The organism is Nonomuraea sp. NPDC050478, assembly GCF_044458265.1.
GTDB lineage: Bacteria > Actinomycetota > Actinomycetes > Streptosporangiales > Streptosporangiaceae > Nonomuraea > Nonomuraea ferruginea.
This window is the reverse complement of sequence record NZ_JBITHT010000003.1, coordinates 735443-964585: the sequence shown is the minus strand read 5'-3', so window position 1 is coordinate 964585 and position 229143 is coordinate 735443. Positions and strand designations below refer to the sequence as shown.

The following is a 229143-nucleotide window of genomic DNA, read 5'->3' as shown; positions in this document are numbered from 1 at the left end:
CGGACGGCGGCGGGACACCGGGCCGGGCACCACACGCCGGGCCCGCCGTACCGACCGAACACTTCGACCGGGGTTGCCGCGCCGCCTGCGCGCGCCAGCACGTTCCGCCTCTACACGCTCCGATCCTCACGCCAACGACGCCGTTGCCACCACGCCCAATCCGAATCGGGCGACGTAGGCGGCATGGGTGAGGTTCGGCGGAGGTAATACAGGTCGACGGGCAGCACCAAGGCATACAGATGCGCCCTGGCCCACGGCGGTAAGCCGATGAGAGCCTGTTGAAGTCGCCGGCGGGGCGCATCGCCGGTGCACTCATGGCACTCGCACCTGAAGAAGACGCGGTCAGCGGTCCCCATCAGGGTCGCCTCTTGCCAGGCCGCCAGGGCTGCCGCCACCGCGCCGGGCCACATGCGGGTGTGTTCGAGGGCGATCACCGCGGCCATGGGACGACGGCCAAGCCCGGGAACATGATGGATCACAGCTCTGTGGGTCCCACACGCCGATCCTCGTGTACGGACCTCGGAAGGGCGCCTACGCGGCATGGCCCTTTCTGATCGATGGCATAACCACGATGATCGCATGCGAGGGCGTGTCATCTGAGCCCCCAGCGCCGAGGAAACCCATGCCTCCGGCGGGGGCGCTCCAGCTCCGGGATGATGGCCATGCGTCACGCCGGGGTCGTAGGTGGTTGAGGTGGAGGCCTGATCATCTCGTCCGCCATCGACCCGGGACAAGCCGAGCGTGCCAGGGCCACGGGGGCTTGCGTCTGACCTGTCCACGGCGCTTCGGCCCGCCTGGAGATCAGCTCCTACACCAACGCCGACCTGCTCCCCGACTGGGACGACTCCAAGCGCCGTGTTGGGCGACCTGTATCGGCCTGGTAGCTGCGGAGGCCAGGCTGGAGAAGATCAGGTCGGACGGGCTTCTCGATGGCCGGCATTCGGCTCGTGGGCCGCGCGTGCGGTGTCGGCGTTCGGGATGTCAGGCAGGGCGATGCGGGCGAGGTGATAGCGCAGGATGTCCAGGGCCTGCTCGACGCTGCGCTGGCCGAGCAGGACGCTGGTGCCCAGACCGGCCGACATGACGAGCAGCCCGGCCGCCTCGCTCTCCGGGTCGAGGTCGGCGGCTACCTCTGCCGCGTCCCGGGCCTCGCGCAGCCGGTCGGCGACGAAGGTCTGCATCTGGTCGGGGGCGTCCAGGAAGGGCTGGGCAGCCAGCGCCGGATCTGTCACCGACAGAACCGCGTACGCCGTGTACACGAGGTGGAAGATCCGGCTCTCCTCGTCCGCGGGAACCGCCTGAGCGAGAACGGCCTCGACGACGCGCAGGGGGCTCGCGTTCGAGCCGGCCTCGGCCACCCGCTCCCGGACCCGCTCGCCCACTCGCTGCGCCAGGTGCTGCAGCGCGAACAGCAGCAGCTTCTCCTTGGACTCGAAGTAGTACTGCACGACAGCCACCGCGAAGCCCGCCTCCGCCGCGACCGACCGCATGGTGACGGCATGCAGCCCCCTGCTCCCGGCGATGCGCAGGAGTGCCTCGGCGATCTGGGCGCGACGCTCGCCATGGTCAGCCAGCTTCGGCATGCGACTCACTTTCTTGTACGATTTTGGTAGTACGATGGTACTACCAAAATTGAGGAGAGCTCGATGACCAGGACCGCCGTCGGCCGCTTCGTCAGCGACGAGGCCAGAGAGAGGTTCCTGAAGGCTTACGAGGAGGCCATGAGCCTGTGGCCCGAGCCCCGGGAGGAGTTCGACGTCGAAACCCGCTTCGGCGTCGTGCATGTGTATCGCGCGGGTGTCGAGCGGGGAGAGCCCATTGTGCTGCTGCACGGGCACGGCGCGAACTTCTCCAACTGGTACCCGCAGATCGAGGCGTTCGGCGAGCACCACCCCGTCTACGCCATCGACACCATCGACGACCCCGGTCGCAGCGTCCAGCACACCGTGGTCAAGGACTCCCGGGACAACGCCGCCTGGGTGAACGAGGTGCTTGAGAGGCTCGGTCTGGACCGGGTCCATCTGGTCGGCCTGTCCTACGGCGGCTGGCTGACGCTCAACCAGGCCGTTTACGGCGCCGAACGCCTGGCCTCCGTCACCCTGCTCGACCCCGGCGGTCTGCAGAAGGTCCCCCTCCGCTTCCTGGCCGGCACGATCGGCGGCCTGTTCGCGATGCTCCTTCCTCGCCGGTGCCGACCCTGGTTTGCGCGAGTGCTGGCCAACCACGCGCTGATCGCCCCGGCCCGGCTGATGGCGCCGATCGTGCTGAGCTCGCGTACGTACCGTCCCTCCTACCGTCCGGCGGCCAGGCCCTTCACCGACGAGGAGCTGAGCTCGATACGCGTCCCCGCGCTCGTCCTGCTCGCCGGGCGCAGCATGCTGCTCAGCCCTCATAAGGCGCTACGCCGTGCGAGCGCGCTCATCCCCGGCGTACGCGCCGAGATCGTGCCGGGCATCGGCCACGGGCTTCCACTGGAGGCGCCGGAACTGGTCAACACCCGCGTCCTGCGGTTCATCGACTCCGAAGCGCGTTCCCGTTTCACCGGGTAGCGACTAGACAGGGGTCCCGGGCTCAGGGCTGTGTGCGCTGGATGAGGAGCTTGTGTGACTCCTGCAGCCCTTGAGGGAGGTCGTGCGGCGAAAACCATGTCGCCTCCAGGATTTCCGCGGGATCGATCGCGAGTGTGCCGCCGATGAACGCGGCCTCGTAAGCCGCCTCCACCCGCAGCCGGTATCCGCTCTTGAGGTGGATGAGACTCCCCACCTTGACGTGCAGACCGGTCTCTTCCCGCACCTCGCGGATGACGGTGTCCTCGAACTTCTCGCCCCGGTTGGCGTACCCGGTGGGGCAGCCCCACTGCCGGTCGGGCGGCCACATGCGGTGCCGCAGGAGGAGCACGCGGCCCTCTTCGTCTCTGACGACGCCGGTGACGCCGATCATGAACTTGGCGTTCCACAACCACAGCAGACGCCATTGCAGCGGTCCGCGGATGAGCAGCCACAGGCGGGCGAGGAAGTTGTTCACGGTGCTCCCTTCGGAGTGTCATCCGCGTACGCCTGAGGGCCGGGCCGCGGTGCTGGCTTGGTGCACCCTGCCATGTCCGCAGCGGACAGGTGGGCCACTGGACGATGTGCAGGCGTTGAGGTTGCCACGGCTTCGGCCTGCATGGTCCTGCGAGCGTCCACGGCGGCCGCCGTACGACCATGCCTCCACATTTACATACATGGTGTATGTATGTATCGTCCTTGACGTCATCAATCCAGGAGGGGCGGTCATGCGGGCGATGCGGCAGGCGGCGTGGGGAGAGGCCGAGGCCATGGCGTTGGTCGAGGTGGAGGAGCCTGTGCCGGTGTTCGGCGAGGTGCTGGTGAGGGTCATGGCGGCCGGGGTCAATCCGGTGGACGTCTTCACGCGCCGGGGGCAGGCGTACAACCGGGTGCTCGACCTGCCGTTCGTCAACGGCTGGGACGTCGCGGGGACGGTGGTGAGGACCGGTTACGGGACGACCCGGTTCCGGCCCGGCGACCGGGTGTTCGGGATGCCGTGGTTCCCCCGGGCCGCGGGTTGTTATGCCGAGTACGTCACCGCTCCCGCCCGCCACTTCGCCCGGATGCCGGAGGGCCTGGGCTTCACCGAGGCGGCGGCGCTGCCGCTGGCCGGGTTGACGGCGTGGCAGATGCTCACCGAGGTCGCCGCCGTCGCCCCGAGACAGCGGGTCCTCGTGTCGGGCGCGGCCGGGGGCGTGGGGCACCTGGCGGTCCAGATCGCCAAAGCCCGCGGCGCCCATGTGACCGGCACCGCGAGCCCGGCCAAGCATGCCTTCGTCCGCGGGCTGGGGGCGGACGAAGTGATCGACCACACGACCGTGGCGCGTGACATGGATGTCGTCGTCCAGATGTTCGGCGGCGAGGCCGGGCTCAGGGCGCTGGAGTGCGTGCGGCCGGGCGGCATCCTGGTCAGCGGGCAGGCGGCCTGGACCCCCGGGCTGCACGAGCGCGCCGGCGAGCTCGGCGTGCGTGCCGCGGGCTACCTCGTCGATCCCGACGGCGCCGGGCTCGACGCGCTGGCCGGCCTCGTGGCCGAGGGGCGGTTGAAGGTGCACGTCGACGCGGTGTTCCCGCTGGCGGAGGCGGCCGAGGCGCACGACCTCCTCGGTTCGGGGCGTACCAGGGGCAAGGTCGTGCTCGCCGTCGGCGAGACGAACTGAGGAGGAGCAGTGTCGGAACAGCGCACCACACCGGCTGACGTCGTCCGGGCTTACGCGCGGGCCAAGAGCCGCGCCGATGTCCAGGAGGCCCTGCGGTACTGCGGTCAGGACACCGTCTTCGAGACGATCGCGTTCCAGGCCGTCGCGACCGGCCTCGACGAGGTCGCCCGGCAGACCACCGCGTTCCTGCGCGCCTTTCCCGATTACGGGGTGGAGCTCGACTATCTCGCCGCGGCGGATGACCTGGTCGTCGGCGCCGGGACGATCCGGGCCACCATGATGGAGAGCCTGGTGGGGATCGAGCCCACGGGCCGGGCCTTCGCGCTGCCGTTCGCCTGCCACTGGAGAGTGCGGGACGGGCTGATCCGCCACGAGCGGTTCTTCTTCGACTTCCATCAGATGTGCGAGCAACTCGGGCTGTCCACCGCCGACGCCGCGGCGCGGTTCGCCGCCTGGCGGGAGCGGGCGAAGGCGGTGCCGCGATGACGGCGTACGTGCTGGTCCACGGGGCCTGGCACGGCGGCTGGTGCTGGCGGCACGTGTCCGCGCGGCTGCGGGAGGCGGGTCATGAGGTTTATACGCCGACGCTGACCGGTCTCGGCGAGCGGGCCCACCTGGCCGGTCCGGAGATCGGGCTGCGGACGCACGTGGACGACCTGCTGGGCCTGCTGAGGTACGAGGATCTGCGGGACGTCGTGCTCGTCGGGCACAGCTACGCCGGCCTGGTCGTGCGCGAGGCCGCCGACCGGGTGCCGGAACGCGTCTCCCGGATCGTCATGGTCGACGCCTGGGCGGGCCGGGACGGGGAGTCGCTGGACGACCTGGCTCCCGCGTTCTTTCTCGACTGGATCGAGTCGGTCACCGTGGACGGCATGATCCCGCCCTCCCCGGCGGCCGCCGTCGGGGTGACGGAACCTGATCAGGTGGCATGGCTGGAGCCCCTGCTGACGGCCCATCCCCGGCGGACGTTCTCCGAGCCGACCAGGCTGTCCGGGGCCGTCGACGCGATCGCGTGCCGGGCGGTGCTCTGCACGCCCGGCGGCCCCATGCCGTTCCCGCGGCTGGCCGGCGAGCACGGCTGGGCGGCCACCGTCCTGGACGCCGGCCACGACGCCATGGTCACCGCGCCGCGGGCACTGGCGGACATCCTTCAGGCGACCGCATGACGACGTGATACCGCTGCACGGTCGGGGCGACACGTTCGCCGCGTATGTTCTTCTAACCTCGGGTTCGGAGCAGGAGGAGATGCGCGGGTGGCAGGGAACACGAGTGTGCGGCGGAGCCAGCACGAACGCACCAGGGCGACCACGGGCGCCTTGGTCGCGGCGGCGCGCGAGCTCTTCATCGGCGACGGCTTCTCCGCCACCGCGGTGGACGAGATCTGCGCCAGGGCCGGCGTGACCCGCGGCGCGTTCTACCATCACTTCAGCAACAAGGAACACATCTTCCGCGAGGTCTACGCCGCCGACCAGAAGGCGCTCGCGGCGATCGTCAGGCAGGCGTTCCAGGCCCAGCCGGATCCGTGGGACGGGGTGGCGGCGGGCTGCCGGCGGCTGCTGGAGGCGTCACTCGAACCCGCCGTACGCAAGATCACCCTGGTCGAGGCGCCGGGCGCGCTCGGCTGGTCCGCGATGCGCGACATCCAGGCCGGGTGCAAGGAGCAGATGCGGCGCGGGCTCGCCATCGCGATCGAGGCCGGGTGCATCCCGGACCGGCCGCTGGACCCCGCCACCTCGCTGCTGTACGGCGGGATCTGCGAGAGCGCCCTGGACATCGCACGCGCCCCGGACCAGCGTGCCGCGCTGGAGGAGTCGCTGGCCGAACTCGACCTGGTGCTCGCCGGCGTCGCCCGCCGTCCGGCTCCGGGCTGCGCGCACACGACTTAGGGGTCAGCGGCGGCCGAGGCCGAGCCGGCGGGCGACGCGCGCCATCAGCTGGGACATCTTGGACGGGAAAGCTTCGGGCTCGGGGACGGTGACGGGGCGGACGCGGCCGTTGTGAATGGCGCTGATCTTCCAGCCGGCCGCCGTCCGCGCCAGGACGATGGTCTGCCGCGACAGCCGCCGCGCCGGAAGCGTGGTGCGCCACGGCATCAGGACGGAGGCGGTGCCGTGCGCGACCGCCACGTCCGGCGTGAGGTGGCGGACCGACTCCAGCTCGCCGACCAGCGCCGAGCCGGCCAGGACGCCGCGGAAGAGTTTGTCGTGGTTGCGCTCGTGCTCCAGGCGGCCGCGGGCGATGGTGCCGTCGTAGGAGACGTAGTCGGAGTCGTCGGTGAACAGCGCGCCGAACGCCTCGGCGTCACCCGCCGTCCAGGCCGCCAGGAAGTCGGCGAAGAGCCTTTCGATCTGGGCGGTGTCGGTGAGGGTGGTCGGGCGCATGGCGGTGCCTCCGCAGGATGATATCGTTGGTTCGATCAGCGAAATGTACGATATCAGAAAGTTTCGAATGTCGAAGAATAGCGTCATCGGAGAGATCGCCATGGAGCTCCGGCGGTTGCAGCGGAGCTTCGACGCCTTCGACGAGGCGGCCGCCGACCGGCTCGGGCTCAACCGCACCGACCTGCGCTGCCTCGACGTGGTGCTGGCCGGCGGCCCGCTGCCCGCGGGTCGGCTCAGCGCCGCGCTGAAGCTCAGCCCGGCCGCCACCACCACGGTCATCGATCGGCTGGAGCGGGCGGGCATGGTGTCGCGTGCGCCCGATCCGGGCAACCGCCGCCGCGTCCTGGTCGCCGCGACCGACGCCGCCCGCTCGGCCGAGGCGGAGATCTTCGTCCCGGTGGGCCGGGCGGGCGCCCAGGCGCTGCAGAAGTACGGGCCTGAGGAGTTGGCCGTCATCCTCGATTTCCTGCGTACCGCCCGCGAGGTCCAGGAGGAGCAGGCCGCCCGGGTCAGAACCTCGTCCTGAGCCTCAGGCCCGGGGGATGTCCTTGCCCGTGGGCCGATACTCGCTCAGCAGGATCCGGCCGTCCAGAACGCGGTGGCCGGCCAGTTCGAGGTCGGCGGACGTGATGCCGGCGAACGCCGGGTCGCGGCCCGCGTCGCCCGCGAACAGCGGGAAGGTCATCAACCGGAGCCGGTCGACCAGGCCCGCGCTGACGAGCTGACGGGCCAGCGACAGGCTCCCCATCGTGCGGAGCGGCACCGCGCTCCCGGCCTTCAGCCGCCGGATCTCGTGCGCCAGGTCGCCCCGGAGGATCCTGGTGTTCGGCCAGGCGACCCGGGTCAAGGTCGTGGAGAACACGACCTTGTCCAGCCCGGTCAGCCGCTGCCACGACGCGTCCTTGGCCTCCTCGGGAAGCCCCGCCAGCGCCTCGTAGGTGCGGCGGCCCATCACGACCAGCTGTGGCGCGTCGCTCTCCGCGTTGATCCACTCCTCGAGCTCGGGCCCGAAGTAGCCGAAGTATCCGGGCAGCCCATCACTTCCCGCCCATCCGTCGACCGACAGGAAGATGTCGACGATCAGGTCACTGGTCATGGTCCGCTCCTCTGTCCGGGGTAGCTACTTGCAAAAGTGAAGCATGCTTGTAGAAGTGAAGTCAACGACCTAGGATGTGCTCGTGCGTACTCGCGAATACGGCCAGTACTGCGGCCTGGCCCGCGCCGCGGAAGTCCTCGGGCAGCGCTGGACCCTGCTGATCCTCCGCGACCTGCTGGTGGGGCCGCGGCGATACTCCGACCTCGCGGCGGGCCTTCCCGGCATACCGACCAACATCCTCGCCACGCGACTGAAGGAGCTTGAAGGCGACGGGCTGGTGACCAGGGAGCTGCAGGGCGGGCAGGGCCGATCGGTCGTCTACCGGGCGACTCCGCGGGCCGGGGAGCTCGCGCCGGCCCTGGACGCGCTCGGCCGCTGGGGCGCCGCCGCGATGCGCGATCCGCACGAGGGCGAGGTGGTCACCGAGGCCGCCCTGGTGGCCGGGCTCAGGGTCGCCGCGGGCGGGGGAGAGGCTCCGCCGGAGGGGCGGAGCCGGGTGTACGTCGTGAGGTCGGGCGAGGCGGTCGCGTGCGCGACGGTCCGCGACGGCACGGTCACGGTCGAGGCCGGCGGGCATCCCGATCCCGACCTGGTCATCGTCGCCGGGCCGGGCTTCCGCGACCTGCTCGCGGGTGTGCTCGACGCCGGCGCGGCCGTCGCGTCCGGGGCGGTGACGCTCAGCGGGGACGCCGCGCTGCTCGCCGAGTTCTCGGCGACGTTCCGCGTCCCCTACACCGACGCCGTCGCCACCTGACGCGGGGCCCGTCCGGCCCGGCGACATCGACCGGGCGCGACGGTAGATTGGCGCCAGGAGAACCGGTACGGAGGATCGATGTCGCAGGTCGAGGTCCGGTTGCTGCCCGCTGCCGCCGGTGGCGACGCGGCGCTCGTCGGTGAGCTGACCGAGCTGGTCAACCGCGTCTACACCGCTTCGGAAGAGGGATTGTGGGCCCGCGAGGTCTCCCGTACGAGCACGGAGGAGATGGCGGAGCTGATCCGCGCCGGGGAGATCGCGGTGGCGTGGCTGGACGGCCGGGTCGTCGGTGGCGTCCGGGTGCGGCGGCTGGAGGGCGGGGAGGCCGAGTTCGGGATGCTGGCCACCGATCCCGCTTACCGGGGCGCCGGCATCGGGTCGCGGCTGGTGGGGTTCGCCGAGCGGCTGGGCCGTGAGCGGGGCGCGGAGGTCATGCAGCTGGAGCTGCTGGCGCCACGGGAGTGGACGCATCCCTTCAAGGAGTACCTGAACGAGTGGTACACCCGGATCGGCTACCGGGTCGTGCGCGTCGGCTCCCTGGAGGAGAGCCACCCCGACCTCGCGCCGCATCTGGCCGGTTCCTGTGACTTCCGCATCTACCACAAGGATCTCCGCCCGTCCTGACGGCGGTGGTCGCACCGCGATGCCGGCCCTGATGATGCCAGTCATTGCAGTCATTACTGCAGTGACTGTACGGTGGAGGCATGGTTGGTGAGAGCGTCCACATCCCTCAGCCCGAAGGCAGCCTGCGCGTCATCGTGCGCGGCGACACCGGTCCTCCCGTGCTCCTGCTCAGCGGCGCCGGCAACGACAACGCGCTGCTGAGCTGGCGGCACGCGATCCCGGCTCTCGCCGCGGAGCACCGGGTCCTCGCCCTCGACTGGCCCAAGCAGGGCGAAAGCAAGCCGTGGCAGGGCTTCGCGGGCCACGACCGGATGATCGAGTGCGTCACCGCCGTGCTCGACCACTTCGGCCTGCGGCAGGCGGCGCTCGTCGGCCTGTCCCAGGGCGGCGCCATCGCGCTGGCGTACACGATCAGGCATCCGGAGCGGGTGTCGCGGCTCGTCGCGCTCGCGCCCGCGGGCGTGATCTCGTTCCCGCCCGTCGTCCACCAGATGCTCTGGCTCACCGCCAAGTCGCGCCTGCTCAACCGGACCATCCCGTCGCTCGTCTTCCGGAGCCGGGCCGCCTGCGCGTGGTTCGCCAGGCGAGCCCTGTTCGCCGGGCCGGTCGCCGACTTCGAGGAGATCGTCGACGAGTACCACGCCGACGTCCTCGCCAACGGGGCCGGCTCCTCCGACTGGCAGAACGACTCGATCGGGTTCCGCCGGATGCGCGTCGACCTCCGCCCCGAGCTGCCCACGATCAGCTGCCCCACGCTGTTCATCCAGGGCAGCCACGACGCGGGCGTGCGGCCCCGGCACACCCGGGCCGCGGCCGGGCTCGTGCCCGGGGCGAGGTTCGAGCTCATCGAGGGCGCGGGCCACTGGTCCAACCGGCAGGAGCCCGAGCGGGTCAACGCCCTCATCACCGGCTTCCTGCGCGAATCACCGGCCGATGGGCGCGGGGACCCCGGCGAGAACACGACAATGAGATCATGACCGAGCCAACGGACGCCGAGCTCGACTTCGTCGACGACGTCGCGGCCTTCTTCGCCGCCGAGGGCCTGCCGCACATCGCCGGGCGGGTCATCGGGTGGCTGCTCATCTGCGACCCGCCGGAGCAGAGCGCCGCCCAGCTCGCGCAGGCGCTGCAGGTCAGCCGGAGCTCCATCAGCTCCACGACCCGCCTGCTCACGCCGAGCGGCCTGGTCGAGGGGGTGCGCAGGCGCGGCGACCGGCAGGAGTACTTCCGCATCGCCGCCGACGGCTGGAGCCGGATGCTCGCCAACCGCTACGCCAAGACCACGGCCTTCCGCCAGGTGACCGAACGCGGCCTCACCGTCCTGTCCGGCGCCGCGCCCGGACGCCGCGAGCGGCTGGCGAACGTCGCCGAGCTGTACCGCTTCCTGGAGAGCGAGCTCCCCGCCCTCTGGGACCGCTGGGAGCGGCGCCGGTCCTGACGGTCAGGGCAGGAGGCGGCCTACGTGGTAGCGGACGGCGGCCAGGGCCGCGTCCGGGTCCCGGAGGCCGAGCATGATCTCCGCCGTGAGGCCCTCGACCAGCGCCAGGAACACCACCGACTCGTGCCCGGGATCGAGGTCGCCCGCCGCCTGGCCGGTCCGCTGCGCCTCGCTGATCAGATCCGCCACCCGGTCGTGCAGCCAGGCCTGACCTTCCCGCAGCGCCTCGGCCAGCTCGGGCACGGCTCCGGCGCGGGCCCCGAACGCCTGCCCGGTTCGCCGCTCGGCCCTGCGGCGGTCGTCCAGCGGCAGCATCTCCGTCGCCATCGACACCAGGAAGCCCCGCACGTCCACGGACGCGAAGTCGACCCCGGCCGTGATCCGCGCCGTGACCTGCTCGCCCAGGTAGGCGACCACGTACCGGAGCATCTCGTCCTTGGTGCGCATGTAGTACTGCACCGCGCCGAGTGACATGCCCGCCTCCGCCGCCACGTCCCGCAGCGTGGCGGCGTCGAGACCGTCACGGCCCGCGATGCGCAGCACGGCCTCGGCGATGTGCCGGCGGCGCTCGTCGTGGTCGACCTTCTTCGGCACGGGCCCTCCCTTATTCCATACCCGTGTATTAACATACAGCAGTATGGGAACGTTGGCATTCTTCGCCCCGGCCGCCGCCGGCCACGTCAACCCCACTCTCGGCCTGGCCGCCGAGCTGGTGCGGCGGGGCCACCGCGTCACGTACGCCACCACGGAGGAGTACGCGCCCCGGGTCGCCGAGACCGGCGCCGAGGTCGTCCCGTTCACCTCGTCCTGGGAAGCGCTCAAGGGCCGGCCGGCGCCGCAGATGCACGGCCGGGAGTTCATCCGCGCCACCCGCATGCTTCTCGGCGAGACCAAGGCCGTGCTCGCCCAGCTCGGCGACGGCGAGCGCCCCGACCTGGTCGTCCACGACGGCCCGATGGCCTGGTGGGGCCGTGTCCTGGCCCACCGGTGGAACGTCCCGTCCGTGGAGACCTGGCCGAACCTGGTCGGCAACGAGCACTGGTCCATGCACCTCAAGTACACGACCTTCAACCCGCTCAGCCCCGGTTTCCTGGTCCTGTTCGCGCGCCTGGCCGCCTTCCTGCGCAGGGAGGGTCTCGGCGCCGACGTCCAGGGATTCATGCAGGGCTCGCGGGCGGAGCTCCGGCTGGTCATGCTGCCGCGCGCCTTCCAGTACGCGGGCGAGACCTTCGGCCCCGGTTACCGCTTCGTCGGCCCCGCCCTGACCGGCCGCGCCTTCCAGGGTGACTGGCAGCCGCCGGACGACCTGCCCGTGGTCCTGGTCTCTCTCGGCACGGGGTACAACGACCGGCCCGATTTCTACCGTACGGTCCTGGAAGCGGCGGCCGGCCGCCCGTGGCGCGTCGTGCTCGCGACGGGCGCGGCGGACCCCGCCGGCCTGGGCCCGGTCCCGCCCAACGTCGAGGTGCACCGGCAGGTGCCGCAACTGGCGGTGCTGCGGCACGCCCGCGCCTTCGTCACCCACGCCGGGATGGGCGGCACCATGGAGGGCCTCCACCACGGCGTGCCCCTGGTGGCGGTGCCGCAGATGGCCGAGCAGCGCGCCAACGCCGACCGCATCGCCGAACTCGGCCTCGGCAAGACTCTCCCGCCCGGCCAGGTCACGGCCGGGACGCTGTGGCAGGCGGTCGAGGACGTGGCCTCGGACGCCCGCGTACGGGAGAGGCTCGACTGGATGCGCGGCGAGATCGAGGCGGCGGGCGGCGCCACCGCCGCCGCCGACGAGATCGAGAAGCTGATGCGCGCACCGGGAGACGGCGCTGGGTGAGGACGAGAGCCCGCCTCGTCCCGCACCCGCGGCTCGCGCTGGGCGTTTCTCCGCGGGCTACCGGGCCCCGGTGCCGGGGCGGCTAGCCGCGTGGCAGGGCGCGGAAGACCCGCTGCGCGTAGTAGGCGGAGCCGGCGAGCAGGAGCAGGCCGGAGAGGACCCCGCTGACGATCGGGACCCAGGCGACCGCCTCCGTCCACACCATGGCCAGGCCCGCGAGGCCGAGGACGGTGAGACCGGCGCCGGGGACGAGGATGCTGACCTCCCGCCACACCGGCCACAGGGCGACGAAGTGGATGCCGACCACGAGGGCGATCCAGGCCACGCCCGACTGCTCCGGCCAGCCGAGGGCGTCCAGCACGCGGAGGCCGCCGAACAGGGCCAGCGCTTCGAGTACGACGATCACCACGTACCTGCGGTTGAACATGCCGCCGGGCGCGCCGCCGGGTTCCGCGGCGCCGCCCCGGGTGCGGCGGCCGGCGAGGAACCACAGGACGACCACGCTCGCGAGCGCGAGCCCCGCGATGACGCGGAGCGCCGTACCGGCTGACGGGGGGAGGGGCGCGTTCGCGTTGATCGCCACGAAGACCATGCCGAACACGGCCCCGATCAACACTCCGCTCAGTCTCTGCACGGTCGTTGATCGTATCCAGATACATGCCCTCTTGAGACCATGCGACTGGATTGAGGAACGATGACCCGTTCTGTGCCCGTGGTGCCGCCCTCGGCGTCGCTCCTGGGAGGTCTGGCGGCGCCGGTCGGGAGACGGTTCGACTGCTCTCCAGAATCGGCGCAAATATGGACAAATGGGCGGCGTGGTAAATCGGTCTAAATGGGGATTTTTGTAGTTCGGCACGGGCTGGCCTGATTATCTTACATGGTAGTACTTTGCTGGTAGCTGGCAATATCGGCGGGTTCGGCCAGAGGGCCACGGGTATTTCCGTACAAGTCGTGCAGAGGCGAAGCGCCAAGAAAGTAATAGCAGAGCCCTAGACGTATACGGAAAGAAAAATGACCAGACCAAACACGCAAAAGACAAATCGCCGGAACGGCCTGCTGTGGGTAGCCGCGGCCACGGTCGCTCTCGCGGCTCCCCTGGCTTCGACGGGACCCGCGTACGCAGGCACGGCCGACTGGCCGGGCCCCAACAGCACCATGTCCGACCAGCGCAACGACCAGTGGCACGAGGACGACTCGGCCGAGGAGGCCTGGGAATCCCGCGACCACGAGGACGCCGGGCACCGCGAGGACTCCCCGAACTACGAGGACACCCGGCACCGCGAGGAAGCCCACGAGTCGGCGCACCACCCGCATTCCTGGAACCAAGAGGACGAGCCTGGCTACGAGGAGGCCGAATACCGCGAGGACGAGCCTGGCTACGAGGAAGCGGAATACCGCGAGGACGAGCCTGGCTACGAGGAAGCGGAATACCGCGAGGACGAGCCGGCCCACCACGAATCCTGGGGCCACGAGGACGCGCCGGAGTACGAGGACGCCTGGGGCCGTGAGGACGGGCCGGAGTACGAGGAAGCCTCGTACCGTGAGGACGGGCCGGCCGACCACGAGTCGCGGAACCGCGAGGACGGGCCGGAGTACAGGGACGCCTGGAGCCGTGAGGACGGGCCGGAGCGCGAGATCTCCTGGAACCGTGAGGACGGGCCGGAGTACAGGGACGCCTGGAGCCGTGAGGACGGGCCGGAGCACGAGATCTCCTGGAACCGTGAGGACGGGCCGGAGTACAGGGACGCCTGGAGCCGCGAGGACGGGCCGGAGCACGAGATCTCCTGGAACCGTGAGGACGAGCCCGAGTACGAGGACGCCTGGAGCCGCGACGACGAGCCGAACTACGAGGAAGCCGCGAACCGCGAGGACGAGCCCGAGTACGACGAGTCGTGGGGCCGTGAGGACGAGCCTGAGTACGACGACTCGTGGGGCCGTGAGGACGAGCCGGAGTACGAGGACGCCTGGAGCCGCGAGGACGGGCCGGACCACGAGGACTCCTGGGACCGTCAGGGACCCGCGGACCGCGAGCCGATGATCGCCGAGGTCGCTGACCCGCAGGACCAGCCGGAGCCCAGCGACGCCGAGCCGGTGGGGACCCAGGCCGAGAACGAGGCCGAGAGGGCCGCCCGGCCCGAGGACCGGAGCGCCAACAACGCGCAGGCCACCAACAACTACGTGTCGGTGATCCTCCCCAGCTACGGTGCGCTCTTCACCCCATGGCTGGCCACCGTGGACCAGTTGAACGCGGACAGCCAGAACGCCTTCGGCCAGAACGCGTTCGGCCAGACCATGGAGGGCCTGTACGCCGAGGGCCCTGACGCTGAGGGTCCTGACGCTGAGGGTCAGGACGTCGAGGCTCAGGATGTGGAGGGTCAGGACGCTGAGGACCTGAACGTCGAGGGCCAGGACGCTGAGGCTCAGGACGTGGAAGGTCAGGACGCTGAGGACCTGAACGTCGAGGGTCAGGACGCTGAGGGTCAGGACGTGGAGGGTCCTGACGCTGAGGGTCAGGACGTCGAGGGTCAGGACGTGGAGGGTCAGGACGCTGAGGGTCAGGACGTCGAGGGTCAGGACGCTGAGGGTCAGGACGCTGAGGGTCAGGACGCTGAGGGTCAGGACGCTGAGGGTCAGGACGTCGAGGGCCAGGACGCTGAGGGTCAGGACGTCGAGGGCCAGGACGCCGAGGCTCAGGACGTCGAAGGTCAGGACGCCGAGGCCCAGGACGTCGAGGCTCAGGACGTCGAAGGTCAGGACGTGGATGGCCAGAAGCTGGACGGCCGGAGTGCCCACCAGCTGAGCGAGGACGGCCGGCTCTCGCTGGCGTCGCTCCTCGGTTTCTCGCCGGCCCAGCAGTTCTTCCTGCCGTACAGGAACATGCAGCAGACGGCGTGCGCGGTCGCGGGCGGCAACTCCCTGCCGGCCAGCTGCCCGTCCCTCGTCCACAGCGCGTAGCGGATCATCGCTGACGGAGCACCAACTCTCCAGCCCGGGCGGGCGCCGCGTTCAGCGCGGCGTCCGCCCGCAGGCGTTCCGGGCCGCGCCAGGACGAGGCAGGCGCCCGTGACGGACAGGTGTTCGGGTTGTCCCAGATACGGGGAACCGCACGGACCGGAAACCGGACGACCGTTGCCCACCCGGCACGTGATCCGGTCCGGTCACAGGTCATACTTCCGGCATGGCGCCGCGTATCCCCTCCCCGGTCGACTGGCTCGTGGCGGGCGTCGTCGGGCTGTTCGCGGTAGCCGAAGAGATCGGCGAGCGCACCGCCGCCCCCGACCGGCAGGAGGCGGCGTGGTGGATCGCCGCCGGGGTCGCCGCGGCGGTGCTCGTGCTGTTCCGCAGGCGGGCGCCGTTCGGGGTGCTGTCCGCGTACACGATCGCGAACGTCGCCGGGTTCCTGCTGGTCGCCGACGTGGCGGCGGCGTGGCAGTACTACACGCAGCTGCTCCTGCTGTTCACGCTGCTGAGCGAGGTGCGCCCGCGTGACCGGCGGGCGGTGACGGGGCTGGCGATGACCGGCGTCTTCGTGGCGGCGATGCTGGCCGCGTCCTCGAACGCGCCCGGGTGGGGCGACGTCGCGGTGGCCGTGGTCATGACCACCGTCGCGGCCGGCGCGGGCATCGCGGTGCGCCGCTACCGGGCGCTGGCCGTGCGGGCGGCGGAGCGCGGCGAGCTGCTCGCCCGCGAGGCCGTCTCCGCCGAGCGCGCCCGCATCGCCCGCGAGCTGCACGACATCGTGGTCCACAGCGTGAGCGTGATGACCATGCGCACCGGCGGGGTCCGGCTGATGCTGGGGCAGGAGCGGGCGCCCGAGCGGGAGATCCTGGCCACCGTCGAGGCGACCGGCCGGGAGGCGGTGGAGGAGCTGCGGCTCATGCTCAACCTGCTGCGCGGGCCCGAGAGCGACGGGACCGTGCCGATCGCGGGGCTCGACCGGCTGGACGAACTGGTGGACCAGGTACGCGCCGCCGGCCTGACGGTGAAGACGGAGATCTACGGCGAACCGGTGCCGCTGCCGCCCGCGCTGGACCTGTCGGCCTACCGGATCCTGCAGGAGGCGCTGACGAACACGCTCAAGCACGCCGGGCCGGCCGACGTGACGGTGACGGTCGGTTACCGGCCGCGCGAGCTCACGCTGGAGGTGGTGGACAGGGGGCCGTCCGGCCCGCCGCCCCGGCCGGGCGAGAGCGGCTACGGGCTGGTCGGGATGCGCGAGCGGGTGGCGATGTTCGGCGGGACGCTCGCCGCGGGGCCGGTCCCGGAGGGCGGGTTCCGGGTGCGGGCGGTGCTGCCGGTGTGAGCGTCCCGGGCCGGAAAAACTTCTGGCGGCCGTGTCGATCCGGCGCGGAGGCGTTCGACGCGTCGGTGAGACGACGAACGGCACCCTGAAAGGACGCTGTCATGCAGAAGATCACCACCTACCTCTGGTTCGACCACCAGGCCGAGGAGGCCGCCACCTTCTACACCTCGCTCTTCGCCGGCTCCCGGGTGGTGGGGATCCAGCCGGGGCCGGACGGCGGGGCGATGATGGTCACGTTCGAGCTGGCGGGGCAGCGCTACCTGGCGCTCAACGGCGGCCCGGCCCACACCTTCAACGAGGCGATCTCGCTGCTCGTCGACTGCGAGTCGCAGGAGGAGGTCGACGAGCTGTGGGGCAGGCTCACCGAGGGCGGCGAGGAAGGTCGGTGCGGGTGGCTGAAGGACCGCTACGGCCTGTCCTGGCAGATCATCCCCAGGGAGCTGCCCGAGCTGCTGAGCCACCCCGACCCCGAGGTCGCGGGGAAGGTGGCGCAGGCGATGATGGGCATGAGCAAGATCGACGTGCGGGCGCTGCGCGACGCGGCCAAGTCCTGACCCTCGCGGGGCCGGCGGGCGAGCCGCCGGCCCCGCGCCGGGTCAGTCGACCGCCATCTCGCCCAGCAGCGACCAGTCGTCCTGCGGGATCGTGGTGTTGACGATCCGCGGCGTCTCGGCCAGGTGCGGCGGCAGGTCCTGCTGGGCCTTCCTGAAATGGTCCGACTGGACGTGCGCGGCGCCCGCGTCGGCGTCCTTGAACGCCTCCACCAGCACGTACTCGTTCGGGTCGTCCAGGCTGCGCGACCAGTCGAACCACAGGCAGCCGGGCTCGGCGCGGGTGGCCCGGGTGAACTCGGCGGTGACCTCGGCGAACCGGTCGGCGGACTCGGGCCGGACGCGGAACTTCGCGGTGATGAAGATCATTTGGTCTCTCTCGTTACGGTACGGGGTCCTCACCGATGGTAGGGCGGGCGAGCCTGATCAGCCCGGCTCGCGGGTGGCGTGCTCCGGCGGGACGGTCGGCTTCGGCGTCGGGCCGGACCGCTTGGGCGTCGGGGTCGACGTGGGCGTCGGCGTGCCGGCCGGCGACGACGGCAGGCCGGAGAACCTGCCCTGCCGCGCCATCACGGGCACCGCCATCCGCACCGCGCCCGCGTCGCGGAACGTGAACGTCATCGGCACGTAGTTGCCGAGGATGCCGCTGGCCATGCCGATGGGCTGGTCGGGCCGGGTGGCGGCCTCGTAGGGGCGCAGTTCGACCGGCCCCACCAGCCGGACGGTCCCGCCGCCCTCCACGGTGACCCGCTCCAGCAGGTCGGGCCGGTCGCGGTTGCTGATCAGCACCGCGTACAGGGCCTGCTGGCCCGCGGGTGACGCGGCGGGTGACGCGGTGGACATCTCGCCGAGCAGGAACGCGTCGCGTACGTGCACCCCCTGCACGTCGCCGTTCGCCCCGTCGTTCTGCGGGCGGTTCAGGCGGGCGGGGTCGTTCGGGTCGACCGAGCTGGAACAGCCGGTCGACGCCAGGACCAGTGCGGCGGCGCAGGCGAGCAGCCGCGCTGACATGCCAGTGGACATGATTGGCCGCTACCCGGGCCCTCCTCGGTGAACCGCGCCCCGGCACGATCATGACGGAAACCGGGGACAACCGGGAGCCGCCGCCTACCGCGCCGCCGCCGCCCCGCCGCGAGGTTTCGCGTCACGCCGGGACGGGCACGCGTCGTCTACGCTCGGCTCACGAGCCGGACCGAGGTTGAGGGGGAATCTCCGTGACTGGCGAACTCGCGGGAGTGGCGGGGCTGCTGTACGAGTTCGGGCTGCTCAAACGCTACAAACGCACCGGCTGGCTGGTGGCCGGGGTGCGCGATCCGGAGAGCATCGCCGACCACTCCTTCCGCACCGCCGTCATCGCCGGGATGATCGCCAAGCTGGAGGGCGGCAACCCGGAACGGGCCGCGTTCATGAGTCTCTTCCATGACACGCAGGAGACCCGCATCACCGACATCCCGTACATCGGCAAGCGCTACCTCAAGCCCGCCTCCAACGAGGAGGTCACGGCCGACCAGACGCGCGGCCTGCCCGGCGAGGTGGCGGAGATGGTGAGCGGCGCGGTCCGGGAGTACGAGGAGAAGGACAGCCTGGAGGCGGTGTGCGCGCGTGACGCCGACAAGCTGGAGTGCCTTATCCAGGCGGTCGAGTACCGCGAGCAGGGCAACCAGAACGTGCAGCCGTGGATCGACAGCTCGCTGGCCGCGCTCAGGACCGTCACCGGCAAGCGCCTGGCGGAAGAGGCGCTGCGCACCGGCACGCTGAAGTGGATCACGCCGGTGCTCAACGGCGACTGATCGCGACACGCGAAAGGCCCCGGTCCTTGCTCACTGACCGGGGCCCTGTCGCGCTTGATCTCCCAGGATCTCCATGACACTTCATATCACGAAATTTCTCCGTACGAGTCAGAATGCGGGATATGAGGTGAAACTCCCGAAATTAAATCGGTTGTGATCGCGCGCGCCGGTCTGCTGAGCTGAGCGGCGGAACGGCATCCCGCGAGCGAGGAGCAGAAATGCGAGCGACTTTCATGTCCACCCAGCTGAAGACTTCCTTCTACGCACAGGACATGACGCTCCGTGAAAACACTCAACCTCGGGATCCTCGCGCATGTCGACGCCGGTAAGACGAGCCTGACCGAGCGGCTGCTGCACGCCGCCGGGGTCATCGACGAGCTCGGCAGCGTCGACCAGGGCAGCACCCGCACCGACACCCTCGCGCTCGAACGCCGGCGCGGCATCACGATCAGATCCGCCGTCGTCTCCTTCCCCATCGGCGACGTGACGGTCAACCTCATCGACACGCCTGGCCACCCCGACTTCATCGCCGAGGTCGAGCGCGTGCTGGACGTGCTCGACGGCGCCGTTCTGGTGGTCTCCGCCGTCGAGGGCGTGCAGGCCCAGACGCGCGTGCTCATGCGTACGCTGCGGCGGCTCGGCATCCCCGCGCTGATCTTCGTCAACAAGATCGACCGGCGCGGCGCCGCGTACGGTGAGGTGCTGGACGCGGTCAGGGCCCGGCTGGCCCCGTCGGGCGTCGCCATGTCGGCCGTCACCGGCCTCGGCACCCGCGCCGCCGCCGTCACCCCCGCCGCCGACCCGCGCCTGGCCGAGCTGCTCGCCGACCACGACGAGACCCTGCTCGCCGCGTACGTGGACGACCGGCCCATCACGGACCGGCGGCTGCGCCAGGCGCTCACCCGGCAGGCGCGTGACGGTCTGGCGCATCCGGTGTTCTTCGGCTCGGCCATCACCGGGGCGGGCGTGCCCGCGCTCATGGACGGCATCCGCGACCTGCTGCCCGCCGCCGAAGGCGACGCGTCGGGGCCGCCGTCGGGCGCCGTGTTCAAGGTCGAGCGCGGGCCCGCGGGGGAGCGGCTCGCCTACGTCCGCATGTTCTCCGGCACGCTCCGGGTCCGCGACACCGTCCCCGGCCACGGCAAGGTGACGGCGATCGGGGTGTTCGACCGCGGCACCGCCGTCCGCGCGGACGCGGTCGGCGCCGGTCGGATCGGCCTGCTGTCGGGGCTCGGCGGCATCCGCGTCGGCGACTACATAGGCGACTACATCGGCGACCAGCACGCCGATCAGCACGCCGATCAGCACGCCGACCACGCCGCCGACCACGTCATCGATCACGTCATCGATCACGTCATCGATCACCACGCCGATCGTGTCGCCGATCGCGTCGGCATTCGCGTCGGACCGGCTCGCGGCCGGGTGCGCCGCCACTTCGCGCCGCCGTCGCTGGAGACCGTCGTCACGCCCGTCCGGGCCGCCGACCGGGGTGCCCTGCACGCCGCGCTCACCCAGCTCGCCGAGCAGGACCCGCTGATCGGCCTGCGGCAGGACGACGTCCGGCAGGAGACCTACGTCTCCCTGTACGGGGAGGTGCAGAAGGAGGTCATCCAGCAGACGCTGGCCGAGGAGTTCGGGCTGGAGGTGACGTTCGAGGAGACCACCACGATCTGCGTCGAACGCCCTACCGGCACCGGCGCGGCGGCGGAGTTCATCGCCCAGGGCGGCAACCCGTTCCTCGGCACGGTCGGGCTGCGCGTCGAACCCGGGCCGATCGGGTCGGGGGTGACGTTCCGGCTGGCGGTCGAGCTGGGGTCGATGCCGTACACGTTCATGCGCGCCGTCGAGGAGACGGCGCGGCAGACGCTCCAGCAGGGACTGCACGGCTGGGAGGTGATCGACTGCGCGGTCACCCTCACCCACACCGGCTACTGGGCGCGGCAGAGCCACTCCCACGGCGTCTTCGACAAGAGCATGTCCAGCACCGCCGGCGACTTCCGCAACCTGACGCCGCTGGTGCTGATGGACGCGCTGAAGCAGGCCGGCACCCGCGTGCACGAGCCGCTGCACCGCTTCCACCTGGAGATCCCCGCCGACCTGCTGGGCGGAGTGCTGCCGGTGCTGTCGCGGCTGCGCGCCGTCCCGACGGGCTCGCGGCCGCACGGCGACACGTACCGGATCGAGGGGACGGTGCCGGCGGCGCTGGTGCACGGGCTGGAGCGGGCGCTGCCGTCGCTGACCCGCGGCGAAGGCGTCCTGGAGACCGCCTTCGACCGCTACCAGCGGGTGCCGGGGCCGCCGCCGGCCCGCCGCCGCATCGGCCACGACCCGCGCAACCGGAAGGAGTACCTGCTGCACGTGGTGCGCATGGTCTAGGCGGACCCGGAGCGCGCGGGGGCCGGCGCCGACCGCCACGGCAGCTGGTACGCCCACTGCCACGCGGCCTCGATCGGCCCCCGGCTGAACCGCCGCAGCCAGAGCGTGGACAGGGCCATGAACAGCGCGCAGATGGCCAGCCACGCCACCGGCACCCACCAGGGCCGCAGCCAGTCGAGCCGGGCGGCCAGCCCGAGCCCCCAGCCGTAACAGAGGGCCGAGGCGACCACGTTCTGGAAGACGTAGCAGCTCAGCGCGGTCCTGCCCACGTTGGACAGGCCGCGGCGCAGCGGCCCCGGCGCGGCGTCCCGGCGCACCAGCGAGGTGATCAGGGCGAGCAGGCCCAGCGCCACCAGGGGCGGCAGCAGGTACCGGTCCACCAGGAACCAGCCGGGGCCGGCGAACGTGGTGACCAGGTTGAGCGGCAGCCCTGCGCCCAGGCCGATCGCCATGAGCCTGCGCCGCAGCGCCGCGCCGCGCTCGGTGCCGTCGAACACGCCCGCCCGCAGCAGCCGGGCCCCCAGCAGGAACAGCACGACGCCCAGCGGCACGATGAACACCGCCTCCGCCCGGTACACCCCGGCCAGCTCGATCCGGGACGCCACCTGGTCCAGGTAGGACCCCTCGGTGAACAGCGAACCCGGCGAGGATCCGGCCAGGGAGGCTCCGCTGTAGAGGAGCGCGGCCGTGGCCAGCCCCACGAACAGCACGAACAGCGACCCGACGGCCGCCATCCAGGCGGTCACCACCCGGTCGCTCCGCCCGATCAGGTACGCGACCACGATCGCGGTCACCCCGTACCCCATGAGCACGTCGTACTCGAAGACCAGCACGTAGTGCAGCAGCCCCTCGGCGAACAGCAGCGCCGCCCGCCACAGGTAGCGCCCCGGCCAGCGCAGCCCGCGCCGCCGGGCCGAGCGGTACTGCAGCTCCAGCCCGACGCCGAACAGCAGGGTCAGCAGCGCCAGGAACTTGCCGTTGGCGAGGAAGCGCAGGAACGACTCCAGCGCCCCCGCCTGCCCCAGCGCCCCCGCCAGATCGGCGGGCCCGCCCGGGCTGGTGAAGATCCAGATGTTCGTGCCCAGCGTGCCCGCGATCGCCGCGCCCCTGAGCACGTCCAGTGCTTCGATCCTGTTGCCTGTCACCTTTCCACGATGCCGTCGCCCAGCGGGGAGAAGGTCCTCACATGGGCTGATCTCGGATACATCGATGGATGTATCCGGGGCAGCCGTCAGGCATGAGACTCGGGAACTGGGACATCCGGCCGGCCGGCGGCGGGCTGGGCTGCCTGATCATGATCATCGTGTCGGTCGTGCTGTCGGTGCTGCTGACGCTGATCCTGAATCTGCTGCTCTAGTGGATATGTCCTAATCTGTGTGCGTGATTCGCTCTGCCACCCCTGCCGACGTGCCCGCCATCCACCAGCTGATCCGTGAGCTGGCCGCATACGAGAAGTCGCTCGACGAGGTCGAGGCCACCGAGGAGCAGCTGCGCCAGGCGCTGTTCGGCCCCGAGCCCAAGGTGTTCGCCCACATGGCCGAGAACGACGACGGCGAGGTGGTCGGCTTCGCCATGTGGTTCCTCAGCTTCTCCACCTGGACCGGCACCCACGGCCTCTACCTGGAGGACATCTTCGTGCGCCCCCAGCATCGGGGCGGCGGCCACGGCAAGGCTCTCATGACCGAGCTGGCCCGGATCTGCATCGAGCGCGGGTACGGGCGCTTCGAATGGTCCGTGCTCGACTGGAACGAACCAACGATCAACTTCTACAAGTCCATCGGAGCCATCCCCTGCGACGAGTGGATCCGCTACCGGCTCAGCGGCGACGCCCTGGAGCGGTTCGGCAAGTCGTAGCTACCGGCCCGTGGACGGCGAGGCGTACAGGCTGTCGAGGCCGAGCGGGGGCGGGGGCGGCAGCGGCCCGGCGTGGTCGGCCTGGAAGGCCTGGAGCTGGTAGGCGACGAAGCGGCGGGAGGCGGCCGCCGCGGCCCCGGACGACTCGGTGACGATGCCGTTGTTGGCCAGGAGCAGCAGCACGAGGTCGGCCAGGTCGAAGTCGGGACGCAGCCGTCCGGCGGCCTTGGCGCGACGGGTGAGCTCGGCGAAGCCCCGCTCGGCGCGGGCGCGTTTGTCCTCGTAGTCCAGGGCCTCGGGGAACGCGGTCAGGAAGGCGGCGGTGAACCCCCGGTCGGCGGCCTGCATGGCGCAGAGCGTCTCGATGACCGTGCGGAAGGCGCGCCACGGGTCGGGGTCCTCCAGGGCGTCGTCGACGGTCGAGGCGCAGGCGGAGAGCTGGTCGGCGAACACCTCCGCGACCAGCGACTCGCGGGTGGGGAAGCGCCGGTAGAGGGTCGCGACGCCGACCCCTGCGCGGCGCGCGATCGCCGCCGTCGGCACGTCGAGCCCGCGGGCGGCGAACGCCTCGCGGGCCGCCTGGAGGATGCGGTCGCGGTTGTGCCGCGCGTCGGCGCGCAGCGTTATCCGAGAGGAACGGGCAGGCACTCTTCTCACATTAGCGCCAAGTGGAGCACCCCCTCCGGTTGCGGCCTAGGGTCGGGCCTGACACACGAGGAGGACCAGTGAGCGAGATGCGCGCCGCCCGTTACGACAGGTACGGGCCCCCGGAAGTGCTGTACGAGGCCATGGTGCCGAAACCGGTCGCCGGGCCGGGCGAGGTGCTGGTGCGGGTGCACGCCAGCAGCGTCAACGGGGGCGAACTTGCGGCCCGCGCCGGGCGGCTCCGCCCGCTGACCGGCCTGATGAGCCGGGGCTTCCCGAAGACCCTCGGCATGGACTTCGCCGGAGAGGTCGCCGCCCTGGGCTCGCCCATGCGCGGCCTCGCGGTGGGCGACCGGGTGTGGGGCGGAGGCCGGGCGATCAGCTCCGCGGCGGCCGAGTACGTCGTCGTCCGCCCGCGCCACCTGGCCCTCGCGCCCGCCGGGACGGACCTGGTCGAGGCCGCCTCCCTGCCCGGCGTGGGCACGACCGCGATCACCGCGCTGCGCGACCGGGCCGGGCTCAGGGCGGGGGAGCGGCTGCTGGTGCGCGGCGCGAGCGGCGGCGTCGGCAGCGTCGCCGTCCAGCTCGGCCGGGCGTACGGCGCGCACGTCACGGGGCTGGCCAGGAAGGGCAACCTCGACTTCGTACGGGACCTCGGCGCCGACGAAGCCGTCGACTACGCGACCACGAGCCCCGGCGACCTCGGCCGGTTCGACGTGATCCTCGACACCGCAGGCACCGCCCTGAGCGCCTACCGCCGGCTCCTCACACCCGGCGGACGCATGGTGACGATCAGCTTCGACCTCGGCCGCCTCGTCCCGTCCCTGGCCTCCATCCTGGTCTCCACCGTGTACGGCTCGCGACGCGTACGGTTCTTCAGCGGGAACCCCACCCACGAGCTCTTCGCCGACCTGACGCGGCTCGTGGAGAGCGGGGCGATCCGGCCGGTGGTGGACACCGTCCATCCGCTGGCGGACATCGCCGGGGCGCACCGCGCGCTGGAAGCCGGCGGCGTCCGCGGGAAAGTGGTCGTCCGGACCGTGGGCGCGGCCAGCTCCCAGACCTGAACCACGAGCCGGGGATCCAGGGCGGGACGCGAGAAGGCCCGCAGACCTGGCGGGCTGCGGGCCTTCTCGGAAGTCACATGCCGGTGCCCGCGTGCACCCGTTCCGGCTGGCGGCCGGTCTGGCCGTACATCTCCTCCGGACCTTCACCCAGCTCGCGGTGCGTCTCCTCGATGCGGAGCGCCACGCCCATGGCGAAGAACGTGGGCGCCCACTCGCCGATGAAGATCCCCCAGCGGTCGGCGCGATCCAGATCCGCGCCTTCGTAGTTCTTCGACATCATCCAGCTGGCCAGGGCCAGGCCGACGGAGCCGATTCCTGCCAGATACATGTGATTTGACTTGATGCCCATCTTGTGGAGCATTTTGATCATGATGTCCCCCCTTGCTGTGAATGCTGTTCCCCTGTCCCGAGCGCCGTAACCTCGGCCCGCGCCGAGAGGGTGCGCAGAGCTTCCAGCAGCTCAGGGGGGTCGTCGACGGTGAAATCGGCGTCGAGGGCGAGGATGTGCAGCGCCAGCCGCATCGGGGTCTCGCCTCCTGCGTGCACCACGCACGTACGGTCGCCGGCGCTCTCGACGAGCACCGATTCCGGCAGGTGCGGGGCGATGGCGGAGGCGGGGGCGTGCACCGTGACCCGCGCCCGGTGCCGCATCAGCGCCGTGTCGACCCCCTTAGGCACCATCGACGCGGGCGGCGCCTCCCGGGGGGTGAAGCGAGGGCCGCCGGGTGTCCGGAGCGCGATCCGGTCCACCCTGAAGGTGCGCCAGTCGTCCCGCTCCACGTCCCAGCCGATCAGGTACCACCGCCGCCCGGTGTGCACCAGCCGGTACGGTTCCACGTCCCGCATTCGTACGGACCCGTCGTGCGTCCGGTAGTCGAACCGCAGCCGGTGCCGGTCGCGGCAGGCGGTGGCGACGGCGGTCAGCGTCTCGGCGGGGACGGCCGGCCCGCCCGGCGCCAGGGACACGGTGGCCGCGTGCAGCGCCCGGACCCGGCGGCGCAGCCGGTCGGGCAGCACCTGCTCCAGCTTGGCCAGGGCGCGCAGGGACGTCTCCTCGATGCCCTCCACCGCACCGGCGGTGCGCAGCCCCACCGCGACCGCCACCGCCTCCTCGTCGTCCAGCAGCAGCGGCGGCAACTCGGCCCCGGCGCCCAGCCGGTAACCCCCGGCCACCCCGGGCGTGGCGTGGACCGGATAGCCGAGGCCGCGCAGCTTGCCGATGTCGTAGCGGACGGTCCGAGGGCTGACCTGGAGGCGTTCGGCCAGCTCGGCGCCGGTCCAGGCGGGCCGGGTCTGCAGGAGCGACAGCAGACGCAGCAGCCGCGCGGAGGTTTCCAGCATTTGCCGATTTTCCCGGAAAAAGCGGCAAAAAGCTTGCCACAATCCCTGGGACGGTACATCTATGACCATCAGGGAGTTCCACCTCGACATCCCCCAGGCCGACCTCGACGACCTGCGCGAGCGGCTGAGCCGGACCCGTTACCCCGTACAGACCCCGGGCGCCGGCAGCGAGCGCGGCGTCACCGTGGCGGAGCTGCGCGAGCTGGCCGACTACTGGGCCACCGGCTACGACTGGCGGGCGCACGAGGCCGAGCTCAACGCCCACCCGCAGTACGTCACCGAGATCGACGGCCAGGACATCCACTTCCTGCACGTGCGCTCGCCCGAGCCGGACGCCACCCCGCTGATCCTCACCCACGGCTGGCCGGGCTCGGTCGTCGAGTTCCTCGACGTGATCGGGCCGCTGACCGACCCGGAGGCGCACGGCGGCGACCCGGCCGACGCCTTCCACCTGGTCATCCCGTCCGTCCCGGGCTTCGGACCCTCCGCCCCGCTGCGCGGCACCGGCTGGACGCTCGGCCGGATCGCCCGCGCCTGGGCCACGCTGATGGCCAGGCTCGGGTACGAGCGGTACGGGGCGCAGGGCGGCGACTGGGGATCCGGGATCTCCCGCGAGCTGGGGCTGACCGACGCCGAGCATGTGATCGGCGTCCACGTGAACTACCTCATGACGTTCCCGTCGGGCGACCTGGGCGAGGTGAGCGAGTCCGACAAGGCGCGGCTCGCCAAGCTGGAGGAGTTCACCGGGGACATGGGCGGCTACATGGCGATCCAGTCGAGCCGGCCGCACACGCTCGGGTTCGGGCTGGCCGACTCGCCGGCGGGACAGCTCGCCTGGATCGCGGAGAAGTTCCGCGAGTGGACCGACCGGCCGGTGGACCGGGACCGGCTGCTCACCAACGTCAGCCTCTACTGGCTGACGAACACGGCCGACTCGGCGGCGCAGATCTACTGGGAGTTCTCCCACGCCTGGTCCATGCCGCAGTCGTCGCCCACCCCGCTCGGCGTCGCGGTGTTCCCGCACGACATCGTGCTGCCGATCAGGAGGCTGGCCGAGCGGACGGACAAGGTGGTCCACTGGACCGAGTTCGAGACCGGCGGCCACTTCGCCGCGATGGAGGAGCCGGAGCTGCTGGTCCGCGACATCCGGGCCTTCTTCAGGGGCGTTCGTTAACGGCGTGTTTCCGGCGTGACGCTTGTGTATCGCCTGTTGCCCGGGTGAGTCACCCGTAACGAACGCACAGCGCCGATCCGCCTCTGTGCGTAACCCCGGATTCCTACGTTCGAGTCAGCTCAGAACGTAGGAGGAATGATGGCGCGCTGGATCGCCGAGTGGCATCCCGACGACGCGGCCTTCTGGCGGACCACCGGCCGGAAGGTCGCCCGGCGCAACCTGGTCTTCTCGATCCTGGCCGAGCATCTCGGTTTCACCGTCTGGACGCTGTGGAGCATCGTGGCCGCCCGGATGGGCGGCTACGAGTTCACCACCGACCAGCTGTTCTGGCTGGTCGCGCTGCCGAACCTGATCGGCTCCGTGCTGCGGGTGCCGTACACGTTCGGGCCGGCCAGGTTCGGCGGACGCAACTTCACCGTCGTCAGCGCGCTGCTGCTGGTCGTGCCCGCCGTGCTGCTCGGGGTCGCGGTGAGCAGCCCGGACACCCCGTACTGGATGTTCCTGCTGATCGCGGCCACGGCCGGGGTGGGCGGCGGCAACTTCGCCTCCAGCATGGCCAACATCACCTACTTCTACCCGCGGAGCAAGCAGGGCGTCGCGCTCGGGCTGAACGCCGCCGGCGGCAACATCGGCGTCAGCTCGGTGCAGCTCGTCATGCCGCTGGTGATCGGCGCGTTCGGGCTGGCCGCCGCCGGGTGGTTCTGGCTGCCGTTCGTCGTGGTCGCCGCCGTCTGCGCCTGGTTCTTCATGGACAACCTCACCAGCGCCAAGGCCAGCCCGCGCGAGCAGCTCGCGGTGGCCGGCAAGGCCCAGACGTGGGTGATGTCGTTCCTGTACGTGGGCACGTTCGGCTCGTTCATCGGCTATTCGACCGCCTTCCCGCTGCTCAGCACGAGCCTGTTCCCGGACGCGCCGTGGGCCGCGGTGGCGTTCGCCGGGCCGCTGATCGGGTCGCTGATCCGGCCGGTGGGCGGGTGGCTGGCCGACCGGCTCGGCGGGGCCCCGGTCACGCTGTGGAATTTCGCGGCCATGGGCGGCGGCGTCCTGCTCGTCTGGGCGGCGTCCGGATCGGGCAGCTTCTGGCTGTTCTTCCTCGCCTTCCAGACGCTGTTCCTGACCGCCGGCATCGGCAACGGCTCCACCTACCGGATGATCCCCGCGATCTTCCAGGCCAAGGCGGTGGCCGAGAAGGGCGACGACGAGGCGGCGCTGCTGCACGGCAAGCGGCAGGCGTCCGCGGCCATCGGCATCATCTCCGCCGTCGGCGCGCTCGGCGGCTTCCTCATCAACCGGGCGTTCGGCATGTCGTTCGCCGCCACCGGCAGCCCGGCGGGCGCGTTCCTCGCCTTCGGCCTCTTCTACGCGAGCTGCGCCGCCCTGACCTGGTGGTGCTACCTGCGCACCGTCGGCGTCTCGCGGGTGGCCAGCCTCGCCCACGCGAGGGTCTGACCGGATGGCCGAGCCGGTGAAGACCCACTGCCCGTACTGCGCGCTGCAGTGCGGGATGGCGATCAGCGCCACCGCGTCCGGGATCACGATCACGCCGCGGACCGACGTCCCTGCCAACGCGGCCGGAGCCCTGTGCCAGAAGGGCTGGACCGCCGCCGACCTGCTCACCAACGGCGCCCGCCTGACCAGCCCGCTCCTGCACGGGCGGCCGGTGGACTGGGACGTGGCGCTCGGCCACGTCGCCGACCGGCTGTCCGCCATCAGGCTCGAACACGGCCCCGACGGCGTGGCCGTGTTCGGCGGGGGCGGGCTCACCAACGAGAAGGCGTACCTGCTGGGCAAGCTCGCCAGGGTCGCCCTCGGCACCAGCCAGATCGACTACAACGGCCGCTTCTGCATGTCGTCGGCCGCCGCCGCCTCGATCAGGGCGTTCGGCATGGACCGCGGCATGCCCTTCCCCGTCACCGACCTGGCCGGGGCCGACGTGGTGCTGCTGGCGGGCGCCAACCCGGCCGAGACCATGCCGCCGTTCGTCCGCCACCTGGACGGGCCCCGGCTCATCGTCGTCGACCCGCGCCGCACCGCCACGGCCAGGCTCGCCTGGCTGCACCTGCGGCCCGCGCCCGGCACCGACCTGGCGCTCGCGCTCGGCCTGCTGCACCTGGCCGTCGCCGAGGACCTGGTCGACGCCGCGTACGTCGAGGAGCGCACGAGCGGGTTCGACGCCGTACGGACCTCGCTCGCCGCCTGGTGGCCGGAGCGCGTCGAGCGGATCACCGGCGTGCCGGTGCCGCGGATGCGCGAGGCCGTGCGCGCGCTCGCGTACGCGAAGAAGGCGTACGTGCTCACCGGGCGCGGCGCCGAGCAGCACGCCCAGGGCACCGACACCGTCACCGCGTTCGTCAACCTGGCGCTCGCGCTGGGCCTGCCCGGACGGCTCGGCTCCGGGTACGGGTGCCTCACCGGGCAGGGCAACGGCCAGGGCGGCAGGGAGCACGGGCAGAAGGCCGACCAGCTCCCCGGCTACCGCAGGATCGACGACCCGGCGGCCCGCGAGCACGTCGCCGGCGTGTGGGGCGTCGACCCCGGCGATCTGCCGGGTCCTGGGCGGTCGGCGTTCGAGCTGCTGGAGGCGCTCGGCACGCCGGCGGGGCCGAAGGCGATGCTGCTGTTCGGCTCCAACCCGGTCGTGTCCGCGCCCGACTCCGCCCGGGTCGCCGAGCGGATCCGGTCGCTGGACCTGCTCGTCGTCTGCGACGTGGTCATGTCGGAGACGGCGGCGCTGGCCGACGTGGTGTTCCCCGTCACCCAGTGGGCCGAGGAGACGGGCACCATGACCAACCTGGAGGGCCGCGTGCTGCTGCGCCGGCAGGCGGTCCGGCCGCCGCCCGGGGTGCGGAGCGACCTGGAGGTCATCGCCGGGCTGGCCCGCAGGCTCGGCCACGACTTCGCCGACGAGCCGGGCAAGGTGTTCGAGGAACTGCGCCGCGCCAGCGCGGGCGGCCCCGCCGACTACTCGGGCATCACGTACGACCGCATCACGGGAGAAACGGAAGACCCCCGGGAAACCCGCGATGAGGGAGACATCCCGTACGGAGGAGAGGTCCGGGACCGCGCGGATGTTCGGAGTGGCGCGGGCGTGCCGGGCGGCGGGGAGGTCGGGGACCGCGCGGATGTTCGGAGTGGCGCGGGCGTGCCGGGCGGCGGGGAGGTCGGGGACCGCGCGGATGTTCGGAGTGGCGCGGACGTCCCGGGCGGCGGGGAGGTCCGGGACCGCGCGGATGTTCGGAGTGGCGCGGACGTGCCGGACGAAGGAGAGGTCCGGGACCGCGCGGGGGTTCGAGGTGGCGGGGAGACCGGGCAGGGGCGGGAAGTCGGGGTTTTCTGGCCGTGTCCCGCGCCGGGGCACCCCGGGACGCCGCGGCCGTTCCTCGGCTCGTTCGCCACCCCCGGCGGGCGGGCCAGGTTCGTGCCGGTCGAGCACCGGGGCCCGGCCGAGGAGATCGACGACGACTACCCCGTCTACCTCACCACGGGCCGCGTGCTCGCGCACTACCAGAGCGGCGCGCAGACCCGCAGGATCGCCGCCCTCGCCGCCGCCGTGCCCGAACCGTACGTGGAGCTCCACCCCGATCTGGCCGGGCGGCTGGACATCGGGGCGGGGGACCTGGTGCGGGTCACCAGCAGGCGCGGCCAGGGACAGGGCGTGGCCAGGATCAGCGACGCGATCAGGAGCGACACCGTGTTCATGCCGTTTCACTGGGAGGGGGCGAACCGGCTGACCAATCCGGCGCTCGACCCCACGTCCCGGATGCCGGAGTTCAAGGTCTGCGCCGTACGGGTGGAGCGGGTCACATGAGGCTCGTCGTCGTCGGCAACGGGATGGCGGGCGCGCGCCTGGTCAGCGAGGTACGGGCGCGCGACCCGCGGATGCCGGTCACCGTGTTCGGGGCCGAGCAGGGCAGCCCCTACAACCGGGTGCTGCTGTCGAACGTGCTCGCCGGGCAGGCCAGGCCCGAGCAGCTCGGCCTGCACGACCTGTCCTGGTACGACACGCACCGGGTGGAGGCGGTGCTCGGGAGCGCCGTGGCCTGGATCGACCGCGAGTCGCGCGCCGTGCACACCGCCGACGGCCGGCGCGCGCCGTACGACCTGCTCGTGCTGGCCACCGGCAGCGAGGCGATCGTGCCGCCCATCCCCGGCGTGGGGCGCGCCATCCCGTTCCGGACGCTCGACGACTGCGACCGCATCGTCAAGGCCGCCGCCGACAGCCGCCGCGCGGTGGTGATCGGCGGCGGGCTGCTCGGCGTCGAGGCCGCCCGCGGGCTGGCCGGGCGCGGGCTGCCCGTGACGCTGCTGCACCTGGCCGGCCACCTGATGGAACGGCAGCTCGACCCCGAGGCGGGCCTGGTGCTGGGCGAGACGCTGGCCGGGCTCGGCGTCGCGATCAGGACCGGCGCCAGCGCCGTCGCCGTCGAGGACGGCGGCGTCCGGCTGGCCGGCGGCGAGCTGGTCGAGGGCGACCTGGTGGTGCTCGCCTGCGGCGTCCGCCCGCTCACCGCGCTGGCCGCCGAGGCCGGGCTGGAAGTGCGGCGCGGCATCGTGGTCGACGACGAGCTGCGCACCGACGACCCGTCCATCCTGGCCATCGGCGAGTGCGCCGAGCACGACGGCACCGTGTACGGGCTGGTCGCGCCCGCCTGGGAACAGGCCGCCGTGGCCGCCGACGTGATCACCGGCGGCGCGTCGCGCTACCGCGGCTCCCGGCTGGTCACCCGGCTCAAGGCGAGCAGCGTCGAGCTGGCCGCGATGGGCGAGACGCACCTCACCGACGAGCAGGCCGAGGTGGTGCGCTTCAGCCACCGGGCCCGGGGCACCTACCGCAAGCTCGTCATCCGCGACGACCGGCTCGTCGGCGCAATCCTGCTGGGCGACACCGACGCCGTCGGCACCCTCACCCAGCTCTACGACCGCGGCGGGCCGCTGCCGGGGGACCGGGCCGGGCTGCTGTTCCCCGGGCCGGCGCCGGCGGCGAGGGCCGACAGCCCGACGCTGATGCCCGACGCGGCCAAGGTGTGCCACTGCAACGACGTGACCAAGGGACAGATCAGGGCGTGCTGGGAGGCGGGCGCCAGGGACGTGGCCGGCGTGGCCGCCGCCACCAGGGCCACGACCGGCTGCGGCACCTGCCGTGACGCCGTGGCGGGCATCGTCGGCTGGCTGTGCGAACAGGAAGGGGTTCCCGCATGAGGAAGATCGTCGTGGCCGGGTACGGGCCGGCCGCCCACCGGTTCGTGGAGGCCCTGCTGGAGCGGGGCTTCGACGGGACGATCACGGTCATCGGCGAGGAGCCCAGGCCCGCCTACGACCGGGTGGCGCTCACCTCGTACCTGGACGGCGTCTCGGCCGAGGAGCTGTCCTACCCGGTGCCGCCCGGCGTGGTGACCAGGCTGAACAGCCGCGTCACCGGCATCGACCGGCGGGCCCGCCGGGTGACCGTCGAGGGCGGCGAGCCGGAGCCGTACGACGTGCTGGTGCTCGCCACCGGGTCCAGGCCGTTCGTGCCGCCGGTGCCGGGGGCCGGGCACGCGCACGTCTACCGCACCATCGACGACCTGGACGCGATCAGGGCGGCGGCCGAGGGGGCCACCGACGGCGTCGTGGTCGGCGGCGGGCTGCTCGGCCTGGAGGCCGCCGACGCGCTGCGCGGGCTCGGGCTGCGCACCCACATCGTGGAGATGAGCCCGTGGCTGATGCCCCGCCAGGTGGACGAGGGCGGCGGCGCGGTGCTCAAGGGCCACATCGAGGCGCTCGGGCTGAGCGTGCACGCGGGCTCGGGCGTACAGGAGATCGTCACCGACGGCCGGGGGAAGGTCACCGGCCTCCGCACGCCGGACGGCACCCTCGTCGAGGCCCAGATCGTGGTCTTCTCCGCCGGGGTCAGGCCGCGCGACGAGCTGGCCAGGGAGTGCGGCCTGGCGGTGGGGGAGCGCGGCGGCGTCGTCGTCGACTCCGCCATGCGGACCTCCGACCCGCACATCTACGCCGTCGGCGAGTGCGCCCTGCACGACGGCATGGTGTACGGGCTCGCCGGGCCGTGCTTCACCATGGCCGAGGTCGCCGCCGAGCGGATCACGGGCGGCGGGGCGGCGTTCGGCGGCGCCGACCTGTCCACCAAGCTGAAGCTGCTCGGCGTCGAGGTGGCCCAGTTCGGAGCCATGGAAGGGGCGCTCGACGTCACCTATATGGACCCGGTGGGCGGCGTCTACAAGAAGCTGTTCATCAGCGACGACGCCACCACCCTGCTCGGCGGCATCTGCGTCGGCGACGCCTCCCCGTACGGCACGCTGCGCTCCTACGTCGGCAAGCCGCTGCCCGCACCCCCCGCGGACCTGCTGTTCGCCGGCGGCGGGGTCCAGCTCGACCTGCCCGACGACGCGCAGGTGTGCTCCTGCAACAACGTCAGCGCCGGCGCCGTCCGCGCCGCCATCCACGACCAGGGCTGCGCCGACGTGCCCGGCGTCAAGGCGTGCACCCGCGCCGGCACCACCTGCGGCAGCTGCGTGCCGATGCTCAAGCAGCTGCTGGGGAAGGCCGGCGTGGACACCGGCAAGGGGCTGTGCGAGCACTTCGCCCACTCCAGGGCGGAGCTGTTCGACATCGTACGGGTGCGCGGCATCCGCACGTTCTCCCAGCTCATCGCCGAGCACGGGGAAGGCCGCGGCTGCGACGTGTGCAAGCCCGCCGTGGCCTCCATCCTCGCCTCGCTGCACAACGGGCACGTGCTGGAGGGCGAGAACGCCGCCCTGCAGGACACCAACGACCACTTCCTCGCCAACATCCAGAAGAACGGGACGTACTCGGTCGTGCCGCGCATCCCCGGCGGGGAGATCACCCCCGGCAAGCTCATCGTCATCGGCGAGGTGGCCCGCGACTTCGGCCTCTACACGAAGATCACCGGCGGGCAGCGGATCGACCTGTTCGGCGCCCGCGTCGACCAGCTCCCGGAGATCTGGCGCAGGCTCGTCGACGCCGGGTTCGAGTCCGGCCACGCCTACGGCAAGGCGCTGCGCACGGTCAAGTCGTGCGTCGGCTCGGCCTGGTGCCGGTACGGGGTGCAGGACTCGGTGGGCATGGCCATCGCGCTGGAGCTGCGCTACCGGGGGCTGCGCTCGCCGCACAAGCTCAAGTCGGCCGTCTCCGGCTGCGCCCGCGAGTGCGCCGAGGCCAGGTCCAAGGACTTCGGCGTCATCGCCACCGAGCAGGGCTGGAACCTGTACGTGGGCGGCAACGGCGGCTTCAAGCCCCGCCACGCCGACCTGCTCGCCGCCGACCTGACCGGCGAGGAGCTGATCAGGACCATCGACCGGTTCCTGATGTTCTACATCCGCACCGCCGACCGGCTGCAGCGCACCTCCGCGTGGCTGGAGTCGCTCGACGGCGGGCTCGGCTACCTCCGCTCGGTGATCATGGACGACTCGCTCGGCATCTGCGCCGACCTCGACGCGCACATGGAGCGGCACGTCGCCACCTACGCCGACGAGTGGCGGGCCACGCTGGAGGACCCGGACAAGCTCGGCCGGTTCGTCAGCTTCGTCAACGCACCAGGGGTCCCCGACCCGTCCATCGTCTTCGCGACAGAGCGAGACCAGATCAAACCGGTGGTGATGTCATGAACTGGATCGGCATCTGCGGCTACGACCTCCTGCTGCCCGAGCGCGGCGTGTGCGCGCTGGTGGACGGCGAGCAGGTGGCGCTCTTCCGCACCTACGACGGCACGGTGCACGCGCTGGGCAACCGCGACCCGTTCAGCGGGGCGTACGTGCTCTCACGCGGGATCGTCGGCACCAGGAAGGGCGAGGCGACCGTCGCCTCGCCGCTGCACAAGCAGGTGTTCTCGCTGGTCACGGGGCGCTGCCTGGACGAGCCCGCGGTCGCGGTCCCCGTCTACCGGGCGCGCGTCCGCGACGGCGCGGTGCAGGTGTCCGTAGGTGTCCTACCGTCCGGCACGCGCGCTCAGGATCGCGGGCTCGTGTCGGTGGGCGGGTAGACGTGGGCGCCCGGGTGAGTCGCCGGGAGCACGCAGCGTCGGCCGGCGTCGACCGCGGCACAGCGCTCGGCCTCCTCACGCAGGGGCAGGGGCTCGGGCTCCGTGCTTAGGTTCGCCTTAATTTGCGGCACTGAAGGGACGCTATAGGCGACGCCTCGCCAAATTGGTATCGAGGTGGCAACGATCGCACCTCTGAACGATCTCGACAAATCGGGTGAACCATTCGTGTGAGTAATCCGCAGCCGGTAAAGGACTCGTCCGGACTGGATCAAGCGCGCATTCCCGGACGACCGGGGCGGGCATCACTGCGGCCATGAGCAAGAAATTCCTGCGCAGGGGCGTCCTGCTGGCCATGGTCGTTCCTGCCCTACTCACCGCCGGCTGCGCCGCGGGCGGCACCGGACAAGCGATGAAGGGCGCGGCGAGCCCCGCCTCGCCGACGGGCACCGAGCCCGGCATGACCGAAAGCCCGATGCCCGGCGAAACGGGCACGGCGACACCGACCGAGACCGGCAAGGGCTCGCCCCGGTCGGTGGTGGAGAAGTTCTACCAGGCGCTCGCCTCGGGCAACGGCGAGCAGGCCGCCAAGATGTTCACCTCGGACGGCGTGGCGGCGGTGCAGGGACAAGAGACGGCGGAGGGCACGCAGGCGCTGACCGAGCTGTTCAAGGGTCAGCAGGGCGGCGGCGGCACGCCGAGCATCGAGGAGTCGGAGACCATGGGCAAGAGCGCCTTCGTCTTCGCGTCCTCCGGCCAGGGCGCCGAGGCGACCCGCGGGTTCTTCCTGCTGATGAAGGACAACGACTCCTGGAAGATCGACCGCTACATGAGCAACAGCGCGTCCTGAACGAGGCGTCGGCGCCCGGTACGCCGGGCGCCGTCGCCCGGCTTGTCCGCATACGGTGGGAGCCATGCAGGATCTCTCGCGGTTCCAGCATCCCCGGTTCGCCCGCGCGTACGACCGGATGAGCCGGCGGGCCGAGCCCGTCACGGGCGAGCTGCGCACGCGCCTGCTGGACGGGCTGAGCGGCCGCGTCCTGGAGGTCGGCGCCGGCAACGGGCTCAGTTTCCCCCACTACCCGCGGGGCGTGCGCGAGGTCGTCGCGGTCGAACCCGACGACGTGCTCCGCGCCGCCGCCGAGCGTGCCGCGGCCACCGCCCCCGTGCCCGTACGCGTCGTGCCCGGCCACGCCGGGGCGCTGCCGTCCGGGCCGGCCGAGTTCGACGCGGTGGTGGTCTCGCTCGTGCTCTGCTCGGTCCCCGACCCGGCGGGCGCGCTCGCCGAGCTGCGCAGGGTGCTCAAGCCCGGCGGCGAGCTGCGCTTCTTCGAGCACGTGCGCTCCGACCGGCCCGTCCGCGGGCTGCTGCAGGACCTGGTCACCCCGGTGTGGTCGCGGGTGGCCGGCGGCTGCCACCCCAACCGCGACACGGCGGCGGCCATCGGCGCCGCGGGCCTGGTCATCGAGGAACACGACCGGTTCACCCACCGGATCCCCGGCGCGCCCCCGCTCGCCCACATCCTCGGCCGGGCACGCAACCCCTGATCACGTGCCGCCCGGCAGCCGAGGGCTGATGCGGCCCTGGTCGACCAGGGCCAGATAGGCGGCGAACGCGCCGTGCGTCCACATCGCGGCCTGCGACGACGTCAGCGTGACCTCCTCGCCCTCATGCGTGCGGAGCACGTAGCCGTCGGGCGACTCGCGCCGCCACTCGGCCAGCATCCCCTCGTGCACGAGGACGTCGAGCATCCCCGTCAGGTATTCGCGTCCGGTGGCGAACACGGCGCGGGCCTCCTCGCATCTCGCCGGATCCCCCGCATGGCCCCTCAATTCTGCGTCGCGCGGGCGGGAAACGCACCGCCCTCGGGAACCTGGGACCGCCGGGCGGTGTATCACGGCCGGAGGTGTGACATGAGAAGGTTGATGGTCATCCTGGCCGCCGCTGCCGCGCTGATCGCGGGCGCGCCCCCGGCCTCGGCGTCCGGCGGGTGGGCGCTCACGTATCTCGATCCGGTGCCGTCCTCGCTGGCTCCCGGCACGTCGTACACGATCGGGTTCTGGGTCCTGCAGCACGGCACCCACCCGTTCGAGGGCGAGCTGGGCCCGACCGCGCTGCGGCTGACCGGCGCCGACGGCCTCGTCCGCGAGTTCCCCGGCAGCCCGCTGCCCGAGCCCGGCCACTACGCGGCCGCCGTCAACGTGCCCGAGGGCGTCCACAAGCTGACCGGCGTGCAGGGGATGTTCCAGCCGTACGAGATCGGGACCCTCACCGTGCCGGGCCGGATCGAGATCAACCCCCTCGACCCCGAGCTGGTCAAGGCCCTTCGTGAGCCGACCGTGGACTACTGGGGCGTGATCCGTCCCCCGGGCATCCCCGACCTCGAAGGCGTACCGGACGCCTCCCCAGCCCCTCCCACCGCGGCATCCGCCCCCACCGCCTCCGCTGCACCCGCCGCCTCTGCCGCGCCCGCCCCAGTAACATCCACCGTCGGCGTCCCCCCGTACACACTCCTGCTCGCCGCAGCAGGCGGCGCGCTGCTGGCGGTGGCGGCACTGCGGTTGCCGCGCCGAGGACGCGAACCGGACCCGCCAGTCGACGACAAGGCGGAGACGATCGTCATCTCGGGGTAGGCGCACGCCGCGCTTCAGGGGTGATCACGGGCGTTCCCCGTACGGACTGCTGGCGGCTGCGACGGTGGCGGGTTGCTGGCGGTGGTGGCGCTGCGGTTGCCGCGCCGAGGGCGCGAGCCGGACCCGCGGGTCGGTGACAAGGCGGACACGATCGGGGTAGCGCCCGAACCGCTCTGGAGGTGATCACGGACGTCCCCGTACATGATGCTGCTCGCCCCAGCGGGTGGCGGGTTGCTGGCGGTGGTGGCGTCGGGCGGGAGCTGGTCCGCAGGTTGAGGACAAGGCGGAGACGATCGTCATCTCCGGGGAGCGCCCGCCCGCTCTGGAGGTGATGTTCCGCGCACGTCGTCGCTGTGGGCGGCGGGCTGCTCGTGTCGGCCCGCGGTGGCCATGGCCGCGCGCGGGCCGTGCGGGTGTGTGGCGTGGTGCGGGCGGTGTTTCGGCTCGTGGGGTTCGTAACGGGTGTGGCAAAGGGCTCGGACAGGGGGCTGGACGGCGGGGGGTAGATCTTGTCAGGGCGTCGGGGGTCTGAGAGATTGCTCGTACTTTGTCAGCCCCCCGGAGGTCACGCGTGCCACCCTTACGCCCGGCCCTCATCGCCGCCGCCCTCATCGTGGGGACGGCCACCCCCGTCCAGGCGGCAACCGCTCCAGAGATCACCGTCGAGAACGGCCGCACGCAGCCGGTCTTCTCCTACGCCGACGCCATCCGCGAACACGTGTACGTCGAGTCGACCGTCGACAGCGACGCCGACGGCAGGCTCGACCGGGTGCGTGTCGACATCATCAGGCCCAAGGAGTCCGGCCCCGGCCTCAGGGTGCCCGTCATCATCGACGAGAGCCCGTACTACGACAACTCCGGTCGAGGCAACGAAGGCGAGCGGAAGGTCTACGACGACGCCGGCAACGTCGTGAAGTTCCCGCTCTTCTACGACAACTACTTCGTGCCGCGCGGCTACGGCGTGCTCAACGTCGACATGCTCGGCACCACCCGGTCCGACGGCTGCCCCGACATCGGGGGCAAGGCCGACGTGCTGGGCGGCAAGGCCGTCATCGACTGGCTCAACGGCCGCGCCAAGGCCTACCGCGCCGACGGCAGCCCCGCCGTCGCCGACTGGACCACCGGCAAGTCGGCCATGATCGGCAAGTCGTACGACGGCACGCTCGCCAACGCCGTCGCCGCCACCGGCGTGCGCGGCCTGGAGACGATCGTGCCCATCTCCGCGATCAGCTCCTGGTACAAGTACCAGCGCTCCAACGGCGTCATCTACAACTACGACTACGCCTCCTGGCTGGCCAACTACATCGACACCGACCCCGAGCCCAAGTGTCAGGCCGTGCGCGACCGGATGGACGCCGAGGACGGCGACGACACCGGCGACCACAACGCCTTCTGGGCCGAGCGCGACTACATCAACGGCCTGCTCGGCGACGTCTCCAAGGTACGGGCGAGCGTGTTCGTCGCGCACACCGTCAACGACCTCAACGTCAAGCCCGACAACTTCTCCGAGTGGTGGGAGGCGCTGGCCAAGCGCGGCGTGCCCCGCAAGATCTGGCTCGGCCAGACCGCCCACGTGGACCCGTTCGACTTCGAGGGCCGCAGAGGGCTCTGGGTGGACACGCTGCACCGGTGGTTCGACCACTGGCTGCACGGCGTGCGCAACGACATCATGCGCGAGCCCCGCGCCGACATCGAGGTCGCTCCCGCCCAGTGGATCACCGAGCGCGACTGGCCGGCGCCCCGCGGCCACAAGCTGACCCTGCGCCCGGCCGCCGACGGCTCGCTCCGCCTCCTGCCCGGCAAGAAGGCGACCGCGAGCTTCACCGACGTACGCATGACCGAGTCCGACATGGTGTCCGACGTCGGCACCGCCAAGCCGGGCCGGATCGCGTACACCACCGGTGAGCTGCCCCTCGACCTGCGCCTGTCCGGCACCCCGGTCGCCGACCTGCGGGTCAAGCTCGACAAGCCGACCGCCAACCTGACCGCGCTGCTCGTCGACTTCGGCGACGACACCCGCGTCGACTGGCGGCGCGGCGGGGGCATCACCACCCTGACCGAGGAGGACTGCTGGGGCGACAGCACCGCCGGGGACGACGCCTGCTACCGCAAGGTCGTCACCAACACCGTCAACCGGCCGGTCGAGATCGTCGCGCGCGGCTGGATCGACGTGCAGAACCGCCTCTCGCTCAGCCGCTCCGCACCGCTGCCCGTCGGCACGTACGGGAGCGTCAAGTGGGAGACCCTGCCGCAGGACTACATCTTCAAGAAGGGACACCGGATCGGTCTGGTGATCGCCGGCACCGACTCGAACTACAGCAACGAGATGGGCACCGGGGCGAACGTCACCGTCGACCTGTCCAAGAGCTCGATCGCGTTCCCGGTGGTGCTCGGGACGCCGCTGGAGAGCGTGCCGCAGGACAGGGCGAGGTTCATCGGACCGCGGGAGGTGACCCTGCCGGAGCCGGAGCGGGAGTTCTCGTTCTTCTGACCTGACCTGCCGCAGTGACCGGGCCTCGGGCGGATCTCCGCCCGAGGCCCTCTTGCTCGTGTGTGCATCTTCGCCTTGGTCATTCACGTGTTCGTGGGCAGTTGCTCCAATAGCCGCCTCCGTTCGTGTCGGGGATGAGGGCGCCTCTGTCATGGGTGACGGTCCACGACACCATGAGCGTGAGGGTTCCGTCCGCCGTGGTCGTGCCTTCGGTGGTCTCGCCGTCACCCTTGGCGGTGCCGGTCCAGTGGACGGTGACGACGCCGGACTCGGTGACAGGCGGGCCCAGGCAGCCGGGGCGGGCGGCCGGGGCGGCGACGGTGAAGGCGTTGCCGGAGACGGCGATGCCGTTCGTGCCGGAGAACGAGGTGACGCGGCAGTCCCCGGTGCACGTCAGCCTGAACGTCCCGGACCGCTTTTCGCCCAGCTTCACGGACGTGGGCGAGATCGCCGCCCCGGGCGCCGGGGGAGAGGCATTTCCCTGCCCTTCCGCGTCCACCGGGGCTGCGGTGTCCGCGGGGTCGGCGGGTGAGCCGGTGTCCGCGGGCGCCTGGGTGCCTCCGGGGTCATCGGACGTACGGGCGTCGGATAGCGCGTTGCCGGATGGGCCGGTGTCCGCGGGCGCCTGGGTGTCTTCCGAGTCCGCTGGCGCGCTGGTGTCCGCCGGTACCTGGGTACTTCCGGGGTCGGCGGGTGCTTGATCCTGGTCTGTCGTGGCCTGGGGGCCGGCCGGTGCCTGTTCCGTTCCCGCCGTGGCTCCTGGATCCGCCGGGGACTGGCCGGTCGCCGGGTCCGGTGTGGCCGGGGCCTGGCGCTGGCGGCTCTGGATCCCTGCCCAGACCAGGCCCGCCACCAGCATCACCACACCGACGATCAGCGCCGCCCGTACGAGCCACTGCAGCGAGATCCTGGCCTCCGGGTCGTCCTCGTCCGGTCGCTCCCGCCAGAACTCGTCCCACGTCTCCCCGTGGCTCCCGGCAGGACTCTCCACGGGCGGGTTCGCGAACACCAGTTTGTCCCCGTACTGGGTCACCGGCGTCCTGCCGCTCCGCCACCCGGGATCCAGCGTCCGCATCGGCGCGTGCTGCCGCGGCGGGTCGTCACTCCGCCTCGGCAACGGCACACTGATCCACCCGTCCACCCCGCCCTCACCCAACCGAGGCGGCGTCTCATCCCCGAACCCGCCAGAACTCCAGGAGTGCGGCTTTTCGGGGCCGAGCCCGTCGGGAGGTGGTGTCTCGTCCCCGAGCTCGCCTGAACCCCAGTTCTTGGTCCCGAGTCCGTCAGGGCTCAAGCGAGGTGGTGTCTCATCCCCGAGTCGGCCGGAACTCCAGGGAGGTGGCTTGATGGTCCCGAGCCCGTCAGGGCTCAAGCGCGGCGGTGTCTTGCCACCTAGTCCGGGGAGGCTCCGGCGGGGGACTGTGTCGCCTCCGTGCTCGCCATCGCCCGAGCGGGTCGGCGTGCCGGGTTCGGTCGCGTCCCACCGAGGTGGTGTCTCGTTCCCGCGTCGGAGGGTCGTGGGGTCGATTCCGCGTTCGCCCCGGGGAGGCGCGGGGGCGTTCGGCGGAGCTTTCTCGTCACCCGCATTCGGCGCGCTCCCGTCGTCGCGTGTCCTGTCCGTGTCACCGCTCACCTCGGCGGCTTCCGCGTTCTCGTCCGTACCGTCTCGCGGTTCGTCCGGCGGGGCGGCGGAGTCGGCCCGGTCCGGTGACGCGCCGGTGTCGAAGGGGTCTTCCCCGAAGGGTGCCTCGGCGGGACGTTCCTCCTGTGCCGTGCCCCAGTGCGGCGGGGCGGTCTTCTTCTCCGTGGGGACGCGCATCGGGGGGAAGTCGCCGCGTTTGCGGTACGGGATGGTGTCGCCCGAGGAGGAGTCGTGGCCCGCGGGCGGCGTGGGAAGCCCCGTGGTGCCGGTGGGCACCAGGCGCTCGCCCGTCTGGTGGGCCGCCCGCAGCAGAGCCTCGGCCGTGCCCGGCGAAGCGGACGGTCCCCGGCGCGCCCGGGAGCCGGGCTCGTCGGGCTCCGGCGGGCCGCCGCCGGAGGGTTCCTGGCCGGTGGCGGCCGCGCCCGCCACCGGCCAGGAGTTTTCCCTGGTGCCCGTCGTGGGGCCGGGGACCAGGGAGATCAGCGCGGGCGGCGGCTCCATCAGACCGCGCGCCTGCGCCGGGAACCCGTCGGAGCGCCACGCCGCCGGATCGCCGGGCAGCGGGTCACCCCAAGCGGGCTGGTCGCGTAACGTGTCAGGGATCGCGGCCAGCGGCAGGCCGAGCAGCAGCACACCGGCCCGCACCCCCTCGCGGGGCGCCGCCTGGCAGGCCTGGCAGGAGCGGACGTGCCGGGCGATCCGGGTGCGGTTGCGCCGGCCGGGCGCCCTCGCCCAGTCCGTCACCCGCACCGCCAGCCGCGCGCACCCGTCGCGGGTCCGCGCCGCGCGCACCGCCGCGACCCACTCCTCCAGCCGGTCGGCGGCCTCCGCGATCATGGTGTTCACCTCGATCGCGGAGACGTCGAAGATCACGGCGATGTCCGCGCTCGCCAGCTCGTGCCGTACCGAGAGGTCCAGCAGCTCCCGGTGCGGCGGGTCGAGCGCCCGCAGCGCGTCGGCCACCTCGCCCGGCGCGCCCGGCCGGGTCCACGAGCCGGGGCTGGCCGGCCTGGACGCCGCGACGGCCGCGCGATGGCACCGCGCGAGCGCGTACAGCCACGGACGCAGCCGCTTCCGGTCGCGCAGCCGCTCCCCGTGCACATGCGCCGACAGCAGCGCCCCGGCGACGGCCAGCTCCGCGTCGGAGGCCGACAGGCCCGTGCGGCAGTAGTCGTACAGGTGCCTTCCATGCTGCTCGCACAGCCTGCCGATGGCCTCGCGCGCCTCGTTGGACAGCGTCCGCCACATGATCGACTACTCCTCCAGCTAGCACGGCGTCCCTCGCCCGGCCCCTGGCTACGTCAGGGGGCCCGCTAGACGGCCTCCGGCAGGGTGGGTTCGGGGTCGCCGGCGCCGGATCGGGCACCGTCCACGCCGGCCGCGGGCGTGGTGCCGGCGACCCCCGTCCAAGGAGCGGGGAAGGCGGTCATGACGCCCTCCCGTGCGCGGCCGCCCGCGAGGGCGGCCGATTCAGCGTGACCGGGCGGCCCGTCGCCCGCGACAGCGCCCACCACGCGCTGCACAGGTTCGAGGTGAGCAGCGTCCGGTCGTTGCCCGCGCCGAGCGTGCCCAGCACCGGCAGCGTCGCCATTCCGCTGCAGGCGAACAGCAGCACCGCGTCGACGGGCAGGTCCGTCTGCTTCACCTGGTCGACCAGTTCCGAAGGGGTGATGTCGTACGGGGAGAAACCGCCCTGCGCCCGCACCGGCACGACCCCGGCGATCCGCATGCCCGCGGCCTTCCAGAACCGCTCGGCCAGCTCCGTCAGCCACGGCTGGTACGGCGAGACGATGTGCACCTCCTCCACCCCGAGGTGCCCGATCGCCTCCATGATGGCCACCGTCGCGGTCGCGAACGGCACCCCGAACCGCTCGCTCATCCGCTCGCACTCGTCCTGGTCCTCGTCCGGGTCGAGTAGGTAGCGGGGGCCGTCGCAGGCCATGACGAGCGCGTCGAGCGCCAGGTCGCCGAACGAGCACGCCATCGCGGGCAGCGCCGCGTTGTAGCTCTCCAGCCGCTCGGCCATCGCCAATCCAGGGCGTACCGGGAACCGGCTGACGTGCATGTCGGCGCGGGAGCCGAGCAGGCGGGTCAGCTCGGGCTCCGCCGACGGGTTGGCGGGCGGCACCAGCACGCCCACCCTGCCGCGGTTCATGCCGCCCTCCCGCCGGGTTCCTCGGGCGGCACGTCAGGCGTTCTGTCCGGGAAGCCGTCGGCCGGGGCGACCGTCCGTCCGGACACGTGCCGGATGCCGTGCAGCCGGTGTGCCGTCCTCGCGGAGCGCTGATCGGCCGGCCGGGTCCCGCGTACGGGAACGCCGTGGTGCCGCGGGCCGCGGACCTCGTCGGTGAGCATGATCACTCCTGTCCATGGGGGTTGCCCCAAGGGGCTGGAACGTCCTGGAGGCCGAGGCGGACCAGCTCTCGATCGGCCTGGCCACGTACTTCCGTGAAGGTGGCGCGGAGCTCCAGCAGGAGCCCGCGCAGTGACTCGGCCTCCTGCCGCGCCGCGCGCAGAGAGGCCTGTACGGCGCGGCGCCGTCGTGCCGTCACCATCCGCCACGACGCGGCGGCGGCCGTCAGGACCGCCACCGCCACGCAGGCGAGCAGGACGGCGTCCGGCCCGGCGCCGGTGATCCCTGGGACGCCGCTCGTCGTCAGGACCGCCGCACCCGCCAGCCCGGCCGCCGCGCCCACCACGCGGGCGGTTTCGACCGCGCCCACACCGGCCGAGAGGTTCCCCTGCCCGGCCGCGGCCGTGCCCGTCGTCAGCGCGCCGGTGGCCAGCGCGCCCAGCCCCGCCCCCGCCAGCAGGGCGCCGGCGAGGACCAGGAGCGGGTACGGACCAGCCAGCAGCGATCCGCACCCGGAGGCCAGCGCCACCGCGCCGCCGAGCACGACCCCGTCCATCCCGTGGCGTCGGCCCACCCGGGCCGCGAACGGAGCCGCCGCGGCCGTCCCCACCAGAACGGGCACCAGCCAGAGCCACCCGGGCCCGGCGCCGGAGCTCCCGTCCAGCACGGGAACTCCCGCCACGTAGGCCGGCCCGGTCGCCAGCAGAGCGAAGAACACACCACCGAACGCCCCGGACACGCCCGCCGCCCACCCGAGCCCAGCCCGCGTGTCCGGAGAGTTAGCCGCCCGTCCGAGATCTGCCCGCGCCTCTGCGGAGTCTGCGGTCCAGTTGAAGTCAGACTGCGGGTCCGCTGGGGCTGCGGCTCGTCCGCGCCCAGCTTGCCCTGTCGCCCGCGTAAGCACGGTGCCCGGAGAGTCTGCCGTCCGTCCGAGCCCTGCCCGTGCCTCTGCGGAGCTTGCGGTCCAGCCGAGGTCGGTTCGTGTGGTCGCGGAGTCTGCGGCTTCGGGGTCGGGTGTGTGTCTCAGGGTCAGCGTCGCCGTCAGGAGGAGCAGCGTCGCCGCGCCCGCGCAGCCGAGTGTCAGTGCGGAGGTCCAGCCCCACACGCCGCCCCTGGCCAGGGTCAGTACCGCTGCCGCGATCCCCGTGACGACCAGGACCGCGCCCGCCAGGGCACGCGGGGCCGAGGCGTGGCCCGGAGCACCGAGAGACCGGGGCAGCGCGGGGGCGAACAGCAACAGCGCCGTCGCCAGCACCGCCCCCGGCAGGAAGAGCCCGCGCCATCCGAACGTGGCCAGCAGCCATCCGCCGCCCGCCTGCATCCCCAGCACCCCGGCCGCGCAGGCCGCGGTCCACAGCGCCACCCCGCCGGGCCGCCGCCGCTCCGGCAGCGCGGCGAGCAGCATCGCCAGCGCGGCGGGGACCATGAGCGCGATACCCGCCCCCTGCCCCAGCCGGGCCCCGACGAGCACCGGCCACGACGGTGCGACGATCACCGCCGAGGCTCCCAGCACGTACAGGGCCAGTCCGACGGCCAGCACGCCCCGCCGTCCCGCCAGGTCGGCCATCCGCCCGGCGACGGCCGGCAGCGCCGCCATCGCGACCAGGTTCACGGTGACCGCCCACGCGACCCCGGCCGCCGGAAGCGCCACCGCCAGCGGATCGAGGTCCAGCATCGGCGCGGCCAGCATCCCGGCCACCCAATCCCCCATGACGACACCGGCCACCCCTGCGGCCACCACCCGCAACCCCACGAACCCCCGCCGGCGCGGAGCGGACACCCGCCGCACGCCCACCCGCACGTCAGAACGCCGCTGCCCGGGTGCGGAGGTCCGCCGGGGAACACCTCTCCTCCCTGGTTCGCTCCGGCGGGCCCGCCCGGAGACGGGGGAGCCGGGGCTTCCCGCCTGGATGCGCCTCCCGGCCGAGACGGGGGAGGGCACACGGGGCACGCCGCCGGGCTGTGCGGCGTCCCGGTGATGGTGTGCGGGTTCCGGCTCGTACGGGGTCATGGGGGCGTACGTGGGCCGGTGAGGTTCGCCTGGCAGCCGTGCGGGCGCGGGGCGACGGTCCGGGCCGGGGGCCGGGCCGGGGAAGTGGTGCGCCGGGGGGCGGGTCATCGCGACGGCGCGCAGGCGTCCGGGAGTGGAGGGACGGAGAGGCCGGGCGGCCGGTTGGGCACGCTGGCCGCGACCACGCGCTCGGACAGGCAGGTCGTCAGCCGGGCCGGGCGGACGCGCGGCGGCACCCGGCCACCGGCGACCGTCGTCGCCACTCGGACGGCCAGCGACAGGTGCTCGGCGCAGCGCCGCCGCACCTTCGCCTCCAGGCCCACGACCTGGGCCAGCCGGAGCCGCAGCGGCTCCAGGGTGGCGGTCCGCTGCAGGCCGTCGAGGTCCTCCAGGCGGTCCGGCCAGCGCAGGTCCTCGCGCAGCCGCGCCTCCACCTCGGCGACGATGCTCCCGGCCCGCCGCCCTTCCTGGCGCAGCCGGGTGGCGATGGTGACCGCCGTGAAGATGGTGAGGTCGTAGTCGGCGAGCCGGCCCGCGAGCGCGGCGGCGAGCACCTGGACGCGGTGCGTCAGGCCGTCGGCGCTCCAGCCGAGCACCAGCAGCCGGTCGGCGGCCGGCTCGACATGCCAGCCCGCGAGCCGCAGTTCGCGGGCCATCCGGTGGTACAGGCTCCACCTGTCACCGTCGCCGTCGATCCAGATCTGGACGCCGCCGAAGGGCAGGTCTGACACGTTGACCGGCTCGCCGTCGGGGGATGACCGCGCGCAGATGCGCTGGATCACCCGCTCCTGCACTGGCGAGACCGGGGTTCTGGTGAACCAGGGACTGACCTGGTGATCGATGGTCACGTCCGGCCACCTCCCTGCCGAGCGGCTCCGTTGAGCGTCCGGCTGTCAGGTAACAGTTTCCACGTGTCGTACGATACTGGCTAGATGCGGGATAGTGTGTCAACTCTCAGTTTTCGCCGAAAGAAGATGCCCCGGGTGCGGGAAGGGTGACCTGTCCGGTCAGGACGTCCCGCCGAGGGGTCAGGTCTACGCTTGATTGCGTATTACGGGTAGCAGGAGGCATGCGTGGCGAAGTTCGCCGAGCGACTCGACCTGGCGCTGGCCAAGCGCGGTTTCACGGGTGCTCAGGTCGCCGCAGCGCTCACCGAGGCCGGAATCCCCATCACCCGCGCCTACGTCAGCCAGTTGCGCACGGGAAAGCAGACCAACCCCACCCTCCAGGTGCTGCGGGCGCTGGCCGCGTGCCTCCAGGTGAGCGTGGGCTGGCTGGTGGGCGAGGATCACGTCGAGGCCGGCACGGTCGAGGACCTGCAGCTCCGGGCGGCCGGCATCGGCCTGTCCGCATCCGGGCTCTCCGAGAGCTCGCTGTCCGTCCTGCGGGGGGTGATCGAGCTGGCCCGCAAGGCGGAGGACCTGCCCGCGGACCCGGAGCCCGCCATGGAGATCCCCGACGCGGCCGCGCCGCTGGAGGAGTCCGTGCGCCGCGCGCTCGGCGAGCGGCTCCACTCGCTGCGCCTGGCCGCGCAACTGTCGCCGGAGAAGGTGGAGGCCGTGCTCGGCAAGGGCGCCATCGCGGTCGAGGCGGTCGAGCAGGGCCGCATCGCCCCGGCCCCCGCCACGGTCGAGCGCCTGCTCACCCTGTACGGCGTCACCGCCATGCCCGCCCGCGAGTACGTCCTGTCGATCGCGCGCGGCGAGCGCGAGCTCGAATGGTACGACTCGAGCAACTTCCCCGTATGGCTGGCCACGACCTGCTCCATCGACAGCAGGGCGTCGGTGATCCGCACCTATCACACCCACTTCGTACCGCCGCTGCTGCAGACCGAGGACTACGCGCTCGCGGCGATCGCGGCGGCCGACATGGGATCTTTCCGGCACACCACGGCCGACTCGGCGGTGGACATCCTGGCCGCCCGCCAGCGGCTCATCCTGGGGCCGAACGGACCGGTCGTGTGGGCGGTCATGGACGAGGGCGTGCTGCTGCGCTCGATCACCGAGACCCCCGTGCTGCTCGATCAGCTCAACCGGCTGATCGAGTTCGCCAAACGCCCCAATATCTCTCTGCATATCGTGCCGATGGAGGATCCCGCTTACGTCCCGCGTACCGGCCCGTTCACGCTCTGGCGTTTCGACGAGGCGTTCGAGCCCGACATCGCGTGCGCGCACGCGCTGGAGGCGGACGAACTGATCACGGACGCCGTTCAGGTGGAGGCCTATCACCAGGCCTTCACCAAGCTGTCGGTGACCACGACCACCCGCGACGAGACCCTTGAGACGCTGTGCGCCCACCGCGACAGGCTCGCCCGCGCCGTGGGGAATTGATCGTTCCACCACACCCGATAGAACGAAAGAGCATAAATCCCAAAAAATCTAGGGCTGGGTGCTTGGATAAAGGGATTTTTCCACCATTATGAATTTGGGCAACCGAGTGGGGTCAGCAACCGGAACTTTCCCAACAGAAAGTGGGCGAGGGGAAAGGGGCGACACCCAATGCGCCAGCGGGCTATCCGAAACCTGGCCAATCTCGACACTACCCATGCACGGGTTACCCGCATACTCGACGCGGCGACGGGAGGAAAGAACAACTTCAGAGCCGACAGGGAGGCGGTCAACCGCTACGACGTGGCCGCCGAGATCACCACTGCTGCCGCACAAGCCATTCTCGGGTATTTATCACGGGTCGTACGCCACCTGGCGCTGGAGGGCGTCGACCAGTTCCTGATCGTGGGCAGCGGGGTGCCGAGCGGCCTGCCACCGGGCCGCAGGCTGCACGACATCGCACGCGAGACGCCGCGCACGGCGTCCGCCCGGGTCGTGTACATCGAGAACGACCCGATGGTGCTGGCCAACGCGCAAGCCACCATCGAGCCGATCACCGATCTCGTGCGGGTGGTCGAGGGTGACATCCCGCAGATCGACGAGATCCTGGACGACCGTGTCGTGCGCACGTTCGTGGACTGGAACCGGCCCATGGCCTGGGTCGTGGTCTCGGGCCACAACGTGAGCGACGACGAGCAGGCCCGTCACGTCATCAAACGGCTGCGGGAGAACGCGCCGCGGGGCAGCTACCTGGCCCTGCTGCAGACCACGTTCGACGGCATCCCGCGGGAGTTGCTGCCGGCGATCAACGATCTGCTGGCGATGACGCTGCCGGGACACGCGGTCCGTACCCGCAAGGAGCTCGAAGCCCTGCTGGAAGGGCTGGAACTGCTGGAACCGGGGCTGGTGTGGGTCCCGGAGTGGCGGCCGGACGGCGACGACGACGCCTGCGCCGACCAGCCCGGCAGTTCGGGCAACTACGGGGCGGTGGCGCTGCTGCCATGATCCGCGGAACACCGCCGTCCGGGCCGAGGGCACCGCCCCGGCCCGGGGCGGCGGCGCCCGCGCGTCAGTCCCACCAGAAGGACCAGGCGTGCGAGCCGATCAGCTGCCCGGCGTACCCGTGCAGGTCGCCGGGACCCTGAAGCACGTTGTCAGGGCAGAACGTCCAGTGTTCGGCCGCCACGTGCAGCGCGTGCTCCTGATCGGCCGGAGGCGCGGCCACGCTGATCTCCAGCGTGTTGAACCCGACGCCGACCACCCGCGCCCCGAAGCGGTCCTCCCAGCTGCGCACCACGGCGGCCAGCGGCACCATCCACTCGTTGTGGTGCAGCGCGCCCTGCCACCCCATCGCGGCCAGCGCGTCGGCCCCTCTCTCCGCGGCCACGAGCCCCAGCGGCATGCCCTTGACCGCCAGCTCGTCCGCGTACCAGGCGGCCACCACGTCGGGATCGGCGACCGGCCGGCCCGCGGGCGCGAGCCCCGGGCAGATCGCCCCGTACGGCTCCAGCTCGGCCAGCGCGTCGGCCGGCATCTGCGCCACCCATTCCTCCCAGACCTCCGCCATGAAGCCCTCGGCGGTGAAGTGGTCGATCTGCACCGGATCGTCCGGCACCACCTGCCCCACCGACCACGGCTGGGCGGACTCGTCCAGCAGGACCGGCCACAGCCCGCTGCGCGGATGCTCCTCGCGGAAGCGCCGCCAGTCGTCGCCCGTCGCGGGCTCGTCGCTCATCCAGAACGCGGGCCTGACGGGCTCACCCTGGCCGGTGTAGCCCGGATCGGGCCAGATCACCTCGCCCTCGGGCAGCCCGGCCGACAGGCCGCGCCCCCTGCCGCCGTCGGCGAAGAGCCGGCACAGCTCGCCCGGCAGCCGATGATCGTTCATGCCCTACCATTCCGAGACGGAATCCTGCCTCCGAGATGGTAGTGCCGCCACTCGCTTCAGGACTTTTGTCCTGGGCGATCCCGTATCAACGAATCCCGCGCACCGTCATCGGCCGGGCTTCCGGCGTTCGGCCACAATGGGGGTCGTGACGACCTTCGACGCCATCCTGTGCGACCTCGACGGCGTGCTGCGCCAGTTCGACCATGCCGTCCAAGCCGACATCGAGGCCCGCTACGGGCTGCCGCTGGCGTCCACCGCCTTCGACCCGGCGCTCATCATGCCCGCGACGCTCGGCCACATCACCGAGGCGCAGTGGGCCGAGTCGATCGTCGTCGCGCTAGGCGGAGGAGAGCAGGCCGAGAAGGCGGTCGAGGAGTTCATGGCGGTGCCGTTCCGGGTGGACGAGGAGGTGCGGGCGCTGCTGGCGGCGGCGCGGGCGCGGATGCCCCTGGTGCTCGTCACCAACGCCATGGACACCCTGGAGGATCATCTCGAACGGCTGGAGCTGACGGCCTTCGCCGACGCCGTGGTCAGCAGCGCGCGGGTCGGCCTGGCCAAGCCCGACCGGCGCATCTACGAGCTCGCCGCCGACCTGGCCGGGGTCGCGCCCGGACGCTGCCTGTTCGTGGACGACCGGCTGGAGAACGTGGTGGCCGCCAGGGCGCTCGGCATGACCGGCGTGCACTTCCGGAGCGTCGCGGACCTCGCGGCCGTGCTGCCGCCGTCGTGACCCCCTTCCCGGCACGGCCCAGGTCCGCCGTGCCGGAAAGGCCGGGGTCAGTAGCCGCGGTACGGCGACTTCGACTGGTTCCCGCTGTCGGTGGTCGGCGTCGCCGCCGGCGTCGGGGCCTTCGTCCCGGCGGGCCTGATCATGCCGAGGAGCCCGTGCTTGCCGCCGTCCGAGCCGGCCGAGAACCAGAGCGTGTTCTCGCCGCCGATGGCGGCCGTGCCGGGCTCCAGGTCCCACAGTCCCGGCAGCGTGATCGGGCGGTTGTCCGCCGCGCGCAGGGCGCCCAGGTGGCGGTTGCCGCGGTAGGCGTGGATGGTGCCGTCGCCGAAGTTGCCGACCAGCAGCGTGCCCGCGTACCTGCCCATGCCGCGCGGCGCCTTGGTGATCGCCCACGGCGCGTTCAGGCCGACCCGGGCGATGCGGCCGGTCAGACGGCCGTTCAGGTCGAAGCGGCTGACGAAGCCCTTGCCGCTGCCGGCCACGGACTTGCCGGTCTCCGAGTCGCGCAGGGCGTAGGCGACCCAGACGTTCCCGTTCACGACCTCCACGTTGAACGGGTGGTAGTTGGCCGGGACCGTGCGGTCCCTGAACTGCGAGCGCGACAGCCTGATGCGCCGGAAGTCCTCGTCGAAGGCGTGCAGACGGCCGCCCGCGAAGTCCGCGGCGAGCAGGAACGCGCCGTCGTCGGTCTCGGCCATGGCCAGGCCCTTGTAGTCGGCGCCGCGGGTGAAGGCGCCGATGATCGCGTTCTTCGGGTCCACCTCGGCGTTCCAGCCGGTGATCGCGCCGCTGGGGCTGGAGAAGATGAAGGTGGCGGGCTTGCCCTTGACGGTGAAGCCCTCACCGCCGTTGAACACCTGCCCCGTCGGGGCGCCGCCGGGGATGGCGACCTCGGTCCGCTCCTTCTTGCCCTGGCCGGAGTAGACGGTGGCGGTTCCCGTCCCGGCGTTGGAGACCCACAGGGTCTTGCCCATGGCCAGCCCCCACGGGTTGACCAGATTGGGATCGGTGACGGCCGCCTTCCCGCGGACATCGGACACCAGGCCGACGACGTCGAACCGGTTCTGCTTCGGTGTGGTGGCCTGCGCGGGAATGGTGAGGGTGGCTGCCGTCGAGACGGCGACAGCGCAGGCCGTGATGATGCGTAACCGCATCCGTGCCTCCTTGTTAGCGCTTGTGACGCGAGATACGCGAGATCCGGGATTCCGGTTCAGTACGGTCTCGAAGCAGGTTTTCGCGCTGTCTGAAGGGGAGTGAAGGGGAATGGACGCGTTGGGCATCGACATCGGCGGCTCCGGGATCAAGGGCGCGCCCGTCGACGTGCGGGCCGGCGAGCTGACCGCGGAGCGGCTGCGCATCCCCACCCCGCACCCCGCCGAGCCGGGTGCCGTCGCGGACGCGGTGGCGCGGATCGTCCGGCACTTCGACTGGACGGGCCCGGTCGGCGTGACGTTCCCCGGGGTGGTCGTGGACGGCGTGGTGAGGACCGCGGTCAACCTGAAAGGCTCGTGGGCGGGCGTGCACGCGGGCGACCTGTTCGGGGGCGCGACCGTGCTCAACGACGCCGACGCCGCCGGCATGGCCGAGATGACGTACGGCAAGGGGCAGGGGCAGCCCGGCGTCGTGCTCATGCTGACGTTCGGCACCGGGATCGGCAGCGCGTTGTTCGCGGACGGCGTGCTCGTGCCCAACACCGAGCTGGGTCACCTGCAGTTGCACGGCACGGACGCCGAGCACCGGGCCTCCGACCGGGCGCGCGAGGAGCACGGCCTGGGCTGGCACAAGTGGGCAGAGCGGGTGGAGGAGTACCTCAGGCACGTCGAGATGCTGTTCACCCCCTCCCTGATCGTCATCGGCGGCGGCGTGAGCAAGAAGGCCGGCAAGTTCCTGCCGCACATCAGCCTCGACACGCCCGTCGTCCCGGCCGCCCTGCTGAACCAGGCGGGCATCATCGGCGCCGCCCGGGCGGCGGCCCAGGCCGGCGCGCACGCTGGGTGACGGACCGCCCACACCACGGGCCAAAACGTGACCATGACTCATGGCAACCGATCTCCGCTTAGGGGAGTCTCATCTATGACCGTGGTCGCCCACGATGCAACTCTGGGGAGAGTGGGCCGGTCGCGGGCGATCACGGTCAACGGAATTCGAGATGCGCGCGACGCGCCCGTCGGGCACGATGGGCCGTTGGCTCCCGGCACGCGGGGCCCGAATATCCTGAAAGCAGTATGGGAACTCCTGCGTTGTCCTCTCCGTCCTCCTCTCTCACAGAGCTTCAGGCCCGCCTGCCCGACCTGATGCCGCGCGACCAGCGGCGGCTGCGGCGCAGGCTCGACGGCGTGCGCCGGGTGCGCTCCCGCGAAGCGCGGGAGAAGATCGCCGCGGAGATCCTCGCCGACGTGGAACGTGCCGAGCGGCGCCTTCAGCGCCGCCGCGAGAGCGTGCCGGAGATCGGCTATCCGGAGGCGCTGCCCGTCTCCCAGCGCAGGGACGACATCCTCGAAGCCATCCGCGACAACCAGGTCGTCATCATCGCCGGTGAGACCGGGTCCGGCAAGACCACCCAGATCCCCAAGATCTGCCTGGAGCTGGGCCGGGGCGTGCGCGGCCTCATCGGCCACACCCAGCCGCGCCGCATCGCCGCCCGCACCGTCGCCGAGCGCGTCGCCGAGGAGCTCCACACCGAGCTGGGCGAGGTCGTCGGCTACAAGGTCCGCTTCACCGACCAGGCGAGCGACCGCACCCTCGTCAAGCTGATGACCGACGGCATCCTCCTCGCCGAGCTCCAGCACGACCGCATGCTGGAGCAGTACGACACGCTCATCATCGACGAGGCCCACGAGCGCAGCCTCAACATCGACTTCATCCTCGGCTACCTGAAGCAGCTGCTGCCCAAACGCCCCGACCTCAAGGTCATCATCACCAGCGCGACCATCGACCCCGAGCGGTTCTCGCGCCACTTCGGCGACGCGCCGATCATCGAGGTGTCCGGCCGCACCTACCCCGTAGAGGTCCGCTACCGCCCGCTGGGCGAGGACGACGACCAGACCCAGGGCATCGTCGAGGCCTGCCGCGAGCTGACCGGCGAGGGGCCCGGCGACATCCTCGTCTTCCTCAGCGGCGAGCGCGAGATCCGCGACGCCGCCGACGCCCTGGCCAAGGCCGACTTCCGCAACACCGAGATCCTGCCGCTCTACTCCCGGCTCAGCGCCGCCGAGCAGCACCGCGTCTTCCAGCGCCACACCGGCCGCCGCGTCGTCCTGGCCACCAACGTGGCCGAGACGTCGCTGACCGTGCCCGGCATCAAGTACGTCGTCGACCCCGGCTACGCCCGCCTCTCCCGCTACAGCCACCGCACCAAGGTGCAGCGCCTGCCCATCGAGGCGATCTCGCAGGCCAGCGCCAACCAGCGCAAGGGCCGCTGCGGCCGGACCTCCGACGGCGTCTGCGTCCGCCTCTACGAGGAGGACGACTTCCTCGCCAGGCCGGAGTTCACCGACCCGGAGATCCTGCGCACCAACCTGGCCTCGGTCATCCTCCAGATGACCTCGATCGGGCTGGGCGACATCGAGGCGTTCCCGTTCGTCGAGCCGCCCGACCGCCGCCAGGTCAAGGACGGCGTCAACCTGCTCCACGAGCTCGGCGCGTTCGACGCCCACGGCAAGCTCACCCCGATCGGCCGCAAGCTCGCCACCCTGCCCGTCGACCCCCGGCTCGGCCGCATGGTGCTGGAGGCGGAGAAGAACGGCTGCGTGCGCGAGGTCATGGTGATCGCCGCCGCGCTGTCCATCCAGGACCCGCGCGAGCGCCCCGCCGACAAGCAGCAGCAGGCCGACGAGAAGCACCGCCGCTTCGCCGACCCCGAGTCCGACTTCCTCACCTACCTCAACCTGTGGAACCACCTGCGCGACAAGCAGCAGGAGCTCTCCTCCAGCGCCTTCCGCCGCCTGTGCAAGTCCGAGTTCCTCAACTACCTGCGCGTACGCGAGTGGCAGGACATCTACAGCCAGATCCGCCAGTCGCTCGGCGCGCACCCCAACAGCAACCCGGCCGACCCCGAGCTGGTCCACAAGTCGCTCCTGGTCGGCCTGCTGTCGCACGTCGGCGTCAAGGACGTGATGGACCGCCAGCGCGCCTCCGACGGCCGCCGCCCCATCCAGGAGTACCTCGGCGCCCGCAACGCCCGCTTCGCCGTCTTCCCCGGCTCCGCGCTGGCCAAGAAGCAGCCCCAGTGGGTGATGTCCGCCGAGCTCGTGGAGACCTCCCGGCTGTGGGCCAGGGTCAACGCCAAGATCGAGCCCGACTGGGTGGAGCCGCTCGCGCAGCACCTCGTCAAGCGCACTTACTCGGAGCCCCACTGGGAGAAGAACCAGGGGGCGGTGATCGCGTACGAGAAGGTCACGCTGTACGGGGTGCCGCTCGTCGTCGGGCGCAAGGTCAACTACGGGCGCATCGATCCCGAGCTGTCACGCGAGCTGTTCATCCGCCACGCGCTCGTCGAGGGCGACTGGGACAGCCACCACAAGTTCCTCAAGGACAACCGGCGGCTGCTCGGCGAGGTCGAGGAGCTGGAGAACCGCGCCCGCCGCCGCGACATCCTCGTCGGCGACGAGGCCCTGTTCGACTTCTACGACCAGCGCCTGCCCGCCGACGTGGTCTCCGCCCGCCACTTCGACTCCTGGTGGAAGAAGGCCCGCGCCGACCAGCCCGACCTGCTCACCTTCTCGCCGGAGATGCTGGTCAACGAGGGCGCCGACGTCAGCGCCCGCGACTATCCCGACACCTGGCGGCAGCTCGGCCAGCGGATGAAGCTGACCTACCGGTTCGCGCCCGACCCGGACGATCAGCAGGGCGCCGACGGCGTCACCGTCCACGTGCCGCTGCACCTGCTCAACCAGGTGACCTCCGACGGCTTCGACTGGCAGATCCCCGGCCTGCGCGAGGAGCTCGTCACCGCGCTGATCAGGTCGCTGCCCAAGCAGCTGCGCCGCAACTTCGTGCCCGCCCCCGACTACGCCAGGCAGGTGCTGGCCAACGCCGAGCCGGGCGCCGAGCCGATGCTGGAGGCCGTCGAGCGCGAGCTGATGAGGCTGACCGGCGTGCGGGTGCCGCGCGACGCCTGGCAGCTCGACCAGGTTCCCGACCACCTGCGCATCACGTACCGGGTGATCGACGAGCGCCGGCGCGCCATCGCCGAGGACAAGGACCTCGCGGCGCTCAAGCGCCGCCTCGCCCCGCGCCTGCGCAAGACCCTCTCGGAGGCCGGCGACGGCCTCGAACGCACCGGGCTGCGCACGTGGAGCTTCGGCACCCTGCCCAAGGTGTTCGAGCAGGGCCGGATGAAGGGCTACCCGGCGCTGGCCGACGCCGGCGACTCGGTCTCGATCAAGATCTTCGAGACGGAGGCGGAGCAGCGCCGCTCCCACTGGGCCGGCACCCGCCGTCTGCTCCTGCTGAACGTCGCCAACCCCGCCAAGCCGCTGCTGTCGGGGCTGTCGAACCAAGCCAAGCTGGCCCTGTCACGCAGCCCGCACGGCGGCGCCGTGGCCCTCTTCGAGGACGTGGTCGACGCCGCGGCCGACAAGCTCATGCGCGACCTCGGCGGCCCCGTCTGGGACCCCGCCGCCTACGACCGCCTCTACCAGCACGTCCGCGCCGAGTTGTACGACACGGCGGCCGGCATCCTGGGCCGGGTGGAGCAGATCCTGACGGTGTGGCACGCCGCCGGGATCCAGCTCGACGCCATGCGCTCCAGCGCCTCCGCCGACGACGTCCGCGACCAGCTCGGCAGGCTCGTCTACCCGGGCTTCGTCACCGCCACCGGCCACGCCCGCCTGCCCGACGTGCTGCGCTACCTGCGCGCCGTCGACCGCCGGCTCACCAAGCTGCCGGAGGACCCGTGGCGTGACGAGGAGTGGATGGACCGCGTCCACAAGGTCGAGGACGACTACCACGACCTGCTGGAACGCCTGCCCCCTGGCCGGCGCGCGGACCCGGACGTGGCGGAGATCCGCTGGATGATCGAGGAACTGCGGGTCAGCTTCTTCGCCCAGACACTCGGCACCCCGACCCCGGTGTCGGAGAAGCGCATCGCCAAGGCGATGGACCGCCTCAGGCCTTGAAGATCGACGTGTCGAGCTCGAAGTCGATCGGCGCGGGCAGGCGCAGGGGCGTGCCGATGGGGACGGTGGCGCGGGCGAGATACCCGCTGTCGCCGATCTCGCTGTAGACGGTGACGGAGGGAGTCTTGGCGACGAGGTCGATCAGCAGGTAGATCGGGATGCCGCCCGTGGCGTAGAGGAGCGGCTTCTCCTCACGGTCCCTGATCGCGCTACCGGTCGAGACGACCTCGGCGACCATGATCAGCCCGGACGACCGCAGCTCGCGCTCGCCCCAGAGCGGGCAGTTGAGCGGTGCCAGCACGAAGTCCGGCTCCACAGGCTCACGTGGGCCTTCGACGCACACATCGACGTTTCCGACCCACGACTCCCATCCCCGCTCATCCATGAGAGGGGCCAGAGCTCGGTTGAGGCGCATGGCGGAGCGGCCATGGGCGGGGGTTCCGACAGGGCTCACGATGAGGTTTCCTTCGATGACGTCGGCCCGGAAACCGGGGAGTTCGGGGAGTGCGTCGAACAGCTCTCGCGCGGTCTCCGGCATCCGCTTCTCGCTGGTGGGGGCGAGCTTCGCGTACTCGTCGTGCCGGATCGCCATGGCAACCATCAGATCTGTCCCTCCGTACTCGAACGGGCACGCTCAGTATTCCACGAATCTGGGCGTCGGGGCGGGCTCGTACAGTGGAGGGAAAATTCCAGATGACGGATGGGTTTTGATGATCAAGGCTGTGGTGCTGGACGTCGGCGAGACCGTGATCGACGAGACGCGGATCTGGTCGCGGTGGGCCGACCGGCTCGGGGTGCCGAGGTTCGTGCTGATGGGCGTCCTCGGCGGGATGGCCGCGCTGGACCAGTCCTTCAGCGAGGGGTTCGAGCTGGTGCGGCCCGGGTTCGACGTCGAGGCCGAGATCGCGGCCTGGGAGCGCGACGAGCCTGACAGCCTGCGCAACCACTTCGACGCCGACGACCTCTACCCCGACGTGCGCGAGGCGCTCGGCGGGCTGCGGGAGGCGGGCTACCAGGTGATCCTGGCGGGCAACCAGCCGGTGCGGGCCTACGACGCGCTGGTCGCGATGGAGCTGCCCGTCGACTCGGTGCACACCTCCGACGGGTGGGGGGTGTCCAAGCCGGCGCCCGGGTTCTTCGCCAAGGTGGCCGCGGTCGCCGGGCGCGAGCCGGGGGAGATCCTCTACGTGGGGGACCGGCTCGACAACGACGTGCGCCCCGCCGCCGCGGCCGGGATGCGGACCGCCCTGCTGCGCCGCGGCCCGTGGGGCTACCTGCACGCGGCGCGGCCGGAGGCGCGCGAGGCCGCCGACGTGATCGCCGACGACCTGCACGCGCTGCTCCCGGCGCTGCGCCGCCTGGCCTGACCCGCCTTGCCGGTCGGGTTCAAGACGTGGTCCGCCTGGCCTGACCCGCCTTGCCGGTCGGGTTCAAGACGTGGTCCGCCTGGCCTGACCCGCCTTGCCGGTCGGGTTCAAGACGTGGTCCGCCTGGCCTGACCCGCCTTGCCGGTCGGGTTCAAGACGTGGTCCGCCTGACCCGCCCCGCCGGCGGGTTAGGTGGTCTTGCGTACGGCTTCCTGCAGTTCTTCCTTGTCCATCTGGGAACGGCCGGGGATGTCCGCCTTCTGGGCCTGCTCGTACAGTTCGGCCTTGGTGGCGCCGCCGGCCGTCAGGGCCCGCAGCTCCTCGTCCCGGCGCTCCTCGAAGGCCTTGCCGAGCTCCCGCAGCCGCTTCTCGCCGGCCTGCTCGGCCAGTTGCGGGAGCAGTTCGCCCTCTTCCTCCTCGACGTGGTGGTTGACGGACTCGACGAGCTTGTCCAGCGTCCGGCGGAACTCGGGGGTGCCGGGCCGGGACCGCACCAGCTCGTCGAGGAGCACCTCGGCCTCCTTGTGCTCCTCCAGGCCGTGGTGCGCGTCGAGGTCCGGGTAGACCCGGTCCTCCTCGGCGCGGGCGTGCGCGATGAGCAGGGCGTGCAACTCGGTCACGGCCGCCTTGGGGTCGCCCTCCTCCTTCTTGAGCCGCTCGAAGAGCGCCTCGACCTTGCGGTGGTCATTCGTGATCAGGGTGATGACGTCGGTTGCCATGACGTCCGTGGCTACCCCTTCCCTCACCGCCCAATCGCCGCGCCGGTCAGCGCGCGCGGGTCCGTCGCACCGGCCAGCATCCCGTCCGGCAGGACGTCGATGAGGTGCGCGTGGCCGAACGCGCCGCCGGGCACCGGGGACACCCGATGGCCGAGCGCGGCCAGCCCGTCGCGCCAGCCGGTGCCGTCCTCCAGTTCCACCACCGCCCCCTCGGCGCGGCGCCAGGTGTCGAAGCCGGTGCCGCTGCCGAACCGCCAGCGCGGCGCCGCTATCGCCTCTCCCGGGCTCTGCCCGTACCGCAGCAGCCTGGTGATGATCTGGAGCAGGATCTGCGGCTGCGCGTCGCCGCCCATCGTGCCCGCGACCGAGCGGAGCGAGCCGTCGGGGCGGGTGATGAGCGCGGGCGTGAGCGTGTGCGGCGGCCGCCGCCCGGGGCCGTACTCGGCGGGGTGGCCCGGCTCCAGCGAGAAGCCGATGCCGCGGTTGTGCAGGTTGATGCCGGTACGGGGTTCGAACAGGAAGCTGCCGAAACCGGAGGCGTTCGACTGGATGAGGGAGACGGCGAGCCCGTCGCCGTCCACCGCGCAGAGGTACGTGGTGTCGCCGTCGGCGGCGGGCACCTTGAGGTCCCCGCGACCGGTCAGCGCCCGGCGGCGCTCGATCTCGGCGGGGGAGAGCAGGCCGGTGGCGTGCTCGTGCAGCAGCGCGTCGCGGTCGTGCGCGGCGGCGCGGGCGGACCGGGCCAGCGCGTGCGCCCAGGCGGCGTGCGCGGTCGAGGGCGGCAGCTCCAGCCCGTCCAGGATGCCCAGCGAGAGCAGCAGCAGGTAACCCTGGGAGTTGGGCGGGGCGGACCACACGTCGTGGCCGAACGCGCGCACCCGCAGGGGTTCCACCCAGTCGGCGTTGTCCCGCTCCAGGTCGGCCCGCGTGTACTCGCCTGACCCCAGCTCCAGCAGTCCCTCGCCGAACTCGCCCAGATAGAACCCGGCGCGCCCGCCTTCGGCCACCGCCTCCAGCGCGCGGGCCACGCCCGGCCTGCGGACCCGGTCCCCGGCGGCCCGGATCTCGGCGAGGTCGCCGGCGTCCGGCCGGTCCGCGATCTCCCGCGCCATCGGCGCCAGCAGCGGCGAGGCCGGGAAACCGTCGCGGGCCAGCCGTACGGCGGGCGCGAACACGTCGGCCAGCGGGAGCCGGCCGTACCGGGCGTGCAGCGCGAGCCAGCCGTCCACGCAGCCGGGCACCGGCACGGACCTGACGTCCAGCCGGTGCGGCATCCGCCGGTGCCCCTCCGCACGCAACCGCCCGGCGTCCGCACCGCTCCCGGCCCTGCCGGACGCGTTGAGCGCGTGAACCGGCCCGCGGTCCGCACCGGTCCCGGCCCTGCCGGACAGGTTGAGCGCGTGAACCGGCCCGCCGTCCGCACCGCCCCCGGACCTGCCGGACGCGTTGGGCGCGTGGACCGGCCCGCCGTCCGTCGGGTGGCCGTCTCGTACGGGACCAGGGCGCGGGCCGGATAACGCGGGGCCGTCGTGGACGAGGGCGAAGAGGTCGCCGCCGAGCCCGCACATGTGCGGGGAGGTGACGGCGAGCACGGCGTTGGCGGCGATGGCGGCGTCGGCGGCGGAACCGCCGCGGTCGAGCGCCGTCACCCCGGCGGCGGACGCGAGATGGTCGATGCTGCATACCATCCCAGAGGGGGCGTATCGGGTGTTTCGCACCCGTCGAGACTAGGCGTTCTCCATCGCCACACGCGCCGGAGCCGGGCCGGTGGCGGTCTTCCTGAACCGCGCCAGCGCGGCCGCCGCCAGCAGCGTCGCGACGACGCAGGAGACGCCGCCCACCTGCAGCGCCAGCCGGGGGCCGAAGGAGTCGCTCAGCCAGCCCAGCACCGGCCCGCCCAGCGCGCCCGACGCGGCGCCGGCCATGCCCAGCGCGGCCAGCACCCGCCCGCGCATGGCGTCCGGGCTGTCGAGCTGCGCCCGCGCCGAGACCGTGGTGTCGACCAGGATGGCGCCGGCCGCGATGGGCAGCATGAAGGCGGCGAAGGCGGCCAGCGACGGCATCAGGCCGCTCAGCGCCTGCAGCACGCTGATGGCGAACGCGGAGATCAGCAGCAGCCGGATCGTCAGCCGAGGCCGCGAGGCGGCGAGGAACCCGCCCACGACGGTCCCGGCGGCGAACACCGTGGACAGCAGCCCGTACCCGCCCGCGCCCGCTGCCAGCGGGCCCGCGCTCATCGCCGCCATGGTCACCTGGTAGTTGCGGCCCAGACTGCCCAGCACGATCGACAGCGCGAGCAGGACGAGCAGCCACGGGGTGCGCGCCACGTACCGCAGCCCCGCGAGCACCGCCCCTGGCCGGTGCTCCTCGGCGGCCAGCTCGTGGAACTCCGACGACCGCATGCGCATCACCGCGACGATCACCGCGAAGAACGTGAGCGCGTTCGCCGCGAACAGCACGGCGTTCCCGGTGATGGGCAGCATCATCCCGGCCACCGACATGCCGAGGATGCGCCCGGCCGAGTTGATGATCGAGCCGAGCGCCATCGCGTTCGGCAGGTCCTCCCGGGGCACCACCTCCGCCCCGAACCGGCCGAGCGCCGGCCCGCCCAGGGCCGACACCACCCCGCCGGCCAGCGCCACCGCGTAGATCGGCAGCGGCGACCGCACCCCGGTCAGCGCGATCACGGCCAGCACGGCGGCGAGCGCGGCCTGCGCGAGCTGGGCGGCGACCACGACGGGGCGGGTCGGCAGCCGGTCCGCCAGCGCCCCTCCCCACATGCCGAGCAGCAGCGTGGGCAGCGCCTGCATGACCAGGCTGAGCCCCACGCTGGTGGCCGAGCCGGTGATCGTGAGGACGAGCCAGTTCACGCCCAGCACCTGCATCCAGGTGCCGGTGATGGAGACGAGGTCCGCCCCTGCCCACAACCTGTAGTTGTGATGACGCAGGGCACGGAAAGTAGAGGCGGTGAGCGACAAGACTTGTCCCGGATTTGACGGTGCGGCCGAGGGGGGAACACGCCGCTCCGAAAGCTGGATTCCGGAATGACCGAAATGTGTGCTATTTCACCCCGTGGAAAGGTTTAGCCCTGCTGCATCAGGACCTGCCCGGCGGGGAACCGCTTCTCGGCGCCGAGCCCGAGCAGCGCCTGCGCTCCGGGTAGGGCAGGTAGGCATAGTGGTAATCCGTGGCCTGGCTGGTCAGGCAGGGTACACGCGGCCGCTGATGATCGTGGCCAGGCAGGCGGGGCCGTGCATCAGGGCGGAGTACGGATAGCGCCCGCGGGCCTCGAACACCGCGAAGCTGGCCCGGCCGCCGTGATGCAGGCGGCCGAGGCCGCCGGGCCCGCCCGCCATGCCGAGGGCCCTGGCGCCGCCGAGCGTGGCGGCCTCCACCAGCGCGCGGTCCAGCCCGCGCGGACGCAGCCCCAGCTCCCGCACCCGCGCCCGGACGGCCGCCGCGCACGCCAGCACGTCCCCGTGCGCCGGCGCGGTGCCGATGGCGAGCGGGATGCCCTCCTCGACCAGCGCCGGCCACTCGTCGACGCCCGGCCCGGGGCGCAGCGCCACCGTCGTGCCCCGCAGCTTGAGCAGCTTGCGCTCGCCCGGGTCCAGCGGCCGGGCGCACGCCGCGTGGCAGTGCGGCCCGAGCACGCCCGCCTCGTCCAGCCCGGCGAGGGAATGGCGGTCCAGGTCGACCAGCAGCCGCAGGCCGAACGTCCTGGCCAGCAGGGCCACGTCCTCCAGCACGTGCGGGTCGCGCGTGTGCGGGGCGATGCCGACGGGCCGGTCCATCTCGCGGATGGCCGTGATGAGCGCGTCGCGCCGGCTCTCCTCCCACTCCCGCTCCGACTCGCAGGTCACGGGCACGTACGCGACGCTCGCGGCCGGCCCTGGAGCGGCGGCGGGGTCGCCCAGCTCGGCCGCGCGGGCCACCACCCCCGGCCCGGGGGCGCCGCCCGACGCGTACGCGTCCACCAGCCCGGCGACGATCGTCCCGCGCCAGTGGTGCTCCTCGGTGACGCGGTAGCGGCCCAGCAGCTCGTCGCGCGGCCCGACGCGCAGCACCCGCTCGCCACGCACGGCGACGGCTCCGTTCCTGATCGGCTCGGTGGCGATGGGCAGGACCAGCGTCGCGGAATGGAGGACCACGGGTCTGGACACACGGGGGTTCAGAGCCGGACGCGCGCGCTTCACGACCCCCATCGATACTCCCGTGGCAAATATCCCTTTTATGCATTAAACGTGAGCGCGCGTGCACACCGCAATCATCCGATCCCGTCACGCGGCCGGTAGCGGCCTGACAGACGGGCCAGCTTGAGGCTCAGGTGCAGCGCCAGCCGCTCTCCGCCGTCCTTCAGGTCGGTACGGGCCAGCTCCTCGACGCGCCGCAGCCGGTAGTACAGCGAGGTCCGGTGCAGCCGCAGCGCACGCGAGGTGGCGACGGCGCTGCCCGCCAGGTCCAGATAGGTCTCCAGCGTCTCCAGCAGCGGCAGGTGCTGCGTGTCGCCCAGCAGGGGCTCCAGCCCGGGATGCAGCTCGGAGTCGGGCAGCCGGGTGAGCATCCGGTAGACGCCCAGCCGCTCCCACAGCGCGGAACGGCCGAGGCCCGGCACCCGCGCGGCCACGTCCGCCGCGTGCCGCGCCTCGGCGTAGGACCCGGCCGCCTCGGCCAGCGCCGGCCTCGGGCGGCCGATGCCGACCACGACCGGCACCGACATGGCCGCGTGCACCTCGTCGGCGGCGATCGGCGGGCCGGCCACGAGCAGCGCCGCGTGGTCGTAGCGGACCAGATGCAGCGGGTGGTGCCCGCTCAGCCGCCGCCGCAGCGCCAGCAGCCCCTGCTCCAGCGCCAGGCGCAGCGCGTCGTCCGGCTCGCCCGCCGGCGGTCTGGCCACCAGCACGGTCACCGGCTGCGCCTGCGGGAACGCGCCCGCCTCGATGAGCTGGAGCGCCGCCTCCCGCTCGCCCATGAGCAGCCCGCTGACCGCCTCCAGTTCCCGGTGCGAGGCCAGGCCGGTGGCCAGGCTCTCGTGGAACAGCGCCAGGGCCAGCGCCGGAGCGGCCGCGGCGGCCTCGGCCACCTGAGGGCCCGACATGGCCGGCGCCGTGTCGATGAACCACAGGAATCCCAGCAGCGCCGCCTCGTGCCGTACCGGGACGCACCACCGCGGCAGCAGCCCGAGCTGCGGCGCGCCCGGCGTGCGCAGCGGGTCCTGCGCGTCGTGCACCCCCGCGGCGCGCAGGAACTGGCGGACCTCCGGCGTGGTGCGGCGGCGCAGGATGGAGTCGCGGCGGATGTCGTCCATGGCGCCGTTCTGCTCGCTGTAGGCGATGACCCGCTGCAGCCGGTCCTCCAGCAGGAGCGGGCGGCCGAGCCGGGCCGCGAGGTCGTCGACGATCCGCTGAAGATCCGCCACGGGCGCCCCTTGATCAGGACTTTTCATCATTTGTTGGAAGCGCTGCTACAGGTCTTCCCTACAACTGAACGGTGATCTCGGTCAATATGCTCTATACCGTCGAGCCGTGATTGTCCCGAAGAAACTGCTGGGAGCCGTGCTGTCAGCCATCGTGCTGATCCCGGTGAGCCTGATGGCGACTCCCGCTTCCGCAGCACCCCCCGCAGACGACCCCGAGCATCCCTGGCGGCTCGACCACTGGCCCCAGACCCAGCCCTGGCAGCGTGACGCGCCCGCGGAGAACCCCAGCGCCCTGCGCGGCCGGCCTTCGGCGGGCTTCGAGCCGATCGACCCGCAGAACTGGGAGAACCCGGACCACATGACGTGGGCCGACTACAAGAAGATCCCCGGCACCAACTGGAACGACCCCTCCGCCGAGGGCTCCGTGCGCACCTTCAAGGGCGCGCTGGTGCTGCTGGACTACCCCAACCAGCCGTTCGTGGTCACCCAGCCCCAGGGCTCGACCATCTTCGGCAACCCCAGCGCCCAGGCCCACGACGTGCCCCGCGACCAGGTCGCCAAGTTCTACCAGGACTTCCTCAACACCCCGAACGACCTCAACAAGGGCCACACCATCCACGAGTACTGGATGGAGGACTCCGGCGGGCGTTACGGCGTCGATCTGACCGGGTTCGGCCCGTACACGATGCCCGGCAAGGACCACGAGTACGCGCTGGAGTACCAGCGGGACGCCTGCCCCGCCGGCGACACCTGCAACCGCAACCTGCGCACCGACGGCAACGCCGCCTGGCTCGCCGACGTCGGCCAGGAGGTGGCCGACCAGTTCGACTTCGTCTTCTACGTGAGCGCCGGCCAGGACGAGTCGTCCACCTGGCAGGAGTTCGGCATGATGAAGTTCCCCACGAAGGAGGACGTGCCCGACGCGTGGGGCCCCGAGAACGACCCCGCCCTGCCCAACTGGTCCAGGACCCGCTACGTCGAGTGGACCTCCTGGCAGGCGGGCTCCACGTTCTGGCCCAACGCCCGCTTCGGCATCGACTCGGTGCAGGCCGAGAGCTCGGGCATGGCGGTCTACGCCCACGAGCTGAGCCACATCATGGGCATCGCCGACAACTACAACAACCCGTACGGGGTGCCGCCGCGGCGCGCGTACACCGGCATCTGGGAGATGCTCAGCCGGGGCAGCTTCAACGGGCCCGGCGGCCCGCACTCCCGCTGGCTGATCCCGCCCACCGCGGGCGCGTCCATGGGCGCGCAGCACATGCTCCGCAACAAGATCAAGCTGGAGATGGTGGACGAGCGGAACGTGCTGCGCCTGTCCCGTGAGGCGCTGGACGAGTCCGGCCTCGTCACGGCCAAGGTGACCGCCCGCGCCGTCCAGCCGGGCGACAAGGGCCTGTCCGGGATCAACATCGCCTTCGACACCGGTGACAAGAGCCCCGCCTGCGACCCCGGCACCGACCCGATGTGCGACGGCGGCGGCTACGACAACTACACGGTCGAGGTCGTCGACCGGATGGGCAGCGACTCGTTCACCCCCGACTCCGGCGTGCTCCTGGCCAAGACCAAGAACGCCGACCGGGCACCGTTCGAGTGGGTGATCGACGCCAACCCGCAGGACATCGGCATGACCGACTACGTGATGCCCGACGGCACCGAGGTGCCGATCACGATCGGCGACTACCGTCAGCTGTCCGACGCGCTCTTCCACGCCGGCACCGACTCCGGCAGCGAGTACGAGTACGTCGACGAGGCCAACCGGCTGCACTTCTACATCACCGACGTGCACCGCGACCGCAAGGGCATCCTGTCCTACACCGTGGCGATCCGCTCCCTCGACGGCGCGGGCCCGCAGCGGCGCGGCGTGCGGCTGCTGCCCGGCGCCGGCGTCCCGTCCGGCAAGAACCTGTCCACCTGCAGATTCCCGCTGTTCAACACCGGCAGGTCGGCCCCCGCCCAGGGGCAGCACCCCGAGGACGTCAGCGCCTACCTGAAGTCCGACGTCTACCGCCTCACCGCGGAGGTCTCGGGCAAGGGCTGGACCGCTCAGACGCCCAACGCGCTGGCCACCGTCGAGTTCGGCGGGCACGACACCGTGACCGTCAACGCCGTCCGCGGCTCCGGCGGCGACCGGCTGGCCCGGGTCAAGCTCACCGCCACCTCGGAGAGCGACCCGGCCAAGTCCGCGACCGCCACGTGTCTCGTGGTGGGCGTCTGAATGAACGATGGGGTACGGCTGGCGCGAGCCGTGCCCCATCGGTTTGAATCCGATCATGACAGGTGACCTGCCTGACAAACCGCGACCGCGGCGGTTAAGAAAGATCGGGGTGGCCGCGCCGGTCGCCGCGGGCTTCGCCGCCGCCGCGGCCAGCATCTTCGCGGCCGCCCTGGAGTGGGAGATCCCGCCGGTGGCCAAGGTGGGCGTCACGGCGGCGGCCGCCCTCCTGGTGGGCGTGGCCACCTGGGCCACCACCGAGGTGCGGCCCCGCCGCGTGACACCGGCCGAGCCCGCCTCCAGGGCGCCCGAGCAGTGGCCGCCCGTGCCGGAGCACTTCACCGGCCGCGCCGACGCGCTGGCCGAGCTGCGCGAGGTGTTCGCCGCCCGCAGGAAGGCCGCGGCCCCCGCACCGGCGCTGGTGGTCTCCGTGTACGGCAGGGGCGGCGTCGGCAAGTCATCCCTGATCACCCGGTTCGGCCAGGAGGTCGCCGGATCGTTCCCCGACGGCCGCCTCTACGCCGACCTGCGCGGCGGCGTCGACTCCCCGGTACGGCCCGAGGAGGTGCTGATCGGATTCCTGCGCGCGCTCGGGGTCCGGCTGGCCATCGACCCCGGCGGGCTGGAGGAGCTGCGCAAACTCTGGCTGACCTGGACCAAGGACCGCAGGATCCTCATCGGCCTGGACAACGCGCACAGCGCCGATCAGGTCAAGGCGCTGATCCCGGCCGAACGCGGCTGCGCCGTGCTGGTCACCTCCCGCCAGCCGCTGTTCCTCGGCGGCACCCACGACACCCGGCTCGGCCCGTTCAGCGAGGCGCACGGCGTCGAACTGCTGGCCAGGCTGGCCGGCGGCGAGCGGGTCTTCGAGGACCTGGAGTCCGCCAAGGAGATCGTGCGGCTCTGCGACTACCTGCCGCTGGCCATCGGTATCTGCGGCGGCCGCCTGGCCACCCGCGAGCAGTGGACGCTGCGGCAGATGGCCGACCGGCTGGCCGACGAGCGCCGCCGCCTGGACCAGCTGGAGCTGGCGCCCACGGTGGACAAGAGCGTGCGGGCCTCGGTGCAGCTCAGCTACGACGACTGCACCGGCATGCAGCGGCGGCTGCTGCGGCTGCTCAGCGCCCTCAGCTCGGCGCCCGACGTGCCCGGCTGGGTGGCGGGCGAGCTGCTCGACATCTCCACCCTGGACGGCGCCGACCAGCTGGAGGCGCTGATCGACGCCCAGCTCGCCGAGTGCTCCGGCACCGACCTGACCGGCTCGATGCGCTACCGGCTGCACGACCTGGTCGCCCTGTTCGCCGCCGAGCCGGCGGGCGACGACGACCCGGCCAGGCGCGGCGACGCCGTCGAGCGCGTCCTGCACGGCTACCGCCGCCGCGCCGAGGAGGCGGCGCAGAACCGCTGGCCGCAGGACTGGAGCAAGGGCGGCCGCCGCTCCACCGCCGAAGGCCAGATCCACGCGGGCGACTGGCTGAACGCCGAGCGGCTCACGTTCATGGCGATGATCGGCATCGCCAGGCGGCTGGAGCTGTGGGAGCTGACGTGGGGGCTGTCGCGGGCGTTCTGCTCGCTGTGCCACTCGCTGCGCGCCTACTGGGCCGACTGGGCGGAGGCCGCCGACATCGGCTGCGAGGCCGCCGAACGGGCCGGCGACCGGCGCGCGCGGGCCATCGCCGCGCTGGACCGCGCCGCCGTCTGGGGCGGGCAGGGCGGCCAGGAGCGCGGCCGGGCGGACGCCGAGCAGGCGCTGGAGGCGTTCACCGAACTGGGCGAGACGTGGTGGGCGGCCAGGGCGCTGCGCACCATCGGCATGACGCTGTTCAGCGACGGCCACCTCGACCGGGCCCAGGAGTTCCTGGTCGCCGCCATCACCGCGTTCAAGGGCGTCGAGGACTTCTGGTGGATGGCGCGTACGCAACGCAACCTCGCCGAGATGCGGCTGGCGGAACGGCGCCCCGAGGAGGCCAGGGAGCTGCTGGAGGACGCGCTGGAGGTGTTCGAGCGCGAGGGCAACCGCTACTCCGAGGCGCAGACGCTGCGCGTGTACGGCGAGGTGCTCGCCGCCCAGGCCCGCGGCCTGCACCGGGCGGGAGACCAGCGGGCGGCCGTCGAGACCTTCACCAAGGCCGGCTACAGCCTGGACCGGGCGGCCGAGATGTTCCGGCGGCGCGGCGAGCTGTGGGAGGAGGCCCGCTGCCTGCGCGCCGCCGGCGAGGTCGGCGACCCGTCCAGCGGCCTGCGCGAGCTGGAGGTGGCCCGCCGGGCGGGGGAGATCCTGGAGGCGCTCGGCGACTCCTGGGGCGTCGCCCGCTCGGCCCTGTCGGTCGGCCGGGTGCTCGGCAGGCTGCGCCGCGTGGCGGAGGCCGAGCGCGAGCTGCGCCGCGCCGTCGACGCCTTCGAACGGCTGGGCGACCGCTGGTGGATGGCGCGCGGCCTGCAGTACATCGGCGAGGCGCACCTGGACGCGGGCGCCGGGAGCGCCGCCGGGCCGCCGCTGCGCCAGGCCAGGGACATCTACCGCAGCCTGGGCAACGAGGCCGGCGTGCGCCGCACGCTGGAGCTGCTCAAGGCCGCGGAGGCCTGAGCAGCTCGCCCGCCGCCTGCCTGGCCTGGTGGATGCTCTCCTCGAACAGCTTGCGCGCGTGCGCGGCCTGGTCGGTCAGCTCCCGCAGGTGCGCGCGCGCCATGTCGTCGCGCACCGTGTCGGCGATCAGCTCCTGGTAGTCGGGCGTGCGCGCGGCCAGCGCCTCCAGCCGCCGGTGCGCGTGGAACACCCGGTCGGCCTTCACCACCTGCTTGGCGTACTGCTCCAGGTTGCGCACCCGCTTCGACAACGACGTCCAGGCCGCGTCCAGCGCGGTGCTGTACGGCTTGAACGCGTCCTTCAACCCTGTGGGCAGCTCGCGGGGGACCAGCTTGCCGTGCTCGGCGTGCATGGCCGACAGCTTGCGCAGCCGTTGCGCGATCTGCCAGACCTCCTCCGGCAGCGTCACCCGGTTGTCGATGGTGTCGATCAGCCCTTCCCTGTGCACCTGCGACCCGAGGATCGCCTCGGCCGCCCGCTGGGCGCGCCGCAGCAGCACCTGGCAGGGGTAGTCGAGGTCCTCGGGGAGGATGTAGTAGTTGGCGTACTCGTAGGCCAGGGCGAGCCTGCGGCGGGTCGCCCTGTTGTACGACCCGACGGAGAGCCAGCGGATCAGTCCGAAGAGGCCGGCGCCGACGGCCGCCGTGATGACCGCGCCGGTCCCCGTCACCATCCACAGCAGCAACAGGAAACCGGGCAGGACGAACAGCCAGGTGAGGTTGCGAGGTGCCATCCGCCAGCCGGACCTGGCCAGTCTGAGCACGTGCGGGCTCGACCGGAGCTCGACGGAGACGTCCGGGGGCAGCGATGGATCGATCACCAGCCGAGGGGGCAGAGCACGTGGATCCATACGTTCATGCTGCGTTATGAACCGCGAATCCGCTCATGTTTGCAAGACATATAGGGTCGGCGGGGTGAACGTGATGAGCAGATGGATCGATCTCGACGGCGCCGTCAACGTCCGTGACCTGGGCGGGATTCCGACGCGTGACGGCGGCGTCACACAGTTCGGCCGCATCCTGCGGTCGGACAACCTCCAGGGACTGACCCCCGCCGACGTCTCCCGGCTGGTCGGCGAACTCAAGCTGCGGCACGTGGTCGACCTGCGCTCGACCCCCGAAGTGACGCTGGAGGGCCCGGGGCCGCTGGCCGAGGTGCCCGAGGTGACCCATCACCACCTGACGCTCTTCCCCGAGGGCGGGCGGCGCACCGACGTCGAGGCCGACACCATCGAGGCCGACCGGGTGCTGCCCTGGCACGAGCGCCAGGGCGACGTGGAGCTGCGCGTCACCGGCTTCTACTACGGCTACCTGCGCGACCGGCCCGACGCGGTGGTGCGGGCGCTGCGCACGATGGCGCGCGACGACGGCGCGGCCGTGGTGCACTGCGCCGCGGGCAAGGACCGCACCGGCGTGCTGTGCGCGCTCGCGCTGGAGGTGGCCGGCGCCACCCGCGAGGCCATCGTGGCCGACTACGCGGCCACGGGGGAGCGGCTGGAGCTGATCCTGCGCCGCCTGCGCGGCAGCTCCACCTACCGCGACGACCTCGACTCGCGCCCGGCCGACGACCACATGCCGCGCCCGCGCTACATCGAGCAGTTCCTGAGCGTGCTGGACGAGAGGTTCGGCGGGCCGCTCGGCTGGCTGGCGCGGCAGGGCTGGACCGACGACGACAGCCAGGCGATGTACGACCGCCTGCGCGGCTAGCCCACCCGCACCACGGTCCGCTCGCCGGCCGACCGGCGGGCCGCCTCGATCACGGCCAGCGCCTCCACGGCGCTCTCGGGAGTCACCGGAGGCGGCCCGCCGGTGCGCAGCGCGGACTCCATCTCGCGGTAGAAGTCGAGGTAGGCGCCCGGTTCGGTGGGCACCTCGCGCAGGTCGTCGCCGGCTCCCGCCACGCCCCAGCGGTCCGCGTCCTCCTCGCCGAACCCCGCCGCGGCCGGCGACCGTCCTTCGCGCAGCCGTTCCTCCTGCACGTCGAGCCCGTACTTCAGGTAGGCGCCCAACGAGCCGAGCACGCGGAAGCGCGGCCCCAGGCTCGGGGTCACCGCGCTGACCCACAGGTGGGAGCGCGCCCCGCCCGCGTGCGTCAGCGCGACGAACGTGTCGTCGTCGGCCGCCACCCCGGCGCGCCGCACGTCGCTCTCGCAGTAGACGTGGGTGACCGGGCCGAGCAGCTGGAGCGCCTGGTCGACCAGGTGGCTGCCCAGGTCGTAGAGGAGCCCGGCGGCGTCGCCGGGGCCGCCGGTCTCGCGCCAGCCGCCCTTGGGCGCCGGCCGCCAGCGCTCGAAGCGCGACTCCAGCCGCCGCACCTCGCCCAGCGCGCCCCCCGCGACCAGCCGGCGTACGGTGCGGAAGTCGCCGTCCCAGCGCCGGTTCTGGAAGACGGTCAGCATCAGGCCCTTCGCGGCGGCCAGCCGGGTGACGGCGCGGGCCTCCTCCGCGGTGCGCGCGAACGGCTTGTCGACCACCACCGCCCTGCCATGTTCGAGGGCCTCGGCCGCCAGGCTCGCGTGCGTCCGGTTGGGCGAGGCGACCACCACCAGGTCGCACCGGCCCCACAGCGCCGCGGCCTCGGAGACGGGCTCGGCGCCGTAGCGGGCGGACACCTCGTCGCGACGGGCCGGATCGCGCGTCACCACGGCCGTCAGCCGCAGCCCGGGCGTGGCCTCGATCAGCGGCGCGTGGAAGACCGCCCCCGCCGTGCCGTAACCGATCAGCCCGACCCGGATCTCGTCCATCGCCCCAGGCTACCCGGGGTGATCAATCGTCGTCGCGCTCCGCCAGGAACCGCTCGAACTGCGCCGCCAGCTCGTCGCCGGTCGGCATCGGGATGGACTCGGCGATCAGGTTCTCGCGCTCCTCGCCGGCCGCGAACGCGTCGTACTGCTGCTCCAGCCCGCTGATCGCGCTGGACAGCTCCGCCGAGGAGCTGATCTGCTCCTCGATCTCCACGGTCGTGCGCTCCGCGGCCTCGCGCAGCGCGTCGAGCGGGAACATCAGCCCCGTGTTCCTGGTGACCGCCTCCAGCGCGGCGACCGCGGCCGTCGGGTACTCGGCCTGCGACAGGTAGTGGGGCACGTGCACGGCGAAGCCGATCGCGTCCCGCCCCTCCGCGCCGAGCCGGAACTCCATCAGGGCCGCCACGCTGCCCGGCACCTGCACCCGGCCGAACGTGCTCGGCTTGCCGCTCATCAGCTCCGGCCGGCTGGCGTGCATGGTGAGACCCAGCGGGCGGGTGTGCGGCACGGCCATCGGGATGCCGTGCATGGTCACCATCTTGCTCACCCCGAACCGGCCGGCGAGCGTGCCGACGGCCCGGATGAACAGCTCCCACGCGCGGTCCGGCTCGGGGCCGGTCATCAGCAGGAAGGGGGTGCCCGTCGCGTCCTTCACGCTGTAGACGACCAGCTCCGGCGTCTCGACCTCCACCCACCTGTCGGTGTCGAACACCATGATCGGCCGCCTGGACCGGTAGTCGAGCAGCCGGTCCACGTCGAACGTCGCGACGACCCGGTGCTCCAGCTCGTCCAGCACGTGGCGCAGCGCGAGCCGTCCGGCGGCCCCGGCGTCGACGAAGCCGTCGAAGTGATACAGCAACACCGGATCGGTCAGCTCGGGGAGGTCCTCGGCGAGCCTGTATAGATCCGTCGGGTCGAACACGTTGGACAGCCTTTCCCTAGGTACTCACATCCAGAACCCACGGCGAGCCGGAACGATTCCGTGCAGGGCACCCTATCGAGACACAACGGGATACAGGGACGGGGACCCGGAGCCCGAAGAGTCCGCCACCAGGCTGTTCGACCCCGCCAGTTCCGGTGGCATGGAGGGCCTGAGCAACGGAGGGGGCGAATGGTTCACAGTATGAAATAACCTGCAAATGCATGATGGTAGCCGAGTGTGGCCTTTCGGACACTCTCTCGTCATGCTGGGTGGGTGGCTACTTCTGCGCACTCCTTTGGTAGGCGACCACTCCGCATCCCTCCGCTCCCGTGCCCCTTCCCCAACGAGATCAACGAGCACGCGGCCGAGGTCGACGCCGAGAGCCATCTGTGGCTGGCCGCCTCGTCCATGCTCGACGGAACCGGCGCGATCGAGCACTTCCGCCGCTCCAAAATCGGCATGCTCGCGGCGCGGACGAACCCGCCCGTGCCCCGCGAGAGCCTCAGACTGATCAACGATTGGTACAACTGGCTGTTCGCCTTCGACGACGCGTTCTGCGAAGGGGAGCTGATGGGCCACCGGCCCTCCGCCTTGGCCCGCGCCCTGCCGCCCCTGTTCGACGTCCTCGACAGACGCAGGGAACCGGCCCCCGGCGACCCCTTCGGCGTCACCCTGCGCGAGCTGCTCGACCGCATCGCCGAGCTGGGCACCCCCGCCCAGGTCGACCGGTGGCGGACGACCGTGAAGGAGTATCTCTTCGCCCAGATCTGGGAGGCCGCCAACCGCGAGGCCGACCTCATCCCCACCCCCGAGGACTACGTCCTCATGCGGCGCATCACCGGCGCCACGTTCACCTGCTTCGCCCTCATCGACGTCGGCGGCGGCTACCGCCTCGAAGCCGAGGAGTGGCACCACCCCGACGTGCGCGCCCTGTCCGACCTCGCCTGCGACCTCATCGGCTGGGACAACGACCTGCTCTCGTACGCCAAGGAACGCGGCAACGACAAGGCCCGGCACAACCTGGTCACCGTGCTGGCCACCCACCGGGCGCTGACCCTCCAGGAGGCGCTGCACGAGGTCTCCAGGATGCACAACGCCGCCATCGACGCCTTCGTCGAGCGGCGCGCCCGCCTCGAAACCTGGGCGCCGCTGCCGGTCCGCAAGTACGTCCTGGGCCTCGAACACTGGGTACGCGGCCACATCGAGTTCTCGCTGGGCAGCGCGCGCTACGTGCACGCCTGGCCGACCGGCACCCGCTGGCCGCAGGCCGTCTGATCCGGTCCCCCTCACGCCGTGCCGGTCCCGGGCACGGCGTTCACCGTCTCAGCCGGTGGAGTCCTCCGGGGCGTCCAGGTCGCCGAGCGCGAGCGCGGACGCCTCGTCGAGGTCCAGCCTGCCGCCCTCCTCGAACGCCGCCCAGTAGGCCTTCTCACCCAGCGACTTCTGGCACTCCTTGACGCACTGGTCGTGGTCGGTGGTGAGGAACGGGGCGCCCAGCATGGGCAGCCCGGCCGTCTTCCAGTTCTGATGGAGCGCGCCGAGCAGCACCGCGGCCACCCGGTCCTGGTCGCGCGCCACGCAGATGCGCGCCGTGGTCTCCAGCGCCAGGAGGGTGCCGAGCGTGTCGTGGAAGTGGCGCTTGACCCGCAGCCCCTCGCGGGCGCTGTGCAGCGCCTCGTCGGGACGGCCGGTGGCCAGCTTGGTCAGCGACATCGCCCACTGCGCGTACGAGCCGACCCACAGCTCGCCCCGCTCACGGCACACCTGCAGGCAGTCCTGCAGCAGCGACTCGGCCTCGTAGACCTCGCCCTGGGCCGACAGCACCAGCGACAGCTCGACGATGGCGGGCAGCAGGCCCGGGTTCAGCTCCTTGTTGTCGGTGTTGAACTCGATCGCCACGCCCAGCAGCGCGCTCGCCTTCTGCAGGTCGCCCTGGAGCAGCGCGGCCGTGCCCTGCATCTTGGAGGCCAGGATCACCGCCCGCGAGTCGCCCACCCGGACCGCCTCGGTGCTGCACGCCTCGGCCGCCTCCAGCGCGCCCACGCTGTCGCCCTGGGCGCTGCGCACGTACGACAGCACCCACAGCGCCTTGCAGCGCTCCTTGCTCACGCCGGGGTTGGCCTCCAGCGCCCGTTCCAGGTAGAGCCGTCCCTCACGGACGAAGCCGCAGCACACCCACATGAACCAGAGCGACGACAGCAGGGTCAGCGCCATGAGCGTCTCGCCGGGGGTGCGCAGCGCGTGCTCCAGCGCGAGCCGTACGTTGTCGTGCTCCTGCCGCATCCGGATGAACCAGTAGATCTGCCGCGGCCCCGACCAGGCGTCCTCGCTGCGGGTGGCCAGCGACAGGTAGTACTGCAGATGCTTGTGGCGCATGACCTGGGTCTGGCCGAGCTTGTCCAGCCACTCCTCGCCGTACTCCGCCAACGTGTCGATCAGCTTGTAGCGGACCCCGGCGTGGTTGCTGCGGATGAGCAGGATCGACTTCTCCACCAGCCCGGTCACCAGGTCGGTGATGTCCTCCGACGGCAGCCGCTCGTCGGAGCACACGAACCGGGCCGCGTCGAGCTCGAAGTCGCCGGCGAACACCGACAGCCGCGCCCACAGCAGCCGCTCGGCGGGCTCGCACAGCTCGTGGCTCCACCCGATGGCCGCCCGCAGCGTCTGGTGACGCGGCAGGGCCGTGCGGCTGGCCCCGGCCAGCAGGCTGAACCGGTCGGCCAGCAGGCCCAGGATCTGCTCCACCGACAGCGCGCGCAGCCGCACCGCGGCCAGCTCGATCGCGAGCGGGATGCCGTCGAGCCGGCGGCACAGCTCGGCCACCGCGTTGATGTTGTCCTCGTCGAGCACGAAGTCGGGCTGGACGGCCACCGCCCGGGCCGTGAACAGCTGCACCGACTCGTTGGTGAAGAGGTTCTCCATCGGGTCGTCGTCGGGCACCTGCAGCGGCGGCACCGGCACCACCTGCTCGTAGGGCAGGTGGAGCGACTGGCGGCTGGTGGCCAGCACCTTCAGGTTGGGCGCCGCCTCCAGCAGCTCGTGCACCAGCTCGGCGCACCCCTCCACGAGGTGCTCGCAGGTGTCGATGATGAGCAGCATGTCGCGGTCGCCGACCCACTCCGAGAGCGTCTCGGACTCGGCGCGCGAGGACTGGTCGGCGATGCCGAGCGCGGAGGCGATCGTGTGGCGGACCATGCCCGCGTCCTGCAGCCGGGCCAGGTCGGCGAACCACACGCCGTCGGGGTAAAGACTGCGGACCTGGTGCGCCAGCCGCAGCACGGTGCGGGACTTGCCGACTCCGCCGATGCCCGTGACGGTGACCAGTCGCGACTCACCGAGGTGTCGCTTGAGGTTGGCGAGGAGGCGGGTCCGCCCCACGAAGCTCGTCAGCTCCGCCGGTAGATTGCCGTCTCGCCGCCATCCTGTCGGGGTGGCCATCAACGACCTCACGGGGGATAGGCGACAACCTGCCCTCGCATCGTACCGCCGCTCCCGCGGGGTGTCCCGGCACCGGATTCCGGCCCGGGAGGGGGTTTGTAGCACCGAGTAGCATGATTGCCGTGCAGGATTTTCTCCCGGAGCAGACCTCCGACGACACCGACCTCGGCTGGGGCGACTGGCGCGACGACGACCCCGACGCCTTCTACCTCGACAACCGCCCCCCTCACTGGGGATAGTCCCGGAGCTCGCCGCGGGTGGCGAAGGCGTCGGTCAGCTTCAGCATGCCGCGCAGCAGCAGCCGCCGCTTGAAGACCTGGTTGCGCAGCGCGATGCGCGCCCGCGTCGGCGGGGCCAGGAACGGCCCCGCGTTGCCCTTCATGGCGGCCTTCGCGTAGGGGCGCATCACCTCCTCGTACTCCGCGAACGCGGCCCGGTGGTCCCCGCCCGCCGCGGCCAGCTCGCCCGCCAGCGTGTACGCGCCCAGCACGGCCAGCCCGGAGCCGAAGCCGCCCAGCGTGTTGCCGTAGGCGGCGTCGCCCAGCAGCACCACCCGGCCGCGCGCGTAACGGCCGAGTTCCGTCCGGCTGATCGCGTCCACGTACACGTCGTCCACGGCGGCGATCTCCCGCAGCACCTCCGGGATCCGCCAGCCACCGCCCCGGTACGCGTCCGCCAGGACGCGCCGCTGCTCGTCCACGTCGAACCTGTCGTAGGCGAGCGGCCCTGAGGCGAAGACGAAGAACGACGCCGCCTCCGGCCCGCCCAGCGACACCATCCGGCCGGGCTCGTTGTACATCTCGCCGGCGCCGTCCACGTCCAGCCGGGCCAGGGCGTAGTAGTAGCCCAGGTGCCGCACGTACCGCTCCTCGGGGCCGAACGCCAGCCCCCGCACGGTCGAGTGGATGCCGTCCGCGCCCACCACGAGGTCGAACACACCCGGCGCGCCCCGCTCGAACGCGACCCGGACCCCGTCCGCCGCCTCCTCCAGCGCGGCGATCGAGTCGCCGAACACGTAGGCGCAGTCGCCGGCGGTCCGCTCGTGGAGCAGCGCCGCCAGGTCGCCGCGCAGGATCTCCACCTCACCGCCGGTGAACTCGGCCGGCATGACCGCCAGCCGCCTGCCCGCGCCGTCCACGATGACCTGGTCACTCCCGCCGGTCTGGCGGCGCCGCACCTCCTCCAGCACGCCCATCCGCGCCAGGACCTCCAGCTGCGCGGCGCCCTTGAAGTCCACGGCCTGCCCGCCGGGCCGCGATCCCGGCGCCTTCTCCACGACGGTGACCTCGCACCCGTACCGGCTCAGCCAGTACGCGACCGCGGGCCCGGCGATGCCGGCGCCGGAGACGAGAATCTTGAGTTTCCGCATGTGTCCGAGGCTGCCGCCCGCCGCTGACAACCCGCCCCCGGTCCGCTGACAGCGTCGTCAGCGTCTCGCGGGCGCTCCGCCCTCCAGCAGCGCGAGCGCCTCCTGCCTGCTCATCGCCTTCCCTCGCGCGTACGCCTCGGCGAAGGCCTCCGCCCCGGACAGCGCCCGCCCTCCGGCGGCGGTACGCGCGGCGTGCCGATCACCCGTCACCGGCGCCCCCCGCAGCGCGACCGCCGCCCCCAGCAACACCCCCACCAGCCACCCGGCGTCCACCTCACCGGCGCCGGGCTCCGCAGGCGTCGCGACCGGCTCCCCGGCGTCCACCTCACCGGCGCCGGACTCTCCGGCGGTGCGCGTGTCCGATGGGCGGGTCCTCGTCCCGGCGAGGACGGCGGCGGCCCGGGCCTCGGCGGCGTCGGCCAGGACCGTGCCGAGCGGGACATCGCGCGCGACGGCGAGGATCTCGCCGGAGACGGCTTCCGCGCCGAGGGCCCCGGCGTCGCCCGCCTCGGCCAGGCGGGCGAGCCCGAGCAGCACCCGCACGAGGGCGTGCCGGGCCCCGAACACCGCGCCGTCCGACGCCGCGAGCGCCGCCTCCAGGAGGCGGCGGGCCTCCCGCAGGTCCCCTTCGAGCAGCGCGACCTCCGCCAGCCCCGCCGACACCGGCACCGGCACCTCGCGCCCCGCCCGCCGGGCCGCCTCCTCGGCCCGCCGGTAGCCCGCCAGGGCCTGAGCCGGATCTCCTTCGCGCAGGAAGGCCTCGGCGCGGTGGGCCAGCACATCCGCGGTCTCTTCCAGGGCGCCCAGCTCGTCCAGCAGCTCCAGCGCCTCCCGCCACAGCTCACGCGCCCGCGCCCACTCGCCGCGCCGCCCGGCGATGGTGGCCAGGGCGTCGAGCGCCTGCGCGGTCCCCCACCGCTCGCCGACCTGCCGGAACAGCGCCAGTACCGCCTCCAGTTCCCGCTCCGCCGCCCGGGGCTCCCCGTCCAGCCACCGGACCAGCGCCCAGCCGAGCCGGCCCAGCGCCATGCTCCACGGATCGGACCCCAGCACCCGATCGTCGGCCGGCCGCACGCCCGAGGCGAACGGGCCGGCCGTCATCCCCCACAGCGCCGCGGTGAACGGGTTGCGCAACGGCCGCCGGAACCCCCGCATGTACGCTTCGGCCCGCGCCCAGTGCTCCCGGCCGGCGACGGGCGCGGCGTGCACCACGCACAGCACGTACTCCTCCTCCAGCCCTTCGACCGGGCCGTCCAGCAGCGCGGCGGCCGGCGACGCGGCCTGGCTCTGCCGCCCGCTCAGCCACCAGTACGTCGCCAGCGCCGACACCAGCCGCAAGGCCAGCGGCCTGTCGTGCCGGACGGCCCAGGTGAGCGCCGCCATCAGGTTGCCGTGGTCGGCCGACAGGAGGCGTAGCCGGCCGATCTGCTCCCCGCGCCGCAGCCACGGGTCGGCCTCCCGCGCCATGCCCTCGAACCAGCCGGCGTGCCGCTCCCGCACCCGTTCCCGCTCGCCCGCCCGGTCGAGCCGCCCGGCGCAGAACTCGCGGATGGTCTCCAGCATCCGGTAGCGGTCTCCGTCGAACAGCACCAGCGACTTGTCCACCAGCCCTTCGAGCGCGTCCGCGGCGTCCGGTCCGCACACGCCCAGGACCGCCTCCAGCGCGGCGCCCCCGGTGAACACCGAGAACCGCGCGGCCACCGCCCGCTCGTCCGGCGTGAGCAGGGACCAGCTCCACTCCACGGCGGCCCGCAGCGTCCGGTGCCGCCCGACGGCGCCCCGCTCGCCCCGGTCCAGCGCCAGGAACCGGCCGTCCTCCGCCAGCCGCCGCGCCACCTCCCGCACCCCGAAGGCGCGCAGCCGGGCCGCTGCCAGCTCGATCGCCAGCGGTATCCCGTCCAGCGCCGCGCAGACGCGCACGACGTCGGCCACGTTGCCCTCGTCCACGGCGAACCCGCTCCGCACGGCCGCCGCCCGCTCCGCGAACAGCCTGACCGCCGGGTACCGCAGCGCGTCCCGTACGGGCGAGTCCTCCCTGGGCGGCAGGCCGAGCGGCGCCAGGTCCAGCCGGGCCTCGCCGGTGATCCCCAGCGCCTCACGGCCGGTGGCGAGGATCCTCAGGTCCGGGCACTCGTCGAGCAGCGCGCGCACCAGCTCGGCGGCGGCTTCGACCACGTGCTCGCAGTTGTCCAGGACGAGCAGCGCCGGCCTCCCCGCCAGCGCCGCCACCAGCCGCCGCACCGGATCCCCGCCGCCCGGCGCGCGCAACCCGCCCTCCCGCGCCCCGAGCGCCCACAGGACCACCCGCGCCACCTCACCCACCGAAGGCGTGCTCCCTGCGGAGGGGAAGGCCGGGAGGGTGGAGAGGTCCGCGAAGAAGGCGGGCAGGGGGTCACGGGAGGCGGCTTCGACGGCGAGACGGGTCTTGCCGGTGCCGCCGGACCCGACGACCGTCACCAGGCGGGAGCCGCGCAGGGCGGCCAGCCGGTGGAGCTCCCGTTCCCGCCCCACGAAGCTCGTCAGCCGCGCGGGCAGCCCGCCCCCGGCGGGCGGGGCGGACTCCGGGCCGCGCAGTACGGCGAGGTGGGCGGCGGCCAGCTCGCCGGACGGGTCCACGCCCAGCTCGTCGGCCAGCAGCCGCCGCCCCTCCTCGAACGCCCCGAGCGCCTCCGCCTGCCGCCCCTGCGCCGCCAGGGCCCGTACGAGGAGAGCGCGCAGGCGTTCCCGGAGCGGGTGGGCGGCCACCAGCCGCCGCAGCTCGCCCACGGAGGGGCCGCCGGGCAGGCCCAGTTCGGCCTCCGCGAGGTCCTCGGCGGCGGACACCCGCAGGTCCTCCAGCCGCGTCGCGGCGGCCACCGCCGACGGCAGGTCCGCCAGCGGCGGCTCCCGCCACAGCGCCAGCCCCTCACGGAGGAGGGAGGCCGCCAGCGGCGGATCCCCCGCCTCCGCCGCCCGCCGTCCCTGGCGGACCAGCCGCTCGAAGCGGTGCACGTCCACGTCGTCAGGGTCGACGTCGAGCCGGTAGCCGGCGCCGGTGAACCCGATGAGCCCCGGCTCCAGCACCCGCCGCAGCCGCGACACCTGGGCCTGCACCGCGTTGGCCGCCCCCGCCGGCGGGTCCGCGCCGTACTGCCCGTCGATCAGGTCCCGTACCGCGACCGGACGGCCGGCCCCCAGCAGCAGCATCACCAGCAGCGCACGCGGCCGCCGCCCCGGCACGGAGACCGGCTCGCCCGCCGCCCGGCGTACCTCCAACGGCCCGAGCACCCTGAACCGCATGGGCCGACCCTACTCAGCTGACGACGTCCTTCACCCGGAAGCGGCGGAAGGCGACCGCGATGAGGATCGCCGCGTACGTGATCGACACCGAGGCGCCCTTGGCCATGCCGCTCCAGTCGAGTTCGGGGGCCAGGGCGTCGATCCAGGCGTTGTTCCAGAACGTCGGCAAGAACTCGCGTAGCACCCCCAGCGCCTCCACCGCCTGCAGGATGGTGCAGACGATCCAGAGCCCCACCGCGCCGCCCACCGCGCCCAGCGGCGAGTCGGTGACGGTGGAGATGAGGAACGCCAGCGCCGCCACGACGAGCTGGCTGACCAGCGCGTAACCGATCACGATGCCGAAGCGGGGCAGCACGTCGAGCGCCGGGATGGTCTCGCCGGTGCCGGGCACCTGGATGTCGTCCCAGCCGAAGGCCAGCGTGCCCGCCAGCAGGGCCATCAGCGGCAGGCAGATCACCGCGGCGGCCGAGTAGCCGAGCGCCACGACGAGCTTCTGCCGCAGCAGCCGGTCGCGCGGCACCGGCGCGGCGAGCAGGTAACGCAGCGAGGACCAGCTCGCCTCGCTGGCCACGGTGTCGCCGCAGAACAGCGCGACCGCCACCACCAGCAGGAAGCTCGCCGAGGCCGACAGCGCGAACGCGGCGAAGTTGAGCCCGCTCTCCGTCGCCAGGTCGGAGATCCGCAGCCCCTGGCCGTTGCCGGGGCCCTGCGGCCCGAACTGGAAGGCGATGACCAGGATCCACGGCAGCGCCAGCAGCAGCCCGAACGCGACGATCGTGCGCCGCCGCTTGAACTGCCGGACGATCTCGACCCGCAGCGGCAGCGTACGCCGCGGCGCGTAGCCGGGTGCGGCCGTCATGCCTTGTCTCCGATCAGGTCGAGGAACACGTCTTCCAGGCGCGGACCGTGCCCGTTGGTCGCGGTGGCCGTGCTGAGCAGCACCGACACCGGCCCGGTGGTGACGAGCTTGCCGCGGTGCATCACCACCACGTGGCTGCAGGTCTGCTCCACCTCGGCCAGCAGGTGGCTGGAGACGATCACCGTGCGGCCGTCGCGCGCGTAGCGCTTGAGCACCTCGCGCATCTCCCTGATCTGGGGCGGGTCGAGGCCGTTCGTGGGCTCGTCCAGCACGAGCAGGTCGGGCAGGCCGAGCATGGCCTGGGCGATGGCCAGGCGCTGGCGCATGCCCTGGGAGTAGGTGCGCACCGCGCGCTCCAGCGCCTTGCCCAGCCCGGCGATCTCCAGGGCCTCGTCGAAGCGGGCGTCGGCGGCCGGACGGCCGGTCGCGGCCCAGTAGAGCTCCAGGTTGTCGCGCCCGGACAGGTGGGGCAAAAAGCCCGGCCCCTCGACGAACGAGCCGAGCCTGGACAGCACCGGCGCGCCCGGGGTGACGGGCTCGCCGAAGATACGGACCCCGCCGCCGTCGGGGCGGATGAGGCCCATCATCATGCGCATCGTGGTGGTCTTGCCGGCGCCGTTGGGGCCGAGCAGGCCCAGCACCTGGCCCTCCTCGACGCGGAACGACAGGCCGTCGACGGCGAGCTCGCCGTTGCGGTAGGCCTTGGTGAGCCCGCTGATCTCCAGCGGCGGCGCGTCGTCCGCCGCCGGGACGCGCTCGGCCGCGGGCGGCCCGGCGGCGCGGCGGGCGCCGGTGCGGCCGGTGGCGAGCACGACCGCGGCGACGGCGATCGCCGCCAGCGGCATCGCCCACACCCACCAGGCGATCCCGGACGGCGGTGCGGCCAGCGAGGACACGGTCGGCACCGACAGGGCGGGCGCGGCCAGCCCGATCCGGTAGGAGGCGGGCTCGGCCGGAGTGGCGTAGGCCATGTCGGTCGTGGACACCACCAGCCGCAGCCGGTGGCCGGTCTCGAAGCGGTGGTCGACCGCCGGCAGGGTGACGGTGGCCTCCGCGCTGCCGGCGCCCTCGGGGATCGTCACCCGGAACGGCGCGACCAGCCCCGCGGGCAGCGCCGGCGGCTGGAACGAGTCCGGCACGTCGAAGAGCTTGGCGAACAGCGTCACCTCGCCGCTGCCGTGGACCCTCACCTTGACCGAAGGGCTGCCGGTGAGCTGGAGCGGCGCGGTGAGTGCGGCCGACTCGAAGGCGGCGCTCTGGCCGGGCATGTCGATCGACAGACCGGTGGTGCCCTGGCCTCCGTCGCCGAGCAGGCCGCTCACGCCGGGCACGGTGGAGACGGCGGCGGGGGAGCCGCCCGGCGGGTTGGCGACGTGCTGCTCCGGCCCGCTCAGCGTGACGGCGGTGACGTCGGTGCCGCCGAGTCCGGGGTAGGCGTCGGCCTCGGGGTGCAGGCGGATGCGCTGGCGGGTGCCGGGGTCACGGCCGCCGTCGCGGGTGATGGTGAAGGCGCTCACCGCGGCGGTGTCGTCGCCCTTCAGGTAGCGGCCGAACCAGGCCAGCGTCCGCTCACGCAGCCAGTCGGCCTCGCCGTTGCCGCCGTCATGGCCGCCGTCGTACCAGGCCAGGGAGACGGGCGTGCCGGCAGCGGCGATGGCCCTGGCGTTCGCGTCGGCGTGGCCGAGCGGGAACAGCGAGTCGCGCTGGCCCTGGATGAGCAGCGTCGGCGCCTTGACGCGGCCCGCCACGTGGACCGGGCTGGAGGCTCTGAGCAGCTCGACGGCCTCCGGGGTGGCCTTGCCGGTCTCGGCGACGTCCTGGTAGATCTCGCAGATCGAGGGCAGGAAGCGGCCGCACCGCGCCTGCTCGGCGGTCATCGGCTGCGGCCGGCGGGTGAGCGCCTCCAGCCCCTCGGCGGCGCCGCTCTGGACCGCGCCGCCCTGGCCGAAGAAGATGCCGGCCCACATGCGCTTGAACACGCCGTTGGCGGGCCCGCCGCCCGCGGCGTCGGGGAAGAGCGCGTCGCCCAGGTCGGACCAGGTGATCTGGGGGACGATCGCGTCCACGCGGGGATCGTGGGCCGCGGTCAGCAGCGCGATGGCGCCGCCGTAGGAGGCGCCGGTGATGCCCACGCGCGGGTCGCCCGCCGCGTCGAGCAGCACCTCGGGACGCCCGGCTAGCCAGTCGATGAGCTGCTTGACGTCCTTGACCTCGTAGTCCGGCGAGTTCAGCGCGATCTCGCCGGTCGAGCCGCCGAAGCCGCGCGCCGACCAGGTCAGCACCGCGTAGCCCTGCCGGGCCAGCTCCGTCGCCTCCGCGCGGACGCTCCGCTTGCTGCCGCCGAAGCCGTGCGCGAGCAGCACGGCGGGCGCCCTGCCGCCTCCCGGCGGCGGGAAGAAGGTGACGTCGAGCTCGACCCGCTGGTCGTCGGACGGCCCGTCCACGACGGTGATGCGCTGGGCCTGTCCGCGCACCTCGGGCACGGACGGCCACACCAGCCACACCGTCACCCCGAGCAGAGCGAGCACCGCGACCAGCGCGGCCGTACGTTTCATGCGGGGAGCCTACTTTCCCGACCTGAGAAAACTCTGAGACGGCCCGCACACCGCCCGGAGCCCCTCACAGGTCGTCGGCGGACAGGCCCAGCTCCCTGGCGGCGGCGGTCTTGACCAGCTCGGTGACGCGGCGCCGGGGCAGCACGCGCCCGTGCACGTTCATCTGTATGGCCAGGCCGTCGCCGAGCGCGAAGATCCTCCAGGTGGCGCCCTCCGGGTCGGGACAGGTGAAGTCCCCGGCGGCGACCCCCGCCTCGATGATGCTCTGCATCACCTGCCTGCTCTGCACGTCCAGCCTGCGGGAGGTGCGCTGCAGGTCCTTGTTGCGCATCGACTCCGCCCAGGCGTCGATCCACAGCCGCCACCCCTCGGGGGAGGCGGTGGGGGAGGAGAGCCTGAGCAGCGCCCGCAGCCGGTCGAGCGGCGGCTTCGGGGAGCGCTCGACGGCGGCGAGCGACTCCATATGGCGTCGTGCGGCGTACGCGAAAGCCTCGGCGAACAGCCGGTCCTTGGTCTCGAAGTGGTAGAAGAGCAGCGCCTGGCTGACGCCGGCTGCTCTGGCGATGTCGATGGTCCTGGTGTGCCCGAACCCCTGCGCGGCGATCACCTCGCAGGACGCCTTCAACAAGTCATCACGCCGTAACCGGCCAAAACCTGGAGTCACAGGCCGTAACTCTAATCACCCCGCAGAGGCAATCGTAGGACGAAGCGGGCACCGCGGTCGGACTCTTCGATCGTGAGCCTTCCGCCGTGCTCGTGGGCGATCTCGCGGGCGATGGGCAGGCCGAGCCCGGTGCCGCCGGCGTCGCGGTTGCGGGAGGCGTCCAGGCGGGCGAACCGCTCGAAGACGACCTCGCGGTCCTCCGGCGCGATGCCGGCGCCGTCGTCGAGCACCTCCAGCGTGGCCTCGCCGTCCTTCCGGACGGTGATGATGATCGTGGACTCGGCGTGCCGCTCGGCGTTGTCGACCAGGTTGGTGATCAGGCGGCTGAGCCTCAGCCGGTCGCCGGTCACCAGCACGCCCGGCTGCAGGGTGGTGACCACCCGCTTGCCGCGCCGCCTGGCCGCCTCGGCCCGGGCCACCTCGGACAGGTCCAGCGTCTCCCGCTCGCCCGGCGCGCCCGCGTCCAGCTTGGCCAGCATGAGCAGGTCGGTCACGATTGCCTGCAGCCGGTCCAGGCTGTCGAGCAGTTCGCGGCCGGTCCTCGGCCAGTCGATCTCCTCGGGATACAGCAGCGCCTCCTCCACCCGGGTGCGCATCGCGGTGATCGGGCTGCGCAGGTCGTGGGAGGCGTCGGAGGCGAACCTGCGCTGCCGCTCGGCCGCGGACTCCAGCCGCTCCAGCGTGTGGTTCGCGGTGATGGCCAGCGCCCGGATCTCGTCGTCGTGGCGGGGCACCGGCACCCGCATGCCGACGTCGGTGGCGGTGATCGTGGCGAGGCGGGCGCGGATGCGGTCCACCGGCTTCAGCGTCTTGGTGACCACCCGCCACGCGCCGATCGCGGTCAGCACCACCGGCGCCAGGAAGATCGCCGTCAGGGCCAGCGGCACCCGCGGCGCGACGTACCAGGGAACGATCTTCTCGGTCGTGTAGACCAGCCAGTCGGGGCCCGACGGCCCGGCGAAGCGGTAGGCGACGACCCAGTTGCACTGGTCGGGGTAGAGGGGCAGGTCACACTGTTCCACGGTGGTGCTGACGCTGCCGTCCGGCGGCACCAGCGTGCTCATCCGCGGCTTCCCGGCGATGTCGGAGTTGGAGAGGACCACCCTGCCCGTCTCGTCGATCACCTGGATGTCGATCCGATGGTCGGACGCGATCCGCTTCGGGATCTCCTCGTGCTGGATCAGCTCGACCACCACCATGGCCCTGCGCTCCAGCGCGTCGCGCTGGTGGTCGGCGGACGTCTGGTAGAGCGCATACTGCAGGTAGCCGCCCGCCGCGAGGCACAGCACGGCCATGTACGCGGTGGCGATCAGCGTCAGCCGCCCCCGCATGGACCCTATGAACCGTGTGACCACCTGCTCCCCTCCGTGGTCATGTCATCACATAGAGTCACCTTAATTCCAATTGGCGGAGATTCGGCGACAAATGGTGCAAATCTCCACCAGATCATTGCTCTGTACGGTCCGCGAAGGCGTGGCTAGAGTAAGTGAGCACTGATGCGAGGGAGTCGATGTGAACCCAGCGGACTACCAGCGCGCCGCCAGGGACTGGCTGGAGCGGAACGTCCCGTCGGAAGGGCGCGCGGACGGTGATCCGATCGCCCAGGCCAAGGACTTCATGGCCCGGTTCTACGACGCCGGATACTCCGGCATCACCTGGCCGGAGCGGTGGGGAGGCCAGGGCCTGACCCAGGAGGAGGAGCGCGCGTTCGCCGCCGCGGCCCGCGACTTCACCCTGCCCATCTACGTGTTCTCCATCGGCCTGGGCATGACCGGCCCGACGCTGGTCGACCGGGGGACCGACGCCCAGCGCGAGCGGTTCGTCCGGCCGCTGCTGCGCGGCGAGGAGATCTGGTGCCAGCTCTTCTCCGAGCCCGGGGCCGGCAGTGACGTGGCCAGCCTGCAGACCAGGGCCGAGCGCGACGGCGACGACTGGATCGTCAACGGCCAGAAGGTGTGGACGTCGGTCGCCCAGCACGCCGACTGGGGGCTGCTGCTCGCCCGGACGAACGTGGACGTGCCCAAGCACAAGGGCCTGACCATGTTCGTGGTCGACATGCACCATCCCGGCGTCACCGTCAGGCCGCTGAAGGACATGAGCGGCCGGTCCAACTTCAACGAGATCTTCTTCGACGACGTGCACATCCCCGATGAGCACCGGGTCGGCGACGTCGACGACGGCTGGAGCGTCGCCGTCACGACACTGCTGCACGAGCGGCTGTCGATCTCCGCCGGGGTCGGCATGGGCGGCCAGAAGGACAACCCCGCCTCGCTGGAGGCGCTGCGCCGCACGCTCGACACGAGCGACCCGCTGGTCCGCGACGAGCTCGTCGAGCTGCACATCCGCTCGCGCGCCCTGGCCCTGTTCAACCAGAGGCTGGCCCAGGAGACCGAGGCGGGGGTGTTCCCCGGCGCCCGCGGCAGCGCCGCCAAGCTGCTGCTGGCCGAGCTGACCCTCTACCAGGCCGACCTCGCCACGCGGCTGGCCGGGCCCGGGTCGGTCGTCGGCGGCCACCCGCTCGGCACCGTGCTCGCCACCGCGCCGGGGCTGGCGCTCGGCGGCGGCACCAACGAGATCATGCGCAACATCGTCGGCGACCGGGTGCTCAACCTGCCGCCCGAACCCCGGGTGGACAAGACCGTGCCGTTCAAGGACCTGAAGGTGGGGACGCAGGCGTGAAACTCGTACCCAGCCAGGAGCAGCGCGAGCTGCGCGCCGCCGTCCGCGACTTCCTCGCCGCCGCCTCGCCGCCGGCCAAGTCCCGCCAGGGCCACGACCCGGAGGTGTACGCGCGGCTCAACGGCGAGCTCGGCCTGTCGGGGCTGATCGTCCCCGAGGAGTACGGGGGAGCGGGCGCGGGCTTCGCCGAGCTGGCCGTCGCGCTGGAGGAGACCGGGGCGGTGCTGCTCCCCGGCCCCTTCCTGGCCACCGTGTTCGCCGCGGTCGCGCTGACCCGGGCGCCCGACAAGGAGCTGCTGTCCGGCATCGCCGAGGGCCGCGTCGCCGCCACCCTCGCCCTGCCGGGAGCGGACGTCACGGCCGACGACACGGGCCGCCTCAGCGGCACGCTCCCGCAGGTGCTGTCCGGCATGGAGGCGGACGTGCTGCTCGTGACCGCCGGATCCGCGCTGCACGCCGTCGACCTCACCGGCGAGGGCGTCACCAGGACCCCGCTGGAAACCCTCGACATCACCCGCGGCCAGGCCCGGGTCGTCCTGGACGGCGCGCCCGCCCGGACGCTCGGCGAGCCCGCCGACGGGATCGCCGACCGGCTCGCCGTGGCGCTCGCCGCCGAGCAGCTGGGCGTGCTGCGGGCCGCGCTCGACGCCATCGTCGGCTACGCCAAGATCCGGGTCGCGTTCGGCCGCTACATCGGCTCTTACCAGGGCGTCAAGCACAAGCTCGCCGACATGCACTGCAAGCTGGAGCAGGCCGAGTCGATCGTCCGCTACGCCGCCTGGGCCGCCGACGAGGCCCCGGACGAGCTGCCGGGCGCCGCCGCGCTCGCGCAGGCGTACGTGGGCCGCGCCTGCTTCGAGGTGGCCCGCGACAGCCTGCTGCTGCACGGCGGCATCGGCTACACCTGGGAACACGACGCCCACCTCTACTTCAAGCGGGCCAAGACCGACGAGGTGCTGCTCGGCCCGCCCCGCATCCACCGTGCCAGGATCGCCGACCTGCTGGAGCTGTGATGGACATCAGCCAGTCGCCCGGCTTCTACGCCATCGCCCAGGCCGACCCCGGCCGGGTCGCCGTCATCGACACCGACGGCTCGCGCACCACGTACGGCGAGCTGCACGCGCTGGTCAACCAGGTGTCCCACGGGCTGCGCGGGCGCGGCCTCGGCAACGGGGACGTGGTGGCCGGCGTGCTGCCCAACGGGCTCGACCAGGTCATCATGCTCATGGCCACCGGCCAGATCGGCCTGTACTACGTGCCGATCAACTGGCACCTCGCCGCGCCCGAGATCGACTACATCGTCAAGGACTCCGAGGCCAAGCTCGTCGTCACCAGCCAGGAGTACGCGGTCCCCGGCGCCGAGATCGGCACCGCGGGGCTCGCGGACGGGCAGCCCGCCACCGCGCCCGGCGACCGCACCGCCGGGGCCGTCATGTGGTACACCTCCGGCACCACCGGCCGCCCCAAGGGGGTGCAGCGGCCGCTGCCCGGCGCCGAGCCCGAGGCGATCGTGCCGATGTACACCTGGTTCCTGGGCGAGGTCGTCGACCTGAAGCCGGGCGACGGGATCCACCTGGTGACCTCGCCCATGTACCACTCCTCGCCGTGCGCCCACACCCAGTTCGCGCTGCACTTCGGCCACACCGTGGTGATCGCGCCCCGGTTCGAGCCGGAGACCGTGCTGGAGCTGATCGAGCGCCACCGGGTGACGAACGCGATGATGGTGCCGACCATGTTCCACCGGATGCTGCAACTGCCCGCCGAGGTCAGGCGGCGCCACGACCTCTCCAGCCTCCAGCAGGTCATCCACACCGCCGCAGCCTGCCCGGTCGCCGTCAAGCAAGGGATCATGGACTGGTGGGGGCCGGTGCTCTACGAGTACTACGGCTCCACCGAGTCCACCATCGCCTTCTCCGTCAAGCCGCACGACTGGCTGGCCAGGCCCGGCACCGTCGGGCGGCCCGCGCCCACCTTCGAAGCCAGGATCCTCGCCGAGGACGGGACCGAGCTGCCCCCGGGAGAGCCCGGCCTCGTCTACGTCAAGTCCAGCCTCGGCAAGTTCGAGTACCGCAAGGACCCGGCCAAGACCGCGGCCAGCATGCGCGGCGAGTGGTACGCCCCCGGCGACATCGGCTACCTGGACGAGGACGGCTTCCTGTTCCTGTGCGACCGGCGCACCGACCTCATCATCTCCGGCGGGGTCAACATCTACCCCGCCGAGATCGAGGCCGCGCTGCTGGAACACCCCTCGGTCGCCGACGTCGCCGTCATCGGGGTGCCCGACGAGGAGTGGGGCCACAAGGTGGTCGCCCTCGTCGAGCCGGCCGAGGGCGTCGCCGCCGGCCCGGAGCTGACCGCGGAGCTGCTCGCCCACTGCGGCCCGCGCATCGCCAGGTTCAAGCACCCGAGGGTGATCGAGTACCGGGAGCGGCTGCCCCGCACCCCGACGGGCAAGCTGTCGCGGTCCAAGGTCAGGCAGGAGTACCTCGACGCGGGCTGAACACCAGCTCCTCGGTGTAGCGCTCCTCACCCAGGTAGAAGGAGGTCGACAGGGTCCGCTCGGCGGTGTCGAAGACGGTGCTCCAGAGCGTGCGGAACGGCCCGAACTCGGGCTGCCGCACCGCCTCCAGGCTGTCACGCAGGTCGCGGCCCGACAGCGTGACGCCCTTGCTGCGCTCGTACAGCGCGCGCAGCCGCCCGTACGTGCCGAGCGTGTTCTCGGTGTCGGCGGGCAGCGCCATCGGGTCCGGATTGCGGTGCAGCAGGTGGTTGGTGACGCACAGCGGCCCGCCGCCGAACTCCACGACGTGCTCCGAGCCGTCCCTGCCGCGCTCCCACACGAACGCCCCGCCGTGCGCGTCGGCCACCAGGTAGTGCAGCGGCGTGCCGTGGTCGTACTGCTTGGCGCAGAGCAGCGCCTGCTTGGCCTGCTCGGCGGTCTCGCAGGTCTCCACCAGGAACCGGGGCAGCTGCACGCTGCTCAGCCCCACCTGGGGGGAGACGTTCTCCGGCGGGGACGCCTGGTCGATGTCGGCGATGAGCAGCGTCACCGCCAGCCCCGCCTCGTTGATCCCGTCCATGCACCCGTCCAGGTCGGACATCGTGATCACGGTGGAGGCCAGGCCGTCGTCCGGGACCGTGGTGATCACGTACGGGCGCGACGCCATCGGCGGCTCGCCCGGCGCCGGATCACCGCCCATGATCTCACTGGTGGTCAGCGTGAAGAAGTCGTAGTTGCGGCCGATCCTGCCGTGCCCGTCCGCCGACGCCGACGGCGGCACCCACAGGGCCGAGCAGGCGGAGCCCGCAGGGACGTACCCGAGCCCGTCGAGGGCCAGCTCGTCCTGGTCCGGGTCCAGGCCGAGCGCCTCGGCCGCGCCGTCCATCCGGGCGTGCTGCTGCGGCCAGTGCCGCTCGAACCAGGCCCGCCTGGCCCGGTTCACGGTGGGGTGCGACGGCTGCGGCCGCCAGCCGAGCCGCAGCGCCTCCTCGGTGAGGCGGCGGCCGATCTCGGTCTGGCCGCCCTCCACGGTCATGTGGCGGACGAGCTGGAAGTCGTCCCTGCTGCCCGCGACTTGGGTGATGTTCATGCCGCCGAGGCTGCCGCCCGCCGCTGACCGGGCCCTTACCGCTCGCTGACCGCCCGCCCGTAACGCTCCGCCAGCCGCCGCACCGCCTCCGCCAGCTCGGGCGGGTCCAGCACCTCGAAGTCCAGGCCCAGGAAGCCGATCCAGACGGCCATGCCGTCGAGGTCGTCGCTGCCCAGCTTGAGGACGCAGGTGTCCGGCCCGGCCGGCTCGATCTCCATCCGGTCGCCGAGACCCAGCTCCCGCACCCGCTCGGCCGGGGCGTGCAGCAGCACGGTGCCGCGGTGACGCCACATGGCCGTGTTCACGCCGCGCTCCACGTACGCGGCCACGTCGCCGTCCTCCGGCAGCTCCCGCGCGGTGAACCGGGGGCCCGACGGGACGCGCGGCCTGAGACGGTCGACCCGGAACGTCCGCCAGTCCTGCCGGGTCACGTCGTAGCCCACCAGATACCAGCGGCCGCGCCGGTGCACCAGCCGGTACGGTTCCACGTCGCGGACGGTCGCCGACCCGTCGTGCCCGGTGTAGTCGAAGCGCAGCCGCTCCCGGTCGCGGGCGGCGTTGGCGATCGTGGTCAGCAGCGCGGGCGGCACCGACGGGGCCTCGCCGGGGATCTGCACCGTGTACGCGTTCAGCGCGCCCACCCGCGCCCGCAGCCGGGACGGCAGCACCTGCTCCAGCTTGGCCAGCGCGCGCACCGACGACTCCTCGATGCCCTCCACGCCGCCCCCGGCGGCCCGGCCGAGCCCGACGGCGACGGCCACCGCCTCCTCGTCGTCCAGCAGCAGCGGCGGCAGCGCCGCCCCAGCGCCCAGGCGGTAGCCGCCGGCCACGCCCGGCGTGGCGTGCACCGGATAACCGAGGCTGCGCAGCCGCTCGACGTCGTTGCGTATCGTCCTGGTGGTGACCCCGAGCCGCGCCGACAGCTCGGGGCCGGTCCACTCCCGGTGCGCCTGGAGCAGAGAGAGCAGCTTGAGCAGGCGGGCGGAGGTCTCCAGCATGCCCGCCAGTCTGCCCCTTATCGCGGAAAGTCCGGTTCCTCGTTCAGCGGTCAGCCGCCGAATATCCGCTGCGCCTGCTGGATCAGCGTGAGCACGGTCACAGGTGGCTGTTCTGTTTACTGGCCGTTGAACTGTCAGTGACGATATGATTACCGAGTCGCTCGTCGAATGTATGCCTCCCCCGGCGCAGCGTGCGGCCTCGGGTGTCAGCGGGACTGCTCGACACATGATGAGCGTCCAAGGCGGGTGAGCGTGCGCGGGTCCTACAAGTTCCCCCTCCGCCCCACCAGCAAGCAGGCCGTCGCGCTCGCGCAGTGTCTGGAGGAGCATCGCCAGTTGTACAACGCGGCGCTGGAACACCGCCGCACCGCCTACGCCAAGGCTGGCGTGAGCATACGATACGGCGATCAGTCGGCCGACCTCAAACACATCCGTGCCGGCGATCCGGACGGTCAGGGCCTGTGGTCGTTCTCCTCCCAGCAGGCCACGCTGCGCCGTCTGGACAAGGCGTTCGCCGCGTTCTTCTCCCGGGTCAAGGCCGGGCGCACGCCGGGCTTCCCCCGGTTCAAGGGGCGCAGCCGGTTCGGCACGGTGGACTGGCCGAAGGACGGCGACGGCTGCCGGTGGGACTCTCAGCCGCAGGACCCGTCCGCCACGTTCGTGCGATTGCAGGGCATCGGCCACGTCCGGGTACACCAGCACCGGCCGGTCCGCGGCCGCGTCAAGACGGTCAGCGTGAAGCGGGAAGGCAGCCGCTGGTACGTCGTGCTGTCGTGCGACGACGTCCCCACCGACCTCTTGCCGCCGACCGGCAGGGCGGTCGGCGTGGACATGGGCGTAGCCTCACTCGTGACGACGAGCGACGGCGCACAGGTGGGCAACCCGCGCTACCTGGTCGCATCCATGGGCAAGCTCGCCGCCGCTCAGCGTGATCTCGCCCGCAAGAAGCGGGGGAGCGAACGCCGCCGTAAAGCGGTCGCCCGTGTGGCCGCCCTCCATGCCAAGGTTCGGCGGCAGCGCCTCGATCACGCGCACAAGGCGGCGCTGGCCCTGGTCCGCGGCTACGACCTGATCGTGCGTGAGGACCTGCGGATCGCGAATATGACCCGCTCGGCGTCCGGCACGATCGAGCGGCCTGGCCGGAACGTCGCTCAAAAGTCGGGCCTGAACAGGTCGATCCTGGACGCGGGCTGGGGGGGGTGTTCTTGCAGATCCTCGCGTACAAGGCTGAAAGCGCCGGTCGAGAGCTGATCGCGGTGACCCCTGCCGGCACCTCCCGCACGTGTGCCCGATGCGGGCACTGCGCGAAGGAAAACCGCGTCACCCAAGCCGAGTTCGTGTGCACGGGGTGCGGGCATACCACGCATGCCGACGTGAACGCGGCGGTCAACATCTTGAGGGCAGGGCTTGCCCTTCGCGACACCGCGCAAGCGGCCTAGCGAGAAGCCGCTCCCTCCCCGGGAACGGAGGAGTCACGTTGATGAACCACTGCAAAGAAATCAATCCCGCTCCACGACATATTCCCCGTGACGGGTGAAACCGGTTACGCGAGCGCCCGCGGCCATGAGCCCGCCCAGCGTCTCGCGGGTCGCCAGCCGCCACTCCCGGGCCGCGCCGGGGTCCTGCCCGCGCAGCGTCTCGATGTCGGGCGGCGTCGCCACCAGCACCGTGCGCCCCTCGGCCGGCTTGACCAGCGGCCGCCCGCCCGCGTCGGCGAGCACGGCGGGGTAGCGGGCCTCCACCGCCGTGCCCGGCGGCCGGTCCAGCCGCCACACGGCCAGCAGCCGGTCGGACTCGTCGCCCTCGTTGATCTCGTCGGCCATCACCCCGTAGAACCGCTCCAGGTACGCCTCCGGCCTGGCCCCCAGCTTGACCAGGTTGAACCAGGCGTTCCTGCGGACCAGCGGGTCGAACGTCCAGGTGATCCGCTCCAGCCCGCGCCGCAGGCACCACTCCCGCTGGTGCAGCTTGAGCGCGGACCCGGCGCCCCGCCCCGGCAGCGCGCCGGTCACGTGCGAGTGCAGGGCCCGGTCAGCCGCCAGGAACCCGACGGACGCGCCCACGAGCCGGCCACCCTCGAAGGCGCCCGCGACGTAGCCGCCCGCGTGCGCGAAGGCGATCATCAGCTCGACCGGGACGGGCGCGTTGCGCGGGTCCGGGTGCCAGATGTCGTCGAAGAGCCGGTACGCCGCGTGGAACTCCTCCAACCGGCGCAGCTCGCGTATCTCCACCTGGTGGGTCTACCCGAGCGTGCCGGTGAGGAAGCGGTGCACGTTGCCGCCGATGATCTTCTGCACGTCCTTCTCCGGCAGGCCGCGCCCGAGCAGGCCCTCGGTCACCATGGGCAGCCCCGACGGGCCCTCCAGGCCGGGGATGGCGGCCAGCACGTCGACGCCGTAGCTCACCTCCTCGCACGGCGGCATCACGTCGGCCATCACCTCGCGGATGAAGTCCGGGCCCAGGCCGACGTGGTCGATCCCGGCCACGCCCGCGACGTGCTCGATGTGGTCGAGCAGATGGTCCAGCGTCGCCTCGTGCTCGTGCTCGGTCAGGAACCCGGCGAAGAAGTTCACGCAGATCACCCCGCCGGTGGCGGCCACCCCGCGCAGCTGCTCGTCGGTGAGGTTGCGGTGGTGGTCGCGCAGCGCCCGCGCGGAGGAGTGGGTCGCCATGACCGGCCGGGTGGCCAGCTCCAGCACGTGCGCCACGCCCGACGCGCCCAGGTGGGACACGTCGAAGATCATGCCGAGCCGTTCCATCTCGCGCAGCGCGGCCACGCCGTGCGAGGTCAGCCCGCTGCCGGTGGCGTCCTCGCCGCTGCCGTCGGCCAGCGGGGTGCGGCCCCAGTGGGCGATCGAGGCGATCCGCACGCCCAGCCGGTGCAGGGTGGGGATCAGCTCGACGCTGGCGTCCAGCCCCGGCATGCTCTCCATGGCCAGCACCAGGGCGATTAGCCCGTCGTCCAGCGCCGCGTCGACGCCCGCCGCGTCCGTGCAGAGCCGCACGTCGCCCGCGTTCCCCTCGGCGATCACGTGCGCGCACTCGATCATGCGCAGCGTCCGCCGCAGCGCGCCCTCGGGACGGTACGGGTCGTCGATGAAGACCGGCAGCACCTGCAGCCGCACCCCGCCCTCCTTGAGCTGGGGCAGCCAGCGCTCGCGGAAGAACGCCGCCCAGCGCTCGGGCGGCCTGGCCGAGACCGCCATCAGCAGGTCGTTGTGGGTGTCGGCGACGACGGAGCGACGGTGCAGGGAAGACGTCATGAGGCGGACGCTACCGCGCGGGCCCGCGCCGCCGCCATGTCGGTCCGCACGAGCTCCGGCCCCCTTCTTGGTCGGCGGATTCAAACCTCCCTGTAGGCGGCGCGCGGGGGCTTGGCGGTCAGCCTGCGGTAGAGCATCGTGGTGCCCGGCCAGTTGTTGGTGACCCGGCCGTCGGCGGTCTTGTACCAGCTCCGGCAGCCGTCGCCCCACACCATGCGCGCCATCGCCTCGTCCAGCCGCCGGCGCCAGGCGTCCATGACCTCCGGCCGCACCTCCAGCCGGCGGCCGTCCGACAGGTGCGGCAGGCAGTTCATGATGTGGTTCACCTGGCATTCGATCATGTAGATGATCGAGTTGTGCCCGAGGTTGGTGTTGGGACCGTACAGCAGGAACATGTTCGGGAAGCCCGGCGCCGCGATGCCCAGGTAGGCCTCCGCGCCGCCGGCCCACCGGGTGGCGAGGTCCGCGCCGTCGCGGCCCGTGACCCGCATCGGGGCGAGGAACTCGGTGCTGCGGAAGCCGGTCGCGTACACGATCGTGTCGGCCTCGTGCACCGACTCGGTCGTCTGCACGCCCTTCTCCGTGATGCGCACGATCTTGTCGGTCACCACGTCCACGTTGGGCCTGGTCAGGGCCGGGTAGAAGCGGCTGTCGATGACCACCCGCTTGCAGCCCGGCGGGTAGTCGGGGGTGAGCGTGGCCCGCAGCTCGGGATCCTTCACCTGGTCGCGCAGGTGGTTCAGGGCGCGCCTGCGCAGCAGGTCCTCGCTCCAGCCGCGGGCCAGCGCCGGGTAGAGCGTGGCTTCCGCGTACCGGTAGATGTACTCGCGGTAGGCGCGCTGCAGGCCGGGCACGAACCGGAACGCCAGCCTGACCGCGGCGTTGAAGGTGGCGTCGGGCTTGGGGATCACCCAGTTCGGGGTGCGCTGGAACACCTCCAGGCGCTCCGCCTGCCGGGCGACGGGCGGGATGAGCTGGGCCGCCGACGAGCCGCTGCCGATCACCGCGACCCTGCGGCCGGTGAGATCCTGGGAGTGGTCCCAGCGGGAGGAGTGGAAGGACGTGCCGGCGAAGTCGTCCATGCCGGGGATGTCGGGCAGGCGGGGGCGGTTGAGCTGGCCGACCGCCATGACCAGGACGTCGAAGGCCTCGGTGGTGCCCGAGGCGGTCAGCTGCCACCGTGAGCCGTCGAAGGTGGCGTCGGTGACCTCGGTGCTGAACCTGATTTTTCGCCTGACGTCGTATTTGTCGGCGCAGTGTTCTAAATAGCCTAAGATTTCCGGCTGTTCCGGATATCTCCGGGTCCAGCTCGCGTACTTCTCGAACGAGTACGAATACAGATGCGACGGGATGTCGCAGCCCGCGCCGGGGTAGCTGTTGTCCCGCCACGTGCCGCCCAGCCCGCCCGCCTTCTCGAAGATCGTGTACGAGCGGATCCCGGCGCGTTCGAGCCGGATCGCCATGCACAATCCGCCGAAGCCCGCGCCGATGATCGCGACCCTAGGTGTCATGCCACCCTCCACCGAGTCAGGATCCACTTACATTACGCGGAACCGGGTTCGGTGCCCACCCCTCGCCCGGACTCGCCGCCATGACCGACGGAGATCGCGCCGGCCGATAGTCTGCCCTGGTGGCTGCATGGACACTGACCGACGTTATCGACGTGCTGGAGGCGGCTTACCCGCCCGGCCGGGCCGAATCCTGGGACGCCGTGGGCCTGGTCTGCGGCGACCCGGCCCAGAGTGTGGAGAAGGTGCTGTTCGCGGTCGACCCGGTCGCCGCCGTCGCCGACGAGGCCGTGGAGTGGGGCGCTGATCTCATCGTCACCCACCACCCCCTCTACCTGCGCGGCACGACCACCGTCGCCGCCACCACGCCCAAGGGCAGGCTCGTCCACCGGCTCATCAAGAACGACATCGCCCTGTTCACCGCCCACACCAACGCCGACGTGGCCAACCCGGGCGTTTCCGACGCCCTGGCCCGCGCCGTCGGGCTGACCGGCGACCTGGTGCCGCTGCAGCCGTTCGCCGACGACCCGTGGCGCGGCCTGGGCCGCGTCGGCGACCTGCCGGAGGAGCTGACGCTCGGCGAGTTCGCCGCCCAGGCCGCCGCCGGGCTGCCCGCCACCGCCTGGGGCATCCGCGTCGCCGGCTCGCTGTCCCGCCGCGTCTCGCGCGTCGCGGTCAGCGGCGGCGCCGGCGACTCGCTCCTGGCCACCGCGCGCGCGGCGGGCGTCGACGTGTTCCTCACCGCCGACCTGCGCCACCACCCGGCCAGCGAGTTCGTCGAGGCGGGCGGGCCCGCGCTGATCGACGCCGCCCACTGGGCCACCGAATGGCCCTGGCTCGACACCGCCGCGTCCATCCTCACCGCCAGGGGCGTTAACGTTGAGACACGTGTCTCCGCCACGGTCACCGATGCTTGGACAAGAGGATATTGATCATGAAAGCAGCCCCCGAGGTCCAGAAGAGGCTCCTCGACCTCGCCGAGCTCGACTCCGCGCTCGACCGGCTGGCCCACCGCCGCCGCAGCCTGCCCGAGCTGGCGGAGATCGACGACCAGTCCAAACGCTACGCCAAGCACGCCACCGAGGTCATCGAGGCCGAGACCGAGGCCGGTGACCTGGCGCGGGAGCAGACCAAGGCCGAGAGCGACGTCGACACCGTCCGCACCCGCATCGAACGCGACCAGCAGCGTCTCGACTCCGGCGCCGTGTCCTCCGCGCGCGACCTGGCCGGCCTCCAGTCCGAGATCGTCTCCCTGAACAAGCGGCAGAGCGACCTCGAAGAGGTGGTGCTGGAGATCATGGAGCGCCGCGAGGCCGCCGACGCCCGCGCCGCCGACCTCAAGACCCGGCGCGACGAGGCCAGGGCGACCCTGGCCGACGCCGAGTCCCGCCGCGACGCCGCCCTCGCCGAGATCGACAAGGAGACGGGCGAGGTCCGGTCCCGCCGCGCCGCCGTCGTCGGCGACATCCCCGCCGACCTGCTCAAGCTGTACGACAAGCTGCGCGAGCAGTACGGGGTCGGCGCCGCCATGCTGCAGGGCGGCCGCTGCCAGGGCTGCAAGGTGGCGCTGTCCATCGCCGAGATGAACCAGATCAAGGCCGCCGCCGCCGACGAGGTGGTGCGCTGCGACGAGTGCCGCCGCATCCTCGTCCGCACGGCGGAGTCGGGCCTGTGACCCCGTCCCCCCGCGCTGAGAGGAAAGAGTGACCGCCTACATCGTCGAGGCCGACGGTGGCTCCCGCGGCAACCCCGGCCCGGCCGGCTACGGCGCCGTCCTCCGCGACGCGGCCGACGGCCGGGCCCTCGCCGAGTCGGCCGAGGCCATCGGCGTCGCCACCAACAACGTCGCCGAGTACCGCGGCCTGATCGCCGGCCTCCGCCTGGCGCTCGACGTCGGCGGCGAGGGCGCACGGGTGGCCGTGCGGATGGACTCCAAGCTCGTCGTCGAGCAGATGGCGGGCCGCTGGAAGGTCAAGCACGAGGGCCTGCGCCCGCTCGCCCTCGAAGCGGGCAAGCTGGCCAGGCGGCTGCGGGTGACGGAGTGGACCTGGATCCCGCGCGCCCGCAACGAGCACGCCGACCGCCTGGCCAACGAAGCGATGGACGCGGCCGCCCAGGGCCTCTCCTGGAAGTCCGGCGGGACGCCGTCCGGGGGCGCGTCCGTTCTGGACACGGGCCCGCCGTCCGGAGGCACGCCGGCGCCGGGCACCACGCCCCGGCCCTCCACCCGAGCCCCCCGCCTCGTGGAGCAGACCGACCTCCTCGACCTGTCGGGCCCCACCGCCTCCGTCGCCACCACCCAGCAGCGCACCGCCAAGGGCACCGGCTGGGCCCCGCCCACCCGCGTCGCCACCTCGCTCGTCCTCCTGCGCCACGGCGAGACCCCGCTCTCCGTCGAACGCCGCTTCTCCGGCCTCGGCGACCCCGAGCTCACCGCCAACGGCCTCGCCCAGGCCGCCGCGGCCGCCGACAGGCTCACGCGCGACCCGTACAAGCTCGACGCCGTCGTCACCTCCCCGCTCACCCGCGCCAGGCAGACGGCCGAGACCGTCGCCGAGCGCGCCGGCCTGGACGTGGAGACGGACGAGGACCTCAGGGAGACGGACTTCGGCGCGTGGGAAGGCCACACGTTCACCGAGATCCAGCGCCGATGGCCCGCCGAGCTGGCCGCCTGGCTCGCCGACCCCGACGTCGCCCCGCCGGGCGGCGAGAGCTTCACCGCCGTCGCCGACCGCGTCACCCGCGCCCAGCGCCGCCTCATCGACAGGTACGAGGGCCGCACCGTCCTGCTGGTCTCCCACGTGACGCCCATCAAGACCCTGCTGCGCCTGGCCCTGGACGCGCCCCCGGCCGCCCTCTACCGCATGCACCTGGACCTGGCCTGCCTGTCGCTCATCGAGCACTACGCCGACGGCAACCCGGTGGTGAAGTCCTTCAACGACACCGCCCACCTCCGATGACGGTTCGCGCTCTCGTACAAGTCCAGGAGCCGGTCGTGCCGGGCGCCGCCAGAACACCCGGCACGACCCCTGGCGCCACCGCCCCCCTCAGGCGATGACACCTCGTCATCTCATCGTGCGGATCTTGTCATTTGGTTGCGGACCGCTTGCATGCGCTAACCTCGACACCGGACGAGCCGGCCGGGCGACCGCGTCGAGCCTCTTCACGAGGCCCGCCGAGGAAGGTCCGGGCTCCACAGGGCAGGGTGGTCGGTAACGCCGACCCGGGGCGACCCGCGGGAAAGTGCCACAGAAAGCAAACCGCCTTCCGGATTTCCGGGAGGTAAGGGTGAAAGGGTGGTGTAAGAGACCACCAGCGCCCACGGTGACGTGGGCGGCTCGGTAAACCCCACCCGGAGCAAGGTCAAGAAGGGACGTTCCCCCCGGGGACCGTCCCGCGTGCGCCGCTTGAGGGCTGCCCGCCCGAGGCGCACGGGTAGACCGCTCGAGGCCGCCGGCAACGACGGCCCTAGATGGATGGTCGCCCCTTCGCCTCGGCGAAGGACAGAACCCGGCCTACAGGCCGGCTCGTCCCCTCTCCGTCCCTGTGACCAGGGGCGGAGCACCGTTCAGGATTGCCTGTTCCGTCAGATTCGGACGCAGAAGCGCGTCAATCGCCCCGCGCCCGAGATCGTCTTGGTCCGGGAAGAGGTGCCCGTAGGTGTCCATCGTCTCGGCGATGGTGGCATGACCTAGACGGGTCTGGATCGCCTTCGGGCTGAGGTTCGCCTTCGCCCCATCACGACCGACCTCGGCGCACGACTGGGCAGCCCCGCGGCTGGCCCGCTACCCGGAGGGTGGGACGACCGCACACGGGCAGCTCAGGCGGTTGCTGCGCTTTGATATCGCGTTCAGACTTGTGAGTTGCCTCTGCGATCAGCCGAAAGTGATTCATCCTGCCAACCGTTATACGATAGCCTTACTTTCGTCGCTTATTAGGCGATTGTGTCCGATATATGAGCTTTCCTCTGTCGCCACTTACAGGAGTGAAACGAGTGTCTGCCTCCTACCCTGACAACGGAACGGACGACACCTCGTCTCGGTACCCCAGTCGCACACCGTTGTGGCCCGCTCTGGCAATGGTCGCCTCATGGATCCTTGGCATCCTGTGGATCGTCGTGTACTACGTGAACCCAAACCTCCCGCTTCTCAGCGAGCTGGGGAATTGGAACCTGCTCATCGGCTTCATGCTCCTCATCCTGGGTGTGGTTTTCGCGTTGGTTCAAACAGTAGTAGCCATCGCGTCGGCACGCCGTAGACCCTGACCCCGCTGCCCGGCCAGAGACGACGCATCAATGCAGAGACGTGATTGGGTGATGAGCCCAAAGGGCGCCAGTCCGGGAGTCGCACCAGGTGAACCTGCTAGAAACAATTCCTCAGCTCAGAACCTCGATCGCGGATCAACACCAGGTCGGCGGAACCTTGCGACCAGAACCCGGCCTACAGGCGGGCTCGTCCTCCTCTGCCTCGTGACCAGGGTGGAGCGCGGTTCAGAATCCGCGGTGGTGCTTGAACTGTTCTGAATGCAGAAAGCGCTGGACAGCGCCACTCTTGGCTTGAACGACAATCGGGCCGTCAAGGGGTGCGGGCCATATCTGAAGATAATGGTCATCGACGCCGTCATGTCTCGCGCCTTCCCAGTCCATGCCCTTGACGTGATACCGAATGCGGTAGGTTCCGGGCCCGGCCTGGAGAGGGGGCAGGGGCCACATCACGGCCGTGTCGTAGGTGAACCCGCTCATCTCCACTTCGCCCGACTTGGACACATAACTGACTTCCACGATGTCCTCGTAGGTAGCGAGATCTGCCCCGGGGTCCCGGTCGGCGATTGTCACGGTGAAGTCGGCCGGCCCCCACTGATGGGTGATATGGAGGGTGACCCAACCCTTCTCCACCTCGATGATCCCAACGGACTGGGCGGGTGTTTCGGCGTAGCCGTCGGGTTCCCTGTCCTGCAGACCGGCGATGCCACAGTCGGCGACTTCGACTGTCACGCGTACGGTCCGATATCCGGCGTTACTCATGAGTGGAGAGCATAAATGCCACCACCGACAAGATCGCCTGGAGTCCAGTTCGTACAGGGCTGGATGTGCTGAAAGGACTTCGGTTTGTCTCTGTTCCACCACGAACCAGACGACGCCAGAAGCCCCAGGCAATAGCTGAAATCCAGTTCCGCAGCTGAGAGAAGAGATCAAGGAGCACCCAAGGTCACGCCAGATGCGCAAAGCATCGTCTTCGCCCACCAGGCGCTCCGCGCCCAAGAGCTCAGGCTGTGTTTCCTGGGGGGCACGGCCCCCCAGACCCCCGCTCAAACCCGCTTCGCCGCGCCGTTGACCGTAGCCGTTCGATCAACCCCTCACGTTCACGTCCGTGCCTTGGTTGCCTTTCTGAACAGCTCGATAGACACATGCTGAGAACGGCGCGGGTCTGAGGCCACTGCTCAATGTCGGAGACCGTTGAACCCGGATGCCGCCTGCCAGTCCTTGACCTGGACGGATTGCGGGAACTTCTCGCCAAGGACTGTGCCCAGATCCTTGCTCCGATCAGAGATGGCAGAAGCCGGGCGCGAGAGCTGCAAGGCGGAAACGCCCAAGGAGAGGGCGCTGTCGAGGTCGCGGAGCTGTGCTTTGGCGATGGCGAGGTCGAGCAGGCTGATTGCCCGCCGGGTGGGGGAGCTGCCGGGGGCGGAGGCGTAGAGGTCGAGTGCTTCCTTCGCGTGCGTCTCGGCCGACCGCGGATCACCCAGCCACAGGTACGAGGTGGCGGCGAAAGAGTGGAAACGGGCGACGTCGGCGGAGAACAGTCCGGCCTGGTGAGCAGGCAAGCGATCTGGCGCGGAGCGCAGGGTTCCAAGGCCTCTGCCGATCCTGGCGTTGATCCGCATCGTCTGAGAGACCAGGCGCGCGGCGGCTGATCCGCCGGTGGGCGCGCGGGCTGCGCCGGTTCGCGCCGCGCGAAGGGCCTCGGCCGGGCGATTGCCGTACAGCAGGATGGTCGCCTCCACGTCCTTGGCCCACGCTGCCGTTTCGGCGTGCTCTGCCTCGTCGGCGTGTCGCCAGGCGTCATGGGCGTAGGCGAGGGCGGTTCGTTGCTTGCCACCGTCGTGGGCGAGCCAGGCGAGGATGGTCGAGAGCCAGGCGGCGTCCACGTAGAGATCACGGCGCTGGCGCAGCGTGGTACGCCGCTGGAGCAGGGCGGCGACGCGACGACGGTCCTGCCGCGCTGGTTCCCACAACTCCGAGGCGGGTTGCGTCGCGTAGTCGGTGCCGTATGTGGCGATGGCCTGCCGTAGTTGGTCAAGTGTTGCCGCTCCCACGTCGGTTTCCTCGCTGCTGCGGGTGAACTCGCGGGGCTCGGCGTCCTCCGGCAGGCTGGCGAGAGCAGGCAGGAGGGCGGCGAATCTGAGGGCGTCTCGGCGGTTCGTAGGATCACCGTCCTCGGTGTCGGTCTCTTCTCCATTGATGGCAGCCGGCCCTTCAGGGAACAAGGCCGGTTCGTCGATCGACAGCGCGCGACAGTAGAGGAATCTGCGACGTGCTCTCATGGACGACGCGCTTCTGATGGTCAGCGATCACCAGGGTTGACTATGCAAGATGCGGGTCCAAGAATCTTCGGCGGCCAGGACTGGTAGTAAGGGCACGCTGTGCAGGACGATCCAGTAGTCGGCGAGGTCGCGAGCCGGGGAGGAATGGCGCACGGCTCGCCGTAGGGCAGGTCAGGGTCTGAGAAGCCTGCTGTCGAATCCGGCGCGGAGAAGAGCCTGGTAGGCATCATGGACCTCTCCCGGGACGGGCTGCTCGATCGCGTAGCCGAGTTTGGGATACTCGATCACGCGCTGGAGGTCGCCGACGAGCATGTCGATGACCAGCTTCGGATCACCGATCGAGCCGACGTAGTCGTCCAGATCCAGCGGCTCTGAGGCGCACATCACCTCGACCTCGGGCCACACCTTCCGTGCTGTGGCATACGCCCGGCGCTCCATGTACGGCTTGGAGATCAGGAGTACTGAATCAGGCTCGATCCCCGCATCGGCCAGCACCTGGCGGGACAGGCCGATGTTCTGGCCGGTGTTGGTCGCGCTCGGCTCCAGCAGGATCGCCTCGTCAGGCACCCCGAGGCCCAGCGCATGCTCGCGGTAGTGGACGGCCTCACCACGAGGGAAGCGGGCCGCAGTGGTGGGGCTGGTGGCCCCGGAGAAGACGAGCAGCGGGAACCATCCGGCGCGGTACAGCTCGACCGCCGCTCTGGCGACTCCCAGATCGTGGCTGCCCAGACCGATGGCAACGTCACAGCGGCGTAGGTCGTGGTGCATCTGGTGGTAGTTCCAGAGGGTACGGGCGTGTTGCCACTGTTCGTCGGTGATGCCCTGCTGCTTGACGCTCACTCGGCTGCTCCCTGATCGCCTTGGCAGAGGGAGACGGATCTCCCTCTGGATGTCCTTGATGCTGCGCAGTTGGTGTGCGAGCCCGTGCCGCGAGGCTTCCCGTGCGGCACGGTGGAGGATCATCAGCCCATCATGAACGGTGGCCCGATCGGACAGCAGAATGTGCCCGTAAGCCGTCTCCAGCCGTACGCGCTGCATGGGCACATCGGTGACGGCGGTGGCGCGGGCGAGGTCGATCAGGCGTAGCGCCTCCGAGAGGTTCCCGGCGCCTCGGTGGGCCAGAGCGAGTTTCTGGTGCGCGACGGACCAGTCCTCGGGCTCCCCCAGGCTCTCGAACTCGCGGATGGCGGTCGACATCATGCGGACGGCGTAGTCGTTCTTGTCGTTCTTGCTCAGAGCGGTGCCGACCCACAGCCTCGCTCGCGCCCGGTCGCGTGGTGAGAGCCGGTCATCCACCGCCAACGCCTCGTACTCCATGGCCGCGTCGTCCAACAGACCTGACATCTCGGCGACCACCGCCAGCGAAAGGTCGAGCTGGGCGACGCGGCGTCGGATGTCGATCTGGCTGTAGATCGAGCGAGCGTTGAGATAGGAGCGGCGGGCGGACAGGGGGCCGGCGACTGCGCCTTGGTCGCGTTGGAGGTCGCCGAGCAGCGTCGTGGATCGTGCGAACAGGTACAGACCTTTGTCGTCCAGCGCGTGTGGGTCGTAGCGGGTCAGCCATCGGTTCAGCAGGTCGGCGGCGTAGCTGAAACTCTGGCGGCCGAGGGCGATCACGGCCCGGTCGAGGTCGTCGGTCCATGTCTCGTACTCCGAGGCTCGCGGCCCCACGCGTGCGACTCGCAGCCCTCGGTCCACGTCCTGGCCGAGTTCCAGGAGCAGAGTCTCGAACCGCAACTGGGTCGCCGAGTCCCCGCGCGCCAGCGCGGTGTCCAGGATGGCCTGGGTGTCGGGGCGTGGCCGAGTGGCGGGGCCGAACTGGTCCCACTTCGCCACGGTGCGGGGAGCCACGCCGAGGTGCTGGGCGAACGTCCGCACGCTCATCCGCAAGGCGAGACGAAGTGCATGCGCTTCGCGGCCGGTCCACTCATGCACCGTCGTCACGTCGCCGCTCCCTTCCACGGCCATGAAAGCACGCAGAGTTACCGAGGGCCTACGGAAGTGCAACGGAAGTGCGACAGCGGGTCGTATCCAGCCGGGCCGGGACTGGCCATGCTCGATGAGCGTGCCATCAGCTCCGGACCACGGTAAGGACGGCTACCTTGTGGACACAGATGTGGACGGCCCATTCGCCTGCGGGTACCCGCGGGACCCAATGAGATCAGTGGCGCCTGAGGTCGCGGCGCACTCAAGTTCTCTCGGGCGGAGCGTGGTCTGGCGGCTTCGCGATGACGCGCGGGCGGTGGGGGACGCCCGCGACCTTCTCCGCCGTGCGCTCCTGCTAATCGGTCTGCGGCCGGACCTCGTGGACGACGCGGTTCTGATGGTCAGCGAGCTGGTCACCAACGCGGTGTTGTACGGTGCCGCGCCGTATGAGCTGGTGGTACGGGTCGATCCGGTCGAAGCGGTCTGCATGGTGGTCGACGCCGGGGCCGTTCTCCCGAAGCTGCGGGGTACGGATGCTCAGGCCGAGAACGGCCGGGGGTTGTCGATCGTGGCGGAACTGTCGGCCGGGCTCTACGGCTGCATCCCACAGAGGTTCGCCACGTGCCCTGAGGTGGAGGGAAAGGCGACCTGGTTCGCGCTGCCCCGTACGGAGGGCTGGCGATGAGTATCACAGCTTCCACGCGACCCCTGTCTCGGTAGTCGGCGTTGATGGTGCGCCGGGCCAGGGCTTGGAGCGGTAGCAGGTCATCTACAGGGTGATGGCGTTCTTGGCGCGGTCGAGCGACTCCTCCGAGGCCGGCCCGCCCGGGTTCTCGGTCGCCAGCGCCTGGTTGAGCTCGACGAAGGGGCGCATGCGCGTCTCGTACCGGGAAAGCGCCGTCGCGTGGTCGGCGGCGGCGAGTTCGGCGGCGAGCACGTACGCGCCGACGAGGGCGAGGCCGGTGCCCTGGCCCGACAGCGGCGAGGCGCAGTAGCCGGCGTCGCCGAGGAGCGTCACCCGGCCGCGCGACCAGGAGTCCATCCGCACCTGCGCCATGGCGTCGAAGTAGAAGTCCGGCGCCGTCTCCATGGCCGCGAGCAGCTTGGGCACCTCCCAGCGCAGCCCGCCGCACCGCTCGGCGACGAGCCGGCGCTGGGCGTCGAGGTCGCGGTGGTCGTACGGTACGGGATCGGACTCGAAGCCCAGGTTGACTCGCAGTTCGGTGTTGTCGCGCACGGGGTAGACGCCGCCGCCCGCGCGGCCCTCGCGGATCCAGACCTGCCAGTCGTCCAGGCCGAGGAAGTTGTCGGCGGTGAAGATCGACAGGTAGGTGCCGAGGTGGTGGACGAACTCCTCCTCGGGGCCGAACGCCAGCCGCCGCACCGTGGAGTGCAGCCCGTCGGCGCCCACGACCAGGTCGAAGGTCCGCGGTCCGCCCTTCTCGAACGTCGCGCGCACGCCGTGCTCGTCCTGCTCCAGCGCGGTGGTCGAGTCGTCGAAGACGTACTCGACGTCCTGCCTGGTCCGGTCGTACAGGAGGGTGGTCAGGTCCTCGCGCAGCAACTCGATGTCGTCGTTGTCGAGGCGGCCGCTGCTGATGGCGTGCTCGGTGGACCGCATGATCTCGTTGCCGTCGCCGTCCAGCATGGACATGCCACGCATCCGGGTGCGTACCTCGCGCAGTGGGGCCAGCAGGCCCATGCGGTCGACCACGTCCAGCGCCACGCCGCGGATGTCGATGGCCTGACCGCCGGCGCGCGGCGCGGGCGCCCGCTCGACGACGGTGGGGGTGATGCCGTGGCGGCGCAGCCAGTAGGCGAGGGCGGGGCCGGCGACGCTCGCGCCGGAGATGAGGACGGTGGTCATGTCTCGCTCCTTGTGTTGCGGTCTTCGCGGACCTGAATGTACAGCGTACTAATAGCGAGTGCAACGCTCTGACCTGCGTTTATGTACTAGGACAGCGAGGGCTGTGCTAGTTTCTGTGCTAGTACAGATGGATGAAGGAGCAGGTCGTGACCGATCCCACCGGGCCGCCCTATCTGCGCATCGCCGCGGAGATCCGCAGGAGCATCGCCGACGGCCGGCTCAGGCCGGGCGACCGGGTGCCGTCCACCCGTCAGATCGCCAGGGAGCACGGGGTGGCGCTCGCCACGGCCACCAAGGTCCTCAACCGCCTGCGCGACGAAGGGCTCGTGCACGCCCGCCCCCGCGCCGGCACGGTGGTCGCCGCCCCCGCCGAGCCGCGCGAACCCGCCGAGCCGCCTGACCCTGCTCAGCCCTCCGATCCCGCAGAGGCGGGTGATCACACCCCCGCCTCTGCGCGTGCCCCGGCGCGGGCACGCGAGCCCGGGGACCAGCCGCGGCGGCGCGGGCCGCGGCCGTCCGGTCAGCCCGACGGCGAGCTGAGCCGGGACCGCGTCGTGCGGGCCGCGATCGAGCTTGCCGACGCCGAAGGGCTGGACGCGCTATCCATGCGCGGCGTCGCCGCACGGCTCGGCGTGGCGACCATGACCATCTACCGCTACGTCGCGGGCAAGGAAGAGCTGGTCCTCCTCATGGCTGACGCCGCGTTCGGCGAGCTGGGCTATCCGGGCGAGCCGCGAGCCGGGTGGCGGGCCCAGGTCGAGCGCGCGGCGCGCACCCTGTGGGCGGTGCATCGCCGCCATCCGTGGCTCGCCCAGCTCAACTCGCTCTTCCGGCCGCTGCCGCTGTCCAACCTGCTGGCCCACGGCGAGCAGCTGCTCGCCGCGCTGGAGAGCCTCGGCCTGGACGAGACGACCAGGATGGACCTCCAGGTGGTGATCTACAGCCACGTCCAGGGCCTGGCCGTCCACCTCGAACGCGAGGTCCTGGCCGAGGCCGCCACCGGCCTGTCGGAGGAGCAGTGGATGGAGAGCCAGGGGCCCGCCCTCGGGTCGATCGCCGCGACCGGCGCCTATCCGGCCTTCTCGCGGCTCATGGCCGCGTTCGGCCGCGACGGCTACGACCTCGACCTCGACCGGCTGTTCGAGCTGGGCCTGCGCACCCTCCTCGACGGCCTGACGGTGCTCGTGGAGGAGCCCTGACAACACGGAAGGTCACGAATGAGATCGATGTCTTGATCGGCCCGACACCGGGCTGTTAGACAGGGGCAGCGGTTGCTCAGGCCCGAGGAACGGTGGTCCCCCCATGCAGCAGTCCGTTCTCACCACAGTCATGCTCCCCGCCGCGCTCGCACTGATCATGTTCGGGCTCGGGCTGTCCCTCACCCTCGGCGACTTCGCCCGCGTGGCGACCCGGCCCAAGGCCGTGATCGTGGCCCTGGTCGCCCAGGTGCTCGTGCTGCCCGCCGCCTGCTTCGGCCTGGTCGTGCTGTTCGGCCTGGACCCGCTGCTCGCCGTCGGGATGATGCTGCTCGCCGCCTCACCCGGCGGGACGACGGCCAACCTCTACAGCCACCTGTTCGGCGGCGACGTGGCGCTCAACATCACCCTCACCGCCGTCAACTCTGTCCTGGCCGCCTTCACGCTCCCCGTGGTCGTCAACCTGTCGCTGAACCACTTTCTCGGCGACGGCCAGGACATCGGGCTTCAGGCGGACAAGGTGGTGCAGGTCTTCGCGATCGTGCTGGTGCCCGTCGTGATCGGCATGCTCGTACGGCGGCTCAGCGTGCGGTTCGCCGACCGGATGGACAAGCCGGTCAGGATCCTGTCGGCGCTGGTGCTGGCGGCGGTCATCGTCGGGGCGATCGTGCAGGAGCGTGAGCGGCTGGGCGGCTACATCGCCGCCGTCGGGCTGGTGGCGCTGCTGTTCAGCGTGATCAGCCTGACCGTGGGCTACTGGCTGCCCCGCCTGTTCAAGGTGGAGCGGCGGCAGGCGATCGCGTCCGGGATGGAGATCGGCATCCACAACAGCACGCTGGCCATCACGATCGCGCTGAGCCCCTCGCTGCTGGCCAACTCGACGATGGCGGTGCCGCCCGCCGTCTACGGGGTGCTGATGTTCGGCACCACGCTGGTCTTCGGCTATCTCGTACGCCGCCGCGCCGGCCTCGCCGAACCCGAGGAGCGCCTGCCGTCGGAAGCCTGAGCGTCCGCCGGGAAGGCGACCGCCGGTCAGCCGTCAGGAGGACGACCACCGGCGCGTCCCCACCCTAACTTGGGCGGAATGTTAGGCAACCCCGTGACCTTCCGCCGCACCGCGGCGGGCATCCTGCTCATCCTGGCCCCGCTGCTCCAGGCCGTCGCCGTCGTCGTCGACCCCGGCACCTGGGGCGACGACAGGGAAGCCGTCAGCTTCGGCGACAACCCGGCGCTCGCCCAGCTCCAGTCCGTGCTCTACCACTGGAGCTGGATCCTCATGGCCTTGGCCGCCCTCGGGCTCGTCCATCTCACCCGGCGCAAGGCCACCGCCTTCGGCCACGTGACCGGTGCCTTCACGGTCGTCGGCTACATCTCGGCCTCGGCCCTGTTGATGAGCGACCCCGTCGAGTGGTGGCTGGGACAGCGGTACCCGCCGGAGGAGTCACAGCGGATCATGGAGGAGATGCTCGGCCTGCCCGGCGTCATCTGGGGCTTCCAGCTGCCATGGTTGCTCTTCGGGACCCTCGGGCTGCCCCTGCTGACCGCGGCGGTGTGGCGGGCCGGGTTCGTCGGTTGGTGGGTTCCCGCGCTGGTCGCCGGCGGGTACGTGCTGTCCTTCCCGGTGCCGTACGGACCGCTGACAGCGGTCTTCTGGGCCCTGCCCGTCATCGGCCTCGGCTGGACAGGGCTGAAGATCCTGCGCATGGGGGACGCGGCGTGGGCCGCGTACTATCCGGCGGCCGTGCGGGCCGACGCCTGAGACCCGGGGACTTACGCGGTGAAGAGCGGAGGCGGTGGTCTCGCCGCCGCCTCCGCCCTCCCGGCCCCTGGGAGTCAGGACCTCCGCGAAGCGCCACCTCGCGTACCCCGCACGCTAACCCCGGGCGGCCGGTCGAGTCTGTGCAGGAGTACGCAGAACGGGCATCAAGGGCTCACGCCTTCACGGAGAGCGAGGACGACACCGGCGGCAGCATGTGCACCCGGGCCGAGCCGATGTCGAAGTAGAGTCCCACCAGCTTCAGCCGGCCCGCGCGGACCTGGTCGTCGACCTTCCGGTAGGTGCGCAGGTTGTCCAGCTGCTGCTGCACGTTGACCTTGCAGAGCAGGTCGAGCGCGTCGGCGTCGAGCCGGTCGCCCGCGGTCTCGATGAACCTCGCCAGGCTGTGGTTGCCGTGACGCAGCCAGCGCCGCATCGACGGTAGGCTGCCCGCCTTCACCCCGCCGCTCAGCAGCCCGGCCATCGCCCCGCAGCCCGAGTGGCCGCACACCGTGATCGTGTGCACGCCCAGCACCTGCGTCGCGTACTCGATCGCCGCCCCCATCGAGTCGTCGTGCGGCTCGGTCCCGCGGCGCGGCACCAGGTTGCCGATGTTGCGCACGGTGAACAGGTCTCCCGGGCCGCTCGCGGTGATCAGGCTCGGCACGATCCGCGAGTCCGCGCACGTGATGAACAGGTGTGTCGGCTGCTGCTTGCGCGCCAGCTCGGTGAAGATGGGCCGCACCAGCGGAGCCGTGCGCCGGTGGAACTCCCGCGCGCCCTCGGTGAGCCGGCAGTCGGCCTGACCGGGCGTGCCGTGCGGCGGCTCCACCCGCTGCGAGGCGCGGGAGCGGCGGTGCGCCCACGGCAGCCACGACCGGTCGGGGCCGCTCGACAGGGTCTTCGCCGGATACATGCGCACCCCGCTGGCCGCCATCGCATACCACTCGTCGTGCAGCTCGTCGATGTCGACCGTGCCGCCGAGCCGTTCGTGGTCCAGCCGCCACGCGTGGATCGCCTCGAAGGCGGCGTTGTCCATGAAGTCGATGTTGAGGTCCAGGTCCACCGGCGCCCCGGCGGGGATGGCGCGCAGCTCCTGCGTCAGCCTCGGCACGCCGAGGAACGTGAGCGAGCCGGAGATCGTCGCGTGGTAGCGGCCGTCGGGCAGCTGCCGCGTCCGCACCGTCACCCCCGTCAGCCTGCGCAGCGCCAGCAGCGCCGCCAGCGCCAGCCCGAACAGCACGCCCTCGGCCAGCCCGAGCAGGATCACCGCCGCCATGGTCACGATGTAGACCGGCACCTCGCCATGGCCGTGGACCTTGCGGATGTGGCCCAGGTTGACCATCTGCACGCCGATGAACACCAGCAGCGCCGCCAGCGCCTCGATCGGGATCAGCTGGATCGACCACCCGAACCCGATCGCGAACACCAGCACCCACACCCCGTGCAGAATCGTCGAGACCCGGCTGCGGGCGCCCGCCCGCGCGTTCGTGGTGCTCCGCACGATCACGCCCGCCAGCGGCAGCCCGCCCAGCGCCCCGGACACCATGTTGGCCACGCCCTGCCCCGTCAGCTCCTGGTCGAGGTCGGCGCGCGGCCCGGTGTGCATGCCGTCGACCGCCACCGAGCACAGCAGCGACTCCACCCCGGCCAGCAGCGCCACCAGCAGCACCGCCGCCACGACCATGTGCCAGTCGCCCTGCGGCAGCACCGGGAACGTCCACTCGGTGAACGCGCCGGACAGGTCGATGCGGGTGACGTCCCAGCCGAACGCCCAGGCCGTGACCGCCGCGACCAGCAGCGCCGCCAGCGGCGCTGGCACCACCTTGACCTGCTTGGGCAGCCGCATCCAGAGCGCGAGCACCCCGATCGTCAGCATCCCGACCGCGATCTTGTGGCCGTGCGGCTCGACGAGCTGGCCCGGCAGCTCGATGATGTTGGCCAGCGCCGAACGCTGCGGGCTGCCGCCGAGCACCACGTGCAGCTGCGACAGCGCGATCACCACGCCCACCCCGGCCAGCATGCCATGCACGACCGCGGGGGAGACCGCCAGCGCCGCCCTGGCCGCCCGGAACACCCCCAGCAGGAGCTGCACCGCCCCCGCCAGCAAGGTGATCATGCAGGTGGCCCGCCAGCCGTAGGTCTGCACCAGGTCGGCCACCACCAGCGACAGGCCGGCCGCCGGGCCGCTCACCTGGACGGCGGAGCCGCCCAGCGCGCCCGCGACCACGCCGCCCACCACGGCGGCGATCAGCCCCGAGGCGAGCGGGGCGCCCGAGGCCATCGCGACGCCCAGCGAGAGGGGCACCGCGACGAGGAAGACCACGATCGAAGCGGGCACATCATGGCGGAGTGTGCTCAGCAGGCTACTCTGCGTAAGGCGGACCATGCGCAAACCCTAGCGGGGCCGACCCTCATTTGAGTGGCCCGCTAGGGGTTTTACGGATTCCTGTCTCGCTCCCGCGACGCCGATCAGCGGTAGTAGTCGGGGAACTCCTGCTCGGGCGTGGTGCGCCGGTGACCGCCGCCGTCGCGACCGGTCTCGGCCGCGCCGTACGTGTCCGCGCCGTAACCGGCGTTCGCCGGAGGTGCGGGCCAGGCCGCCTGGGAGGTGGCCGGGTTGGCGAAGTCGCCGGTCTCGTACGCGAACGACTGCGGCGACGGAGCGGGCATCGGCGTGGACGTCGGCGCGGCGAGCACGTCGTCGTAGGCCGGGACGGGCCTGGCGGGCGCGGCCGGGGCGGCGCTCGCGGGGGAGGGCCCGGACAGGGCGTCGGAGTCGTCGGCCACCGCCCAGCCCGCGCGCACCTCGTAGGAGGAGCGGTACGGCTGCTGCGGCTCCTGGAAAGCGGGCCAGGAGCCGCTCGTGGCGCCGGGCGCCGGGTCGTCGAGGATGTCGGGCGACGGGGTGGCGGGCCAGCCTCCGGACGCGGTGGCGGCGGGCTGCGCGGGCCAGGAGCCGCCCGGACCGGCGGCGGGGGCGCCCCCGTTGTAGGCGGGGAACGGGTCGCTGGTCGGCGCGGCGTTGATCGGCGCGGCGGGCACGGCAGGGAAGGAACCGCTGGAGGCGGGGTCGACCGCGGGGAAGGAGCCGCTGCCCGCGCCGGGCGCGGCGGCGTATCCGCCGGTGGACTGCTGGGGGGCGCTCTGGGCGCGGCTCTGGCCGCGGCCCTGGGCCGCGCGGGAGCCGCCGGTCTGCCGGGCGTCGGGGCGCGGCGACGGCACCGGCTGGGCGCCCGCGCCGAGGATGCTCATCACGTCCGACGTCTGCGCCGAGAACGTGACCGTGCGCTGGTCGGCCAGGTCGGAGGCGGACGGCGCGGGACGCTGCACCGGCTCCACCAGGTCGGCCAGACCGGCGGCGGCGGGGCTCGGGGCCTTCGCCGGCCGCTGGGGCAGCGGAGCCTGGACGGTGGCCGCGTTGGGGTCGACGGCGGCGGCGTCGACCGGCGTGGGCCTGGTGCGACGGGGAGCGGGGCGCTGGGCGGGGCGCTGGGTCTCGGTGGAACGGTCCCTGGCAGCCGGCTCACTCTCGCGCTCGGCCGGCCTGGACGCCGCCTTGCGGGCCGCGACCGTGCCGCCCGCGCCGAACCCGCCCTCCTCGGCGTCGCTGCGGATGTTGGCCCAGAACTCCTCGTCGTCGTCGTCCGAGCGAGGGTTGCCCCACTCGTCGACGCCCCGCTTGCCGCGCTGGCCGGTGCGGACCGGCTTGGGCTTCGGTTCGTCGATGGGGCTGAAGTCGGGGCTGAACTTGGTCATCTTCGGCTCGGCGGCCGCGAACTGATCAGTGGAGCGGGTGACCGTCCGCTCCTCCTTCTCGGCCATCTCCTTCAGACGTTCAGGAGGAAGCGAGCTCTCCCTGCGATTCATCGAACGCATGCCCAGTGCCACGACGACAAGCACGAGGAGCACAACAGCGACCAAGCTCACTACGACCGCAGTCATTGCACCACCCTCAAAGCCATGGCCTGCCTTCGGCACCGGTGAGATCGCGCGGCCATCGACGCGACCTGCCCCCTTTGATCACCAGCACCTAACAATTGGATCTGATTCTGTCGGACCACGACGAGCGTTGTCACACCCTAAGTGAAGAATTGGTAACCAGAACTACGCTCCGTGTCGTCCGTCTCACTCGATGTTCACCGCCGTGAGCCGGCCGCGGGCGATGGTGCGATCCGCGATCCTCTTCAGGACCGTGGAAAGGGACGCGCCCTCCTCCACATCGACCTTCCCGCTCAACGTGTAGACGCTGAAACGGTAGGTGCCCTTGCCCACGCAAGGAGGCTCGTAGCCCGCCTTGCCGCTGGTGACCTTGGCCTGACCTGACCCCTCCGGCGGGCTCTCGGCGGCGTTGGGCCCCAGCTCGGTCGTGGTGGCCGGGATGTTGTAGAGCACCCAGTAGACACCTGACGACTCGGCGGAGTTGGAGTCGACGACGATCGCGACGGTCTCGGCCTCCTCAAGAGGCCGGCTCGACCAGCGCAGCGGCGGGCTGCCCTGGCTGCCCTGGCACGAGAACTGCCGCGGCAGCGGCCTGCCCTCGCGCAGATCGGGGCTCGAGACGTTGATCCGCGCGATCTCCTGCGCCTCGGACGTGCCGATGATGGTGCCGCAACCGGACACGGTGAGCACAGACGCCACCGCCGTCACCATGACGGCGGCACGTCGCACTCGCCTCGTCCTGTTACACAGCCCCATGCCGCACGATGCTACGCGCGTCTCGGGCATGCGCCGACCGTTTCGGAAGGGTCGGTGGCCGGTAAAGCCCGGCAAATCCGCCACCGGCCGGAGCGGCAGAGGGGTGACGGTGGGCGCGGGCGCGAGCTCCGCCGTCCTCGATCAGGGGAAGCGGGGGCGAGACGTCCCGCCTGCCAAGATCACCTACCACTGCCTCCGCGCCGTGTCTGGCCTGCCGCTTCTCGACGCGGGCCACCCCGCGCCGCCGGACCGGATGATCGCCCGTTTCTGGGACGACCGGACGCTGTCCGCGGCGCGAAAAACGCCGCGGGCACCGCCTCCGCGCCCGCGAACCACCCTCCGAAAAAACCGCCCCCGAAGCCCTCGCCGATCACCACCCGACAACCACTGACCGATCCGTACGCGATCCGGCCGGCTGATTCGATACTGCTCGATCCAACCACGGGCCGAGCGGCGTGGCGGACGCGCGCCGCGTCGCCTCCGGGGGCGCTTGGGAGCTACCCGCCTTGAGGATGGTTTCCGGTGGGACGCCGGGCGTCCGAGAGGATGGCTCGGAAGGTCGTCCCTTCTTCAGAACCGGGCGGTCAGTGCCTCCCGAGCGATGCCCGAACGGCAGTCTGAATGCCCGGCTTCGTCGGTTGAGGGAAGGGTTCATGCCAACGCCCGCCCGCCGCCGGCGAACAAGATGGTCAGCCTCGGATCGTCGGGCGTGAATGAGATCATTCACGCCCGACGTCGGAACACCCTGATCGCCAGCGGCGCGAACACCACCATGAACCCGGCCGCCCACAGCAAAGAGATCAGCGCCGGCCGGGCCACCTCGCCGCCGATCAGCAGGCCCCGGATCGCGTCGGAGAGATGGGTCACCGGGTTGACCCCCGCCCACGCCGCCAGCCAGGAGGGGAATGTGTCGGGGTTGACCAGCGCGCTGCTGGTGAACGTCAGCGGCATCATCACCGAGAAGGAGAACATCTGCACCTTCTCCGGATTGGACGCCGTCAGCCCGATCAGCACCGACATCCACGACATGGCCAGCGCCACCACCACGAGCAGCGCCAGCGCCCCCAGCAGGCCGGTCACCCCGGTCGTCACCCGGAACCCCAGCACCATGCCGAAGCCGATGAGCAACGCGAACGCCCACACCTGCTTGAACGTGTCGGCGATGATCCGCCCCGCGAGCGGCGCCGACCGCGCGATCGGCAGGCTGCGCAGCCGGTCGAAGACGCCCTTGGCGATGTCGGTGTTGAGGCCGATGGCCGTGGACAGCGTGTAGAACAGGGCGTTCTGCACCAGCAGCCCGGGCAGCGCGAACTGCAGGTAGTCACCGGTCGATCCGGAGATCGCGCCGCCGAACACGTACGTGAACAGCAGCAGGAACATGATCGGCTGGATGCTGAGATCGAGCAGCTCCCACGGGTTGTGCTTGATCTGCACCAGGCTGCGCCAGGCCAGCGTCAGGGTCTGGCTCACGGTGGCGCCGGGGCTCACCCGCCTGGGCGGCGCCGGCAACGTGGTCGCGGTCACGCGTAGGCCTCCTCGTCGTCCTTGGCCGGCTCCTCCGCGCGGTGCCCGGTCAGCGCCAGGAACACCTCGTCGAGGCTGGACTTGCGCAGCGTCAGCTCCGAGGCGACGATCCCCAGGTCGTCGAGGCGGCGGACCACGGCCGGCACCACGGCGGGGTCGCGCACGGCCACGGTCAGCCGCCCGCCCGACACCTCCGGAACCTCGCCCACGATCTCCTCGACCACCTCCGACACCACCGGCACCTGGTGTCCGGCCATCGGCCGCACCTCCAGTACCTGCGCGCCCGTGGTGGCCTTGAGCTCGTCGGACGTGCCCGAGGCGATCACCTTGCCATGGTCGAACACCACGATGTCGTCGGCGAGCTGGTCGGCCTCCTCCAGATACTGGGTGGTCAGCAGCACGGTCACGCCGTCGGCCATGAGCCCCCGCACGACGCCCCACAGCTCCGTGCGGCTACGCGGGTCGAGGCCGGTCGTCGGCTCGTCCAGGAACAGCACCTGAGGGCTGCCCACCAGGCTCGCCGCCAGGTCGAGCCGGCGACGCATGCCTCCCGAGTAGGTCTTCGCGGCCCGCCCGCCCGCGTCGGACAGGTCGAACCGCTCCAGCAGGGCCGTGGCACGCCCGCGCGCCTCACGCCTGGACAGGCCCAGCAGCCGGCCGATCATCACGAGGTTCTCGACGCCGGTCAGCATCTCGTCGACCGCCGCGTACTGGCCCGTCAGCCCGATCAGCGAGCGCACCTGGTGGGCCTGACTCGTCACGTCGAACCCGAGCACCGACGCCCGGCCGGCGTCGGGCGTCAGCAGCGTCGCCAGGACGCGCACGGCGGTGGTCTTGCCCGCGCCGTTGGGGCCCAGCACGCCCAGCAGCCTGCCGGGCGGCACGGCCAGGTCGACGCCGTCGAGCGCCCTGGTCTCCCCGTAACGTTTGACCAGGCCTTCGGCCTCGATCGCGTAGTGGTTCCCCGTCATGGGGACACTCTGCCTGAGCCCACCGACATTCTTCGGATCCGGATCCGGACACCGGTGACAGATCAGCGATATGCCACGAGCCCTAAGCTGGCCTTGTGACGTCATCAGGTCCTTTGCGCGATCCCGCCAACCGCGTCTCGCCCCGGGCCCGCGGGCTCTGGCTGCTGGAGGCGCTGATCGGGTTCGTGCTGCTGGTCGGCGGGTCGGTGCTGGTCGCCGGCTGGGTCGGCGGCAGCGGCTGGCCGTGGGTGCCGCAGTGGTTCGCCGCGCGGCCGTGGCTGCTGCCGGTCACGGTGGCGGTCCTGACCACGCCGTTCCTGCTGGCCGAGCCGTTCGTGCGGTACGCGGTGCACCGGTGGGAGCTCTCCGGCGACGTCGTCTACGCCCGGCAGGGGTTCCTGTCCAGGGAATGGGTGTTCGTGCCGGTGAGCCGCATCCAGACCGTGGACAAGGGGCAGGGATGGATGGAACGGATGCTGGGGCTGGCGACGCTGGAGATCCGCACCGCCTCCCACGCCGGATCGTCGACGATCAAGGGGCTGGACTTCCGGGTGGCGGCGGAACTCGCGGAGGCGCTGGCGCACCGCGCCGAGCAGCTCAGGGACGACGCGACATGACCGGCCCCACCGGCCACCCGCAGCCGTCCCCCGACCCACCGCCCGAGAGGACTCCCGGCGAAGACACCCCGGCCCCGAGCGCCGACCCCACAGAGCAGACGCCTCATAAGAACCCTGCACCCCGCGAGGACGCCGCACCCCGCGAGGACGCCCCACCCCGCGAGGGCGTCGCGCCTGGGGAGGACGCCGCGCCTCGGGAGGGCATTCCACCTCGCGATGACACCCCGCCTCGTGAGGGCAGCCTCTCTGAGGTGGGTCCGCATGGGGAGGCCGGGTCCGGTGCGAGTGGGGCGCCGTATGGAGGTGGATCCCCTGAGGGCCCGTATGCGTCTCCTGGTGGGCCGTACGGGGGCGGTGGGTCTCCTGGTGGGCCGTACGCGTCTGCTGGAGGGTCGTATGTGGGAGGACCGCCGGGGCCGTTCTCGGTGCCGCTGCGGTTGAGCCCCAAGGTGCTGCTGATCGATCCCGTACGGATGCTGCCCTCGCTGCTGGTGCCCCTGGTCGGTGTGCTGGTGGTGGGCGGGTTCTCGCCCAGGTCCTACCTCTGGGCGGCGTTCGGCCTGGTCGGGACCGTGGTGTTCGCCCTCATCCGATGGGCGACGTTCACGTACGAGATCGCCGGCGACCGGGTGGAGATCAAGCGCTCGCTCATCAGCCGTTCGATCCGCACCATCCCGCTGGAACGGGTGCGCGGCGTCGACGTGTCCACCCCGCCCATGCACCGCCTCCTAGGTCTGGCGGTCCTGAAGATCGACACCGGCGCGAGCGGGGGCGACGGCGAGGCCACCCTCGACGGCGTCACCGTCGGAGAGGCCGAACGGCTCAAACCCCTCCTGCTGCGCCGCGCCCGCACAGAGGCCACCCCCACCGCCAGACCCGAGGAGGAGAGGCACGCGGAGGGGGTGCCGTCGGAGCGGGTCATCTTCGCCGTCCCGCGCAGGTGGCTGCTGTACGGGCCGCTGTCCGGCGCGTACCTGCTGACGCCGTTCGCGCTCGCGGGCGGCGCCGTCGGCCTGGCCTTCCAGTGGGGCGACGACCTCGGCTTCGGCCGCAACGCCGCATGGAGCGTCGGAGAATGGCTGTGGCAACGCCCCTCGCTGCTGGTGGCGGCCATGGTGCTGCTGATCGTGGCGATGCCGATCGCGGGCGGCGTCATGTACGCGGTCTTCAACTGGGACTTCCGGCTCAAGCGGCGCGACGGCTACCTGGTGGCCGAACGCGGGCTGATCAACCGGCGCAGCGTGTCGCTGGAGTCCCGGCGGGTGCGCGGCTACGAGATCGTCGACGGCCTCGCCGAACGCTGGGCCGGTGTCGTCCGCGCCTGGGCCATCGTGACCGGGCTCGGCGACTCAGAGACCCGCGGGCAGCTCCTGCCGGTGGTCCCCCGCGCGGACGCCACGGCGGTCACCGGCGACGCCATCGGCCCCTACCAGGCCGAACTGCGGCCCCACCCGCCGGTCGCCCGCAACCGCCGCCTGTTCAGGGCCGTCTTCCCGTGGCTCGTCCCGGCGGCGCTGGCCGGTCTGCTGCTCCTGCTGACGGGGCTGACCGTGTGGTGGGTGCTGCTCGTGGTCTCCCTCGTCATGGCGGCCCTGGGGGTTCCCCTCGGCCTCGACCGCTACCGCTCCCTCGGTCACGGCTACGACGGCGATCGCGTGGCGGTCCGCTCGGGCTCGCTCAGACGGTCGACGGCCGTGGTGGAACGCCGCGCCGTGGTGGGCTGGCGGCTCCACCAGACGTGGTTCCAGCGGCGGGCGGGCGTCCTCACCCTGACGGTGGGGGCCGGCGCGGGCAAGGGCGGATACTCGGCCATCGACGTCTCCGAAGCCCAGGGCAGGGATTTCCCCGCCGAGGTGACACCCGAGTGGCTGGCCCCGTTCCTCAACCCGCACACCCCCTCCGATCCTCCGTCCACCGGCTGACCCTTGCCCCGGGTGTGACAGGGCACGGGCAGCCCTTCAGAGGCACTTCTTGTCAGCGGTCAGGACTGCCGGGTCACGCGTACGGTGAAACGCCCGGCCAGGCGTCTGCCGCTTGCCTGGGCCGGGCGGGTGAGGCCGCAGTCAGTACAGACCCTGGCGGGCCCTGTGAGCTGAGGCCGCAGCGCGCACGGACCCTGGCGGGGCCTCTTGGGCTGGGGCCGCAGCACGCACAGACTCCGGCGGGCCCTGTGAGCTGATGTCGCGGTGGGTACGGACCCTGGCGCGCCATGTGAGCTGAGGTCGCGGCGCGCACGGACTCTCGCGGGCCCTGTGGGCTGGGGCAGTACAGACCTGGCGGGGCCCTGCGAGTTCAGGCGGGTGCGCTCACGTGCATCCGTCGCTGTCAGTCCTGGCGGCGGGCGCCGAACATGATCTCGTCCCAGGTCGGCACAGAGGCGCGGCGTCCGCGCGAGCCCTTGCGGGACTGGCGGGCCGGCTTGGGGGCGGGCGTCGGCGCGGGAGGCTCCTCCTTGGCCGGAGGCTCCTGCTCGGCCTGGTCGTCCTTGCTGGGCCGGGCCGCGGGCACCGCCTTCGCCCCCGGCTTGGCGCCCTTGGGCTGATGCTTGCGGCCGCCACCGGTCTCCGTTTCGGCCTGGACCTCGGGAGCCTTCTTCTCCGCCGCCTCGGTCTCCCGTACGGGCGAGGCGTCGCTTTCGGGAGCCTTTCGCGCGGCGGGAGCGCCGACCGTCACGGGGCCCTCCGTGGCGGGCCCGGAGGCGTCGCCGGTCGATCCCGGGCTCTGCGTTTCTGCGGCAGCGGGAGGCTCGGCGGCGGCAGCCGATGCAGCGGTCCCGCCGTCGGCGGCAGCATGGGTCTCGGCATCGGTGGCGTCGGACACCGGGGCCTCGGCAGTCTGGGTTGTCGTGTCGGCGGCGGGTGTGGTGGATGGCTGCGCCTGGGCGGGCGCGGATTCCGGCTCCCGCGTGGGTGACGTACCAGGCTGCTCAGCCGCGGGCGCCGCCTGCGCGGCAGGTGCGGTGCTCTGGTCAGCGGCTGGCGTCGCCTGTGCGGCGGATGTGGCGCCCTGCTCAGCCGCGGGCGCCGCCTGCGCGGTGGGTGTGGTGCCCTGCTCAGTGGTTGGCGTTGCCTGCGCGGCAGGTATGGCGCCCTGCGCAGGCGACGATGCCGCTTGCGCGCCAGGTGTGGTGCTTTGTGCGGGCGACGGTGCCGTCTGCGCAGGTGGTGTGGTGTCCTGTGCGGGCGACGGCGCCGACTGTGCGGCGGGTGCCGGGGTCTGAGTGGCCGACGGCGGCGTCTGGGTGGCTGGTGCCGGAGTCCCTGTGGCGGTCGATGCCGTCTGGGTGGCCGGTGTTTCCTGCTGCTGAGCAGGAGCGTCCGCGCTGATTGGAGCCGCTTCCGGCTGGTGGGCGGTTGCCGGAGGTTCGGTGGTCACGGCGTCTGCCGAGACGTCCGCGTGGTCGTCGGTGCCGTCGGTGATACGTGCCGGGGCATCGGTGGGCCGGGTGGCGGCGTCGGCAGCGGCGGGTGTCTGCGCCTGGGCGGGTGCGGATTCCGGCTGCTGGGTGGGTGACGTTCCGGACTGCTCGGCCGGTGATCCCGTCTGGGCGGCCTGCGCCGCGGTCTGCTCAGACGATTGTGCGGACTGCGCGGCCGGTGCCGTGTCCGGCGTTTCCTGCTGCTGGGCCGGTGTGGCGGACTGGGCGATGGCGGCTTCCGGACGCTGGGCCGCTCCGCTCGGCTCGGTGGAGGCGGAGGTCTCGGCGTGCTCGGCGAAGGGCGTCTGAGTGGACGCGGCGGAGCCCTGATCCTGTACGGGCGCGGCCGGTGCCGCCGGAGTCTGGGCAGCGGGCGAGTCGTTGGTCGGCGCCTGAGTCGCCTCAGGAGCGGAAGGTCGCCCGACGGTCTCCGAGGACGCGGCGGTCGGGGCCGACTCCACGGGCACGGTGCTCTCGGGCGTGGTCTCCCGGAAGGGGGAGCCACTAGGCGCGCCGGAGGAGGACGGCCCCGCCGGAGCGGCGTCGGTGCGCGCCTGCGGGACGAACCGGTCCGAAGCCGACTGAGCCGCCGTCGGACGCTCCGGCCTCGACGCCGTGCTCCGCTCCGGGTGTGAACCGGTCGGACGAGTCGTGCCGGGGTCTGTCCCCGGAATGGGGCTCCGGCCGGAGTATGAGCCGGTTTGACGGGTCGTGCCCGGGTCTGCGCCCGGTGCCACGCTCCGGTCGGGGTGTGAGTCTGCGCCCGGCACCGCACCCCGGTCCGGGTGTGGGCCGGTGGGGCGGTGGCCGGGACCGGCTGTGCGGTCGGGGGAGACGCGGTCGTCGGCGGGGGCGTAGAAGGGCTGGGGGCGGGACGGGCCGAGGTCCGGGAGCCATGGGGAAGGGCCGCCGCGGCGGGTGTCGTCGCGGGCGGGCGGCGCCGGGTCGGGGTCGCGGTCGAAGGCGGCCGGCGGAAGGTCCACGGGGAGCTCGCGGGCCGGCGGGTCGTAGCCGACCGCAGGCTCCTCGGGCTGGGAGCCCGGCCTGATGACGGACGGGAACGGCAGCGGGTCGGACGTCAGCGGCGGCACCGGCTGCAGCTTGGCCATCCGGGGCGCGAACGGCGTGACCGTGGTGTCCTCCACCACGGGATCAGGGTCGAAGTCGGCCGAGGACAGGCGGTGGGCCTCGTCGTCGTGCGGGCTGACGTGGCGGCGGCGCGGGTCGAAGAGCCACTCGGCGTGGCGCGTGTGACCGTTCCACACGTAGCCGAGCTTGACCCGCCACAGGCCGTCGTCGCGCTTGGCGGAGTCCCAGTCGATCTCGTCGGCGGGCACGCCGCGCCGGGTGAGCCGCTCGGCGACCAGCTCGCCCAGGGTCGGGCCGGCCGCGGTCTCGCCGGGCATGCGGACGGTGACGCGCTGCGCTTGCTGCGCGACGTACTCGCGCTCCTGGAGCACCGGCCCCTCGAACCAGCGGACCCGCTCGACCGGGATCCCGGCCGTGGCGGCGATCTCTTCCGCGGTCTCCCCGGCACGGATGCGGGCCTGGATCTCCTTGGGGCGCAACGGACTCTCCACTTCGATCTCGTACTGGCCGAGACGGGAGAAGTTGCCACGGACGGCAGCACGGAGCCGGTCGTCCACAGGAAGAGTGAAGCGCGTGCCCCGCCCGGCAGTAGCCAGCACGAGATAGGTGCCGTCCTCACTCACCGCGACGAGTCGGAGCTCCTGCATGCGAGTCCCTTCGTCAGCGTCGCCATTCTTCCCCCGGACCCTTGAGTCTCTCGCGTGTGCCGGTTGCCTGCCAGCACCGTACCCGGCATGTCCGAACATCGCCTTGCTGGGATAGCCGCGGGGCGTTGTGACGCCAGTCACATTTGACGAGTCCATCCTCTCAGAGCCCGCCCGTGCGCAGGAGGAGGTTAGACGTCCTCGTCGGATTCTGGCGAATCGGTTCGCACTTCGGGCTGGAGGCGGCCGGCGCGGTGAGGGCCGCGGTCGCGTACGGGGAGGGCAGGCCGGAACGTCGGGGCACGATCGACGAGGTTGCCGCCCCCGACGGGCGGAGGCACGGCGGGACACGCGTCCGCGCGCATTCTTTACCTGGGGGAGACCTGCCCGAGCACCCGGTCCAAATAGGCGTTGCCGAAAAGGCGGTCCGGGTCGAGGCGGTCGCGCAGGGCGGTGAAGTCGGCGAAGCGCGGGTAGACGCCCGAAAGGTACGCGGCGTCCTTGGTGTGCAGCTTGCCCCAGTGCGGGCGGCCGCCCAGCCTGGTCATGATCTCCTCGACGCCCTCGAAGTAGGCCGGGTTCGGGGTCTCACGGTAGATGTGGCAGGCCACGTACGCACTCGGCCTGCCGTACGCGGTCGACAGCCAGGCGTCGCTCGGCGGCGTCACCCGCACCTCGACGGGGAAGCTGATCTGCCAGCCCATCCGGTCGATCAGGTCGCGCGTCTCGCGCAGCGCCTGCCCGAGCCGCTCGCGCGGGATCGCGTACTCCGTCTCCAGGAAGCGCACCTCCCGCCGCGCGGTGAAGATCTTGTACGAGGTGTCGACGGCTTCGGAGTCGCTCAGGGCTGCGGCGCTGACGGCGTTGATCCGGGGGATCAGGCCGGGGAGGCGGGCGCCGACGGCGCAGGCGGCGCCGAACAGGGTGTTCTCCAGGAACACGGCGTCCAGCCAGTGCCGGAACGCGTTCGGCGGGGCGGGCGGGCCGGGATGCCGGTTGTTGGTCTTGACCAGGCACGCGTCGGTGTGCGGCAGCCAGAAGAAGTCCAGGTGCTCGTTCTCGGCGGTGAGGGCGTCGAGCGAGTCGAGGATGCGGCTGAGCGGCAACCGCCTGCGCCGGTGGTGCAGCAGGAACGCGGGCTCCACCCGGAACGTCACCGCCGTCAGCACGCCGAGCGCGCCCAGCCCGACCCTGGCGGCGTCGAACAGGTCCTCGCCGGGCGCGGCGGTGACGAGCGAGCCGTCGGCCAGCACCAGTTCCAGGCCGGTCACCTGGTCGGCCAGGCCGCCGCTGTCGCGTCCGGTGCCGTGCGTGCCCGTCTGGATGGCGCCCGCGACCGTCTGCTCGGTGATGTCGCCCATGTTGGCCAGCGCCAGGCCGCGCCCGTCGAGCAGCGTGTTCAGCGTCTTGAGCGGGGTGCCGGCCAGGACCGTGACCTGGCCGTCCGCCCAGGAGCGGACGCCGGTCAGCCCTTCGGGGCGCAGCAGGATGCCGTCGGTGAGGGCCACCCCGGTGAAGGAGTGGCCCGTCCCGGCCATGCGCACCCGCCGTCCGCCCGCCACGGCGTCCCGCACGGCCCGCGCCACGTCGTCGGCGGAGGCCGGCGTGCGCACCTCGGCGGGGGAGCAGGTCTGGTTGCCTGCCCAGTTGGTGAACGCCATGCGCGCGGGTTCTCCTGGCTGGGGCTTCGTTCCGGTCAAACGTGAACGATACTCACTGTTCCCAGCCTTCGGGAAGCGGGAAGACGTCGCCCGGCTTGAGTTCCTCGTGCTTGATGACGTCGTCGACCGTGACCAGGTGGTAGCCGTTGCGCTGGAGGGTCTTGATGATCGACGGCATCGCGTCGACCGTCTGCTTCACCCAGTCGTGCATGAGGACGATGCTGTTGCCCTTGGCGACCGACAGGGTCTGCTTCTTGATCTTCTCTTCGTTCTTCGACTCCCAGTCACGGGAGCCGCCGGTCCACAGGATGATCGGCATGCCGAACTCGACCGCGATGTCCTGGACCTGCAGGTCCGACATCCCGTACGGGGGACGCAGCAGCTTGGGCTCGACCCCGGCCGCCTTCTTGATCGCGTCGTTGGTCTTCTTGATCTCGCTGCGGATCGTGGCCGGGGTGGACTTGGTGAAGTCGGGGTGCGCGTAGCTGTGGTTGCCGATCGCGTGCCCCTCCTTCACCATGCGCTTGACGTAGGCGGGGCGGCTCTTCACGTACTGGCCTTCGAGGAAGAACGTGGCCTTGGCGTCGTGCTCTTTCAGGATGTCCAGCAGCTTGCCCGCGTACTTGCCGGGCCCGTCGTCGAAGGTCAGCGCCACGCACTTCATCCGCGTGCAGTCGACCTCCTTCGCCTTGGGGTCGGCGACCGCCGGCGCGGGCGCCGCCATCACGGCAACCGCCGCGATAGCCAGGAGTGAAGTCAAATGTCGGGACATAACTGTAGTTTCCAATGTGAAGGGTGATGCGAGGGATGTCCCGACGGTAGCGGATCAGCTCTCCGCCGGTGAAGGCGCTCCGGGAAGTCTCAGCAAACCCGAACCTCCGATTCCCACCACCACGGCCAGCGCCGCGCACGCCACCGAGAACCCGTACGCGCCGGACGCCCCGACCATCTCGGTGAGCCGGCCGCCCGCCCACGCGCCGATCGCCACGCCGAACCCGATCGAGGTCGAGATCCACGCCATGCCCTCGGTGAGCAGCGACGGCGGCACCAGCCGCTCGGTCAGCGAGAAGCCGGTGATGAGCGTCGGCGAGATGGCCAGCCCGGCCACGAAGAGCGTGACCGCCATGACCCGCACGTCACCGACGAACATGATCGGCAGCAGCCCGACCACGAACACGCCGAGCGCCCGGACGAACCGGCCGCGCAGCGAGATCCGCCAGCGCCGCGAGCCGAACCAGAGCCCCGACACCATCGACCCGCCCGCGAACGCGGCCAGCAGGAACCCGGAGGCGCCCTTGACCCCGTGCTCGTCGGCGTACGCCACCGTGATCAGGTCGACCGAGCCGAAGACCGCGCCGAGCCCCAGATAGACGCAGGACAGCAGGGCGACGCCGGGGATGAGGATGGGGGTGCCGCCCGCCGAGCGGACCGGCCGCACCGGCGGCTGGGTGCGCCGCTGCAGGGCCAGCGCGACCGACCCGGTGAGCATCGCCACCAGCGCCACGGTCAGGCCCGCGTACGGGTTCACGGCCGTGGCCAGGACGGTCACCAGCGCCGGCCCGGTCACGAAGATCACCTCGTCGGCGACGGACTCGAAGGCGAAGGCGGTGTGCAGCTTCGCCGACCCGGGGTGCAGGTGGGACCAGCGCGCCCGGACCATCGACCCGAGCGACAGCGACGTGGCGCCGGTCACCAGCGCGGCGGCGTACAGCGTCCAGTCGGGCAGCCCGAGCCCGGCGCTGAGCATGAGCGCGACCAGCGCGAGCGCGTTGACCACGGCGAACGGCAGGATGACCCGGCCCTGCCCGAACCGGTCGGCGAGCCGCCCGGACAGGGGAGCGGCGACGGCGAAGGCGATGCTCAGCACCGCGGACACCGCCCCGGCCATCGCGAACGACCCGGTGAGGCCCTGGACCAGCAGCACCACGCCGATGCCGAGCATGGACATCGGCATCCGGCCGAAGAAGCCGGCCAGCACGAATCCCTTGACGCCGGGCCCTGTGAACAACCCCCGGTAAGGCCCGACCATCTCACTGTCTCCTTACTGTGCAGGCATAACTTCGCGCATCGTCTGTCCGGATGGCAACAGATTTCTTGGCGAGTGGGTTAACGTGTCCCGGGTGTCCGGTCTTCCCTCCTTGCGCGCGGTGCTGCTCATGGTCACCGCCGTGCTCGCGGTCACGATCGCGGCAGGCGGCGTGGTGCTGGTCATGGGGGAGGATCCGTCCGCCGGCCCGGCGGCGCGGGAGACGGAGAAACGGCCCGAGAGGCAGACCGCGGGCCTGGACAAGCTCGTCCCCACCACGCCCCCGACCGCCGCTCCGGTGAAGGAGTTCGGCGAGGGCGGCGCCGGCGTCACCCCCACCCCGCCGCGCGTGCTCGCCATCGCGCCGGGCGAGGTGCCCAAGGAGACCCGCTTCGCGCTGTCGGCGCTCAAGCACGTGCAGAAGGCCATCGTGGTGGACGCGGGCTCGGTCAAGGTGGCCGGCACCGGGCTCAACCTGCTCGCGGTGGACCAGGCCGAGTTCCGCTCCTGGACACCCGAGGCGGTCGCCGGGCACCCCGGCGTGTGGAGCGCGCTGGCCAGGGGAGAGTTCGTGGCCGACGCGGCGGCCGTGCGCAAGTACGACCTCAAACTCGGCGCGTACTACCAGGTGGACGGCGGGCCCCGGCTGCGGCTGGCCGCCTCCGCGCCGCTCGGCCTGACCGGGGTCGACGCGCTGGTCGGCACCGAGCTCGGCCGCGCGCTCGGGCTGGCCCCCGGCGTGGCGGTGCTGCTGCACGGCAAGGAAGGCAAGATCAGCGAGGCGGGCGTGCGCAAGGCGCTCGGCCAGGGCGCCCAGGTCGTCATGCTCGACAAGGCTCACCGGGAACGCGAGCAGCCGCAGCGGGCCGCCGTCACCACCGGCAGGCCGGGCAGCTACCTGGAGTTGTACCAGCAGGCGGCCACCCGCTGCCCCGGCCTGTCATGGACCGTGCTGGCCGCCATCGGCCAGGTGGAGAGCGGCCACGGCCGCAACAACGGCCCCTCCAGCGCGGGCGCGCTCGGGCCGATGCAGTTCATGCCCGCCACCTGGAAGGCCTACGGCGTGGACGGCGACGGCGACGGCAAGAAGGACATCTGGAGCCCGTACGACGCGGTCCCGGGAGCGGCGAACTACCTGTGCGCCGTCGGCGCCGGCCAGGGCGGTGAGAAGCTGCGCAAGGCCGTCTGGCACTACAACCACTCATGGGACTACGTGAACAAGGTGCTCGGCATCGCCGACGCCTACGCCCGCTCCTACACCTGATCCGGCACCTGAGCGGGCCTGCGCTTCGGCGCCGGGCAGCAGGTGAGCGCGCAGGGCACCGGCTCCGGCTCGTCCATCAGCTCGCGCACCATCCGCACGAACGCGGGGTGGGTGCCGGCCGTCGACGCCCGCTCCATCGGCAGCCCGCGCTCCTCGGCCACCTGCCTGGCCTCGGTGTCGAGGTCGTAGACGACCTCCATGTGGTCGGAGACGAACCCGATCGGCACCAGCACCGCGGCCTCGGCGTCGAGCCCACGCAGGTGGTCGCAGACGTCCGGCTCCAGCCACGGCACCTGCGGCGGGCCGCTGCGCGACTGCCACACCAGGTCCCACGGCGCGGTGCGGCCCAGCGCCCGGTTGACCAGCTCGGCCGTGCGGCGCAGCTGCGCCTCGTACAGGCCGCCCGACGGCCCCGCGGTCTCGGCCATGGAGACGGGGATGCTGTGGGCGGTGAAGACCAGCCGGGCGTGGTCGTGGCCGGCCCTGTCCTTGAGCCGGTCGAGCGCCTGCCGGGTGTGGTCGGCCATCGCCGCGACGAACCCGGGGTGGTCGCCGTAGTGGCGCAGCTTCACCAGCTCGGGGCCGCCGTCGAAGGAGATCCTGGCGATGTCCTCGTAGTACTGACGGCAGCTGGAGTAACCCGCGTAGGCGGAGGTGGCGAACACCGCGGCCCTGCGCACCCCGTCGTCGGCCATCCGGCGCACGGTCTCCTCGCCGAACGGGTGCCAGTTGCGGTTGCCCCAGTAGACCGGCACGCCCGCCACCGGGCGCAGCGCCTCGACCAGGTCGCGGTTCTGACCGTTGATCGGGCTCACGCCGCCGAAGCTCTGATAGTGCTCGGCGACCTCCAGCAGCCGCTCGCGCGGGACCCCCCGGCCGCGCACCACGTTCTCCAGGAAGGGCATGACGTCGTCGGGACCCTCGGGACCGCCGAACGACAGCACCAGCAACGCGTCGTAATGTGCCACGTGAACAAGCCTATGGCGACGTGCCGGTGGTCCCGCCAGGAGGTAGGTTCGGACAAGTGAGCCCCTTTGACGATATCCGTGACTATGTGGCCATCCCACGTGTCCACTCGCTGAAGCTCTCCCCCGACGACTCCCGGCTCGTCTCCGTGGTCCAGACGCTCAACCCGGACGGCAAGTCGTACGGCACCGCGCTCTGGGCGATCCCCCTCGGCGGCGAGCCGTACCGCCTGACCCGGTCGGCCAAGGGCGAGACGGCGGCCGAGTTCACCGGCACGGGCGACCTGCTGTTCACCAGCTCCCGCCCCGACCCCACCGTGAAGGACGCGGACGAGGAGGTGGCGGCGCTCTGGCTGCTGCCCGCGGGCGGCGGCGAGGCCCGCCGGATCGCCGCCCGCCCCGGCGGCGTCGGCGCCTTCAGGACCGCGGGCGACACGGTCGTGTTCGCCTCCGACGTGCTGGACGGCGAGGAGGCGGACGAGGCCGAGCGGCGCAAGGCTCGCAAGGACGCCGGGATCAGCGCGATCCTGCACGAGGGCTACCCGGTCCGCTACTGGGACCACGACCTCGGCCCCGGCCGCACCCGCCTGTTCGCCGGCAGGCTCGGCCCCGACGGCCTGGAGGACGTCCGCGACCTGACCCCCGACCCGGGCGAGGCGCTGCGCGACGCCGCCTTCACGCTCACCCCCGACGGCCGCACGGTGATCTCCACCTGGCGGATCCCGCTGTCCCACGCCGAGCAGCGCGTCGAGCTGGTCGCGATCGACGTGGAGTCCGGGGAGCGGCGCACGCTCGCCAGTGAGGAGGGCCACGACTTCGGCGGCCCGCTCGCCGTCTCGCCGGACGGCACCAAGATCGCCTGCGTCCGCGAGCGGCACGCCGCCCTGGACCGGTCCGTCCGCATCGAGCTGTGGATCGGCGACCTGGCCACCGGCGAGGGGCGGACGTACGCGCCGGACCTGTTCCCCTCGGACGTCGTGTGGGCGCCGGACTCCGCCGCCGTGCACATCGCCGCCGACCACCAGGGCCGCCGCCCGGTCTTCCGCGTCACGCTGGAGGACGGCGAGGTGACCAGGCTCACCGCGGACGACGCCTCGTACCTCGCGCTCAACGTCTCGGCCGACGGCGGGTCCCTGTACGCGCTGCGCAGCGGGGTCGCGCTGGCCCCAGGCCCCGCCAGGATCGGCCTCGACGGCGCCATCGCCGACCTGCCCTCGCCCGCGCCGCGCCCCGAGACCCCCGGCACCCTCACCGAGGTCACCGCCACCGCCGACGACGGCGTCACCATCCGCGGCTGGCTCGTGCTGCCGGAAGGCGCCTCCGCCGCCGACCCCGCGCCGCTGCTGCTGTGGATCCACGGCGGCCCGGTGGCCTCCTGGAACGACTGGCAGTGGCGCTGGCAGGCGTGGATCATGGCCAGCCACGGCTACGCCGTGTTGATGCCGGACCCCGCCCTGTCCACCGGCTACGGTCAGGGCATGATCGACCGCGGCTGGGGCGACTGGGGCCCGCGCACCATGGCCGACCTTGAGGCCATCGTGGACGCCGCGCTGACCAGGGACGACCTCGACGCCGGGCGCACGGCCGCGATGGGCGGCTCGTTCGGCGGCTACATGGCCAACTGGGTCGCCGGCCACACCGACCGCTACCGGGCGATCGTCACCCACGCCTCGCTCTGGCACCTCGACCAGTTCGCCGGCACCACCGACGCGGCCATGTACTGGCAGCGCGAGTTCGGCCCCGCGGGTTCGGAACGTTACAGCGAGCTCTCGCCGCACCTCGCCCTGGACAAGATCACCACTCCGATGCTCGTCATCCACGGCGACAAGGACTACCGCGTGCCCATCGGCGAGGGCCTGCGCCTGTGGTGGGACCTGCGGCGCAGCGGCGTGGAGTCGAAGTTCCTGTACTTCCCCGACGAGAACCACTGGATACTCAAGCCGGGCAACGTCGTCGCCTGGTACGAGTCCGTCCTGGCCTTCCTCGCCCACCACGTGCTCGGCGAGGAGTGGAAGCGCCCGGAGTCGGTGGCCTGATGCCCGGCACCACCACACCCGCCGGTTTCCTGCGGCTGGCCGAGGACATCGCCCGCGAGGCCGGCGACATGCTGCTGGCCAAGCGGCCCTCGATGTCCACCCGCTCGGCCGACATCGAGACCAAGTCCAGCCCCACCGACGTCGTCACCGTCCTGGACCGGGCCTCCGAGCAGCTCATCCGCGAGCGCATCCTGGCGGTCAGGCCGGGCGACCGGATCCTCGGCGAGGAGGAGGGCGACCGGCCCGGCGAGACCGACGTGCGCTGGGTCGTCGACCCGATCGACGGCACGGTCAACTTCCTGTACGGGCTGCCCGACTGGGCCGTGTCCATCGCGGTCGAGGTGCGCGGCCGGGTGGTGGCGGGCGTGGTGAACGTGGCGCCGCGCGGCGAGGTGTTCACCGCCGCCCTGGACGAGGGCGCCTGGCTCGGCGGCGAGCGGCTGCGGTGCGACCCGGCGCCGCCGCTCGGGCAGGCGCTGGTCGCCACCGGGTTCGCGTACGGCGCGGCGCGGCGGGCCGTCCAGGCCGAGGTGCTGACCGGGGTGCTGCCGCGGGTACGCGACATCAGGCGCGGCGGATCGTGCGCCGTCGACCTGTGCTCGGTGGCGCTCGGCCGGGTCGACGCCTACTACGAGCGGGGCGTCAACTACTGGGACTACGCGGCGGGCGGGCTGGTCGCCGCCGAGGCCGGGGCCAGGGTCGGCGGCCTGCACGGCGGGCCGTGCGGCGCCGAGATGGCGCTCTGCGCGCCGCCGGGGCTGTTCGAGGAGCTGCATGACCTGCTCGCGGCGCTCGACCCGGCACGCGACTCCTGAGGTGAGGACGCCGACGGCCGGAGCCACTCCTTCGGGGCTCCGGCCGTCGGCGTGAAAACCATGTCAGCGCAACGGGATACCGTGATCGTCCGCTAGGCGGCGCAGATCCTCGATCTCGGCGGTGAGGGTGTCGGCGAGGTAGTCGTCACCGGCGCTCCTGGCTTCCCGAAGACCCTTGTAAGCCTGGTCGAGGCGGCTTTCGATCGTGGTCGTGAACTCGCCCATCTCACCTACTCTCTCAGGGGTTCGATTCGTACGGGGCGAAGGCCCACCCGCCCGTGCGGAGCCCGAAGGGGACACGGGCGCATGGGTGTCTCGCAGGCATACCCAGACCTCTCGCCGTCCGAAACATGGAATTCTCTGTGGGCTGCGTCACCTGTCCCTGGACATGCCTTACCGTGCGCTTATCGAAGCGAGGGGCACAATGAGTCATCAGAACCAGAGGAAGGTGTGGCAGCGTGCGCGTACTGGTGGTCGAGGATGAGAAGGTTCTCGCCGACGCTATCGCGACCGGGCTGCGGCGCGAGGCCATGGCCGTGGACGTCGCCTACGACGGCGGCGGAGCGCTCGAACGCACCTCCTACATCGACTACGACGTGATCGTGCTCGACCGTGACCTGCCGGTCGTGCACGGCGACGAGGTCTGCCGCCGCCTGGTCGGGCAGCGCACCGCGTCGCGGATCCTGATGCTGACCGCGTCGGGCGACGTGGACGACAAGGTGGAGGGGCTCGGCCTGGGCGCCGACGACTACCTCGCCAAGCCGTTCGTGTTCGTCGAGCTGGTGGCCCGGGTGCGGGCGCTCGGCCGCCGGTCGGCGCCGGCCCTGCCGCCGGTGCTGGAGCGCTCCGGCATCCGGCTCGACCCGGGCAAGCGGCTCGTGGAGCGTGACGGCCGGGAGATCGTGCTGACCAAGAAGGAGTTCGCCGTCCTGGAGGAGCTGCTGCGCGCCGAGGGCGCGGTGGTCAGCCAGGAGGACCTGCTCGACAAGGCATGGGACGAGAACATCGACCCGTTCACCAACGTGGTGCGGGTGACCATGATGACGCTGCGGAAGAAGCTGGGCGAGCCTCAGGTGATCGAGACCGTCCCCGGCGTGGGGTACAAGTTGTGACAGAACCGTCGGATCGGGAGCCGGGCCGTGAGTCGGTGCCGACGCATCCGATGATCAGCCCGCACTCGGCGCGGGCCGCCAGGCAGGGGCCGCCGCCCCCGCCGAGCGGGCCGCCTGCCTGGGACGGCCCGCCGCCGCCCGAGTACGGCCCGGTGAAGCACGACCCGGCGGCGGGCATCAAGGGGCTGACCGGGAAGGTCAGCATCCGCTGGCGGCTCACGCTCACCTACAGCGCGATGTTCTTCACGGCCGGCGCGATGCTGCTCGTGGTCATGTACTTCATCATCCGCTCGACGCTCTACACCGGGTTCGAGTTCCAGCTCCAGGTGCCCGGCTACATCTCCCCGGAGTTCGCGGCCGACCTGCAGCAGCAGGTGCAGCTGCTGCGGGTGAACCAGATCAGCGAGGTGCTGGACACCCTCGTCAGGCAGTCGATCCTGGTGCTGCTCGGCGTCGGCATCCTGGCGGTCATCCTCGGCTACTTCGTGGCCGACCGGGCCCTGCGGCCCGTCACCCAGATGACCGCGACCGCCCGCAAGCTCTCCGAGAGCACGCTGGCCCACCAGCGCATCGGCCTGGAAGGCCCGGACGACGAGCTGAAGGAGCTCGCCGACACCTTCGACGACATGCTCACCCGGCTCAACGTCGCCTTCGACACCCAGCGCCGGTTCGTCGCCAACGCCTCCCACGAGCTGCGCACGCCGCTGACCATCAACAGGACGGTGCTGGAGATCGCGCTGTCCGATCCGGAGGCGTCCGAGGACCTCAAGGCGCTCGGCCGTACCCTCCTGGAGGTCAACGCGCGCAACGAGAAGCTCATCGAGGGCCTGCTGCTGCTGGCCAGGAGCGAGCGCGAGCTCGCGGTGCGCAAGCCGGTGGACGTCAAGGAGGTCGCGCAGACGGCCGTGGACCAGGTGACGCCGTTCGCCGCGGAGCACGGCGTCACGCTCACCACCGAACTGGTGAGCACCCCTACCATCGGCGATCCGGTGCTCCTGGAACGCTCGGTGAGCAATCTGCTGGAGAACGCCGTCAAGTACAACCTTCCCGAAAACGGAAAAGTCTGGATCCGTACGGGAATGGTGGACGGGGCCTTGGTTGTTCAGGTGGCCAACACGGGGCAGCATGTCCCGGCGTACGAGGTGAACAGCCTGTTCGAACCGTTCAGGAGGCTCAACGCCGACCGGGTGGATTCGGCCAAGGGAGCGGGTCTCGGGCTGTCCATCGTCCGTGCTGTGGTGCAGGCTCACGGCGGCAACGTCAACGCGGTGCCGCGGGAGGGTGGCGGACTAGTGGTGACGATCCGGCTGCCGCGACGTTGATCCGGCGTGTTGCCCCACGGGGGGCGTCTCGTTCGCGTCGCACATGTGGTTGGATGTGCCGTCGAACACGGTGGCGCATGACGCCAAGGCTGTGGGTTTCGCCATATTTGGCTAACCACTGCCGTCGGCAGCAGGCCCTGACGTGTTGGGAGGTTCGTCGTCCGTTTCCTCGGGGTACCGAGAGGAAATCTCCCCGGCGGAACGGGCACAAGATGAGCTTCCCGGACGTTAGAACACGCGCGATGAGCGCGAACACATATTGATGAGGGGGATGGAGTAAGCACGATGGCTACCGACTACGACAGCCCGCGCAAGACCGACGACGACCTGGGCGAAGACAGCCTCCAGGAACTCCAGGCGCGGCGCACTGACAAGTCGTCTGGCAGCATCGACATCGACGAGACCGACCTGGCCGAGTCGCTGGAGCTGCCCGGTGCGGATCTGTCGAACGAAGAGCTCAGCCTGCGCGTGATCCCGCGTCAGGCTGACGAGTTCACCTGCGCGCGCTGCTTCCTGGTGCACCACCGCAGCCAGCTGGCCTCGGAGAAGAACGGCCAGCAGATCTGCCGGGAGTGCGCCGCCTGATAAGGAGGCATACGCGTGGCATCACCTGATCGACACTCAGAAGACGAGGCCGCCGACCCCGGTCAAGAGGTCGGCGAACTCGTGGGCAGGCTCACCCAGCCGGGTGAGCTCGAACCGGCCGAGCGGCGCAAACTGCTCGGCCGACTCACACGCGCGCTTTCCGTGGGCGCGGCGAGAGCCAGGAAGTCCGGCGCCGGCCGCGGCCGATGGCTGGCCGACGTCTTCCTCAACATCGCGCCCCGCATCCCGATCAGGGACCTGCACACGCTCTCCCAGCACCACCAGGGCCTGACCGGCGAGGAGCTCGCCGACGACCTGGTACGCACCGCCATGAAGGGCACGATGACGGTCGGCGCCATCGGCGGCGCGGTCGCGGCGGCCGAGTTCGCCGCTCCTCCTCTCCTCCTCTCCGCCCCCGCCCAGCTCGTCGCCGAGACCATCGTGGTGGCCGCCATCGAGGTCAAGCTCCTCGCCGAGCTGCACGAGGTGTACGGGGTGCACGTCGACGGCACCGGCGCCCAGCGCGCGATCGCCTTCACCGCCGCCTGGGCCAAGCAGCGCGGGATCGACCCGCTGGCCCCCTCCTCGGTGACGCTGGCGCTCGGCGCCGCGACCAAGACCGCGCTGCGCAACCGCCTGCTGAGGGTCCTCGGGCGCCACCTGACCACGTTCGGCCCGTTCCTCACCGGCGCCGTGGCCGGCGGCACGCTCAACCGCATGGCCACCAAGAAGCTCGCCGCCGCCATCCGCGACGACCTGCGGGTCAAGACGCTGCCGCCCGGCCAGGAGCGCGGGCGCTTAGGCCCGTAGCCCGCCGAACCTCCGCACGTCCCCCTGTAGCCCGCCCCCGCTCATCTCAGCTCCCTGCTCCGCCCCCTGAACTCCGCCACCACCTTGCCGTCCGCCCTGCGCACCGTGACGTCGTAGACGCCGCTGCGCCCGTAGCGGGTGCGCTCGGCGGCCTCGGCCACCAGCACGTCGCCCTCACGGACGGGCGAGACGAAGGTGATGTCGGCTCCGCCCGCGACCGTGACGGCGCCGTAGGTGTTGCACGCGCACGCGAACGCCGTGTCGGCCAGCAGGAACACGTAGCCGCCGTGACAGAGCGCGTGCCCGTTGATCATCTGACCGGTGACCTTCATCCGGCACACGGCCCGGCCGGGATCCAGCTCGACCAGCTCGATGCCGAGCGCGGCGGAGGCGGTGTCGTCGTCCATCATGCGACGCGCGGTCTCCAATGGACCCTCCCGATTACCGACCGACTGTTCGGTAATCACTTCACGCCTGACGGCCCCTGTCAAGCACGCGGGCCGTCACCCGTCGACTTCGAAGAGGATCGGCGGGAAGAAGCGGATGATGGCCGGGTATGTCCTAGCTGCCGTCGCCTGACCGGGAGGGACCATGGCCAAGCCGTTCGCCTCGTCGGCGGACCTCGCCGACAAGACGCGCTCCTTCGAGGAACTGGCCGAGGGCGTGTACGCGCTGACCGCCGAGGGCGACCACGTCGCCCTCGCGGACGGGGGAGACGAAGGTGATGTCGGCGCCGCCCGCGACCGTGACGGGGCCGTAGGTGTTGCACGCGCACGCGAACGCCGTGTCGGCCAGCAGGAACACGTAGCCGCCGTGACAGAGCGCGTGCCCGTTGATCATCTGGCCGGTGACCTTCATCCGGCACACGGCCCGGCCGGGATCCAGCTCGACCAGCTCGATGCCGAGCGCGGCGGAGGCGGTGTCGTCGTCCATCATGCGACGCGCGGTCTCCAATGGACCCTCCCGATTACCGACCGACTGTTCGGTAATCACTTCACGCCTGACGGCCCCTGTCAAGCACGCGGGCCGTCACCCGTTGACTTCGGCCAGGATCGGCGGGAAGAAGCGGATGATGGCCGGGTATGTCCTAGCTGCCGTCGCCTGACCGGGAGGGATCATGGCCAAGCCGTTCGCCTCGTCGGCGGACCTCGCCGACAAGACGCGCTCCTTCGAGGAACTGGCCGAGGGCGTGTACGCGCTGACCGCCGAGGGCGACCCCAACGTCGGCGCCGTCGAGGGCGAGGACTTCCTGGTCTGCTTCGAGGCCATGGCCACCCCCGTGGCCGCCCGCGAATGGCTGGCGCTGCTGCGCGAGCACACCGGCAAACCGGTCCGCTACCTGGTCCTGTCCCACTACCACGCGGTGCGGGTGCTGGGCGCGTCGGCGTTCGGCGCGGACGTGATCGTCGCGCACGAGAAGACCCGCGAGCTGATCGCCGAGCGCGGCGCGGAGGACTGGGCCAGCGAGTACGCCCGCATGCCCCGGCTGTTCAAGGAGCCCGCGTCGATCCCCGGCCTGACCTGGCCGACGCTCACGTTCGGCGACCGGCTCGCCATCGACCTCGGCGGCGGGCGCGGCCGGCTGGAGCTGCACCACTGCGGGCGCGGCCACACCGAGGGCGACCTGGTGGCGTGGCTGCCGGAGCAGCGCGTGATGTTCGCCGGCGACCTGGTCGAGTCGCGGGCCGCCCTCTACACCGGCGACGCCTTCCACCGCGCATGGGCGTCGGCGACGCTGGACCGGGTGGCCTCGTTCGGCGCGCGGACGCTGGTCGGCGGCAGGGGAGAGGTGGCGCGCGGCCGGTCGGAGGTCGACGCGGCCATCGCCCAGACCCGCGAGTTCCTGCGGGTCATGCTGCGTGAGGTCGGCGCGGCCCACGAGCGCGGCGGCACGCTCAAGGAGGCGTTCCAGGCCGCGCACCGGGCGCTCGAACCCCGCTACGGCGCCTGGCCGATCTTCGAGCACTGCATGCCGTTCAACGTCTCCCGGCTGTGGGACGAGCTGGACGGGGTCGAGCGGCCGCGCGTCTGGACGGCGGAGCGCGACCGCGAGGTGTGGGCGCGGCTCCAGAGCTGAGGAGGGCCGATGCAGGACGCGCAGGTCATCGTGGTCGGCGCCGGGCCGGTGGGGCAGACCGCGGCGCTGCTGCTGGCCCGCTGGGGGGTGCGGGTGCTCGTCCTCGACGGGCGGCCGGGGCGCGAGCCGGCCGGGTCGAAGTCGATCTGCCAGCAGCGCGACGTGCTCGACATCTGGGCGGCCTGCGGCGCCGGCCGGATCGCGGAGGAGGGCCTGGCCTGGACCACGGCCCGCACGTACTACCGGGGCGAGGAGCTGTTCTCCTGGACCTTCGACGGCGGGCCGGGGCTGCCCGCGTGCGTGAACATCTCGCAGACCCGCACCGAGCAGATCCTCGACGCGGCGCTCGCCGCCCAGCCGCTGGCCGAGGTGCGGTGGGACCACCGGGTCACCGGTCTCGAACAGGACGACGGCGGCGTCACCGTGCGCTGCGGCGACCGCGTGCTGCGCGCCCCGTACGCGGTGGTCTGCGCGGGCGCCCGCGGCCAGGCGCTGCGGCAGGCGCTCGGGGTGACGTTCGACGGCGAGACGTTCGACGACCAGTTCCTCATCTGCGACGTCCGCGCCGACCTGCCCGGCTGGGAGCACGAGCGGCGCTTCCACTTCGACCCGGTGTGGAACCCCGGCCGCCAGGTGCTCGTCCACCCCTGCCCCGGCTCCACCTACCGCGTCGACTGGCAGATCCCGCCGCACGCCGTGCCCACCGGTGAGGAGGTGGCGCGGAAGATCCGGGCGATCGTCGGCGACCGCGACTACGAGCTGCTGTGGCAGACGACCTACCGCTTCCACTCGCGCATCGCCTCGCGGATGCGGGCCGGGCGGGTGCTGCTGGCGGGCGACTGCGCCCACCTGGTCGCGCCGTTCGGGGCGCGCGGCCTGAACTCCGGGGTGCCCGACGCCGAGAACGCCGCGTGGAAACTCGCGTTCGTGCTCAACGGGTGGGCGCCGGAGGAGCTGCTGGAGACGTACCACGACGAGCGGCACGCCGCCGCCCGCGAGAACCTGGAGGTCACGGCGGCCACCATGCGCTTCCTCGCGCCCCGTACGGACGAGGAGCGGGCGCGCAGGCGTGCGGCGCTGGAGACCGCGCTGGCCACCGGGCGGGCCGACGGCGTCGACTCCGGGCGGTTCGCCGAGCCCTTCTGGTACGTGGACTCGCCGCTCACGACCCCCGACCCCGGCCGGCCGTTCGCGGGCAGGCCGCCCAAGGGCGCGCTGTGCGATCCCTGCCCCGGCGTGATCGTGCCCGACATGCCGGTGCCCGGGGGGCGGCTGCGCGAGTTCTGCCCCGACGGTTTCCTGGTACTCCTGGGCGAAATGTGTGATTCGGGTTTGTTTGCGCAGGTCCTGGGCAAGGTCTGTACGGCGCCGCTCGTCGTCCGCGAGCTCGCGGAGGTGGATGGGTCGGGCGTGCTCGCTGAGAGGCTCGGCGCCAGACCCGATGAGGCGTGGCTGATCAGGCCCGATGCCCATATCGCCGCGATCGTCCCCCATGCGGGGCCGGACTCGGTGGTGGCCGCTGTGAGGCGCGCTTCGCGCCTTCCGTGACAGTGAGTCAAGGAGGAATTGGGTGGTTGGCCGTAGTTCGTTTCTGATCGTCGCGAACCGGTTGCCCGTCGACCGGGTCGTCGAGCAAGACGGAACGGCCTCGTGGCGCCGGAGCCCTGGTGGTCTCGTCACCGCCATCGCGCCGGTCATGCAGCGTCGCCACGGCGCCTGGCTGGGCTGGCCCGGGGCGCCGGACGAGGAGCTGGAGCCGTTCGAGCAGGACGGGATGAACCTCATCTCGATCCCGCTGACGGCCGAGGAGATCGAGCTCTACTACGAGGGTTTCTCCAACGCGACGCTCTGGCCGCTCTACCACGACGTGGTGGCGCCGCCGGTGTTCGAGCGGTCGATGTGGGAGGCGTACCGGGCGGTCAACGAGCGCTTCGCCCGCGCGGCGGCCGCGCACGCCGAGCAAGGCGCGGTCGTGTGGGTGCAGGACTACCAGCTGCAGCTCGTGCCCGCCATGCTGCGCGAGCTCAGGCCCGACCTGCGCATCGGCTTCTTCCTGCACATCCCGTTCCCGCCCGTCGAGCTGTTCTGGCAGCTGCCGTGGCGGCGCGAGCTGGTCCAGGGTCTGCTCGGCGCCGACCTGGTCGGATTCCAGCTGCCCGGCGGGGCCGCGAACTTCCGCCGGTTGTGCCGCAGGCTGCTCGGCGTCCCGTACAAGGGCAGTGAGATCTTCCTGGAGGACCGGATCGTCCGCACGCAGGCGTTCCCGATCAGCGTGGACTTCGGCGAGCTGGACGAGATGGTGCGCCGGCCGGAGGTGGTCTCGCGCGCCAAGGAGATCAGGATGGAGCTGGGCGACCCCGAGCACGTGCTGCTCGGCGTGGACCGGCTCGACTACACCAAGGGCATCGGGCAGCGCCTGGAGGCGTTCGGCGAGCTGCTCAAGGACGGCCGGATCACCCCCGGCGAGGCGGTGTTCGTGCAGATCGCCACGCCCAGCCGGGAGCGGGTGGAGGAATACAGGCGCCTGCGCGACGACATCGAGCTGCAGGTGGGGCGGATCAACGGCGAGACCTCGGAGTTCGGCAGCCAGCCGATCCAGTACTTCCACCAGTCATACCCGAAGGACGAGCTGGCCGCGCTCTATCTGGCGGCCGACGTCATGGTGGTCACGCCGCTGCGCGACGGGATGAACCTGGTCGCCAAGGAGTACGTCGCCTGCCACCACGACCTGAACGGCGCGCTGGTGCTCAGCGAGTTCGCCGGGGCGGCCGACGAGCTGCGCCAGGCGTTCCTGGTCAACCCGTACGACGTGGAGGACCTCAAGCGCCAGATGCTCGCCGCCATGCGGGCCACGCCGCACGAGCTGGCCCGGCGGATGCGTACGATGCGCCGCCGGGTCGCCACCTACGACGTGGACCGCTGGGCCAGCGAGTTTCTCAGCTCTCTGGAGTCACCGTCCGCTTCAGAGCCCGCCATGAGTCGTAGCGCTTCTTGGCCGTCCGGTTGACCACGATCTGCGCGACGGACATGCCGACGCCCATCACGACGGCGTAGCCGATCGCCTCCCCCATGCTGACCTCGGGTGAGTCTGGGTCGATAGGCGGCTCCTTGCCGGTCGCCTTCACCCAGGCGAACCCGAGCAGCTTCCTGGCGGCCCAGGCTGTCACCAGCCCCACCAGGCCCCCGACGACTCGCCAGGCGATGTCGGGCTTGTCATCCGCCATGCGATCTCTCCTTCCCCTTTGTAACGAACCCTAGTCTGTGCCGCTTCGAGGCCCCGGCAAGCCGTACCATAAGGAGGCATGACTCAGCAGCGACTACGCCATGCGTCCATGCCCGAGAAACCGTCTCTCGACGGCCTGGAGCAGGTATGGGTAGCCCGCTGGGAAGAGCAGGGCACCTACCGGTTCGACCGGTCGAGGCCGCGCGAGCAGGTCTACTCGATCGACACGCCGCCGCCCACCGTCTCCGGCTCCCTGCACGTCGGTCACGTCTTCTCCTTCACCCACACCGACATCATGGCCCGCTACCAGCGCATGATCGGCAAGTCGGTGTTCTACCCGATCGGCTGGGACGACAACGGCCTGCCCACCGAGCGCCGCGTCCAGAACGTCTACGGCGTGCGCTGCGATCCGTCGTTGCCGTACGACCCCGACTTCGTGCCACCGGAGAAGCCCGGCAAACGTGAGGTCTCCATTTCGCGGCGCAACTTCGTGGAGCTCTGCCACAAGCTGACGGAGATCGACGAGCGGGCGTTCGAGGAGGTGTGGCGGCGGGTCGGCCTGTCGGTCGACTGGTCGCTGCTCTACACCACGATCAGCGACGAGTCGCGCCGGGTGTCGCAGCGGGCGTTCCTGCGCAACCTGCGGCGCGGCGAGGCCTACCTCGCCGAGGCGCCGACGCTGTGGGACGTCACCTTCCGCACCGCCGTCGCCCAGGCCGAGCTGGAGGACCGCGAGTGGCCCGGCGCCTTCCACAAGATCTCGTTCTACGGCGAGAAGGGGCCGGTCTGGATCGAGACGACCCGGCCTGAGCTGATCCCGGCCTGCGTGGCGCTGGTCGCCCACCCCGACGACGAGCGCTACCGGTCGCTGGTCGGCACGTCCGTGCTCACCCCGCTGTTCGGCGCCGAGGTGCCGGTGCTGGCCCACCACCTGGCCGAGCCCGACAAGGGCACCGGCATCGCGATGATCTGCACGTTCGGCGACGTCACCGACGTGACCTGGTGGCGCGAGCTCGACCTGCCGACCCGCCCGGTCATCGGCTGGGACGGCCGGCTGCTGCCCGAGCCGCCCGAGGGCGTCGAGACCGACCCCTACAAGGAGCTGGCCGGCAAGACCGTCCACAGCGCCCGCGAGCGGATCGTGGAGCTGCTGCGCGAGTCCGGCGATCTGGAGGGCGACCCGCGGCCGGTGCGGCGGCCGGTCAAGTTCTACGAGCGCGGCGACAAGCCGCTCGAGATCGTCACCACCCGCCAGTGGTACATCCGCAACGGCGGGCGCGACGAGGCGCTGCGCGAGCGGCTGCTGGAGCGGGGTCGCGAGCTGGCCTGGCACCCTCCGCACATGCGGGCCCGCTACGACAACTGGGTGGGCGGCCTGGCCGGTGACTGGCTGATCTCCCGTCAGCGGTTCTTCGGCGTGCCGTTCCCCGTCTGGTATCCACTCGACCAGGACGGGCAGCCGGTCTACGACGAGCCGATCCTGCCGCCGGAGGAGGCGCTGCCGGTCGACCCGTCGTCCGACGCCCCGCCCGGCTACGCCGAGGAGCTGCGGGGCATGCCCGGCGGCTTCATGGCCGACCCCGACGTCATGGACACCTGGGCGACCTCGTCGCTCACGCCGCAGATCGCCGGGCGCTGGGAGACCGACGACGACCTGTTCCGCCGGGTGTTCCCGGCCGACCTGCGCCCGCAGTCCCACGAGATCATCCGCACCTGGCTGTTCGCCACCGTCGTCAGGTCCCACCTGGAGTTCGGCGGCCTGCCCTGGAGCGACGTGGCCATCTCCGGGTGGATCCTCGACCCCGACCGCAAGAAGATGTCCAAGTCCAAGGGCAACGTGGTCACCCCGATGGACCTGCTGGAGCAGCACGGCTCCGACGCGGTCCGCTACTGGGCGGCCAACGGGCGCTACGGCGTCGACACGGCCTTCGACGCCGGACAGCTCAAGATCGGGCGCCGGCTGGCCATCAAGATCCTCAACGCGTCGAAGTTCGTGCTCGGGCTCGGCGAGGGCGGCGGCGAGGTCACCGAGCCGGTCGACCTGTCGATGCTCGCGGCGCTGTCCGGCGCGGTGCGCGAGGCCACCGAGGCCTTCGGCGGCTACGACCACACGCGGGCGCTGGAGGTCGCCGAGCGGTTCTTCTGGACCTTCTGCGACGACTACCTGGAGCTGGTCAAGGCCAGGGCGTACGGGAGCGACGCGGCGGCGGCGTCGGCCCACGAGGCGCTGCGCCGCGCGCTCGACGTGCAGCTGCGGCTGTTCGCGCCGTTCCTGCCGTTCGTCACCGAAGAGGTGTGGTCCTGGTGGCGCGAGGGCTCGGTGCACGGCGCCGCCTGGCCGGAGCCCGGGGCCGTCGCGGGCGACCCTGCGGTGCTGGAGGCCGCCTCCGAGGTGCTCCGCCAGGTGCGCAAGGCCAAGTCCGAGGCCAAGCAGTCGATGCGGGCGGAGGTGTCCAGGCTCACGGTGACCTCGCCCAGGGCCGGGCTGGTCCGGCTCGCCCAGGACGACCTGTGCGGCGCCGGGCACGTCGAGGAGTTCGTGCTGGAGCACGGCGAGGAGACCTCGATCGAGGTGGAGCTGGGCTGACGCGGGAGTTTCCCCGCGGGCGGGGTCGCCGCGGGAGGAATACGGGGCGGTCGATAGGCGCGCGTCCCGCGCTTGGACGTGCCAGTCTTGGAGTGTGCTGAGCGACCGCCCCACCAAACTCGTGCCGCCCGTGCTGGCCAAGATGGCGGCCTGGAGCCTGTGCCTGATCCTCACCGGCGTGGTCGTCTTCTACTTCGTCCAGATCATCGCCCGGCTCAGCTTCGTGGTGCTGCCCGTGGCGATCGCCCTGCTGCTGACCGCGCTGCTCTTCCCGATGACCAGGAGCCTGCGCCAGGCGGGCATGCGGCCCATCTACGCCACCTGGCTCACCATGATCGCGGCCCTGGCGGTCCTGGCCGGCACCGGCTGGCTCGTCGGGGCCCGCGCCACCGACGAGTTCCCCAACCTGGTCAAGCAGGTCCAGGCCACGGTGGGCGAAGTGCAGGAATGGCTCGTGACCGGGCCGCTCCACCTGCAGCAGACGCAGATCACCCAGTACTTCAACGAGGTGGTCGCCCTCATCGAGGCCCAGCGCACGGCCATCACCGGCACGGTGCTGACCGCCGGGGCCGTGGCCGTCGAGGTGCTCGCCTCCATCGTGCTGCTGCTGTTCGTCACGTTCTTCCTGCTCAAGGACGGCGACCGGATCTGGGGCTGGTTCCTCAAGGGCTTCGGGCGGATGTCGCCGCGGGTCGACAGGGCGGGCCGGGCCGCGTGGAGCACGCTCTCCCACTACGTGCAGGGCAGCGTGCTCGTCGCCGCCGTGCACGGCGTGGTCATGGGCATCGTGCTGGCCGGCATGGGGGTGCCGCTCTGGGCGCCGCTGGCCGTGCTGATCTTCCTGGCCAGCTTCATCCCGATCGTCGGCATCTTCTTCGCCGGCACCGTCGCCACCCTGGTCACGCTCGGAGCCAAGGGCATCGTGTACGCGCTGATCTTCGTCGGCATCCTGGTGGTCGAGCAGCAGCTGGAGAACCACGTGCTGCAGCCCCTCATCGTGGGGCGGGCGCTGAAGTTCCACCCGCTGGCGATCATCCTGGCGCTGTCGGTGGGCGGCATCCTGGCGGGCATCGCCGGGGCCGTGGTGGCCGTGCCGGTGGCCGCGGTCATCTACCGGGCGCTCCCCGAGCTGATGACCGACCTGCCGGCGCTTCCACCACCCTCCATGGTGGCGGTCGCCCCGCCGGTCGCCGCCGGCTCGGAGCTGCCCGGCGCCCCGGCCGGCTCCCAAGGACCCGCCGACGACGGGAAACCCGGTGCGGCGGGACGATCCGGTGCTGACAGCGAGTAATCTCATCACCCGTGACCCGCTCCACCCTGACCACCCCGCCACCCGGCGCCGAGCCCCCGAAGACGCACCCTGACGGGCCGTCCGCGGGCGGCTCGCTCGGCTCCCACTTCAGCCGCTGCTTCGGCTGCGGCGACGACCACCCCACCGGTCTCCACATCGCCGCCGTCACCCCCGACGGCGCGAGCGTCGAGGCCGCGTTCACCGTGGGGGAGTCGCACCAGGGCGCGCCCGGGCTGGCGCACGGCGGCGTGCTCGCCAGCGCCATGGACGAGGTCATCGGAATGTCCATCTGGCTGCTCCGTAAGCCCTATGTCACGGCACGGCTGGAGACCGACTACCTTCTCCCCGTTCCCGTCGGCACGACACTCCACCTGCGCGCCTGGTGCACCGGGATAGCGGGCAGGAAGGCGTACCTTGAGGCTGAGGGGCGCGTGGGCGCCCCGGGCGGCCCGGTCGCCGTCCGGGCGGCGGCGCTGTTCATCGAGGTGGACATGACGCACTTCGCCGAACACGGCGACCTCGCGGCCCTGCAGGCCGAACACCAGGACTACGAGGTGAACCCGTGAGCGAGCCGGAGGTTCTCATCCAGCGGCTCGACCCCGGCCTGCCGCTGCCCTCCTACGCCCATCCCGGCGACGCCGGCGCCGACCTCTACGCCGCCGAGGACGCCGAGCTGCTGCCGGGCGAGCGGGCCGTCATCCGGACCGGCGTGGCGATCGCGCTGCCCGACGGCTACGCCGCGTTCGTGCATCCCCGCTCGGGGCTGGCCGCGCGCCACGGCGTCACGCTGGTGAACGCCCCCGGCACGGTCGACGCCGGCTACCGCGGCGAGATCAAGGTCACCTTGATCAACACCGACGCGAAGGAGCCCTTCAGGCTGCGCCGCGGCGACCGGATGGCCCAGCTCGTCTTCCAGCGGGTGGAGACGGCGGCCTTCCGTGAGGTCGGCGAGCTGCCCGGGTCGGCGCGGGGCACGGGCGGCCACGGTTCCACAGGACGTTGATACAGGGAGAGTGAGACACAGTGTTCCGTCGTCGCCGTCGTGAGCAGCAGGAGCAGGTGGCCGAGGCGACCGCTCAGGCGCCCACCCGCGAGTCCGGCCCGTGGGACGCCGACGAGCCCCACCCCGACACCGAGCGGATCGACCTGGGCGGCCTGCGGCTGCCCCACAACCCGGCCTTCGACGTCCGCCTGGCTTCGGTGGGCGACCAGCACGTCGGCGTCGTCGTGCTGTGGGAGGAGAGCTCGCTGCAGCTCCAGGCGCTGGCCGCGCCCAAGTCGTCCGGGCTGTGGGAGGAGGTCAGAGCCAAGATCAAGAACGCCGCCAAGACGCTGGAGGAGCGCGAGGGGCCGTTCGGGGCCGAGCTGGTGGGCAAGGTGACCGTGGAGGGCTCCGACAGGGCCGCCCGCTATATGGGCGTCGACGGGTCGCGCTGGTTCCTGCTGGCCGTGGTCAACGGCCGGGCGGCGGTCGACGACGAACTGGCCGCCGCGTTCGTCGACTTCATCAAGGACATCGTGGTGGTGCGCGGCGACGAGCCGATGGCCCGCGAGGAGTCGATCCCGCTGCGCCGTCCGAACGACCAGGCCGCCGCCGAGCAGCCCGAGGTGCGTGAGAACCCCTTCAGACGAGGGCCGGAGATCAGCGAGATTCGCTGATCAGCCCTCATCACATAGGCTGATTCATCATGAGTACGGCAGAGCCTCCCAAACGTGGGGGATTGCGCGGTCTCCTGAGCCGGCTGACCTCCAGCCAGTCCGAGATCGAGGCCCAGGAGCTGCGCGAAGACGCCGACGAGGCCGGCGCCACCCCCATCGCCGCGTGTGGCGGCCGCCGCCGCTTCTGCGTCGCCGGTACGCTACGTACTGTCACCCTGCGCCCGAGAGGCGGGGCGCCCGCGCTCGAAGCCGAGCTCTACGACGGCTCCGACGTGATCGACCTGGTCTGGCTCGGCCGCCGCAAGATCGCCGGCATCGAGCCGGGCCGCCCGGTCAAGGCCGAGGGCCTGGTGAGCATCCAGGACGGACGCAAGGTGATGTTCAATCCGCGATACGAGCTGCGCCCAGGGAGTTGATCAGGTGAGTGCCGAGGCCGGAGAGGCCGCCCACCAGACCGTCGAGGCGGCGGTCCGAGCCCAGCTCGCCAAGGCGTTCGGCGGCGTCCGGGGCATCGCCGAGGCGGCCGTCCCGACGATCGCCTTCACCCTGACCTGGATCATCACCGAAGAGCTCCGCCTGTCGCTCATGATCAGCATCGCGCTGGCGGTGCTGCTCCTGGTCGTCAGGCTGGTGCAGCGGTCGACGCCGCAGTTCGTCATCAACAGCCTGATCGGCATCGCCATCGGCGCGTTCTTCGCCAGCCGTACGGGTGAGGCCAAGGACTACTTCCTGCCCGGCATCCTGTGGAACGGCGCCTACGCGGTCGCGATGCTGGTCTCGATCGTCGCCCGGTGGCCGGTCGTCGGATTCCTCATCGGGTCGGTGACCAACGACCCGGTCGGATGGCGCAAGGACCCGGGCATCGTCAAGCTCTGCACCCGGCTCACCTGGCTGCTCATGCTCCCGTGTGTGGTGCGGGTGGCGGTGCAGCTGCCGGTCTACCTGTTCGGCGGCGGCGACCAGGCGGTGGCGGCGCTGGGCTTCGCGAAGATCGTCATGGGGTGGCCGCTCCAGGTGGCGGCCCTGACGGCGATGGTCTGGGTGCTCGGCCGCGGCCGCACCCCGATCACCCCACCGGCCACCTGAGCCCGCCCTGCCGGGACCCCGCGCTCCATGGCGGGGTCCCGCGCCGGGAGACGGGTCAGTGCTGGGAGAGCAGGCGGGCGAGCTCCTGCTCCACCTCCTGGTTGGCCACGAAGAGCAGCTCATCGCCCGCCTCCAGCGGATCGTCGGCGGTGGGCACCAGCACCCTGCCCTCGCGCAGGATCGCCACCAGCGCCGAGTCAATCGGCCACGGCACCGAGCCCGCCCGCTGGCCCACCACCGGCGCGTCCTCGGCCAGCGTGAGCTCGACCAGGTTGGCCTGACCCTGGCGGAACGTCATCAGCCGCACCAGGTCGCCGACGCTCACCGCCTCCTCGACCAGCGCGCTCAGCAGACGCGGCGTCGAAACGGCCACGTCGACCCCCCACGACTCGTTGAACAACCACTCGTTGTTGGGGTGGTTGATCCGCGCCACCACGCGCGGCACGCCGTACTCGGTCTTGGCCAGCAGCGACACGACGAGGTTGACCTTGTCGTCGCCGGAGGAGGCGACGACCACATGGCAGTTGTTGAGCCCGGCCTCGTCGAGCGAGGCGATCTCGCACGCGTCGGCGAGCAGCCACTCGGCCCGCGGCACACTGTCGATCTTGATCGCTCTGGGGTTGTTGTCGATGAGCAGCACCTCGTGGCCGTTCTCCAGGAGCTCGGCGGCGATGGAGCGGCCGACGGCCCCCGCTCCGGCGATGGCGACCCGCATCAGTCTTCCTCCTCCGGCGCCGCGGCCAGCAGCTTGTTGACCCGGTCCATGTCGCGCTCCGCGGCGATCATGTGGAGGACGTCGCCCTCCTGCACCACCGTCGATCCGGTGATCACCACGGCCTCGCCCATCCGGTTGATGAACGCCGCCCGGGCCCGCGCCCGGTCCTCCAGGTCGACCACGCGGGTGCCGATCCACGCCGGGTTGACGTTCACCTCGGCCAGCACGACCGTGCCGGTCGGGTCGCGCCAGAGCGGCTCGGTGCCCTCCGGCAGGAGGCGGCGCAGGATCTGGTCGGCGGTCCACCGCACGGTGGCCACGGTGGGGATGCCGAGCCGCTGGTAGACCTCGGCCCGGCGCGGGTCGTAGATGCGGGCCACCACGTTGTCGACGCCGAACGTCTCCCGGGCCACCCGGGCGGAGATGATGTTGGAGTTGTCGCCGCTGGAGACGGCCACGTAGGCGGAGGCGGACTCGATGCCGGCCTCGGTGAGCACGTCGCGGTCGAAGCCGATGCCGGTCACCCGGCGGCCGCGGAACCCGGCCCGCAGGCGGCGGAACGCCTGTGGATCGCGGTCGATGATCGCGATCGAGTGGCCGTTGTCCTCGAGGATGTGGGCGAGGGTCGAGCCGACCCGGCCACATCCCATGATCACAATATGCATACTCCCCCGCACTTCGCGGTCATCTGGACGCTCGACACCAGTATGGACCGCGCCGGGCGCTCGCCGTCTGCCTGGATCCGGGAGCGGGCTAACATTCCGTAACGTGGCGAAAGCATCGGATCTCGTCAAACGCCTGCTCGTGGGACGAGCCCTGCGCAGCGGCCAGCTCCACGAGCAGCTCCTGCCGAAGCGCCTCGCGCTGCCGGTCTTCGCCAGCGACGCCCTCTCCTCCGTGGCGTACGCGCCCCAGGAGATCCTCGTCATCCTGTCCCTGGCGGGTGTGGCGTTCTACTCCTACAGCCCGTGGATCGCCATCGCCGTCATCGTCGTCATGATGACGGTGGTGGCGTCGTACCGGCAGAACGTGCACGCCTACCCCAGCGGCGGCGGCGACTACGAGGTGGCCTCCACCAACCTGGGGCAGAACGCCGGGCTCACGGTGGCCAGCGCGCTCATGGTCGACTACGTGCTCACCGTCGCGGTGTCGGTGGCCAACGGCGTCGACTACGTGGGCGCCACGATCCCGTTCGTCGCCCAGCACAAGCCACAGGTCGCGATCGGCATCGTGATCCTGCTCACACTGGTCAACCTGCGCGGGCTGCGCGAGTCGGGGCTGGCGTTCGCGGTGCCGGTGTACGCGTTCATGTTCGCCGTGCTCGGCATGATCGCGATCGGCTCGTACGAGCTGGTCTTCCTCGGCATCGAACTGCGCGCCCCCACCGCCGACTTCGGCATCGTGGCCGAGCAGAGCGACCTGACCGCCTTCGCCGCGGCGTTCCTGATCCTGCGCGCCTTCTCCACCGGCTGCGCGGCGCTCACCGGCGTCGAGGCCATCAGCAACGGCGTGCCCGCCTTCCGCAAGCCCCGGAGCCGCAACGCCGCGAAGACGCTGCTCATGATGGGCCTGATCGCGGTCGCCATGTTCGGCGGCATCACCGCGCTCGGCCTGGCGTCCGGCGTCAAGGTGGCGGATCCGTCGGTCGCCGCGACCGACCTGCTGCGGCCCGACGGCACTCCCGTCGGCCCCGGCTACCACCAGCAGCCGATCATCTCCCAGGTGGCCGACGCGGTCTTCGGCGGCGGCTCGGCCCCGTTCTACGTCATCTCGGGCGTGACCGCGCTGGTGTTGTTCCTGGCCGCCAACACCGCCTTCAACGGCTTCCCCGTGCTCGCCTCGATCCTGGCCCAGGACCGCTTCCTGCCGCGCCAGCTCCACACCCGCGGCGACCGGCTGGCCTTCTCCAACGGCATCATCATCCTGGCCCTGGCGGCGTGCCTGCTGCTGTGGGGCTTCCAGGCCGACGTCAGCCGCCTGCTCAACCTCTACATCGTCGGCGTCTTCGTCTCCTTCACGCTCAGCCAGACCGGCATGGTCATCCACTGGACGCGCCGGCTGCGTACCGAGGACGACCTGAAGGCCCGCCACCAGATGCACCGGTCGCGGACCATCAACTTCTTCGGCGCCGTGATGACCGGGCTGGTGCTCGTGGTCGTGCTGGTCACCAAGTTCGCGGTGGGCGCGTGGATCGTGTGCATCGCGATGCCGCTGCTGTTCCTCATGATGAAGGGCATCAGGCGCCACTACGACAACGTCGCGGCCGAGCTGGAGCTCACCGAGGACGTCGACATGACCACGCTGCCCGCCCGCAACCACGCGATCGTGCTGGTGTCCAAGGTGCACAAGCCGACCATGCGGGCGCTCGCCTACGCCCGCGCCACCCGGCCCTCCACGCTGGAGGCGATCACGGTCGGCGTCGAGGGCGAGGACGCGCGCCGCCTGCGGGAGGACTGGGAGCGCCGCGGCATCCAGGTGCCGCTGAAGATGCTCGACTCGCCCTACCGCGAGATCACCCAGCCGATCCTCGACTACGTCAAGTCCGTACGCCGCCGCTCCCCGCGCGACGTGGTGACCGTCTTCATCCCCGAGTACGTGGTCGGCCACTGGTGGGAACACCTGCTGCACAACCAGAGCGCGTTCCGGCTGAAGGCGCGGCTGCTGTTCAAGCCGGGCGTGATGGTGACCAGCGTGCCGTGGCAGCTCCACTCGTCCACCCGGTTGTCCGGCCGTCCCGAGCCGCTCGCCCCCGGCGGGGTGCGCCGCCCGCTGCAGCGCTCGTCCGGCGAGAAGGACGTCAACCGCCGCTGATGCGGACGCCCAGGCGCGCGGAGTCGGCGGCGGTCCAGCCGGGGGGCGGGGCGACGGCCGCCCACCCGTACACGATGAGCGACCCGTAGCGGTGGCCGTAGCCGGGCGGGGTGCCCAGCCCGGCCGTCATGTCGCCCAGCACCTGCCAGAAGGTCACCAGGGGGAACCAGTTCATCTGCGGGTTGATCGCCGGCGCGCGCGGCTCCTCCAGCCAGGCCGGCCGGTCGAAGATGAGCCGGGGTGTCCACCACACCACCGGGTCGGAGGCGTTCTGCAGGTAGACCACCCGCGGGCGCGGCTCGCCCGCCAGGTCGGCGGGTCGCTGCGCGAACCGGACGATCTCGCCCGACCCGTAGACGGGCCGCCAGACCGGGCTGCCGGGGTCGCGCTCCGTCGTGAGCTCGTACCAGATGGGGTTGGCGTACGGTGAGCCGACGAACAGCGCACCGTCCGTGCGGGCGACCATGTCGTCCAGCCCGCTGAACGCGCTCTCCATCGAGTAGGAGCCGAGGCTCTCGCCGCCCACCAGGAGCAGCGGCCGGTCGTCCGCGGGCAGCCGCTCCCAGCGCTCCCGGACCGCGTCGAACAGCGTCCGGCCGGCCACCGCCGCCCGGTCCCTGTCGACGAGGAACGACACCCAGCTCGGCAGGTACGAGTACTGCACGGCGACCGTGGCCGTGTCGCCGTTGTACATGTACTCCAGCGCCTCGCAGAGGCCGGGATCGACCCAGCCCGTGCCGGTGGTGCCCAGCACGGCCAGCACCGGCCGCTCGAACGCGCCGGTGCGCTCCAGCTCCCGCACCGCCAGGTCGGCCCGCGCGCGCGGCGTGGGCGCGGACTCCAGGCCCACGTACACCCTGATCGGCTGCTCGGCGGGCTTGCCGGAGAACGTCTCCAGCTCGCGCGGGGTCAGCGCGGCGCCGGTGAACGTGCGCCCCTCCTTGCCGAGTTCCTGCCAGCCCACCAGCGACCGCGGACCGCCCGACAGCTCCGGCGAGGCCGGGCGGCGCACGCCCGCCTGCGTGCTCTCGTTGGCCACCGACGAGACGTTGTTCATCGCGGCGACGAACCCGGAGAACAGCACGTCGTTGAAGAACACCGCGATCAGGAAGGCCACCAGGATCCCCCCGATCGCGTGTCCCACGACGTGCGGGACGTAGCGGTCGAGCCACCCGATCAGCTTGCGCCCGCCCAGCCGCACCAGCCGGGCCAGCGTCAGGAACACGCAGAACAGCACGGTGGCCAGCCCGATGATGACCGGCGGATACCAGGGGATCACGGTGTCCATGCCCATGAGCGCCCGCAGGTCGCGCTGCCAGCCGTAGCTGTAGGACAGCGCCGCCACCGTCAGCGCCGCGCACACCCCGAGCATGACCTCCCAGGCCCGCCGCACCCACCGCGCGGGCGGCCGGTAGCGGATCACCGCGCGGCACCCGGCCCCGATCGACGCGCCCACGCCGTAGCCGAGTATGGCCGTGACGGCCCCCATCACCCCCTGGTACTCCCACGTACGCGGCAGCAGCGAGGGCGTCAGCGAGGCGCAGAAGAACAGCGTGGCGAGGAGCGTCCCGGCGAAGCCGAGCCTCCTGCGCACCACCCGCCCCGACTCCGTCACGATCGTCAACCGTAGTCGAGCGGGCCGGGCGGGACCCCGCCGGGCATAGGCTGTCGGGTGTGGAACAGGCATCGCTCGAGCTGACGGTAGGTCCGGTCGCCCACGGCGGCTGGTGCGTGGCACGCCATGAGGGCCGTGTGGTCTTCGTCCGCCACGCGCTGCCAGGGGAGCGGGTCGTGGCCGAGGCCACCGAGGAGACGAGCCGCTTCCTGCGGGCCGACGCGGTGCGCGTCATCGAGGCGTCGCCCGACCGGGTCGTGCCGCCCTGCCCGTACGCCGGCCCCGGCCTGTGCGGCGGCTGCGACTGGCAGCACGCCACCCTGGAGGCGCAGCGCCGGCTCAAGGCCGACGTGGTGGCCGAGCAGCTGCGCCGCCTCGCCGGCATCGAGCGCGAGGTCGTCGTCGAGGAGGTGCCCGGCGCCAAGGACGGGCTCGGCTGGCGCACCCGCGTCCAGTTCGCCGCCCTTTCCGACGGCCGGCTCGGCCTGCGCAGGCACCGCTCCCACGAGATCCAGCCGATCGACGCCTGCCTGATCGCCCACCCCGAGGTGGAGGCCGTCGGCGCCGAGTCGCACGACTGGCCGGGCGCCCGCGCGGTCGAGGTGATCGCCTCGTCCGGCGGCGAGCGGGCCGTCGTCGTCACCCCGCACCACCGCCGCCCCGTCGCCGTGCCCGACCTCGACGCGCCCGCCGCCGTCCTGCTCGACGAGGGCAAGGGCCGCACCGCCGCGCGGCGCGGTTCCGGCGTGCTGCACGAGCGGGTGGGCGAGCGCGAGTTCCGGGTCGCGGGCAGCGGCTTCTGGCAGGTCCACCCGGGCGCCGCCGAGACCCTCCTCGACGCCGTCCTCGCCTACGCCGCCCCCGAGCCGGGGGAGTGGGCGCTCGACCTCTACTGCGGCGCCGGTCTGTTCGCGGCCGGCCTGGCCGAGGCGGTCGGCCCCGAGGGCGCCGTGTTCGGCCTGGAGTCGGAGGCCGCCGCCGTGCGCGACGCCCGCGCCAACCTGCGCGACCTGCCCCAGGCCAGGATCGAGCGCGGCCGCGTCGAGGACGCCCTCGACCGCTACCAGATCGAGCGCGCGGACCTCGTGGTCGTCGACCCGCCCCGCGCGGGCCTGGGCCGCGACGTGGTCTCCCGCGTCGCCGCCCTGGAGCCGTCACGCGTCGTGTACGTGTCCTGCGACCCCGCGACGCTGGCCCGAGACCTCGCCTGGCTGGCCGAGCGCGGCTATCCGCTGGCCGACCTGCGGGCCTTCGACGCCTTCCCGATGACCCACCACGTGGAGTGCGTCGCCCTCCTGGTCAGAGCCGGACAGCCTTAGAGCCAGCCCATGCGCTGCGCCGTCCTGATCGCCTCCAGCCGGTTCTGCGCGTTCAGCTTGGTCATGGCGCTCGACAGGTAGTTGCGCACCGTGCCCTCTGTCAGGTGCAGCTCGCCCGCGATCCGCGCGATCGGGTGGCCGTCGGCGGCCAGCCGCAGCGCGTCGCGTTCCCGGTCGGTGAGCGGGCTGTCGCCGGCCGCCATCGCGGCGGCGGCCAGCTCGGCGTCGAGATAGCGCCCGCCCGACTGGACCTTGCGGATCGCCATGGCCAGCTCCTCGGCGGAGGCGTCCTTGCCGAGGAACCCGCTCACCCCGGCGGCCATGGCCCTGCGCAGGTAGCCGGGCCGGCCCAGGCTGGTCAGGATCACGATCTTGCACGTGGAGCTGATCCGCTCGGCGGCGCTCAGCCCGTCCATGCCGGGCATCTCGATGTCCAGCACCGCCACGTCCGGCCGGTGCTCCGCGACCGCGTCCACCACCTCGTCGCCCCTGCCCACCTGGGCCACGACCTCGATGCCGTCCTCCAGGTCGAGCAGCGCCGCCAGCGCGCCCCGGATGAGGTGCTCGTCGTCGGCCAGCAGCACGCGCGTGGTCATGCCGGCACCACCACCCTGAGCACGTACGAGCCGCCGGGCGTGGGCGCGGCCGAGAGCGTGCCCCCGGCGCCGCGCACGCGCTGGGCGAGCCCGCCGAGGCCGTTCGGCGCGTGCTCGCCCGGCGGGCCGATGACGCCGTCGTTGGTCATCTCCAGGATCCCCTCCTTGATGGTGATCGTGCAGTGCTCGGCCTTGCTGTGCTTGAGCACGTTGGTGGCGCCCTCGCGGACCACGGTGGCCAGCAGGGTGCGGGTCTCGGGCGGCAGCGCGCCGGCGTCGCACTCCACGGTGCAGCGCACGTCGGCGGCCTCCAGCACCGCGCGGACGCTGGCCAGCACCTCGTCGAAGTCGAGCGCGCGGTAGCTCTGCACGGCCGCGCGCACCTCGCGCAGCGACCGCCGGGCGACGTCGCGTACCTCGAACATCTCGCGGGAGGCCGCCTCGGGGTCGGCGCGCAGCAGGTCCTCGGCCCCCGCCGTCCTGGCGGCGATGCCGGTGAGGCTCTGGCCGAGCAGGTCGTTGAGGTCGCGGGCGAAGCGCAGCCGCTCCTCCGACACCGCCAGCAGGGCCCTGGCCTCCTGGCCCTCGTGCGCCTCCCTGGTGATGCGCCACAGCCACAGGTTCACCGGGATGCCGCCGGCGAGCAGGCCGGTGAACAGGACCTGCATGAGCAGCAGCGCCGGCTCGAACACGCCGAGCACGATGAAGAGAGCGGTCACCGGGACCATGGACGCGGCCGACAGCAGGAGGGTGGTGCGCCCGCGGACCCACGGCGACACCATCGCCGGCCACAGCGCGATCGTCGGCACGGCCGCGAACGGCGTCAGCAGCAGCGCCATCACCCCGCCGGCGGCCAGCAGCCTGGTCGGCCGGGCCGCGCCCCTGACCGCCAGCCGGAAGACCCGCATCCCGAGCACCACGACCGAGACGACGAGCACGGCCCCGGCGGCGGCCAGCGGACCCGGCATGCCGCCGTCCCACGCCGCGTACACCATCATGAGCCCGATCAGGCCCAGCGCGAGGACGAAGTCCGTCGAGTAGACGATGAGCCAGCGGACCTTGTCGAGCTTGGTGGCGCGCCTCATGCCGGCACCCGCGCCCGCAGCACGAACTCCCCGTCGCGCACCGGCCCGGCGGAGAAGGCGCCGCCCGCGGCGGTCATCCGCTCGGCCAGGCCGCGCAGTCCGCTCCCGGCGCCGTTCGGCGTGCCGTTCACGGCGCTGATGTTCGTGCCGTGCACGCCGTCGTTGCGCATCTCCAGCACGCCGTCGGCGAAGGTGATCGAGCAGCGGGAGGCGGAGCTGTGCTTGAGCACGTTCGTGGCGCCCTCGCGCACCACCCAGGCGAGCAGCGCGCGGGCGGCGGGCGGCAGCTCGCCGGTGCCCGCCTCGACGACGCACCGGGTGCCGGCGGCCTCCAGCACGGCGCGCGCCCTGGCCAGCTCCTCGTCCAGGTCCAGCGACCGGTAGCCGTCCACGGCGAGCTGGACCTCCGTCAGTGACTCGCCGGTCAGCCGCCGCACGTCGGCCATCTCGGCCGCGGCCTTGGCGGCGTCCTTGGTCGCGAGCTTGGCGGCCAGCTCGCTCTTGAGCGTGATGACGGACAGGCTGTGGCCGAGCAGGTCGTGCAGGTCGCGGGCGAAGCGCAGCCGCTCCTCGGCGACGGCGAGCCTGGACTTGGCCGCCTGGCTGTCGTGCGCGTCCCTGATCGTCCACCAGAGCCAGCGCCACGACCACATGGCCAGCGGCATCAGCACGGCGCCGGACAGCTGGATCAGCAGCACCGCCTGCCACGGACCGCCGTGCCCCGTCTGCATGACGGTGATGGCCGTGACCAGCGCCGTGCCCATCAGGGCGGTCGCCCAGAACGGCAGGTGGAGCAGGACGACGCTGAGCCAGAGGTACGCCACGACCTCCCAGGTCATGAACGAGCCGTCCCGCGGCATCGGCAGCAGGAGGACCGCCACCACCGCCACCCCGGACACGAGCAGCTTGACCGTGGGCCGGGGCCGGTTGTCGAAGGCGTCCCTGAGGATGAGGGAGAACATGACGAGGACCACGGTCAGGCACGTGATGGAGGCCGCCGCGCCAACCCAGCCGATCATGCTCATCTGGGCCGCGACGGCGATCGTGGCGACGAAGGCGATGCCCATCAGGAGGACCATGCCGTCCATCCAGTAGATGAGGATCTTCTTCGCCGTTTCCGGCCTGGTGGCCACCCTGACTCCCCTAACCGCTCATAGGCCGCGTCCCGCAGCGAAAGCCTATAGTTCCGGCAAGGGTGGCTGTAATGATCAGCTCCGCAAGGCCCTGGCCACCTCCGGGTCGGGGGCGGCGCCCCTCAGCGACAGCCACGCCAGCCCGTGCCGGGCGGCGAACGCGGCCAGCTTCCGCGCGTCCGTCACACTCAGATCTCCGGGATCGGCCAGCACGCACGTCAACGCCAGCCGAGGCGGCCCGCCACTGATCCCGTCCGAGCCCGCCGCCCGGGCCAGCGCGCCGGCGGCGGCCCTGTCCGCGCCCGTCAGCCCGGACGGCTCGCCGGTGGCGGCTGCTGCCGTGCCGGTCAGCCTGGACGGCTCGCCGGTGGCGGCTTGGGCCGTGGCCGCCGACCGGGGCCGTTCGCCGATGGCGGCTGCGGCCGTGCCCGTCGGCCGGGACGGTTGGCGGGTGGTGGTCTTGTTCGCGACTGTCGGTCCGTACGGGCTCGTGAGCTGGGTCTGGGCGGCTCGTACGGCCTTGGCGAGTCGTAGCAGGCGGCCTTCGGGGGCGTTCTGCGGCGCGATCTCGGCCAGCACGTTCACGGTGGCGAGGCGGGCGCCCGCCTCGCGGGTGAGGCGCAGCATCAGCGCGTCGCGCGCCGACAGCCCGTCGGGGTGGAGCGGCAGCGTGAAGCTGACGCTCAGCCGACGCTCCCGCTGCACGGCCCTGATCGCGCGGGCGCGGCGCAGCACCGTCGCCTGGTCGCCGGGGCGCGGCAGGTCGAAGTCGACGTAGCGGGCGTCGAAGGCGCCGACGGCCCGCCGGTAGGCGGCGGCCAGCGCGCCCGGCCTGGTGCAGGTGGCGGCGGCCTCGCCGGCCGGGCCGCCGAAGACCAGCCCGGCGTCGCCGCCGAGGGCGCGCAGCCCGGCGATCCGGTTGGCCACCGGGTCGTGGCCGAACGCCAGCCGCCCGGCCCACCGCTGCGCGCAGCCGTCGGGCGCGGCCGTCAGGTGGCCGAGCGCGTACCAGCGGGTGCCGGTGCGGCGCGCGTCGGTGGGAAGGTCGAAGCCCGGGTCGGCCGCGGTGTCGACGAACGTCACGAATCCGGACGGCCCCGGCGGGACCGGCGGCGGCGCCGGGGTGGCGCGGGCAGGCGGGGGAGAGGGCCGGGGCGCCGTCTGGTGGAGCGTGGCCCGGGCGGGCAGCAGTGAGAGCGCCGCCCCGGTGGCCACCGCCAGGACGCCCGCGGCCAGGAAAGCGAGCGGACGCGGGAGCGTACCTGCGGGTCTTCTGCGCCGTGAGGCCGACATGAGCCACTCCGAGTGATCACATGACTACGGAACGCGGTTGAGGGTGGACGTTAGCAAGCGTTCGGGGTGGCGCGCGGTCAATCTCCGGATGACGTCCGCTTTGGATCGATAATGGCGTCATGAAGTTGAGGATCTTCACCGAGCCCCAGCAGGGCGCCACCTATGACGAACTGCTCACCGTGGCCAGGACCGCCGAGCGGCTTGGCTTCGACGCGTTCTTCCGGTCTGACCACTATCAGCGCATCGGGGACGGCGACCCGGGCCCCGGCTCGACCGACGCCTGGATCACGCTGGCGGGGCTGGCCCGCGAGACCTCCACGATCAGGCTGGGCACCCTGGTGACGCCGACCACGTTCCGGCTCCCCGGGCCGCTGGCGATCAGCGTGGCCCAGGTCGACCAGATGAGCGGCGGCCGGGTCGAGCTGGGGCTGGGCACCGGCTGGTATGACGGCGAGCACGCCGCGTACGGCATCCCGTTCCCGCCCACGGCCGAGCGGTTCGGCCGTTTCGAGGAGCAGTTGGAGATCATCAAGGGGCTGTGGGCGGCGGAGAAGTCGTACTCCCACGACGGCCCCTACTACCGGGTCGTCGACTCGCCCGCGCTGCCCAAGCCGGCGCAGCGGCCGGGCCCGCCGATCATCGTCGGCGGCTTCGGCGCCAAGCGCACCCCGCGCCTGGCCGCGACGTACGCCGACGAGTACAACGTGCCCTTCCACACCGTGGAGGAGACCGCGACCGCGTTCGAGCGGGTGCGCCGGGCGGCCCAGGAGACGGGCCGGGACGTCCTGATGTCGGCGGCGCAGACCGTGTGCGTGGGCCGTGACCAGGCCGAGCTGGAGCGCAGGGCCGCCGCCGTCGGCACGCCGCTGGACGAGCTGCGCGAAGGAGGGCTGGCCGGGACCCCGGCCGAGGTGCTGGAGAAGATCGGCGCGTTCGGCTCGCTCGGCGCCGAGCGGATCTACCTGCAGGTGATGGATCTGGGGGATCTGGAGCACCTGGAGCTCATCGCCGCCGAGGTGCTGCCGCACGTGTAACTCGATGGCGGCGTTTCGCCGGGCTGGTGCACACTTGTCCGCGTGCTCCTGACGATCTCCACGACGGCGCGGCCCGCCACCGACCTCGGCTTCCTGCTGCACAAGCATCCCGACCGGGTGCAGCGGTTCGGCCAGTCGTTCGGCGAGGCGACCGTGTTCTATCCAGAGGCGGGGGAGGAGCGGTGCACCGCCGCGCTGCTGCTCGACGTCGACTCGGTCACGCTGGCCAGGTCGCGGGGCAAGAACGCGCCGGACTTCAGCCTGGCCCAGTACGTCAACGACCGGCCCTACGCCGCGTCCTCGCTGCTGGCGGTGGCGCTGGCCGACGTGTTCCGCACCGCGCGGGCCGGGCGCTGCCATGCCCGGCCCGAGCTGGCGGCGGCGCCGCTGCCGCTGGAGATCCGGCTGCCGGCGCTGCCCTGCAGAGGCGGCCCCGAACTGGCCGAGCGGCTCTTCTCGCCGCTCGGGTGGCGGGTGAGCGCCCGGCCGGTGCCGCTCGACGAGGGCTTCCCCGAGTGGGGGGACTCGCGGTACGTGCGGCTGGAGCTGTCCGGCACGGTGCGGCTGGCCGACGCGCTCAACCACCTGTACGTGCTGCTTCCGGTGCTCGACGACGGCAAGCACTACTGGATCGCGTCCGACGAGATCGACAAGCTGGTCCGGGCCGGAGAGGGCTGGCTGTACGGGCATCCGGAGCGGGCCTTGATCACCCGCCGCTACCTGGGGCGGCGCTGGGCGCTGGCCCGCACCGCGCTGGCCCGGCTCGCCGAGCTGGGCGACGAGCCCGAGGAGCGGCTGGCGCCCGCGCTCGCCGAGGAGGCGCCGGAGGGCGAGACGGCCGCCGACGAGGCCGCCGCCGCCGAGGCCGAGGCGCGCGGCGCGACCGGAGCCGACGCCCCTGACGCTGGTGCGGAGGTGCGCGGTGGGGCCGGAGGCGACGACCCCGGCGCTGATGCGGAGGTGCGTGGCGCGGCGGGAGAGGACGCCCCTGACGCTGGTGCGGAGGTGCGTGGCGCGGCCGGAGAGGACGCCCCTGATGCGGCGGGCGCCGGTGCTGAAGTGCCTGGGGGGAAGCGGGTGCCGTTGCACGCGCGGCGGCGGGCCGCCGTGCTGGAGGTGCTGGAGGAGCTCGGGGCGACCAGTGTCATCGACCTCGGCTGCGGTCAGGGCGAGCTGGTCGGCGCCTTGCTGGCCAGGCCGCGCTTCGCCCGCGTGGCGGGGATGGACGTCTCGGCGATGGCGCTGACCATCGCCGCGCGCAAGCTCAGGCTGGAGCGCATGCCCGACAGCAAGCGCGCCAGGCTCACCCTCTTCCAGGGCGCGCTCACGTACACCGACGGGCGCCTGGCCGGTTACGACGCCGCCGTGCTCATGGAGGTAATCGAGCACGTGGACCCGCCGCGCCTGGCCGCGCTCGAACAGGTCGTGTTCGGCCACGCCAAGCCCGGCCACGTCGTCGTCACCACGCCCAACGTCGAGTACAACCCGCGCTACCCCTTCCTCACCGGCCTGCGCCACCCCGACCACCGCTTCGAGTGGACCCGCGCCGAGTTCGCCGCCTGGACCGCGAGAGTGGGCGAGCGCTACGGCTACCGTGCCGAGCTGCGGCCGGTCGGCGAGGAGGACCCGGAGCTCGGCCCGCCCACCCAGATGGGAGTGTTCACCCGTGATCAGCGTTCCTGAGCTCTCCCTGGTGGTGCTCGTCGGCGTCTCCGGCAGCGGCAAGTCCACCTTCGCCGCCCGACACTTCAGGCCGACGCAGGTCATCTCGTCCGACTTCTGCCGCGGCCTCGTCTCCGACGACGAGAACGACCAGAGGGCCACCCCGGACGCGTTCGACCTGCTGCACCACATCGTCGGCGTGCGCCTGTCGCGCGGGCTGCTCACCGTCGTGGACGCCACCAACGTGCAGTACGCCGCCCGCAAGAGCCTCGTCGACCTGGCCAGGCGGCACGACGTGCTGTGCGACGCGATCGTGCTGGACGTGCCGGAGGAGGTGGCGGTCGCGCGCAACGCGGCCAGGCCCGACCGCGACTTCGGCGCGCGGGTCGTCATCCGCCAGCGCAAGGAGCTGCGCCGCTCGCTGGGCAGGATCTCCCGCGACGGGTTCAGGAAGGTGCACGTCCTGCGGGGCGTGGAGCAGATCGAGAACGCCGCGGTCTCGTACGAGAAGGCCTGGACCGACCGGCGCGAGCTGACCGGCCCGTTCGACGTGATCGGCGACGTGCACGGCTGCCGGGCGGAGCTGGAGGCGCTGCTGGAGAAGCTCGGCTGGCGGCACGGCCCCCAGGGCGTGAGCCATCCCGAGGGCCGCACCGCCGTGTTCGTCGGCGACCTGGTCGACCGCGGGCCCGACACGCCGGGCGTGCTCCGCCTGGTCATGGACATGGTCGAGGCCGGCACCGCGATCTGCGTGGCCGGCAACCACGAGGCCAAGCTGGCCCGCGCGCTGGGCGGCCGCAAGGTCACGCTCGCGCACGGCCTGCGCGAGTCGCTCGACCAGCTCGCCGCCGAGCCGCCGGAGTTCGCCGACCGGGCGCGGGCCTTCATGGACGGGCTGATCAGCCACTACGTGCTCGACGGCGGGCGGCTGGTGGTGGCGCACGCCGGGCTCAAGGAGGCGTACCACGGGCGGGCCTCCGGCCGCGTGCGGGCCTTCGCGCTGTACGGCGACACCACCGGCGAGACCGACGAGTACGGCCTGCCGGTCCGCTACCCGTGGGCGCGGGAGTACCGGGGCACGGCCATGGTCGTCTACGGCCACACGCCGACCGTGCGGCCCGAGTGGGTCAACAACACGATCTGCCTCGACACCGGCTGCGTCTTCGGCGGCAGCCTGACCGCGCTGCGCTACCCGGAGCGGGAGCTGGTCCAGGTGCCCGCCCAGCAGGTCTGGTACGAGCCGGTCAAGCCGCTCGCCGCCCCCGAGCGGGACCCGGACCTGCTCGCCGTCGACGACGTCCGCGGCACCCGTCACGTCGAGACCAGGTTCGGTGGCCGGGTCAAGGTGAACGAGGAGAACGCCGCCGCGGCGCTGGAGGTGATGAGCCGGTTCGCGGTGGACCCGCGCTGGCTGGTCTACCTGCCGCCGACCATGGCGCCGCCCGAGACGTCCGCGCTCGACGGCTACCTGGAGCACCCGAACGAGGCGTTCGAGGAGTTCGCCGCCGCCGGGGTGGAGGAGGTCGTGTGCGAGGAGAAGCACATGGGCTCGCGCGCCGTGGCCGTGCTCGCCAGGACCCCCGAGGCGGCCGCCGAGCGGTTCGGCGTCACCGACGGCAGCTCCGGCGCCGTCTACACCCGCACCGGCCGGCCGTTCTTCGCCGACACCGGGTCGCTGGTGGAGCGGCTGCGCGCGGCCTGCGAACCGCTGTGGGACGCGCTCGGCTCCGACTGGGTCGCGCTCGACTGCGAGCTGCTGCCCTGGTCCGCCAAGGCAGGCGAGCTGATCAGGCGCCAGTACGCCTCGGTCGGCGCCGCCGCCCGCGCCGCGCTGCCCGACGCCGTCGCCGCGCTGGAGGCGGCGGCCGGGCGCGGGCTGGACGTGGCCGGGCTGCTCGACCGCACCCGCCGCCGCGCGGGCAACGCCGCGCTGTTCCGCGACGCGTACGCGCGCTACTGCTGGCCGGTCGACGGCCTGGAGGGGGTACGGGTCGCGCCCTTCCAGATCCTGGCGTGCCAGGGCAGGGCCACGGCGCTGGAGCCGCACGCCTGGCACCTGGAGACGCTGGCCACGCTCACCGCGCCGATCATCGCCCCGACCCGGCACGTCTTCGTCACGCTCGGCTCGGCCGGGTCCAGGGCCGCGGCCGTCGCGTGGTGGGAGTCGCTGACCGCCGCCGGCGGCGAGGGCATGGTGGTCAAGCCGGCCGCGCACGTGGCGGGGCGGGTGCAGCCGGGCGTCAAGGTCAGGGGCCGCGAGTACCTGCGGATCATCTACGGCCCCGACTACACCGAGTCGCTGGACGTGCTGCGCAGGCGTTTCCTCGGCAAGAAGCGCTCACTGGCGCTGCGCGAGCACGCGCTCGGCCTGGAGGCGCTGGCGCGGCTGGCGGACGGCGAGCCGGGCTGGCGGGTGCACGAGCCGGTGTTCGCCGTGCTCGCCCTGGAGTCGGAGCCCGTGGACCCGAGGCTGTGACCTCGGCGGGGACCCGGCGCCGGGACGGATCGGGTTTTCCGAAGACAAGGCGCTAGAAAAGGCGATCGCGGGTAGTTGCCTCCCCATCCAGGGGAGGGCTCGCATGGTAAGCCGGCACACCGGTCAGGAGAAACTCGGGCGCGTCATCTTCATCGCCGCTTCGGCGGCCGTCGGGGGCTTCCTGTTCGGGTACGACAGCTCGGTCATCAACGGCGCCGTCGTGGGCATCCAGAACCACTTCGAGGTGGGCAGCGTCGAGATCGGCTTCGTGGTCGCCGTCGCGCTGCTCGGCTCCGTCGTCGGCGCCTGGTTCGGCGGCGGGTTCGCCGACCGGTGGGGGCGCACCAGGACCATGCAGATCGCGGCGATCGTCTTCGCCGTGAGCTCCATCGGCCAGATGCTGCCGTTCGCCGTCTGGGACCTGACGATGTGGCGCGCCCTGGCGGGGGTCGGGATCGGGATGGCGTCGGTGCTCGGCCCCGCCTACATCGCCGAGGTGGCCCCGCCCGCCTACCGCGGCAGGCTGGGATCGTTCCAGCAGCTCGCCATCGTGCTCGGCATCGCCACGTCGCAGCTGGTGAACTACGTGATCGCCCGGCTCGCGGGCGGCGACGTGAACAACCATCTGTGGGGCCTGCAGGCGTGGCAGTGGATGCTCGGCGCCTGTGTCGTGCCCGCGCTCGCCTACCTGTGGCTCGCCTCCGTCATCCCCGAGTCGCCGCGCTACCTCGTCATGGCGGGGGAGCCCCGGCGGGCCAAGGAGGTGCTGGCCCAGGTCGAGGGCGACGAAGGCGACCTGGACGAGCGCGTACGGGAGATCCAGCACGTGCTCAGGACCGAGCACCGGCCGACGCTCAAGGACCTGCGCGGCCGGGCGCTGGGACTGCTGCCGATCGTCTGGATCGGCATCATCCTGTCGGTCTTCCAGCAGTTCGTCGGCATCAACGTGATCTTCTACTACTCGTCGGTGCTGTGGCAGTCGGTGGGCATCAACCAGGCCGACTCGCTGCTGATCAGCTTCTCCAGCTCGATCATCAACATCGTCGGCACGTTCATCGCCATCGCCCTGGTGGACAGGATCGGCCGCAAGCCGCTGCTGCTCCTGGGCTCGGCCGGCATGGCCGTCTCGCTGGCCACCGCCGCCTGGGCGTTCAGCTTCGCCCGGCCGATCGAGGGCACGATGGCGCTGCCCGGCCCGCAGGGCGCGATCGCGCTGATCGCGGCGAACCTGTTCGTGCTGTTCTTCGCTCTGTCCTGGGGTGTCGTGGTCTGGGTGCTGCTGGGTGAGATGTTCCCCAACCGCATCCGCGCCGCCGCGCTGGGCGTGGCCGCCGCCGCCCAGTGGCTCGCCAACTGGGTGATCACCGTCACGTTCCCGGCGATGTCGGAGTGGAACCTGTCGCTCACGTACGCGATGTACGCGGCCTTCGCCGTGCTGTCGTTCCTCTTCGTCACCAGGTGGATCAAGGAGACGAAGGGCCGGAGGCTGGAGGAGATGGGCTAGCCGCCGGCCCTGGGCGCTCTCACCGCCGGGAGCCGAAGCGGCGGCGGACGAACATGAAGACCATGGCGCCGATCCAGATGAAGAAGAGGAACTTCAGCACGCCGAAGCCGCCCGCGAAGAGCCCCACCATCAGGAACACGAACAGGATCGGCACGATCGGCCCCGGCCCCCGGTGGCCGTGGTGCCGGGGGTGCATCGGCCCGCGATGGTGGTGTCCCATCTGGTGCCGGAACGCCTTCATCTGCTTGCGGTGCGCCCGCATCGCCTCCTGCCAGGAGGCGGCGTCCGGCCAGGGCCCCAGGTCGGCGATGGGGGCGGGCCTGGGGGGCCGGGCGGGCCCGTGGCCGGGCAGGTCGGCTGTGATGCGGGCCAGGTCGCGGCCGGTGCGGGCGGCCAGCGCCTGGTCGAGGCGCTCGTCGAGCTCCTCGTGGGTCAGACGGCCCTGGGCGAAGTGCTCGCGCAGGGCGGTCATGGTCTGCTCGCGCTCCGCGTCGCCGATGCGGAGGTCGTCATGGTCCATCACGGATGCCTCGCTCTCGCCGGGCCGGCTCATCGCCTCACTCCTCGCCCGGGTCGCCGTCGGCCAGGATCTGGTAGAGCTTGCGCCGGGTCTCAACCAGAGTCTTACGCGCTTCGCGGATCTGTGCGTCGCTCCCGGACTGGAGAATCTGCATCATCGCGAAAGCGGACTGCCGGGCGGTGTCCCACAGATCGGCCGTGTTGTCGTCGATGTCGGGCCGCATCTCGTCCCACGGGGCGCGGATCTCGTCGGCGTGCGCCTCGATGTAGGCGCGGCCCTCGTCGGTGAGGCGGAAGGTCTTGCGGCCCTCGTTCTCCTCCGCGATGATCAGCCCTTCGTCCGTGAGCTGCTGCAACGCCGGGTAGACGGCGCCGGGGCTGGGCTTCCAGCCGCCCTCGCTGCGCTCGGCGATCTCCTGGATGATCTGGTAGCCGTTGCGCGGCTCCTCGGCCAGCAGCGCGAGGATCGCGGCTCGTACGTCACCGCGCTTGGCCTTGCGGGGCCTGCCGCCCCAGCCGCGGTGGCCGCCGAACGGGCCGCCGGGACCCCACGGGCCGCGCCCGAGGTCGAACGGGAACGGGCCAGGGCCTCTGCGCCCGCGGTGGCGGTGTTCGTGCCGGTGTTCGTGGTGGTGATGGTGACCCTGCTCGAACGCCTCGGCCACGGCCTTGACCGTGTCGCGCAGAGCCTTCTTCACCTCGTGCGCCTCGGGCCACTGGCCTCCCATGGCGTGGGCGGATGTCATGTCGTACTCCTCTCGACCGTTCTACGATGCTTCAAAGATATATCGACAGTGTGTCGATAGCAACCAATTCCGACAAGTGACTCAGATCACCAAAAACTTCGAGAGGGCCGGGAACAGGATCCAGGGGTACTACGTTGTTCCCATCAGACGAGGTCGTTCCGCGTCGGCAGGGCTGGGGGGTGCTGTCGCCGCTGGAGACGGCCTCGTCTGCATTTTCGGAACGTTCTAGGGACTTCCGGGCGACAGGCGGAAGCGGGCGCGGGGCGCTAGCATCCCGATCATGATGGGGCACACGCACGCGCTGACGGGGGCCATCGCCTGGCTGGGGCTCGCGCCCCCGCTCGCCGCACTGCCGCTGCTGAACGAGTCGTCCCGGTTCATCGAGACCGGCATCATGGCCACCGCGCTGAGCCCGGCCGAGCTGATCGCCGGCGCGATCATCTGCTCGGGCGCCGCCATGCTCCCTGACCTCGACCACCCGAGCGCCACCATCGCCCAGACCTTCGGTCCCGTCACCTGGCTGCTCAGCAAGGCGGTCTCGTGGCTGAGCGGCGGACACCGGGGCGCCACCCACTCGCTGGCGTTCGCGATCGCGATCGGGCTGGGCGCCCACTGGCTGGCCGCCGCCTACCCGATCGGGCGCGACATCATGGTGGTGCTGCTCATCGGGCTGGCCCTGCGCGCGATCGGCATCGGCATCCCGGGCAAGAAGCTCGCCTCGGCCATGGTCAACATCGGCATGACGGCCGGGCTCTACGCCGTATTCCTGTCCATGGACGTCGGGTACGCCTGGCTGGGGCTGGCCGTGGGCATCGGCTCCTTCATCCACGTGGTGGGCGACTGCATGACCGAGCGGGGCTGCCCGGTGCTCTGGCCGCTGTCGGTCAAGTTCCTGCTGCCGTGGAAGATCGGCATCAAGACGGGCAGGAAGTTCGAGCAGAAGATCCTGGCTCCCGTGCTCTCCGTCGCCATCGTCGGCCTGCTCTTCTGGCGGCTCGGGCCGCTTTAACTTGATGTCGAGATACTTTAGAGATATCTTGATGTCGAGACAATCTGCGGCCGGCGTGACTTAGGTTCACCTAACGTGAAGAACGCTTCCCCGGTGCGGCAGGATTCTTAGTGAGCTAACCGTCAATGGAGGAGGCGAATCACCGTGTCCGCGAACAGCTTCGGCAGCCGTGACACGCTGCGCGTCGGCGACGCGTCTTATGAGATTTTCCGGGTGGACGCCGTCGAAGGTGCTGCACGCCTCCCGTACAGCCTGAAGATCTTGCTGGAGAACCTCCTCCGCACCGAGGACGGCGCCAACATCACCGCCGACCACATCCGCGCGCTCGGCGGCTGGGACCCGAACGCGAAGCCGAGCGTGGAGATCCAGTTCACCCCCGGCCGCGTCATCATGCAGGACTTCACCGGCGTGCCCTGCGTGGTCGACCTCGCCACCATGCGCGAGGCGGTGCGCGACCTCGGCGGCGACCCGGCCCGCATCAACCCGCTGGCCCCCGCCGAGATGGTCATCGACCACTCGGTCATCGTCGACTACTTCGGCCACCCCGACGCCTTCCGGCGCAACGTCGAGCGCGAGTACGAACGCAACGGCGAGCGCTACCAGTTCCTGCGCTGGGGCCAGACGGCCTTCGACGAGTTCAAGGTCGTCCCGCCCGGCACCGGCATCGTCCACCAGGTCAACATCGAGCACCTCGCCCGCGTGGTCATGACGCGCGACGGCAAGGCCTACCCCGACACCTGCGTCGGCACCGACTCCCACACCACCATGGAGAACGGCATCGGCGTGCTCGGCTGGGGCGTCGGCGGCATCGAGGCCGAGGCCGCGATGCTCGGCCAGCCGATCTCCATGCTCATCCCGCGCGTGGTCGGCTTCAAGCTCAACGGCGAGCTGCCCGCCGGCGCCACCGCCACCGACCTGGTGCTGACCATCACCGAGATGCTGCGCGCGCACGGCGTGGTCGGCAAGTTCGTGGAGTTCTACGGCGAGGGCGTGTCGTCCGTGCCGGTGGCCGACCGGTCCACGATCGGCAACATGAGCCCCGAGTTCGGCTCCACCTGCGCCATCTTCCCGATCGACGGCCAGACCGTCGACTACCTCCGGCTCACCGGCCGCTCCGAGGAGCAGATCGAGCTCGTCGAGGCCTACGCCAAGGCCCAGGGCCTCTGGCACGACCCGTCGGCGCCCGAGCCCCAGTTCTCCGAATACCTAGAGCTCGACCTCGCCACCGTCGTGCCGTCCATCGCCGGCCCCAAGCGCCCGCAGGACCGCATCGCGCTCTCGGACGCCAAGAAGGCCTGGCGGGCTGCCGTCAACGACTACGCCGCCAACACGCTGAGCCCGGGCGACGAGGCGTCCGCCGAGTCGTTCCCCGCCTCCGACTCCCCGGCGGTCAGCCACGACAGCAACGGCGACAAGCCGCACTCCGCCCACCTCGAACGCGAGCGGCCGCACAACAAGGTGCCGGTCACGCTGGCCGACGGCACCTCGTTCGAGATCGACCACGGCATCGTGGCCATCGCCGCCATCACCTCCTGCACCAACACCTCCAACCCGTACGTGATGCTCGGCGCGGCCCTGCTGGCCCGCAACGCCGTCGACAAGGGCCTGACCCGCAAGCCGTGGGTCAAGACCTCGCTGGCGCCCGGCTCGCAGGTCGTCACGGGCTACTTCGAGCGCTCGGGCCTCCAGCCCTACCTCGACAAGCTCGGCTTCAACCTGGTCGGCTACGGCTGCACGACCTGCATCGGCAACTCGGGCCCGCTGCCGGAGGAGATCTCCAGGGCGGTGCACGACAACGACCTCGCGGTCACCGCCGTGCTGTCCGGCAACCGCAACTTCGAGGGTCGCATCAACCCCGACGTCAAGATGAACTACCTGGCCTCGCCGCCGCTCGTGGTCGCCTACGCGCTGGCCGGGACCATGGACATCGACCTCGACAACGAGCCGCTCGGCACGGGCAACGACGGCGAGCCCGTCTACCTGCGCGACATCTGGCCGGCGCCCGACGAGATCACCGACGTGGTCAACTCCTCCATCGGCCGCGAGATGTTCGAGCGCGACTACGCCGACGTGTTCGAGGGCGACGACCACTGGAAGTCGCTGTCGATCCCGACCGGCGACACCTTCGAGTGGGACCCCGATTCCACCTACGTCCGCAAGGCCCCCTACTTCGAGGGCATGCCGCGCGAGCCGGAGCCCGTCGCCGACATCGCCGGCGCCCGCGTGCTGGTCAAGGTCGGCGACTCGACCACCACCGACCACATCTCCCCGGCCGGCTCCATCAAGGTGGGCACGCCCGCCGCCGAGTACCTGCGCGAGCACGGGGTCAAGGTCAGGGACTTCAACTCGTACGGGTCGCGGCGCGGCAACCACGAGGTGATGATCCGCGGCACGTTCGCCAACATCCGGCTGCGCAACCAGATCGCGCCCGGCACCGAGGGCGGCTACACCCGCGACTTCACCCGGCCGGAGGCGCCGGTGTCGTTCATCTACGACGCCTCGGTCAACTACGCCGCCCAGGGCACCCCGCTCGTCGTGCTCGCGGGCAAGGAGTACGGCTCCGGCTCCTCGCGCGACTGGGCCGCCAAGGGCACCGCGCTGCTGGGCGTCCGCGCCGTCATCGCCGAGTCCTACGAGCGCATCCACCGCTCCAACCTGATCGGCATGGGCGTGCTGCCGCTGCAGTACCCCGACGGCCAGACGGCCGACTCGCTCGGCCTGACGGGCGAGGAGACGTTCGACATCACCGGCGTCGAGGCGCTCAACGACGGCTCCGTCCCCGGGACCGTCCATGTCAAGGCTGGTGACGTCGAGTTCGACGCGGTCGTGCGCATCGACACGCCGGGCGAGGCCGACTACTACCGGCACGGCGGCATCATGCAGTACGTTCTGCGCGGCCTGCTCGCCAAGTGAGCCTTCCGCGCCTCCGCCCGGCCACCAGCCGGCCGGAGGCGCGGGCCAGGGCGAGATCCTTTCACGCCCGAATCGGGGGATCACCCGTGCCCACGAGACGCCGCCCGGCGACACACCCGTCGCCGGGCGGCTCTCCACGTCAGGATACTGCCGAGGGCGGGGCGGACCAGGTGTCGCAGGCGGAGGGGGAGACGGCGTGATGGCCGCGCTTGAGCCAGCGCACCCGGGTGGCGCCCGCGCCGTGGCTGCGCCGGTGCTCGTCGTCGCCGCTGGCGCGGGTGGCGTCGAGCAGCGCCGCCCAGTCGTCGCCGGTACGCTCCAGCGACCTCCACACGGCCCCCAGGAACACCCCCGACAGGCAGTCGGCCTGCAGCTCGTAGCGGCGGCCCAGCTCGGCCTGGCGGCCGGGGCTCGCCTTGACCCCGGCCTCGTAGTGGCGCCGGGCGCCGGTCAGCGACTGCAGGTGGTGGCCGTACTCGTGGGCGGCGACCTTCAGCGGGTAGAGGTCCGTGCGGTTCTCGATCCAGTCGCCGGTGAGCGGGAACACCAGGACGCGGCGGTTGGTGCAGTAGAAGGCGGCGGCGCTCTCGGGCCACGGCACGCCGCACACGCGCCGCCCGGGCTCGTCGTAGAAGCGCACCGCGGGCTTGCGGAAGGGGCGCCGGTCGGCGGCGAAGTGCGCCTTCCATGACTTATCCAGACATTTCACGACTGTGGCTAGATACTCGCGCGTCCGCGGGATCCCCCCGTACGTGATCGCCGGCTCGGGGCACACCACCCGCGCCAGCTTCCCGCTCCCGTCGAACGGGTCCTTGTACGGGGCCGCGTGCGCGGGCAAGGCGGGCACGGCTGTCGCGGCGACCACGCACAGCCCCAGGAACGCAGATCGGACTCGCACGATCACGCAGCCTAGAGGATCCGCGGCCCCCGCCGGTCCGGGCCCTCATCGGCCTGTCGAGTCGCTCCTGGCCCGCCTGATGTCACCCTCGTGCCGTACCGCCCAGTCCGCCAGCGCCGAGAGGGGGACCAGCAGGGACCGGCCGAGCGGGGTCAGGCTGTACTCGACGCTCGGCGGCACCGTCGGAAGCACCTCCCGCCGTACCAGCCCGTCGATCTCCAGGCCGCGCAGCGTACGGGTGAGCATGCGCTGGCTGATGCCCTCGACGGCGCGGTGCAGCTCGTTGTACCGGTGCGGCCGCCCGCCGAGCAGGACCACCAGGAGCACGCTCCACTTGTCCCCGACGCGCCGGAACACCTCACCGGCAGGACAGGCCGCCAGTTCGTCCGCCGGCACGGGGCGCGGCAGCTCGTACGCGAGCGCGGAGGGAACATCGGTGTGCGTATCGGACATGAAACTGCCTTCTTTCGCCCTCTGCCCGGATCCGCCCAGGATGGGCGGGCCATGATCTGACCTTACGGGGGAGGCGTACGATGCCGAAGAATGTGATCATCAGCGGGGGCACGGACGGGATGGGCCGCGCGACCGCGCTGGCCCGGCTGGCGCGGGGCGACCAGGTCACCGTGATCGGCAGCAGCGCCGCCAAGGGCCGCGCCCTGCTGGCCGAGGCGGACAGCGATCGCCTGCGGTTCCTGCGGGCGGACCTGTCGTCGATCGCCGAAACGCGCCGGGCGATCGCGGAGATCGCCGGGCGCCACGGGACGGTGGACGCGCTGGCGCTGTTCGCCAACCGGGTGAACGCCCGCCGTCTGGAGACCGCCGACGGCCTGGAGTCCACGTTCGCCCTGTACTACCTGAGCCGTTACCTGCTGAGCCACGGCCTGCGCCCGCTGCTCGACGCCGCGCCCGATCCGGTCGTGGTGAACGTGGCCGGCGTCGGCGTCACGACGGGCCGGATCTTCTGGGACGACCCGCAGCTCACCCGCGGCTACGGTCAGGTACGCGCCCAGCTCCAGGCCGGCCGGGCCAACGACCTGCTCGGCGTCGCGTTCGCCCGGCACGCGGAAAGCCGCGCCAGATACGTGCTCTATCACCCCGGGTTCACCCGCAGCGGCCTGGACGGGCACCCGAACCCGCTGGTCCGCGCCGGGCTCAAGACGCTCGGCCGGCTCTTCGCCCGGCCGGTGGCCGACGCCGTGGCCCCCGTCGTGGCGTGGATCGACGCCCCGCCGCCGGCCCCGCTCACCGCCGTCGACCGCGGAAAACCGGTCCCGCTGTCGCTGCGTACGCTGGATCCGGACGACGCCGACCGGCTGGCCGCGTACACCGGGGACCTGCTGAAGGCCGTCGCCGGCTCTCCCGGATGACCCGGTCGCCGATCGCGTCGCCCGCGGAAGATCATCACTTCGTGCCAGGTGGGGCGACGGAGGGTGAGCATGATGGAGTAGTCCGCATGGATGATCTGACGTTAGTGCTGCTGGTCGGCAGTTTGGCGGTTTTCGTGGGGGCGGTGGTCCAGGGGAGCGTGGGCTTCGGGATGGGCCTGGTGGCGGCTCCCGTGCTGACGCTGCTGGACCCTTCGCTGATGCCGGGCGCGATCCAGGTGACGAACATGACGTTGCCGCTGTTCACGCTGGCGGTGGAGTGGCGGCGCGTGGACTGGCGGGGGCTGGGTTTCGCGGTACTCGGCCGGTTGCCGGGCAGCGTCATCGGCGCCGCCATCGTGGTCTACATCTCGATCCACCACTTGGGCATCTTCGTGGGCGCCATGGTGCTCGTCGCGGTGATCCTCACGGCGCGGGCGGTGAGCCTGCCGCGGAACGGGTTCACGATCACCTCCGCGGGCTTCGTCTCCGGCATCACGGGCACCGCCACCGGCATCGGCGGGCCACCCATCGCCCTCGTCTACCAGACCGCCAAGGGGCCGGAGATCCGGGCGACGCTGGCGATGTTCTTCTTCCTGAGCGCCGCCCAGTCTCTGGTCATCCTGGCCCTGGTCGGCCACCTGCCCGCCCGCGCGCTGGGCGCGGGCGCGGTGCTCGTCCTGCCGATGATCGCCGGCTTCCTCGTCTCGGGCCCGCTGCGCCGCTATCTCGACGGCGGCAAGGTCCGCATCGCCGTCCTCGTGGTGGCGGCGGTGTCGGCCGTCGTCCTGGTCGGCCAGAGCCTGGCGGGCGCGTGAGCCCGCCGGACGCGGGTCAGGAGGCCTTGCCGAGCCCTCGTACCAGGAGAGAGGCGGTCCTGGCGATGACGCCGTTGTCCACCTCGGCGTCGGCGGAGGGGCGCTGGATGTAGACGGCGATGATCACCGGGGCGCCCGACGGCGGCCAGGCGATCGCGATGTCACTGGCGGTCCCGTACACGCCGCCCGTGCCCGTCTTGTCGCCTGCCGTCCAGCCCTTGGGCAGACCGGCGAAGATGCGCTCCTTCCCGGTCTCGGTGGCCCGCATCCAGTCGGTCAGCCGCTTCCTGTCGGCCGCCACCAGGGCGTCCCCGACTGTGATCTTCTTCAGGTCGCGGGCCATCGACGCGGGCGTGATCGTGTCGCGCTTCTCGCCCGGCTTCCAGTCGTTCAGCTCGGTCTCCCATCGGTCGAGCCGTCCGGCCCGGTCGCCGAGCGAGCGGTAGTAGCGGGTCATGCCCGCCGGCCCGCCGATCTGCTTGAGCAGCACATTGGCGGCGGTGTTGTCACTCTGGGTGATGGTGGCGTGGCACAGCCGATCCGGGGTCATCCCGTTTCTGATGTTCTCCGGAAGGCCGGATACGGGGGAGTGGTCGACGACGTCCTTCTTCGTCCAGCGGAGGGCGCGCTTCATCAGGCCGGGGTCCTTGGTACGGGCCTTGTCCAGGATCGCGCCGCACAGGACGGCCTTGAACGTGGAGTTGCTCGGGAACCGCTCGCCGGCCCGGTGGCCGAAGGTCTTGCCGGTGCCCGTGTCGATGGCGAAGGCGCCGATGCGTCCCTGGTAGGAGGCTTCGAGCCGGCGCAGCTCCGCGCGGACGCCGTCCTCGCGGCCGGCCGGCGCGGCGACGGCGGCCTGCGGTCCCCAGGCGCCTCCGGCGAGCACTGCGGACAACGTCAGGAAGGAGAATGCGAGCTTGGCTCGGGTTCTCCGGAAGTAGCGCTGCATGTCAAAGCCCCTGATTCAGATCTCGATCTCGTACGGGAACGAGCAGACCAGAGGTTCCGGCAAGCTGTCCAATAGTGATATCGGTACCCCGTCGATATCGGGAACATCATGAGAGCAGGTAGGCGTGGCCTCATGACCGGCCTCATCCTGATCGACCGTCGTCGTCCCCAGATCGGTGGATCTCCTTCGCCATCGCCTGACCGGGAACCGCCGACCGGCTCGGTACGTATGACGACGTTGGGGAGAACAGGAGCATGGAGATCCGCATTCTCGGACCCGTCGAGGTCCGCAGGGACGGGGCGACGGTGCCGCTCGGCGGTGCGAAGCACCGTGCGCTGCTCGCGCTCCTGACGCTCAACGCCAACCGCGTCGTACCCCTCGACCGGCTGATCGCGGCGCTGTGGGGCGACGCCGTGCCCGCGACGGTCGCCAACCAGGTCCAGCAGGCGGTGTCCAAGCTGCGCCGGGTGCTGGGAGAGGACGCCACCGGAGCGTCCCCGCTCGTGCGTCGCTCGGCGGGTTACGTCCTGTGGCTGGACGAGGCGGCGAGCGATGTCGCGGCCTTCGAGCGCCTCGCCGAGCGTGGCCGCGCCGCGCTCGTCGAGGGCAGGCCGTCCGACGCCGCTCGTGACCTGGGCGCCGCGCTCGATCTGTGGCGAGGTCCGGCGTGCGGCGACACGACCGGCCCGCTGGTCATCCTCGAGCGGCCACGGCTTGAGGAGCGACGACTGGCCGTCCTGCACGACAGGATCGACGCCGATCTCGCGCTCGGCCGCCACGCCGAGCTGGCCGGCGAGCTGACGGCGCTGGTGGCCGGACATCCGCTGCGCGAGTCGTTACGCGAACGGCTCATGCTCGCGCTGTACAGGTCCGGCCGCCAGGCCGAGGCTCTGGAGGAGTACCAGCGGCTGTACCGCCTCCTCGACGAGGAGCTGGGGGTCCAGCCATGCCCGAGCGTGCGACGGCTGCACCGGCGGATGCTCGCCGGCGCACCCGATCTGGACGTCCCGCCGGCTTCGAGCCCACCGGCACCACCGGATCCGTCCGGCGGGCACGGGCTCAGGGAGACGCCGGTCGTCCCGCGCCAGCTTCCGGCGGGCACCGGTGACTTCGTCGGCCGGGACGAGCAGGTCAAGCTGCTCGACGGCCTGCTCCCCGACGACGAGAGCCCCGCCCCGCGGGCCGTGGTGATCTCGGCCGTGTCCGGTACGGCCGGCATCGGCAAGACCGCGCTGGCGGTGCACTGGGCGCACCGGGTCGCCGGCCGTTTTCCCGACGGTCAGCTGTACGTGAACCTGAGGGGCTTCGACCCGGCCGGTCACGCGCTGACGCCGGCCGAATCGCTGCGCCGATGTCTCGATGCCCTCGGGGTTTCACCGCGGCGGATCCCCGCCGACGTCGACGCCCAGGCAGGGCTCTACCGCAGCCTGCTGTCCGGCAAGCGCGTGCTCGTCCTGCTGGACAATGCCCGGGACGAGGAACAGGTACGGCCCCTGCTCCCGGCCTCACCGGGTTGCCTCGCCTTGATCACCAGCCGCGACCGTCTTGCCGGCCTCGTCGCGACCGAGGCCGCCCGGCCGGTCAGTCTCGGCCTGCTCACCGGTGCCGAGGCGCGTGAGCTGCTCGCGCGCCGGCTCGGCCACGATCGGGTCGCCGCCGAGCCGCAGGCCGTCGACACCATCGTCTCCCGCTGCGCGCGGCTCCCTCTCGCGCTGGCGGTGATGGCCGCCCGCGCCGCCGTCCAGCCCGGCTTCCCCTTGCGGGCGCTGGCCGGGCAGCTGTGCGACGCCGCGGCCGCCCTCGACGCCTTCGCGGGCACCGATCCCGCCACCGACCTCAGAGCGGTCTTCTCGCTCTCCTACACCAGGCTCCCGGCGGGCGCGGCCCGGCTCTTCCGGCTTCTGGCACTGCACCCGGGCCCGGACGTCTCCGTCGCCGCGGCCGCCGGGCTCGCCGGCGTGCCGGTCGCCGAGGTCCGGCCCCTGCTGAACACCCTCACCGCCGCCCAGCTGCTCGTCGAGCACCGTCCGGGCCGCTTCAGCTTCCACGACCTGCTCCGCGCCTACGCCGGCGAACTCGTCCGGGACCAGGAGACCGGCGCCGGATCGCGCGAGGCGCTGCGCCGGGTGCTCGACCACTACGCGCACACGGGCCATCGGGCGGCGCTGCTGATCAACCCGGCGCGCAGCGCGATCGAGTTCGGCGATCCCGCCCACGGGGTCACGGTTGACGAGCTCACCGACGACCGGCAGGCGCGGACCTGGTTCTCGGACGAGCGTCCCGCTCTGCTCGCGGCCGTCGGGCGGGCGGCGGCCGAGCGGTTCGACACCGCGGCGTGGCGGATCGCCTGGACTCTTGAGAACCACCTTGACTGGCAGGCTCAGTGGGACGACCTCGCCGGGACGCAGCGCGTCGCTCTCGCCGTGGCGGAGCGACTGGGCGATGTTCTCCAGCAGGTTCTGTCGCACCTGGCCCTGGGGTGCGCGCTCTGCAGCCTCGGCCGGTACGACGAGGCCCGGACCCATGCGGGGCGGGCCATGGAACTCGCGGCGGACCGCGCGGACGAGCGGGGGCAGGCGGAGGCGCACCACACGCTCGCCTGGATCCACGGGCAGCGCGGCGAGTTCGGCGAGGCCGTCCGTCACACGCGACTCGCCCTCGACCTGTACCGCGCCGCTGACGTACTGTTCGGGCAGGCCGAGGCGCTCGACGGGCTGGGCCGGCTGTACGCCGAGCTCGGCGAAGGCGACCGGGCCGTGCGATGCTGCCGGCAGGCGCTCGCCCTGTTCGAGCGGATCGGCGACCCCCGGGCGCAGGGCGGGGCCTGGGACAGTCTCGGGTACGCCCACCACCGTCTCGGCCGCCACGACGAGGCCGTCACCTGTTACCGCCGGGCCCTCGCTCTCCTGCGGACGGGGCTGGACCCCGTGACGGAGGCGGAGACGCTCGTTCACCTCGGTGACGCGTACGCGGCCCTGTGCGGCGACGAGCCGGCGCGACAGGCCTGGCGCGACGCGCTGGCCATCCTGGACGAGCTCGGCCACCCCGGCGCCGGACGAGTCCGCGCGAAGCTCCATACCGGCGACTGAGCCGCACTCCCCGGCACCCGCCGGGCACGAGCGTGCAAAGCCCGCGCATAAGCGTCGCGATAACCCCCGCGTCGCACACTGGTCCAGCCGGAGGCCTCCGGGCGGATCACTGTACGAAATCGGGAGGACGAAGCCAGATGACCTGGTCGCGACGGATGCGTTCAACCGCGGGAGCCGCGCTCGGCGCCCTCACTCTCGTGCTCTTCACGGCGACCCCGTCCAGTGCGGAGGAGCATCGCCACTTCAACCTGGTCGCGCACAACGGGGTGGACTACGCGGGGAACTTCGCCGGGCCGGAGCCTCACCTTTCCGCGTGGCTCATCTTCCACTCCCAGAGGGAGGTGTTCCTCAGAGGACATGTTCACGACACGCAGGTCGACGGCTGGTGCGCGATGGTGTCGGTAACCGTCAACGACGGGTTCCCCGGCGCCAGCACCTTCCGCAGGGAGACCTGCGGTTACCTGACGAAGAAGTTCGTCGACGAGACCATCAACAAGACCCGCCTCTACACCATCAAAGTCGCGGTGGGCCTGCGTTATCCGCCCACCGGTCAGATCAGGTGGGGCGAGAGCGTGAAGTACCAGAACCCGTACTGGTGAACGTTTCTCCAGCGCTGATCGCCGGGAGTGCCTCGACGGGCGCTCCCGGCGCTCTTCCGGCGCATGCGTAGGCCCGCTGGGCCCGGGCAGGCGCTCCCGCATGAAGTCACGAGTTCTGACGAGTTCCGACGGCGTGAGCGTGCACGCGATCATCATGGACAAGGGCGACGAGGCCATGGCCGAGCTGCAGCGCTGGGCGGAGGAGCACGAGGTCACTGCGGCCTCGCTCACCGCGATCGGCGCGTTCAGCGGAGCCACGCTCGGCTATTTCGACCCGGAGCGCGGCGGCTACCTCCGCATCCCCGTCAGGGAGCAGGTCGAGGTCCTGAGCCTGACCGGCGACATCGCGGTCGCCGACGGGCGCCCGCAGATCCACGCGCACGCGGTCGTCGGCCTGCGCGACGGCGCCACCCGGGGCGGCCACCTCCTGGAGGCCACGGTCTGGCCCACGCTGGAGGTCATCGTGCGGGAGTCGCCGGTCTGGCTGCGCAAGCGCCACGACCCCGAGACCGGCCTCTGCCTGATCGACCTGCCGTCGTCCGGCTGAGGCTCAGCCGGAACGCAGCTGCGAGATCTTGTCCTTGAACAGGGTGGAGGCGATGGACGCCCTGCGGGGCTGGCCGCGCAGGAACGCCTCCGCGAACTTCTTGGCCTGCTCGTAGGAGACCTTGCCCGGCATCGGCGGCTCGTCGGGATCCACGTCGACGTCCACCAGGGCCGGTCCGTCGTGCGCGAGCGCCGCGCGGACGGTCTCGTCCAGTTCGCCCGGATCGGTGACCTTCCTGCCGAACCCGCCGCAGGAGCGCGCCCAGGCCGAGAAGTCGGCGACCGGCTCGGCGAAGCGCACGCCGTGCTCGGGGTAGCCGAGCACCATCTGCTCCCACAGGATCTGGCCGAGCGCGTTGTTGTTGTTGATGACCACCTTGATCGGCAGCCGGTGCCGGACCGCCGTCAGGAACTCGGCCATCAGCATCGCGAAGCCGCCGTCGCCGACGAACGCGATCACCTGCCGGCCGGGGAACGCGTGCTGCATCGCGATCGCGTACGGCAGCCCGGGAGCCATCGTGGCCAGGTTGCCCGAGAGGTAGAAGCCGCGGTCGCCGCGGATGGTCCAGTGCCTGGCGGCCCAGGTGGCGATGGTGCCGGAGTCGCAGGTGAGGATCGCGTCGCCGGTCGCGGCCCGGTCGACGCAACTGATCAGGTACTGCGGCGCGATCGGCGAGCGCCGCGGCGACTCCAGCGCCCGCATGTCGGCGCGCCAGGCGTTCATCAGCTCGGTGTACCTGGCCAGGTGAGCGCGGTCGCCGGCGTGCTTGAGCAGCGGCAGCAGGGCGCGCAGGCCCTCCTTGGCGTCGCCGATCATCGGCACCTCGGTGGGCAGCCGCACGCCCGCCCTGACCGGGTCCGCCTCCAGCTGGACCACCCGCGCCGCCCCCGGCTCCGGCAGGTGCCTGGTGTAGGGGAAGTTAGTGCCGATCATGAACAGGGTGTCGCAGTCCTCGACGAGCTCCTCGCCGGGACGGGTGCCGAGCAGGCCGATCCCGCCCACCGCGTACGGCGAGTCGTCGGGGATGACGGCCTTGCCGGGCAGCGTCTTGATCACCGGTGCGCCGAGGGTCTCGGCCACGGCCAGCACCTCGGCGCGGGCGCGCAGGGCTCCGGCCCCGGCCAGGATCGCCGGGCGTTCGGCCCGGTTGAGCACGTCGGCGGCGGCCTGCAGGTCCTCGGCGCGGGGCACGCCCGGCGGGCTCAGGTAGACCGGGGCGGTGGCCGGCGGCCGCGCGGGCGCGACCTGCGGGTAGGGGTCGGCGCCCGCCTCGGCGATCTGCACGTCGTTCGGCAGGGTCAGGTGCGCGACCCCGCGCCGGGCGTAGGCGGTCCTGATCGCGATGTCCACGACGCCGGGCAGCTGGGCCGGGTTGTCGACGACGAGGTTGTACTCGGCGACGTCGGCGAACAGGTGCTGCAGGTGGACCTCCTGCTGGTAGCCGGTGCCCAGCACGCTCGTCTCCTGCATCCCGGTGATCGCCAGGACCGGCTGGTGGTCCAGCTTGGCGTCGTACAGGCCGTTGAGCAGGTGGATGCCGCCGGGGCCGCTGGTGGCCAGGCAGACGCCGATCCGGCCGGTGGCCTTGGCGTGCCCGGCCGCCATGAACGCGGCGGCCTCCTCGTGGTGGACGAGCACGAACCGGACCCGGTCGGAGTGGCGCCGCAGGCCCTCCATGATGCCGTTGATGCCGTCGCCCGGTATCCCGAAGACCGTGTCGACGCCCCATTCGGCCAGGCGTTCGATGAGCAGTTCGGATGCGATCGTAGCCATACCTGCCGCAGTGCCCCAGAGGGTCCACCCAAACATCGGGCAGGCGGGAAAGAAATCTCCGGATCGGCAGATATGGCGGCAGGACGGAGGTGGTCCTCGCCTCGGGCTGGACCGACGCCGAGCCCGTGCCCCCACGACCAGGTGGCGACCTGGGCCGAGGTGTCGATCCGGCGTCCCTGGCGTTTCTGGATTGTTACCGGAAACAACAAACTCCCCCTCCGAGAGGTCTTCCAAAGCAGGCCGTACCGGAATACGTTGCCGCAAACAACATTCATCCGGGCCCCTCCGGAAGAAAGGACCCTGCACCCATGCGCAAGGGGATCCTCAGTCTGACCGCCGCGGCGGCCGCACTAACTCTCGGTCTCACCGCCTGCGGGGGCGACGGCGGTCAGACCTCCACGACGACCTCGGCAGAGGCTTCGGCGGAGGCTTCACAGCCGGCCGCAGGCAAGATCGGCGTCATCCTGCCCGACAGCAAGTCGTCCGCACGATGGGAGACGGCCGACCGGAAGTACCTGCAGGAGGCCTTCGAGGCCGCCGGCGTCGAGTACGACATCCAGAACGCGCAGAACGACAAGACCGCGTTCCAGACCATCGCCGACCAGATGATCACGAACGGCGCCACGGTCCTGATGATCGTCAACCTGGACAGCGGCACCGGCAAGACCGTGATCGACAAGGCCAGGTCGCAGGGCGTGGCCACCATCGACTACGACCGCCTGACGCTGGGCGGCAACGCCGCCTACTACGTCAGCTTCGACAACGAGAAGGTGGGCCAGCTCCAGGGCGAGGGCCTGTCGAAGTGCCTGGCCGACAAGGGCGCGGAGAAGCCCATCGTGGCCTACCTGAACGGCTCGCCGACCGACAACAACGCGACGCTGTTCAAGCAGGGCTACGACGGCGTGCTCAAGCCGAAGTTCGACTCCGGCGAGTACGTCAAGGGTCCCGAGCAGTCCGTGCCCGACTGGGACAACACGCAGGCCGGCACCCTCTTCGAGCAGATGCTCACCAGCGAGCCGAAGATCGCCGGCGTGCTCTCCGCCAACGACGGCCTCGGCAACGCAGCCATCACCGTGCTGAAGAAGAACAACCTCAACGGCAAGGTGCCGGTCACGGGCCAGGACGCCACCGTGCAGGGCCTGCAGAACATCCTCGCGGGCGACCAGTGCATGACCGTCTACAAGGCCGTCAAGAAGGAGGCCGACGCCGCCGCCAAGCTCGCGGTCGCGCTGGCCAAGGGCGAGAAGCCGGCCGCGAGCGGCAGCGTCAAGGACCCGGAGACGGGCCAGGACGTCCCCGCCGAGCTGCTGGACCCGCAGGCCATCTACGCCGAGAACGTCAAGGACGTGGTGGCCGACGGTTACGTGACCAAGGAAGAGCTGTGCACCGGCGACTTCGCCGACAAGTGCACCGAGGCGGGAATCCAGTAACAACCAGGCACCTCGTAGAACCGGTAGAAGGCACGGCTCGCGCTCAGGGGCGCGGGCCGTGCCCCTCGTGAGGGAGCCCCATGACCCCCCTGCTCGAAGTCCGCGGGATCGACAAAAGCTTCGGTCCCGTGCAAGTCCTGCACGACGTGGCGTTCTCGGCCAACGCCGGAGAGGTGACCGCACTGGTCGGCGACAACGGCGCCGGCAAGTCGACGCTGGTCAAGTGCATCGGCGGCATCTACCCGATCGACTCGGGTGAGATCCTGTTCGACGGCAAGCCGGTGCACGTGCACGGCCCGCGCGACGCGGCGGCGCTCGGCATCGAGATCGTCTACCAGGACCTGGCGCTCTGCGACAACCTCGACATCGTCCAGAACATGTTCCTCGGCCGCGAACGCCGCCGGGGCATCATGCTGGACGAGGCCGCGATGGAGGAACAGGCCCAGGAGACGCTCACCGGCCTGTCGGTCCGCACGGTCAAGTCGATCAGGCAGCAGGTCTCCAGCCTGTCCGGCGGCCAGCGCCAGACCGTCGCCATCGCCAAGGCCGTGCTGTGGAACAGCAAGGTCGTCATCCTCGACGAGCCCACCGCCGCGCTGGGCGTCGCCCAGACCGCGCAGGTGCTCGAACTGGTGCGCAGGCTGGCCGACAAGGGCCTGGCCGTCGTGCTCATCTCGCACAACATGAACGACGTGTTCGCGGTGTCCGACAGGATCGCGGCCCTCTACCTCGGCAGGATGGCCGCCCAGGTCCGCACCGCCGACGTGACTCACGCGCAGGTCGTCGAACTGATCACATCCGGCCGCAGCGGAGACCTGGGGATCACGCAATGAACAAGGTCAAAGAACTGCCCGGCGACGCGATCGCCGCCGCGAAGACGTCGCCGTCGATCGGCCTCAGCGTCCGCGCCTACGCCGAGCGGGTGCGCGGCGGGGACATGGGCGCGCTGCCCGCGGTGCTCGGGCTGATCGTGCTCTGCACGGTGTTCGCCGTCGCCCGGCCGGCCTTCCTCACGGCGATCAACTTCGCCAACCTGTTCACCCAGGGCGCCGCGATCACGGTCATCGCGATGGGCCTGGTGTTCGTGCTGCTCGTCGGCGAGATCGACCTGTCGGCCGGGTTCGCCAGCGGCGTCTGCGCGGCGGTGCTCGCGGTGACGCTCACCAGCCTGGGCCTGCCCTGGTACGTCTGCGTGCTGGCCGCGATCGTCACCGGCGTGGTCATCGGCGTCACGCTCGGCGGCCTGGTCGCCAAGGTGGGCATCCCGTCGTTCGTCGTCACGCTGGCCGCGTTCCTCGCCTTCCAGGGCCTGGTGCTGGTGCTGGTCAGGGAAGGCACGAACATCTCGATCAGGGACGACGTGATCGTCGCGATCGCCACCAGGAACCTGCCGCCGTGGCTCGGCTGGGCCCTGTTCGCGGTCTGCGTGGCGGTCTACGCGGGCATCCAGCTCCTCCGGGCCAGGAAGCGCACCGCGCGCGGCCTGGTGGCCGACCCGATGTCGCTGATCGCCGCCCGGGTGGGGGCGCTCGTGGTCATCGGCGGCCTCGCGGTGTACGTGCTCAACCTGGAGCGCAGCCGCAACCCGCTGCTCACCTCGCTGACCGGTGTGCCGATCGTGGTGCCGATCATCCTGGCGCTGCTGGTGCTGTGGACGTTCGTGCTGCACCGTACCGCGTTCGGCCGGCACATCTACGCGGTCGGCGGGAACCCGGAGGCGGCCCGCAGGGCCGGCATCCCGGTGGACCGGATCAAGGTCGCCGCGTTCGTCATCTGCTCCTCGATGGCCGCGGTCGGCGGCATCATCGCCGCCTCGCGGGCCAGCTCCGTCGACCCGAACACCGGCGGCAGCTCGGTGCTGCTCTACGCGGTGGGCGCCGCCGTCATCGGCGGCACCAGCCTGTTCGGCGGCAAGGGCAGGGTGCTCGACGCCATACTCGGCGGCGCCGTGGTGGCGGTCATCGAGAACGGGATGGGCCTGATGGGGTACGGAGCGAGTGTGAAGTATCTGGTCACCGGATCGGTGCTGCTGCTCGCCGCGGGCGTGGACGCCATCGCGCGCAAACGGGCCTCCGCCGCTGGTCTAAGGTGATCAGCGACTTCCACCCGTTGAAGGAACCACAGCCTATGCGTGCCGGTCCGTCCCAGGAGGACATCAGGCGCCACAACCTCGGCGCGCTGCTGCGTCATGTCCATCTGGGCGGGCCGATCTCGCGCGCCGAGCTCACCTCCAGGATGGGGCTCAACCGCAGCACCATCATGGCGCTCACCTCCGACCTGACGGCGGCCGGGCTGGTGCGCGAGGAGCTGCCGCGCGAGACCGGCCGCGCCGGGCGGCCCTCCCTGGTGGTCCGTCCCGAGTCGTCGCGGGTGTACGTGTTCGCGTTCGACGTGGGGCCCGACCGGCTCGTGGCCGCCCGTGTCGGGTTGGGCGGGGTGATCCTCGACCGGCGGGAGCTGCCACGCCGGCGCGGCCCGTTCGAGCTGCCGGAGCTGGTCGGCGCGCTGGCCGGGTTCGCCCGGCAGATGCGACGCAAGACCAGGCCCGACACCGTGTGCGTGGGCGCCGCCGCGGCCGTGGCCGGCGGGGTGCGCAAGGGCGACGGCGTCATCACCTTCGGCCCCAACCTGATGAAACCCCATCAGGAGGTGCCGTTCGGTGAGGAACTGGGCCGCAGGCTCGGCCTCGGCCTGCCGGTGAGCGTGGGCAACGACGCCAACCTGGGCGCGCTGGCCGAGCACAGCCGCGGCCTGGGCGTGTCCGTCAAGGACCTCATCTACCTGCACGGCGACGTCGGCATCGGCGGCGGCATCATCGCGGGCGGCCACCTGCTGGGCGGCCACGACGGCTACGGCGGCGAGGTCGGCCACATGGTCGTTAACCCCGGCGGCCGGGCGTGCGGCTGCGGCTCGCACGGCTGCCTGGAGGCCGAGGTGGGGGAGCGGGCGCTGCTGGAGGCGGCGGGCCGGGCCAAGGCGGACCAGAACGGGGACGCCCAGCAGGGCAAGCACGGCCGGGAGGCGGTGCGCGCCGTCGTCGACGCCGCCGACCGGGGCGACATCGTGGCCCAGGAGGCGCTCAAGCGGGTCGGCGACTGGCTCGGCCTGGGCGTCGCCAACCTGATCAACATCTTCAACCCGGAGATGGTCATCTTCGGCGGCATGCTGAGGGAGATCTACCTCGGCTCGGCTGCGCGGGTGCGCAGCCAGCTGACCCTGCACGCCATGACACCCCAGCGCGAACGGTTGCGGCTGCGCACCTCGGCACTGGCCGACGACGCGACGCTGGTGGGCGCGGCCGAGCTGGCCTTCGCCCACGTCCTCGCGGACCCGCTGGAGGTGCTGGCCAGGGCGGGCGGCTAGGCGACCCGCGCGTTCGGCGCCGTCCAGGTGTTGCAGGCGCCGGCCGAGCCGACGTCGTAGCCGCGGTCCTGCCAGTAGGCGAGGTTGCGCGGCTTGCCGTGGATCTCGCTCTCGCGGCTCCGCTTCACCCCGTCGATCCACTGCGCCCAGGTGATGTCGGAGTTGAGCGTGTCGAGCGTGGACCGGTAGAAGACACCGGCGAAGCACTCGGCCTGCATCTCCAGCCGGCGGCTCAGCGCCGCGCGCCGGGTCTTGCCGGAGCGCCAGTAGAGCGTGTTCTGCGCGTCCAGGATGCCGGTGAGCTCCTGTACGTGGTGGCCCCACTCGTGCGCGACCGAGTGCGCGAGGTTCAGCTTGATCTGGTCGCGCAGGTCACGCTTCATGATCCGGATCGCGACGGTGCGCTGCTGCGGGCAGTACTGCGCGCCGTTGGTGGTGATCTTCCCGCAGACCGAGCGGCTTCCGGTCGTGATCTGTAGCTTGGGCGGGCTGTAGCGCAGGCCCGCGGCCTTGAACCGGGTGGCCCAGAAGCGGTTGGCGCACCGGGCCAGCTCCTGCTGGAACCTCTTCACCGAGGCGGCGCTGCCCGGCCTGACCTCGGAGGTGGCGCAGGACATGGGGGCCGCGGTGCCCGACCGGTAGATCTTGTTCTTGGTGAGGACGGCCGGCAGCGCGGCGGTCGCGGTGGTGCTCGCGGCCGCCGCGCTGCTCGCCGTACCCGTGAGGCCCAGACCCGCGATCATGCAGGACGCCACTGCGATAAGGGGAATACGCACGATCGCGGATCTTAGACCAGTTCATGGTGTTTTGTTTACGCAACCTTGGCATTCGGCCGCGGAAGGCACGGCCGCGCCCCGTGACGCGGCCGTGTGTCACGACGTCAGGCGACCGCCCTGGAGGACGCCTTCCAGGTGTTGCAGGAGCCCGGCTGCGCAGAGTTGTAGCCCCGCTCCATCCAGGCCGCCTGGCTCCGGCCCTTGCCGTGGTCGTTCTGCGCCCAGCCCTTGTGGCCGTTCTCGCGGAACCAGTTCACGGTGTGGTCCCAGTGCTCCTGGGGAACCGGCAGCGAGTGGGCGATCGTCCGCATGAAGACCGCGGAGAAGCACTCGGCCTGGAGCTCGTGGCGGCGCGACAGCTGCAGCTGGGCCGAGCGGCCGGCCCGCTGCCTGGCCTGGAAGTAATAGTTCGAGATGCCGGCCAGCTGCTGGACGTGGTGGCCGTACTCGTGGGCCATCAGCCGGGCGATGCCGACCGCGAACGGGTCGCGCAGCTCGCGCTTGGTGATCAGCATGTACATGGTGCGGTCGGCGCTGCAGTACACGCCGGCGGCGCCCGAGACCCAGCGCCCGCAGGCGTTGTTGACCTTCCTGGTGACGATGCGCAGCCTCGGCTTGCTGAAGCGCAGGTTCGCCTTGCGGAACTGGGTGGCCCACGCCTTGTTCAGGCAGTTCGTCATCCGCTGGAGGAAGCGCTTGTACGCGGCCGTGCTGCCCCGCCGGATCTCGCCCGGCGAGCAGTTGGTGGCGGCCAGGCGGCCGGTCCGGTAGAGCCGGCTGTTCGTCGCCGCGGACTTCGGAGCAGCCTGCAGGGCCGCGGCCTGCTGCGCCGCCGCGGGCCGGCTCGTGACCTGCTGGACCCCGGCCTGTGCGCTGTGCGTCTGTGCGACCGCCGTCCCCGTGCCGGCCAGCGTGATGACCACGCCGGCCGCCGTGAGTGACGCCAGTTTCTTCATGGGGAGAGTGTTCATAATGTGCCAAAGACTAGGTCAAGAGCTGACAAATGTGGGTGGATTTAAGTCGATGGGTCTAGTGCGGCATCGGCGAACTAGACTCGTCCCAGTCGGCGAACAAGAGCAGAGGGGAGCCGGATCCGTGAGCGGGTTGCTGGGCTCGATCAAGGGACCGCACGACGTCAAACGGCTCGCGGCGGGAGACCTGCCGCTGCTGGCGGGTGAGATTCGCGACCTGCTCGTCGACTCGTGCGCGCGCTTCGGCGGCCACCTCGGCCCCAACCTCGGTGTGGTGGAACTCACCATCGCGATCCACCGCGTCTTCGACTCGCCGCGCGACCCGGTCATCTGGGACACCGGTCATCAGGCGTACGTGCACAAGCTGCTCACCGGCCGGGTGGCCGGCTTCGGCGCGCTCAAGCAGGAGGGCGGCCTGTCGGGCTACCCCAGCCAGGCCGAGTCCGAGCACGACTTCGTGGAGAACTCCCACGCCTCCACCGCCCTGTCCTACGCCGACGGCCTGGCCAAGGCGTTCAAGCTGCGCGGCGAGCGCGACCGCACCGCCGTCGCGGTGATCGGCGACGGCGCGCTCACCGGCGGCATGGCCTGGGAGGCGCTCAACAACATCGCCGCCGTCAAGGACCTGCCGGTCGTCATCGTGGTCAACGACAACGGGCGCTCCTACTCGCCGACCATCGGCGGCCTCGCCTCCCATCTGTCGTCGCTGCGCGTCGACCGCCGCTACGAGGACGCGCTGGAGTTCGTGAAAGAGAAGCTCGGGAACGTTCCCGTGCTCTACGACGCGCTCCACGGCCTCAAGAAGGGCGTCAAGGACGCCATCGCCCCGCAGGTCATGTTCGAGGACCTCGGCCTCAAGTACGTCGGCCCCATCGACGGCCACGACGAGCAGGCCATGGAGGCGGCGCTGCGCCGGGCCCGCGGCTTCCGCGGCCCGGTCATCGTGCACGCGCTCACCCAGAAGGGCCGCGGCTACAGCCCGGCGGAGAACCACGACGAGGACCAGTTCCACTCGCCGGGCGCCTTCGACCGCGCCACCGGCGCCGAGAAGCCCAAGGGCCGCATCTGGACCGACGTGTTCAGCGACGAGCTGGTCCGGCTCGGCAAGGAGCGCGAGGACGTGGTCGCGATCACCGCCGCGATGCTCCACCCGACCGGCCTGGCGCGCTTCGCCGACGCCTTCCCCGACCGCACCTACGACGTCGGCATCGCCGAGCAGCACGCCCTGACCAGCGCCGCCGGTCTGGCCATGGGCGGCCTCCACCCGGTCGTGGCCGTCTACGCCACCTTCCTCAACCGGGCCTTCGACCAGCTCCTCATGGACGTCGCCCTGCACCGGCTGCCCGTCACCGTGGCGCTCGACCGGGCCGGCGTGACCGGCGACGACGGCGCCAGCCACAACGGCATGTGGGACCTCTCCATCCTCCAGGTCGTGCCCGGCCTGCGGCTCGCCGTCCCGCGCGACGGCGAGCGGCTGACCGAGCTGCTGCGCGAGGCGGTGGCCGTCACCGACGGGCCGACCGTGCTGCGCTTCCCCAAGGGCCCCGTCGCCGAGGCGATCGAGCCCGTACGCAAGCTCGGCGGCATGGACGTCCTGCGCGACCCCGACACCTCCGACCCCGACGTGCTACTGGTCGGCGTGGGCCCGATGGCGCACGTCTGCCTGGAGGCCGCCACCCTGCTCGACGCGCAGGGCATCAGCGCCACGGTGGTCGACCCGCGCTGGGTCAAGCCGCTCGACGAGGCCCTGATCGGCGCGGCGGCCGGACGCCGGCTCGTCGCCGTCGTCGAGGACAACGGCCGGGTCGGCGGCGTGGGCGACGCGGTCTCGCGGCTGCTGCGCGACGCCGACGTCGACGTGCCCGTGCGCAACTTCGGCATCCCGCAGCGCTTCCTCGACCACGCCAAGCGGGCCGTCATCCTCGGCCGGATCGGACTCAACGGCCAGGACCTCGCCCGCCAGATCACCGAGGCGGTCGCCAAGCGCAGCTCGCAGGTCGTCAGTCCTTCGTAGAAGAGCCTTCCCGGGTTACGCTCACGTGAGATTCCGCACCTCGCATGATCGCCCCGGACCCGGGAAGGATCACCGACCGTGGACATCTTTCGCACGAAGAGTGTCGAGCAGTCGATCCGTGACACCGAGGCGCCCGAGCACCGGCTCCGCAAGCGTCTCACCGCCGTCGACCTGACGGTCTTCGGCATCGGTGTGATCATCGGCACCGGCATCTTTGTGCTGACCGGTCAGGTCGCCAGGGAGATGGCCGGGCCGGCGGTGGCGATCTCGTTCGTGGTGGCCGGGGTGGTGTGCGGGCTGGCCGCGCTGTGCTACGCGGAGTTCGCCTCCACGATCCCCGTGGCCGGATCGGCCTACACCTTCTCCTTCGCCACGCTGGGCGAGTTCCCCGCCTGGATCATCGGCTGGGACCTGCTGCTGGAGATGGCGCTGGCAGCCGCCGTGGTCGCCGTCGGCTGGTCAGGCTACTTCAGCGCGCTGCTCACCTCGGCCGGCGTGCACCTGCCCCCGTCGATCGCGGGCGAGGACCCCGTGGTGGACGTGCCCGCGATGGCCGTCGTGCTCATCCTCACCGCGGTCCTGATCGCCGGCATCAAGCTGTCGTCCCGGGTCAACCTGGTCATCGTGATCATCAAGGTCACGGTCGTCCTGCTGGTGATCCTGGCCGGGCTGTTCTTCATCTCCATGGCCAACTACACGCCGTTCGTCCCCGAGCCGCAGCCGACCCCGGCGGTGGAGGGCGTGCAGGCGCCGCTCATCCAGGTGCTCTTCGGCATCACGCCGGTGGCTTTCGGCGTGCTGGGCATCTTCACCGCCGCGGCCATCGTGTTCTTCGCCTTCATCGGCTTCGACATCGTGGCCACCGCCGCGGAGGAGACCATCGAGCCGCAGCGCGCCCTGCCGCGCGGCATCCTCGGCTCGCTGGTGATCTGCACGCTCCTGTACGTGGCGGTCTCGCTGGTGGTGGTGGGCATGCAGCCCTACACCGAGCTGAGCACCGCCGCGCCGCTGGCCGACGCGTTCACCGCGGTCGGGCAGCCCTGGGCGGCGGCGCTCATCAGCATCGGCGCGATCGCCGGCCTGACCACCGTGGTGATGATCCTCATGCTGGGGCAGACCCGGGTGCTGTTCGCCATGTGCCGCGACGGGCTGCTGCCGCGCCCGCTGGCCAAGGTCCACCCGAGGACCGGCACGCCCGCGCTGCTCACCGCGATCGTCGGCGTGGTCGCCGCCCTGCTGGCCGGGTTCATCTCCCTGAGCGCGCTGGCCGAGCTGGTGAACATCGGCACGCTCTTCGCGTTCGTGGTGGTGTCCGCCGGTGTGATCATCCTGCGGCGCACCCGTCCGGACCTCCCGCGGGCCTTCAGGGCGCCGCTGGTGCCGCTGCTGCCGATCCTGTCGGTGCTCGCCTGCCTCTACCTGATGCTGAACCTGCCGGTCGAGACCTGGCTCCGGTTCCTCATCTGGATGGTCATCGGCGCGGTGCTCTACTTCGCGTACGGCTACCGCCACAGCATGGTGGCCGAGCCCGGCCGGCGGTCGTGAGGGGCGGCCGGAGCCGCCCCCGCCGAGACCCGCGGCTCAGGGCGTGAAGAGCGCCCCGCCTGCCGACTTCATCAGGCACGCGTTCGAGTACATCCGGCCGAACGAGATCGGCTCGCCACGCCACCGGCCCGTCACGACCACGGCGGCGGGCCGGAACTCGCGCGTGCAGGCGGCCTTCGAACTGCCCACCAGCCGGGCCGGATCGCCGCCGGCCCGCGCCAGCAGCTTGCAGGCCGCGCTCGCCGACCGGTGGGTGCCGCCCGCCGGACGGCAGGTGAGCGTGGCCGTCCGCGTGGGACCGTTCTTCACCGTGACCAGGATCCGCAGGACCGCTCCCGGAGTGCTTGCCGCGACCGCCGGGGCCGGGACCGTCAGGAGGGACCCGCACAGCGCGATCGCGCCGAACGCCTTCATCATGATCTTTTCCCTTCGTAGCACACGGCATCAGAGGCTACGACGGAGAGTGACGACCGGAGGGGAGGCCCGCCGGGCGAGCCTCCCCAAAGGCAGGTCAAGCGGGGAGCGAGGCGACTCCCGGCGGCAGGAACCGTGACGGCGAGTGACCGGCGCGGTCCAGGTACGGCGTGATGCCGCCCAGGTGGAACGGCCAGCCGGCGCCCAGGATCATGCACAGGTCGATGTCCTGCGGCGCCGCCACGACGCCCTCGTCCAGCATGATCCGGATCTCCCCGGCCAGCGCCCTCAGCACGCGCACGCGTACCTGATCGGCGGTGGACGGCCCGTCCGCGACGCCGGAGCCGCCCGCGAACAGCGCGACCGCCTCCTCGTCCAGCGAGAAGTCCGGCCGGTACACGCCCGGCTTGCCGGCGGCGACCAGCTTGGCCAGGTTGGCCGAGACCCCGAACCGGTCGGGGAACGCCTCGTGCAGCGTCTCCGCCACGTGCAGGCCCACCGCCGGGCCGACGAGCTGCAGCAGCGCGAACGGCGTCATCGGCAGCCCGAGCCGGTCCAGCGCGTGCTCGGCCGTCTCCAGCGGAGTGCCCTCGTCCACGGCCCCGATGACCTCGCCCATGAACCGGGTGAGCAGCCGGTTGACGACGAACGCCGGGGCGTCCTTGACCAGCACCGACGACTTCTTCAGCGCCTTGCCGACGGCGAACGCGGTGGCCAGCGTGGCGTCGTCGGTCGCGCCGCCCCTGACGATCTCCAGCAGCGGCATGACCGCGACCGGGTTGAAGAAGTGGAAGCCGACCAGCCGCTCCGGGTGCGCCAGGTCCTCGCCCATCGCGGTGACGCTCAGCGAGGAGGTGTTGGTGGCCAGCACGCAGTCGGCCCGCACCACGGCCTCCACCTCGGCGAACACCTGCTTCTTGACCGCCAGGTCCTCGAAGACCGCCTCGATCACGAAGTCGGCGTCGGCGAAGGCGTCCTTGGTCAGCGAGCCCGTCACCAGCGCCTTGAGCCGGTTGGCCTGGTCGGGCGAGACGCGGCCCTTGCCGGCCAGCTTGTCGACCTCGGCGTGCACGTACGAGACGCCCTTGTCGAGCCTGGCCTGGTCGAGGTCCGTCAGCACGACCGGGACCTGCAGCCGGCGGGCGAACAGCAGCGCCATCTGCGAGGCCATCAGGCCCGCGCCGACGACGCCGACCTTGGTGACCTTGCGCGCCAGCGACGCGTCCGGCGCGCCCGCGGGCCGCCTGGCCCGGCGCTGCACCAGGTCGAAGGAGTAGAGACCGGCCCGCAGCTCGTCGCTGAGCAGCAGGTCGGCGAGCGCCTCGTCCTCGGCGGCGAAGCCCTCGTCGCGGGAGGCGGTACGGGCCAGCCCGATCAGGTCGAGCGCCCGGTACGGCGCGGGAGCGGCGCCGTGGAGCTTCATGTCGACCAGGAAACGGGCGTCGGAGACCGCCTTGTCCCAGTCGGCGGCGGTGTGGTCGGGGCGCTCGACCGTCACCTCGCCGGTGAGCACGCGGGCCGCCCAGCGCAGCGACTCCTCCAGGAAGTCGGCCGGCTCGAACAGCGCGTCCGCGACGCCCAGCTCGAACGCCTCGCGGCCCCTGGTCATGCGGTTCTGCGCGAGCGGGTTCTCCACGATCAGCTTGATCGCGTTCGCCGGGCCTGTCAGGCGGGGGAGCAACTGCGTGCCGCCCCAGCCCGGCACCAGGCCCAGCGAGCACTCCGGCAGCGCCACCGCCGGGACGCCCGAGGAGATCGTGCGGTAGGTGCAGTGCAGCGCCACCTCCAGGCCGCCGCCCATGGCCGCGCCGTTGACGAACGCGAACGACGGGACGTCCAGCTCGCCCAGCCGGCGGAACACGTGGTGGCCCAGGGCGCCGATCGCCAGCGCCTCCTCACGGGTGGTCAGCGCCGCCGCGCCCTTCAGGTCGGCGCCGACGCCGAACACGAACGGCTTGCCGGTGACGCCCACCGCCGCCAGGTCGGTCCGCTCGGCGATCTCCGACAGCGCGCCGTTGAGCGCGAACAGGCCGTGCGGGCCGAACGTGTTGGGCTTGGTGTGGTCGAAGCCGTTGTCGAGCGTGATCAGTGCCAACGTGCCCGCGCCGCCGGGCAGCTCCACGTCGCGGACCAGGGCCTTGGTGACGACCTCGTCCGTGGCCCGCTCGGTCAGCAGCGCGCGCCAGGTGTCCAGAGTGCTCATGCCAGGTTCTCCCAGATCACGGTGCCGCCCATGCCCATGCCGACGCACATGGTGGTGATGCCGTAGCGCACGTCGGGGCGCTCGCCGAACTGGCGGGCGAGCTGCGTCATCAGCCGTACGCCGGAGGAGGCCAGCGGGTGGCCGAACGCGATCGCGCCGCCGTACGGGTTCACCCGGGGGTCGTCGTCGGCGAGGCCGAAGTGTTCCAGGAAGGCGAGGACCTGGACGGCGAACGCCTCGTTGATCTCGATCAGCCCAATATCCGACATTTCGAGATTCGCCAGGCGGAGGGCGCGCTCCGTGGACGGGATCGGGCCGACGCCCATGACCTCCGGGTCCACACCGGCGAACGCGTACGAGACGAGCCGCATCTTCGGCGTCAGGCCGAGCTCCGCGGCGACGTCGGCGGCCGCCACGACGCAGCCGGTCGCGCCGTCGTTGATGCCCGAGGAGTTGCCGGCCGTCACGTGGCCGTGCGGGCGGAACGGCGTCTTCAGCGTGCCCAGCGCCTCCAGGGTGGTGCCGGGCCGCGGCGCCTCGTCCTGGGTGGCCAGGCCCCAGCCCTTCTCCGCCGTGCGCACCGCGGTCGGCACCAGGTCGGGCTGGATCTTGCCGTCCGCGTACGCCTTGGCCACCTTCTCCTGCGACAGCACCGCGTACGCGTCGGCGCGCTCCTTGGTGATCGTGGGATGGCGGTCGTGCAGGTTCTCCGCCGTCATGCCCATGACCAGGGCGCTCGGGTCGACCAGCTTCTCCGACAGGAACCGCGGGTTCGGGTCGACGCCCTCGCCCATCGGGTGGCGCCCCATGTGCTCGACGCCGCCCGCGATGGCCACGTCGTAGGCGCCGAAGGCGATGCCGCCGGCGACCGTGGTCACCGCGGTCATCGCGCCCGCGCACATCCGGTCGATCGCGTAGCCGGGCACGGACTTCGGCAGCCCGGCCAGCACCGCCGCCGAGCGGCCGATGGTCAGGCCCTGGTCGCCGATCTGGGTGGTGGCGGCGATGGCGACCTCGTCCACCCGCTCGGGCGGCAGGGCGGGGTTGCGCCGCATGAGTTCGCGGATGACGCGCACGACCAGGTCGTCAGCGCGGGTCTCCGCATACAGCCCCTTCGGCCCGGATCTGCCGAAAGGGGTGCGCACGCCGTCGACGAACACGACGTCACGAGAGGAAGGCACGGATCAGCTCCTCGTTGCTGGACAGCTTCCGCCCTTATGCTACTCATCAGTAACTACCGCGCACGCGACCCCCGCGGCGACCAGGGCGCAGATCACCACCGGATCGAGGTCCCACACCCTCCCCCTTACCCCCAGCACCCCGGTCACAGCCACCATCACCCCTGCTCTCCGCGTCACCGTCCGCACGCGCCCGAGGCGGGGACCCGCTCGATGCCTGGGCGTCCTCCCGCTCGTGGGGGCCTGAGGTCCGGGGAGGTTCCCGGCGAGCCGGGCGGGGTCCCAGGGGTCGCTGGGAGGCGTGCCCCGGTGGGCGACGCGCGCTGCGAGGTCACGGGCCCACCAGGCGGCGAAGCAGACCGCCGCTCCCGCCCCGGCCCAGCCGAGCGCCGTCATCGCGCTCTCCAGGACGGCGGCGAGCGGGGACTCCCCGAACAGGCCCGGCAGCGTGCCGCCGAGCAGCAGCACCACCGCCCACCCGCACGCCATGACCAGCCTGCCCACCGGCAGCAGCGGTGGGGGTGGCGGCACCGCGTACAGCTCCCGCTCCCGGCGCCGGGCGGCGCGCGCCCGCGACCCCCACACCACCTGCGTGACGGCCAGGGCGGCCAGCGCGCCGGCGAAGGACGCCAGCGAGAGCAGGGCGAGCGGCGCCGCCCACGCGCCGTCCGCCCGCTCGGCGAGCACCTGCGTGGCGGCCGGGAACAGGAGTGCGGCGGCCAGCGCCACACGGGCGCGGCGCCGCGCGTCCCGGACCCGCGCCCGCAGCGCCGCCACGGCCACGGCGCCGGGAGGGGGCGCGATCTCGCTCGTGAGCATGGTGGTCATGATGCGGGACAACGCTCCGTGACGTCCCGGTTTCGGCAAGCTGGAGTCACCGATCCACCCGACTCCCGAATCCGCGCCCAAGCGAGGCGGAATCGTCAACGGTCCCGCCCGCGTCCAAGCGAGCGGGTGCCGTCAACTCGCGACGCGGGCGTCCGCGTGAGGTCGGTGGTCCCCGTCAGGTCGTGACCTCCCGTCCGCGTGAGTTGGAAGGCGTCAGGTCGTGACCTCCCGTCTGTGTGTTGGAAGGGTCGGTGGTCTCTGTCAGGTCGTGACCTCCCGTCTGTGTGAGTTGGGAACGTTGGGGGTGTCGGCCGCTCGCAAGTGAGCTGCTCGTGGCGCGGGCGTCTGGGCGAGTCTGAAGCGTCGGGGTGTCGTCAGGTTGTGACGCCGGCGTCCACGGGGATGGCGGCGCCGGTGATGTTGCGGCCGCCCTCGCCGGCCAGGTGGGCCACGGTCGCGGCGATGTCCTCCGGTGAGCAGTAGCGGCCCAGCGCGGTGTACGAGCGTTCCTCGTCGGCGCCCGGCCCGTCGGCCGGGTTCATCTCGGTGTCGGTGGAGCCGGGATGGACCAGGTTGGCGGTGATGCCGCGGGAGCCGAGGTCGCGGGCCAGCCCTTTGGTGAGGCCGACGAGCGCGGACTTGCTCATCGCGTACAGCGTCCAGTCCGGGTACGGGACGCGCTCGGCCAGGCTGCTGCCGATCATGATGATCCGCCCGCCGTCAGGCAGGTGCCGCGCCGCGGCCTGGGCCAGCACGAACGACGCGCGGGCGTGCACCGCGAGCACACGGTCCACCTCCTCAAGCGTGACATCCTCCAGTGGCCCGTACGGGGCGATGCCGGCGTTGCCGACCACCACGTCGAGCCGGCCCAGGGTGGCCACCGTGCGCTCGACCGCCGCCACCACCTCGCCCGCGTCCTCGGCCCTGGCCCTGATCGCCAGGGCACGCCGCCCCAGCGCCTCGGCCTCCGCGGCCACGGCCGCCGCCCGGCCGGCCTCGGCGGCGTACGTGATCGCCACGTCGAACCCGTCGGCGGCGAGCCGGCGGGCGATGGCGGCGCCGATCCCCCTGCTGCCTCCGGTGACCAGCGCGACCTTGCGTCCCATGATTCCTCCAATGAAGCGGAATGGATTCCGCTTGAGATAGTAACCGGAATCTATTCCGTTTGTCTCGGGTGGAAGGATGGACGCCGTGAGAAGCGAGCGCAGCGACGCCGCCCGCAACCGGGCGAAGATCCTCGCCGCCGCCGCCGGCATCGTCGCCGAGCAGGGGGTGGAGGGCCTGGCGATGGCGGAGGTCGCCGCCGCGGCAGGGGTCGGCGTCGGCACGCTCTACCGCCGCTTCGGCGACCGCTCCGGGCTCGCCTACGCGCTCATCGACGAGCGGGAGCGCGAGTTCCAGGCGGCCTTCGTCGGAGGGCCGCCGCCGCTCGGGCCGGGGGCGGAGCCGCGCGAGCGTATCCGCGCGTTCCTGCACGCCCTGCTGGAGCGTACGGTCGAGCAGCTCGACCTGCTGCTGATGGCCGAGACGGCCGCGCCGCTGGCCCGCTTCGGCGGCGCCTACCAGGCCCACCACGCCCACCTGGCGATGCTGGTCGCGCAGGCGGCGCCCGGCGCCGACGCCGCCCCGCTGGCCGACGCGCTGCTGGCGCCGTTCGCCGCGCCGCTGCTGGCGCACCGGCTGCGCGAGGGTGTGACGCCCGAGCGGGTCAGGTCCGCGCTCGACGCCCTCCTCGCCGGGATCCGCTGAAGGCCCTCCGGCGTCTCCGATGGTGGGACGTCGAGTCACGGCAGGGGCCGATGTGACTGTGAGTAGTCTTCGGGAAACGAGTGAAATATCCGGACAGATGTTGGTTAAATCTGTTATGAAAGGTTGCACTCCGTATTCGCACTAGAAGAGGTTCAGCGTGGCGCGCGACGACAACGACAGGCCATACGACGACGGGCAGGGCAGGCCGGTGAACCCGGACCTGACCGGCGATGTCCTGTCTCCGCGCTGGAGCACGGATGACACCGACGAGCAGCCCGCCATCCAGGTCTCGGGCAACGAGACGTACATCCTGCCCCCGGACGACACCCCCGCCGGCGACCCGTACCCGGCCAAGGACGAGCCCTCCTACCTCGACGCCCCGTACGCCGAGAGCGGCCCGTATGCCGAGGGCACCCAGTACGCCGAGGGCACCTCGTACGCCGAAAGCGGCCCGTACGCCGTGAGCGGCGGTTACACCGACGACCAGGGTGCCTCCTACATCGACGGCTACCCCGACTCCCAGGGTCCGGTGTACACCGACGCCTTCGCCGAGAGCGCGGCCGGCGAGTACGCGGGAGACGAGCCGAGCGACCCGCGCAGGCCCGCCGACGACCCGGATGGGGCCGGTTACCTGCCCCTCGACCGGGGCTACGAGGAGCCCGAGGAGGAGCCCAAGCGCGGGTTCCTCGGCTCCGGCTGGACCGGCTCCTCCGGCGACGGCGACGACCACGGCAAGGACTACGGCAAGGACTACGACAACGGCGACGGCGAGGTGCGGCGCCGCACCAGGCTGCTGCTGGCCGCCGCCGCGGCCGTGGTGGTGCTCGGCGTGGGCGGCGGCTGGATGCTCACCAGCACCTCCTCCGACGACCCCTGCGCGGGCGGGCGGTGCGCCTCCGTCAGCGACCTCAGCTCGCCCTCCGCCGACGAGGAGGCGGAGACGGACGTCCCCATCGAGGAGGCGACCGATACGGCCACTCCCGAGCCCGAGGTCTCCGAGACCCCCACCACCGCGCCCACGGCGCAGACCAGGGTCCGCCCGACCCGGACGGCCTCGGCCGAACCGGAGCCCGAGCCCGAGCCCACCCGCACGCGGACCCGTGCCGCCGAGCCGGACCCGGAGCCGTCGAGCAGGGCCACCCGCGCGCCGGTCAACGAGATGAACGAGGCCAAGGTCAGTGCCCGGCCCGAGCCGGACCGGACGGAGGACACCGAGTCGAGCGCGCCGACCAGTGATCCCGTCACCGACATGCCGCAGCCGGAGGAGACCAGGCGAGGCCTGCTGGACATCCTGTTCCCCTGGGGCTGAGACGTGTAAGGATGCGGTTCCGGACGCTTGTTTTCCGGCATACTGGAAACCGTTTTCCTGGAGGGTCTCTTGGTCACGCTGGAAGACGTCGCCAAGCAGGCGGGCGTCTCGCTCGCGACCGCCTCGCGGGTGCTCAACGGCAGCACCCGCCAGGTGGGCGCCACGCTGCGGGCGCGCGTCGAGCGCGCCGCCGACGAACTGGGCTACCGCGCCAACATCGCCGCCCAGACGCTCGCCCGCGGCGCGAGCAACGTCATCGGCATCGTGGTGCATGACCTGACCGACCCGTACTTCGCGGCCCTGGCCGACGGCGCCATGCGGGCCGCCGCCGGTGAGGGCCTGCTGGTGATGGTCGGCACCACCCACCGCGACCCCGAGCAGGAGATCGCGTACGTGTCCACCCTGCACGCGCAGCGGGTCCGCGCCGTGCTGCTGGCCGGGTCCCGCATGGCCGACCCCGAGGTCACCGGCCGTTTGGCCGCCGAGCTCGCCGCCTACCGCGCGAGCGGCGGGCGGGTGGCCTGCGTCGGCCAGGACCTGCTGGGCGTGAACACCGTCGCGCCCGCCAACCGGGAAGGCTCCGCCGCCCTGGCCCGCGCGCTGGCCGGGCTCGGCCACACCCGCTTCGCCGTGCTCGCCGGGCCGCCCCACCTCATGACCGCCGCCGACCGGTGCGCCGGGTTCACCTCGGCCCTGCGGGAGCTGGGGCTGCCGGAGCCGCTCGTCCTGCACGGCCCGTTCGACCGCGACGGCGGTTACGCGGCGGCCCGGCGCACCGGCGACGCGACCTGCGTGTTCGCCGTCAACGACGTGATGGCCGTGGGCGCGCTCGCCGCCTACCGGGAGCACGGCATCCGGGTTCCGCAGGACGTGTCGGTGGCCGGTTTCGACGACATCGCCACGCTGCGTGACCAGGTGCCCGCGCTGACGACGGTCCGGCTGCCGCTGAAGGACATGGGCGCGCGGGCGCTGGAGCTGGCGCTGACGACCGACGAGGGCGTGGTCGTGGAGCGGGTGGCCGGCGAGGTCGTGCTCCGCGAGAGCGTCCGAGACCTGCGGTGACGGGAGAACCCACCTGATGCGACTGGCCTTCAGCACCCTGGGTATGCCGGGCGCCGGCCTGGACGAGGCGATCGAGACCGGCCTGCGGGCCGGCTGCGCGGGGCTGGAGCTGCGGCTGCATCCCGACACCGGCGTGCACGCGGGGCTCGGCGGCCCGGAGCGGCTGTCGGTGCGGCGGCGCGTCGAGGACGCCGGGCTGGAGATCGCCGCGCTCGCCGGCTACGTCGGCGTCTGCGAGCCGGCGGACGACGAGGCGGTGATCGGGGCGCTCCGCGCCGACCTGGAGCTGGCCGCCGACCTGGGCGCGCCGGCGGTGCGGGTGTTCCCGCGCGGCGACGATCCCGCGCTGGGCGCGCGCCGGCTCAAGGCGGTCTCCGGTACGGCGGCGGCGCTGGGCGTGCGGGTGCTGGTGGAGACCCACGACAAGATGGCCACCGGGGCCGCGGTGGCCGCCCTGCTGGCCGAGGCCGGCACCCCCGCGACGGCCGGCGCGCTCTGGGACCTGCTCCACCCGTGGCGCCACGGCGAGTCCCCGGCCGCCACGCTCGCCGCGCTCGGCCCGAGCCTGGCCTACGTCCAGGTCAAGGACGCGGTGTCGGCCGCCGACACCACCCCGGTGCCGATGGGGACCGGTTCCGTGCCGCTGGACGAGGCGGGCGAGCTGCTCCGCGCGGCCGGATACCGCGGCTGGGTGTCGCTGGAGTGGGAGCGCACCTGGTATCCGCAGGTCGCGCCGGTGGAGGAGATCCTGCCGGGGGCCGCCGCGTGGGTGCGGCGGTTCGGCGTCTAGACGATTGATTCCAAGGGGTGTGGGATATCCTTCTTCGCCGACGTGACGCACCAGATACTCGGACAAGACATCCACGCCAACGCGAATGACCTTCGAGTCATCGGGCGGAAGGTGATGGCGGGCATGCACGAGGAGATCATCGATGCCATCGAAGCGGGTAACCCCATCGCGGCGGCGGGCGCTGTCGACCGCCTCTTCGCGCGGCACCTGTGTGTGCCACGAGCCGTCGACGTCCGCGGCTGATACCGGCGACGTCGCCCCAGCCGCGCTGAGGGCCGGCGAGCCCTGCCTGGGAGCCGGCGAAGGTGCTCGCCGACCTGCCTGAAGGGGCAGCAGGGCTGGCGTACCGGGACGCGGGTGGCAGTCGAGCGCCTGGTCGAGGAGTGCGCGCGGGTCGACGTTCACGCGGGTTGACCAGGGACGACAAGGAGACAGCCGCGCAGACGCACATCACCGCCCCCGTACGGGGTAACCGGTACGGGATGCGGATCGAGGACTGGTTCCTGACCGAGGAGGAACGCGGCAACGGGGCGACCAGGCTCGGCCCGTGGACGACCGGCAACGACGTACGCCCGCTCGTCCACGGAGCGACCTATTTCGCCGAGCTGCGGGCCTGCGTCGAGCGGCTCGGCGAGGACGACCTGCTGCTGTTCGCCGACTGGCGCGGCGACCCCGACGAGCGCCTGACCCCCGATGGCCCGACCGTGGGCGAGGCGATGGCCGCGGCCGCGCGGCGCGGCGCCCTCGTACGTGGCCTCATCTGGCGCTCCCATATGGACCTGCTGCGTTTCAGCTCGGCCGAGAACCGCCGCCTCGGCAGGGAGATCGAGGACTCCGGCGGCCAGGCCCTGCTGGACACGCGGACCAAGCCGGGCGGCGCGCATCACCAGAAGTTCGTCATCCTGCGCCACGACGGCGACCCTGCCAGGGACGTCGCCTTCGTCGGCGGCATCGACCTGTGCCACAGCCGCCGCGACGACGCGGACCATCTGGGCGACCCGCAGAGCTGCCCCATGCCCGCCGTGTACGGCCACCGCCCGCCCTGGCACGACGTCCAGGTCGCCATCCACGGACCGGCCGTCGCCGAGGTGGAGGCGGTCTTCTGTGAACGCTGGGAGGACCCCGCCCCCGAGACCCGCGACCCGCTGCGCCGGCTGCGCGACCACATCGGCCGGCTGGACGACGCCCCGCCGCTGCCGAAGCCGGGTCCGCCTCCGCCGCCGGCCGGGCGGCACGCGGTGCAGTTATTGCGTACCTATCCGGCGCGGCACGACCGCTATCCGTTCGCGCCGGACGGCGAGCGCAGCATCGCCCGCGCCTACCGCAAGGTGCTGGCCCGCGCCCGCTCCATCGTCTATCTGGAGGACCAGTACCTGTGGTCCACCGACGTCATCGAGCCGTTCGCGGAGGCGCTGGAGCGCGAGCCCGGCCTGCGCATGATCGTCGTCGTGCCGCGCCATCCCGACCAGGACGGCCTGCTGGCCGGCCCCGCCAGCCTGATCGGCCGCGCGGACGCCCTGGCCCGGCTGCGCGCCGCCGGCGGCGACCGGGTCGCCGTCTACGACCTGGAGAACCACCGGGGCACGCCGATCTACGTGCACGCCAAGGCCTGCGTGGTGGACGACGTGTGGGCCACGGTCGGCTCCGACAACGTCAACCTGCGCTCGTGGACGTACGACTCGGAGCTGAGCTGCGCGGTGCTGGACGAGCGGGAGGACCCGCGTCCGCCGTACGGCGCGCTGCGCTTCGCCCGCGACCTGCGGCTGACCCTCATGGCCGAGCACCTGGACCTACCCGGCGGCGAGCAGGACAAGCTGTGCGATCCGGCCGCCGCCTTCGCGGCGTTCGCGCGGGCCGCGTCCCGGCTGGAGGAGTGGCACCGGGGCGGCGAGGAAGGGCCGCGCCCGCCGGGCCGGCTGCGCCCGCACCCGGAGCCCACCCTGTCGAGGCTGCAGAAGGCGCTGGCCATGCCCCTCTACCGGTTCGCGGTGGACCCGGACGGGCGGCCGGCCGAGCTTCGGCGGTCGGGCCGGTTCTGACCGCTGCTGGATGACTGATCCCACACCCCTTGGAATCAATCATCCAGACGGGGGCGCTTAGATGGGGGAATGTCCCAGCTGAGAAACAAGGTGCTCGTCGTCGGCATGGACGGCCTGCGCTTCGACCGGCTGCGCGCGCTGCGCCCGCCGGTCCTGACGTCGCTGATGTCCGCGGGCGCGTACGGCACGAGCCTGCTCCCGTACGGGGAGGAGGACGCGCCGCGGACCGAGTCGCCCGGCGAGGTCGTCCCCGAGCCGCCGGCGGAGCCGGCTCCGCCCGGGGAACGCGTGATCAGGGCGCGGACCGACTCCGGGCCTGGCTGGTCGTCGATCGCCAGCGGGGTGTGGCCGGACAAGCATGGCGTGGTGGACAACGGGTTCGCCGGAGCACAGTTCACGAAATATCCGGACTTCTTGTCGCGGGCACAGGCCGCGCGCCCCGACCTGACGACGGCGGCGTTCTTCTCCTGGGCGGCCCTCGACGAGCACGGCGCCTTCGGCCGGACCATCGGCCACCGGCTCGTCCTCGACGGCTACGCGCTCACCTTCGCCGGCGCCGACAAGCAGGTCACCGCCGAGGCCGGGTGTCACCTGGCGGAGGCCGGCCCCGACCTGTCGTTCGTCTACCTGGGCGACACCGACGAGGTGGCGCACGAGCTGGGGCCGTTCTGCCCCGAGTACACCGCCGCGCTCATGACCCAGGACACCGCCCTGGGCGGCTTCCTCGACGCGATCCGCGCCCGGCCCTCGTACGCGGGGGAGCGGTGGACGGTTCTGGTGACCACCGACCACGGCCACGTCGACGAGGGCGGCCACGGCGGCGCCTCGGACGAGGAGCGGACGGTGTTCGTCATCGCCGCCCGGCTGGGCGCCGACCTGGGCGGCGTGCCGCTGGCCGGGCCGCGGCCGGTGGACGTGGGCCCGACGGCGCTGGCCCAGCTCGGCATCCCGGTGGACCCGGCGTGGGACCTGGACGGAGTGCCGCTGCCGATCTGAATGTTCATCAAGTGTTGAATTTCTCGCCCACTAGGGGAAGACTCGTGTTCAGGGACCACGAGGGGCGGGAGGCCCGATGGTGCTTGACCTTTCCCAGGTGCACGGCGGGATGCTGGCGGAAGCCGGCGGGAAGGCCGCCAACCTCGGCGAGCTGATCGGGGCGGGCCTGCCGGTGCCGCCGGGCTGGGTGGTGACCACCGACGCCTACCGGCGGGTCGCCGCCGAGGCGGGCCTGGACGGGCTGATCGCCGCCGGCGGTGACGGGCTGGCGGAGAAGGCCAGGGAACGGCTGCTCGCCACCCCCGTCCCGCCGGACATCGCGCGGGCCGTCGCCGTCGCGTACGAGAAGCTGCCGGCGGGCGCGGCGGTGGCGGTGCGGTCGTCGGCCACGGCCGAGGACCTGCCGCACGCCAGCTTCGCCGGCCAGCAGGACACCTACCTCAACGTGACGGGCGCCGAGGCGGTGCTCGACGCGGTGCGCCGCTGCTGGGCCTCGCTCTGGACCGACAGGGCCGTCGCCTACCGCGAGGCCAACGGCGTCGATCACGCCGGCGTCAGCCTGGCCGTCGTGGTGCAGGAGATGGTGGACGCCCGGGTGGCCGGCGTGATGTTCACCGCCAACCCGGTGACAGGCAGGCGGCACGAGGCGGTCATCGACGCCGCCCCCGGTCTCGGCGAGGCCGTCGTGTCGGGCGCGGTCAACCCCGACCGGTTCGTCGCCGACGCCCGCACCGGCGAGATCCGCGAGCGCCGCGCGGGCGACAAGCGGCTGCTCGTCCGGGCGCTGCCGGGCGGCGGCACCGAGCGGCTCGACACGCCGCCGCGCGACGGGTTCTGCCTCACCGACGAGCAGGTGCGGGAGCTGGCCGCGCTGGGCGCCAGGGTCGAGGAGCACTACGGCGCCCCGCAGGACACCGAGTGGGCCATCGGCGCCGACGGCGGGCTGTGGCTGACCCAGGCCAGGCCGATCACCACCCTGTACCCACTGCCCGAGCCCCGGGACGGCCTGCGGGTGTACTTCTCGTTCAACGTCGCGCAGGGCGTCATGGGCCCCCTAACGCCGCTGGGGCAGGCGACGATCAAGCTGCTCGCCTCCGGCGCCGCCGGCGCGTTCGGGCGCCCGCCCGCCGACCCGCGCGAAGGGCCGCCGGTCCTGGTCTCGGCGGGGGAGCGGCTCTGGATCGACATCACCACCCCGCTGCGCAGCCGCGCGGGACGGGTGATCCTGCCCCGGGTCATGCAGGTGGGCGAGGCCCGCACCGTGGCGCTGGTGCGCGAGCTGGCCGCCGACCCCCGGCTGCCGGTGACGCACACCTCGCGCCGGCCGCTCCTGCGGGCCGCCGCCCACTTCGGCCGCCGCCTGCGGGTCCCCGCCAAGGTGCTGCGGGCGCTCACCCGCCCGGAACGCGCGCTCGCGTACACCCGCAAGCTGGGCGAGGACCTCGACGGGCACCTGCGGCTGCCCGAGACGGCCACGCCCGCCGACCGGCTGCGGCACGCCCAGCGGATGCTCGGCGGCGCCTTCCCCGCGATCGTCTCGATCATGCCGACGGCGCTCACCGGATACGGGCTGTACGCGCTGGCCGCCAGGCTGTCCGGGACGCCGCTGGGCGAGATGCAGGAGGTGCTGCGCAGCGTCCCGAACAACCCCACCACCGAGATGGACCTGGAGCTGTGGCGGCTCGCCACGCGCATCGAGCCGGAGGTGTTCCGGCGCGAGCCGGTCGCCGAGCTGGTCCGCCGCTACCGCGCCGGCACGCTGCCTCCCGTCGCCCAGCGCGAGATCACCGCGTTCCTCGGCCTGTACGGGCACCGCGGCGTCGCCGAGATCGACATCGGCGTGCCCCGCTGGTCGGAGGAGCCGGGCCACATCCTCGGCGCGCTGGCCAACTACCTGCGCATGGACGCGGACGCCGACCACGCCCCGGCCGCGCTGTTCGCCAGGGGCGAGGTGGCCGCCCGGCGGGCGGTGGACGAGGCCGTGGCCGCCGCGCGCCGCCGCGGCCGGCTCCGCGCCGCTGTCGTGCGGTTCGCCCTGGGCCGCGCCCGGCAGTTCGCCGGGCTCCGCGAGCTGCCCAAGTTCTACGCGGTCAAGGCCATCGCGGGCGTACGGGCGAGCCTGCTGGAGGTGGGCGGCCACCTGGTGGGCGAGGGCGTGCTGGACTCGGCGCAGGACGTGTTCTTCCTGGACTTCGCCGAGCTGGAGGCGGCGGTGGCCGGGAAGGGCGGTGACGTGCGGGAGACCGTCGCCGCCCGCCGGGCCGTCCACGAGCGGGAGCGCCGCCGCAGGCACGTGCCGCGGGTCATGCTGTCGGACGGCACCGAGCCCGAGGCGGCGATGGCCGGCGCGGCGCCGGAGGGGGCGATCACCGGCACCCCCGCCTCGTCGGGCACCGTCACGGGGACGGCGCGGGTGGTGCTCGACCCGGTCGGCGCCCAGCTGGAGCCCGGCGAGATCCTGGTCTGCCCGTCCACCGACCCCGGCTGGACGCCGCTGTTCCTCACCGCGGGCGGCCTCGTCATGGAGATGGGCGGCGCCATGTCGCACGGCGCGGTGGTGGCGCGGGAGTACGGCATCCCCGCCGTCGTCGGCGTCCCCGACGCCACCCACCGCATCGCGTCGGGCGCTCAGGTCACGGTGAACGGCGCCGCCGGCACGGTCACCACGCCCGCGTAGCGCTCCTTCATCGTGGCCACCACCTCGTCCGGGTCCGCCGCCCAGACGTCGGCGTTGAAGATCTCCACCTCGACGTCGCCGGCGTAGCCGGCGGCGGCCACCGCCCGGGTGATCGGCGGGAAGTCGATCACCCCGTCGCCCATCATGCCCCGGCCCAGCAGCACGTCCGCCGGCAGCGGGTGCAGGTAGTCGCACACCTGGTAGGAGGCGATCCGCCGGCCCGCCCTGGCGATCTGCTCGTGGAGCGCCGGGTCCCACCACACGTGGAAGGTGTCGACCACCACGCCGACCTGCTCCTCCGGGTACGGCAGCGCCAGGTCGAGCGCCTGCCCGAGCGTGGAGAGCACGGCCCGGTCCGGGCAGTAGACCGGGTGCAGCGGCTCCAGGGCCAGCTTCACCCCGCGCTCTCCCGCGTACGGGGCCAGCGAGGCGAGGGCCTCGGCCACCCGCTCCCGCGCCCCCGCCACATCGCGCGAGAACCCGGCCGGCAGCGGCTCGCCCGGCCGCACCCCCGGCAGCCCGCCGACCACCATCACCAGGCAGGCCGCGCCCAGCTCGGCGGCCTCGTCGACGGCCCGCCGGTTGTCCTCCAGCGCCTGCGCGAACGCCCGCCGGCCCTCCTCGCCGGGCAGCCCGCCCGCCGTCAGGAAGCCGCCCCGGCAGAGCGACGAGACCCGCAGCCCGGCCTCGCGCACCAGCTTGGCGCTGCGCGCGAGCCCCGTCTCGGCCACCTTCTCCCGCCACAGGCCGACGGCCTCCAGCCCGTGCCTGACGCAGCCGTCGACCGCCTCGGGCAGCGACCACCGCCGTGTCGTCCACTGGTTCAGCGACAGGCTCACAGCCCGCTCACCTCCAGCAGCGCCCGCATCCGGCGCACCGCGAGCTCCTGGTCGGCCAGCAGCCCCGCCCGGTCGGCCAGCCGGAACACCTCCGCCAGATGCGGCAGCGACCGGGCCGACTGCGCGCCGTTCACCATCGCGAACGCGTCCTGGTGCCCGTTCAGCCACGCCAGGAACACGATCCCGGTCTTGTAGTGGAACGTCGGCGTCTCGAAGATCTTGCGTGACAACGGCACCGTCGGCGCCAGGATCTCCTCGTACGAGGCCAGCAGCCGGTCCCTGTCCGGCCCGGCGGGCGCGGCCTCGGCGGCGTCCAGCGCCCGCAGCGCCGCGGCGGCGGCCGGGGCGATCGCGTCGAAGATGCCCAGCAGCGCGTGCGAGCCCGTCCTGATCAGCGACGGATAGTTGAAGTCGTCGCCGGTGTAGAGCCTGACGCCCGCGGGCACCGCGGCGCGCAGCCGCACCTCGTGCTCCTCGTCCAGCAGCGACACCTTCACGCCGTCCACCATCGCGGCGTGCGCGTGGACCAGCTCCAGGAACGACTCCGTGGCCGCCGCGACGTCGCGCGATCCCCAGTAGCCGGCCAGCTGGGGGTCGAACATCTCGCCCAGCCAGTGCAGGATCACCGGCCGGTCCGCCAGCCCGAACAGCTTCCCGTACACCCGGTGGTAGTCCTTCGGGCCGGCCGCCACCCGGGCGAGCTGCCGCGACGCCATGACGATCACTCCGGCGCCGGTCTCCTGGACGGTCTCCACCTGTTCGGCGTAGGCGGCGACGATGGCGTCCAGGTCGTCCGCGCCGGGCGCGTGATCGGTCCCGGCGCCGCACGCGACCAGCTCCGCCGGGTCGCCGAGCGTGGCCGCCTCGGCGGCGCTGCGCCTGATCAGCTCACGGGTGGCGGCCCAGTCCAGGCCCATGTTGCGCTGCGCGGTGTCCATCGCGTCGGCCACCCGAAGCCCGTACGACCACAGATGGCGGCGGAAGCGCAGCGTGGCTTCCCAGTCGACGGCGGCGGGCGCGCCGGGGGTGTTGTCGCCGAGCGGGTCGGCCACCACGTGCGCGGCCGCGTACACCACGCGGCCGGCGGCGGGGCCGCCGCCGGCCGGCCAGGTCACCGGCTCGCTCAGCGTGTAGGGGCCGCCGGGCAGGTCGATCCTCACAGCTGCGGCACCTCGATCCTGCGGCCCTCCGCCGACGAGCGCAGGCCCAGCTCGGCCAGCTGCACGCCGCGCGCGCCCGACGCGAAGTCGTACGGGAACGGCGCGTCCTCCATGACGTGGCGGACGTACAGCTCCCACTGGATCTTGAAGCCGTTGTCGAACTCGGCGTTGTCCGGCACCGTCTGCCAGTCGTCGCGGAAGCGGGCGGTCACCGGCAGGTCGGGGTTCCACACCGGCTTGGGAGTGGCGGCGCGATGCTGCGCCCGGCAGTCGCGCAGGCCCGCGACGGCGCTGCCGTGGGTGCCGTCCACCTGGAACTCCACCAGCTCGTCCCGGTTGACGCGGACCGTCCAGGAGGAGTTGATCTGCGCGACGACGCCGCCCTCCAGCTCGAAGATCCCGTAGGCGGCGTCATCGGCCGTGGCCGCGTAGCGGTCGCCCCGCTCGTCCACCCGCTCGGGGATGTGCGTGGCGGCGTGCGCGTACACCGAGGTGACCCGGCCGAAGAGGTTCTCCATCACGTAGTGCCAGTGCGGGAACATGTCGAGCACGATGCCGCCGCCGTCCTCCGACCGGTAGTTCCACGAGGGGCGCTGCGCCTCCTGCCAGTCGCCCTCGAACACCCAGTAGCCGAACTCGCCGCGCACCGACAGGATCCGGCCGAAGAAGCCGCCGTCGACCAGGCGCTTGAGCTTCAGCAGGCCCGGCAGGAACAGCTTGTCCTGCACCACGCCGTTCTTGACGCCCTTGGCCGCGGCGGCCTCCGCCAGCGCGACCGCCTCCTGCACCGACTCGGCGGTGGGCTTCTCGGCGTAGATGTGCTTGCCCGCGTCGATGGCCTTGAGCACGGCCTTGACCCGGGCCGAGGTGACCTGGGCGTCGAAGTAGATCAGGTTGCCGTCGTCGGCCAGCGCGGCGTCGAGGTCGGTGGTGTGGTCGGGGATGCCGTGGGCGGCCGCGATCCGGGCGAGCTTGTCGGCGTTCCTGCCGACGAGCACCGGCCTGAGGGTGACCCTGCTGCCGTCGGAGAGCGTCACACCGCCCTGTTCGTTGATCGCCAAAACGGAGCGGACCAGATGCTGCCGGTAGCCCATCCGTCCGGTGACGCCGTTCATGACGACGCCGATGGTGCGCACGCTCATGGGGATCCTTTCAGGGAAAGCGCTTTCCCGAACCGTACGGCGGAGCCGCCTGAGGCGTCAAGAGCCGCTCAGCCCTCGCTCGCGGACTCCAGCCTGGCCAGCGCCTTCGCGATCGGGTGGGCGGTGAGTGAGAGCTGCCACTCGCGGGCGCCGAGCTTGCGCAGGCGGGCGGCGACGCTCTCGTCGGTGATGTCCTCGGGCGGCTCCCACGTGAGCCTGCGCACCGCGTCGGGCTGCAGCAGGTTCTCCGTGGGCATGCGGTGCTCCTCGGCCAGCGCGGCCACCACGGCGCGCGCCGCCGCGAGCCGCTTGGCGGCGGCCGGGTCGCGGTCGGGCCAGCGGTTGGCCGGCGGCGGCCCGTCGCCGGGCGTGCTCGGCTGCGGGAGCTGGCTGTCGGGCAGGTTGCGCGCCCTGGCCACGGCGGCCAGCCAGTCGTTCATGTGGCGGCGGGCGCTGCGCCCGGTGAAGGCGGTGATCTCGGTGAGCGCCTTCTTGGTGCGGGGGACCTCCAGCGCGGCCGTCACGATCGCGGCGTCGGGCAGCACCCGGCCGGGGGCCAGGTCGTTCTCGCTGGCGATCCGGTCGCGCATGGTCCACAGCTCGCGCACGATGGCCAGGGCGCGCACGTTGCGCACCTTGTGGATGCCCGACGTACGCCGCCACGGGTCGGCCCGCGGCATCGGCGGCGGCGTGTTGAGCACCGCCTCGAACTCCTCGCGCGCCCACTCCAGCTTGCCGGCCTCCGCCAGCTCGCGGTGGAGCGCGTCACGGAGCTCCACCAGCACCTCCACGTCGAGCGCGGCGTAGCGCAGCCACGCCTCGGGCAGCGGCCTGGTCGACCAGTCGGCGGCCGAATGCCCCTTCTCCAGCCGCAGGCCCAGCACGGTCTCCACCATCGTGCCGAGCCCCACCCGCTCGTAGCCGAGCAGCCGGCCCGCCAGCTCGGTGTCGAAGATGTAGCGCGGCCGGAAGCCCAGCTCCAGCAGGCACGGCAGATCCTGGGACGCGGCGTGCAGCACGATCTCCGTCTCGGCGACGGCCGCGTCGAGCCCCGACAGGTCGGGGCAGGAGACCGGGTCGATCAGCGCGGTGCCGGCGCCCTCGCGGCGCAGCTGCACGAGGTAGGCGCGGTTGCCGTAGCGGTAGCCGGAGGCGCGCTCGGCGTCGACGGCCACCGGCCCGGAGCCGGAGGCGAACGCCTCGACGGTGCGGGAGTAGGCGGCGTCGTCGGCCACGATCGGCGGGATGCCGTCGCGCGGCTCCAGGAGCGGGACGACGGTTCTCTCTTCGGTCATGAGGTCACCGCCCTCGTGACACCGGTGCTGTGTTGTCTGGTGCCCTCACGTCGTTCGGTCACTCTCCGGATCTTCGGGTCTGCGGGGCATGGCGGCCACGTCAGGGGGAAGCGGCGGGATCCCGGCAGCCACGCACATGAGGTCGCACCAGGCGGCGACATGTCCGGACAGATCCTCCTGCGCGGGGGACCAGGACGCCCGCAGCTCGAGCTCGGTGGTGACCGGATCGTCGGCCTTGTTGCCGAAACCCTCGGACACCGCTCTTGTCACGGTACCGCCGGCGGCGGAGTAGTCGGCGTGGTGAGCGTCGAGCGCTTCGGTCAGCCAGCTCCACGCGACCGGCCCGAGCATCGGGTCGGAGGTGATCTCCGGCTCCATGTCGGCCCGCACGTAGGCCACCAGCCGGAACGGCCCGTCCCAGCCGCGCTGGCCGTCGGGGTCGTAGAGCAGGATCAGCCGGCCGACCGCCAGCTCGTCGTCGTCGCGGTAGACCGAGGCGCCGATGGCCGCCGAGTGGGGGGCCAGGCGCTGCGGCGCGGGCAGCTCCTCCAGCTCGATCTCCGGCCTGACCTCGGCCGGACGCAGGCTCTCGACCGCGCGGAGGAACGCCGCGGGAGCCGACGGCCCGTCACCGAGGGTCATAGTCGAAGAGTAGGCCGGAGCGGGACGGAAGGGGACCACGGGGGTGCTCATCTTGCGTGGTCACACCGTCGCCAGCAGGCGGACCGGGCGGGCGGTCTGAGCCGAACCGAGGAGGATCGCGTGGCCGCACGAGACGCAGGCCCACTCCGGGCACTCGCCCGGCTCGTGCCCGTCGGCGCAGCCCGGCTGCTCGAACGGCCGCTCGCCGGCACAGGACGCGCAGTGCTCGCTGCGGCACTCCGCGGAACTCCACAACGCTGTCATGAACCGGGGCCTTTCTTCGGGTCGTGGCTCCGACGGTGGCACGAGCGACTGACATTTCCGCGCAACGCGCTCGGCGTGTCCCGAAAGTGGATGCCGAATCGATGCCGCGCGGTGCCTTTGCCGATAATTGGCCCACCCGAGACCGGCATCCGGCCGTCCCGAGGGGCGACCTCGACCCCGCGGGCCGGCGTTGAAACGTCCACCCCCACATCTGATCATGAATCGGGGGTGAACCGGCGGGATTTTCCGCACAACGCGCCGATGGCGGGACCGCCACCCCGTCATGGCACCCTTGAAGGGTGAACCTCGACGACTCCGCCTTCCTGCGCGCCTGCCGCCGCCAGGAGGTCCCGCACACCCCTGTCTGGTACATGCGCCAGGCCGGGCGTTCGCTGCCCGAATACCTCAAGGTGCGCGAGGGCGTGCCCATGCTCACCGCCTGCGCCACGCCCGACCTGATCGTCGAGATCACCATGCAGCCGGTCCGCCGCTACGGCGTCGACGCGGCCATCTTCTTCAGCGACATCGTGGTGCCGCTCAAGGCCATCGGCATCGACCTCGACATCAAGCCGGGCGTCGGCCCGGTCGTCGCCGACCCGATCCGCGACCGGGCCGGGCTCGGCGCGCTGCGCCCGCTGGAGCCCGGCGACGTGCCGTACGTCACCGAGGCGATCGAGGCGCTCACCGGCGAGCTGGGCGGCACGCCGCTGATCGGCTTCGCCGGCGCCCCGTTCACGCTCGGCTCCTACCTGATCGAGGGCGGGCCGTCCAAGAACCACGACCGCACCAAGGCCATGATGTACGGCGAGCCCGAGCTGTGGCACGACCTGATGGACCGGCTGGCCGGCATCGTCCTCGAACACCTGCGCATCCAGATCCGGGCCGGCGCCTCCGCCGTCCAGCTGTTCGACTCCTGGGTGGGCGCGGTGGCGGCCGACGACTACCGCGAGTTCGTGCTGCCCCACACCCGCCGCATCTTCGAGGGCCTGGCCGGCCTCGGCGTGCCGCGCATCCACTTCGGCGTCGGCACCGGCGAGCTGCTGGGGCTGCTCGGCGAGGCGGGGGCCGACGTGGTCGGCGTCGACTGGAGGGTGCCGCTCGACGAGGCGGCCCGCCGGGTCGGGCCGGGCAAGGCGCTGCAGGGCAACCTCGACCCGGCCGTCCTGCTGGCCCCGTGGGAGGTCGTCGAGCGCAAGGCCCGCGAGGTGCTGCGGCGCGGCGCGGCGGCCGAGGGCCACGTGTTCAACCTCGGCCACGGCGTGCTGCCGTCCGTCGACCCCGACCAGCTCAAGCGGCTCACGGACCTGGTCCACGAGTTCTGAGCGGGTCAGGCCGCCGACGGGTCCGGCGCGGGTGTCCTGCGACGTCGCCGCCGCCGTACCATCACCAGCGCGAGCACGACCGGCGGGGTGATCACCGCCAGCCACGGCAGGGCCGCCCCGAGCGCCGTGACCAGCACCATCAGGAAGTCCACGAGAGAGTCCCAGCCCGCGCGCAGGCCGCCGAGGAACCCCGCGGGCTCGTCGGCCGGCAGCGCCACCGCCGCGGCCGGGCCCACCAGCCGCAGCGTGAGCGTGGCCATGGCGGTCTGCTCGGCCAGGCTCTTGCGCTGGGCCTGCAGCGACTCCAGGTCGGCCGCGCGGGTGGCGATCTCGCGCTCCACGTCCAGCACCTGGCCGATCGTGTCCGCCTTGGTGAGCAGCGTGCGCAGCGACTCGAGCGCCCGCTCGGCCGACTTCACCCTGCTCTCCACGTCGGCCACCTGGACCGTGACGTCCTCCGTCTCCTGGTTCAGCGACAGCCGCTCGCCCAGGTCCCGCCCGAGCCGGTTCAGCACGTCCGGGTAACGGGCGGGCGGGATCTTGAACTCCAGCTCCGCCGACGCGCTCGCCCGCTCGGACGATCGGCTCTCCTCCTTGGCCAGATGGCCGCCCGCCCCGGTGACGGCGTCCTTGGCCTGCTGGGCGGCCGCCGTCACGTCCTTGACCCGCACCGTCATCCGGCCGGTGTAGATGACCTGCCGGTCCTGCCGGGTGACCTCCACCCCGGAGGCGGGGTTGCGCCCGCCGGAATCCTGCTTCTGGGCTTCGGCCCTGGCCGGAGCCTCCGAGGCCATGACGGAGGCCTCGCCGGTCGCGTAGGCCGGGGCGGCCGCGGAGTCGGCCGCCGACCCGCCGCCGCCGGCGCAGCCGGTCACCAGCAGGGCCGCGCACCCCGTCACCAGCGCGGCGATCATCTGTGCTCTCCTCATGCCCCTGAGACGGCTCCCGGCCTGGGCCGGTTTGATGGCAAGGATCACGTTACGGTCACGCCCCCGAGCAGCTGACCGGCCCTCCGGGGCGGTAGCGTCGGAAAGCGTGGAAGGTAATCGGGCACACGTGGCCGTCATCGGCGGCGGGATCTCCGGCCTGGCCGCCGCCTGGCACCTCAGGCAGAGCGCGGGCGAGCGGGTCAAGGTGACGGTGGTCGAGGGCGCCCCCCGCATCGGCGGCAAGCTGTACGCCACGGAGGTGGCCGGGGTGAGCCTCGACGCCGGCGCCGAGGCCATGCTCGCCAGGCGGCCGGAGGGCAAGGACCTCGCCGGGGCGGTCGGGCTCGGCGACGACCTGATGACCCCCGGCGCCGCCTCGTCGGCCATCTACACCAGGGGCGCGCTCCGTTCGCTGCCCAAGGGCCAGGTCATGGGCGTGCCGTCCGACCTGGCCGAGCTGGCCAGGTCCGGCATCCTGTCGGCGGGCGGCCTGCTGCGGGTGCCGCTCGACCAGATCATGCCCGCGACCCTGGTCCGCACCGACGTGTCCGTCGCCGCCTACATCCGGGCCCGGATGGGCGGCGAGGTGCTCGACCGGCTGGTCGAGCCGCTGCTGGGCGGCGTCTACGCGGGCCGCTCCGACATGCTCTCGCTGGAGGCGACGATGCCGCGCGTCGCCGCCGCGGCCCGGGCCGAGCGCTCCCTGCTCGCCGCCGCCCGCCACATCGTGGCAGAGACCCCGAAGGACGCCGGCCCGGTCTTCACCACGCTCCGCAACGGCATGGGCAGCCTGCCGGAGGCCGTCGCCAAGGCGTCCGGGGCCGACGTCAGGACCGGCGTCACCGTACGCGAACTGCACCGCACCCCGCACGGCTGGCGGCTCGTCGCCGGGCCGGTGCCGAGGCCCGAGACCATCGAGGCCGACGCGGTGATCGTCGCCGTGCCCGCCCCCGCCGCGGCCCGCATGCTGAAGGCCGAGGTGCCGGGGGCGGCCGCCGAGCTGGCGCGCGTCGAGTACGCCAGCATGGCCGTCGTCACCCTCGCCTACCCTGCCGGCGCCTTCCCCGAGCGTCCCGCGCGCAGCGGCTACCTGGTGCCGCCGGTCGAGGGGCGGGCCGTCAAGGCGGTCACGTTCAGCTCGGTCAAGTGGCCCCACCTCTCGCGCGACCTCGTGCTGGTGCGCTGCTCGATCGGCCGGATCGGCGAGGAACACCTGCTGCAACGCGACGACGCGGAGCTGGTCTCGGTGGCCATGGCCGAGATGAGCGAGGTCATGGGAGCGCGCGGGCTCCCGCTCGACACCCGCGTCACCCGGTGGGGCGGAGCCCTGCCGCAGTACAACGTGGGTCACATCGACCGGGTGGCGCGCGTGCACGCCGCCGTCGCCGGGCAGCCGGCGCTGGCGGTGTGCGGGGCCGCCTACGACGGGCTGGGGATCCCCGCCTGCCTGGCGACCGCGCGCACGGCCGCCTCCCGGATCCTGGACCACCTGTCCCGACGAGGAGAATCGACATCATGACGCAGGACGCAGCGCGGCCGAAGGCCCGCGATCTCAATCAGGTGATCCGCTACACCATGTGGTCGGTGTTCCAGGCGAGCGCGCCTGTCACCGGCGCCCGCGACGCGGTCGGCGAGGAGGTCGAGGAGCTCCTGGAGCAGGCCGCGGGCAAGGACGTCGTCACCCGGGGCCTCTACGACGTGGGCGGGTTCCGCGCCGACGCCGACTTCATGTTCTGGTGGCACGCCCCGACGGCGGAGGCCCTGCAGGAGGTCTACTCCCGCTTCCGCCGCACCGAGCTGGGCCGCCACAGCCGCCCGGTCTGGTCGGCGATGGCGCTCCACCGGCCTGCCGAGTTCAACAAGTCGCACATCCCGGCGTTCCTGGCCGAGGAGGAGCCGCGGGCCTACGTGTGCGTCTACCCGTTCGTCCGCTCGCTGGAGTGGTACCTCCTGGAGGACTCCGAGCGCCGGGCGATGCTCGCCGAGCACGGCCGGATGGCGCGCGACTACCCCGACGTGCGGGCCAACACCGTCTCCTCCTTCGCGCTCAGCGACTACGAGTGGATGCTGGCGTTCGAGGCCGACGAGCTGCACCGCATCGTCGACCTGATGCGCACCCTGCGCGGCGCCGAGGCCCGGCGGCACACCCGGCTGGAGATCCCCTTCTACACCGGCACCCGCAAGCCGGTCCGCGAGCTGGTGGCCGATCTGCCCTGAGCCTTCCCGGCTGTCTCAGCGGGTGACCGCGTCCTGCTCGGCGTCCGGCGACTCCGCGGCCGGCGGTTCGTCCGGGCGGCCGGTGCCGAGGACGAGCGCCGCCAGCAGCACCACCGCGCAGACCACGCCCAGCATCACCCGGTAGTCGAGAGCCGCGATCAAGCTGGCGCCCACGGCGATGGAGGCGACCTGCGGCACGGTCACCCCGAACTCGAACGCGGCGAAGACGCGTCCGCGCAGGTCCTCCGGGGTGCGCCGCTGGAGCGAGGTGGTGGCGCCGATGACGATCCACGGCGCCGCCACGCCCAGCACCAGCATGCCCGCGATGACCACCGGGGCGATCGGCACGGTCAGCAGCAGGCTGCTCGCGCCGACCATGGCGAGCGCGACGACCACCAGCCCCCGCTCGCCGGCGCGGCGGATCACCCCGCCCGCGAGCGCGCCGCCGGCGATGGTGCCGACCGCCTGCGCCCCGGCGAGCACGGCGAGGAAGGTGGCCTGGCGCGCCAGCCCCTCGGTGACGACGGCGATGGCGATGGACTCGAAGAAGCCGATGACGAGCATCGTGAGCGCGCAGGCGATGACGAGCCTGCGCAGGTTGGCGGCGTCGCGCAGGAAGCGCAGCCCGCCCGTGGTCTCGGCTATCAGCGACTGGCCGGTCCTGGTGGGGCGCGGCTCGGAGACCCGGATGAGGAGTACGGCCACGGCCGCCACGACGAAGACCACCGCGTCGATCACCACGACGACCTGGGCGCCCTGCCAGACGAACACCCCGGCGCCGATGATCGGGGCGAACACCCGCAGGAGGCCGCGCATCGCCTGCACCGTGCCGTTGGCGTCGCCGAGCTGGTCTTCCGGGACGACGGCGGGCAGGAGGGCGTTCTGCGCGGGTCCGGTGACGCTGCCCAGCGCGCCGTACAGGAACATGATCACGTAGACGAGCCAGACGTCGTCCCGGTCGTCGACCAGCAGGAGCAGGAGGACGACGGCCGCCGAGGACAGGTACGAGGCGGCCAGGAGCGGGCGGCGGCGGAAGCGGTCCACCAGCAGGCCCGACAGGGGTAACACCAGGCTGCCGCCGGCGAAGGCGAACATGACGAGCCCGGCGGCCGGCGTGCTTCCCGTGAGCGTTTTCACCCAAATGGCCATTGCCAGGAAAAGCGCGTAGTCGCCGAGATTGGAAAGCACGTCACCGAGAATGTAGAAGCGCATCTGCGGGCGCTTGAGTAGTTGCGCCATTTTCGGCTCTCTTCCCATCGCGGCTGCTTATCGGGCGTCACTGTAACACCGGCCGGAGGCGGCCCGGCCCAACCTGGCGCGAACTTGCCACCTTGCCGTCCCCCTGCTCGTGGCGGGGCGCGACCCCGGGATAGCTTCCTGCTCAGCACGCGGAGTTTCGTGGAATTCCCACTCTTGCGAATTGGCGTGGTCCACATGGAAAATCAGATATTCGAGGCCGCGGAACGGCTCGCGGATAAACTCGACGTCCCTTCCGGTGCGGTGGTCGCGGCGGCCGGGCTGGTGGTGCTCGCCCGCCGGGCCGGCGCCGATGAGCTGAGCGGTGAGATCTGCGGGCACGAGGTCCGGCTGCCGTGGCGGGCGCCCCTGAGCGCGGTGGCCGGGCACGCCGCGGCCGTGCCCGGGGTGGCAGGTCCGGTGGTGCCGGTGAGCGCGGGCGGGCGGACTCTCGTGGCCGACCTCGGCGCCCGCTCCGTCGAGGCGGAGCCGCTGCTGCGCGGGCACCTGGCCGCCGTCCTCGCCGCGGATGCCGAGCAGCCGGCGGGGCGGGCGTGGCTGTGGGGCGAGGAGGACGAGCGCGTCGTCGCGGGCGCCCACACCGAGCGCGCCTGGGACACCGAACGCACCGTGGCGTCGATGATCCGGGAGCACATGGTCTCCCGGCCCGGCGAGGTGGCCGTCGAGCAGGGTGGCGAGGTCGTCACGTACCGGCGGCTCGGCGAGCTGACGGCGGCCGTCGCCGCGGGCTTCGCGCGGGCCGGGGTCGCCCGGGGCGACCTGGTCGGCATCGGCCTGCCGCGCCGGATCGAGACCATCGCCGCGCTGCTGGCCACCTGGTCGCTGGGCGCCGGGTTCCTGCCGCTCGACCCGGCGCACCCGCCGCTCCGGCTGGGCCGCCAGCTTGAGGCGGCCGGAGCGCGGTACGCGGTGCTGCCGTCCGGCGTCGACGTCCCCGGCTGCGTCCAGCTCAGCCTGGACACCGGCACGGAAGCCGCGGTCACATCGCCCGGCCTTGACACCGGCGCCGGAGCTGCGGCCACACCGCCCGGCCTTGACACCGGCGCCGAAGCCGCGGTCGCACCGCCGGACTTTCCGGTGGAGCTCGACGGTGTCGCCTACGCGCTGTCCACGTCGGGTTCCACCGGCACGCCGAAGGCGGTCGCCATCCCGCACGCCGCGCTGCGGCATTGCGTGGGCGCCATCGCTCACCTGATCGGCGCCGACCGTCCGCGCGTCACCTGCATGGCCACGCTGACGTTCGACATGTCGACCATGGAGATCTTCCTGCCGCTCGCGACCGGCGGCCGCCTCCTGCTGGTCGGCGAGGACCTGCAGCGGGACCCGGAACGACTGGCGGCCTGGCTCTCCGGCAGGCGCCTGGACCTGGTCCAGGCCACGCCCACCACCTGGCGGATGACCGTGCCGTACCTGGAGCCGGGCAGCCTGGCCGGCGCGGACGTCATCGCGGGCGGCGAGGCGCTCAGCGCCGCCCTGGCCGCCGGGCTGCAGCGCACCGGAGCCCGCGTGTGGAACGGCTACGGGCCGACCGAGACCACCATCTACACGGTCCTCCATCACGTGCCCGATCCGCCGGCGGACCCGGTGCCGATCGGCAGGCCGCTGCCCGGCATCCGCGCCGCCGTGCTCGACCAGTGGGACCGCGCGGCCCCCGTCGGGCAGATCGGCGAGCTGGTGCTGAGCGGCCCGCAGCTCGCGCTCGGCTACGTCGGCGACCCCGCGCGGACGGCCGCCGTCTTCCAGGAGCATCCCGGCCTGGGCCGGGTGTACCGGACCGGCGACCTGTGCGCGTGGCGCCAGGACGGCACGCTGGCCTACCACGGCCGCGTCGACCACCAGGTGAAGCTGCGCGGCCAGCGCGTCGAGCTGGAGGAGATCGAGTCCGTCGCCGAGCGGCACCGGCAGGTCGTCAGGGCGGCGGCGGTGGTGGTGGAGCACAGCGCCAACGACAAGCGGCTGGTCCTGTACGCCCAGGCGGACGGCCTGCGCGGGGCCGAGCTGCGGGAGCACCTGGAGCAGTGGCTCCCGCGCGCGCTGATGCCGCAGCACGTCGCCATCCTGCCCGCCCTTCCCCTGACGGGCAGCCAGAAGATCGACAGGTCCGCGCTCCAGACGCACGCGGAGACCCTCGTGGAGGCGCGATGAGAATCCTGGGTATCAGTGGCCTGCACGACTCCGAGGAGTTCAAGCGGCGCGAACTGCCGGGGCTGTCGGAGCGGGAGTACCGCATCAGCCAGGGCCGCGACTCGGCAGCGGCGCTGGTCGTGGACGGCCGGATCGTGGCCGCCGCGGCCGAGGAGCGGTTCACCGGCGACAAGTCCACCGGCCGCTTCCCGGTCAACGCCATCAGGTTCTGCCTCGACAGGGCCGGGCTCGGCCTGGACGACCTGGACCTGATCGGCCACGGCTTCGCCCACGAGCGGTCCGAGCTGGAGTCCGGCGACGGTTACCTGGCCAGGCGCTTCACGGAGGTGTACGACCCGGAACGCCAGGTGGGCTGGTTCGCCGAGCACTTCCCCGGCGCGGCGGTGCGCTCCCGCTTCACGCCGGTCCCGCACCACCTGGCCCACGCGGCCAGCGCCTACTACGTGAGCGGGTTCGACGACTGCCTGGTGCTCGTGGCCGACGGCCGGGGCGAGACCGACAGCCTGACCGTGCTCGCCGGGACCGGCGGCAAGCTGGAGGTCCTGCACACGGTCCCGGCCATGCACTCGCTCGGCACCCTCTACGGCGTGTTCACCCTGTACCTGGGCTTCGAGATGGCCCTCGACGAGTACAAGATGATGGGCCTGGCGTCGTACGGCGACCGCACCCGCTACGAGCGCGAAATGCGGCAGCTGGTGCGCCTGCGCCCCGGCCCCGAGTTCGCCCTCCCGCTGCTGGCCCGCGACGGCGACCTGCTGCAGCGCGAGACGCACCGGGGCGTGCTGGCCGTACTGGAAGAGACGTTCGGACCGGCCAGGGAGCCGGGCGGGCCGATCGAGCGGCGGCACATGGACGTCGCGGCGGCGGCGCAGGCGGCGCTGGAGAACTGCCTGCTGCACGTGCTGCGGCACTTCCGCCGCCAGACCGGGCTGCGGGACCTGTGCTACGCGGGCGGTGTCGCGCTCAACTGCACGGCCAACGGGCTCATCCTGCGCAGCCGCCTGTTCGACCGGGTCTTCGTGCCGCCGGGCGCGGGCGACGACGGGACGGCGGTGGGCTCGGCGCTCTACCTGCACGCGACGCGCAAGCCGGAGACGCCGATCCAGCCGATGCGGATGCCGTACTGGGGCACCGCGTACGAGTCCGGCGAGATCGCCGAGCACCTGGCGGCCAGGGAGGACGTGCGGGCCCGGCGGGTGACGGACGAGGCGGAGCTGCTGGCGGAGACCGCCGAGGCGCTGGAGCGGGGCGAGGTGGTGGCCTGGTTCCAGGGCGGCATGGAGTTCGGCCCGCGCGCGCTCGGCTGCCGCAGCATCCTGGCCGACCCGCGCGAGGCGCGCATGCGCGACCACATCAACAACCTGATCAAGAAGCGGGAGGACTTCAGGCCCTTCGCCCCGGTGGTGACCGAGGCGGACGCGTCGACGTTCTTCGAGATCGGGCGCGGGCGGGAACGGCAGTACGCGCACATGCTGTTCACCACGCGCACCCGCCCCGAGCACCGCGACCGGCTGGGCGCCGTCACCCACGTCGACGGCACCGCCCGGGTCCAGGCGGTCGGATCCGACGCCAACCCTCTCCTGCACGGACTCCTGGAGGCCTTCGGCGCGCGCACCGGGATGCCCGTGCTGCTGAACACCTCGTTCAACATGCGCGGCCAGCCGATCGTGCGCACGCCGCGCGAGGCGGTCGACACCTTCCTGCGCGCCGGCCTGGACCGGCTGGTCATCGGCGACCACGTGGTGCTGCCGGGGAGCACGACGTGAACCGCGCGACCACGCTCCCGGCCGACGTGGCGCCGACCGTACGGCCCGGCTACGTCCGCGGGCGCCTGTCGGCCGGCCTCTCCGTCCCGGCCGCACCGGGGACGCCCCTGGCCTGGCTCGCGGCGGCGGCGATGGCGTTGATCGCCGCGCCGGACTCGGACGAGGTCATGGTGGGCGCGGCGGGCGCGGTGGGCGCGGTGGGCGCGGTGGGCGCGGCGGGCACAGCAGGCACGGCGGGTGCGGCGGGAGGCGGGCTGGTGGCCCTGAGTTCCGCCGTGCACGGCCAAACCCAGCTGGGCGACCTGCTGAGCTCCGCCTCGGGCGACGGCGCCCGGCTGGGCGGGGACCGGGACGACGAGCCCCGGATGCTGGTGGCGGCCGGGATCGGGCGGGCCGAGGCCCAGCGGGTGGCACTGGAGCTGCGTGACTGCGACTGCGTGTTCCTGCTGAACGACGCCGCGGACGGCTGGCTGCTGGAGTGCGACTACGACGCCGACCGCTACACCGAGCCGGCGATGCGCTGGCACCTGGACCGCCTGGAGACGCTCCTGCTGCTCCTGGCCGAGGAGCCGGACACGCCGCTGGCGGATGTGGTGGTCGCCGCCGAACCGGTGGCGGCGCCCCGGGACTGGGACGAGACCCCCTACGTCGCCCCGCGCACCCCCACGGAGCGGACGCTGGCGGCCATCTGGGCCGAGGTGCTGGAGGTGCCCAGGGTCGGCGTGGACGACGACTTCTTCGCCGTCGGCGGCCATTCCATCCTGGCCGCCATGGCCCTGAGCAGGATCCGCGCGGCCTTCGGCGTCGAGGTGCACTTCGACGAGCTGTTCACCGCCCCGACACTGGCCGCCTGCGCCAAGGTCGTCGAACGCGCCGCGGCCGGCCCGGCCCGCCCGCTGACCGGCGCGTCCGGGCCCGCCGTGGCGTCGCTGGAGCAGGAGCGCCTGTGGTTCCTGGAGCAGTGGCGTCCCGGCACCGCGCTCTACAACGTGCCGCTGGTGCTGGAGCTGACCGGACCGGTGGACCCCGACCGGCTGGGCGAGGCGCTGCAGCGCGTGGCCGACCGCCATCCGGCGCTGCGCACCGCGTTCGAGGGCGTGGACGGCCGGCCGCGGCCGCTGACCCGCGACGCCGAAGTGCCGTGGCGGCGGGAGGAGACCGACGACCGGGCGCACGCCTGGCGGCTGGTGCGCGAACACGTCGCCGAGCCGTTCGACCTGAGCGTTCCGCCGCTGGTCAGGGGAGGGCTGGTCAGCTTCGCGGCGGACCGGCACCTGCTGTACCTGTGCATCCACCATCTGGCCGTCGACGGCTGGTCGCTGGGTCACCTGCTCGACGACCTGGGCACGGCCTACCGCGGGCTGCCGCTGCCGCCGCCGGACGAGTTCGGCTACGCCGACTACGCGGCCTGGCAGCGCGGCCGTCCCGTCGCCGACGACCTGCGGTGGTGGCGTTCCTATCTGGCGGGGCTGCCGCCGGTGCTGGAGCTCCCTGGTGACCGGCCGCGCCCGGCGGTGCAGAGCTTCCTCGGCGGCACCGGACGCCGGGTGCTGCCGCCGGATCTGGCCGCGGCCCTGGCGGACTTCGCGCGGTCGCGCTCGGCGACCGTGTTCGACGTGGCGCTGTCGGCCTTCGCGCTGCTGTTGCGCCGCTGGACGGGCCGGAGCGACCTGCCCATCGCCACCCCGGTGGCGGCCAGGCCGCTGCCCGAGCTGGAGCCGCTCGTCGGCTTCTTCGTCAACACCCTGGTCGTCCGCGCCGACGTGAGCGGCGACCCGAGCTTCGCGCAGCTCGTCGAGAGGGTACGGCACAGCGCGACCGCCGCGCTCGGCCACCAGGAGCTGCCGTTCTCCCTTCTGGTGGAGGCGCTGCAGCCGGAGCGGGCGCTGAGCCACGCGCCGGTGGTGCAGGTGGCCTTCGCGCACTACCGGCCCTCGCACCACGACTGGGAACTGGCCGACGGGCTGGCGGCACGGCTGCGGCAGGCCGACACCGGGACGGCCAAGTTCGACCTCATGTTCACCCTGCACGAGGCGCCGGGGGAGATGCTGCTGGAGGTGGAGTACGCCGCCGACCTGCTGGACGCGGCCACCGCCGACCGGCTGGCCGACCAGTGGCTGGAGCTGGTGCGCGGGCTGCTGGCGGGGCCGGGGGAGCCGGTGTCGCGGATCGGTGTGCTGCCTCCCGGCCAGCGACGCCGGCTCACGAGCTGGGCCCGCGCCGCTGACGAGCAGGCGAGCTGGGACCGCGTCACGGACGCCGGTGCCACGATCCCGGAGCTGGTCGCCCGGCAGGTGGCCGATCGCGGTGACGCGGTGGCCGTGTCGGCGGGACGTGTCCAGCTCACCTACGCCGAGCTCTGGGCCAGGTCCGGAGCGCTGGCCGCACGGCTCGGGCCGCGTCGCGGCGAGCTGGTCGGCCTGGCCTGCCACCGCGGCGCCGACCTGGTCGTCGCCATGCTCGCGATCCTGCGCACCGGTGCGGCCTACGTGCCGTTCGACTCTTCCTACCCGGCGGCCCGGCTGTCCTTCATGATGGAGGACACCGGCGTGGGCACGCTCGTCGGCCACCGCGACCTGCTGGCCGCGCTGCCGCGTACGGGAACCGAGACGATCGCGATCGACGGCGACCTGAGCCCGGCGACCGGACCCGAGGTGCCGATCCGTCCCGAGGACGCCGCCTACGTCATCTACACCTCCGGTTCCACGGGCCGCCCCAAGGGCGTCGTCGTCCCGCACCGCGGCGTCGTCCGCCTGGTGCACGGCGCCGACTACGTCCCGCTGGACACCACGACCGTGCTCGCCCAGGTGTCCAACGCCTCCTTCGACGCCATCACCTTCGAGGTCTGGGGCGCGCTGGCCAACGGCGGCAGGGTGGTCGTCGTCCCGCCCGCGACGGTCCTGGCGCCGTCGGCGCTGACCGAGCTGCTCCGGGCCGAGCACGTCACCACGCTCTTCCTGACCACCTCCCTGTTCAACGCCGTCACCACCGAGGAGCCGGGCGCCTTCGCCACCGTCGACCACCTCTGCGTCGGCGGTGAAGCGCTCGACGTGGCCAGGGTGGGCGAGGTGCTGCGCGGCGGGCGCGGTCCGCGCACCCTGTACGACGCCTACGGCCCGACCGAGGTCACCACCTTCTCCGTCTGCCAACCGCTCGCCGAGCCGCCCACCACCCGGGGCCCCATCGGCCGGCCGATCTCCGGCACCACCGCTTACGTGGTCGACCTGGACACCGGTGACCTCGCCCCCGAGGGGGTGCCGGGCGAGCTGTGGCTCGGGGGCCCCGGCGTGGCCTGGGGCTATTGGCGGCGGCCCGGCGCCACCGCCGGTGCCTTCGTTGCCGACCCCTTCTCCGTCGAGCCGGGGCGACGGCTCTACCGCACCGGTGACCTGGCGCGCTGGACGCCCGCCGGGACCCTCGAATACCTCGGCCGCATCGACAGGCAGTTGAAGATCCGCGGATTCCGCGTCGAGCCCGGCGAGGTCGAGCTGGCCCTGTCGGCGCTGCCCGGCGTGCGGGCCTGCGCCGTCGTCGCGCGCAACCCGCAGGACGCCCCGGTGGAGCTGATCGCCTACCTCCAGCCCGCAGGCGGAGCCGGGCTGACGTCCGGGGCGGTGCGCGAGGCCCTGGCACGTGAGCTGCCCGATCATCTGGTGCCCGCCCACGTGATCCTGGTGGACCGGATCCCCTTCGGCCCCAACGGCAAGGTCGAGACGTCCTCGCTGCCGGTGCCCGAGGAGGGGCGCGCCGAGACCGAGGCGGTCGCCCCCGCGGGTCCGGTGGAGGAACTGCTCGCCGAGATCTGGGCCGAGGTGCTCGGCCTGGAGCGGCTGGGCGCCACCGACGACTTCTTCGAGCTCGGCGGCCACTCGCTGCACGCCGTCAAGGTCACCACTCGGGCCGAGCGCGCCCTGCGCACCTCGATGTCGGTCCGCGACCTGTTCCGGCACAAGACCGTCCGGCGTCTGGCCGCCGCGTTACGCGAGGCGGATCCCGACCGGCTGGACCGGATAGCCGCCATCGTCCTGCAGGTACGGCACGCCCGCGTGGGCGCGGAGGAAGAGATCGCAGATGCACACTGACCGCGCACAAGAGCTGCTGATCGACAAGCTGCTCGCCGAGGCAGGCCTCGGCGACACGGTCGCCGCCTCGCCGGCGGTGCCCCGCAGGCGGCCGGGCGACGACCCGCTGTCGTCCGGCCAGGAGCGGCTCTGGTTCCTCGACCAGTGGCGGCCCGGCACCCCCCTCTACAACGTGCCCGTGCTGCTGGAACTGCGCGGTCCCGCCGACCCGGAAGAGCTGCGCCGTGCCGTACAGGGGCTGGCCGACCGGCACGCGGTGCTGCGCACCGCCTTCACCGTGGGCGCCGACGGCCGTCCGCGCACGCGGGTCCACGAGCGGGCCGACGTGCCGTGGCGCCACGAGGAGGCGTCCGCCTGGGCGGACGCCACGAGGCTCGCCGGCGAGCGGGTCAGGGAGCCCTTCGACCTGGCGGCGGCGCCGCTGCTGCGCGCCGGCCTGATCAGCCGCACCGCCGAGCACCACCTGCTGTGGATCTCTTTCCACCACATCGCCGTCGACGGCTGGTCGCTCGGGCTGCTGCTGGACGAGCTGGCGGGCGGCGAGCCCGCCGAGCCTCCCGTCGAGTACGCCGACTACGCGGCGTGGGAGCGGGCCAGGCCGCTGGAGGAGGGGCTGGCCTGGTGGCGTGAGCACCTGGAGGGCCTGCCGCCGCTGCTCGAACTGCCCGCCGACCGCCGCCGCCCGCCGGTCCAGGAGTACGGCGGCGCCACCGAGCACTTCCGTCTTCTCGCCCCCGAACGGGTCCGCGACCTGGCCAGGGCGTCCGGCGCGACCGTGTTCGAGGTGCTCTTCTCGGCCTTCGCGCTGGTGCTCGGCCGCTGGAGCGGGCGCACCGACCTGGTGATCGGCACGCCGGTCGCCGGGAGGCCGGCTCCCGAGCTGGAGGAGCTCGTCGGCTTCTTCGTCAACACGCTCGTCGTCCGGGCCGACCTGAGCGGCGACCCCACCTTCGCCGAACTGCTGGAGCGGGTCCGCGAGTCGTCGGCGCAGTCGCAGGCGCACCAGCAGGTGCCGTTCGCGGCGCTGGTCGACGCGCTGCAGCCGGAGCGCGAGCTGTCACACCCGCCACTGATCCAGGTGCAGTTCGGCCTGCACAGGCAGGAGCGCTCCCGCTGGCGGCTGGGCGCCGCCGAGGCGGTCCAGCTGCCCGCCGACACCGGCACCGCCAAGTTCGACCTGACCGTCACCGTGGTCGACTGCGACGGCGAGCTGCGCGTCGAGCTGGAGTACGCGACCGCGCTCTTCGACGCCGGGACCGCGCGGCGGCTGGCCGACCAGTGGCAGACCCTGCTCGCCGGTCTGCTGGCCGCGCCCCACCTGCCCGTCTCGCGCATCAGCGGGCTGCCGGAAGCCGAGCAGCGGCTCATCGAAGGCTGGTCGGGCCCGGCCCGCCGGATCGAACCGGGCACGACCCTGCCCGGTCTGGTCGCCGAGCAGGTCAGGGCGCGGCCGGATGCCGTGGCCATCACCGACGGACCGCTGCGGCTCACCTACGCCGAGCTGTGGGAGCGGTCGGGCGCCCTGGCCGCGCGGCTGGGCTCGGGGCCGGGCGACCTGGTCGGCCTGGCCTGCCGGCGCAGCGCGGAGCTCGTCGTCGGGATGCTCGCCATCCTGCGCACCGGCGCGGCCTACGTGCCGCTCGACCCCGCCTACCCGGCGGCGCGGCTGGCGTTCATGCTGGCCGACGCCGAGCTGGAGATCGTGGTCACGCAGCGCGGCGTCGAGCTGCCGGACGGGGACCACCGCACGGTCCTGGCCGACGCGCCGGCCGCCGAGGCCGACTACGACGGCCGCGGGCCGGACCCCGGCGACCTGGCCTACCTGATCTACACCTCCGGCTCCACCGGCACGCCCAAGGCCGTCATGGTCACCCACCACAACGTGGTCAGGCTGCTGGAGAGCACCCGGCCCGCCTACGGCTTCGGCCCCGATGACGTCTGGACGCTCCTGCACTCCAGCTCCTTCGACGTCTCCGTCTGGGAGGTGTGGAACTGCCTGGCCACCGGCGGCCGGCTGGTCGTCGTGAGCCACTGGGAGAGCCGCGAGCCCGAGGCGTACTACGACCTCGTGGCCCGCGAGCGGGTGACCGTGCTGAACGCCACCCCGGCCGTCTTCCGCCAGTTCGTCGGCGTGGACGAGCGCCGGGCCGCCGAGCTGGCGCTGCGGCTGGTCGTCTTCGCGGGTGACGCGCTCGACCGGGACTCGGTGCGGCGCTGGTGGCAGCGCCACCCCGAGGACGCCCCGCGGCTGGTCAACATGTACGGCATCACCGAGACCACCGTGCACAGCACCTACGCCCCGCTCACCGGTGACCTGCTGGACGGGCGGACGAGCCCGATCGGCGTGCCCCTGCCCGACCTGGGCATCCACGTCCTGGACCGCGACGGGCTGCCGGTCGCGGCCGGGGTGATCGGCGAGATCCACGTCAGCGGCGACGGTGTGGCGCGCGGCTACTGGAAGCGGCCCGACCTGACCGCCCAGCGCTTCCTGCCGGACCCGTTCTCGGGCCGGCCGGGGGCGCGCATGTACCGCAGCGGCGACCTGGCGAGCTGGCGGCCCGACGGCACGCTGGAGTTCCACGGCCGCGCCGACCACCAGCTCAAGATCCGCGGCTTCCGCATCGAGCCGGGCGAGGTCGAGGCCGCCGTCTGCGAGCACCCCCGGGCAGGCCGGTGCGTCGTCGTCGCGCACGGCTCGCCGGAGCGACGCCTGGTCGCCTACGTCGAGTCGCGCGGCGAGCTGAGCGTCGAGGACGTGCACGAGTTCCTGGAGCCCAGGTTGCCCGCGCACCTCATCCCCTCGGTCGTGATCATCCTCGACGAACTGCCGCAGAGCCGCAACGGCAAGATCGACCGGGCCGCGCTGCCCGACCCCGCCGAGGAGCGGCCCGCGCTGGGCAGGGCCTACGTCGCGCCGCGCACGGAGACCGAGCGGGTGCTGGCCGCCGTCTGGGCCGAGGTGCTCGAACTGGAGCAGGTGGGCGTCACCGACAACTTCTTCCACCTGGGCGGCGACTCCATCCGCAGCGTCCAGGTGCTGGCGCTGGCCCGCGAACGCGGGCTCGACTTCGAGCTGCAGCGGCTCTTCCAGCTGCCGACCGTGGCGCAGCTGGCCACCGGCATCACGCCCGCCGCGCCGGTGGAGCGGGAGCGGGAGCTGTTCGCGCTGGTGTCGGAGCAGGACCGGGCCAGGCTGCCCGAGGACGTGGTCGACGCCTACCCGATGGCCGCGCTGCAGGTCGGGATGGTCTTCCACATGGAGTCCGACGACCGCATGCTCTACCAGAACGTCGACAGCTTCCACCTGCGGGCGCCGTGGGACGAACAGGCGTTCCGTGAGGCGACCGCGCAGGTGGTGCGGCGCCACGACATCCTGCGGACCTCGTTCCACCTCAGCGGCTACAGCGACATGCTGCAGCTCGTCCACCGCGCCGCCGAGCTGCCGATCGAGGTGGCGGACCTGCGCGGGATGGACGCCGAGGAGCAGGGGCGGATCATCGGCGAGCTGGTCGACCGGGAGCGCGAGCGCCCCTTCGACCTGGCCAGGCCTCCGCTGTGGCGCTTCTTCGTCCACCGGCGCGGCGACGACACCTTCCAGTGGACGCTGGTCGAGCACCACGCCATCCTCGACGGCTGGAGCCTGCACTCGACGATCGCCGAGATTCTGGAGCGATACCTCGCTCTGCTGAAGGACCCCGCCGCCGCGGCCGA

General features: G+C 72.1%; 191 protein-coding genes and 1 other RNA gene (1 of these 192 running past the window's edge). 105 read left to right on the top strand and 87 right to left on the bottom strand.

Features of this window, described 5'->3' with window-relative positions; translation table 11 throughout:
• Nucleotides 1–908 precede the first annotated feature (908 nt).
• Complete coding sequence (locus ACIBF7_RS18755) at nt 909–1583, bottom strand: TetR/AcrR family transcriptional regulator (protein WP_397197682.1); 675 nt, start codon at nt 1581–1583, stop codon at nt 909–911.
• A gap of 63 nt (nt 1584–1646) precedes the next feature.
• Here ACIBF7_RS18755 and ACIBF7_RS18750 point away from each other — a divergent pair, with 63 nt between their 5' ends.
• Nucleotides 1647–2549 (top strand): alpha/beta fold hydrolase, encoded by a 903-nt coding sequence (locus ACIBF7_RS18750; RefSeq protein WP_397197681.1) that lies wholly within the window; start codon nt 1647–1649, stop codon nt 2547–2549.
• A gap of 22 nt (nt 2550–2571) precedes the next feature.
• Here ACIBF7_RS18750 and ACIBF7_RS18745 read toward each other — a convergent pair whose 3' ends face one another.
• Complete coding sequence (locus ACIBF7_RS18745) at nt 2572–3024, bottom strand: NUDIX domain-containing protein (protein ID WP_397197680.1); 453 nt, start codon at nt 3022–3024, stop codon at nt 2572–2574.
• A 250-nt stretch (nt 3025–3274) separates the two neighbouring features.
• Between ACIBF7_RS18745 and ACIBF7_RS18740 the strand changes: the two genes are divergently transcribed.
• From ACIBF7_RS18740 to ACIBF7_RS18725, 4 genes are all read left to right on the top strand, one after another.
• Nucleotides 3275–4207, top strand: a complete 933-nt coding sequence (locus ACIBF7_RS18740) for an NADP-dependent oxidoreductase (protein ID WP_397197679.1) — start codon at nt 3275–3277, stop codon at nt 4205–4207.
• 9 nt (nt 4208–4216) lie between these two features.
• Nucleotides 4217–4693, top strand: coding sequence for an ester cyclase (locus ACIBF7_RS18735; protein WP_397197678.1), 477 nt, complete (start codon nt 4217–4219; stop codon nt 4691–4693).
• Nucleotides 4690–5373 carry an alpha/beta fold hydrolase gene (locus ACIBF7_RS18730; RefSeq protein WP_397197677.1) on the top strand — a complete coding sequence of 228 codons (684 nt, stop codon included), beginning with the start codon at nt 4690–4692 and terminating at the stop codon, nt 5371–5373. The genes ACIBF7_RS18735 and ACIBF7_RS18730 overlap by 4 nt, the downstream gene beginning before the upstream one ends.
• 87 nt (nt 5374–5460) lie before the next feature.
• Complete coding sequence (locus ACIBF7_RS18725; RefSeq protein WP_397197676.1) at nt 5461–6093, top strand: TetR/AcrR family transcriptional regulator; 633 nt, start codon at nt 5461–5463, stop codon at nt 6091–6093.
• A 3-nt stretch (nt 6094–6096) separates the two neighbouring features.
• Here ACIBF7_RS18725 and ACIBF7_RS18720 read toward each other — a convergent pair whose 3' ends face one another.
• On the bottom strand, nt 6097–6588 hold the full coding sequence (locus ACIBF7_RS18720; protein ID WP_397197675.1) for an SgcJ/EcaC family oxidoreductase: 492 nt from the start codon (nt 6586–6588) through the stop codon (nt 6097–6099).
• 67 nt (nt 6589–6655) lie between these two features.
• On the opposite strand from ACIBF7_RS18720, the gene ACIBF7_RS18715 reads away from it, so the two are divergent.
• Nucleotides 6656–7114 carry a MarR family winged helix-turn-helix transcriptional regulator gene (locus ACIBF7_RS18715; RefSeq protein ID WP_397197674.1) on the top strand — a complete coding sequence of 153 codons (459 nt, stop codon included), beginning with the start codon at nt 6656–6658 and terminating at the stop codon, nt 7112–7114.
• Nucleotides 7115–7117: 3 nt separating this feature from the next.
• Here ACIBF7_RS18715 and ACIBF7_RS18710 read toward each other — a convergent pair whose 3' ends face one another.
• Nucleotides 7118–7684, bottom strand: a complete 567-nt coding sequence (locus tag ACIBF7_RS18710; protein WP_148030215.1) for a dihydrofolate reductase family protein — start codon at nt 7682–7684, stop codon at nt 7118–7120.
• An 82-nt stretch (nt 7685–7766) separates the two neighbouring features.
• Between ACIBF7_RS18710 and ACIBF7_RS18705 the strand changes: the two genes are divergently transcribed.
• The 4 genes from ACIBF7_RS18705 to ACIBF7_RS18690 all read left to right on the top strand — a co-directional run bounded on the left by ACIBF7_RS18705 (nt 7767) and on the right by ACIBF7_RS18690 (nt 10500).
• Nucleotides 7767–8438 (top strand): winged helix-turn-helix transcriptional regulator, encoded by a 672-nt coding sequence (locus ACIBF7_RS18705; protein WP_397197673.1) that lies wholly within the window; start codon nt 7767–7769, stop codon nt 8436–8438.
• 78 nt (nt 8439–8516) lie between these two features.
• Nucleotides 8517–9062, top strand: coding sequence for a GNAT family N-acetyltransferase (locus ACIBF7_RS18700; protein ID WP_397197672.1), 546 nt, complete (start codon nt 8517–8519; stop codon nt 9060–9062).
• 80 nt (nt 9063–9142) lie between these two features.
• Nucleotides 9143–10039: an alpha/beta fold hydrolase gene (locus tag ACIBF7_RS18695; protein ID WP_397197671.1), complete on the top strand. Its 897-nt coding sequence runs from the start codon at nt 9143–9145 to the stop codon at nt 10037–10039.
• The gene (locus ACIBF7_RS18690) at nt 10036–10500 is read left to right on the top strand and encodes a GbsR/MarR family transcriptional regulator (RefSeq protein ID WP_148030219.1); all 465 of its coding nucleotides are present in this window, start codon (nt 10036–10038) and stop codon (nt 10498–10500) included. Before ACIBF7_RS18695 ends, ACIBF7_RS18690 begins: the two co-directional genes overlap by 4 nt.
• Before the next feature lie 3 nt (nt 10501–10503).
• On the opposite strand, the gene ACIBF7_RS18685 is transcribed toward ACIBF7_RS18690, so the two are convergent.
• Nucleotides 10504–11094 (bottom strand): TetR/AcrR family transcriptional regulator, encoded by a 591-nt coding sequence (locus tag ACIBF7_RS18685; RefSeq protein ID WP_148030220.1) that lies wholly within the window; start codon nt 11092–11094, stop codon nt 10504–10506.
• A 43-nt stretch (nt 11095–11137) separates the two neighbouring features.
• Between ACIBF7_RS18685 and ACIBF7_RS18680 the strand changes: the two genes are divergently transcribed.
• Nucleotides 11138–12328: a macrolide family glycosyltransferase gene (locus tag ACIBF7_RS18680; protein WP_397197670.1), complete on the top strand. Its 1191-nt coding sequence runs from the start codon at nt 11138–11140 to the stop codon at nt 12326–12328.
• 82 nt (nt 12329–12410) lie between these two features.
• Here ACIBF7_RS18680 and ACIBF7_RS18675 read toward each other — a convergent pair whose 3' ends face one another.
• The gene (locus ACIBF7_RS18675) at nt 12411–12962 is read right to left on the bottom strand and encodes a hypothetical protein (protein WP_222708869.1); all 552 of its coding nucleotides are present in this window, start codon (nt 12960–12962) and stop codon (nt 12411–12413) included.
• A gap of 521 nt (nt 12963–13483) precedes the next feature.
• On the opposite strand from ACIBF7_RS18675, the gene ACIBF7_RS18670 reads away from it, so the two are divergent.
• The 3 genes from ACIBF7_RS18670 to ACIBF7_RS18660 all read left to right on the top strand — a co-directional run bounded on the left by ACIBF7_RS18670 (nt 13484) and on the right by ACIBF7_RS18660 (nt 17185).
• Complete coding sequence (locus tag ACIBF7_RS18670) at nt 13484–15283, top strand: hypothetical protein (RefSeq protein ID WP_397197669.1); 1800 nt, start codon at nt 13484–13486, stop codon at nt 15281–15283.
• Nucleotides 15284–15506: 223 nt separating this feature from the next.
• Nucleotides 15507–16631, top strand: coding sequence for a sensor histidine kinase (locus tag ACIBF7_RS18665; RefSeq protein ID WP_397197668.1), 1125 nt, complete (start codon nt 15507–15509; stop codon nt 16629–16631).
• Between the two features lie 101 nt (nt 16632–16732).
• Entirely contained in the window at nt 16733–17185 is a 453-nt protein-coding gene (locus ACIBF7_RS18660; RefSeq protein ID WP_148030223.1) for a VOC family protein, read from the top strand.
• A gap of 42 nt (nt 17186–17227) precedes the next feature.
• Here the strand turns inward: ACIBF7_RS18660 and ACIBF7_RS18655 are convergent, their stop codons facing one another.
• Nucleotides 17228–17551 carry a putative quinol monooxygenase gene (locus tag ACIBF7_RS18655; protein ID WP_148030224.1) on the bottom strand — a complete coding sequence of 108 codons (324 nt, stop codon included), beginning with the start codon at nt 17549–17551 and terminating at the stop codon, nt 17228–17230.
• A 57-nt stretch (nt 17552–17608) separates the two neighbouring features.
• On the bottom strand, nt 17609–18193 hold the full coding sequence (locus tag ACIBF7_RS18650; RefSeq protein ID WP_397197667.1) for a hypothetical protein: 585 nt from the start codon (nt 18191–18193) through the stop codon (nt 17609–17611).
• A 203-nt stretch (nt 18194–18396) separates the two neighbouring features.
• On the opposite strand from ACIBF7_RS18650, the gene ACIBF7_RS18645 reads away from it, so the two are divergent.
• Nucleotides 18397–18972 carry an HD family hydrolase gene (locus ACIBF7_RS18645; protein WP_148030226.1) on the top strand — a complete coding sequence of 192 codons (576 nt, stop codon included), beginning with the start codon at nt 18397–18399 and terminating at the stop codon, nt 18970–18972.
• Between the two features lie 282 nt (nt 18973–19254).
• Nucleotides 19255–21348: a GTP-binding protein gene (locus ACIBF7_RS18640; protein ID WP_397197666.1), complete on the top strand. Its 2094-nt coding sequence runs from the start codon at nt 19255–19257 to the stop codon at nt 21346–21348.
• Here ACIBF7_RS18640 and ACIBF7_RS18635 read toward each other — a convergent pair.
• The gene (locus ACIBF7_RS18635; RefSeq protein ID WP_148030227.1) at nt 21345–22493 is read right to left on the bottom strand and encodes a DUF418 domain-containing protein; all 1149 of its coding nucleotides are present in this window, start codon (nt 22491–22493) and stop codon (nt 21345–21347) included. The two genes, ACIBF7_RS18640 and ACIBF7_RS18635, sit on opposite strands and share 4 nt — an antisense overlap.
• Before the next feature lie 235 nt (nt 22494–22728).
• Here ACIBF7_RS18635 and ACIBF7_RS18630 point away from each other — a divergent pair, with 235 nt between their 5' ends.
• The gene (locus ACIBF7_RS18630; RefSeq protein WP_271277868.1) at nt 22729–23202 is read left to right on the top strand and encodes a GNAT family N-acetyltransferase; all 474 of its coding nucleotides are present in this window, start codon (nt 22729–22731) and stop codon (nt 23200–23202) included.
• Here the strand turns inward: ACIBF7_RS18630 and ACIBF7_RS18625 are convergent, their stop codons facing one another.
• Nucleotides 23203–23850 carry a TetR/AcrR family transcriptional regulator gene (locus ACIBF7_RS18625; RefSeq protein ID WP_271277869.1) on the bottom strand — a complete coding sequence of 216 codons (648 nt, stop codon included), beginning with the start codon at nt 23848–23850 and terminating at the stop codon, nt 23203–23205.
• Nucleotides 23851–23936: 86 nt separating this feature from the next.
• On the opposite strand from ACIBF7_RS18625, the gene ACIBF7_RS18620 reads away from it, so the two are divergent.
• Nucleotides 23937–24914 (top strand): NAD(P)-dependent alcohol dehydrogenase, encoded by a 978-nt coding sequence (locus tag ACIBF7_RS18620; RefSeq protein ID WP_271277881.1) that lies wholly within the window; start codon nt 23937–23939, stop codon nt 24912–24914.
• Nucleotides 24915–24987: 73 nt separating this feature from the next.
• Here the strand turns inward: ACIBF7_RS18620 and ACIBF7_RS18615 are convergent, their stop codons facing one another.
• Both ACIBF7_RS18615 and ACIBF7_RS18610 read right to left on the bottom strand, forming a co-directional pair.
• A complete protein-coding gene (locus tag ACIBF7_RS18615) occupies nt 24988–25284 on the bottom strand; it encodes a hypothetical protein (RefSeq protein ID WP_148030229.1) in 297 nt (98 codons plus the stop codon).
• Nucleotides 25281–26255: a helix-turn-helix transcriptional regulator gene (locus ACIBF7_RS18610; RefSeq protein WP_397197665.1), complete on the bottom strand. Its 975-nt coding sequence runs from the start codon at nt 26253–26255 to the stop codon at nt 25281–25283. Before ACIBF7_RS18610 ends, ACIBF7_RS18615 begins: the two co-directional genes overlap by 4 nt.
• 61 nt (nt 26256–26316) lie before the next feature.
• On the opposite strand from ACIBF7_RS18610, the gene ACIBF7_RS18605 reads away from it, so the two are divergent.
• From ACIBF7_RS18605 to ACIBF7_RS18570, 8 genes are all read left to right on the top strand, one after another.
• Entirely contained in the window at nt 26317–27429 is a 1113-nt protein-coding gene (locus tag ACIBF7_RS18605; protein WP_271277872.1) for an epoxide hydrolase family protein, read from the top strand.
• A gap of 135 nt (nt 27430–27564) precedes the next feature.
• Complete coding sequence (locus ACIBF7_RS18600; RefSeq protein WP_271277873.1) at nt 27565–28878, top strand: MFS transporter; 1314 nt, start codon at nt 27565–27567, stop codon at nt 28876–28878.
• Between the two features lie 4 nt (nt 28879–28882).
• On the top strand, nt 28883–31237 hold the full coding sequence (locus ACIBF7_RS18595; RefSeq protein ID WP_397197664.1) for a molybdopterin oxidoreductase family protein: 2355 nt from the start codon (nt 28883–28885) through the stop codon (nt 31235–31237).
• The gene (locus ACIBF7_RS18590; RefSeq protein WP_271277875.1) at nt 31234–32628 is read left to right on the top strand and encodes an FAD-dependent oxidoreductase; all 1395 of its coding nucleotides are present in this window, start codon (nt 31234–31236) and stop codon (nt 32626–32628) included. The genes ACIBF7_RS18595 and ACIBF7_RS18590 overlap by 4 nt, the downstream gene beginning before the upstream one ends.
• Nucleotides 32625–35054 carry a nitrite reductase large subunit NirB gene (gene nirB / locus ACIBF7_RS18585; RefSeq protein ID WP_397197663.1) on the top strand — a complete coding sequence of 810 codons (2430 nt, stop codon included), beginning with the start codon at nt 32625–32627 and terminating at the stop codon, nt 35052–35054. Before ACIBF7_RS18590 ends, nirB begins: the two co-directional genes overlap by 4 nt.
• Nucleotides 35051–35428, top strand: coding sequence for a nitrite reductase small subunit NirD (gene nirD, locus ACIBF7_RS18580; protein WP_364230111.1), 378 nt, complete (start codon nt 35051–35053; stop codon nt 35426–35428). The genes nirB and nirD overlap by 4 nt, the downstream gene beginning before the upstream one ends.
• A gap of 313 nt (nt 35429–35741) precedes the next feature.
• Nucleotides 35742–36275, top strand: coding sequence for a YybH family protein (locus ACIBF7_RS18575; protein ID WP_397197662.1), 534 nt, complete (start codon nt 35742–35744; stop codon nt 36273–36275).
• Between the two features lie 64 nt (nt 36276–36339).
• A complete protein-coding gene (locus tag ACIBF7_RS18570) occupies nt 36340–36972 on the top strand; it encodes a class I SAM-dependent methyltransferase (RefSeq protein WP_271277878.1) in 633 nt (210 codons plus the stop codon).
• Here ACIBF7_RS18570 and ACIBF7_RS18565 read toward each other — a convergent pair whose 3' ends face one another.
• The gene (locus tag ACIBF7_RS18565) at nt 36973–37209 is read right to left on the bottom strand and encodes a hypothetical protein (RefSeq protein WP_148030238.1); all 237 of its coding nucleotides are present in this window, start codon (nt 37207–37209) and stop codon (nt 36973–36975) included. It abuts the gene before it with no gap.
• A gap of 129 nt (nt 37210–37338) precedes the next feature.
• Here ACIBF7_RS18565 and ACIBF7_RS18560 point away from each other — a divergent pair, with 129 nt between their 5' ends.
• Nucleotides 37339–38058 (top strand): hypothetical protein, encoded by a 720-nt coding sequence (locus ACIBF7_RS18560; protein WP_397197661.1) that lies wholly within the window; start codon nt 37339–37341, stop codon nt 38056–38058.
• A gap of 571 nt (nt 38059–38629) precedes the next feature.
• Entirely contained in the window at nt 38630–40549 is a 1920-nt protein-coding gene (locus tag ACIBF7_RS18555) for a Xaa-Pro dipeptidyl-peptidase (RefSeq protein ID WP_397197660.1), read from the top strand.
• A 79-nt stretch (nt 40550–40628) separates the two neighbouring features.
• On the opposite strand, the gene ACIBF7_RS18550 is transcribed toward ACIBF7_RS18555, so the two are convergent.
• The 5 genes from ACIBF7_RS18550 to ACIBF7_RS18530 form a co-directional block, all read right to left on the bottom strand.
• On the bottom strand, nt 40629–43439 hold the full coding sequence (locus ACIBF7_RS18550; RefSeq protein WP_397197659.1) for a hypothetical protein: 2811 nt from the start codon (nt 43437–43439) through the stop codon (nt 40629–40631).
• 178 nt (nt 43440–43617) lie between these two features.
• Complete coding sequence (locus ACIBF7_RS18545; protein ID WP_397197658.1) at nt 43618–44346, bottom strand: hypothetical protein; 729 nt, start codon at nt 44344–44346, stop codon at nt 43618–43620.
• Nucleotides 44343–44546 carry a hypothetical protein gene (locus ACIBF7_RS18540; protein ID WP_148030243.1) on the bottom strand — a complete coding sequence of 68 codons (204 nt, stop codon included), beginning with the start codon at nt 44544–44546 and terminating at the stop codon, nt 44343–44345. Before ACIBF7_RS18540 ends, ACIBF7_RS18545 begins: the two co-directional genes overlap by 4 nt.
• 2 nt (nt 44547–44548) lie before the next feature.
• Complete coding sequence (locus ACIBF7_RS18535; RefSeq protein ID WP_397197657.1) at nt 44549–46345, bottom strand: MFS transporter; 1797 nt, start codon at nt 46343–46345, stop codon at nt 44549–44551.
• A gap of 314 nt (nt 46346–46659) precedes the next feature.
• On the bottom strand, nt 46660–47403 hold the full coding sequence (locus ACIBF7_RS18530; protein WP_148030245.1) for a hypothetical protein: 744 nt from the start codon (nt 47401–47403) through the stop codon (nt 46660–46662).
• A 225-nt stretch (nt 47404–47628) separates the two neighbouring features.
• Here ACIBF7_RS18530 and ACIBF7_RS18525 point away from each other — a divergent pair, with 225 nt between their 5' ends.
• Both ACIBF7_RS18525 and ACIBF7_RS18520 read left to right on the top strand, forming a co-directional pair.
• Nucleotides 47629–48885: a helix-turn-helix transcriptional regulator gene (locus ACIBF7_RS18525; RefSeq protein ID WP_148030246.1), complete on the top strand. Its 1257-nt coding sequence runs from the start codon at nt 47629–47631 to the stop codon at nt 48883–48885.
• 168 nt (nt 48886–49053) lie between these two features.
• Complete coding sequence (locus tag ACIBF7_RS18520) at nt 49054–49887, top strand: SAM-dependent methyltransferase (protein WP_148030247.1); 834 nt, start codon at nt 49054–49056, stop codon at nt 49885–49887.
• 64 nt (nt 49888–49951) lie between these two features.
• Here ACIBF7_RS18520 and ACIBF7_RS18515 read toward each other — a convergent pair whose 3' ends face one another.
• Complete coding sequence (locus ACIBF7_RS18515) at nt 49952–50770, bottom strand: DUF4253 domain-containing protein (protein ID WP_148030248.1); 819 nt, start codon at nt 50768–50770, stop codon at nt 49952–49954.
• 145 nt (nt 50771–50915) lie between these two features.
• On the opposite strand from ACIBF7_RS18515, the gene ACIBF7_RS18510 reads away from it, so the two are divergent.
• Nucleotides 50916–51500, top strand: a complete 585-nt coding sequence (locus tag ACIBF7_RS18510) for an HAD-IA family hydrolase (protein WP_222708871.1) — start codon at nt 50916–50918, stop codon at nt 51498–51500.
• Nucleotides 51501–51547: 47 nt separating this feature from the next.
• On the opposite strand, the gene ACIBF7_RS18505 is transcribed toward ACIBF7_RS18510, so the two are convergent.
• A complete protein-coding gene (locus ACIBF7_RS18505; protein ID WP_397197656.1) occupies nt 51548–52654 on the bottom strand; it encodes a TIGR03118 family protein in 1107 nt (368 codons plus the stop codon).
• A 109-nt stretch (nt 52655–52763) separates the two neighbouring features.
• Between ACIBF7_RS18505 and ppgK the strand changes: the two genes are divergently transcribed.
• On the top strand, nt 52764–53498 hold the full coding sequence (gene ppgK, locus ACIBF7_RS18500) for a polyphosphate--glucose phosphotransferase (protein WP_271275946.1): 735 nt from the start codon (nt 52764–52766) through the stop codon (nt 53496–53498).
• A gap of 227 nt (nt 53499–53725) precedes the next feature.
• Nucleotides 53726–57619: an ATP-dependent RNA helicase HrpA gene (gene hrpA, locus ACIBF7_RS18495; protein ID WP_271275945.1), complete on the top strand. Its 3894-nt coding sequence runs from the start codon at nt 53726–53728 to the stop codon at nt 57617–57619.
• Here the strand turns inward: hrpA and ACIBF7_RS18490 are convergent.
• Entirely contained in the window at nt 57609–58211 is a 603-nt protein-coding gene (locus ACIBF7_RS18490) for a Uma2 family endonuclease (RefSeq protein WP_397197655.1), read from the bottom strand. The two genes, hrpA and ACIBF7_RS18490, sit on opposite strands and share 11 nt — an antisense overlap.
• A gap of 118 nt (nt 58212–58329) precedes the next feature.
• Here ACIBF7_RS18490 and ACIBF7_RS18485 point away from each other — a divergent pair, with 118 nt between their 5' ends.
• A complete protein-coding gene (locus ACIBF7_RS18485; RefSeq protein ID WP_271275943.1) occupies nt 58330–58986 on the top strand; it encodes an HAD family hydrolase in 657 nt (218 codons plus the stop codon).
• A 188-nt stretch (nt 58987–59174) separates the two neighbouring features.
• Here the strand turns inward: ACIBF7_RS18485 and ACIBF7_RS18480 are convergent, their stop codons facing one another.
• The 5 genes from ACIBF7_RS18480 to ACIBF7_RS18460 form a co-directional block, all read right to left on the bottom strand.
• Complete coding sequence (locus ACIBF7_RS18480; RefSeq protein ID WP_148030255.1) at nt 59175–59705, bottom strand: hemerythrin domain-containing protein; 531 nt, start codon at nt 59703–59705, stop codon at nt 59175–59177.
• Between the two features lie 23 nt (nt 59706–59728).
• Nucleotides 59729–61423, bottom strand: coding sequence for a gamma-glutamyltransferase (locus ACIBF7_RS18475; protein ID WP_364230089.1), 1695 nt, complete (start codon nt 61421–61423; stop codon nt 59729–59731).
• Between the two features lie 9 nt (nt 61424–61432).
• Entirely contained in the window at nt 61433–62683 is a 1251-nt protein-coding gene (locus ACIBF7_RS18470; RefSeq protein ID WP_397197654.1) for an MFS transporter, read from the bottom strand.
• Between the two features lie 222 nt (nt 62684–62905).
• Nucleotides 62906–63868, bottom strand: a complete 963-nt coding sequence (locus tag ACIBF7_RS18465) for an imidazolonepropionase-like domain-containing protein (RefSeq protein ID WP_364230087.1) — start codon at nt 63866–63868, stop codon at nt 62906–62908.
• Between the two features lie 104 nt (nt 63869–63972).
• The gene (locus tag ACIBF7_RS18460) at nt 63973–65124 is read right to left on the bottom strand and encodes a CdaR family transcriptional regulator (protein ID WP_148030258.1); all 1152 of its coding nucleotides are present in this window, start codon (nt 65122–65124) and stop codon (nt 63973–63975) included.
• Nucleotides 65125–65230: 106 nt separating this feature from the next.
• Between ACIBF7_RS18460 and ACIBF7_RS18455 the strand changes: the two genes are divergently transcribed.
• Nucleotides 65231–67342, top strand: coding sequence for a M6 family metalloprotease domain-containing protein (locus ACIBF7_RS18455; protein WP_364230085.1), 2112 nt, complete (start codon nt 65231–65233; stop codon nt 67340–67342).
• Nucleotides 67343–67397: 55 nt separating this feature from the next.
• On the top strand, nt 67398–69926 hold the full coding sequence (locus tag ACIBF7_RS18450) for a tetratricopeptide repeat protein (RefSeq protein ID WP_364230083.1): 2529 nt from the start codon (nt 67398–67400) through the stop codon (nt 69924–69926).
• Here the strand turns inward: ACIBF7_RS18450 and ACIBF7_RS18445 are convergent.
• A complete protein-coding gene (locus tag ACIBF7_RS18445; protein WP_148030260.1) occupies nt 69907–70776 on the bottom strand; it encodes a hypothetical protein in 870 nt (289 codons plus the stop codon). The two genes, ACIBF7_RS18450 and ACIBF7_RS18445, sit on opposite strands and share 20 nt — an antisense overlap.
• A 73-nt stretch (nt 70777–70849) precedes the next feature.
• Between ACIBF7_RS18445 and ACIBF7_RS18440 the strand changes: the two genes are divergently transcribed.
• Nucleotides 70850–71632 (top strand): tyrosine-protein phosphatase, encoded by a 783-nt coding sequence (locus ACIBF7_RS18440; protein WP_148030261.1) that lies wholly within the window; start codon nt 70850–70852, stop codon nt 71630–71632.
• Here the strand turns inward: ACIBF7_RS18440 and ACIBF7_RS18435 are convergent.
• A complete protein-coding gene (locus ACIBF7_RS18435) occupies nt 71629–72669 on the bottom strand; it encodes a Gfo/Idh/MocA family oxidoreductase (RefSeq protein ID WP_397197653.1) in 1041 nt (346 codons plus the stop codon). The genes ACIBF7_RS18440 and ACIBF7_RS18435 overlap by 4 nt on opposite strands.
• Nucleotides 72670–72691: 22 nt before the next feature.
• Entirely contained in the window at nt 72692–73591 is a 900-nt protein-coding gene (locus ACIBF7_RS18430; protein WP_148030263.1) for a proteasome assembly chaperone family protein, read from the bottom strand.
• Nucleotides 73592–73864: 273 nt separating this feature from the next.
• On the opposite strand from ACIBF7_RS18430, the gene ACIBF7_RS18425 reads away from it, so the two are divergent.
• Complete coding sequence (locus tag ACIBF7_RS18425) at nt 73865–74866, top strand: hypothetical protein (RefSeq protein ID WP_397197652.1); 1002 nt, start codon at nt 73865–73867, stop codon at nt 74864–74866.
• Between the two features lie 48 nt (nt 74867–74914).
• Here the strand turns inward: ACIBF7_RS18425 and ACIBF7_RS18420 are convergent, their stop codons facing one another.
• The 7 genes from ACIBF7_RS18420 to ACIBF7_RS18390 all read right to left on the bottom strand — a co-directional run bounded on the left by ACIBF7_RS18420 (nt 74915) and on the right by ACIBF7_RS18390 (nt 87086).
• Nucleotides 74915–77041, bottom strand: a complete 2127-nt coding sequence (locus ACIBF7_RS18420) for an ATP-binding protein (protein ID WP_397197651.1) — start codon at nt 77039–77041, stop codon at nt 74915–74917.
• Between the two features lie 214 nt (nt 77042–77255).
• Nucleotides 77256–78398: an FAD-dependent monooxygenase gene (locus tag ACIBF7_RS18415; protein ID WP_397197650.1), complete on the bottom strand. Its 1143-nt coding sequence runs from the start codon at nt 78396–78398 to the stop codon at nt 77256–77258.
• A gap of 57 nt (nt 78399–78455) precedes the next feature.
• The gene (locus tag ACIBF7_RS18410; RefSeq protein WP_397197649.1) at nt 78456–81677 is read right to left on the bottom strand and encodes a BTAD domain-containing putative transcriptional regulator; all 3222 of its coding nucleotides are present in this window, start codon (nt 81675–81677) and stop codon (nt 78456–78458) included.
• Nucleotides 81678–81690: 13 nt separating this feature from the next.
• Nucleotides 81691–82536 (bottom strand): ABC transporter permease, encoded by an 846-nt coding sequence (locus tag ACIBF7_RS18405; protein ID WP_378525130.1) that lies wholly within the window; start codon nt 82534–82536, stop codon nt 81691–81693.
• Nucleotides 82533–85091 carry a CocE/NonD family hydrolase gene (locus tag ACIBF7_RS18400; protein WP_397197648.1) on the bottom strand — a complete coding sequence of 853 codons (2559 nt, stop codon included), beginning with the start codon at nt 85089–85091 and terminating at the stop codon, nt 82533–82535. Before ACIBF7_RS18400 ends, ACIBF7_RS18405 begins: the two co-directional genes overlap by 4 nt.
• Nucleotides 85092–85155: 64 nt before the next feature.
• Nucleotides 85156–85716 carry a TetR/AcrR family transcriptional regulator gene (locus tag ACIBF7_RS18395; protein WP_364230071.1) on the bottom strand — a complete coding sequence of 187 codons (561 nt, stop codon included), beginning with the start codon at nt 85714–85716 and terminating at the stop codon, nt 85156–85158.
• Nucleotides 85717–85766: 50 nt separating this feature from the next.
• The gene (locus tag ACIBF7_RS18390; protein WP_378525132.1) at nt 85767–87086 is read right to left on the bottom strand and encodes a sensor histidine kinase; all 1320 of its coding nucleotides are present in this window, start codon (nt 87084–87086) and stop codon (nt 85767–85769) included.
• 181 nt (nt 87087–87267) lie between these two features.
• Between ACIBF7_RS18390 and ACIBF7_RS18385 the strand changes: the two genes are divergently transcribed.
• The 3 genes from ACIBF7_RS18385 to ACIBF7_RS18375 are packed head-to-tail and all read left to right on the top strand — an operon-like array spanning nt 87268 to nt 90934.
• Nucleotides 87268–88434, top strand: a complete 1167-nt coding sequence (locus tag ACIBF7_RS18385; RefSeq protein WP_397197647.1) for an acyl-CoA dehydrogenase family protein — start codon at nt 87268–87270, stop codon at nt 88432–88434.
• Nucleotides 88431–89447 (top strand): acyl-CoA dehydrogenase family protein, encoded by a 1017-nt coding sequence (locus ACIBF7_RS18380; protein ID WP_397197646.1) that lies wholly within the window; start codon nt 88431–88433, stop codon nt 89445–89447. The genes ACIBF7_RS18385 and ACIBF7_RS18380 overlap by 4 nt, the downstream gene beginning before the upstream one ends.
• On the top strand, nt 89447–90934 hold the full coding sequence (locus tag ACIBF7_RS18375) for an AMP-binding protein (RefSeq protein ID WP_397197644.1): 1488 nt from the start codon (nt 89447–89449) through the stop codon (nt 90932–90934). Before ACIBF7_RS18380 ends, ACIBF7_RS18375 begins: the two co-directional genes overlap by 1 nt.
• Here the strand turns inward: ACIBF7_RS18375 and ACIBF7_RS18370 are convergent.
• Both ACIBF7_RS18370 and ACIBF7_RS18365 read right to left on the bottom strand, forming a co-directional pair.
• Complete coding sequence (locus ACIBF7_RS18370) at nt 90906–92024, bottom strand: C45 family autoproteolytic acyltransferase/hydolase (protein WP_397197643.1); 1119 nt, start codon at nt 92022–92024, stop codon at nt 90906–90908. The genes ACIBF7_RS18375 and ACIBF7_RS18370 overlap by 29 nt on opposite strands.
• Before the next feature lie 35 nt (nt 92025–92059).
• Nucleotides 92060–93022, bottom strand: coding sequence for a YafY family protein (locus tag ACIBF7_RS18365; RefSeq protein ID WP_364230061.1), 963 nt, complete (start codon nt 93020–93022; stop codon nt 92060–92062).
• Between the two features lie 252 nt (nt 93023–93274).
• On the opposite strand from ACIBF7_RS18365, the gene ACIBF7_RS18360 reads away from it, so the two are divergent.
• Together ACIBF7_RS18360 and ACIBF7_RS18355 are read left to right on the top strand one after the other, a co-directional pair.
• The gene (locus ACIBF7_RS18360; protein ID WP_397197642.1) at nt 93275–94273 is read left to right on the top strand and encodes an RNA-guided endonuclease InsQ/TnpB family protein; all 999 of its coding nucleotides are present in this window, start codon (nt 93275–93277) and stop codon (nt 94271–94273) included.
• The gene (locus tag ACIBF7_RS18355) at nt 94222–94461 is read left to right on the top strand and encodes a zinc ribbon domain-containing protein (protein WP_397197641.1); all 240 of its coding nucleotides are present in this window, start codon (nt 94222–94224) and stop codon (nt 94459–94461) included. The genes ACIBF7_RS18360 and ACIBF7_RS18355 overlap by 52 nt, the downstream gene beginning before the upstream one ends.
• A gap of 60 nt (nt 94462–94521) precedes the next feature.
• Here the strand turns inward: ACIBF7_RS18355 and ACIBF7_RS18350 are convergent, their stop codons facing one another.
• From ACIBF7_RS18350 to ACIBF7_RS18340, 3 genes are all read right to left on the bottom strand, one after another.
• Nucleotides 94522–95253 carry a GNAT family N-acetyltransferase gene (locus tag ACIBF7_RS18350; protein ID WP_397197640.1) on the bottom strand — a complete coding sequence of 244 codons (732 nt, stop codon included), beginning with the start codon at nt 95251–95253 and terminating at the stop codon, nt 94522–94524.
• A gap of 9 nt (nt 95254–95262) precedes the next feature.
• A complete protein-coding gene (locus tag ACIBF7_RS18345) occupies nt 95263–96285 on the bottom strand; it encodes a membrane dipeptidase (protein WP_345482507.1) in 1023 nt (340 codons plus the stop codon).
• A gap of 80 nt (nt 96286–96365) precedes the next feature.
• Nucleotides 96366–97796, bottom strand: a complete 1431-nt coding sequence (locus ACIBF7_RS18340) for a flavin-containing monooxygenase (protein ID WP_397197639.1) — start codon at nt 97794–97796, stop codon at nt 96366–96368.
• A gap of 119 nt (nt 97797–97915) precedes the next feature.
• On the opposite strand from ACIBF7_RS18340, the gene ACIBF7_RS18335 reads away from it, so the two are divergent.
• From ACIBF7_RS18335 to ACIBF7_RS18315, 5 genes are all read left to right on the top strand, one after another.
• A complete protein-coding gene (locus tag ACIBF7_RS18335) occupies nt 97916–98725 on the top strand; it encodes a Nif3-like dinuclear metal center hexameric protein (protein WP_397197638.1) in 810 nt (269 codons plus the stop codon).
• Between the two features lie 2 nt (nt 98726–98727).
• Nucleotides 98728–99468, top strand: a complete 741-nt coding sequence (locus ACIBF7_RS18330; RefSeq protein WP_148030279.1) for a zinc ribbon domain-containing protein — start codon at nt 98728–98730, stop codon at nt 99466–99468.
• Between the two features lie 28 nt (nt 99469–99496).
• Nucleotides 99497–100753: a bifunctional RNase H/acid phosphatase gene (locus tag ACIBF7_RS18325; RefSeq protein WP_397197637.1), complete on the top strand. Its 1257-nt coding sequence runs from the start codon at nt 99497–99499 to the stop codon at nt 100751–100753.
• A 172-nt stretch (nt 100754–100925) separates the two neighbouring features.
• Nucleotides 100926–101327, top strand: an RNA gene (gene rnpB / locus ACIBF7_RS18320) — RNase P RNA component class A.
• Nucleotides 101328–101748: 421 nt separating this feature from the next.
• Nucleotides 101749–102057 carry a cell division protein CrgA gene (locus tag ACIBF7_RS18315; protein ID WP_397197636.1) on the top strand — a complete coding sequence of 103 codons (309 nt, stop codon included), beginning with the start codon at nt 101749–101751 and terminating at the stop codon, nt 102055–102057.
• 225 nt (nt 102058–102282) lie between these two features.
• On the opposite strand, the gene ACIBF7_RS18310 is transcribed toward ACIBF7_RS18315, so the two are convergent.
• The 3 genes from ACIBF7_RS18310 to ACIBF7_RS18300 all read right to left on the bottom strand — a co-directional run bounded on the left by ACIBF7_RS18310 (nt 102283) and on the right by ACIBF7_RS18300 (nt 106280).
• The gene (locus ACIBF7_RS18310) at nt 102283–102816 is read right to left on the bottom strand and encodes a hypothetical protein (protein ID WP_397197635.1); all 534 of its coding nucleotides are present in this window, start codon (nt 102814–102816) and stop codon (nt 102283–102285) included.
• 416 nt (nt 102817–103232) lie between these two features.
• On the bottom strand, nt 103233–104336 hold the full coding sequence (locus tag ACIBF7_RS18305) for a tetratricopeptide repeat protein (protein WP_397197634.1): 1104 nt from the start codon (nt 104334–104336) through the stop codon (nt 103233–103235).
• 171 nt (nt 104337–104507) lie between these two features.
• Nucleotides 104508–106280, bottom strand: a complete 1773-nt coding sequence (locus tag ACIBF7_RS18300) for an ElyC/SanA/YdcF family protein (RefSeq protein WP_397197632.1) — start codon at nt 106278–106280, stop codon at nt 104508–104510.
• Between the two features lie 265 nt (nt 106281–106545).
• Here ACIBF7_RS18300 and ACIBF7_RS18295 point away from each other — a divergent pair, with 265 nt between their 5' ends.
• Nucleotides 106546–106947, top strand: coding sequence for an ATP-binding protein (locus ACIBF7_RS18295; RefSeq protein ID WP_397197631.1), 402 nt, complete (start codon nt 106546–106548; stop codon nt 106945–106947).
• Nucleotides 106948–107031: 84 nt separating this feature from the next.
• Here the strand turns inward: ACIBF7_RS18295 and ACIBF7_RS18290 are convergent, their stop codons facing one another.
• The gene (locus ACIBF7_RS18290; protein ID WP_397197630.1) at nt 107032–108129 is read right to left on the bottom strand and encodes an FAD-dependent monooxygenase; all 1098 of its coding nucleotides are present in this window, start codon (nt 108127–108129) and stop codon (nt 107032–107034) included.
• A 146-nt stretch (nt 108130–108275) separates the two neighbouring features.
• On the opposite strand from ACIBF7_RS18290, the gene ACIBF7_RS18285 reads away from it, so the two are divergent.
• From ACIBF7_RS18285 to ACIBF7_RS18275, 3 genes are all read left to right on the top strand, one after another.
• The gene (locus tag ACIBF7_RS18285) at nt 108276–109328 is read left to right on the top strand and encodes a TetR/AcrR family transcriptional regulator C-terminal domain-containing protein (protein WP_397197629.1); all 1053 of its coding nucleotides are present in this window, start codon (nt 108276–108278) and stop codon (nt 109326–109328) included.
• A gap of 103 nt (nt 109329–109431) precedes the next feature.
• A complete protein-coding gene (locus tag ACIBF7_RS18280) occupies nt 109432–110331 on the top strand; it encodes a bile acid:sodium symporter family protein (RefSeq protein ID WP_397197628.1) in 900 nt (299 codons plus the stop codon).
• Nucleotides 110332–110409: 78 nt separating this feature from the next.
• Nucleotides 110410–111084, top strand: coding sequence for a hypothetical protein (locus ACIBF7_RS18275; RefSeq protein ID WP_397197627.1), 675 nt, complete (start codon nt 110410–110412; stop codon nt 111082–111084).
• A 172-nt stretch (nt 111085–111256) separates the two neighbouring features.
• On the opposite strand, the gene ACIBF7_RS18270 is transcribed toward ACIBF7_RS18275, so the two are convergent.
• The 5 genes from ACIBF7_RS18270 to ACIBF7_RS18250 all read right to left on the bottom strand — a co-directional run bounded on the left by ACIBF7_RS18270 (nt 111257) and on the right by ACIBF7_RS18250 (nt 118274).
• Nucleotides 111257–113422: a SulP family inorganic anion transporter gene (locus ACIBF7_RS18270; RefSeq protein ID WP_397197626.1), complete on the bottom strand. Its 2166-nt coding sequence runs from the start codon at nt 113420–113422 to the stop codon at nt 111257–111259.
• A gap of 131 nt (nt 113423–113553) precedes the next feature.
• Entirely contained in the window at nt 113554–114906 is a 1353-nt protein-coding gene (locus ACIBF7_RS18265) for a hypothetical protein (protein WP_397197625.1), read from the bottom strand.
• Between the two features lie 303 nt (nt 114907–115209).
• Nucleotides 115210–115722 carry a YbhB/YbcL family Raf kinase inhibitor-like protein gene (locus ACIBF7_RS18260; protein ID WP_261808401.1) on the bottom strand — a complete coding sequence of 171 codons (513 nt, stop codon included), beginning with the start codon at nt 115720–115722 and terminating at the stop codon, nt 115210–115212.
• A 780-nt stretch (nt 115723–116502) separates the two neighbouring features.
• Entirely contained in the window at nt 116503–117303 is an 801-nt protein-coding gene (locus ACIBF7_RS18255; RefSeq protein ID WP_148030291.1) for an ABC transporter permease, read from the bottom strand.
• Nucleotides 117300–118274, bottom strand: coding sequence for an ATP-binding cassette domain-containing protein (locus ACIBF7_RS18250; protein ID WP_397197624.1), 975 nt, complete (start codon nt 118272–118274; stop codon nt 117300–117302). The genes ACIBF7_RS18255 and ACIBF7_RS18250 overlap by 4 nt, the downstream gene beginning before the upstream one ends.
• Nucleotides 118275–118369: 95 nt before the next feature.
• On the opposite strand from ACIBF7_RS18250, the gene ACIBF7_RS18245 reads away from it, so the two are divergent.
• Complete coding sequence (locus tag ACIBF7_RS18245; protein WP_261808402.1) at nt 118370–118891, top strand: PH domain-containing protein; 522 nt, start codon at nt 118370–118372, stop codon at nt 118889–118891.
• Nucleotides 118892–119289: 398 nt separating this feature from the next.
• Nucleotides 119290–120813: a PH domain-containing protein gene (locus tag ACIBF7_RS18240; protein ID WP_397197623.1), complete on the top strand. Its 1524-nt coding sequence runs from the start codon at nt 119290–119292 to the stop codon at nt 120811–120813.
• 403 nt (nt 120814–121216) lie between these two features.
• On the opposite strand, the gene sepH is transcribed toward ACIBF7_RS18240, so the two are convergent.
• From sepH to ACIBF7_RS18220, 4 genes are all read right to left on the bottom strand, one after another.
• A complete protein-coding gene (gene sepH, locus ACIBF7_RS18235; RefSeq protein WP_397197622.1) occupies nt 121217–124045 on the bottom strand; it encodes a septation protein SepH in 2829 nt (942 codons plus the stop codon).
• A 365-nt stretch (nt 124046–124410) separates the two neighbouring features.
• The gene (locus ACIBF7_RS18230) at nt 124411–125703 is read right to left on the bottom strand and encodes a D-arabinono-1,4-lactone oxidase (protein ID WP_397197621.1); all 1293 of its coding nucleotides are present in this window, start codon (nt 125701–125703) and stop codon (nt 124411–124413) included.
• Between the two features lie 52 nt (nt 125704–125755).
• Nucleotides 125756–126427: a polysaccharide deacetylase family protein gene (locus tag ACIBF7_RS18225; RefSeq protein ID WP_364230037.1), complete on the bottom strand. Its 672-nt coding sequence runs from the start codon at nt 126425–126427 to the stop codon at nt 125756–125758.
• 102 nt (nt 126428–126529) lie between these two features.
• Entirely contained in the window at nt 126530–127732 is a 1203-nt protein-coding gene (locus ACIBF7_RS18220) for an MFS transporter (protein ID WP_271275916.1), read from the bottom strand.
• 91 nt (nt 127733–127823) lie between these two features.
• Between ACIBF7_RS18220 and ACIBF7_RS18215 the strand changes: the two genes are divergently transcribed.
• Complete coding sequence (locus ACIBF7_RS18215; protein WP_364230034.1) at nt 127824–128993, top strand: lytic transglycosylase domain-containing protein; 1170 nt, start codon at nt 127824–127826, stop codon at nt 128991–128993.
• Here ACIBF7_RS18215 and ACIBF7_RS18210 read toward each other — a convergent pair.
• Complete coding sequence (locus ACIBF7_RS18210; RefSeq protein ID WP_271275914.1) at nt 128984–129961, bottom strand: ferrochelatase; 978 nt, start codon at nt 129959–129961, stop codon at nt 128984–128986. The genes ACIBF7_RS18215 and ACIBF7_RS18210 overlap by 10 nt on opposite strands.
• A gap of 86 nt (nt 129962–130047) precedes the next feature.
• Here ACIBF7_RS18210 and ACIBF7_RS18205 point away from each other — a divergent pair, with 86 nt between their 5' ends.
• Together ACIBF7_RS18205 and ACIBF7_RS18200 are read left to right on the top strand one after the other, a co-directional pair.
• Nucleotides 130048–131994, top strand: a complete 1947-nt coding sequence (locus ACIBF7_RS18205; RefSeq protein ID WP_271275913.1) for an alpha/beta fold hydrolase — start codon at nt 130048–130050, stop codon at nt 131992–131994.
• On the top strand, nt 131994–132809 hold the full coding sequence (locus tag ACIBF7_RS18200; protein WP_271275912.1) for an inositol monophosphatase family protein: 816 nt from the start codon (nt 131994–131996) through the stop codon (nt 132807–132809). Before ACIBF7_RS18205 ends, ACIBF7_RS18200 begins: the two co-directional genes overlap by 1 nt.
• A 63-nt stretch (nt 132810–132872) precedes the next feature.
• Here ACIBF7_RS18200 and ACIBF7_RS18195 read toward each other — a convergent pair whose 3' ends face one another.
• Nucleotides 132873–133034 (bottom strand): hypothetical protein, encoded by a 162-nt coding sequence (locus ACIBF7_RS18195; protein ID WP_187281037.1) that lies wholly within the window; start codon nt 133032–133034, stop codon nt 132873–132875.
• 233 nt (nt 133035–133267) lie between these two features.
• Here ACIBF7_RS18195 and ACIBF7_RS18190 point away from each other — a divergent pair, with 233 nt between their 5' ends.
• The 4 genes from ACIBF7_RS18190 (at nt 133268) to ACIBF7_RS18175 (ending at nt 136638) form a co-directional block, all read left to right on the top strand.
• Complete coding sequence (locus ACIBF7_RS18190) at nt 133268–133921, top strand: response regulator transcription factor (protein WP_219543126.1); 654 nt, start codon at nt 133268–133270, stop codon at nt 133919–133921.
• 50 nt (nt 133922–133971) lie between these two features.
• Entirely contained in the window at nt 133972–135243 is a 1272-nt protein-coding gene (locus tag ACIBF7_RS18185) for a HAMP domain-containing sensor histidine kinase (protein ID WP_271275948.1), read from the top strand.
• Nucleotides 135244–135528: 285 nt separating this feature from the next.
• On the top strand, nt 135529–135828 hold the full coding sequence (locus ACIBF7_RS18180) for a DUF4193 domain-containing protein (RefSeq protein ID WP_148030302.1): 300 nt from the start codon (nt 135529–135531) through the stop codon (nt 135826–135828).
• Between the two features lie 15 nt (nt 135829–135843).
• Nucleotides 135844–136638 (top strand): hypothetical protein, encoded by a 795-nt coding sequence (locus ACIBF7_RS18175; protein ID WP_271275911.1) that lies wholly within the window; start codon nt 135844–135846, stop codon nt 136636–136638.
• A gap of 41 nt (nt 136639–136679) precedes the next feature.
• Here ACIBF7_RS18175 and paaI read toward each other — a convergent pair whose 3' ends face one another.
• Both paaI and ACIBF7_RS18165 read right to left on the bottom strand, forming a co-directional pair.
• Nucleotides 136680–137048, bottom strand: a complete 369-nt coding sequence (gene paaI, locus ACIBF7_RS18170; protein ID WP_148034405.1) for a hydroxyphenylacetyl-CoA thioesterase PaaI — start codon at nt 137046–137048, stop codon at nt 136680–136682.
• A gap of 151 nt (nt 137049–137199) precedes the next feature.
• A complete protein-coding gene (locus ACIBF7_RS18165) occupies nt 137200–137592 on the bottom strand; it encodes a hotdog fold thioesterase (RefSeq protein WP_397197620.1) in 393 nt (130 codons plus the stop codon).
• A 163-nt stretch (nt 137593–137755) separates the two neighbouring features.
• Here ACIBF7_RS18165 and ACIBF7_RS18160 point away from each other — a divergent pair, with 163 nt between their 5' ends.
• From ACIBF7_RS18160 to ACIBF7_RS18150, 3 genes are read left to right on the top strand one after another with little or no spacing between them, the layout of a single operon-like run.
• Nucleotides 137756–138715: an MBL fold metallo-hydrolase gene (locus tag ACIBF7_RS18160; protein ID WP_397197619.1), complete on the top strand. Its 960-nt coding sequence runs from the start codon at nt 137756–137758 to the stop codon at nt 138713–138715.
• A 9-nt stretch (nt 138716–138724) separates the two neighbouring features.
• Nucleotides 138725–140263 (top strand): FAD-dependent monooxygenase, encoded by a 1539-nt coding sequence (locus tag ACIBF7_RS18155; RefSeq protein WP_397197618.1) that lies wholly within the window; start codon nt 138725–138727, stop codon nt 140261–140263.
• A 22-nt stretch (nt 140264–140285) separates the two neighbouring features.
• Nucleotides 140286–141722: a trehalose-6-phosphate synthase gene (locus ACIBF7_RS18150; RefSeq protein ID WP_148030305.1), complete on the top strand. Its 1437-nt coding sequence runs from the start codon at nt 140286–140288 to the stop codon at nt 141720–141722.
• Here the strand turns inward: ACIBF7_RS18150 and ACIBF7_RS18145 are convergent.
• The gene (locus tag ACIBF7_RS18145; protein ID WP_148030306.1) at nt 141652–141939 is read right to left on the bottom strand and encodes a DUF4235 domain-containing protein; all 288 of its coding nucleotides are present in this window, start codon (nt 141937–141939) and stop codon (nt 141652–141654) included. The two genes, ACIBF7_RS18150 and ACIBF7_RS18145, sit on opposite strands and share 71 nt — an antisense overlap.
• 108 nt (nt 141940–142047) lie before the next feature.
• Between ACIBF7_RS18145 and valS the strand changes: the two genes are divergently transcribed.
• The 7 genes from valS (at nt 142048) to ACIBF7_RS18110 (ending at nt 148561) form a co-directional block, all read left to right on the top strand.
• Entirely contained in the window at nt 142048–144525 is a 2478-nt protein-coding gene (valS, locus tag ACIBF7_RS18140; RefSeq protein WP_271275908.1) for a valine--tRNA ligase, read from the top strand.
• Nucleotides 144526–144619: 94 nt separating this feature from the next.
• Nucleotides 144620–145816 (top strand): AI-2E family transporter, encoded by a 1197-nt coding sequence (locus tag ACIBF7_RS18135; protein WP_364230027.1) that lies wholly within the window; start codon nt 144620–144622, stop codon nt 145814–145816.
• Between the two features lie 11 nt (nt 145817–145827).
• Entirely contained in the window at nt 145828–146382 is a 555-nt protein-coding gene (locus tag ACIBF7_RS18130) for a PaaI family thioesterase (protein ID WP_148030309.1), read from the top strand.
• Nucleotides 146379–146819: a dUTP diphosphatase gene (dut, locus tag ACIBF7_RS18125; protein ID WP_219543132.1), complete on the top strand. Its 441-nt coding sequence runs from the start codon at nt 146379–146381 to the stop codon at nt 146817–146819. The genes ACIBF7_RS18130 and dut overlap by 4 nt, the downstream gene beginning before the upstream one ends.
• 20 nt (nt 146820–146839) lie before the next feature.
• Nucleotides 146840–147475, top strand: coding sequence for a DUF3710 domain-containing protein (locus tag ACIBF7_RS18120; RefSeq protein ID WP_271275905.1), 636 nt, complete (start codon nt 146840–146842; stop codon nt 147473–147475).
• A 29-nt stretch (nt 147476–147504) separates the two neighbouring features.
• A complete protein-coding gene (locus tag ACIBF7_RS18115) occupies nt 147505–147891 on the top strand; it encodes an OB-fold nucleic acid binding domain-containing protein (RefSeq protein ID WP_148030311.1) in 387 nt (128 codons plus the stop codon).
• A 4-nt stretch (nt 147892–147895) separates the two neighbouring features.
• Nucleotides 147896–148561, top strand: coding sequence for a DUF3159 domain-containing protein (locus ACIBF7_RS18110; RefSeq protein ID WP_364230022.1), 666 nt, complete (start codon nt 147896–147898; stop codon nt 148559–148561).
• Nucleotides 148562–148616: 55 nt separating this feature from the next.
• On the opposite strand, the gene ACIBF7_RS18105 is transcribed toward ACIBF7_RS18110, so the two are convergent.
• Nucleotides 148617–149276, bottom strand: a complete 660-nt coding sequence (locus tag ACIBF7_RS18105) for a TrkA family potassium uptake protein (RefSeq protein WP_364230020.1) — start codon at nt 149274–149276, stop codon at nt 148617–148619.
• On the bottom strand, nt 149276–149941 hold the full coding sequence (locus ACIBF7_RS18100) for a TrkA family potassium uptake protein (protein ID WP_364230019.1): 666 nt from the start codon (nt 149939–149941) through the stop codon (nt 149276–149278). The genes ACIBF7_RS18105 and ACIBF7_RS18100 overlap by 1 nt, the downstream gene beginning before the upstream one ends.
• Nucleotides 149942–150044: 103 nt before the next feature.
• Here ACIBF7_RS18100 and ACIBF7_RS18095 point away from each other — a divergent pair, with 103 nt between their 5' ends.
• Nucleotides 150045–152087, top strand: a complete 2043-nt coding sequence (locus ACIBF7_RS18095; protein ID WP_219543135.1) for an APC family permease — start codon at nt 150045–150047, stop codon at nt 152085–152087.
• Here ACIBF7_RS18095 and ACIBF7_RS18090 read toward each other — a convergent pair.
• A complete protein-coding gene (locus ACIBF7_RS18090) occupies nt 152074–153702 on the bottom strand; it encodes an alpha/beta-hydrolase family protein (RefSeq protein ID WP_364230018.1) in 1629 nt (542 codons plus the stop codon). The genes ACIBF7_RS18095 and ACIBF7_RS18090 overlap by 14 nt on opposite strands.
• A 59-nt stretch (nt 153703–153761) precedes the next feature.
• On the opposite strand from ACIBF7_RS18090, the gene ACIBF7_RS18085 reads away from it, so the two are divergent.
• The gene (locus ACIBF7_RS18085) at nt 153762–155021 is read left to right on the top strand and encodes a class I SAM-dependent RNA methyltransferase (RefSeq protein ID WP_364230016.1); all 1260 of its coding nucleotides are present in this window, start codon (nt 153762–153764) and stop codon (nt 155019–155021) included.
• Here ACIBF7_RS18085 and ACIBF7_RS18080 read toward each other — a convergent pair.
• From ACIBF7_RS18080 to ACIBF7_RS18065, 4 genes are all read right to left on the bottom strand, one after another.
• Nucleotides 155018–155617 (bottom strand): response regulator transcription factor, encoded by a 600-nt coding sequence (locus ACIBF7_RS18080; RefSeq protein ID WP_219543137.1) that lies wholly within the window; start codon nt 155615–155617, stop codon nt 155018–155020. The genes ACIBF7_RS18085 and ACIBF7_RS18080 overlap by 4 nt on opposite strands.
• A complete protein-coding gene (locus ACIBF7_RS18075; protein WP_397197617.1) occupies nt 155614–156702 on the bottom strand; it encodes a sensor histidine kinase in 1089 nt (362 codons plus the stop codon). Before ACIBF7_RS18075 ends, ACIBF7_RS18080 begins: the two co-directional genes overlap by 4 nt.
• Entirely contained in the window at nt 156699–157835 is a 1137-nt protein-coding gene (locus ACIBF7_RS18070) for a sensor histidine kinase (protein WP_271275898.1), read from the bottom strand. The genes ACIBF7_RS18075 and ACIBF7_RS18070 overlap by 4 nt, the downstream gene beginning before the upstream one ends.
• Nucleotides 157836–157910: 75 nt before the next feature.
• Entirely contained in the window at nt 157911–159128 is a 1218-nt protein-coding gene (locus ACIBF7_RS18065; protein ID WP_397197616.1) for a hypothetical protein, read from the bottom strand.
• Between the two features lie 119 nt (nt 159129–159247).
• Between ACIBF7_RS18065 and ACIBF7_RS18060 the strand changes: the two genes are divergently transcribed.
• The 4 genes from ACIBF7_RS18060 to ACIBF7_RS18045 all read left to right on the top strand — a co-directional run bounded on the left by ACIBF7_RS18060 (nt 159248) and on the right by ACIBF7_RS18045 (nt 165804).
• Nucleotides 159248–160162, top strand: coding sequence for an LLM class F420-dependent oxidoreductase (locus ACIBF7_RS18060; protein ID WP_397197615.1), 915 nt, complete (start codon nt 159248–159250; stop codon nt 160160–160162).
• A gap of 42 nt (nt 160163–160204) precedes the next feature.
• Nucleotides 160205–161845 (top strand): 3' terminal RNA ribose 2'-O-methyltransferase Hen1, encoded by a 1641-nt coding sequence (locus tag ACIBF7_RS18055; RefSeq protein ID WP_397197614.1) that lies wholly within the window; start codon nt 160205–160207, stop codon nt 161843–161845.
• Entirely contained in the window at nt 161829–164300 is a 2472-nt protein-coding gene (locus ACIBF7_RS18050; protein ID WP_397197613.1) for a polynucleotide kinase-phosphatase, read from the top strand. Before ACIBF7_RS18055 ends, ACIBF7_RS18050 begins: the two co-directional genes overlap by 17 nt.
• A gap of 103 nt (nt 164301–164403) precedes the next feature.
• A complete protein-coding gene (locus tag ACIBF7_RS18045; protein WP_397197612.1) occupies nt 164404–165804 on the top strand; it encodes a sugar porter family MFS transporter in 1401 nt (466 codons plus the stop codon).
• A gap of 19 nt (nt 165805–165823) precedes the next feature.
• On the opposite strand, the gene ACIBF7_RS18040 is transcribed toward ACIBF7_RS18045, so the two are convergent.
• Nucleotides 165824–166357, bottom strand: a complete 534-nt coding sequence (locus ACIBF7_RS18040; RefSeq protein WP_397197611.1) for a DUF1707 domain-containing protein — start codon at nt 166355–166357, stop codon at nt 165824–165826.
• Nucleotides 166358–166361: 4 nt separating this feature from the next.
• Entirely contained in the window at nt 166362–167069 is a 708-nt protein-coding gene (locus ACIBF7_RS18035; RefSeq protein ID WP_148030327.1) for a PadR family transcriptional regulator, read from the bottom strand.
• A 280-nt stretch (nt 167070–167349) separates the two neighbouring features.
• On the opposite strand from ACIBF7_RS18035, the gene ACIBF7_RS18030 reads away from it, so the two are divergent.
• Together ACIBF7_RS18030 and acnA are read left to right on the top strand one after the other, a co-directional pair.
• The gene (locus tag ACIBF7_RS18030; RefSeq protein ID WP_271277574.1) at nt 167350–168078 is read left to right on the top strand and encodes a metal-dependent hydrolase; all 729 of its coding nucleotides are present in this window, start codon (nt 167350–167352) and stop codon (nt 168076–168078) included.
• 138 nt (nt 168079–168216) lie between these two features.
• On the top strand, nt 168217–170991 hold the full coding sequence (gene acnA, locus ACIBF7_RS18025; protein WP_378525149.1) for an aconitate hydratase AcnA: 2775 nt from the start codon (nt 168217–168219) through the stop codon (nt 170989–170991).
• 139 nt (nt 170992–171130) lie between these two features.
• Here acnA and ACIBF7_RS18020 read toward each other — a convergent pair whose 3' ends face one another.
• Nucleotides 171131–171889, bottom strand: a complete 759-nt coding sequence (locus ACIBF7_RS18020) for a neutral zinc metallopeptidase (RefSeq protein WP_364229999.1) — start codon at nt 171887–171889, stop codon at nt 171131–171133.
• Between the two features lie 45 nt (nt 171890–171934).
• On the bottom strand, nt 171935–172342 hold the full coding sequence (locus tag ACIBF7_RS18015; RefSeq protein ID WP_364229997.1) for a helix-turn-helix domain-containing protein: 408 nt from the start codon (nt 172340–172342) through the stop codon (nt 171935–171937).
• Nucleotides 172343–172422: 80 nt separating this feature from the next.
• On the opposite strand from ACIBF7_RS18015, the gene ACIBF7_RS18010 reads away from it, so the two are divergent.
• The gene (locus ACIBF7_RS18010) at nt 172423–173256 is read left to right on the top strand and encodes an SDR family NAD(P)-dependent oxidoreductase (protein ID WP_364229995.1); all 834 of its coding nucleotides are present in this window, start codon (nt 172423–172425) and stop codon (nt 173254–173256) included.
• 86 nt (nt 173257–173342) lie between these two features.
• Nucleotides 173343–174071 (top strand): sulfite exporter TauE/SafE family protein, encoded by a 729-nt coding sequence (locus ACIBF7_RS18005; protein WP_148030333.1) that lies wholly within the window; start codon nt 173343–173345, stop codon nt 174069–174071.
• A gap of 16 nt (nt 174072–174087) precedes the next feature.
• On the opposite strand, the gene bla is transcribed toward ACIBF7_RS18005, so the two are convergent.
• Nucleotides 174088–174957 (bottom strand): class A beta-lactamase, encoded by an 870-nt coding sequence (gene bla / locus ACIBF7_RS18000; RefSeq protein WP_397197808.1) that lies wholly within the window; start codon nt 174955–174957, stop codon nt 174088–174090.
• 317 nt (nt 174958–175274) lie between these two features.
• Here bla and ACIBF7_RS17995 point away from each other — a divergent pair, with 317 nt between their 5' ends.
• The 3 genes from ACIBF7_RS17995 to ACIBF7_RS17985 all read left to right on the top strand — a co-directional run bounded on the left by ACIBF7_RS17995 (nt 175275) and on the right by ACIBF7_RS17985 (nt 179255).
• Entirely contained in the window at nt 175275–178109 is a 2835-nt protein-coding gene (locus ACIBF7_RS17995) for a BTAD domain-containing putative transcriptional regulator (RefSeq protein ID WP_397197610.1), read from the top strand.
• Between the two features lie 137 nt (nt 178110–178246).
• Nucleotides 178247–178708, top strand: a complete 462-nt coding sequence (locus ACIBF7_RS17990; protein WP_397197609.1) for a hypothetical protein — start codon at nt 178247–178249, stop codon at nt 178706–178708.
• 100 nt (nt 178709–178808) lie between these two features.
• Nucleotides 178809–179255: a PPC domain-containing DNA-binding protein gene (locus ACIBF7_RS17985; RefSeq protein WP_148030337.1), complete on the top strand. Its 447-nt coding sequence runs from the start codon at nt 178809–178811 to the stop codon at nt 179253–179255.
• A gap of 3 nt (nt 179256–179258) precedes the next feature.
• Here ACIBF7_RS17985 and ACIBF7_RS17980 read toward each other — a convergent pair whose 3' ends face one another.
• Nucleotides 179259–181028, bottom strand: a complete 1770-nt coding sequence (locus tag ACIBF7_RS17980; protein WP_397197608.1) for a thiamine pyrophosphate-dependent enzyme — start codon at nt 181026–181028, stop codon at nt 179259–179261.
• A 308-nt stretch (nt 181029–181336) separates the two neighbouring features.
• Between ACIBF7_RS17980 and ACIBF7_RS17975 the strand changes: the two genes are divergently transcribed.
• The 4 genes from ACIBF7_RS17975 to ACIBF7_RS17960 all read left to right on the top strand — a co-directional run bounded on the left by ACIBF7_RS17975 (nt 181337) and on the right by ACIBF7_RS17960 (nt 185821).
• Nucleotides 181337–182458, top strand: coding sequence for a sugar ABC transporter substrate-binding protein (locus ACIBF7_RS17975; RefSeq protein WP_219543159.1), 1122 nt, complete (start codon nt 181337–181339; stop codon nt 182456–182458).
• Nucleotides 182459–182538: 80 nt separating this feature from the next.
• Entirely contained in the window at nt 182539–183291 is a 753-nt protein-coding gene (locus ACIBF7_RS17970; protein ID WP_148030340.1) for an ATP-binding cassette domain-containing protein, read from the top strand.
• Entirely contained in the window at nt 183288–184550 is a 1263-nt protein-coding gene (locus ACIBF7_RS17965) for an ABC transporter permease (RefSeq protein ID WP_364229986.1), read from the top strand. The genes ACIBF7_RS17970 and ACIBF7_RS17965 overlap by 4 nt, the downstream gene beginning before the upstream one ends.
• A 35-nt stretch (nt 184551–184585) precedes the next feature.
• On the top strand, nt 184586–185821 hold the full coding sequence (locus ACIBF7_RS17960; RefSeq protein ID WP_219543161.1) for an ROK family transcriptional regulator: 1236 nt from the start codon (nt 184586–184588) through the stop codon (nt 185819–185821).
• Here ACIBF7_RS17960 and ACIBF7_RS17955 read toward each other — a convergent pair.
• Nucleotides 185818–186597 carry a neutral zinc metallopeptidase gene (locus ACIBF7_RS17955; protein WP_397197607.1) on the bottom strand — a complete coding sequence of 260 codons (780 nt, stop codon included), beginning with the start codon at nt 186595–186597 and terminating at the stop codon, nt 185818–185820. The genes ACIBF7_RS17960 and ACIBF7_RS17955 overlap by 4 nt on opposite strands.
• Before the next feature lie 104 nt (nt 186598–186701).
• On the bottom strand, nt 186702–187553 hold the full coding sequence (locus ACIBF7_RS17950; protein WP_397197606.1) for a neutral zinc metallopeptidase: 852 nt from the start codon (nt 187551–187553) through the stop codon (nt 186702–186704).
• A gap of 148 nt (nt 187554–187701) precedes the next feature.
• Here ACIBF7_RS17950 and dxs point away from each other — a divergent pair, with 148 nt between their 5' ends.
• A complete protein-coding gene (gene dxs / locus ACIBF7_RS17945) occupies nt 187702–189582 on the top strand; it encodes a 1-deoxy-D-xylulose-5-phosphate synthase (RefSeq protein ID WP_246639193.1) in 1881 nt (626 codons plus the stop codon).
• 78 nt (nt 189583–189660) lie between these two features.
• Nucleotides 189661–191127 (top strand): amino acid permease, encoded by a 1467-nt coding sequence (locus tag ACIBF7_RS17940; RefSeq protein WP_397197605.1) that lies wholly within the window; start codon nt 189661–189663, stop codon nt 191125–191127.
• A gap of 36 nt (nt 191128–191163) precedes the next feature.
• Here ACIBF7_RS17940 and ACIBF7_RS17935 read toward each other — a convergent pair whose 3' ends face one another.
• From ACIBF7_RS17935 to ACIBF7_RS17915, 5 genes are all read right to left on the bottom strand, one after another.
• Nucleotides 191164–191544 (bottom strand): SSI family serine proteinase inhibitor, encoded by a 381-nt coding sequence (locus ACIBF7_RS17935; protein WP_148030347.1) that lies wholly within the window; start codon nt 191542–191544, stop codon nt 191164–191166.
• 94 nt (nt 191545–191638) lie between these two features.
• Nucleotides 191639–193744, bottom strand: coding sequence for a 3-hydroxyacyl-CoA dehydrogenase NAD-binding domain-containing protein (locus ACIBF7_RS17930; protein WP_397197604.1), 2106 nt, complete (start codon nt 193742–193744; stop codon nt 191639–191641).
• Entirely contained in the window at nt 193741–194925 is a 1185-nt protein-coding gene (locus ACIBF7_RS17925; protein ID WP_219543167.1) for a thiolase family protein, read from the bottom strand. Before ACIBF7_RS17925 ends, ACIBF7_RS17930 begins: the two co-directional genes overlap by 4 nt.
• A 39-nt stretch (nt 194926–194964) precedes the next feature.
• The gene (locus ACIBF7_RS17920; protein ID WP_397197603.1) at nt 194965–195750 is read right to left on the bottom strand and encodes a hypothetical protein; all 786 of its coding nucleotides are present in this window, start codon (nt 195748–195750) and stop codon (nt 194965–194967) included.
• 374 nt (nt 195751–196124) lie between these two features.
• Nucleotides 196125–196856, bottom strand: a complete 732-nt coding sequence (locus ACIBF7_RS17915) for an SDR family NAD(P)-dependent oxidoreductase (RefSeq protein ID WP_397197602.1) — start codon at nt 196854–196856, stop codon at nt 196125–196127.
• A gap of 76 nt (nt 196857–196932) precedes the next feature.
• Here ACIBF7_RS17915 and ACIBF7_RS17910 point away from each other — a divergent pair, with 76 nt between their 5' ends.
• The 8 genes from ACIBF7_RS17910 to ACIBF7_RS17875 all read left to right on the top strand — a co-directional run bounded on the left by ACIBF7_RS17910 (nt 196933) and on the right by ACIBF7_RS17875 (nt 206372).
• The gene (locus tag ACIBF7_RS17910; RefSeq protein ID WP_364229977.1) at nt 196933–197499 is read left to right on the top strand and encodes a TetR family transcriptional regulator; all 567 of its coding nucleotides are present in this window, start codon (nt 196933–196935) and stop codon (nt 197497–197499) included.
• Between the two features lie 157 nt (nt 197500–197656).
• Nucleotides 197657–198808 carry a hypothetical protein gene (locus tag ACIBF7_RS17905; protein WP_397197601.1) on the top strand — a complete coding sequence of 384 codons (1152 nt, stop codon included), beginning with the start codon at nt 197657–197659 and terminating at the stop codon, nt 198806–198808.
• A gap of 69 nt (nt 198809–198877) precedes the next feature.
• Nucleotides 198878–199870: a LacI family DNA-binding transcriptional regulator gene (locus tag ACIBF7_RS17900; RefSeq protein WP_148030353.1), complete on the top strand. Its 993-nt coding sequence runs from the start codon at nt 198878–198880 to the stop codon at nt 199868–199870.
• A gap of 16 nt (nt 199871–199886) precedes the next feature.
• Nucleotides 199887–200660 carry a sugar phosphate isomerase/epimerase family protein gene (locus tag ACIBF7_RS17895; RefSeq protein ID WP_364229973.1) on the top strand — a complete coding sequence of 258 codons (774 nt, stop codon included), beginning with the start codon at nt 199887–199889 and terminating at the stop codon, nt 200658–200660.
• A gap of 42 nt (nt 200661–200702) precedes the next feature.
• On the top strand, nt 200703–200903 hold the full coding sequence (locus ACIBF7_RS17890) for a hypothetical protein (protein WP_397197600.1): 201 nt from the start codon (nt 200703–200705) through the stop codon (nt 200901–200903).
• A gap of 167 nt (nt 200904–201070) precedes the next feature.
• Entirely contained in the window at nt 201071–202699 is a 1629-nt protein-coding gene (locus tag ACIBF7_RS17885) for a phospholipase D family protein (protein WP_397197599.1), read from the top strand.
• A gap of 69 nt (nt 202700–202768) precedes the next feature.
• Nucleotides 202769–203695 carry an alkaline phosphatase family protein gene (locus ACIBF7_RS17880; protein ID WP_397197598.1) on the top strand — a complete coding sequence of 309 codons (927 nt, stop codon included), beginning with the start codon at nt 202769–202771 and terminating at the stop codon, nt 203693–203695.
• Between the two features lie 76 nt (nt 203696–203771).
• Complete coding sequence (locus tag ACIBF7_RS17875; protein WP_397197597.1) at nt 203772–206372, top strand: PEP/pyruvate-binding domain-containing protein; 2601 nt, start codon at nt 203772–203774, stop codon at nt 206370–206372.
• On the opposite strand, the gene ACIBF7_RS17870 is transcribed toward ACIBF7_RS17875, so the two are convergent.
• The 6 genes from ACIBF7_RS17870 to ACIBF7_RS17845 form a co-directional block, all read right to left on the bottom strand.
• Nucleotides 206324–207211 (bottom strand): sugar phosphate isomerase/epimerase, encoded by an 888-nt coding sequence (locus ACIBF7_RS17870; protein WP_271279326.1) that lies wholly within the window; start codon nt 207209–207211, stop codon nt 206324–206326. The genes ACIBF7_RS17875 and ACIBF7_RS17870 overlap by 49 nt on opposite strands.
• Nucleotides 207208–208371: a dihydrodipicolinate synthase family protein gene (locus ACIBF7_RS17865; protein ID WP_397197596.1), complete on the bottom strand. Its 1164-nt coding sequence runs from the start codon at nt 208369–208371 to the stop codon at nt 207208–207210. The genes ACIBF7_RS17870 and ACIBF7_RS17865 overlap by 4 nt, the downstream gene beginning before the upstream one ends.
• Nucleotides 208368–209513, bottom strand: coding sequence for a Gfo/Idh/MocA family protein (locus ACIBF7_RS17860; protein ID WP_397197595.1), 1146 nt, complete (start codon nt 209511–209513; stop codon nt 208368–208370). Before ACIBF7_RS17860 ends, ACIBF7_RS17865 begins: the two co-directional genes overlap by 4 nt.
• Before the next feature lie 68 nt (nt 209514–209581).
• Entirely contained in the window at nt 209582–210808 is a 1227-nt protein-coding gene (locus ACIBF7_RS17855) for a ribonuclease D (RefSeq protein WP_148030360.1), read from the bottom strand.
• A gap of 45 nt (nt 210809–210853) precedes the next feature.
• Nucleotides 210854–211450, bottom strand: a complete 597-nt coding sequence (locus ACIBF7_RS17850) for a DUF3000 domain-containing protein (protein WP_148030361.1) — start codon at nt 211448–211450, stop codon at nt 210854–210856.
• Between the two features lie 60 nt (nt 211451–211510).
• Nucleotides 211511–211714 (bottom strand): hypothetical protein, encoded by a 204-nt coding sequence (locus ACIBF7_RS17845; RefSeq protein ID WP_148030362.1) that lies wholly within the window; start codon nt 211712–211714, stop codon nt 211511–211513.
• Between the two features lie 323 nt (nt 211715–212037).
• Here ACIBF7_RS17845 and hemE point away from each other — a divergent pair, with 323 nt between their 5' ends.
• The gene (hemE, locus tag ACIBF7_RS17840; RefSeq protein WP_271279336.1) at nt 212038–213036 is read left to right on the top strand and encodes a uroporphyrinogen decarboxylase; all 999 of its coding nucleotides are present in this window, start codon (nt 212038–212040) and stop codon (nt 213034–213036) included.
• Nucleotides 213037–213041: 5 nt separating this feature from the next.
• On the opposite strand, the gene ACIBF7_RS17835 is transcribed toward hemE, so the two are convergent.
• Nucleotides 213042–213950 (bottom strand): DUF4349 domain-containing protein, encoded by a 909-nt coding sequence (locus tag ACIBF7_RS17835; RefSeq protein ID WP_397197594.1) that lies wholly within the window; start codon nt 213948–213950, stop codon nt 213042–213044.
• 121 nt (nt 213951–214071) lie between these two features.
• Here ACIBF7_RS17835 and hemG point away from each other — a divergent pair, with 121 nt between their 5' ends.
• The gene (hemG, locus tag ACIBF7_RS17830) at nt 214072–215484 is read left to right on the top strand and encodes a protoporphyrinogen oxidase (RefSeq protein WP_271279331.1); all 1413 of its coding nucleotides are present in this window, start codon (nt 214072–214074) and stop codon (nt 215482–215484) included.
• Nucleotides 215481–216182, top strand: a complete 702-nt coding sequence (gene hemQ, locus ACIBF7_RS17825) for a hydrogen peroxide-dependent heme synthase (RefSeq protein WP_148030366.1) — start codon at nt 215481–215483, stop codon at nt 216180–216182. The genes hemG and hemQ overlap by 4 nt, the downstream gene beginning before the upstream one ends.
• 15 nt (nt 216183–216197) lie before the next feature.
• Here the strand turns inward: hemQ and ACIBF7_RS17820 are convergent, their stop codons facing one another.
• The gene (locus ACIBF7_RS17820) at nt 216198–217421 is read right to left on the bottom strand and encodes an MFS transporter (RefSeq protein WP_397197593.1); all 1224 of its coding nucleotides are present in this window, start codon (nt 217419–217421) and stop codon (nt 216198–216200) included.
• Nucleotides 217422–217616: 195 nt separating this feature from the next.
• Between ACIBF7_RS17820 and ACIBF7_RS17815 the strand changes: the two genes are divergently transcribed.
• The 4 genes in view from ACIBF7_RS17815 to ACIBF7_RS17800 are tightly spaced (each overlapping or abutting the next) and all read left to right on the top strand, a layout consistent with a single transcriptional unit that may run on beyond the window.
• Nucleotides 217617–219584: an amino acid adenylation domain-containing protein gene (locus ACIBF7_RS17815; RefSeq protein ID WP_397197592.1), complete on the top strand. Its 1968-nt coding sequence runs from the start codon at nt 217617–217619 to the stop codon at nt 219582–219584.
• The gene (locus tag ACIBF7_RS17810) at nt 219581–221350 is read left to right on the top strand and encodes a carbamoyltransferase (protein ID WP_397197591.1); all 1770 of its coding nucleotides are present in this window, start codon (nt 219581–219583) and stop codon (nt 221348–221350) included. The genes ACIBF7_RS17815 and ACIBF7_RS17810 overlap by 4 nt, the downstream gene beginning before the upstream one ends.
• A complete protein-coding gene (locus ACIBF7_RS17805; protein ID WP_397197590.1) occupies nt 221347–225432 on the top strand; it encodes an amino acid adenylation domain-containing protein in 4086 nt (1361 codons plus the stop codon). The genes ACIBF7_RS17810 and ACIBF7_RS17805 overlap by 4 nt, the downstream gene beginning before the upstream one ends.
• Nucleotides 225422–229143 carry the 5' portion of an amino acid adenylation domain-containing protein gene (locus ACIBF7_RS17800; RefSeq protein WP_397197589.1) on the top strand. 2704 nt of this gene lie beyond the right edge of the window, so 3722 of the gene's 6426 nt are visible here — the first part of the coding sequence; the start codon lies at nt 225422–225424; the stop codon falls past the right edge of the window. Before ACIBF7_RS17805 ends, ACIBF7_RS17800 begins: the two co-directional genes overlap by 11 nt.

What these genes read in the sequence shown, in the direction of transcription:
- ACIBF7_RS18755 (WP_397197682.1), bottom strand. Translation starts at nt 1,583, where the DNA reads ATGCCGAAGCTGGCTGACCATGGCGAGCGTCGCGCCCAGATCGCCGAG.
- ACIBF7_RS18750 (WP_397197681.1), top strand. Translation starts at nt 1,647, where the DNA reads ATGACCAGGACCGCCGTCGGCCGCTTCGTCAGCGACGAGGCCAGAGAG.
- ACIBF7_RS18740 (WP_397197679.1), top strand. Translation starts at nt 3,275, where the DNA reads ATGCGGGCGATGCGGCAGGCGGCGTGGGGAGAGGCCGAGGCCATGGCG.
- ACIBF7_RS18730 (WP_397197677.1), top strand. Translation starts at nt 4,690, where the DNA reads ATGACGGCGTACGTGCTGGTCCACGGGGCCTGGCACGGCGGCTGGTGC.
- ACIBF7_RS18720 (WP_397197675.1), bottom strand. Translation starts at nt 6,588, where the DNA reads ATGCGCCCGACCACCCTCACCGACACCGCCCAGATCGAAAGGCTCTTC.
- ACIBF7_RS18715 (WP_397197674.1), top strand. Translation starts at nt 6,656, where the DNA reads ATGTCGAAGAATAGCGTCATCGGAGAGATCGCCATGGAGCTCCGGCGG.
- ACIBF7_RS18710 (WP_148030215.1), bottom strand. Translation starts at nt 7,684, where the DNA reads ATGACCAGTGACCTGATCGTCGACATCTTCCTGTCGGTCGACGGATGG.
- ACIBF7_RS18700 (WP_397197672.1), top strand. Translation starts at nt 8,517, where the DNA reads ATGTCGCAGGTCGAGGTCCGGTTGCTGCCCGCTGCCGCCGGTGGCGAC.
- ACIBF7_RS18695 (WP_397197671.1), top strand. Translation starts at nt 9,143, where the DNA reads ATGGTTGGTGAGAGCGTCCACATCCCTCAGCCCGAAGGCAGCCTGCGC.
- ACIBF7_RS18690 (WP_148030219.1), top strand. Translation starts at nt 10,036, where the DNA reads ATGACCGAGCCAACGGACGCCGAGCTCGACTTCGTCGACGACGTCGCG.
- ACIBF7_RS18680 (WP_397197670.1), top strand. Translation starts at nt 11,138, where the DNA reads ATGGGAACGTTGGCATTCTTCGCCCCGGCCGCCGCCGGCCACGTCAAC.
- ACIBF7_RS18670 (WP_397197669.1), top strand. Translation starts at nt 13,484, where the DNA reads ATGTCCGACCAGCGCAACGACCAGTGGCACGAGGACGACTCGGCCGAG.
- ACIBF7_RS18665 (WP_397197668.1), top strand. Translation starts at nt 15,507, where the DNA reads ATGGCGCCGCGTATCCCCTCCCCGGTCGACTGGCTCGTGGCGGGCGTC.
- ACIBF7_RS18660 (WP_148030223.1), top strand. Translation starts at nt 16,733, where the DNA reads ATGCAGAAGATCACCACCTACCTCTGGTTCGACCACCAGGCCGAGGAG.
- ACIBF7_RS18655 (WP_148030224.1), bottom strand. Translation starts at nt 17,551, where the DNA reads ATGATCTTCATCACCGCGAAGTTCCGCGTCCGGCCCGAGTCCGCCGAC.
- ACIBF7_RS18650 (WP_397197667.1), bottom strand. Translation starts at nt 18,193, where the DNA reads ATGTCAGCGCGGCTGCTCGCCTGCGCCGCCGCACTGGTCCTGGCGTCG.
- ACIBF7_RS18620 (WP_271277881.1), top strand. Translation starts at nt 23,937, where the DNA reads ATGCGCGCCGCCCGTTACGACAGGTACGGGCCCCCGGAAGTGCTGTAC.
- ACIBF7_RS18615 (WP_148030229.1), bottom strand. Translation starts at nt 25,284, where the DNA reads ATGATCAAAATGCTCCACAAGATGGGCATCAAGTCAAATCACATGTAT.
- ACIBF7_RS18610 (WP_397197665.1), bottom strand. Translation starts at nt 26,255, where the DNA reads ATGCTGGAAACCTCCGCGCGGCTGCTGCGTCTGCTGTCGCTCCTGCAG.
- ACIBF7_RS18605 (WP_271277872.1), top strand. Translation starts at nt 26,317, where the DNA reads ATGACCATCAGGGAGTTCCACCTCGACATCCCCCAGGCCGACCTCGAC.
- ACIBF7_RS18600 (WP_271277873.1), top strand. Translation starts at nt 27,565, where the DNA reads ATGATGGCGCGCTGGATCGCCGAGTGGCATCCCGACGACGCGGCCTTC.
- ACIBF7_RS18595 (WP_397197664.1), top strand. Translation starts at nt 28,883, where the DNA reads ATGGCCGAGCCGGTGAAGACCCACTGCCCGTACTGCGCGCTGCAGTGC.
- ACIBF7_RS18590 (WP_271277875.1), top strand. Translation starts at nt 31,234, where the DNA reads ATGAGGCTCGTCGTCGTCGGCAACGGGATGGCGGGCGCGCGCCTGGTC.
- nirB (WP_397197663.1), top strand. Translation starts at nt 32,625, where the DNA reads ATGAGGAAGATCGTCGTGGCCGGGTACGGGCCGGCCGCCCACCGGTTC.
- nirD (WP_364230111.1), top strand. Translation starts at nt 35,051, where the DNA reads ATGAACTGGATCGGCATCTGCGGCTACGACCTCCTGCTGCCCGAGCGC.
- ACIBF7_RS18575 (WP_397197662.1), top strand. Translation starts at nt 35,742, where the DNA reads ATGAGCAAGAAATTCCTGCGCAGGGGCGTCCTGCTGGCCATGGTCGTT.
- ACIBF7_RS18570 (WP_271277878.1), top strand. Translation starts at nt 36,340, where the DNA reads ATGCAGGATCTCTCGCGGTTCCAGCATCCCCGGTTCGCCCGCGCGTAC.
- ACIBF7_RS18560 (WP_397197661.1), top strand. Translation starts at nt 37,339, where the DNA reads ATGAGAAGGTTGATGGTCATCCTGGCCGCCGCTGCCGCGCTGATCGCG.
- ACIBF7_RS18550 (WP_397197659.1), bottom strand. Translation starts at nt 43,439, where the DNA reads ATGTGGCGGACGCTGTCCAACGAGGCGCGCGAGGCCATCGGCAGGCTG.
- ACIBF7_RS18545 (WP_397197658.1), bottom strand. Translation starts at nt 44,346, where the DNA reads ATGAACCGCGGCAGGGTGGGCGTGCTGGTGCCGCCCGCCAACCCGTCG.
- ACIBF7_RS18540 (WP_148030243.1), bottom strand. Translation starts at nt 44,546, where the DNA reads ATGCTCACCGACGAGGTCCGCGGCCCGCGGCACCACGGCGTTCCCGTA.
- ACIBF7_RS18520 (WP_148030247.1), top strand. Translation starts at nt 49,054, where the DNA reads ATGCGCCAGCGGGCTATCCGAAACCTGGCCAATCTCGACACTACCCAT.
- ACIBF7_RS18515 (WP_148030248.1), bottom strand. Translation starts at nt 50,770, where the DNA reads ATGAACGATCATCGGCTGCCGGGCGAGCTGTGCCGGCTCTTCGCCGAC.
- ACIBF7_RS18505 (WP_397197656.1), bottom strand. Translation starts at nt 52,654, where the DNA reads ATGCGGTTACGCATCATCACGGCCTGCGCTGTCGCCGTCTCGACGGCA.
- ppgK (WP_271275946.1), top strand. Translation starts at nt 52,764, where the DNA reads ATGGACGCGTTGGGCATCGACATCGGCGGCTCCGGGATCAAGGGCGCG.
- hrpA (WP_271275945.1), top strand. Translation starts at nt 53,726, where the DNA reads ATGGGAACTCCTGCGTTGTCCTCTCCGTCCTCCTCTCTCACAGAGCTT.
- ACIBF7_RS18490 (WP_397197655.1), bottom strand. Translation starts at nt 58,211, where the DNA reads ATGGCGATCCGGCACGACGAGTACGCGAAGCTCGCCCCCACCAGCGAG.
- ACIBF7_RS18485 (WP_271275943.1), top strand. Translation starts at nt 58,330, where the DNA reads ATGATCAAGGCTGTGGTGCTGGACGTCGGCGAGACCGTGATCGACGAG.
- ACIBF7_RS18480 (WP_148030255.1), bottom strand. Translation starts at nt 59,705, where the DNA reads ATGGCAACCGACGTCATCACCCTGATCACGAATGACCACCGCAAGGTC.
- ACIBF7_RS18450 (WP_364230083.1), top strand. Translation starts at nt 67,398, where the DNA reads ATGACAGGTGACCTGCCTGACAAACCGCGACCGCGGCGGTTAAGAAAG.
- ACIBF7_RS18445 (WP_148030260.1), bottom strand. Translation starts at nt 70,776, where the DNA reads ATGGATCCACGTGCTCTGCCCCCTCGGCTGGTGATCGATCCATCGCTG.
- ACIBF7_RS18440 (WP_148030261.1), top strand. Translation starts at nt 70,850, where the DNA reads ATGAGCAGATGGATCGATCTCGACGGCGCCGTCAACGTCCGTGACCTG.
- ACIBF7_RS18435 (WP_397197653.1), bottom strand. Translation starts at nt 72,669, where the DNA reads ATGGACGAGATCCGGGTCGGGCTGATCGGTTACGGCACGGCGGGGGCG.
- ACIBF7_RS18415 (WP_397197650.1), bottom strand. Translation starts at nt 78,398, where the DNA reads ATGCGGAAACTCAAGATTCTCGTCTCCGGCGCCGGCATCGCCGGGCCC.
- ACIBF7_RS18410 (WP_397197649.1), bottom strand. Translation starts at nt 81,677, where the DNA reads ATGCGGTTCAGGGTGCTCGGGCCGTTGGAGGTACGCCGGGCGGCGGGC.
- ACIBF7_RS18405 (WP_378525130.1), bottom strand. Translation starts at nt 82,536, where the DNA reads ATGACGGCCGCACCCGGCTACGCGCCGCGGCGTACGCTGCCGCTGCGG.
- ACIBF7_RS18400 (WP_397197648.1), bottom strand. Translation starts at nt 85,091, where the DNA reads ATGAAACGTACGGCCGCGCTGGTCGCGGTGCTCGCTCTGCTCGGGGTG.
- ACIBF7_RS18390 (WP_378525132.1), bottom strand. Translation starts at nt 87,086, where the DNA reads ATGCGGGGGCGGCTGACGCTGATCGCCACCGCGTACATGGCCGTGCTG.
- ACIBF7_RS18375 (WP_397197644.1), top strand. Translation starts at nt 89,447, where the DNA reads ATGGACATCAGCCAGTCGCCCGGCTTCTACGCCATCGCCCAGGCCGAC.
- ACIBF7_RS18370 (WP_397197643.1), bottom strand. Translation starts at nt 92,024, where the DNA reads ATGAACATCACCCAAGTCGCGGGCAGCAGGGACGACTTCCAGCTCGTC.
- ACIBF7_RS18365 (WP_364230061.1), bottom strand. Translation starts at nt 93,022, where the DNA reads ATGCTGGAGACCTCCGCCCGCCTGCTCAAGCTGCTCTCTCTGCTCCAG.
- ACIBF7_RS18345 (WP_345482507.1), bottom strand. Translation starts at nt 96,285, where the DNA reads ATGACGTCTTCCCTGCACCGTCGCTCCGTCGTCGCCGACACCCACAAC.
- ACIBF7_RS18340 (WP_397197639.1), bottom strand. Translation starts at nt 97,796, where the DNA reads ATGACACCTAGGGTCGCGATCATCGGCGCGGGCTTCGGCGGATTGTGC.
- ACIBF7_RS18330 (WP_148030279.1), top strand. Translation starts at nt 98,728, where the DNA reads ATGAAAGCAGCCCCCGAGGTCCAGAAGAGGCTCCTCGACCTCGCCGAG.
- ACIBF7_RS18315 (WP_397197636.1), top strand. Translation starts at nt 101,749, where the DNA reads ATGAGCTTTCCTCTGTCGCCACTTACAGGAGTGAAACGAGTGTCTGCC.
- ACIBF7_RS18310 (WP_397197635.1), bottom strand. Translation starts at nt 102,816, where the DNA reads ATGAGTAACGCCGGATATCGGACCGTACGCGTGACAGTCGAAGTCGCC.
- ACIBF7_RS18305 (WP_397197634.1), bottom strand. Translation starts at nt 104,336, where the DNA reads ATGAGAGCACGTCGCAGATTCCTCTACTGTCGCGCGCTGTCGATCGAC.
- ACIBF7_RS18290 (WP_397197630.1), bottom strand. Translation starts at nt 108,129, where the DNA reads ATGACCACCGTCCTCATCTCCGGCGCGAGCGTCGCCGGCCCCGCCCTC.
- ACIBF7_RS18280 (WP_397197628.1), top strand. Translation starts at nt 109,432, where the DNA reads ATGCAGCAGTCCGTTCTCACCACAGTCATGCTCCCCGCCGCGCTCGCA.
- ACIBF7_RS18275 (WP_397197627.1), top strand. Translation starts at nt 110,410, where the DNA reads ATGTTAGGCAACCCCGTGACCTTCCGCCGCACCGCGGCGGGCATCCTG.
- ACIBF7_RS18265 (WP_397197625.1), bottom strand. Translation starts at nt 114,906, where the DNA reads ATGGCCGAGAAGGAGGAGCGGACGGTCACCCGCTCCACTGATCAGTTC.
- ACIBF7_RS18250 (WP_397197624.1), bottom strand. Translation starts at nt 118,274, where the DNA reads ATGACGGGGAACCACTACGCGATCGAGGCCGAAGGCCTGGTCAAACGT.
- sepH (WP_397197622.1), bottom strand. Translation starts at nt 124,045, where the DNA reads ATGCAGGAGCTCCGACTCGTCGCGGTGAGTGAGGACGGCACCTATCTC.
- ACIBF7_RS18230 (WP_397197621.1), bottom strand. Translation starts at nt 125,703, where the DNA reads ATGGCGTTCACCAACTGGGCAGGCAACCAGACCTGCTCCCCCGCCGAG.
- ACIBF7_RS18225 (WP_364230037.1), bottom strand. Translation starts at nt 126,427, where the DNA reads ATGGCGGCGCCCGCGCCGGCGGTCGCCGACCCCAAGGCGAAGGAGGTC.
- ACIBF7_RS18220 (WP_271275916.1), bottom strand. Translation starts at nt 127,732, where the DNA reads ATGGTCGGGCCTTACCGGGGGTTGTTCACAGGGCCCGGCGTCAAGGGA.
- ACIBF7_RS18200 (WP_271275912.1), top strand. Translation starts at nt 131,994, where the DNA reads ATGCCCGGCACCACCACACCCGCCGGTTTCCTGCGGCTGGCCGAGGAC.
- ACIBF7_RS18195 (WP_187281037.1), bottom strand. Translation starts at nt 133,034, where the DNA reads ATGGGCGAGTTCACGACCACGATCGAAAGCCGCCTCGACCAGGCTTAC.
- ACIBF7_RS18185 (WP_271275948.1), top strand. Translation starts at nt 133,972, where the DNA reads ATGATCAGCCCGCACTCGGCGCGGGCCGCCAGGCAGGGGCCGCCGCCC.
- ACIBF7_RS18180 (WP_148030302.1), top strand. Translation starts at nt 135,529, where the DNA reads ATGGCTACCGACTACGACAGCCCGCGCAAGACCGACGACGACCTGGGC.
- paaI (WP_148034405.1), bottom strand. Translation starts at nt 137,048, where the DNA reads ATGATGGACGACGACACCGCCTCCGCCGCGCTCGGCATCGAGCTGGTC.
- ACIBF7_RS18160 (WP_397197619.1), top strand. Translation starts at nt 137,756, where the DNA reads ATGGCCAAGCCGTTCGCCTCGTCGGCGGACCTCGCCGACAAGACGCGC.
- ACIBF7_RS18155 (WP_397197618.1), top strand. Translation starts at nt 138,725, where the DNA reads ATGCAGGACGCGCAGGTCATCGTGGTCGGCGCCGGGCCGGTGGGGCAG.
- ACIBF7_RS18145 (WP_148030306.1), bottom strand. Translation starts at nt 141,939, where the DNA reads ATGGCGGATGACAAGCCCGACATCGCCTGGCGAGTCGTCGGGGGCCTG.
- valS (WP_271275908.1), top strand. Translation starts at nt 142,048, where the DNA reads ATGCCCGAGAAACCGTCTCTCGACGGCCTGGAGCAGGTATGGGTAGCC.
- ACIBF7_RS18115 (WP_148030311.1), top strand. Translation starts at nt 147,505, where the DNA reads ATGAGTACGGCAGAGCCTCCCAAACGTGGGGGATTGCGCGGTCTCCTG.
- ACIBF7_RS18105 (WP_364230020.1), bottom strand. Translation starts at nt 149,276, where the DNA reads ATGCGGGTCGCCATCGCCGGAGCGGGGGCCGTCGGCCGCTCCATCGCC.
- ACIBF7_RS18100 (WP_364230019.1), bottom strand. Translation starts at nt 149,941, where the DNA reads ATGCATATTGTGATCATGGGATGTGGCCGGGTCGGCTCGACCCTCGCC.
- ACIBF7_RS18080 (WP_219543137.1), bottom strand. Translation starts at nt 155,617, where the DNA reads ATGACCACGCGCGTGCTGCTGGCCGACGACGAGCACCTCATCCGGGGC.
- ACIBF7_RS18075 (WP_397197617.1), bottom strand. Translation starts at nt 156,702, where the DNA reads ATGAGGCGCGCCACCAAGCTCGACAAGGTCCGCTGGCTCATCGTCTAC.
- ACIBF7_RS18065 (WP_397197616.1), bottom strand. Translation starts at nt 159,128, where the DNA reads ATGTCGGCCTCACGGCGCAGAAGACCCGCAGGTACGCTCCCGCGTCCG.
- ACIBF7_RS18060 (WP_397197615.1), top strand. Translation starts at nt 159,248, where the DNA reads ATGAAGTTGAGGATCTTCACCGAGCCCCAGCAGGGCGCCACCTATGAC.
- ACIBF7_RS18045 (WP_397197612.1), top strand. Translation starts at nt 164,404, where the DNA reads ATGGTAAGCCGGCACACCGGTCAGGAGAAACTCGGGCGCGTCATCTTC.
- ACIBF7_RS18040 (WP_397197611.1), bottom strand. Translation starts at nt 166,357, where the DNA reads ATGAGCCGGCCCGGCGAGAGCGAGGCATCCGTGATGGACCATGACGAC.
- ACIBF7_RS18035 (WP_148030327.1), bottom strand. Translation starts at nt 167,069, where the DNA reads ATGACATCCGCCCACGCCATGGGAGGCCAGTGGCCCGAGGCGCACGAG.
- ACIBF7_RS18030 (WP_271277574.1), top strand. Translation starts at nt 167,350, where the DNA reads ATGATGGGGCACACGCACGCGCTGACGGGGGCCATCGCCTGGCTGGGG.
- ACIBF7_RS18015 (WP_364229997.1), bottom strand. Translation starts at nt 172,342, where the DNA reads ATGTCCGATACGCACACCGATGTTCCCTCCGCGCTCGCGTACGAGCTG.
- ACIBF7_RS18010 (WP_364229995.1), top strand. Translation starts at nt 172,423, where the DNA reads ATGCCGAAGAATGTGATCATCAGCGGGGGCACGGACGGGATGGGCCGC.
- ACIBF7_RS18005 (WP_148030333.1), top strand. Translation starts at nt 173,343, where the DNA reads ATGGATGATCTGACGTTAGTGCTGCTGGTCGGCAGTTTGGCGGTTTTC.
- ACIBF7_RS17995 (WP_397197610.1), top strand. Translation starts at nt 175,275, where the DNA reads ATGGAGATCCGCATTCTCGGACCCGTCGAGGTCCGCAGGGACGGGGCG.
- ACIBF7_RS17990 (WP_397197609.1), top strand. Translation starts at nt 178,247, where the DNA reads ATGACCTGGTCGCGACGGATGCGTTCAACCGCGGGAGCCGCGCTCGGC.
- ACIBF7_RS17985 (WP_148030337.1), top strand. Translation starts at nt 178,809, where the DNA reads ATGAAGTCACGAGTTCTGACGAGTTCCGACGGCGTGAGCGTGCACGCG.
- ACIBF7_RS17980 (WP_397197608.1), bottom strand. Translation starts at nt 181,028, where the DNA reads ATGGCTACGATCGCATCCGAACTGCTCATCGAACGCCTGGCCGAATGG.
- ACIBF7_RS17975 (WP_219543159.1), top strand. Translation starts at nt 181,337, where the DNA reads ATGCGCAAGGGGATCCTCAGTCTGACCGCCGCGGCGGCCGCACTAACT.
- ACIBF7_RS17970 (WP_148030340.1), top strand. Translation starts at nt 182,539, where the DNA reads ATGACCCCCCTGCTCGAAGTCCGCGGGATCGACAAAAGCTTCGGTCCC.
- ACIBF7_RS17965 (WP_364229986.1), top strand. Translation starts at nt 183,288, where the DNA reads ATGAACAAGGTCAAAGAACTGCCCGGCGACGCGATCGCCGCCGCGAAG.
- ACIBF7_RS17960 (WP_219543161.1), top strand. Translation starts at nt 184,586, where the DNA reads ATGCGTGCCGGTCCGTCCCAGGAGGACATCAGGCGCCACAACCTCGGC.
- ACIBF7_RS17950 (WP_397197606.1), bottom strand. Translation starts at nt 187,553, where the DNA reads ATGAAGAAACTGGCGTCACTCACGGCGGCCGGCGTGGTCATCACGCTG.
- ACIBF7_RS17935 (WP_148030347.1), bottom strand. Translation starts at nt 191,544, where the DNA reads ATGATGAAGGCGTTCGGCGCGATCGCGCTGTGCGGGTCCCTCCTGACG.
- ACIBF7_RS17930 (WP_397197604.1), bottom strand. Translation starts at nt 193,744, where the DNA reads ATGAGCACTCTGGACACCTGGCGCGCGCTGCTGACCGAGCGGGCCACG.
- ACIBF7_RS17920 (WP_397197603.1), bottom strand. Translation starts at nt 195,750, where the DNA reads ATGACCACCATGCTCACGAGCGAGATCGCGCCCCCTCCCGGCGCCGTG.
- ACIBF7_RS17915 (WP_397197602.1), bottom strand. Translation starts at nt 196,856, where the DNA reads ATGGGACGCAAGGTCGCGCTGGTCACCGGAGGCAGCAGGGGGATCGGC.
- ACIBF7_RS17910 (WP_364229977.1), top strand. Translation starts at nt 196,933, where the DNA reads ATGGACGCCGTGAGAAGCGAGCGCAGCGACGCCGCCCGCAACCGGGCG.
- ACIBF7_RS17895 (WP_364229973.1), top strand. Translation starts at nt 199,887, where the DNA reads ATGCGACTGGCCTTCAGCACCCTGGGTATGCCGGGCGCCGGCCTGGAC.
- ACIBF7_RS17880 (WP_397197598.1), top strand. Translation starts at nt 202,769, where the DNA reads ATGTCCCAGCTGAGAAACAAGGTGCTCGTCGTCGGCATGGACGGCCTG.
- ACIBF7_RS17875 (WP_397197597.1), top strand. Translation starts at nt 203,772, where the DNA reads ATGGTGCTTGACCTTTCCCAGGTGCACGGCGGGATGCTGGCGGAAGCC.
- ACIBF7_RS17860 (WP_397197595.1), bottom strand. Translation starts at nt 209,513, where the DNA reads ATGAGCGTGCGCACCATCGGCGTCGTCATGAACGGCGTCACCGGACGG.
- ACIBF7_RS17855 (WP_148030360.1), bottom strand. Translation starts at nt 210,808, where the DNA reads ATGACCGAAGAGAGAACCGTCGTCCCGCTCCTGGAGCCGCGCGACGGC.
- ACIBF7_RS17850 (WP_148030361.1), bottom strand. Translation starts at nt 211,450, where the DNA reads ATGACCCTCGGTGACGGGCCGTCGGCTCCCGCGGCGTTCCTCCGCGCG.
- ACIBF7_RS17845 (WP_148030362.1), bottom strand. Translation starts at nt 211,714, where the DNA reads ATGACAGCGTTGTGGAGTTCCGCGGAGTGCCGCAGCGAGCACTGCGCG.
- ACIBF7_RS17835 (WP_397197594.1), bottom strand. Translation starts at nt 213,950, where the DNA reads ATGATCGCCGCGCTGGTGACGGGGTGCGCGGCCCTGCTGGTGACCGGC.
- hemQ (WP_148030366.1), top strand. Translation starts at nt 215,481, where the DNA reads ATGACGCAGGACGCAGCGCGGCCGAAGGCCCGCGATCTCAATCAGGTG.
- ACIBF7_RS17820 (WP_397197593.1), bottom strand. Translation starts at nt 217,421, where the DNA reads ATGGCGCAACTACTCAAGCGCCCGCAGATGCGCTTCTACATTCTCGGT.
- ACIBF7_RS17815 (WP_397197592.1), top strand. Translation starts at nt 217,617, where the DNA reads ATGGAAAATCAGATATTCGAGGCCGCGGAACGGCTCGCGGATAAACTC.
- ACIBF7_RS17810 (WP_397197591.1), top strand. Translation starts at nt 219,581, where the DNA reads ATGAGAATCCTGGGTATCAGTGGCCTGCACGACTCCGAGGAGTTCAAG.